Origin of the sequence: Chitinophaga niabensis (genome assembly GCF_039545795.1) — a bacterium.
In the GTDB taxonomy this organism is placed as follows: domain Bacteria; phylum Bacteroidota; class Bacteroidia; order Chitinophagales; family Chitinophagaceae; genus Chitinophaga; species Chitinophaga niabensis_B.
This window is the reverse complement of sequence record NZ_CP154260.1, coordinates 2,714,025-2,944,710: the sequence shown is the minus strand read 5'-3', so window position 1 is coordinate 2,944,710 and position 230,686 is coordinate 2,714,025. Positions and strand designations below refer to the sequence as shown.

Annotated in this window: 162 protein-coding genes, 1 tRNA gene and 1 other RNA gene (2 of these 164 only partly in view); 91 read left to right on the top strand and 73 right to left on the bottom strand. The window is 46.3% G+C overall.

The features are described 5' to 3' along the window. Positions 1-1,043, top strand: the final stretch of a protein-coding gene (locus AAHN97_RS11565) for a peptidase domain-containing ABC transporter (protein ID WP_343307768.1). The gene continues 1,132 nt to the left of window position 1, outside the view; only the last 1,043 of its 2,175 coding nucleotides appear in the window; its start codon lies beyond the left edge, outside the window; the stop codon is at positions 1,041-1,043. Positions 1,044-1,106: 63 nt separating this feature from the next. Here AAHN97_RS11565 and AAHN97_RS11560 read toward each other — a convergent pair whose 3' ends face one another. From AAHN97_RS11560 to AAHN97_RS11525, 8 genes are all read right to left on the bottom strand, one after another. Continuing rightward, positions 1,107-1,508, bottom strand: coding sequence for an META domain-containing protein (locus AAHN97_RS11560; protein WP_343307767.1), 402 nt, complete (start codon positions 1,506-1,508; stop codon positions 1,107-1,109). Between the two features lie 40 nt (positions 1,509-1,548). Beyond that, entirely contained in the window at positions 1,549-2,691 is a 1,143-nt protein-coding gene (locus AAHN97_RS11555) for a hypothetical protein (protein ID WP_343307766.1), read from the bottom strand. 108 nt (positions 2,692-2,799) lie between these two features. Beyond that, positions 2,800-3,240, bottom strand: a complete 441-nt coding sequence (gene smpB, locus AAHN97_RS11550; RefSeq protein WP_074238742.1) for an SsrA-binding protein SmpB — start codon at positions 3,238-3,240, stop codon at positions 2,800-2,802. Positions 3,241-3,297: 57 nt separating this feature from the next. After that, positions 3,298-4,143, bottom strand: a complete 846-nt coding sequence (gene accD / locus AAHN97_RS11545) for an acetyl-CoA carboxylase, carboxyltransferase subunit beta (protein WP_343307765.1) — start codon at positions 4,141-4,143, stop codon at positions 3,298-3,300. Between the two features lie 123 nt (positions 4,144-4,266). Next, entirely contained in the window at positions 4,267-5,337 is a 1,071-nt protein-coding gene (fbaA, locus tag AAHN97_RS11540) for a class II fructose-bisphosphate aldolase (protein ID WP_343307764.1), read from the bottom strand. Between the two features lie 176 nt (positions 5,338-5,513). Next, on the bottom strand, positions 5,514-5,957 hold the full coding sequence (locus AAHN97_RS11535; RefSeq protein ID WP_343307763.1) for a ubiquinol-cytochrome c reductase iron-sulfur subunit: 444 nt from the start codon (positions 5,955-5,957) through the stop codon (positions 5,514-5,516). 72 nt (positions 5,958-6,029) lie between these two features. Then, positions 6,030-6,812, bottom strand: a complete 783-nt coding sequence (locus tag AAHN97_RS11530; RefSeq protein WP_343307762.1) for an ABC transporter substrate-binding protein — start codon at positions 6,810-6,812, stop codon at positions 6,030-6,032. A 2-nt stretch (positions 6,813-6,814) separates the two neighbouring features. Further along, entirely contained in the window at positions 6,815-8,176 is a 1,362-nt protein-coding gene (locus AAHN97_RS11525; protein WP_343307761.1) for a pyridoxal-phosphate dependent enzyme, read from the bottom strand. Between the two features lie 83 nt (positions 8,177-8,259). Between AAHN97_RS11525 and bioD the strand changes: the two genes are divergently transcribed. The 12 genes from bioD to AAHN97_RS11465 all read left to right on the top strand — a co-directional run bounded on the left by bioD (position 8,260) and on the right by AAHN97_RS11465 (position 19,843). Then, positions 8,260-8,901, top strand: coding sequence for a dethiobiotin synthase (gene bioD / locus AAHN97_RS11520; RefSeq protein WP_343307760.1), 642 nt, complete (start codon positions 8,260-8,262; stop codon positions 8,899-8,901). Next, positions 8,898-9,485 (top strand): 5-formyltetrahydrofolate cyclo-ligase, encoded by a 588-nt coding sequence (locus AAHN97_RS11515; protein WP_343307759.1) that lies wholly within the window; start codon positions 8,898-8,900, stop codon positions 9,483-9,485. The genes bioD and AAHN97_RS11515 overlap by 4 nt, the downstream gene beginning before the upstream one ends. Before the next feature lie 12 nt (positions 9,486-9,497). After that, the gene (lpxK, locus tag AAHN97_RS11510) at positions 9,498-10,580 is read left to right on the top strand and encodes a tetraacyldisaccharide 4'-kinase (protein WP_343307758.1); all 1,083 of its coding nucleotides are present in this window, start codon (positions 9,498-9,500) and stop codon (positions 10,578-10,580) included. A gap of 27 nt (positions 10,581-10,607) precedes the next feature. Further along, positions 10,608-12,668, top strand: coding sequence for a ribonuclease R (gene rnr, locus AAHN97_RS11505; RefSeq protein ID WP_343307757.1), 2,061 nt, complete (start codon positions 10,608-10,610; stop codon positions 12,666-12,668). Positions 12,669-12,683: 15 nt separating this feature from the next. Beyond that, entirely contained in the window at positions 12,684-13,655 is a 972-nt protein-coding gene (locus AAHN97_RS11500; RefSeq protein ID WP_343307756.1) for a polyprenyl synthetase family protein, read from the top strand. A gap of 77 nt (positions 13,656-13,732) precedes the next feature. Then, complete coding sequence (locus tag AAHN97_RS11495) at positions 13,733-15,403, top strand: amino acid permease (protein WP_343307755.1); 1,671 nt, start codon at positions 13,733-13,735, stop codon at positions 15,401-15,403. A 100-nt stretch (positions 15,404-15,503) separates the two neighbouring features. Continuing rightward, a complete protein-coding gene (locus AAHN97_RS11490) occupies positions 15,504-15,959 on the top strand; it encodes a DoxX family protein (RefSeq protein ID WP_343307754.1) in 456 nt (151 codons plus the stop codon). A 40-nt stretch (positions 15,960-15,999) separates the two neighbouring features. Then, positions 16,000-17,016 carry a Smr/MutS family protein gene (locus tag AAHN97_RS11485; RefSeq protein ID WP_343307753.1) on the top strand — a complete coding sequence of 339 codons (1,017 nt, stop codon included), beginning with the start codon at positions 16,000-16,002 and terminating at the stop codon, positions 17,014-17,016. A gap of 23 nt (positions 17,017-17,039) precedes the next feature. Further along, an RNA gene (gene rnpB, locus AAHN97_RS11480) (RNase P RNA component class A) lies at positions 17,040-17,406 on the top strand. 54 nt (positions 17,407-17,460) lie between these two features. Beyond that, positions 17,461-17,889 (top strand): DUF4870 domain-containing protein, encoded by a 429-nt coding sequence (locus tag AAHN97_RS11475; protein ID WP_343307752.1) that lies wholly within the window; start codon positions 17,461-17,463, stop codon positions 17,887-17,889. Between the two features lie 545 nt (positions 17,890-18,434). After that, a complete protein-coding gene (locus AAHN97_RS11470) occupies positions 18,435-19,118 on the top strand; it encodes a hypothetical protein (protein ID WP_343307751.1) in 684 nt (227 codons plus the stop codon). Between the two features lie 44 nt (positions 19,119-19,162). Beyond that, the gene (locus AAHN97_RS11465; protein ID WP_343307750.1) at positions 19,163-19,843 is read left to right on the top strand and encodes a hypothetical protein; all 681 of its coding nucleotides are present in this window, start codon (positions 19,163-19,165) and stop codon (positions 19,841-19,843) included. Between the two features lie 70 nt (positions 19,844-19,913). Here the strand turns inward: AAHN97_RS11465 and AAHN97_RS11460 are convergent, their stop codons facing one another. Further along, the gene (locus AAHN97_RS11460; protein ID WP_343307749.1) at positions 19,914-21,599 is read right to left on the bottom strand and encodes a S8 family serine peptidase; all 1,686 of its coding nucleotides are present in this window, start codon (positions 21,597-21,599) and stop codon (positions 19,914-19,916) included. Positions 21,600-21,981: 382 nt separating this feature from the next. Between AAHN97_RS11460 and AAHN97_RS11455 the strand changes: the two genes are divergently transcribed. After that, complete coding sequence (locus AAHN97_RS11455) at positions 21,982-22,518, top strand: hypothetical protein (RefSeq protein ID WP_343307748.1); 537 nt, start codon at positions 21,982-21,984, stop codon at positions 22,516-22,518. Between the two features lie 142 nt (positions 22,519-22,660). On the opposite strand, the gene amaB is transcribed toward AAHN97_RS11455, so the two are convergent. Further along, positions 22,661-24,187, bottom strand: a complete 1,527-nt coding sequence (amaB, locus tag AAHN97_RS11450; protein ID WP_343307747.1) for an L-piperidine-6-carboxylate dehydrogenase — start codon at positions 24,185-24,187, stop codon at positions 22,661-22,663. Between the two features lie 35 nt (positions 24,188-24,222). On the opposite strand from amaB, the gene AAHN97_RS11445 reads away from it, so the two are divergent. The 24 genes from AAHN97_RS11445 to AAHN97_RS11330 all read left to right on the top strand — a co-directional run bounded on the left by AAHN97_RS11445 (position 24,223) and on the right by AAHN97_RS11330 (position 71,375). Next, on the top strand, positions 24,223-24,792 hold the full coding sequence (locus tag AAHN97_RS11445; RefSeq protein WP_343307746.1) for a YeeE/YedE family protein: 570 nt from the start codon (positions 24,223-24,225) through the stop codon (positions 24,790-24,792). Next, positions 24,789-25,199 carry a DUF6691 family protein gene (locus AAHN97_RS11440; RefSeq protein WP_343307745.1) on the top strand — a complete coding sequence of 137 codons (411 nt, stop codon included), beginning with the start codon at positions 24,789-24,791 and terminating at the stop codon, positions 25,197-25,199. The genes AAHN97_RS11445 and AAHN97_RS11440 overlap by 4 nt, the downstream gene beginning before the upstream one ends. Positions 25,200-25,211: 12 nt before the next feature. Further along, a complete protein-coding gene (locus tag AAHN97_RS11435; protein ID WP_343307743.1) occupies positions 25,212-25,637 on the top strand; it encodes a hypothetical protein in 426 nt (141 codons plus the stop codon). Between the two features lie 165 nt (positions 25,638-25,802). Further along, positions 25,803-26,216 carry a hypothetical protein gene (locus tag AAHN97_RS11430; RefSeq protein WP_343307742.1) on the top strand — a complete coding sequence of 138 codons (414 nt, stop codon included), beginning with the start codon at positions 25,803-25,805 and terminating at the stop codon, positions 26,214-26,216. A gap of 706 nt (positions 26,217-26,922) precedes the next feature. Then, complete coding sequence (locus AAHN97_RS11425) at positions 26,923-29,907, top strand: SusC/RagA family TonB-linked outer membrane protein (RefSeq protein WP_343307741.1); 2,985 nt, start codon at positions 26,923-26,925, stop codon at positions 29,905-29,907. A 14-nt stretch (positions 29,908-29,921) separates the two neighbouring features. Then, positions 29,922-31,421 (top strand): RagB/SusD family nutrient uptake outer membrane protein, encoded by a 1,500-nt coding sequence (locus tag AAHN97_RS11420; protein WP_343307740.1) that lies wholly within the window; start codon positions 29,922-29,924, stop codon positions 31,419-31,421. Positions 31,422-31,430: 9 nt separating this feature from the next. Further along, a complete protein-coding gene (locus AAHN97_RS11415) occupies positions 31,431-33,056 on the top strand; it encodes a carbohydrate-binding protein (RefSeq protein ID WP_343307739.1) in 1,626 nt (541 codons plus the stop codon). Between the two features lie 13 nt (positions 33,057-33,069). Beyond that, positions 33,070-34,104: a DUF5007 domain-containing protein gene (locus AAHN97_RS11410; protein ID WP_343307738.1), complete on the top strand. Its 1,035-nt coding sequence runs from the start codon at positions 33,070-33,072 to the stop codon at positions 34,102-34,104. A gap of 25 nt (positions 34,105-34,129) precedes the next feature. Next, positions 34,130-37,354, top strand: coding sequence for a SusC/RagA family TonB-linked outer membrane protein (locus AAHN97_RS11405; protein WP_343307736.1), 3,225 nt, complete (start codon positions 34,130-34,132; stop codon positions 37,352-37,354). A 20-nt stretch (positions 37,355-37,374) separates the two neighbouring features. After that, on the top strand, positions 37,375-38,874 hold the full coding sequence (locus AAHN97_RS11400; RefSeq protein WP_343307735.1) for a RagB/SusD family nutrient uptake outer membrane protein: 1,500 nt from the start codon (positions 37,375-37,377) through the stop codon (positions 38,872-38,874). Positions 38,875-38,890: 16 nt separating this feature from the next. Beyond that, complete coding sequence (locus tag AAHN97_RS11395) at positions 38,891-39,583, top strand: fasciclin domain-containing protein (RefSeq protein WP_343307734.1); 693 nt, start codon at positions 38,891-38,893, stop codon at positions 39,581-39,583. A 10-nt stretch (positions 39,584-39,593) separates the two neighbouring features. Further along, a complete protein-coding gene (locus AAHN97_RS11390; RefSeq protein WP_343307733.1) occupies positions 39,594-41,198 on the top strand; it encodes an IPT/TIG domain-containing protein in 1,605 nt (534 codons plus the stop codon). A 410-nt stretch (positions 41,199-41,608) separates the two neighbouring features. Next, positions 41,609-44,014 (top strand): hypothetical protein, encoded by a 2,406-nt coding sequence (locus AAHN97_RS11385; protein ID WP_343307732.1) that lies wholly within the window; start codon positions 41,609-41,611, stop codon positions 44,012-44,014. 1 nt (position 44,015) lies between these two features. Beyond that, positions 44,016-45,122: a hypothetical protein gene (locus AAHN97_RS11380; protein ID WP_343307731.1), complete on the top strand. Its 1,107-nt coding sequence runs from the start codon at positions 44,016-44,018 to the stop codon at positions 45,120-45,122. Position 45,123: 1 nt separating this feature from the next. After that, positions 45,124-45,618: a hypothetical protein gene (locus AAHN97_RS11375; RefSeq protein WP_343307730.1), complete on the top strand. Its 495-nt coding sequence runs from the start codon at positions 45,124-45,126 to the stop codon at positions 45,616-45,618. Then, positions 45,615-53,102: a hypothetical protein gene (locus tag AAHN97_RS11370; RefSeq protein WP_343307729.1), complete on the top strand. Its 7,488-nt coding sequence runs from the start codon at positions 45,615-45,617 to the stop codon at positions 53,100-53,102. Before AAHN97_RS11375 ends, AAHN97_RS11370 begins: the two co-directional genes overlap by 4 nt. 1 nt (position 53,103) lies before the next feature. After that, entirely contained in the window at positions 53,104-53,892 is a 789-nt protein-coding gene (locus tag AAHN97_RS11365; RefSeq protein ID WP_343307728.1) for a hypothetical protein, read from the top strand. Between the two features lie 17 nt (positions 53,893-53,909). Further along, positions 53,910-62,777, top strand: a complete 8,868-nt coding sequence (locus tag AAHN97_RS11360; protein WP_343307727.1) for an RHS repeat-associated core domain-containing protein — start codon at positions 53,910-53,912, stop codon at positions 62,775-62,777. 2 nt (positions 62,778-62,779) lie between these two features. Further along, entirely contained in the window at positions 62,780-63,166 is a 387-nt protein-coding gene (locus tag AAHN97_RS11355) for a hypothetical protein (protein ID WP_343307726.1), read from the top strand. Between the two features lie 332 nt (positions 63,167-63,498). Further along, positions 63,499-63,903, top strand: coding sequence for a hypothetical protein (locus AAHN97_RS11350; protein WP_343307725.1), 405 nt, complete (start codon positions 63,499-63,501; stop codon positions 63,901-63,903). A 113-nt stretch (positions 63,904-64,016) separates the two neighbouring features. Next, a complete protein-coding gene (locus AAHN97_RS11345; protein ID WP_343307724.1) occupies positions 64,017-64,289 on the top strand; it encodes a hypothetical protein in 273 nt (90 codons plus the stop codon). Positions 64,290-64,422: 133 nt separating this feature from the next. Next, positions 64,423-64,842, top strand: coding sequence for a hypothetical protein (locus AAHN97_RS11340; RefSeq protein ID WP_343307723.1), 420 nt, complete (start codon positions 64,423-64,425; stop codon positions 64,840-64,842). 48 nt (positions 64,843-64,890) lie between these two features. Continuing rightward, on the top strand, positions 64,891-68,460 hold the full coding sequence (locus tag AAHN97_RS11335; protein ID WP_343307722.1) for a PKD domain-containing protein: 3,570 nt from the start codon (positions 64,891-64,893) through the stop codon (positions 68,458-68,460). Between the two features lie 77 nt (positions 68,461-68,537). Next, on the top strand, positions 68,538-71,375 hold the full coding sequence (locus AAHN97_RS11330) for a PKD domain-containing protein (RefSeq protein WP_343307721.1): 2,838 nt from the start codon (positions 68,538-68,540) through the stop codon (positions 71,373-71,375). 347 nt (positions 71,376-71,722) lie between these two features. Here AAHN97_RS11330 and AAHN97_RS11325 read toward each other — a convergent pair whose 3' ends face one another. The 8 genes from AAHN97_RS11325 to panC all read right to left on the bottom strand — a co-directional run bounded on the left by AAHN97_RS11325 (position 71,723) and on the right by panC (position 80,195). Continuing rightward, positions 71,723-72,544, bottom strand: coding sequence for a hypothetical protein (locus AAHN97_RS11325; protein ID WP_343307720.1), 822 nt, complete (start codon positions 72,542-72,544; stop codon positions 71,723-71,725). Between the two features lie 182 nt (positions 72,545-72,726). Then, a complete protein-coding gene (locus tag AAHN97_RS11320) occupies positions 72,727-73,620 on the bottom strand; it encodes a DUF1338 domain-containing protein (RefSeq protein ID WP_343307719.1) in 894 nt (297 codons plus the stop codon). Positions 73,621-73,819: 199 nt separating this feature from the next. Next, complete coding sequence (gene panB, locus AAHN97_RS11315; RefSeq protein WP_343307718.1) at positions 73,820-74,638, bottom strand: 3-methyl-2-oxobutanoate hydroxymethyltransferase; 819 nt, start codon at positions 74,636-74,638, stop codon at positions 73,820-73,822. 74 nt (positions 74,639-74,712) lie between these two features. Next, entirely contained in the window at positions 74,713-75,606 is an 894-nt protein-coding gene (locus tag AAHN97_RS11310) for an exopolyphosphatase (RefSeq protein WP_343307716.1), read from the bottom strand. A 34-nt stretch (positions 75,607-75,640) separates the two neighbouring features. Beyond that, on the bottom strand, positions 75,641-77,788 hold the full coding sequence (gene ppk1, locus AAHN97_RS11305; protein ID WP_343307715.1) for a polyphosphate kinase 1: 2,148 nt from the start codon (positions 77,786-77,788) through the stop codon (positions 75,641-75,643). A 108-nt stretch (positions 77,789-77,896) separates the two neighbouring features. Continuing rightward, positions 77,897-78,889 carry a lysylphosphatidylglycerol synthase transmembrane domain-containing protein gene (locus tag AAHN97_RS11300; RefSeq protein ID WP_343307714.1) on the bottom strand — a complete coding sequence of 331 codons (993 nt, stop codon included), beginning with the start codon at positions 78,887-78,889 and terminating at the stop codon, positions 77,897-77,899. 17 nt (positions 78,890-78,906) lie between these two features. Next, complete coding sequence (panD, locus tag AAHN97_RS11295; protein ID WP_074238709.1) at positions 78,907-79,251, bottom strand: aspartate 1-decarboxylase; 345 nt, start codon at positions 79,249-79,251, stop codon at positions 78,907-78,909. 89 nt (positions 79,252-79,340) lie between these two features. Beyond that, positions 79,341-80,195 (bottom strand): pantoate--beta-alanine ligase, encoded by an 855-nt coding sequence (panC, locus tag AAHN97_RS11290; RefSeq protein ID WP_343307713.1) that lies wholly within the window; start codon positions 80,193-80,195, stop codon positions 79,341-79,343. A 110-nt stretch (positions 80,196-80,305) separates the two neighbouring features. On the opposite strand from panC, the gene AAHN97_RS11285 reads away from it, so the two are divergent. The 3 genes from AAHN97_RS11285 to metK all read left to right on the top strand — a co-directional run bounded on the left by AAHN97_RS11285 (position 80,306) and on the right by metK (position 83,866). Then, on the top strand, positions 80,306-81,127 hold the full coding sequence (locus tag AAHN97_RS11285) for a glycogen/starch synthase (protein WP_343307712.1): 822 nt from the start codon (positions 80,306-80,308) through the stop codon (positions 81,125-81,127). 97 nt (positions 81,128-81,224) lie between these two features. Further along, complete coding sequence (locus AAHN97_RS11280) at positions 81,225-82,592, top strand: DUF4270 family protein (protein WP_343307711.1); 1,368 nt, start codon at positions 81,225-81,227, stop codon at positions 82,590-82,592. Between the two features lie 20 nt (positions 82,593-82,612). Next, positions 82,613-83,866, top strand: coding sequence for a methionine adenosyltransferase (metK, locus tag AAHN97_RS11275; protein WP_343307710.1), 1,254 nt, complete (start codon positions 82,613-82,615; stop codon positions 83,864-83,866). A gap of 75 nt (positions 83,867-83,941) precedes the next feature. Here the strand turns inward: metK and AAHN97_RS11270 are convergent, their stop codons facing one another. The 11 genes from AAHN97_RS11270 to AAHN97_RS11220 form a co-directional block, all read right to left on the bottom strand. After that, entirely contained in the window at positions 83,942-85,639 is a 1,698-nt protein-coding gene (locus AAHN97_RS11270) for a GMC family oxidoreductase (protein ID WP_343307709.1), read from the bottom strand. 69 nt (positions 85,640-85,708) lie between these two features. After that, positions 85,709-92,476 (bottom strand): fibronectin type III domain-containing protein, encoded by a 6,768-nt coding sequence (locus AAHN97_RS11265; RefSeq protein ID WP_343307708.1) that lies wholly within the window; start codon positions 92,474-92,476, stop codon positions 85,709-85,711. Positions 92,477-92,851: 375 nt separating this feature from the next. Next, on the bottom strand, positions 92,852-93,916 hold the full coding sequence (locus tag AAHN97_RS11260) for an acyltransferase (protein ID WP_343307707.1): 1,065 nt from the start codon (positions 93,914-93,916) through the stop codon (positions 92,852-92,854). A gap of 25 nt (positions 93,917-93,941) precedes the next feature. Continuing rightward, a complete protein-coding gene (locus AAHN97_RS11255) occupies positions 93,942-95,111 on the bottom strand; it encodes a glycosyltransferase family 2 protein (RefSeq protein WP_343307706.1) in 1,170 nt (389 codons plus the stop codon). 23 nt (positions 95,112-95,134) lie between these two features. Beyond that, positions 95,135-95,707, bottom strand: a complete 573-nt coding sequence (locus AAHN97_RS11250) for a gluconate 2-dehydrogenase subunit 3 family protein (RefSeq protein WP_343307705.1) — start codon at positions 95,705-95,707, stop codon at positions 95,135-95,137. Then, positions 95,704-96,432: a hypothetical protein gene (locus AAHN97_RS11245; RefSeq protein WP_343307704.1), complete on the bottom strand. Its 729-nt coding sequence runs from the start codon at positions 96,430-96,432 to the stop codon at positions 95,704-95,706. The genes AAHN97_RS11250 and AAHN97_RS11245 overlap by 4 nt, the downstream gene beginning before the upstream one ends. A 97-nt stretch (positions 96,433-96,529) precedes the next feature. Next, positions 96,530-97,255: a TolC family protein gene (locus tag AAHN97_RS11240; protein WP_343307703.1), complete on the bottom strand. Its 726-nt coding sequence runs from the start codon at positions 97,253-97,255 to the stop codon at positions 96,530-96,532. Positions 97,256-97,265: 10 nt separating this feature from the next. Then, positions 97,266-98,693 (bottom strand): O-antigen ligase family protein, encoded by a 1,428-nt coding sequence (locus AAHN97_RS11235; protein ID WP_343307702.1) that lies wholly within the window; start codon positions 98,691-98,693, stop codon positions 97,266-97,268. Between the two features lie 5 nt (positions 98,694-98,698). Further along, on the bottom strand, positions 98,699-98,827 hold the full coding sequence (locus AAHN97_RS11230) for a hypothetical protein (RefSeq protein WP_343307700.1): 129 nt from the start codon (positions 98,825-98,827) through the stop codon (positions 98,699-98,701). Further along, a complete protein-coding gene (locus tag AAHN97_RS11225; protein ID WP_343307699.1) occupies positions 98,824-99,921 on the bottom strand; it encodes an acyltransferase in 1,098 nt (365 codons plus the stop codon). The genes AAHN97_RS11230 and AAHN97_RS11225 overlap by 4 nt, the downstream gene beginning before the upstream one ends. Positions 99,922-99,926: 5 nt before the next feature. Next, a complete protein-coding gene (locus AAHN97_RS11220) occupies positions 99,927-102,122 on the bottom strand; it encodes an exopolysaccharide transport family protein (RefSeq protein WP_343307698.1) in 2,196 nt (731 codons plus the stop codon). Positions 102,123-103,022: 900 nt separating this feature from the next. Between AAHN97_RS11220 and AAHN97_RS11215 the strand changes: the two genes are divergently transcribed. The 7 genes from AAHN97_RS11215 to AAHN97_RS11185 are packed head-to-tail and all read left to right on the top strand — an operon-like array spanning position 103,023 to position 110,513. Continuing rightward, positions 103,023-103,415, top strand: a complete 393-nt coding sequence (locus AAHN97_RS11215) for a response regulator (RefSeq protein ID WP_343307697.1) — start codon at positions 103,023-103,025, stop codon at positions 103,413-103,415. A gap of 32 nt (positions 103,416-103,447) precedes the next feature. After that, positions 103,448-104,602, top strand: coding sequence for a sugar transferase (locus tag AAHN97_RS11210; RefSeq protein WP_343307695.1), 1,155 nt, complete (start codon positions 103,448-103,450; stop codon positions 104,600-104,602). Between the two features lie 59 nt (positions 104,603-104,661). Continuing rightward, complete coding sequence (locus AAHN97_RS11205) at positions 104,662-105,813, top strand: glycosyltransferase (protein WP_343307694.1); 1,152 nt, start codon at positions 104,662-104,664, stop codon at positions 105,811-105,813. Continuing rightward, a complete protein-coding gene (locus AAHN97_RS11200) occupies positions 105,794-106,726 on the top strand; it encodes a glycosyltransferase family 2 protein (protein ID WP_343307692.1) in 933 nt (310 codons plus the stop codon). Before AAHN97_RS11205 ends, AAHN97_RS11200 begins: the two co-directional genes overlap by 20 nt. After that, the gene (asnB, locus tag AAHN97_RS11195; protein ID WP_343307691.1) at positions 106,714-108,615 is read left to right on the top strand and encodes an asparagine synthase (glutamine-hydrolyzing); all 1,902 of its coding nucleotides are present in this window, start codon (positions 106,714-106,716) and stop codon (positions 108,613-108,615) included. Before AAHN97_RS11200 ends, asnB begins: the two co-directional genes overlap by 13 nt. Before the next feature lies 1 nt (position 108,616). Beyond that, the gene (locus AAHN97_RS11190) at positions 108,617-109,744 is read left to right on the top strand and encodes a glycosyltransferase family 4 protein (protein ID WP_343307690.1); all 1,128 of its coding nucleotides are present in this window, start codon (positions 108,617-108,619) and stop codon (positions 109,742-109,744) included. A gap of 1 nt (position 109,745) precedes the next feature. Then, positions 109,746-110,513, top strand: a complete 768-nt coding sequence (locus AAHN97_RS11185; RefSeq protein ID WP_343307689.1) for a class I SAM-dependent methyltransferase — start codon at positions 109,746-109,748, stop codon at positions 110,511-110,513. A 33-nt stretch (positions 110,514-110,546) separates the two neighbouring features. On the opposite strand, the gene AAHN97_RS11180 is transcribed toward AAHN97_RS11185, so the two are convergent. After that, complete coding sequence (locus tag AAHN97_RS11180) at positions 110,547-111,410, bottom strand: beta-1,6-N-acetylglucosaminyltransferase (protein WP_343307688.1); 864 nt, start codon at positions 111,408-111,410, stop codon at positions 110,547-110,549. A gap of 3 nt (positions 111,411-111,413) precedes the next feature. After that, positions 111,414-112,745 carry a lipopolysaccharide biosynthesis protein gene (locus tag AAHN97_RS11175; protein WP_343307686.1) on the bottom strand — a complete coding sequence of 444 codons (1,332 nt, stop codon included), beginning with the start codon at positions 112,743-112,745 and terminating at the stop codon, positions 111,414-111,416. A gap of 371 nt (positions 112,746-113,116) precedes the next feature. Between AAHN97_RS11175 and AAHN97_RS11170 the strand changes: the two genes are divergently transcribed. Next, entirely contained in the window at positions 113,117-119,041 is a 5,925-nt protein-coding gene (locus tag AAHN97_RS11170) for a PKD domain-containing protein (protein ID WP_343307685.1), read from the top strand. Positions 119,042-119,078: 37 nt separating this feature from the next. Here AAHN97_RS11170 and AAHN97_RS11165 read toward each other — a convergent pair whose 3' ends face one another. Next, positions 119,079-120,266, bottom strand: coding sequence for a glycosyltransferase (locus AAHN97_RS11165; protein ID WP_343307684.1), 1,188 nt, complete (start codon positions 120,264-120,266; stop codon positions 119,079-119,081). Between the two features lie 72 nt (positions 120,267-120,338). Here AAHN97_RS11165 and AAHN97_RS11160 point away from each other — a divergent pair, with 72 nt between their 5' ends. Further along, positions 120,339-121,862 (top strand): carbon-nitrogen hydrolase family protein, encoded by a 1,524-nt coding sequence (locus tag AAHN97_RS11160; protein WP_343307683.1) that lies wholly within the window; start codon positions 120,339-120,341, stop codon positions 121,860-121,862. A 5-nt stretch (positions 121,863-121,867) separates the two neighbouring features. Next, complete coding sequence (locus AAHN97_RS11155; RefSeq protein ID WP_343307682.1) at positions 121,868-122,164, top strand: thiamine-binding protein; 297 nt, start codon at positions 121,868-121,870, stop codon at positions 122,162-122,164. Between the two features lie 41 nt (positions 122,165-122,205). Here the strand turns inward: AAHN97_RS11155 and AAHN97_RS11150 are convergent, their stop codons facing one another. Together AAHN97_RS11150 and AAHN97_RS11145 are read right to left on the bottom strand one after the other, a co-directional pair. Further along, positions 122,206-123,471, bottom strand: coding sequence for a YeiH family protein (locus AAHN97_RS11150; protein ID WP_343307681.1), 1,266 nt, complete (start codon positions 123,469-123,471; stop codon positions 122,206-122,208). A gap of 38 nt (positions 123,472-123,509) precedes the next feature. Beyond that, positions 123,510-124,748 carry a nucleoside recognition domain-containing protein gene (locus AAHN97_RS11145; RefSeq protein WP_343307680.1) on the bottom strand — a complete coding sequence of 413 codons (1,239 nt, stop codon included), beginning with the start codon at positions 124,746-124,748 and terminating at the stop codon, positions 123,510-123,512. 143 nt (positions 124,749-124,891) lie between these two features. Between AAHN97_RS11145 and ychF the strand changes: the two genes are divergently transcribed. After that, a complete protein-coding gene (gene ychF, locus AAHN97_RS11140; protein WP_343307679.1) occupies positions 124,892-125,995 on the top strand; it encodes a redox-regulated ATPase YchF in 1,104 nt (367 codons plus the stop codon). Between the two features lie 100 nt (positions 125,996-126,095). Here ychF and AAHN97_RS11135 read toward each other — a convergent pair whose 3' ends face one another. Together AAHN97_RS11135 and metX are read right to left on the bottom strand one after the other, a co-directional pair. Then, positions 126,096-128,978, bottom strand: coding sequence for a TonB-dependent receptor (locus AAHN97_RS11135; protein ID WP_343307678.1), 2,883 nt, complete (start codon positions 128,976-128,978; stop codon positions 126,096-126,098). Between the two features lie 228 nt (positions 128,979-129,206). Continuing rightward, a complete protein-coding gene (gene metX / locus AAHN97_RS11130; protein WP_343307677.1) occupies positions 129,207-130,229 on the bottom strand; it encodes a homoserine O-acetyltransferase MetX in 1,023 nt (340 codons plus the stop codon). 137 nt (positions 130,230-130,366) lie between these two features. On the opposite strand from metX, the gene AAHN97_RS11125 reads away from it, so the two are divergent. From AAHN97_RS11125 to AAHN97_RS11105, 5 genes are all read left to right on the top strand, one after another. Then, positions 130,367-130,789, top strand: a complete 423-nt coding sequence (locus tag AAHN97_RS11125) for an OsmC family protein (RefSeq protein WP_343307676.1) — start codon at positions 130,367-130,369, stop codon at positions 130,787-130,789. 27 nt (positions 130,790-130,816) lie between these two features. Next, positions 130,817-132,007 (top strand): trans-sulfuration enzyme family protein, encoded by a 1,191-nt coding sequence (locus tag AAHN97_RS11120; RefSeq protein WP_343307675.1) that lies wholly within the window; start codon positions 130,817-130,819, stop codon positions 132,005-132,007. Positions 132,008-132,015: 8 nt separating this feature from the next. After that, positions 132,016-132,375: a hypothetical protein gene (locus AAHN97_RS11115; RefSeq protein WP_343307673.1), complete on the top strand. Its 360-nt coding sequence runs from the start codon at positions 132,016-132,018 to the stop codon at positions 132,373-132,375. 61 nt (positions 132,376-132,436) lie between these two features. Beyond that, a complete protein-coding gene (locus AAHN97_RS11110) occupies positions 132,437-134,932 on the top strand; it encodes a DUF5686 and carboxypeptidase regulatory-like domain-containing protein (protein ID WP_343307672.1) in 2,496 nt (831 codons plus the stop codon). A 9-nt stretch (positions 134,933-134,941) separates the two neighbouring features. Further along, on the top strand, positions 134,942-135,520 hold the full coding sequence (locus AAHN97_RS11105) for a hypothetical protein (RefSeq protein ID WP_343307671.1): 579 nt from the start codon (positions 134,942-134,944) through the stop codon (positions 135,518-135,520). 1 nt (position 135,521) lies between these two features. Here AAHN97_RS11105 and AAHN97_RS11100 read toward each other — a convergent pair whose 3' ends face one another. The 4 genes from AAHN97_RS11100 to AAHN97_RS11085 all read right to left on the bottom strand — a co-directional run bounded on the left by AAHN97_RS11100 (position 135,522) and on the right by AAHN97_RS11085 (position 139,421). Beyond that, positions 135,522-137,123: a S1C family serine protease gene (locus tag AAHN97_RS11100; RefSeq protein ID WP_343307670.1), complete on the bottom strand. Its 1,602-nt coding sequence runs from the start codon at positions 137,121-137,123 to the stop codon at positions 135,522-135,524. 59 nt (positions 137,124-137,182) lie between these two features. After that, complete coding sequence (locus AAHN97_RS11095) at positions 137,183-138,325, bottom strand: TlpA disulfide reductase family protein (protein WP_343307669.1); 1,143 nt, start codon at positions 138,323-138,325, stop codon at positions 137,183-137,185. 77 nt (positions 138,326-138,402) lie between these two features. Further along, entirely contained in the window at positions 138,403-139,188 is a 786-nt protein-coding gene (locus AAHN97_RS11090; RefSeq protein ID WP_343307668.1) for an alpha/beta hydrolase, read from the bottom strand. 89 nt (positions 139,189-139,277) lie between these two features. Next, a complete protein-coding gene (locus AAHN97_RS11085; RefSeq protein ID WP_343307667.1) occupies positions 139,278-139,421 on the bottom strand; it encodes a hypothetical protein in 144 nt (47 codons plus the stop codon). Positions 139,422-139,708: 287 nt separating this feature from the next. Here AAHN97_RS11085 and AAHN97_RS11080 point away from each other — a divergent pair, with 287 nt between their 5' ends. Beyond that, the gene (locus AAHN97_RS11080; RefSeq protein ID WP_343307666.1) at positions 139,709-140,740 is read left to right on the top strand and encodes a rhodanese-related sulfurtransferase; all 1,032 of its coding nucleotides are present in this window, start codon (positions 139,709-139,711) and stop codon (positions 140,738-140,740) included. A 52-nt stretch (positions 140,741-140,792) separates the two neighbouring features. Next, entirely contained in the window at positions 140,793-141,293 is a 501-nt protein-coding gene (locus AAHN97_RS11075) for a hypothetical protein (protein WP_343307665.1), read from the top strand. Here the strand turns inward: AAHN97_RS11075 and AAHN97_RS11070 are convergent, their stop codons facing one another. The 11 genes from AAHN97_RS11070 to AAHN97_RS11020 form a co-directional block, all read right to left on the bottom strand. After that, positions 141,294-141,983 carry a LytR/AlgR family response regulator transcription factor gene (locus tag AAHN97_RS11070; protein ID WP_343307664.1) on the bottom strand — a complete coding sequence of 230 codons (690 nt, stop codon included), beginning with the start codon at positions 141,981-141,983 and terminating at the stop codon, positions 141,294-141,296. It abuts the gene before it with no gap. Then, positions 141,980-143,008, bottom strand: coding sequence for a sensor histidine kinase (locus tag AAHN97_RS11065; protein WP_343307663.1), 1,029 nt, complete (start codon positions 143,006-143,008; stop codon positions 141,980-141,982). Before AAHN97_RS11065 ends, AAHN97_RS11070 begins: the two co-directional genes overlap by 4 nt. A gap of 51 nt (positions 143,009-143,059) precedes the next feature. Further along, positions 143,060-143,632, bottom strand: coding sequence for a dihydrofolate reductase family protein (locus tag AAHN97_RS11060; protein ID WP_343307662.1), 573 nt, complete (start codon positions 143,630-143,632; stop codon positions 143,060-143,062). 17 nt (positions 143,633-143,649) lie between these two features. Beyond that, complete coding sequence (locus AAHN97_RS11055; protein WP_343307661.1) at positions 143,650-144,192, bottom strand: DUF1579 family protein; 543 nt, start codon at positions 144,190-144,192, stop codon at positions 143,650-143,652. 40 nt (positions 144,193-144,232) lie between these two features. Further along, positions 144,233-144,559 (bottom strand): ArsR/SmtB family transcription factor, encoded by a 327-nt coding sequence (locus AAHN97_RS11050; protein ID WP_343307660.1) that lies wholly within the window; start codon positions 144,557-144,559, stop codon positions 144,233-144,235. 586 nt (positions 144,560-145,145) lie between these two features. After that, positions 145,146-145,961: a hypothetical protein gene (locus AAHN97_RS11045; protein ID WP_343307659.1), complete on the bottom strand. Its 816-nt coding sequence runs from the start codon at positions 145,959-145,961 to the stop codon at positions 145,146-145,148. Positions 145,962-146,057: 96 nt separating this feature from the next. After that, the gene (locus AAHN97_RS11040) at positions 146,058-146,795 is read right to left on the bottom strand and encodes a hypothetical protein (RefSeq protein WP_343307658.1); all 738 of its coding nucleotides are present in this window, start codon (positions 146,793-146,795) and stop codon (positions 146,058-146,060) included. A gap of 225 nt (positions 146,796-147,020) precedes the next feature. Beyond that, complete coding sequence (locus AAHN97_RS11035; RefSeq protein WP_343307657.1) at positions 147,021-147,779, bottom strand: SDR family NAD(P)-dependent oxidoreductase; 759 nt, start codon at positions 147,777-147,779, stop codon at positions 147,021-147,023. An 11-nt stretch (positions 147,780-147,790) separates the two neighbouring features. Then, a complete protein-coding gene (locus AAHN97_RS11030) occupies positions 147,791-149,503 on the bottom strand; it encodes an IlvD/Edd family dehydratase (RefSeq protein ID WP_343307655.1) in 1,713 nt (570 codons plus the stop codon). 261 nt (positions 149,504-149,764) lie between these two features. Next, complete coding sequence (locus tag AAHN97_RS11025; protein ID WP_343307654.1) at positions 149,765-150,637, bottom strand: SH3 domain-containing protein; 873 nt, start codon at positions 150,635-150,637, stop codon at positions 149,765-149,767. A gap of 74 nt (positions 150,638-150,711) precedes the next feature. Next, entirely contained in the window at positions 150,712-152,649 is a 1,938-nt protein-coding gene (locus AAHN97_RS11020; RefSeq protein ID WP_343307653.1) for an ABC-F family ATP-binding cassette domain-containing protein, read from the bottom strand. Positions 152,650-152,719: 70 nt separating this feature from the next. On the opposite strand from AAHN97_RS11020, the gene AAHN97_RS11015 reads away from it, so the two are divergent. Continuing rightward, positions 152,720-153,310, top strand: coding sequence for a DUF3347 domain-containing protein (locus AAHN97_RS11015; protein ID WP_343307652.1), 591 nt, complete (start codon positions 152,720-152,722; stop codon positions 153,308-153,310). Here the strand turns inward: AAHN97_RS11015 and AAHN97_RS11010 are convergent. Then, positions 153,304-153,996, bottom strand: coding sequence for a uracil-DNA glycosylase family protein (locus AAHN97_RS11010; protein WP_343307651.1), 693 nt, complete (start codon positions 153,994-153,996; stop codon positions 153,304-153,306). The two genes, AAHN97_RS11015 and AAHN97_RS11010, sit on opposite strands and share 7 nt — an antisense overlap. A 38-nt stretch (positions 153,997-154,034) precedes the next feature. Here AAHN97_RS11010 and AAHN97_RS11005 point away from each other — a divergent pair, with 38 nt between their 5' ends. The 3 genes from AAHN97_RS11005 to infC all read left to right on the top strand — a co-directional run bounded on the left by AAHN97_RS11005 (position 154,035) and on the right by infC (position 157,825). Next, entirely contained in the window at positions 154,035-154,907 is an 873-nt protein-coding gene (locus AAHN97_RS11005) for a DUF6929 family protein (protein ID WP_343307650.1), read from the top strand. A gap of 100 nt (positions 154,908-155,007) precedes the next feature. Next, complete coding sequence (thrS, locus tag AAHN97_RS11000) at positions 155,008-156,951, top strand: threonine--tRNA ligase (RefSeq protein WP_343307649.1); 1,944 nt, start codon at positions 155,008-155,010, stop codon at positions 156,949-156,951. A gap of 73 nt (positions 156,952-157,024) precedes the next feature. Next, on the top strand, positions 157,025-157,825 hold the full coding sequence (gene infC / locus AAHN97_RS10995; RefSeq protein WP_343307648.1) for a translation initiation factor IF-3: 801 nt from the start codon (positions 157,025-157,027) through the stop codon (positions 157,823-157,825). A 313-nt stretch (positions 157,826-158,138) separates the two neighbouring features. On the opposite strand, the gene AAHN97_RS10990 is transcribed toward infC, so the two are convergent. Genes AAHN97_RS10990 through AAHN97_RS10975 form a run of 4 tightly spaced genes read right to left on the bottom strand, consistent with a single transcriptional unit; the run spans position 158,139 to position 164,277 of the window. Continuing rightward, positions 158,139-158,678, bottom strand: a complete 540-nt coding sequence (locus AAHN97_RS10990) for a hypothetical protein (RefSeq protein WP_343307647.1) — start codon at positions 158,676-158,678, stop codon at positions 158,139-158,141. Between the two features lie 51 nt (positions 158,679-158,729). Beyond that, complete coding sequence (locus AAHN97_RS10985) at positions 158,730-159,479, bottom strand: DUF4397 domain-containing protein (RefSeq protein WP_343307646.1); 750 nt, start codon at positions 159,477-159,479, stop codon at positions 158,730-158,732. A gap of 12 nt (positions 159,480-159,491) precedes the next feature. Next, on the bottom strand, positions 159,492-161,162 hold the full coding sequence (locus AAHN97_RS10980) for a SusD/RagB family nutrient-binding outer membrane lipoprotein (protein ID WP_343307645.1): 1,671 nt from the start codon (positions 161,160-161,162) through the stop codon (positions 159,492-159,494). A gap of 16 nt (positions 161,163-161,178) precedes the next feature. Continuing rightward, a complete protein-coding gene (locus tag AAHN97_RS10975; protein WP_343307644.1) occupies positions 161,179-164,277 on the bottom strand; it encodes a SusC/RagA family TonB-linked outer membrane protein in 3,099 nt (1,032 codons plus the stop codon). A gap of 435 nt (positions 164,278-164,712) precedes the next feature. Here AAHN97_RS10975 and AAHN97_RS10970 point away from each other — a divergent pair, with 435 nt between their 5' ends. From AAHN97_RS10970 to AAHN97_RS10940, 7 genes are all read left to right on the top strand, one after another. Beyond that, a complete protein-coding gene (locus tag AAHN97_RS10970; RefSeq protein ID WP_343307643.1) occupies positions 164,713-165,696 on the top strand; it encodes a cation diffusion facilitator family transporter in 984 nt (327 codons plus the stop codon). Positions 165,697-165,703: 7 nt separating this feature from the next. Beyond that, a complete protein-coding gene (locus AAHN97_RS10965; RefSeq protein WP_200798231.1) occupies positions 165,704-166,393 on the top strand; it encodes a response regulator transcription factor in 690 nt (229 codons plus the stop codon). Positions 166,394-166,396: 3 nt separating this feature from the next. Further along, a complete protein-coding gene (locus AAHN97_RS10960) occupies positions 166,397-167,767 on the top strand; it encodes a sensor histidine kinase (RefSeq protein WP_343307642.1) in 1,371 nt (456 codons plus the stop codon). Between the two features lie 65 nt (positions 167,768-167,832). Then, positions 167,833-169,092 carry a TolC family protein gene (locus AAHN97_RS10955; protein ID WP_343307641.1) on the top strand — a complete coding sequence of 420 codons (1,260 nt, stop codon included), beginning with the start codon at positions 167,833-167,835 and terminating at the stop codon, positions 169,090-169,092. A 10-nt stretch (positions 169,093-169,102) separates the two neighbouring features. After that, entirely contained in the window at positions 169,103-170,185 is a 1,083-nt protein-coding gene (locus AAHN97_RS10950; protein ID WP_343307639.1) for an efflux RND transporter periplasmic adaptor subunit, read from the top strand. A gap of 4 nt (positions 170,186-170,189) precedes the next feature. Further along, positions 170,190-173,288, top strand: a complete 3,099-nt coding sequence (locus tag AAHN97_RS10945; RefSeq protein ID WP_343307638.1) for an efflux RND transporter permease subunit — start codon at positions 170,190-170,192, stop codon at positions 173,286-173,288. A gap of 32 nt (positions 173,289-173,320) precedes the next feature. Beyond that, positions 173,321-173,527, top strand: a complete 207-nt coding sequence (locus tag AAHN97_RS10940; protein WP_343307637.1) for a hypothetical protein — start codon at positions 173,321-173,323, stop codon at positions 173,525-173,527. 158 nt (positions 173,528-173,685) lie between these two features. Here AAHN97_RS10940 and AAHN97_RS10935 read toward each other — a convergent pair whose 3' ends face one another. Next, entirely contained in the window at positions 173,686-174,870 is a 1,185-nt protein-coding gene (locus AAHN97_RS10935; RefSeq protein WP_343307636.1) for a serine hydrolase domain-containing protein, read from the bottom strand. Positions 174,871-175,139: 269 nt separating this feature from the next. Here AAHN97_RS10935 and serA point away from each other — a divergent pair, with 269 nt between their 5' ends. Both serA and AAHN97_RS10925 read left to right on the top strand, forming a co-directional pair. Then, the gene (serA, locus tag AAHN97_RS10930) at positions 175,140-176,378 is read left to right on the top strand and encodes a phosphoglycerate dehydrogenase (protein ID WP_343307635.1); all 1,239 of its coding nucleotides are present in this window, start codon (positions 175,140-175,142) and stop codon (positions 176,376-176,378) included. A gap of 72 nt (positions 176,379-176,450) precedes the next feature. Continuing rightward, entirely contained in the window at positions 176,451-176,807 is a 357-nt protein-coding gene (locus AAHN97_RS10925) for a DUF4260 domain-containing protein (RefSeq protein ID WP_343307634.1), read from the top strand. Between the two features lie 504 nt (positions 176,808-177,311). On the opposite strand, the gene AAHN97_RS10920 is transcribed toward AAHN97_RS10925, so the two are convergent. Beyond that, positions 177,312-195,449, bottom strand: coding sequence for a gliding motility-associated C-terminal domain-containing protein (locus AAHN97_RS10920; RefSeq protein ID WP_343307633.1), 18,138 nt, complete (start codon positions 195,447-195,449; stop codon positions 177,312-177,314). A gap of 455 nt (positions 195,450-195,904) precedes the next feature. Between AAHN97_RS10920 and rpmI the strand changes: the two genes are divergently transcribed. Next, entirely contained in the window at positions 195,905-196,102 is a 198-nt protein-coding gene (gene rpmI, locus AAHN97_RS10915; protein WP_074238627.1) for a 50S ribosomal protein L35, read from the top strand. 39 nt (positions 196,103-196,141) lie between these two features. Then, positions 196,142-196,486 carry a 50S ribosomal protein L20 gene (gene rplT, locus AAHN97_RS10910; protein ID WP_074238626.1) on the top strand — a complete coding sequence of 115 codons (345 nt, stop codon included), beginning with the start codon at positions 196,142-196,144 and terminating at the stop codon, positions 196,484-196,486. A gap of 294 nt (positions 196,487-196,780) precedes the next feature. Here rplT and ispE read toward each other — a convergent pair whose 3' ends face one another. From ispE to AAHN97_RS10890, 4 genes are all read right to left on the bottom strand, one after another. After that, entirely contained in the window at positions 196,781-197,590 is an 810-nt protein-coding gene (ispE, locus tag AAHN97_RS10905; RefSeq protein WP_343307632.1) for a 4-(cytidine 5'-diphospho)-2-C-methyl-D-erythritol kinase, read from the bottom strand. A 5-nt stretch (positions 197,591-197,595) separates the two neighbouring features. Continuing rightward, the gene (locus AAHN97_RS10900; RefSeq protein ID WP_074238624.1) at positions 197,596-198,198 is read right to left on the bottom strand and encodes a bifunctional nuclease family protein; all 603 of its coding nucleotides are present in this window, start codon (positions 198,196-198,198) and stop codon (positions 197,596-197,598) included. Positions 198,199-198,371: 173 nt separating this feature from the next. Beyond that, positions 198,372-199,343, bottom strand: a complete 972-nt coding sequence (locus AAHN97_RS10895; RefSeq protein WP_343307631.1) for an electron transfer flavoprotein subunit alpha/FixB family protein — start codon at positions 199,341-199,343, stop codon at positions 198,372-198,374. 26 nt (positions 199,344-199,369) lie between these two features. Then, positions 199,370-200,110, bottom strand: coding sequence for an electron transfer flavoprotein subunit beta/FixA family protein (locus AAHN97_RS10890; RefSeq protein ID WP_153658428.1), 741 nt, complete (start codon positions 200,108-200,110; stop codon positions 199,370-199,372). A gap of 105 nt (positions 200,111-200,215) precedes the next feature. Between AAHN97_RS10890 and AAHN97_RS10885 the strand changes: the two genes are divergently transcribed. Then, complete coding sequence (locus AAHN97_RS10885) at positions 200,216-200,527, top strand: tetratricopeptide repeat protein (RefSeq protein WP_343307630.1); 312 nt, start codon at positions 200,216-200,218, stop codon at positions 200,525-200,527. A 9-nt stretch (positions 200,528-200,536) separates the two neighbouring features. Further along, positions 200,537-201,859, top strand: coding sequence for a tRNA lysidine(34) synthetase TilS (tilS, locus tag AAHN97_RS10880; RefSeq protein WP_343307629.1), 1,323 nt, complete (start codon positions 200,537-200,539; stop codon positions 201,857-201,859). Here the strand turns inward: tilS and AAHN97_RS10875 are convergent. After that, entirely contained in the window at positions 201,845-202,456 is a 612-nt protein-coding gene (locus AAHN97_RS10875) for a rhomboid family intramembrane serine protease (protein WP_343307628.1), read from the bottom strand. The genes tilS and AAHN97_RS10875 overlap by 15 nt on opposite strands. Before the next feature lie 28 nt (positions 202,457-202,484). After that, complete coding sequence (locus AAHN97_RS10870) at positions 202,485-202,958, bottom strand: 23S rRNA (pseudouridine(1915)-N(3))-methyltransferase RlmH (protein WP_343307627.1); 474 nt, start codon at positions 202,956-202,958, stop codon at positions 202,485-202,487. A gap of 117 nt (positions 202,959-203,075) precedes the next feature. Here AAHN97_RS10870 and AAHN97_RS10865 point away from each other — a divergent pair. Beyond that, positions 203,076-203,149: transfer RNA gene (locus tag AAHN97_RS10865), tRNA-Arg, on the top strand. Positions 203,150-203,300: 151 nt separating this feature from the next. Here the strand turns inward: AAHN97_RS10865 and AAHN97_RS10860 are convergent. Further along, positions 203,301-203,666 carry a winged helix-turn-helix transcriptional regulator gene (locus AAHN97_RS10860; RefSeq protein ID WP_343307626.1) on the bottom strand — a complete coding sequence of 122 codons (366 nt, stop codon included), beginning with the start codon at positions 203,664-203,666 and terminating at the stop codon, positions 203,301-203,303. 75 nt (positions 203,667-203,741) lie between these two features. On the opposite strand from AAHN97_RS10860, the gene AAHN97_RS10855 reads away from it, so the two are divergent. From AAHN97_RS10855 to AAHN97_RS10845, 3 genes are all read left to right on the top strand, one after another. Further along, the gene (locus tag AAHN97_RS10855) at positions 203,742-204,272 is read left to right on the top strand and encodes an NAD(P)H-dependent oxidoreductase (protein ID WP_343307625.1); all 531 of its coding nucleotides are present in this window, start codon (positions 203,742-203,744) and stop codon (positions 204,270-204,272) included. A 336-nt stretch (positions 204,273-204,608) separates the two neighbouring features. After that, positions 204,609-205,748, top strand: a complete 1,140-nt coding sequence (locus AAHN97_RS10850) for an efflux RND transporter periplasmic adaptor subunit (RefSeq protein ID WP_343307624.1) — start codon at positions 204,609-204,611, stop codon at positions 205,746-205,748. Between the two features lie 23 nt (positions 205,749-205,771). Beyond that, the gene (locus AAHN97_RS10845) at positions 205,772-208,927 is read left to right on the top strand and encodes an efflux RND transporter permease subunit (protein WP_343307623.1); all 3,156 of its coding nucleotides are present in this window, start codon (positions 205,772-205,774) and stop codon (positions 208,925-208,927) included. A 196-nt stretch (positions 208,928-209,123) separates the two neighbouring features. Here AAHN97_RS10845 and AAHN97_RS10840 read toward each other — a convergent pair whose 3' ends face one another. Next, positions 209,124-209,891 (bottom strand): LytR/AlgR family response regulator transcription factor, encoded by a 768-nt coding sequence (locus AAHN97_RS10840; RefSeq protein WP_343307622.1) that lies wholly within the window; start codon positions 209,889-209,891, stop codon positions 209,124-209,126. Continuing rightward, a complete protein-coding gene (locus AAHN97_RS10835) occupies positions 209,872-210,927 on the bottom strand; it encodes a sensor histidine kinase (RefSeq protein ID WP_343307621.1) in 1,056 nt (351 codons plus the stop codon). Before AAHN97_RS10835 ends, AAHN97_RS10840 begins: the two co-directional genes overlap by 20 nt. 210 nt (positions 210,928-211,137) lie before the next feature. Here AAHN97_RS10835 and AAHN97_RS10830 point away from each other — a divergent pair, with 210 nt between their 5' ends. Continuing rightward, complete coding sequence (locus AAHN97_RS10830) at positions 211,138-211,941, top strand: YybH family protein (protein ID WP_343307619.1); 804 nt, start codon at positions 211,138-211,140, stop codon at positions 211,939-211,941. A gap of 1 nt (position 211,942) precedes the next feature. Here the strand turns inward: AAHN97_RS10830 and AAHN97_RS10825 are convergent, their stop codons facing one another. Beyond that, the gene (locus tag AAHN97_RS10825; protein WP_343307618.1) at positions 211,943-212,839 is read right to left on the bottom strand and encodes a class I SAM-dependent methyltransferase; all 897 of its coding nucleotides are present in this window, start codon (positions 212,837-212,839) and stop codon (positions 211,943-211,945) included. 129 nt (positions 212,840-212,968) lie between these two features. On the opposite strand from AAHN97_RS10825, the gene AAHN97_RS10820 reads away from it, so the two are divergent. From AAHN97_RS10820 to AAHN97_RS10805, 4 genes are all read left to right on the top strand, one after another. Beyond that, positions 212,969-214,012, top strand: a complete 1,044-nt coding sequence (locus tag AAHN97_RS10820) for an NAD(P)-dependent alcohol dehydrogenase (RefSeq protein WP_343307617.1) — start codon at positions 212,969-212,971, stop codon at positions 214,010-214,012. A gap of 25 nt (positions 214,013-214,037) precedes the next feature. Continuing rightward, positions 214,038-215,417 (top strand): exodeoxyribonuclease VII large subunit, encoded by a 1,380-nt coding sequence (xseA, locus tag AAHN97_RS10815; RefSeq protein WP_343307616.1) that lies wholly within the window; start codon positions 214,038-214,040, stop codon positions 215,415-215,417. Further along, entirely contained in the window at positions 215,395-215,601 is a 207-nt protein-coding gene (xseB, locus tag AAHN97_RS10810; protein WP_343307615.1) for an exodeoxyribonuclease VII small subunit, read from the top strand. The genes xseA and xseB overlap by 23 nt, the downstream gene beginning before the upstream one ends. A gap of 65 nt (positions 215,602-215,666) precedes the next feature. Then, complete coding sequence (locus AAHN97_RS10805) at positions 215,667-216,377, top strand: polysaccharide deacetylase family protein (protein ID WP_343307614.1); 711 nt, start codon at positions 215,667-215,669, stop codon at positions 216,375-216,377. Positions 216,378-216,616: 239 nt separating this feature from the next. On the opposite strand, the gene AAHN97_RS10800 is transcribed toward AAHN97_RS10805, so the two are convergent. After that, positions 216,617-218,917, bottom strand: coding sequence for a mechanosensitive ion channel family protein (locus tag AAHN97_RS10800; protein WP_343307613.1), 2,301 nt, complete (start codon positions 218,915-218,917; stop codon positions 216,617-216,619). 98 nt (positions 218,918-219,015) lie between these two features. Between AAHN97_RS10800 and AAHN97_RS10795 the strand changes: the two genes are divergently transcribed. Next, positions 219,016-219,702: a 2OG-Fe(II) oxygenase gene (locus tag AAHN97_RS10795; RefSeq protein WP_343307612.1), complete on the top strand. Its 687-nt coding sequence runs from the start codon at positions 219,016-219,018 to the stop codon at positions 219,700-219,702. A 222-nt stretch (positions 219,703-219,924) separates the two neighbouring features. Here the strand turns inward: AAHN97_RS10795 and AAHN97_RS10790 are convergent, their stop codons facing one another. Continuing rightward, the gene (locus AAHN97_RS10790) at positions 219,925-220,749 is read right to left on the bottom strand and encodes an alpha/beta hydrolase (protein ID WP_343307610.1); all 825 of its coding nucleotides are present in this window, start codon (positions 220,747-220,749) and stop codon (positions 219,925-219,927) included. A 649-nt stretch (positions 220,750-221,398) separates the two neighbouring features. Next, positions 221,399-223,576, bottom strand: coding sequence for a glycosyl hydrolase family 95 catalytic domain-containing protein (locus AAHN97_RS10785; RefSeq protein ID WP_343307609.1), 2,178 nt, complete (start codon positions 223,574-223,576; stop codon positions 221,399-221,401). Between the two features lie 68 nt (positions 223,577-223,644). Here AAHN97_RS10785 and AAHN97_RS10780 point away from each other — a divergent pair, with 68 nt between their 5' ends. From AAHN97_RS10780 to AAHN97_RS10770, 3 genes are read left to right on the top strand one after another with little or no spacing between them, the layout of a single operon-like run. Next, positions 223,645-224,550, top strand: a complete 906-nt coding sequence (locus AAHN97_RS10780) for a mechanosensitive ion channel family protein (RefSeq protein ID WP_343307608.1) — start codon at positions 223,645-223,647, stop codon at positions 224,548-224,550. Between the two features lie 34 nt (positions 224,551-224,584). Then, positions 224,585-225,130, top strand: coding sequence for a hypothetical protein (locus AAHN97_RS10775; RefSeq protein ID WP_343307607.1), 546 nt, complete (start codon positions 224,585-224,587; stop codon positions 225,128-225,130). Positions 225,131-225,171: 41 nt separating this feature from the next. Beyond that, the gene (locus tag AAHN97_RS10770) at positions 225,172-225,915 is read left to right on the top strand and encodes a Bax inhibitor-1/YccA family protein (protein ID WP_074238594.1); all 744 of its coding nucleotides are present in this window, start codon (positions 225,172-225,174) and stop codon (positions 225,913-225,915) included. Between the two features lie 61 nt (positions 225,916-225,976). On the opposite strand, the gene AAHN97_RS10765 is transcribed toward AAHN97_RS10770, so the two are convergent. Further along, positions 225,977-226,522, bottom strand: a complete 546-nt coding sequence (locus tag AAHN97_RS10765; RefSeq protein WP_343307606.1) for a hypothetical protein — start codon at positions 226,520-226,522, stop codon at positions 225,977-225,979. 117 nt (positions 226,523-226,639) lie between these two features. Further along, positions 226,640-226,894 (bottom strand): hypothetical protein, encoded by a 255-nt coding sequence (locus AAHN97_RS10760; RefSeq protein ID WP_343307605.1) that lies wholly within the window; start codon positions 226,892-226,894, stop codon positions 226,640-226,642. Between the two features lie 277 nt (positions 226,895-227,171). On the opposite strand from AAHN97_RS10760, the gene AAHN97_RS10755 reads away from it, so the two are divergent. Both AAHN97_RS10755 and AAHN97_RS10750 read left to right on the top strand, forming a co-directional pair. Beyond that, the gene (locus AAHN97_RS10755; RefSeq protein WP_343307604.1) at positions 227,172-229,322 is read left to right on the top strand and encodes a S9 family peptidase; all 2,151 of its coding nucleotides are present in this window, start codon (positions 227,172-227,174) and stop codon (positions 229,320-229,322) included. 245 nt (positions 229,323-229,567) lie between these two features. After that, positions 229,568-230,686: the 5' portion of a vanadium-dependent haloperoxidase gene (locus AAHN97_RS10750; protein ID WP_343307603.1), read on the top strand. 216 nt of this gene lie beyond the right edge of the window; the window shows 1,119 of its 1,335 coding nt (coding positions 1-1,119); it begins with the start codon at positions 229,568-229,570; its stop codon lies off the right edge, out of view.

Here is a 230,686-nt window from a genome sequence, read left to right as displayed (position 1 = left end):
TGAAAACCATCTTTTCTTCTTCTGTTACCAATCTCTATATCGGGAATGCCGGTGGTTTTATAACCAGTGCTTTTGTGGTGATCCTTTTATGGGCGGGCTCCTATTTTGTGATGGACAGGCAGCTAAGCCCCGGAGAGTTACTCAGCTTTTATGCATTGATCGGTTACTTCACGGGCCCGGCTATGAGCCTGATCGGCGCGAACAGAAGTATGCAGGATGCCCTGATAGCGGCAGACCGTTTGTTTGAGATCATGGACCTGGAGCAGGAAGAAACAGGGAATAAAGTAACACTCACGCCGGACCTGGTGGGAGATGTAACATTTCAGAATGTATCCTTCCGGTATGGTACACGGGTACAGGTGTTCCGGAACTTTAATATGCAGATAACGAAAGGAAAGATTACGGCGATAGTGGGAGAGAGCGGGTCCGGGAAATCTACGCTCATGGCCCTGATGCAGAACCTGTATCCTTTGCAGGAAGGAAGTATCCTTATCGGCAAAATGGATATCCGGTACATTGATACGGATAGTTTGCGCAGACGCGTGAGCGTGGTACCGCAGCAGATAGATCTCTTTGCAGGAACTGTAATGGAGAACATTGCCGTGGGAGAAGTGGAGCCGGATATGCAACGCGTATTGCACATTTCCACGCAATTGGGGATCATCCAGTTCATTGAAAAACTACCGGATGGTTTTAATACCATGCTGGGAGAACATGGCGTAAACCTCTCCGGTGGCCAGCGTCAGCGGGTAGCGATTGCACGTGCATTGTACAGGAACCCGGAAATACTGATCCTGGATGAGGCTACTTCTTCCCTGGACTCCGTGTCCGACCAGTATGTGCAGGATGTGATGCAGCAGTTGAGGGATGAGGGTAAAACGATCATTGTAATAGCACACCGTTTAAGTACGGTGATGAATGCAGATAAAATTGTAGTGCTGCAGGAAGGTGTGATGGCTGAAGAAGGAACGCATAGCCAGTTGTTGCAGAATAACGCGATCTACTCCAGGTTGTGGCAACATCACCAGGCAATACCGCTTTAATTTACATTGGTTTTAAGTGAACAAAAATGAATGGCCGCCCTTTCCAGGGTGGCCTTTTCACTATTATTCAGCTACAAACGTCAGTAAAGCATTGCCATCCTGGCTGAGCGTAAGCACGCCATCTTTAATGCTCCATTTATTCGCTTTATTCAGTAATTCAAAATACTTACTCTCTACATTCAAACCCGGACAGGCCATTTTAGTAGCCGCCATGGGAGAGAAGGCGATCTTATCCGGCGCGGTTAATGTAAATCCGCCGGAATACCGGTTACAGCTCCCGTTGCCGGAAACCCTGTTCTGTGCCTGATCAAATGCAATAGTGGGGCTGTGATTGGCGCCAGTGGTATCAAACCCTGTTGCCCGCCAGGATTTGTACAGGTCTTTTTCAACGGAGCCATTGCTCTTCTGGGAGGATGCGCAACTGATCATCAGTATAAAGGCTGCTGCTGAGAGGATTTTCTTCATAATAGGAGTTTTACGTTATAACACAAGAAAAAGGGAATGGTTAATAACGGCTGTAAAAACTCTGCAGGTCACTGGCCAGCCTGTCGTAAATAGGGCGGGTCAGTTCTGCGAAAAGGTCCTGCGGCGGAGGAGGCGGAACATCGCGGCCACCGATCAGGCGTTTATCTTCATTGCTTAAAGCACGTTCATCTCCACGGAAGGTGCCGAACTGGTTTTGCCAGGTATAGGAACCCGGCAGCCTGTCCTGCCGCAACAATTTATTATTAGTAACATCCGTAATGCGGTAATCCAGGAAGCCGCTGGAGGCTAAGGTTTTGCGGGTAATGAAGAGTGTGGCCTTCACGGTGATATCCACATTGATCACTTTACCGGTAGAATCTTTTTGATTGCTGGGTACGCTGATCACTTTGGAAACCTCGCGTTGATAACGATCTACATAGGTCTGGCCTACCACAAAATCATTAAAGCGCATTTCCAGGTATTGGTCCGGCTGAAAATCTTTTTGATTACGTACGTAACGTTCATCGTAGAACTTCACAAAGTTGTTGATACGGCGTTGTTCCAGCTGGCGTACTACGGCATCGCGGAACTGGTCTGCCGTGAACTGGAAATAAGAGGAACTGATGGCTATTTCACTGATCACCACATGTATGAGGCCCATCTGGTAAGCCTGGTCCCTCAGTTGTGCGGCGTTTTTGTAATTGGCGCTGAGTTGCAGGGAAGCGGTGAACTCGTCATAAGCTTCCCGGGCGCTTTGTTTATCACCCATTTCCAGCAACTGCAGGGCCCTTTCGTAACGGGCTTCGGCGGCATTATTCAATGCGCTGGCCAGGGCGGTGGAGTAATCCTTTGGTTTTACGATGGCGCTGGCAGCGGGAGAGGAACGGATCACATTATAAAGCCGTTGCATGGCATTGTACTCATTGCGAACGGCTTCCCATTTGAGATCATTATTAGAAGCAATGGCTTGTTTGGCGCGGCCTTCATGGAATTCCATGGCTGCGTTGTAAGCCTGTGGCAGTAATTGCAGGGAGGTGGCATCTGAAGGGCGGCGCTGGAGCTTTTTCACGAAAGCTTCCACGGCATCCCCATAACGGCCCTTGTTAAAGAGTTTTTCACCGGATTTACAGGAAAAAAGGATCACAGCGAGGAAAACAGGCAGGTAGCGGAAATAGGTATTCATATAGCTGTTATTTACAATCAGAAGCAGGCAAATGATGGGCCAGATTTCCGGATTGAATTTCAAAGAGGAATAACACGCAGGGAATTATCATTGTTTTAACAATAGCGCCTATATTTTAAAATTGCGGCGTAATTCCCTGTCTACTTCACGTGATTTAATGGAGTCTCTTTTATCATGCAGTTTTTTACCCTTACCGAGGCCTATCTCCATTTTGGCAAGGCCTTTCTCTGTAAGGAAGATGCGGAGGGGAACCACGGTATACCCGCGTTCCTGCATTCTCTTCTCAATCTTCTTCAGTTCCTTTCGTTGTAACAATAATTTACGTTCACGGACGGGGTCGTGATTAGTGTATGATCCGTGAGAGTATTCGGCAATGTGCATGCTTTTCACAAACAGCTCTCCTTTAGAGAAATAGCAGAAACTATCGTTAAAACTCACTCTTCCTTCCCGGATGGATTTTATTTCCGTACCAGTTAATACCATGCCGGCGATATATTTATCTTCTATCGCAAATTCAAAATAAGCCGATCTGTTCTTTAATTCTGCCATGTTGCGGGGTGCTCAGCCCCGCCGGTCTATTGGGACCGGCGGGGACGGAACAAATTCTTAATTCTTAAAAAGCTGCAGCAGCGTGCTCAATTTGTTCTTCAGTTCTTTACGATCCTGAATAAAATCAAGGAATCCGTGTTCCAGCAGGAACTCAGCGCTCTGGAAGCCTTCGGGGAGGTCTTTTTTAATAGTTTCTTTGATGATACGCGGGCCGGCAAAACCGATAAGGGCGCCTGGCTCGGCTGTATTGATATCCCCCAGCATGGCATAAGAAGCTGTTACGCCGCCGGTGGTGGGGTCTGTCATTAACGAAATGTAGGGGAGGCGTGCGGCAGCCAGCTGTGTGAGCTTGGCAGACGTTTTGGCCATTTGCATCAGGGAGAAGGCACTTTCCATCATCCGGGCACCGCCGGATTTGGAGATGATCATCAGCGGCAGTTTATTGGCTATGCAATAATCGATGCTGCGGGCGATCTTTTCCCCTACCACGGAGCCCATGGAGCCTCCGATGAAGTTAAAATCCATACAGGCAACCACCAGGCCATGACCATTTACGAGGCCGGTACCGACGCGCATGGCATCAGAAAGCCCTGATTTCTTCTGTGCATCTTTCAACCGTTCGCCATAAGGTTTCAGGTCGCTGAAGCCCAGCTGGTCTTTGGGATAGATGTTGCTGAATAGTTCTTCAAGGGTGTTATTATCAAAAATGATCTCGAAATACTCAGGTGAATTGATACGGTTGTGAAAGTTACACTTGTCGCATACGTACAAATGCTCTTTCAGGTCTTGCATAGTGGATGTTTTCTTACAATTAGGACATTTATGCCACAAACCTTCCGGTGCGTCCTTCTTTTCACTGGTAGTGGTAGAAATTCCTTGTTTAACTCGCTTAAACCAGCTCATACTAGCGTTTGAGATATAAAATTAGATAAAGAATAAGTGGTGCAAGATACGGATAAATTCAATTTTTCCGTAAATCAAAAGCCCCCCCGGGAAAACGGGAGGGCTTTTACGGCTATAATATGATTATTTATTGCGATTGATGCAATTCAGATCGGTGAAGGCTTCTTCCAGGCGGCTCACGAAAGTTTCCTCGCCTTTGCGCAGCCATACGCGCGGATCGTAGTATTTCTTGTTCGGTTTAGCCGGACCTTCAGGGTTGCCGAGCTGGGCCTGCAGGTAAGCTTCGTTCTTCTTGTAGAAGCCCAGAATACCTTCCCAGAATGCCCATTGCATATCTGTGTCGATATTCATCTTGATCACACCGTAACCCAGGGTTTCGTTGATCTGGTTCTTGGGAGAGCCGGATCCGCCGTGGAACACATAGAATACGGGTTTATTGGTAGGGGTACCGAATTTCTGCTGTATGAAATCCTGGCTGTTTTTCAGGATCTCAGGGCGTAATTCCACGTTTCCGGGGCTGTAAACACCGTGTACATTACCAAAAGCAGCTGCTACGGTAAAACGGGTACCTACCTGGGAGAGTTGCTCGTAAGAATAGGCAACATCTTCAGGCTGGGTATACAGGAGGGAGTTTTCCACGCCTGAATTGTCCACACCATCTTCTTCACCACCGGTAACACCCAGTTCTATTTCAATGCTCATACCCAGCTTGTTCATTCTTTCGAAGTAAGCTTTGGAGATCTCAATATTCTCATGGATGGGTTCTTCAGAGAGGTCCAGCATGTGAGAGCTGTAGAGGGGCTGGCCGGTTTCTTTTTTGAAAGCTTCACCGGCAGTGAGCAAACCATCTATCCAGGGCAGCCACTTTTTAGCGGCATGGTCTGTATGCAGGATCACGGGTACGCCATAGTATTTAGCTACCTCGTGCACGTGCCTTGCTCCGGAGATACCACCGGAGATATTAGCTTGCAGTTTATCGTTGGGCATTCCTTTACCGGCAAAGAATTGAGCGCCGCCATTGGAAAACTGGATGATCACCGGTGAATTCACCTTAGCGGCTGTTTCCAGCACGGCATTGATGGAGTTGGTGCCTACCACGTTCACTGCGGGCATAGCAAATTCATTCTCTTTGGCATCATTGTAGAGCGCTTCCAGCTCTTCACCGAATAATACGCCGGCTTTGTACTTTCCCATATATGGTCTTTTTTCGTTTGATTTTTAAAGGAAAGCAAATATAGGGATTTCGGGATTTGCAATTTTGCAAGATTTGGCATTGCAACAAGGCAATATTTAGTTTTCTTGCAACGATGGGAGCTGAGAGAGGTGCTAAAACAAAGCCGGGCCGCATTAGCATGCAGCCCGGGGTAAATTTATTTAACAGTGAGTGTTGTACCGCTTATTGTTACCGTATACTTTGTAAGGGCTGCGGTTGCAGGGCCATTGGCTACCGTACCGTTGGGATTGAATTTACTGCCGTGGCCGCAGGCACTGAGGCATTCTATCAGCCCCCCGTTATAACCGGAAAGGGTACATCCCATATGGGTACAGGTGCTGGTCACAGCAGAGAAAGAGGCCGGTACATTGCCCGCTGCCAGCCGAATCAGCACTACGCCACCGCTGATGATGGAATCTCCGACATTCTGGATCTGCGTGGCTAAGTTAACAGTGAGTTTATCTGCACCACCACCGCCGCCACCGGGACCTCCGGGACCAGGTGCAGGATCATCACCTTTTCCGCCGCATGCGGCTAAACCGGCAGTACAAGCCATAGCAAGGGTTATGCCCATGTTGGACAAAAAGTCTCTTCTTTCCATAAATGAGTGATTTTTTGGACGCTTCGATTATCAGGTTAGTAATTGGATTTTCAGGATTATTACGAAGCGTAATTATTGAAGGTTGCCTGCGTCTAATAAATTACTGAAATAAGCAGGTGCATGTAATAACCTGCTGCCATACCAGGAAAACATTTCTCCATCTGCAAGATGTATCACAGCATCCGGTAAATATTCGCGTATTTCAGCGATGTGTTTTTCCTTAAAAGGATAGGGTTCGCTGGAAAGTAATACCAGGCGGCAGCCACTTGCGGCTAGTTGTGCGAGGGTAACGGAAGGATAACGGGGAAGATCTTCAAACACATTCCTTAATCCGATAGTGCGGAGCATTGCATGAATAAAAGTATCACCACCTGCTACCATCCATGGATCGCGCCAGATAAAATAGGCAGTGGGTACATTGGGTTGAAGCGGTTTTAACAGATCAAAACGTTCTCTTATGGTAGTGGCGATCTTATTGGCAACGTGGTGTTTGCCCACAATGTGGCCGATGGAAGTGATCATATCACAGGCACTCTCCAGGTTATTGATATCACTGATCCATACAGGGAATTGTGCAGCAAGGGCTTCTATCTGTTCTTTGGTGTTCTCTTCTTTATTGGCAATGATCAGGTCCGGCTGCAGGGCGGCTATTTTATCCAGGTGTAATTGTTTGGTGCCGCCAATGCGTGTTTTGCTGCGGAACCACGCTTCCGGGTGTACACAGAATTTTGTAATGCCTGCAACATCTGCACCAAGCTCATACAATAATTCTGTTTGCGAAGGCACTACGGAAACAATCCGTTGGGGAGGAGAGGGGATCTCAACCTCCCGGCCCAGTTGATCTTTATACAGCATGTTTAATTACCCAATGCCTGGATAATGTCGTATTTGGTGATGATATGATAATTGGCGGATTCGTCCTGAGCCAGCACGGCGCCATTTTCTTTATTGATGTAGATCGTTAATTTTTCGATGGGTGTTTCCATACTTACGATGGGGAATGCTTTCTGCATCACACTTTTTACGGAAGCTTCTTTCAGGTCCGGCTGATCTATCAGTTTGTTGAATAATCCGCTTTCCGAAATAGACCCTACGAATTCATTGCCCTGTAAAACAGGCAGATGTTCAATGTCATATTTTTTCATCTTCGCGATCACGTCACTTATTTTTTCATCGGGCAGGATAGTCACCAATGGCAGGTTGCGGCGGCTGTTCACTACATCTTTCACTGTTTTTACATCCAGGAATCCGCGTTCCATCATCCACTGATCGTTGTATACTTTTCCCACGTAACGGCTGCCATGATCGTGGAATACCACTACCACCACATCTGTTGGTTTCAGTTTTGCTTTCAGTTGCAGAAGGCCTGCTATGGCAGATCCTGCGGAGTAACCAACAAAGATGCCTTCTTCTTTGGAGATGCGGCGTGCCATAACAGCACCGTCTTTATCTGTTACTTTTTCAAAGTGATCGATCACACTCATATCATAGTTCTGCGGCACAAAATCTTCTCCGATGCCCTCTGTGATATAAGGGTATACTTCACTCATATCCAGTTCCCCTGTTTCATGGAACTTTTTGAGCAGTGAACCGTAACTATCAATGGCCCATACCTGGATGGCAGGGTTCTTTTCTTTCAGGAATTTACCGGTGCCGGTAATGGTGCCGCCGGTGCCGGTGGCTACAACCAGGTGAGTGATCTTACCATCCGTCTGGTCCCATATTTCAGGGCCGGTCTGCTCATAATGTGCATCCCGGTTCGCGAGGTTATCGTATTGATTCACGTAGAAGGAATTGGGTATTTCCTTGCCCAGCCTCCTGGATACGGAATAATAGGATTTAGGATCTTCCGGCAGCACATTGGTTGGGCAAACGATCACCTCTGCACCAACGGCTTTCAGGATATCCACCTTTTCTTTGGATTGTTTATCGGTAGTGGTGAAAATACATTTATAACCTTTGATCACGGCGGCTAAGGCAAGGCCCATACCGGTATTACCGGAGGTACCTTCAATGATGGTGCCGCCGGGTTTCAGCAGGCCCTGTTTTTCTGCTTCTTCCACCATTTTAATAGCCATACGGTCTTTGATGGAATTGCCGGGGTTAAAGAACTCCACCTTCGCAAATACAGGACAGGGAAGTTCGGCAGTAACGCGGTGAAGCTTTACAAGCGGGGTGTCTCCAATGGTCTCAAGAATGTTTTCGCAGTACTTCATCATCTAATGTGTTAAGTAACGAAATTAAGGGAATTGGTTGAGATTGAAGTAGCTCATTGACGTCTAAGCTCCCTATATTTGCTGTTATGAACAACATCTTCATCACCGGCATTGGTACCGGCGTAGGAAAAACAGTGGCATCCGCCTGTGTAACGGAAGCGCTGGGCGCCCAGTACTGGAAACCCATACAGGCGGGCTTGCAGGACACCACGGATACACAAACGGTCAGAGCATTGATCAGTGAGCCGTCCCATGTTAAAGATGAGTTGTACCGTTTGCACATGCCGGCTTCCCCCCATCTGGCTGCCAGCAGGGAAGGGATCACCATCTATGAGGAAAAGATCGTGGAGCGGGCGCAGCAGATGCAGAAATCAGATCAGCCCCTGGTGATAGAGGGTGCAGGCGGATTGATGGTGCCCATCAGTCAGAGCGTGTTCACCATCGACCTGATCAAGGCCCTGGGTGCAAAAGTGATCATCGTTGCGCAGAATTACCTGGGCAGCATCAATCACAGCCTCCTTACCGCCATGGCCCTCAAACAGGCCAATATACCCGTTATCGGATGGATCTTCAACGGGGACCATCATTCCAACGAAGAGGATATCATCGGCTGGAGTAATTATCCCCGCATTGCCCGTATTGCCCGTGCACGCAAGCTGAACAAGGAGTTCGTGCTGGCGCAGGCTGCATTGATCCGGCCGGGCTTACAACAATTAATACCTGCATGACCCATAATAAACAGGAGATCCGGAAAGCTTATCTTTCAAAACGGCTGGCCCTCTCAGATGAAGAAGCGCAGCACCGCAATGCGCGCTTACTGGAACAATGTAAATCACTCGTGCTGCCGCCGCACAGCAGGTATGTACATCTTTTCCTTCCCATCACAGCAAAAAAAGAAGTGGACACTTATCCGCTGGCAGCATGGCTGCGGGAACAGTATCCGGGTATTTCACTCGTCTTATCCCGCTCTTATCTTGCAACCGCCAGCATGCAGCATTACCTTTGGGATGAGCATACCATGCTTATCCATAATTCATACGGCATTCCTGAACCAGAGAACGGAAAGCTGATAGCGCCACAGGAAATGGATGTAGTATTTGTACCGCTGCTGGCTTTTGATGAAGCAGGCCACCGGGTAGGATACGGAAAAGGAATGTATGATACTTTCCTGCAGCAGTGCAGGAAAGATGTACTGAAAATAGGATTAAGTCTTTTTGAGCCGGTTCCGGCGCTCATTGAAGATGTTTTTGAAGGTGATGTACCTATGGACTGCATCATTACACCGGAACGGATCTATACTTTTACAGCTTAAAACGGAAACCCAGTGTGGCAGTATTTAAAATATCTTTTATACCCTTTTTCCCTTTTATACGGACTTGTATTATGGATACGCAACCGGCTATACGATAATGGCATGCTCACCGCCGTGGAGTTTGATCTGCCGGTGATATCAGTAGGTAACCTTTCTGTAGGCGGTACCGGCAAAACGCCGCATGTGGAATATCTTATCCGTTTGCTTAAACAACATTACCGCCTGGCTACTTTAAGCCGTGGTTATAACAGGAGAACGAAAGGTTACCTGCTGGCAACGCCCGGCAGTTCCTCTGCAGATATAGGAGATGAACCCATGCAATTCCACCGGAAATTCCCGGATGTAACGGTATGCGTAGGAGAGGAAAGGATGCTGGCAGTACCCCAGTTACTGGGAGACCGGCCTGAAACACAGGTGATCCTGCTGGACGATGCTTTTCAGCACCGTTCCATTAAACCGGGTATGAACCTGATGGTCACAGATCACAGCCGTTTGTTCACGCGGGACCATGTTGTGCCATTTGGGCGGTTGCGGGAAGACAGGAAGGGCTACCATCGCGCCAACGGCATTATTGTTTCCAAATGCCCGGCAAAACTGAGCGTGCAGGAGAAGGAGTCCATTACCCGGGAGATCAGCCCATTGCCGCACCAGCGGCTGTTCTTCACCACATTGCAGTATGGAGGGCTGTACCACCTGTTCCAGCCGGAACCGGCTCAGCTGCCGGCGGATGCCTCCATCCTGGTGGTCTGCGGAATTGCCAGGCCGGAACCTTTGGTACAACATTTGTTGGAAAGGTACGCAAACGTACATCTGCTCTCTTTCCCTGATCATTACTACTACACACAAAAGGACCTGGACAAGATAAAGCTGGAGCTGGAACAGCTCGATGGCGAACATAAATACATCGTTACTACTGAAAAAGATGCCGTGAGGCTGCATCTGCTGCGTGACAGGATAACAGGTATGGGTTTGCCGTTCATGGTCCTCCCCGTGGAAGTACAATTCCTCTTTGGAGAGGCAGATTCGTTTAATAGTTATATTTTTGATTACGTAGCAAATGCTATGTTAGCGGCTGAAAATGAATACGCTGAGTAGAAAGCGCCGCACCCTAAAATCATGTCAATGACAAAAAAAGAGAAACCCAAAAAGAATAGCAGCCAGAAAAAGACCTATAAAGGTATTGTGGATGTTACGCGCACAGGAATGGCCTATGTGACCGTAGAAGGACTGGCCAGCGATATCCTCGTAAAACAAAAGAACATCGGATCCGCTTTGGACGGCGATGAAGTTTTGGTAGATGTGATCGGCAACGGAAAAAGCCGGGGCCGCACAGAAGGTTATATCACAGACGTACTGAAAAGAAAGAAAACAGAATTCACCGGCACTATACAGTTAAGTAAGAATTTCGCTTTCCTGCTCCCGGACAAGGGAGCTTTTATGCCTGATATCTATATTCCTGAAAACTCCCTCAAAGGAGCAAAGGATGGTGATAAAGCCGTAGTGAAGATCGTGGCCTGGGGAGAAAAGACCCGCAAGCCCGTTGGAGAGATCCTCGAGATCCTGGATGCCAGCGATACCAATGACCAGGCTATGAAAGAGATCCTGGTGGAAAGTGGTTTTCCGCTGAACTTCCCGGACGAAGTGCTGGAAGAACTGGCTACTATCGAAGAAAGTATCAGCGCCAGCGTTATAAAAGACCGGAAAGACTTCCGTAAGATCCTCACTTTCACCATAGACCCCGTTGATGCCAAGGATTTTGATGATGCCATCTCTATCCGTAAACTCAAGAGCGGCCTGTATGAGGTGGGGGTGCATATTGCAGATGTAAGCCATTATGTGGAACCCTCCACAGCGCTGGATAAAGAAGCGGAAAGACGTGCTACATCCGTATACCTGCCGGACAGGGTGTTACCTATGCTGCCGGAAAAGATCTCCAATGAATTGTGTTCGCTGCGGCCGCATGAAGATAAACTTACGTTCTCCGCGGTATTCCAGATGGATGAAAAAGGTGTTGTAAAACAGCACTGGATAGGCCGTACCGTGATCCATTCCGCACACCGCTTCACGTATGAAGAAGTGCAGGAAGTAATAGAAAAGGGCGAAGGCCCCTATCTCCAGGAGGTATTGTTGCTGAACAATATGGCACAGACCTTACGTAAGAAACGTTTTAAAGATGGTGCCATTAACTTCTCTTCACAGGAAGTGCGCTTCCAGCTGGATGCAACGGGGAAACCTATTGGCATTATGGTGAAAGAAAGTAAAGAAGCCCATCAGCTGATCGAAGAGTTTATGCTGCTGGCAAACCGTACGGTGGCGGAATATGTATCCAAACAGAAAGCAGCAAATAAACAACCTGTGCCATTCCCTTACCGGGTACACGATACACCGGATGAAGAGAAGATGCATGTGTTTGCGGTGTTTGCGAATAAGTTCGGACACAAATTTGATGTAAGCAATCCGGAAAGCATTGCCAGATCCTTCAACCAATTATTGACAGATGTGAAAGGCAAACCGGAACAGCATGTGCTGGAAACACTCGGTATCCGTACCATGGCAAAAGCCATCTACACAACAGAAAATGTGGGCCACTATGGTTTAGGATTTGAGCATTACTGTCATTTCACTTCGCCCATCCGCCGTTACCCGGATGTACTGGTACACCGCATTGTGGCACAATGCCTGGCAGGTGATATCAAGGTGGACAAACAACTGGAGAAACGCTGCAAACATTCTTCCGATATGGAAAGGAAGGCGATGGATGCAGAACGTGCCGGTAACAAATACAAACAGGTGGAATATATGCAGCAATACATCGGTGATACCTTTGAAGGTGTGGTAAGCGGTGTGGCGCATTTCGGCTTCTGGGTAGAAACAGTGGATACGAAATGCGAAGGGCTGGTAAGCATTCATAACATGGATGAAGTATTCCGCCATTCTGAAGAAGACTATGCATTAGTCGGGCAGCAAACAGGCCGTAAGATACGTATAGGCGATAAAGTGACCATCCGCGTGGTGGCGGCCAGCCTGGCAAAACGCCAGCTGGATTATGACCTGGTGGAAAATGGTGGAGGGAATACCGAAAAACGCAGTACTGCAACAACCGGCAGACCCGCTCCATCCTACAAACCAGGCCGGCCCTCCAAACCGAAGGATAAATCAAAAGCCAGGAAGAAAAAAAAGTAACAATAAGCCGCTATCATGCATTCATTTAAAGAATTATCAGAGAAATTTGAACAACAGTTTAGTAAAAGACAGTTCCCGGACCAGCCTTCCAACCTGTATGATCCTGCGCAATACATTTTAGGGATAGGGGGGAAAAGAATACGCCCCGTGCTCTGCCTTTTAGGTAATGAGCTGTTTGATGAGATCCACCAGGATGCTTATCACGCCGCCAATGCCGTAGAGCTGTTCCATAATTTCACCCTGATCCATGATGATATTATGGACAAGGCGCCCCTGCGCCGCGGTATGCCTACGGTGCATACCAGGTATAACGATTCCGCCGCTATCCTGGCCGGGGATGTTATGCTGATCCATAGCTATGAACACCTGAATAAGATCAACAGCAAGATCCGCACGAAGATTGTGCAGGTGTTCAACAAAGCTGCCCGCGAAGTATGTGAAGGCCAGCAGCTGGATATGGACATGGAACAAAAGCAGCCTGAACAGGTTGATTTTACAGACTATGTAAATATGATCGCGCTGAAAACTTCCGTACTACTGGCTGCCAGCCTGCAAATGGGCGGTATCATCGGTGGCGGCAGCGAAGGCAATCAAAAACACCTGTATGAGTTTGGCAAACATGTAGGTATTGCTTTCCAGATACAGGACGATTACCTGGATGCATTTGGCGATCCGGAGAAATTCGGTAAGAAACAGGGTGGAGACATCCTCATTAATAAAAAAACATTCCTGCTCCTGAAAGCACTGGAACTTTGTACGCCGGTACAACGCAAACACCTGCACCAATTGATGGATACCAATCCTGAGAATAAGGTAGAAGAAGTGTTGCAGGTATTCCGGGACTGCAAGGTAGATGAATGGGCGGAGAAAGAAAAGGAGCTTTTCAGTAATAAAGCATTTGAGCACCTGGATAGTATAGCCGTAATTTCCGGCCGCAAGCAGTCCCTCCGGGAGCTGGCTGATTTTCTTTTGACGAGACAACATTGATTAAGGATATGTCTTATATTTGACCGTTAATGGCTTGCCATTAACGGTTTTATAATATCAACCCTTAACTACAACGAATGTCTAACTCGCTTTTCAGGAAAAAGTCCCTGTCCAAAATTATGCAGGACGCTAAGGATGGCGTTTCTGATTCACATGGCGGTGCCAGTCTTACCAAGGTGCTGAATGTACGAGATCTTACCCTGATGGGCGTGGCGGCTGTGATCGGCGCCGGTATCTTTTCCACTATTGGCCAGGCAGCTTACAACGGCGGCCCCGGCGTTATCTTCCTCTTTCTTTTAACAGCGGTTACCTGCGGATTTACTGCTTTATGTTATGCAGAATTTGCTTCCCGTGTACCCGTTGCCGGCAGCGCCTATACTTATTCCTATGTTACATTTGGTGAACTGGCAGCCTGGATCATAGGCTGGGCACTAATCCTGGAGTATTCCATCGGTAATATTGTGGTGGCTATTTCCTGGAGCAGTTATTTCAACAATGTACTGGAAGGCATGAATATACATCTTCCGGCCTGGCTGATCACCGATTCCAGCACAGCGAAAGCAGCATACGAACATGCGGTGACTTCCAATTTACCGGTGGAAGGGCTTGCCTGGAGCACTGCACCTTTATTAGGTGGCTGGAAGGTGATCATGAACATCCCTGCGTTCCTGATCGTAGTGCTGATCACTATTGTGGCTTATATCGGTATCCGCGAAAGCAAACGGAGTGCGAATGCCATGGTAGGGTTGAAGATCGTTGTATTGGCAGTAGTGGTGCTCATAGGCGTGTTCTATATCAATACGGATAACTGGACGCCCTTTCTGCCGAATAAATTTGAAGGTGTATTGAAAGGCGTGTCTGCGGTGTTCTTTGCCTATATTGGTTTTGATGCCATCTCCACTACGGCGGAGGAAACGGCTAACCCGCAAAGGGATATGCCGCGTGCCATGATCTATTCCCTTGTTATCTGTACCATTATCTACATTGTGGTAACATTGGTGATCACAGGGATGGTGAACTATTCTGAGTTCAATCATATTGCAGATCCGTTAGCGTATGTGTTTGATAAACTGAACATGGAGAAAGTGGGATACGTGATCTCCATCAGTGCGGTAATTGCTGCCACGAGTGTGATCCTGGTATTCCAGATCGGGCAGCCACGTATCTGGATGAGCATGAGCCGGGATGGCCTGCTGCCAAAGAAATTCGCGAAGGTGCATCATAAATTCCATACGCCCAGCTTTGCCACCATTGTTACCGGTTTTATCGTGGCGATCCCTTCCTTGTTCGTGGAAAGCGGCATCGTTACAGACCTCACCAGTATAGGTACCCTGTTTGCATTTGTACTGGTATGCGGGGGCGTGTTATTGCTGCCAAAAGTGGATAAAGATTCCAAGAAATTCAACCTTCCTTATATCAACGGAATGATCATTGTGCCGGCGATCTTTGCTTTGTTCTGTTTCTTCTTTTGGGATAAGATAGAAGATACTTTTCTGAACCTGGCTACCATAGAGCATGAGCGCATCCTTTTCCTGATCTTCCTGATCCTGAGCCTTGCTATTACAGTAGCTACCATGATCAAACGTTTCTCGCTGATCCCGGTATTGGGCATGCTTTGCTGCCTGTACCTGATGATAGAGATACCGGTGAAGAGCTGGTTGGTGTTCTTCTGCTGGATGGGCTTTGGCCTGCTGGTATATTTCCTCTATGGATACTGGAAAAGCAAACTGGCACCGAAACAAGCGTAAGCAGGTATACATTAACGTTAAAAGCGCAAAGAGGGCAACTCCTTTGCGCTTTTTTTCGTAAATTAGGATAAGAGTTCTTTGTATCACTAAATCACATGTTATGAACCTCCTGCAACGCATAGACCGGTGGGGTGAGACGCATCACCCCATATGGATAGACGGATTAAGGATCGTGCTTGGATTGATCCTGATGTGGAAAGGTATACAGTTCGTAGGCAATATAGATCTGCTGAAAGCGCGGATAGACGAACAGCCCTTTCTCACGGTATTATCTTTCTGGCTGGCTCATATAATTGTATTTGCTCACATTGCCGGTGGTTTGCTCATTGCCATGGGTTTACTCACACGCGTAGGCATCCTTGCCAACATCCCCATTCTTTTCGGGGCGGTTTTCTTTGTTAACACACCGGTTAATCTTTTTGCCGTTCACTCTGAAATGATCCTGTCAGTTATTGTGCTTTGCGCACTGATATTCTTCCTGGTGGAAGGCAGTGGCCGTTTCTCCGTGGATGAATATATGCGGCGGCATCCGGAAAAAGCACCCGGAACGAATTAGTAGTTCCAACTCCCGTTGAACTATAGTAATTTTGCCTGCTATGAAATACACAGTAGGCGATAAGATCCTTTTACTGCATTCCAAGGAAGAAGGAACGGTAGTTGATATTATGGGTGAGGATATGGTATTGGTGGAAGTGGGCAAATCCACTTTCCCGGTGTACCTGGACCAGATAGACTTCCCCTATTTCCACCGGTTTACGAAAGGAAAGACGCCTTTGCCGCCCAAAAGAACGCCGGGTGAAGAAATCCCCCGCGAAAAACCCTCAGCCGCCCCAAGGGTCGAAAAAGGGGTGTTCCTGACCATGTTGCCGATCTATGAATCAGACGGGATGGATGATGTGGTGACCACGCTTAAATTCCACCTGCTGAATCAAACCGGCAAAGGGTATAATTACCGTTTTGAGATATGGCTGAATAACAAGCTGTTCCTGGAACTGAAACAGGATATCCATGCATTCCAACATACTTACCTGGCAGACCTGGAGTTTGAACAGTTGAACGACAATCCCCGTTTTGAATTCTCTTTCACGCCAAAAGAAACGGACCTGAAACTGGCCGCCACTTTTGAAAAAACATGGAAGGTGAAAGCAAAACAACTGTTCCAGCAACTGGCACAGCAGCAGGAGAAGCAACAGGCCACCATCGATTACCTGCTCTTCGATAAATACCCGCTCCGCACGGAAACAGATGCCTATGGCTTCAGCCCGGTGGAAAAAAAGAAACTGCAAACCCTCACCACTCATGTTTCCATCAAGGATACCACGCCTGTTACGGCTAAATATGAAATAGACCTTCATATTGAAAAGCTGGCCAGCAACTGGAAGGAACTGAGTAACCTGGAAATGCTGGGCATACAGCTGAATGAATTCCAGTACAACCTGGACCTCGCGATTGCACAGCATCAGAAAAGCATGATCGTGATACACGGCATCGGTTCCGGTAAACTGCGGGATGAGGTACATGAGATCCTGAAAACAGTGTCCGAGGTCAAATACTTTGTGAACCAATACCATCCTTTCTACGGATACGGGGCCACCGAGATATTTTTTAAGTAACTTCGCGATCCGGTAAAACCACCCGACAAAGCCGCGCTATCGGCTTTTTGGCAACAAAAGGCAGGAAAGTCCGGACAGCATAGGGCAACGCACCACCTAACGGGTGGGGCTTTTCACTCCGGTGAAGAGCACAGACAGTGCCACAGAAAATAACCGCCTCCAGGGGTAAGGGTGAAAATGTGGGGTAAAAGCCCACGGCGGAACAGGGTAACCTGTTCTGCGGGTAAACCTTGCGTGCTGAAATGCCATGTAAACGGTCGTTTGAGGGCTGCCCGCCCGATGACCGAGGGTAGGCAGATACAGGTATTCAGTGATGAATGCCGCAGATAAATGATAGCGGTTCCGTTGCAGAACGGGATACAGAATCCGGCTTATAAGCTTTGCCGGGTGGTTTTACCGGACTTTTTATGTTAACTTAAACCCTATATCCAAAATCTCTCACTTATGGAACTTCAAAAAGATGACAGGACCTGGGGTACGCTCGTACACCTGGGCGGTATCATAGGCCATGCAGTATTTGCCGCCGGTGGAAATGTGATCGGAGCACTGGTAATATGGCTGATCAAAAAGAATGATTCTGCGTTTGTTGACCGGGAAGGAAAGGAAGCAGTGAACTTTCAGATCACCATCGCTATTTTATCGCTTATTGTAAATATCATTAACGGTATCCGCTGGGGCTTCTGGAGTTTTACCAGGGTATTCAACGGCAGTAATCCCTGGCGCGATCATTCCTGGAACTTTGAATTCTTTTCAACAGTTGCATTGGTGCAGATCCTCTGGGTGCTGAACCTGATCTTCTCCATCCTTGCGGCCATAGAGGCTAATAAAGGGAAGAATTACCGGTACCCGGTGAGCTGGAGGGTGGTGAAGTGATAAAATTAATGAAGAGATAAAAATATCTGAAAAACCAACTGCCCGCGGTTTTAGCGTGAAAGGCTGTGCCTGGCCTTGGTGAACTGGCTGATTTGGCGAACGTCGGCCTGTACGCGGCCGGAGGAAACCACGGACGCAGCCATTAGTCTCGCTGCAGCAGTGGGGATTAGTGAAGCCCTGAAGGTCACCAGATTGGGTAAAAAGATTATTAACAGCATTGGCAAGGTTAATAAACATCATATCATATCATATCCAGAGCCGAGCGAGAAAGCACGCAGACATGTTAAATGCAATAAACTGGAATAATGAGGCCGCAGTCAATTTAAAGAAACTTACTACGCCATTTCATGGTAATCACCTACTATTATTCAAGAGAAGTTAGCCGAAGGATAACTGAATTGGCAAAACAGGGTAAACTAGATTTGCCCAATATGCATATCCATAGTAGATGGATTGGGGCGCAAGATCTCCGAGGCCTGGGGAGATTATAAAAATGGATTGGGAAATTTAAATGATTTTTTCAAAAAATATGAAAACTAGTAGCAATGAGGTATAATGGGGTATGGGTTACACCAGAGCCCAAAATAACCGGGCTTAAAAGTGGAGGCGTTTCAGTACGCCTTCGTGATGAAACTCTGGAAATATTGAAACAAAAAAAATGGAATGATCGTTTGTCCGTTTTTCCACCTGATGATTTTTCTTATAGAAGTTTATCGCCTGATGAAGTTGAATTAACGGCAGATATGACTCCTAAAGCTAAAGTGATAGACTTCATGAGCTTTGGCCCGTTCATGTTCCCTACTGATATAATTATCAGTCAGCGGGCTGCGGATTTTCTTGCTAGTCAGAAAATGCTGAAATATGAATTGGTCTCTATTACTTTATATAATAACAAGGAAAAGGTACCCGGCAAGTTCTATTTCTGGATCAATCATGCGCTCCGTCCGGAATTATTTGAACTTGAGCAGGCTATAATCAGATCTGGTACAATAGGGTTAGGATTTAAGTTTCATCAGGTAAATGATATTAGCGCTTACCGCGAGTTTATAAAAGAGTTTAATAACACCACTTTTATCAGAACAAAGCTGAAAGATCCGGTTCCTGCTCCTGGTTGCCTAGAGATACTTGCAGATGCAATATTTGTAACCGAAAAATTCTGGAAGGAATATGAGCAAGCGAAACTAATAGGACTGAAACTGATTAAAAAGGAACTGGAGCTGGTTGAATAATGTCTTTGTAGCCGGATAAAGAACCTTTCAAGATATAAAAAATTATGAGATATATTGGTGTGTGGATTACACCTGAACCAAAAATAAGAGTGGTAAAGGATGGCTCTGCTTCAATACGATTGTCAGAAAGTACAAAGGAAGAACTGAAGAGGTGGAATGACCGGGCATTCGTTTTGCCGCCAGATGACTTTTCTTTCAGAAATATTGCTCTGGACAAGGAGGCGAATTTGACAGCGGATATGGCCCCTAAAGCCAAGGTGATGGACTTTATGTATTTTTCTCCTTATCTGCTTGCAACTAATATCATCATCAGCCAACGAGCAGCGGATTTTCTTGCTGGCTATAAAATGATGGCATGTGAATTAGTGCCGGTAACATTATATAATAATGGAGAAGATGTGCCCGGCCGATTTTATTTCTGGGTCAATCATAAAATTCGCCCTGAGTTGTTTGACTTTGGGCATGCTGTGATCAGGTCCGGCACCAAAGGATTGGGCTTTCAATATCATGAGGTGAAAGATGTAACTGCTTACTGGCAACTTATTAAAGAGGTTCGCTATACCACTTTTATCAAGACCAAACTGAAGGCTCCGGCAACTCCGCCTGATTGTATGTGTATATTGGGAAGCGATATATTCGTAACAGAAAAGTTTTGGCATGATTATCAGAAGGCCGGGTTAATCGGGTTGGAACTAATCCGGGAAGAACTGGAGCTGGTTGAATAAGGATATTAAGGAATAAAGTAAGCCCGTTCCTGCATTGGAACGGGCTTACTTTTTATATTTAGATCGAACATTAATCTTTAGTGAGCGGTAATACTTTCATTTTCTCTTTCTCCCTGTTCTTCTTCGCATTTTCTCCTTTGGTTTTAGATGCCAGTTTAATGGCTTCGTATACATTCACCAGACCGCCGGATTTAGAGAGTTCCGCAAAAGGAACCATTTCATCTTTCGCACCGGGTTTATTCACCATCTGATCGGGGAGGGGAGTGGCTGTTTTTTCGATGATCGCCTTTAACTGCCTTGCACTCAGGTCAGGGAAGTAAGAGAGGATCATGGCTGCAACACCGGCTACTACCGGAGCCGCCATACTGGTACCACTGGCGTTGTTGTATTTAATGCCGCCGGGAACAGTAGAGTAAATGGATACGCCGGGCGCAAATACATCCACTTCCTTTTTACCGTAGTTGGAGAAACCTGCTATTTTGCTGCCGGTACGGCCGTTGCCGCTGGCACCTACCGTGATCACGTTATCTGCTTCTACACCATCATCAAAAGTATCTTTCGGGAAATTTTCCACTTCATCGTTGTTGGCACCATCGTTACCGGCTGCGTGTACAAGCAGCACGCCCTTTTGCTGTGCATAACGGATGGCATCGTCTACCCAGGCTTTATTGGGAGAGAAACCTTTACCAAAGCTCATGTTGATGATCTGTGCACCATTGTCTACCGCATAGCGGATGCCCAATGCCACATCTTTATCCCGTTCATCTCCTTCCGGTACTACTTTTACGGCCATGATGCGTACGTTATCTGCCACCCCGTCCATGCCGGTATTGTTGTTGCGCATAGCGCCGATAATACCGGATACATGTGTGCCGTGCATGGCAAACTGGCCCATTACATCGTTATTACCGTAGTATTTATCGTTGATGTCATTCAGGTTGTCGCCCACAATGGTGGCACGTTTATCTACCGGCTCCTGGCCTGTGTTCTCAGCTTTACGTTTCAGGTCGTTGATGTATTCAGCGAGATCTGATTTGAAGCCCTGGTAGGTCATCTCTTCATCTCCCGTGCTTTTCAGCAGCCTGAGTGCAAATGATTTGGCCAGCATTACATCCTGGTCAGCAGTGTTAATGGTATCCAGCTGCTGAAGGGTAAAGTCCGTGGTCTTTACATATTCGCTCAAAATGGTTTCGCAGCGGAGGAGGTTTTCCTGCACTTTGAGCATCATTTTGTAATTGGATTTATTTTGGGAAGAAGGACGCTCGATGCGTTCTTTCAGCCGTTTCCAGTAAGCATATTCCCTGCTTTCTTTTTCCAAAGCAGAATCCGGGTTACGGTACAGCTTTTTATAGCGATAGTATTCGCGGGTAGCTTCGTCAGAATCTTCTTTTACGGTGCTGCCGTCTTTGGCGCCGAGGAAATTCCATCCGTATACATCATCCACATAACCATTTCCATCGTCATCGATATTGTTACCTGGGATTTCATTGGGGTTGTGCCAGAGAATGCCTTTGAGGTCTTCATGGGTAGTATCAACGCCGGAATCAACCACAGCCACTATCACTGTTTTACTTTTCCTGTTCTTCAGCAGTTCTTTATAAGCTTTTTCCGCTCCAATGCCGTAAACACTGTCGGTTGAGTAGCTCAGTAATTGCCAGTTCTTTGGAACAGCTGGTTTTTGTTGGCTAAAACCTTGCGCAGACATACACAATACTCCACCAATTAGCATGGCCAGTTCTCTGCAGATGGATCTCATTTTATTCAATTTTCCTAATAGATTACAATTCAGATACCACAATTGGTTAAAGATATGATAAAGGGCGTTATAACAGGTGTTTTGATGTGGTGAGTGGTGATGCAGCCTGACTATTGGTTGAAAGCAGCTAGAAAATATTGCTGGAGCTTCTTATCCAGTTTTGGTGCTTTATCCTCTTTCCTCAGCCCTCTGTCATATTGCCCTTTACTTATCCTTTTATTAAAGTTATTTTTAATCCGGTCAACCGCTTCTCAGCCAAGATCTCTCCGGGAAAAAAAGGGCAAATATCAGGTATAAATCTATACCTCCCTGTCGGTTTAACATTTGCTTCACTAAAAGACTTAAAATTTAGCTTTTTATATCACATATTAAATTTTCCGCCATGTTACGTACAAGTTTTCTTTTACTTCTAATCTGGAGCGCAGTGTGTTCGATGCGAACACCTGGAAAGGCTCCGACCACCGTTATATTCGTGAATTGTGCTGAAACAGCCACTCATGGAGGCGAGCCGGGTTTAAGCCTGACCGGTAAGCAGCAATCCGCACATTTGGCAGGATTCCTAAAGGATATGGAAATAGGGGCAGTATATTCACCCTATTCTCCCTGCCTTATTAAAACAGTAGAGCCGCTGGCGCAATCCAAGAAGTGCCAGGTGCAGTATTACCGGGATGCTACGATGGATAATATGGAGGCTATGGAGCATATTCTGAAGACCATGATGGAGGCAAATGACGGGAAAACGATCGTTGTATGCGCTCCTGGCAAAAGTATTATCAAAATGGCAGGCATCCTGGGGATCCGTGAAAAGGAGCTGAAATCCAATAGGGGCGTGTTTGATGAGGTGCTGATCGTCAATGTTTTGGAAATAGGGCAGGCAGTAGCACAAAAGTTGAATATGAATTTTCAAAAAAAAGTGTAATATTTATACCCAGAGAGGATAACTGGATACTTCCCAGTACCAGTATTCTTTCTCATAAGCATGGTTTCCGTTTAACGAAAAAGCGGGGTTCTCCAACCCCGCTAATTTTAGATATCAATATTTACTTTTTTCCCTACAACTGTTACAGGTCGAATTTTATACCTTGCGCAAGCGGGAGTTTATCTGTGTAATTGATGGTGTTTGTTTGCCGGCGCATATAAGCTTTCCATGCATCAGAGCCACTTTCACGGCCTCCGCCTGTTTCTTTTTCTCCTCCGAACGCACCACCTATCTCAGCACCTGAAGTACCGATATTTACATTTGCGATACCGCAATCTGATCCGGATTGGGAAAGGAACTGTTCTGCTTCCCGCAGGTTCACCGTCATGATAGCAGATGAAAGCCCCTGTGGTACATCGTTCTGGAGGGCGATGGCTTCTTCCAGTGTTTTATATTTGATCAGGTAGAGAATGGGTGCAAAGGTTTCGTGCTGCACAATGCTGTAACTATTCTGCACTTCAGCAATGGCTGGTTTTACATAACAGCCGGAAGCATAATCTGCTCCTTCCAATACACCACCTTCCACTACAAATTTTCCACCTTCAGCTTTACATTTTTCGATGGACTGTAAATAAGCATCTACTGCCTGTTTATCGATCAATGGCCCAACATGGTTATGTTCATTTAACGGATCGCCTATACGAAGCTGCGCGTAAGCTTTCACCAGTTTGGCTTTGAAGGACTCATACACACTTTCATGAATGATCAGTCTGCGGGTGGATGTGCAACGTTGCCCTGCTGTTCCCACTGCTCCGAACACACAACCGATCAGGCTCATATCAAGGTCTGCATCTTTGGAAATAATGATCGCATTGTTTCCTCCCAATTCAAGTAATGACCTGCCTAAACGTTCTCCAACGGCAGCGCCTACACTTTTACCCATGCGTGTGGAACCTGTAGCAGATACCAGTGGAATACGGGTGTCTTTCGCCATCCATTCTCCCACTTCGCGGCCTCCTGCTACAAGGCAGGATACACCTTCCGGTACACCGTTCTCTGCAAATACTTTTCCGGTGATGTGCTGGCAGGCCAGTGCTGTCAGTGGTGTTTTTTCAGACGGTTTCCAGATGCACACATCTCCGCATACCCAGGCAAGCATGGAGTTCCAGCTCCAAACGGCTACGGGGAAGTTGAAGGCGGAAATAATAGCAGTAATACCCAGGGGATGCCATTGTTCATACATCCGGTGCCCCGGCCTTTCAGAATGCATGGTGAGGCCATGCAGCTGGCGGGAAAGGCCTACTGCAAAGTCGCAGATATCTATCATCTCCTGTACTTCACCATATCCTTCCTGGAGGCTTTTACCCATTTCGTAGGAAACGAGTTTGCCCAAAGCTTCTTTATTGGTCCTCAAGGCTTCACCAACCTGGCGTACAATTTCTCCTCGGCGGGGGGCTGGCCATTGGCGCCATGCCTGGAAAGCTTCAGCCGCTTTTTTCACTACTGCATCATAATCTTCGCGGGCAGCGCTTATAACGGAGGCTATCTCTTTCCCGTCTACCGGTGAAAACGAGGTCAGTTGCGGGCCGCCTGCGTCCATCCATACAGCGCCGGTTGATACGCCACTGTTAACAGCTGAAATGTTAAATTGCTTAAGAATGTTTTGCATGTTGAACCTTGATTATTTATTTCTATTTTTAATACATGAATCCTCTTCTCCAACCCTGGCCCTGGTATGTAGCAGGACCATTAATCGGGCTAACCGTACCCTTGTTACTGATCATAGGTAACAAAGCCCTGGGTGTTTCCTCTTCTTTACGGCATATCTGCGCCGCCTGTTTCCCCGGCAAAATTCCTTTTTTTAATTATGATTGGAAAAAAGAAAGCTGGAATTTATTTTTTGTAGGAGGAATAGCCCTGGGGGCTGTGTTTTGCCTCGCATTTATGCACAACGGGGAACCTGTACAGTTAAACCCGGCCACTATAGACGCTTTAAAGGCGCAGGGCGTGCAGGAATTTGATGAACTGATGCCCGGCGATATTTTCAACTGGGGCAATATTGCCAGTCCTGTTGGCTTATTGTTCTTTGTCATCGGCGGTTTTATGATAGGTTTTGGTACCCGGTATGCCAATGGCTGTACTTCCGGGCATTCCATTATGGGCCTTTCCACCCTGCAATGGCCTTCTTTGGTAGCAACGATCTGTTTTATGGCCGGTGGTTTTATAATGACCAACCTGGTATTACCTCACCTGATGAAATGGCTGCTTTTATGAAAAACCTGAAATACCTGCTCATTGGTATGCTGTTCGGCATCATACTGGTAAAATCCGAAGTTATCTCCTGGTTCCGTATCCAGGAAATGTTCCGCCTGGAATCTTTCCATATGTATGGTGTAATAGGCAGTGCAGTGATCACCGGCATGCTGGGTGTACTGCTGATCAGAAAGTTGGGTATCCGTACCATTTCCGGGGAAGCGATCGTTTTACCGAAGAAACCATTTACGAAAGGTAACATTTTTGGCGGACTCACCTTTGGATTGGGATGGGCCATTACAGGCGCATGCCCAGGGCCTTTATTTGCGCAGGTGGGAAGCGGCTTTACCGTGGTGATCGTTACTTTGCTGAGTGCAGTGGCAGGAACCTGGGTGTATGGGAGGTTTAAAGAAAAGTTGCCGCATTAAATCGCCAATACTATGATCACATATGACATTCAGCTGGCGGGATACGATTTCCTGCAAGTGGACGAAAAAGGCCCCATCGATTTTACAGGATTTATGCAGGTACTGCAACGCTTTCCATGGAAAGGGGAACTGGAAAAAGCCAACAGCGAACAGCGCGGGGTATCTCCTACACTTTCTGCTGTTAATAAAGCGGATGAAAAGATATTGTGGGTTTCTATCGAAGGAAATCCTGATAAGCCGGTATTCCTGCTGGGCCTGGTGTACATGCGGGAGAAAAAGGGATTCCTGGGTTTGGGTAGGAGTAAGATGGTGAAATGGGTAGATATTTATAAGGTGCATAACATGCCGGACCTGGAAGCGTACTTTGTTCTTTTCTTCCGTGGGGCATATCAGGAACTGAAGGACGCATTGATGGGGCTTAAATCGTATGGTCTATAAAGCCTTTAGAAAGAAATTATTGAAATGGTTAAATTTCGCTACTTTTATGACCTTAAGCAGAGATTGAGTCCTATATCAAAAAATTAGAATGTAATCGAGATTAAGTAAATCCATGCCTTAGCCCCAAATAGCAGCAGCAGCACCTAACTTAAGAAAAAACAAACAATGCTAAGCAGAGGATACTATAGATTGAAACCAGATACCCCTGGTCAATTGGGCAGTAAAACAGTATCGGGTACCCACGTTCAGTTCATTTTTGATGATTGGTTTGGAGATGACCTGATCGCCTGTTCTTCCTTTTTCCTGGTCACAGAGAAATTATTAAATAAGCTGGAAGGCACATCCCTGAAAGGATATAGTATCCGGAATGCCGAGATAGAGTTTTCTCCGCTTTTTTATGATCTTAACGGGAATAAGAATGTTCCCAAATTCAAATGGCTCTATATTAACGGATTGCCTGAGGATGACTTTTTTATAGATGAAGAAGGATGTTTGGTTGTATCATCTGCTGCCTATGAGCACATGAAATCGAAAGGCAATATTGATAACTGCGAAGTAGAGATTTTAGTTAATGCATAAGGCCTAAAGCCCGGGCCCTCCATAGAATTTTGGATTCTTACAAATATTCTTCTCCTTCTTAGTCTATATCAGGTACTAATGCCCCTCTTTATATTATTGAAGCGCTGATAACAATAACTTAATTGAGGAAGTACCTAACTTTAAATCCTTTTAAATAATTTTAAACCGTTAGGAAGACAATTTTAGTGTTTTATTAACGGAAGATTGTAATATTTTGGCTGATGGCTGTATAATTTATACACGATATACACCTGCATATTGACACAGAATAATAGGTTGTGTATCTTACAACATTGATACACCTCATTATCCAAGGTATTAGATCAACGCAAAATCGTTTTAGTAGTAGAGTAGAGCCTAACTAGAATCTTGTCACCACGTTAAACACTAAAAAAAATGCAGAGTTTCTTTACACACTAGTACCTCGCACAAGTACGCTGTTGGTACCCTCTAAAACCGAAATTTAACTTCAATGTGAGATCCCTTGTGCAGGTGAAAAGTTAATTTTTCCGTATACATATTTCCCCACGTCCGGTAACGCACACCATTGCTTGCTGTGGCGGTTTCGCGTGCCTCATAATTTGCGGTGCGGCCTTGTTATGCTTTCTGCATAACGGGGAAGGGTATTCTTTGTTTTCAATGTTCCGGCTATGCTTTGTCGCAGGAGCGGGATGAGGCTTTTTTGTTTGTAAAACAAATCTACACTATGATATATCTCTACCCAAATTCGGGGAAGCGCACCACCTTACTACTGGGGCTCTTCATGCTGGGAGCGGGCGCCATGGCGCAGCAAAAGCTGTATAAAAAAGTAGACTCTACCGGAACGGCGGGCAGCACAGAGGCTGTTGAGCGCCTGAAAAGAATGGCTTTGCAAGCCAGGGACACGATAGGGTACCTTCCTAACAGCGAACTTCTTTTACGTACAGGCGGCGCCGTTAGCAGGCTGCCGATGGACGAAGTGATGAAGCTCCCTTACACCAGTATAAACCAAATGTTGCTTGGAAGGGCCAATGGTGTGGATGTGCGCATTCCCACCGCAGAACCTGGCAAACGCAGCAGTGCCTTTGTACGTGGTGCTTCCGGCCTGCTGCTTAAAAACGGTGACCTGTTCGGTGCCCAGCCCGTGTATGTTGTAGATGGCATGCCGCTCATTACAGAGCATGCTTTTGCATTCGATGTACAAAGGTTTGATTTCAACCGCATGGGTACAGAAATTGACCCGCTTTCCTTCCTGAATGTGAACGACATTAAAAGCATTGAAGTGCTGAAAGATGCTGGCGCCACTGCCAGATTTGGACCCTTAGGCTCCAACGGCGTGATCAATATCACCACCTTTGGTCCCCGCAGCGGAGACCTGAAAGTGCAAGTGAACGGCTATGCAGGCATCTCCGTGAAACCTTCGGTAGATGTGATCAATGGCCGCTGGGAACGCGATTTCAGATTGCAGTTCTATGACCGCTATGCCAGTAAAGAACAGTTCAGAAGCTTTCCCGGTTATCTCGGAGACTCCACCAACTCTACTTATTACGGCAACGCTGACTGGGATGATGCCTACTACCGTAATGGCTGGTCCACCGGCCTCCAGGCGGCTGTAAGTGGTGGCAACAGGCTGGCGAGTTTCCGTTTCAGCGTAGGCCAGGCCTCTGAGCAGGGCGTAGCGGAAAAAACAGCGATGCGCCGTTACAATGTGAACTTCGGCATTAACGTGGTACCGGTGAAAAACCTCCAGTGGAGCACCTTTATCAGTGCCGCGGTAGTTAACCGCGACAGGCCGCAGTTGCTGCGGGACAGAATGGGGGACGAAGACTATATCCTCAGTCTTGATAAACCCCCATCCTCCAGTGCATCACAGGTAGATCAATATTTCAGCTACCTGGAAAAAGGTATTGACAAGAACAGGAATACAAATGTGCGGGTGTTGAACACACTGCAATATACATTTGGACGTTACGTGAAGCTGAACTCCCGTTTTGGTATTGACCACGGGCAAAACTACAGGGACCTGTTTGTTCCTTCTACTGTAAATGACGGAAACAACTTTGTGTCCAACTACGATGGGCTGCACCGCCGCCTGGTATTCGACAATTCACTGGAAATAACGCCGCTGCAAAAAAAGGATCAGCATCTTTCCATTACCCTGGGCCAATACAACCAGTGGGATATGTGGAAATACATGTATGGCCGCGCTTTTAAAGGGAAAAGCGATTACATACAGATCTATCAGCCCGGTAACAACGATAACAAACCCGGCGCTTCCCACAACCTGCGCCTTACTGCCAATTATAAGGACAGGGTGAAAACCAACCTTGCATCTTTTTATGCAGACATTGACTACAATCTGCAGGATAAATACTTCTTCGATCTCTACCTGCGGCAGGATGGCTCATCCAACGTGAGTGAGGATGAACGCTGGAAATTATTCCCCACGCTCTCCGCTGCCTGGAAAATATCCGGTGAGCAATTCATGCAGGGGAGCCGCCTGTTCAGCAACCTCCGCCTGAGAGCAAGTGCAGGCCGCGCAGGTAAAGTGTTCCATGATGATTATTACAAAGGCGGCCCTGTGTACAATGTGGAAGCAGGTTGGGAGGGAACTCCGAACATGGCTACTTACAATGGTTTCCCCGTGCTGAATGCAGCGTATGAGCTGGGGTATATTTCCTCCGGTATTGGCTGGGCATATACAGATCAGTTGAACGGCGGGCTGGATATAGGTGTGCTCAATAACCGGGTGAATATTTCTGTAGATGTATATAGCCGGCAGGATAAAAATATGCTCATCAAAGTACCGGCTATGACGGAAAGTGGTTATACCGGTGTATTGATGAATGGAATGGATATCGCCAACTATGGCGGCGAACTGGGCGTTGAAGCCACTGTTATAAATAATAAAAACTTTGGCTGGTCTACCGCGTTGAATGCTTCTGCTAACAAAACAAAACTGCTGAGGCTGCCAGGCGGCAGAACAGAAGTGCTGCTGGGCAACCGCCGCTTTTTAGTAGGCAAACCGGTAGACAAATACTGGCTGCTCATTAACGATGGTATCTATGAAACGGATGCTGATGTGCCCCCGGGCATGAGCTATCAGGGGCTGCCTATGAAAGGCGGCGATCCAAAATGGCGGGATGTGAATGGCGACAATAACATTGATGATGCAGACCGTGTGGTTACTGGCACCCACAACCCCGCAGTGCAGGGAGGTTGGGCCAATAACCTGCGCTACCGTCACTTTGAACTTAACATGCTCTTTAGTTACGCCTTTGGCAGAAAGCTGCTCAATAAAGCGCTGGCAGACCGTTTTGACTTTGTGAACCACGAAGGGGTGGATGATATTGATGGCGTAAAAGAATTTGCATACTGGACCAGACCTAAGGGAGATGTGGACGGCATGTACCGTTACAATCCATGGAGCCCGGTAAGGGCCTACCAGGCAGAGCAAACGCTGTTCCTCGAAAAGGCTTCTTACGTGAAACTACGTTCTCTCTCACTTACCTATAATTTTTCAGGCGCCTGGATGGAAAAGAAAGGTGTACAGCAATTGCGTGTATTCCTGACCGGTAATAACCTTTTCACTATCACTAACTACTCCGGTGGCGATCCCGAGGCCTTTGATTACTTCGGGTATGACCAGGGCGTGTACAATATGCCGGCGCCAAGGAGTTATACCCTGGGCTTCAACTTACAGTTCAAATAATTAAAACTGATCTTATGCGATATATATGGATAGGCAGCCTGATGTGCCTGCTGGCAACCGGATGGCTTTCCTGTAAAAAAATGCTGGACGTGGACGCTACCCGTGCTGTAACTGAAGAGAACATGTGGAAGACAAAGAACGATGCATGGGCTGGCAGCTTTGCTTGTTATAGTTTGTTACGTGCTGCGATGGCCAATGAGAATGCGTACTGGGCATATGGAGATATGCGTGGCGGAGATTTTACCGTTACCAAACGCGGGGACCTGCAAGCCCTGCGTTCAAGTAATCTTACCTCCAACTACCCGGCCATGGATGCCTGGAGAGATTGGCGCAGGTTCTACGCTGTTATTGCGCAATGCAACCTTGCCCTCAGCAAACTGCCGGGCATTACGGAACAGGATAACCGCTACCCCCGTTCAGAAATGAAGCTGGATATGGCGCAGGTACGTTTTATACGGGCTTTTACCTACTTCTACATTGTGCGTGTCTGGGGAGATGTGCCGTTTATAACAGCACCATTTGAAGGAGAGTTTACGGCCAGCACCCGGGAAGACTGGAACAAAGTGCTGGATTTTGCGATGGGGGAAGTGCTGGCTGCTGCTAAAGATCTGCCCTGGAAGTTTGATGGCACTAATCCGGAGCAACAGGGCACCTATCGTGGGCAGGGCGGATCTCACTGGCAAAGTATCCTTGCCACCCGTGGCGCCTGCTACGACCTGGCAGCACATATTGCCGCCTGGAAGAAAGATTATGTGAATGCGCTGAATTACATCAATATTATCCTGGATAACAAGGCGCGCAACTCTTACGAGTACGTGACGGACAACAACATGCTTGTTGCACCCAGTGGTACTTCCGGCTCAACTTTCCGCGGCCGCACCAACTGGAATATTTTCCAGCTGGACTTCAACATAGACCATGCGGAAATATCCACTACCGGCCAACTGGAATACTGGACCCTCCGTTCCCCTGATGTACCTAAAGCAGAAGCAGAGATCTATGTAACAAAAGACAGCATTCTCAACATTTATAGCAGCGCATCTGATGTACGCGCTTCTATCTTCTTTACGGACATGACGAGTGTGCAACCTATGTTCTACAAGCTGCGCATGTTGGCCAGTGAGGTGCGTAATCCTCCACTGCGGCTCTTCAACGCTGCCATTGTGATTTTCCGGTTTGAGGAATTATCGCTGCTGCGTGCGGAATGTTATGCACGTACTAAAAACCTGCCCGCCGCACGCACGGAGCTGAATACGCTGCGTGCAAGAAGGTATATTGAAGAAGTGCCGGCTACCGCAACGGAAGGGGAACTGCTTGATCTTATCCTGGCAGAACGCCGCCGTGAACTGATCGGGGAAGGATGGCGCTGGTTTGATCTGATAAGCTTTGGCAAAGTGCCGGCTTACAGCAAACTCTCAGCAGCAGATGTGCAGAACGGCGGGGCATACTGGCCCCTGGCTAAAAACACACTCGGCCTCAATCCTCAGCTTACGCAATATTCATACTGGAAATAATTATACACTATGAAAAGAATAATTTCCTCAACACATATACTCGCCGCTGCCGCCTTGCTGGTCATGGCTGCCGGCTGCCGGAAGAATAATGAATACCGCAATATGGAACCTGTGCGGGACGTGAAAATGAATAGTTATGATTTTATTAAACAGGCCAACCAAAGCGGCCTGTATGATACATTGCTTTATCTGCTTAATAAAACAGGTATCGCTGAAAAACTGAAAACCGGCAACAATACTTTTTTTGCGCCGCAGGATTTCAGCATCGCTTCAGCAATGGACAACCTCAATTTCATCCGAAAAAAACGTGGTGAAGCACCTAACTGGACGGTAGATAGTGTGAGCACCGGTGTTTGGGATACCCTGCTGAACCGCTACATGATATCGGGCATTTACAGCCTGGATTCCCTGCGTAGAGGAGATGGCGTGACCCTGGTGAACGCTTATGAATACGAAATGAGCGCCAAGGCTATCAGCACTACAGCTTCCGGTATCGATAACGGTGGTTCCATGGTGATCCAGTACAGCGATAAGAACAATTCCCGGCTCATCAAATTCTGGGTATCCGCTCTTACTGAATCTGCCAATATAAAAACAACGAACGGTATTGTGCACATGCTGGAGCCCAGGCACGTTTTCGGCTTTTCTTCTTTCCTGGGAATGGCTTATCCGGCACAGCGCTCTCCTTACTTTGGTATTCCCTTCCTTGTACCTGGTACCGGCAGCATAGATATTGCCTATTACGACCGCGGAGGCGAAGGAGTGGGGTATCACGATTTTGAACCTGCCAACAGGGGAAATGGAAAGTTCCGGTTTGAAGAAGGGGTGGATACGGACGTTAGCACAGAAGGCCCCTACAACATTGGCTTTACCTTTCCCGGTGAATGGCTGAAGTATTCCATAAAGGTAGAATATACGGGCCTCTACAGCTCCTATACCCGCGTGGCCACACCAAACTCCAACTGTATCCAGCATATAGAAATAGATGGCGTGGATGTAACGGGGCTGATGAACATTCCTAAAGGTACCAGTTATCAGAACTGGGTAACGGTGAAGGGAAAAGATGTTCAACTCACGGAAGGAGAGCACGTGGCAACTTATGTGGTAGATGCTGCGGGCCATAACATGTCGCGTATTGGTTTTGTACCCAAATTCCGCAAACCTTTCCACGGTACGCCTTTACAAATACCCGGCACTGTTCCTATTGCAGAGTTTGACTGGGGTGGTGAAGGTATTGGTTATAAAGATGTAGACGAGCAGAACAAAGGCAACGCCAAACATGTAATGCGCGCGTTTGAAGGCCCTGATACGGAGCTGAACCCGGGTGAGGGCGGATTTAACATTGGTAGCCTTGCAGTGGGGGAATGGACTTCCTACACGGTGAACATACAGAAAACGGGCAAGTACGATATCATATTCCGTATATCCTCTCCCAATACTACCGGTAAGGTGCATGCTGAAATAGATGGTACCAATGTGAGCACTGTGCTCACCGTGCCAAGGACCGGCAATTATGCCACCTATACAGACCTGATCAGAAGAGATGTAACGCTTACCGCAGGAGAACGTCAGCTGAAAGTAGTAACAGATGCCGTAGGCTTCAACATCTCCAAAGTGATCTTTGTTGCGAAATAATAAACTTATGAAAATGAACAGAATCAAAATATACTTTCTCGCCTGCTGCAGTATTGCTTTGCTGACAGGGTGTTATAAGGATACGCTGCCGGTGGTGAAAGACTACATGAGCAAGGATATGAACTTCAAGAAAGAAACGTTTGTAGCCAACCTCGGGCGTATGAACGTGTTCGTGGATATCTTCAATGCAGACTACTCTACGCAGCCGCTGCAGTTCACACTGCAATCTCCGCGGGCAGAGGGTAAACCGGCTCCCATATTGCTGGAAGAAGTAGATACCCGGCAGTGGAAACAGTATTACACCGGTGCCGAAACTTCTATTGCGGAAATTGAAGCTAAACGCATTACCGTACGCCGTCCTATCCTGGACCTGAACGGTCAGAACGGGCAACTGGTGGTATGGCCGGTAGACTCAACTAAAGTAAAGTATGGCAAATACTTTTTTGATGTAATGGTAAAGAATGGGGCAGGAGAGCGTTTATTCCCCGGCCTTATGTTAGACTTCCGCCGTCCAAAGCCCTACGAGCCCTATGAGTTTGATGATCTTACCGGTATCCGCAAAGCAGATAATGCCGGCGGTATTATCCGCCCTACCGTTATGTCAGGGCACCTGGATGTACAGGGCAGGGAGATCAAGGCGGAAAACGTACGGGTATACTTCGTTAAAACAGGTAGTGCTGCCAATAAGCTGACCTTCAAATTCGTGGATAAGGACAGCCTGCCCATTCCCATTTCCACCTTCAATATCCAGCGTTGGGACAGCCTTTATTACTTCAGCAAAATGACTGACCGGAGGATCAAATTCGGATTCAACAGGCAGATCCCGAAAGATAGCATGCAGGTTACCTACGACATTACCAATCCTTTCCCGGTACTGGCGGAATCATTTGCCGGAGATGAACTGGCGGAATATATTTTTTCCTTCAGCAGGGTTTCTTACGGCTACCGCAGATTCGGCAGTATAGGTATGAGGTTCAGCATTCATGAACCAGGTGAATGGACGGTAGTATTCCGTTACCTGATCAATCCAAAATTCAGTGATGATTAATGCGCAACTTTTAAATCAGCTAACTATGCATAAATTAATAAGGGCCTGTATAACGCTGATGCTTTTTGCCTGCAGCACGGCTTATGCCCAGCAAAAGATCACGGTAAAAGGGAGAGTAACAGATGCAACATCGCATACGGGCATACCTGGTGTGAGCATTGTGGATGTGACGGCAAAAAAAGCCATTGCGGTAACTAATGACGCAGGTTTTTACACGATTACTATTGAGGAAGGAAAAGTGCTGCTGTTCCGTTTTATAGGTTATGAAGACAAAACAGCAAAGGTCACTAAAGCGGAGATCAATATACAATTGGCGGTATCCGAAAAAGGATTGAAGGAAACAGTGATAGTAGGATACCAGGCGCGTACAAAAGAAACAATGACCGGAGCTTCCAGTCACATTAGCGGTAAGGAACTGCAGAACGTACCCGTATCTAACTTAGAGCAATTGCTGCAGGGTAAGGTAGCCGGTATGAACATCCAGAACATTACGGGTGCACCGGGTTTTGGTGGCACTATTGCCATCCGTGGTATTTCACAACTGAATATCTCCGGCAGTGGCGACCAGGCTTTCCTGGCCAGTTCCAATCCTTTGCTGGTGATAGATAATGTTCCGGTAGATTATGATGGAGGTATCGATCAGTCCATGTTGCAGCCCGGCGCAGCCACCGGCCCGCTGGCATTATTGCCACCTGAAGATATTGAGTCCATAGAGATCTTTAAAGATGCGCAGGCTGCTTCCCTGTACGGGTCCCGCGGCGCCAATGGTGTAATTGTGATCACCACCAAGCGTGGTAACTCTCCTGTACCTATCATCAGTACCAACAATAGTGTGTTCATCAACACGCCGCCGCAGTTGCGTTCTGTTTGGGGTGGTCAGAAGGAAAGGGAGTACCGTATTGCAGCTATTCTCGGTTACAGCGAAAGTGAACGTGAAGCGCGCAGGCAACTGGATGAGGCGCAGTTTATTTCAGATAGTCTTAACGGTTTTTACAATAACAGCACAGACTGGCAGGGGCTTTTTTATCAAACCACTGTTAATACCAACAATAACCTGCAGATCAGTGGAGGTAACGCCAAGATGAACTATAAGGCTAACCTGGCTTACCAGATGAACCAGGGTGTTATCAAAAACACCGGCTTCAACAAATACAGCCTCAACATGCAGTTGAATATGCAGCCCAATACAAGGCTGCGCGTAAGCGGCCAGCTGTTTGCCGCCTATGGGCAAAAGCAGCGTGGTAACGGGGGCGGCCTCACCGGCAATGGCGCCGGCAATGCCTTCTCCTCATCGCTTTTACCCGGCCCTTCACACTTCCTCGAATTCCCGGAATTAAGGGCTTACCTGGAAAATGTGGATGATAACAATACGTTGAATATCCGTAGTTATCTGAACGTGGATTATGAACTGTTCCCGGGACTACGCCTCACCACTACCACTTCTTATGATTATTATACGGATACAAGGGACCGTTTCAACATGGGCTTCTCAAACAACAATCAAACACTGTTGTATGGTTTTGTCGGGCGCAGGGGAGAACTGAACACCCGCAATGGCCTTGCTTATAATTTCAATAGTAATAAAGAGAATACAGAGCGGGGGCATAACATCCTGGTGAGCTTCTTCACAGAGGCCAATATTATGGAGAACGAGCAGCACGTGCGTGAAATGCGCAACGGGCCCAGTGATTTCTACTGGGGCCCCCGTGGTTATTCACCACGTTTTTACCCGGGCAACCCCTGGAACGATGCGGGTAATATCAACACCAATGGTACGCCCGTAAGCCGTCTTTATCATGCGTTATCGTATGCCGGTTTCATTTCGTACAACTATAAAACAAAGTATGTGCTGGATCTTTCTTACCGCTCAGACGGTAATTCCAGTTCAGGTCTTTCCAGCCGCTATTCTGTGAACCCTGCTATGGGTGTGCGCTGGAACTTTGGCAAGGAAGCCTTTTTTGAAAACCTGCATTTCATCGATTACGGATCATTGCGCGGTAGCTACGGCATCAACAGCCGGCCTATTGCCAACCAGGTGAACTCCCTGGGTATTTACCAGGTGCATGCAGATTACAATAATCAAACAGCTATCGGACCTGAGTTCAGGCTTATGCCCAATCCATACCTTCAGCCTGAGAAATCCCGCCAGTACGATGTGGGGCTGGATATGAGCTTCCTCAAAGGCCGGATCACATTTACGTACGATACTTACTACAAACGTACGTACAACATGGTGCTGGAACTTCCCCTTACGGACGTGACCGGTTACAGCAAAATAGAGAAGAATGGTGCTGCGATAGTGAATTACGGGCATGAACTGGCTATTACCCTGCGTCCTATTGCTTCCAAAAAGCCGGATGGCTTACAGTGGACCGTGACGGCCAACGGCGCCATTTCGCGGAGTACGCTGGTGGCACTGCCTGAAGGTTTGGAGTCTTTCCGTTTCAACGATGGTGCGCCGTACTACCAGGACCTTGCACGCAAAATAGGTCATAACCCCATTTCCAACTTCCTTTTCAGAACTACAGGTATTTACCAGTCTGATGACCAGGTGCCCGTAGATCCTGTACGTGGTGTACGTTACAGGAATGGCAAAGGAAATACACCTTATTATTTTGCGGCAGGAGATCCTATGTGGGTAGACGTGAACGGGGATTATATGCTGGATGATGCAGAGGATAATATGATCGTTGGTAATCCTGAGCCCCGCGCCGTAGGCGGTCTTTCCAATACTTTCAGTTATAAGAATTTTTCCCTGAACGTTTTCTGCTCATTCACCATCAAACGTGATATACTGAACAATGCCATGGCAGGCCGTTTGCTCCGCCTCACGCAGCCCAACAATACCACCTACAGCGGCGGCATTGGCGGCCCGGTGAATATTTACGACCTGGACCAGGTGAATTACTGGAATGGAGAGGGAGACCTGGGTGCGCAATATCCTAACGTATACTACACTTACCGTAACAGGCAGATCCAGCCTTTCAGGATGGACCAGACCATGTTTATGGAAGATGGTACTTACTTCAAGATCAACCAGATCACGCTCAACTACAACTTCCGCAACTTCGGATTCATGAAAAGGGCCGGGTTGCGTACGTTGCGCACATACAGCACCTTGTACAACGTAGCCGTATTGTCTAAATACTCAGGTCCCAACCCTGAGACGGTGAGCCAGCTGGGAAGGGATGACATTAACGGGTATCCTGCGGGAAGAAGCTTTACAATAGGGCTTTCTGCAGAATTTTAAACCAAAAGACAAACAGAAAAATGAAACAGTGGTTTAACATAATACTGGCATGTATTGTACTGGCGGGCACAGGCTTGTCCGGCTGCAAAAAATTCCTGGAAGTAGAACCCAGCGACAGGTTTACCGGCGCTGATTTCTGGAAAGATGAAAAAGATGCGGAAATGGGCGTAAATGCTGCCTACAGCCTGCTGCGCACGCGCATGGGCAACGCCGCTATTTACGTGAGTGGCGATTTCAGGCCCGGTAACTGGAACTTCTGGGCTAAGAGGAATTTCATCATGCTTTCTACCAATCAAATGCAAAGCGCTGACCTGAACGCGCAGGACGGGTTAGGAGCACTGCGGAGTAGCTGGGCCGATTTCTATAAGTCCATTGCCATGGCCAACCTTTGCGTGGCAAAAATACCGGAGATCAATAATCAGAACGTGAGTTCGGAGCAGAAAGCGAGGTTTATAGGAGAGGCACGTTTCATCCGCAGTTTCAACTATTACCTGCTGGTAACTTATTATGGAGATGTGCCTTTGCAATTCGACCCATATGATACCCGGCTGAAGGCACGCAGCAATATGCTGAATGTGCTGGATACCTGCATTCTTGATCTGCAACTGGCGGTGAAAGACCTGCCGGAAGCTTATGGAGACCCCACCTTCCGCGCAGTGCGTGCCACTAAAGGGGCTGCGCATGCATTGATGGCACATATGTATGCCTGGAAAGCCGGTTTCGACAAAGCCCGTGCAAACGAGTGGTGGAAAAAATGCGCAGAAGAATGCCAGGCTGTAACAGACCTGCGTCAATACAGACTGATGCCCTACGTGCCTGAAGTATTCAAGGAAATGTTCAAAGGCCGTTCTGAAGAAGGGATCTGGGAACTCAGTATGGACGCTAATTACGGTAACTCTTACGGTGGCTATATGGCCCAGTGGGTGCTGCACCAGCCCATTCTGGCAACCAGCACCACGTTGTATGGTGGCCTGGGAAGTGAGATCACTATCAAGAAGGAATTTATTGATAAACTGTACCCGCCGGGTAAGTCAGATGCGCGCTTCTCGTTATGGTTCGATGATCCGTATTCCCTGCTCAATCCCCAATCTTCCATGTTCCTGAAGTACTCCGCTATTGCGGACCCTGCTACCCGCAGCTTCGACTTCAACATCCTCTATTTCCGCTATGCCGGTGTACTGCTGCTGCAGGCCGAAGCATTGGCAGAACTAGGTGGGAGAGATGCGGAAGCTATTAGCCTCCTCAACGAGATCAGGCACCGCGCTGAGGCAGAAGAATATACCGGTGGTGGTGGAAAAGATCTGAAAGACGCCATTTTCCTGGAAAGGACCCGGGAATTGATGGGAGAAGGACAACGTTGGACAGACCTGGTGAGAACAGGCCGGGTAATGGACATCAACGAATGCGAGAACTATCTCACGCAGGACCAGTTTGACCGCCGCGCATGGACATGGCCCATTCCTGTAGAGTCCATCCGTACGAATCCTCTTCTTGTTCAAACTGCTTATTGGGTACAGTAAAATTAAAATGCATTGTATGAAAAAGATATTTCAATGGCCGCTTGTGTTCCTCTGTTTTGTAATGCTTACGCAGTCCTGCAAAAAGGATTACTATGTAGATGGTGGTAAGGCCAATCCATACTATAACGGCACTATATACGATTACCTCTCTGAGAAAAAACTGTATTTCGATACCATCAAACAGATCGTGGATCTGGCTGGTTTGAAAGACATGATGACATCAGACACCATTACTTTTTTTGCACCCACGGACGAGGTGATACGTGTAGCAATGAATAGCCTCAATGCAAGTCGCTATGCTAACATGAAAGATTCCGTAAAGATGTCAGACCTCGGGCCGGAAGTATGGCGCAAATTCCTGAGCATGTATATCATGAAAGGCAAACGCGTGGCAGGTACTTTCCCGCGTGTGAACCCGGAGAACATCAGTGCTTTTCCAGGGATCAATTATATTATGCTGGACGGTTACATCCTCAATATCGGGCTGGACTATACGAGTTACAACGGTGTAGAGGCAGTAGGGCCACGGATCTTAACGGTAACGGATATCACATTTGATCCCACCAATTTCAGGAACAATCCCAGGGTAAGGGTAGTGTCTTCAGACATACAGCCGAAGAACGGTGTGATACATGCGCTGAGCATATCTCACGCTTTCGGTTTCCGCGGTGGTGAATTTACCCGTATCGCAATGGATTACTTAAAGTAAAATGTACATGATGAAAAGAATAACATATGCATGCCTGCTACTGGGTGCCGCACTGGTGGCTTGCACCAAGGAATCGGTGAACAGCAACGAAAAAGGCCCGTATGGCGATCCCGTGCTGCCTGCCATCAATTTTGCGGAAGAACAGGCTATTTCACCTGCGAAGGGGAAAGTAGGGGATGAGGTGATCCTGAAGGGGAGAGGCTTCCTGGCAGTGAAAGATAACCTTAAAGTATTGTTCAATGGCACAGCAGCACCCATTATAAAAGTAACAGACACTACCATTACGGTAACTGTGCCGGAGCTGGGCAGCAGTGGCGCCGTGTCCGCACAGATAGGGCAGGAGTTCTATTTCGGGCCGTATTTCCCCGTATTCGGTCCTTTCCAGATGGATACCATTTTTCCCAGTGTAAGAGGTGGTAACGCCAATATTTTCAATGTTATTCCCGTACCGGGTAATAAGTACATGATAGGTGGCGACTTCTGGGAATATGACAACTCTGCGATTGCAGGAGGTGTGAACCGGCTGGCGCGCATTAATGCAGATGGTACGCTGGACCGTACTTTTGCTTACGGTAACTTCACGGGTCCTTCAGGTTATATAAATCCCATGGTATACATGCCCGATGAGCAGCAATACCTGGTAGGCGGGTACTTTACCGGCTATGACCAGGTAAGCCAGGTATTCAGTATTGCAAAAGTGAATACAAACGGAGGCGTTGCACAACGTTCTGTTATTCGCCCATCCGGTGCTGCCACTCCGGCTTCTGAGCTGGAAGGCGGTTTCCGTGGTACGGTGAGCGGATTGTTGATACAGAGTGATAAAAAGATCATTGCTATCGGTAACTACCGCTATTATGTACGGCCTAATTATAATCTTACCACTATGGAGCTGGGGATAGACTCACTTCACCTGGATTCTACCATGGTATTTAACATCGCACGCCTGCATCCTGACGGTACGCTGGATTCTTCTTATCACTACGACCTGGTGAACCATCAGGGTAAATTAACGGTGAATGGAAGTATCACCAGTTCTCATTTGCTGGCGGATGATAAGCTGCTGATAGCTGGTAACTTCACCACCTACGCCGGTCAAAACGCAGGCCGCATTGCCCGCCTGAATACAGATGGTTCTTTAGATGCTGGCTTTAATGTTGGTACAGGGCCGGATCAGGCTATTTCCACTATTCTTGTGCAGCCGGATGGTAAGATCATCTGCGCAGGCAACTTTAAAAAGTTTAATGGTGTGAATACAGGAGGTATAGTGCGGCTTAATGCAGATGGTTCTCCTGATCCCACCTTTAACGTGGGAGAAGGTGCTGACGGGTATGTAAATACCCTGGGACTGATACCCGGCGGCAATATTATTGCGGCTGGAACTTTCCGCAAGTTTGCAGGTGTAACCCGCAGCAATTTTGTGGTGCTTACACCAAATGGTGCTGTGCATAAAACTTATAACACTAACGGAGGGATTACGTTTAGCGGTAGCGGAGGTTTAGGGCAGATAACGAAGATCTTGCCTATGACAGGGCAGAATGCTTTGCTGATGGTGGGCACATTTACGCAGTTTGATTACAGGCAGGCAAACAGGATTGTGCGGGTGGCTTATCAGTAATTAATTTCTTTCTTTTGAAGAGGGTGGAAGGGTTTTGCCTTTTCACCCTCTTTTTTTGTTAGAACTCCAAACGTTATCTGATAAATACCCCAAAGATGTTATGCCTTTTATTTTCTTATAAGTTACTTTTGCGGCATTCGTAGAAATGGTAAGCAATGCCCAGAGAAACATTTCTTTAAGATTTTAACCCAATTGCAAAAAGAGAAACCAATAGAATTAATTTTGTTAACTGGAATTTGTTTATACTTTTGGAGAGTAATGTAGAGGAAAATGCCAGGTCAGCATATGTGAATGTCCCAATACCGTAACCTATAATTAATTAATACAATTCCCATGCTTATTATATGAATATTCGCCCGTACCTGATCACCCATAAGTGATTTATGCTTCTATTTTTTTAAACGCGAACTATGACCTTCTTCCGTTATGCCGGCATTATTGTATGCCTTGCATTTACTATACCTGTGCATGCGCAAAGAACCGTTTCCCCGCTGGATACGGGAAAGGCGATGTTAAGCAATGTCTCATTTGCAGGGAATGCCGTCATGAGAAAAGTACTGGTTGACTCTCTCAATAAGCAATTTTCCCGTTTCCCCAAACCGGGCTTACCGGGAAATCTCTTAACAGGACCTCTTCCGCTGCATAATTTAAAGGGACTTAATGATACCTTAAAGCAACAATTCTTTGCTTATGTGCAAAGCATTTCCGGCTCCCTCAAAACCCGCCAGCTGGAGGAAGGGTATAAACTGCTGAAGGATACTTCCCGGATGAATAAATTCATTGATGATAAACTCAGGGGATTTTATGCATTGATGAAAGATGAGCCGGCACTGAATTCCTTAAAGTTACCAGGTAAACCTGCCAATAAACTGTCCCAGGCTGGGGCAGAAGCCAGCTATGGAGATACTACCGGCAATTCCTCCGGATGGTGGAACAATATACAGTTGCAGGACCAGGTAACGGTTGGCAGTATCCCTATCAACCTTCAATATGCCAACGTTTCCGGATATAGCCGGTTTGATTCTAAACTGGAAAACGAGAACCTGGTAAAATTCAATTTTGATAAAGAGGCTTATGTAAAAAAGATAAATGCGCATCTTCAGAAAAACTATGATCTCAAAAAATACTTCCTGGACGATATCGATTTTAAATCCCACCTACGGACGTTTGTAGACGCGAGGATGAAATCATTACAGGCGGGGAAAGATAGCCTGTTCCACCATATTAGTGCAGATCAGCTGATGCATATGGACAGTGTGCAGCTGCGCAATCTCGTATTCGACAGCCGCCTGCTGCCAGACAGTATCCTGGAAAATTATTACGGCAAGGTGATGCAGCTAAAGCAGGAACTGGGCGGAGGGGCGCAACTCTTAAACAGCCAGCACCTCGTTAAAGGTAATCTGAACAAATGGATAGAAGATCCTGCATCTACAGCCAGGCTGGCAAAAGACCTCATTCCCATGAGCGGGCTGCAGCGGTTATTAATGAAAGTAAAAGAACTGAATGTTGGTAATATAGCGGCTAACGCCAGCAAGGGCACTGTATCCGATCTGTTTATGACAGGCGCTGCAGGTTCTTTGCTGAACGACAAGAACAAATACCTGATGCTTGCCCTGGGTAAAACCCGGGAAATGACGCCACGTGATATAGGCCTTAACGCTACGATGGACGCACCTGCCAAAAGCCTGCAGTTCTTACGGCTTGGCTCCGGAGATATCGGCAAAGGACATACGCATATTTCCGCATTGAACGCTAATGCCCGTAATTCCCCCGGCCGTGCCCCTGACGTGATGGCACTGGCGCAGAATACTTTTGTTGGTTCCTTCTCCAAACAATTAAGCCTGGGTGAATATGGTTCCATAGAAGCGGAGTTCTCCAAATCGGCTAACCGTACAGGTGGTTCAGGGCCCGGGTTGGAGCATGCGGCCGTTTCCAAAGCTGCCATAGCTGGTTTCTTTGACGACTTCCTGGTAACTGCTTCCGCAGGATTGAGCTATAGTGGCGAGATCGCTAAATGGAGAACGGCACATACTGTTTACCTGAACTATTCAGGGTTAGGTTATAACAACCCCGGTAATCCTTATTCCCGCCGTGGTATGTTCCAATACGGCCTCAACCTGAAACGCACCTGGCTGAAAAACAAAGCCAGCGTACAATTTCGCTCTGATGTAAAGAACATGGCCCGCTCTGCAGCAACTGGCAGCCAATGGAAGAACTATACTTTTTCGCTGGACGGACGTTACCGTGTGTCCCGGAAACTTACACTCAGCAGCAGACTCCACCAAAGCCAGATGAATACTGTCAGCGATAAGAACAGTGATGCTGTATTCCTGAACAGGAAGGTCTCTTTCTCTTCCCAGATGAATGGAAAGATGTGGAAACGCCCATACACGAGTTTTGCCATGCTGGGTTTGCAGCAGCTGAACTATGAGAACGCTGTGCAACCAGTACGCAGCATGTTCATTAATACCCATCTCAGTCATAATGTAATGATCGGCAGCCGCATGATTGCCGGTAACCTTTTTTACAACCGGGATATGAAGAATGCTGCTATTTACAGCAACCTGCTGAATGTGGATGCTGGATATCACTATGCATTGCTGAAACACATCCAGTGCGGCAGCAGCCTCACCTTCCTGGATAATAAAGATGTGGTCAGGCAGGTGGGTTTCCGCCAGCAGGCGGCCACGCAGCTGATGAAGCGCTTTAGCGTGAATGTGAGTGTAGACCTGCGTAAAGATCTTATCAATACGCCACAGAATTACCTGTATGGAAACTTCCGTACAGAAATGTCATTGCATTACCAGTTGAATTAGTATGAAGATGAATATACGTTGTATTACCATCCTGACGATGTTGTTGCTGCCACTGTTAAGCAGGGCGCAGATGACCATTTCTTTCCTTCCTGAAACGCAGGGCCGTACACTCGAAGGGGTGATGATGGCGCGGATTATGAACCCTGGTGCACAACCGGTTTCCTGCTTCCTGGTTGTTAAGATAACAGAGGGCAGATCAGGTAAAGTAGCAGAAACCCGTACCGCTGCTTTTGCTGTGAATCCCGGGTTGAGCAGTATACCGCCTGCTGTTGCCTACAATGCTTCCTGGCAGTTTGGAAGTAATCCCACTGCCACGGTGATCAGGCAAAGTCATCATTTTCCGGAAGGAGAATACGAATACTGTTATGAGTTATATGCCAACGATAAAGATAAACCGGGAGAATTACTGGCGGAACAATGTTTCGACTATTTCCTGGAGCCTTTCAGTCCTTTGATGCTCACAGAACCTTATGACGGCGATCAGATCTGCGACAAACGGCCCACACTTTTCTGGCAACCTATATTACCTGCCATCCCTGGTATGCAGTACCGTTTGGTACTGGTAGAAGTTAAACCAGGGCAGGCAAAGGCAGAGGCCTTGCATTACAATATGCCAGTTATCCAGCAGATCAATATTCAAACGCCGATGTTGTTCTATCCGCCCCTTAGCCGGGAATTGCAGGAAGGAAAACGTTATGCATGGCAGGTATTGGCGAACAGGGGAGAGATGGTGCTGGGGAGGTCTGAGATCTGGGACTTTACGGTGAAATGTTTGGATAGTGTGAAGGCGCTGCCGGTGGAGAGTTTCAGGAATATTGAAGATCTGTCGAAGTCCAATTTTTACATCGCAAAGGAACGGATCTATTTCGCTGTGCAAAATATCTATAATACGGCGGTACTGAAGTATGATATACAATGCATCAGCAAACCTGAGATAAAGATTAAGAAATTACCGGAGATCACTTTAAAACATGGCCGCAATGAGGTGATCATTGATCTGGAAGATGCAGAGGGCTTTGTAGATGGCGACTTCTATATCCTGAATATGCGTTTGCCTAACGGAGAAACACGGCAGTTAAGATTTGTTTATAAAGTAGAAACAGAGTAGCATGAAATATATTCTTGTGATGATCATTGGGGCGTTGATAGCTTGTTCCGGCAGCCGGCAGGATCGCATGAAAACATTGATGGGAGATTCTTTGAACGGTTTGTACCAGGTAAAGGAAATAAACGGGCATCAGTTCAGATTAACCTATCTGCCGGAGAAAGAAAAGGGCCAGGAGGAGTGGTGTTTTAAACTCAATGTGGAAGTATCTCCTGAAACGAAAGCATCGAAAGGAGAAAGCCAGCAGGCCAGTTATGGTTTGGATACACTTTTCGCTTTGGTGGCTGGTGCAGATACTTTATTGCCCGCACATACAATGCGTATCGCCAATGGAAATTTGAAAGGTATTGAATACATGATCATTTTTGAGAAGAAGAAATGGCAGGTGGAAAATGTGAAGTTTTGTTTTAGTGACTGGTTGTTCACCCACCGGTTTATTGAATTCCCTGTACAACTGCCTGCTATTAATAAGATTGATTCTATAAGCTCACGGATATGATAAGAAAAGCTGCAACAAAGAAAAACATTGCTTGTTTTTTTCTAGGGATCTTAACCCTGGAAGCATTGTTGCCATTGCGTTCACTGGCACTTACTTCCGGCCCTAAGCAGCCGGAAACATCGCAGTTTACGGCGGCAGGCACCAGCGATATGGTGGATCTGTCTACAGGAGATTTTAAGTATAATATTCCCCTGATAGACGTGGATGGTTATCCGGTGAACCTTAACTATGCTTCCGGTATCAGTATGGACGATGAGGCCAGCTGGGTAGGATTGGGATGGAACCTGAACGTAGGGGCTATTAACAGGAGTATGAGAGGTATTGCAGACGATGCCAGCGGAGATACGGTAGCAGTGGAAAGCTATATGAAGCCCAGGATCACGGTAGGGGGAAAAGTAACCGGCCGTGTTGAATTGACGGGAAATTCATTGGGGCTTAGTGGCTCGGGTAGTGTGAGTATTTTCAGCGACAACTATACGGGTTATGGAGCAGATGTCGGTATAGGCATGGGGATCTCACAGTCTGTGGCAATGGGCGGCAGTCAAACAGCCGGCTTAAAGGCGGGAGCAAGGATCTCTATGAACTCAAATACGCAGGATGGTGTTGGGGTAAACCCTTCGCTTTCTTTGTCTGTAAAGCAGCAAATGAGCGATGTACAAAGCGTTAGTGCAGGACTGTCTGCCAACCTGGGTTATAATACACGTGAAGGATTGAAAAGCACCACATTGGGTGCATCATTTGATTACAGCGATGGAATGGATGATGTTGATGATCTTTCGGCCAAAATCACTGCTACAGGCAGTACCGGCTACAGCACATCCTACTCAAATACCAGTTACAATACACCTCCGTTTTATCCCCGCACCACCACGGCATTTAAAACCAAAAGCAATTCCTATGGTTTTGATATTGGTGGATCAACATGGCTCTTATACCTGGGAGGGGGCCTTACCGGGTATAAAACGGTAAGGGAAGTGCTGCAGCCTGTTACTAAAACAAAAGCATATGGATTTATGTATGCAGAAGCAGGAAAGCAGGATAAGGACGCACTAATGGATTTTATGCGGGAAAAAGATAACCCGGTTGTTCCAAACCTGCCGAATCTGGCCATTCCCATTGCAACACCGGATCTCTTTACTTATTCCGGCCAGGCTGGAAGTGGGCAGTTCCGCCTTTACAGGGGAAATACAGGAACCTTTGCAGATGCGTTCACAGAAGATAAAACAGAAAGTGGCTCTTTGTTCACAGAGTATGGCTTTGGTACCTATTTCCATGGAGGGGCATCTTATGCGCAGCAAAATGTATCCAACAAAACAGGTAAATGGAAAACGAAAAATGATTTCCTTGCAAAAGGCGATTATCCTCGTTTAGATGCCCTGGGAGAGGAACAGGCTTACTTTAAGATGGTAGGGGAAAAGAATATGGACGACCCTACTTTTAATACGCGGATCCATAAGGATGAGCTGGTGAGAGTGGCCCTCAATGGCCGGCAGCTGACAGATCAGCTGGTAAAAGGGAATGACCCATATAATAGCCAGGTTACCACCAGCCCGCTGAGAAAGAAAGGACGTCAGTTGAGGCGCTCGCCTATTTTGGCCTTAACTGCTGAGGAAGCAGAATTTGCTGGTTTGGATAAGCAGATCAAAAGTTATCCCTTTAATCAACACCTCGCTTTTACACCACCTCCGTGTAATCAACCGGAAGTAATACCGTTCAATAGGAATGACACTAAGCAGGGAAAGAAAAAGCCACATCATCTGTCTGAAATTACGGTACAGGGTGATAATGGAAGCCGTATGGTATATGGGCTTCCGGTATATAATAACTTCCAGGAAGAATACACTTTTTCTGTAGAGGGTGCGCCTACCGACCCGAATGACAAAAATGCGAACCTGGTACCCTACCAAAAGCAAAACGGAAAGATCAAACATAAACATGATAAAACAGACCAATACTACAGGAAAGAGATGCAACCTTCCTATGCTACCGCACATCTCCTCACAGCAGTATTATCACCGGATTACGTGGATCTTGCAGATGATGGGATAACAGATGATGATCCGGGAACCGCAGTAAAGTTTAACTATTCAAAGCTGGGAGATTATAAATGGAGGACGCCTTTTGCAGCAGATAAAGCGCAATATAATAAAGGCCTTTATGCTGATGATTCGGATGATAAAGGGAATATTGTATATGGAGAAAAGGAGATATGGTATTTGCATTCCATTGAATCAAAAACCAAGATCGCTTACTTTATTACCGCAGACCGATTGGATGCTTTAGGAGTAACAAGTGAGCACGGAGGTATAAATACAGCCCTGAAACAGAAATGTCTTAAGGAAATCCGGATCTATTCCAAAGCAGATCTGACTGTGCCCATAAAGAAGGTAGTGTTTGATTATGGTTATACACTGTGCCCGGGAACGCCTAACTCCATTGCTCCCGGCAGCCAGGGGAAACTTACCTTAAACCGTGTTCATTTTGAATATAATAACTCGGTAAAAGGTCAATACCATCCTTATGTTTTCACTTATGGGGAAAATAAGCCGTACAGCTTCCTGTCTTCTGACCGCTGGGGTACTTACAAGGGAACAGCGGACAATGCAAACATCAATGAAGGCTTCCCGGAATTAAAGAACGATGAGTTTCCCTATACAGACCGGTCTGCCCTGGCAGATGAAAATGCAAAAGCCTGGCATCTTTCTAAAATTGAATTGCCTTCAGGAGGAGATATCCTGGTGGATTATGAATCAGATGATTATTCCTATGTGCAGGACAGGAAAGCCATGCAGATGACCCGTATTGAAGGATTGATCACAAATACGAACGGAGATCCGGCATTGAATTTAAGGGATGCACAAGGATTTAAATTCAAACTAACAGAAGCGCCTGAAGGTGTTCCTGCAGATGAAACTTTAAGAAGGAATTGGTTTATCAGGAATTATTTAGGCGGCAAGCCATATATCTATGCAAAATTATTTACGAATGTTTCTGATCATCCCTTGTCCGATAGTGATGAATACTATGATTATGTTCCTGGTTATGCGGAAATAAGCACAGTGAATTTTGATCCCTCTGATAGTAAGGTGGTATACCTCCTCTTTAAAACTGCTGAGGTAGGCAATATAACTGCTAATCCTTTTTCATTCGCAGCCTGGCAGAAGATGCGGCTGGAATACCCGCGTTATGCTTACCCGGGATTTAAGAACAGGATCAATGACGACAGGCCCGTGGCTGCTGCTGTAAGTGCTTTGGCCAATGCGATCGGTAATTTCTCCGAACTGCGGATGAATTTCAACAAGAGAGCCGTTAAAAAGCATTTTGCAGAGGCGATTAAGAAGGAGAAGAGTTTTCTGCGTATCGCAGCACCCAGTGCCGGCAAAAATGGAGGAGGTGTGAGGGTCAGTAAAATAAGGATCACGGATAACTGGGACCTGATGGCTGAAAATGCTGCGGGGGCAACATACGGGCAAAGCTACGACTATCGTATGATGGAAGAGGGGAAACTGGTGAGCAGTGGTGTGGCCACCTATGAGCCATCCATCGGCGGAGATGAAAATCCCATGCGGATGCCGTTACCCTATTCCCAGGAAAACATGTGGTCGCTCAGCAATGCATTTTACCTGGAGGAGCCTATGGCTGAATCCGTATTTCCCGCGCCACAGGTGGGTTACAGGAAAGTAACAGTTTCCAACCTTGCGGCAAACGGACAGGTATCCAACGCAATGGGCTCAACAGTCAGCGAGTTCTATACTGCGAAGGAATTCCCTGTTGTAGTAGCACAAACCAATGCAGAAAAGGCTGAATCCGAAACCAAAAGATGGTTTCCGTTCTTTGGATCTGATTACGCGCATGAACTGTATATGTCCCAGGGATATGTGATCTACCTCAATGATATGCATGGCAGACCATTCAGGGAAATCACAAAGAATAAAGCCGGTGAAGAAATAGCGTCTGTTGAATACATATACAATACTTACGATGATGGCGGACGTCTGCGGTTAAACAATGCAGATATCCCATACCTCTCAGAGTCTCATAAAGTACAGGGAGGATGGATGGCCCGTGAAGTGGAATTATTCGCAGATATGCGTGAGCAGGAAACCGGCAATATCAATAAGGTATATGAAGCCGGGGTAGATGTGATCCCTACTTTCCTGGGTTTCCCAACTCCTTTCCCGCATATTCCGGTCACGAGGGACAACGATTACCGTTTATTCCGTTCCGCCAGTGTGCTTAAAACAGTAGCGGATTATGGTGTAGTAAGGGAGGTTATCAAAACGGTGAATGGTTCTACCATTAAGACCACCAATTTATGTTTTGATCAGGAAACAGGAGAGGTGTTGTTAACTAAAACGCAGAACGAATTTGAAGATCCTATTTATACGTTGAACGTTCCTGCTTACTATGTGCATGAAGGAATGGGAATGGCCTATAAAACGCTGAACATGGTCCTCACGGATTTCAGAGTTGGGGAACAACGTGGAGAAATATCGTCTATTTATGAGGGGATCCTGGCTCCGGGAGATGAATTAGTTGATGGTGACGGCAGAAGGACCTGGGTGATCAGGTCTTCTATAAATGGAAGTGCGCCCAGGTTAAGGTTGGTGGATGTTGGAGGAAGGGTGGAAAATAATTACACCGCAGCTAAAGTGAAGGTCTGCAGGTCCGGTTACAGGAACCTGCTAACAGCATCAGGTGCAAGTTTTGTTACGTTGAAAGATCCAAGAGGAGAAGGAGGCACGGGTGACCTGTATAAATTCTTCAGCGGTGTTAATACGGAAGAATTCCCTATGCTGGATGCCAAGGCTGCCTTGTATCATGAAGCATGGGGTAAACCGGCTTCCTGTGTGAATAACAGCTGTCCGGAAGGATATGTGGATGCGGGTGACGGACTGGGTTGTGTATTACGGGCAAGACCTACTTTACTTTCCAGTGTTGTGACCGGAGATACTTATTGGGGATATGGAGATCATGGTGTGAGGTTATATAAAACCTATGCAGTTAATGATAATGCCGGACAGTATTTTGACCTTCGGGATAATTACTGGATGGGTGCCAGTACCAGCAGGTTATGGCAGGCTGGCGTCAAAATGCCTGGTGTTCCTAACAACACCTGGTGGGGCCTGGAAGCTTGTTTTACAGCGCCTGTAGCTGGTGTGTATTACCTGGGTTTTGCATCTGATAACTTTGGTCATTATTACATTGATGGTCAACTCAAAGCGTCACAGGTTGTCTTGCAGGCTGAATCCTCGTTATGGTGGCGGGTCATTAAGGTTGATCTGACAGCCGGAAAGCATACTGTGCGGATAGATGCAGCCAATGGTGGTAATGGTAGTGGTCCCATTGATAATCCTCAAGCTGTGGCAGTGGAGATCTATCAGGCAGATGAGAATGAAATGAGGGCTGGTTCATACAGCCTTAACAATAAGCGGATCTTTTCAACAGAATGGTTGCGAAATAACCCCAATGTATCATGCTTCAGATTATCCACTGCTCCCTTTGGTGTTAAATCCCAGGAGAGTTTCACCTGCAAGGCGGGGCAAACATTGAACATTTGCGATGGTACACCTAATTGTGGATATAAATTAAAAGGTGATTGTCCGGATGGATATAGGAAATCCGCAGACGGTATGGCCTGTATTCCAATCAGGGACAATGATGATCTGTCGCTCGACCTGAAAATTGGTTCGGTAACGGATAATAATTTCTATGATAAGGATGGTGCTATACTGTATGATGATAATTATTCTCCTTTAGTGATGACCAGCAGGTTTTGGGGCGGCGGCGGAAATGTAGATTGCACCCCGCCACCCGATCCGGAAAATCCGGGCGCCCCGGTTACGCCGAGAGTATGCGGACGGCTGAATAAATCAGGCGTAAGCCTTCCGGCAGGAACCAACCAGGGGCTGGGCAAGTGGTCTGGTGTTGAAGATTGTTTCAGGGTGTTTGAGGGGCAAGAACGGTTTTATGTAGGATTCTCTGCTAATTGCGAAATAAAGATCTTTTTTGATGATACAATATTCCAGCACAAAACGCTGACGGGTGCCCAATGGCAGATCTATCCCAAAGTATTGACGCCAGGTAATCATAAGCTAAGAATAGAAACAAGATCTGCATCATCTGCTCCGCAGGTTTGGGGATTGGAGACCTATCATGTTACCAGGCAGGATTTGATCAGTGCCACTGACGAAACGATTTATGGGGGATGGACCTCAGACTGGATGTACAATCACCCACACGGGCACCCTTATAACAGTTTCGTAAAAGATGATACTTACGGCGATATCATTAAAGCGAAATATAAGTGTGCAGGGCAACTATATAACATTTGTACGCAAACCTGTGATACTATTCCCAACGGTGCTGTGCTTAATCCTTACTACACCGGTTTCCTCGGCAACTGGGCGGTATGGAAAGAATACGCGTACCTGGATGCTAAGCCTGACAACGGTGTTTTTAATCCGAGTGTAAAAGATCTTGGTATCCGGCAAGCTGGAGCCTATGTTCTTAAGAAACCATTCTATGAGAAGCAGAGCAACGGAGTGTATAAAACAAGGGAGCATACCGGCGTTGTACCCGGATGGGTTGTGGTAAGAGAAGCAACCATGCAGGACAGAACAGCACAGGAACTGGAGAGCAAGGATGCGCTGAACAGGTATACCTCCGCCCGTTTTGGATTCAGGAACGTATTACCGGTAGCCGTTGCTTCCAATGCACGCCACAGGGAAATATTCTATGACGGCTTTGAAGATTATAAGTTTTACAATAACTGCATGGCCAAACCGAACTGTGATGTTGGAGAGTTTGATATCATGAAGGCCCTGGGTGCCGGTTATGCAACGCGCCTGGATGAAAGTGATGCACATTCCGGCAAGTATAGTTTAAAACTCAGCTCGCCAATCACCCTGAAAACATGGCAGTTTAATAATGAACATATGCCGGGGATCTATCTCAGCAATAATCCCAATGGGGAATTCTACAGGGCTGTAACCCCCTGGCTGGGACTTTGGGGATTTGCGCCCATGGATGGTAAACGATATGTTTTCTCTGCATGGATAAAAGATGGTGACCGGCTTTCAACTTCAAACGGTGGCATCCAGTTGAGCCTTAATGGAAGTCCTGTTCCTCTTCCTGATCAACCCGTACGTAAAGCTACCGTGGAAGGTTGGAAACTGGTGGAGGGGATAATTGAGACACCTCCTCCAAATGCTGATGGCCTTACCGAAATTGCCCTTACGATAAGCGGCCCTTCAAATCTTAAGATAGATGATATCCGCATTTTCCCATTTGATGCACAGATCAAAACATTCAGCTATGACGATATAACGTTACGCCTGATGGGAGAAATGGATGAGAATAATTATGCCACGTTCTACGAGTATGATAATGAAGGCTCTTTAACAAGGGTGAAGAAAGAAACGGAACGAGGTATAATTACCATTAAGGAAAGCAAAACAGGTTATAAGAAAAAAGCGCTTTAATATGAGATCGTTGAAACATATTTTGATCCTTGCTTTGATAATAGGTGCTGGTGTAACGGCCTGGGCGCTGACGCCTGTGATACGCAGGGCGTTTTTAAAGGAGCCTGAAGCCCTTCCCGTACAGGCGCCTGTTGCGGGAGATAGCTATACAAAGGAAGAGCGTGCACTTTTTGATACCCTTGGAAGTGTTTACAATAAGGTGGGGCAGTTGAGAACTTACCTGGCAGAAGGAAATATCAGGTTAATGGATAAGGCAGATACCGGCAAGTCCATTTTAACACCTTTCCGCTATTGCCACCAGGATTCGCTTACTTATTATAAACTGGGAGACCAGGAGATCATTGCCATTCCCGATCTGTCAATAACAGTGAACCACAGCGTTCATAAAATATTCATGTCTCCCAGGGGAAACAGGAACGCTGGGCCGCAGATCTTTATAAATGAAGAACAACTGGCGGCATTGAAGAAGGAACAGTATGTGATCACCAGGGAAGATATGGCCCCCTTAACCGTTATCCGCCTTACTAATGAAAACCACCGTAGTTGCCGTGAATACCGGGTGTCTTACGACAGCGCTATGTTTATCAGGCGTGTGTTTATGCGCATGTCTGATGAGGAAGATCCTGCTGATCGCTCCCTGGATAAATACATCACAGTTAGTATCAATAACTGGCAAACAGCCAATATCCCTGCTGAACTCTTTAAAGTAAGCAGTTATGTGCAAAGGAATGGTGATAACTGGGAGCCTGTGGCCGCGCTCCGTAATTACGAAGTGAAATATATCTATTAAGAACATCTATGTACCCGATGATAAAGTTATCAGTTATTCATAAATCAGTTATAACAGGTCTGTTGCTGTTCTTTGGCACCTTACTGCATGTATCTGCTGCTACAGAGCCTTACCAGCATACCTTGCAGGGTAAGATCAAAAAGGGAGATACACTGATAGTGAAGGATGAAAAATTCCGTAATGAAGCCTTTAACTGGTCGCTGATCAGGAATAAAACAGTAGATAACGTTATCACTTTCGGTTTTTACCGGGATACGGCAGGTTTGCCGCAAAAGTCGTTTAAATGTAAACTAGACCTCAAAGTAGAATACTGGAGCCAGCCCGATCAGATAGACCCGATCACCGAGGACCATGTTATCCTTGAAATTGGATATGATACGGCCGCAGGGGCCATTTACCAGGCGGAGAGAGCATATCGTTTCAAGAACGGACACCGTGTTAAGATCACCGTGAACGATATTACCAGTGCGGAACTGGGAGATGAATTGCCGCCTGTTTTTAAACTCACCAATATGGTGACTATCGACCGGCGCTATGACAGAGATCCTAATTCAACCAGCAAAATTCAACTTACGGTTACGCCAACTCCTTCAGAAAATACAGGTAACATAGCGCTGCGTTCGGTAATCAATCCGCCTGTTGAAGCAGGAGGAGAGGTGCTTGTAAACTGGACCGTAGACCTGCCAACTGAAGAATTTGACCTGGACTGGACATTTATAGATGAAGAATCAGTCTTTGGTGAACAACTCTCAGCTCCTGGCGGCACCGCCAACCATGAGATGTTCCGCAATAACTTTACCCGTGTAACAGTAAGTGCTGCGCAGGAATATCCTATTACACTTGTGCATCAATCCAAATTCCTGTTGATACGGATCCGCGGGGTGAGGCAAGCTGCGAATGGCCTGAGAGATGAAGATCAGGAATGGTCGGATATCTATGTGCATCCACTGAATAATCCCTGGCATCAGACCAACAAAAACTGGCAATACAGCGCTTCATTTGCAGAAGAAGGAAAGAAAAAAGAAGTGATCAGTTATGCAGATGGTGCTTTGCGGAACAGGCAATCTGTAACAGTGGCCAATCCCGGTGCTTCTGCTTCTGAGGGCTCACAGAAATTTGCGGTAGTGCAGGAAACTGTTTACGATGAATTCGGCAGGCCTGCGATGAGTATTTTACCTGCGCCTATAAAATCGAAAGAGATAAAATATTACCCGGGCCTTAACCTGAATGCAAACCTGCAGCCCTACAATTTCACTAATATGTATGGAACCTCACCGGGATCCCCTGATAAGCCGGATCCCCTGAGTACTACAGGAGGAGGTGCCTCAACCTATTATTCAGCCAATAATCCCTTTTTAGCGGATGATATTCGCTTTAAGTTTGTTCCGAATGCAAATGGATATCCTTTCTCTGTTACCCGCTACACACCTGATAACACAGGCAGGGTAAGCGTGCAGGGCGGAGTAGGGGAAATATTCCAGCCGGGGTCGAACGGGAAGGCTACTTTATTCTTTTATGGAAAACCGGAAGCCTGGGAACTGGACAGGTTATTTGGGAATGATGTAGGTTATGCGCATCACTATCAGAAAAAGATGACGGTAGATCCCAACGGCCAGGTAGCTATTGCTTACGAAGATGCTTCGGGCAAAACAATTGCCACTGCGCTTACAGGAGCCGCACCGGCGAATCTTATGCCACTGGGATCCCAGCCGGTTGTAGCCGCTAAAACCACACCTTTGCTGATACCTTCGCAGTTCAGATTCGACCCGACAAAGTTGACGCTTACTGCTACAGCCAACTACATGGTTTCTTTACCTAATCAGTCTTTTAAGGTGGACTATGTGGTAGAGCAATTGATCTCCAGGTATAGCAGCGCGTTAAGCGGGAATATATGCAGCAATTGCTATTATTCATTAAAGATCACTGTATCAGATGATGATGGGAACATTCAAACCGTTATTGCACAGCCTGCCGTTATAGGTAGTATGCTGAGCAACTGCGATCTGGAACAGCCCAAAGTGGAATCATTTAATTATACACCGGCTAAGATCGGCACCTATTATATCCGTTTTGAATTGGGAATGAGCGAAGATGTGATCGGTACTTATACAGACGATTTCATCAAGCGGAATAAAGACCTGAAAACTGAATTCCAGTTTTTGCTGGAGCAGTTGAATAGAATGGATTTTAAGAATTGCATCAGTGATTGCCAAACCTGTTTAGGCACCCTGGGTGAAAAAGCAAATTTCATGACCCGGGTACGGGAGCAGTTGCTTTTAAACCAGATCGATGTGGTTACTTACCGCACGCAGATAGATGCCTGGTCTGATGGCATGTATGATGTACTGTTTGCCTATTGCCAGAATATCCGTCTCACATGCTCGCAGTCTCCCTGCGATGAATATAAAACACTGATGTTGGCGGATGTTAGCCCTGGAGGGCAATACGCTCTTTTTATGGCTGACGGTACTGCATTGGAACCAACGTTGAATGTAATCTCTAAGTACTGGCGTTCGGAGGTATTTATTCCTTCCGGTCCGGCAGATCCTAATTACCAGGCGACACTGATCAAAAAGGATGATGGCTCATTTACCTCCCCGTACGATGCAAACTTTTCAATAGTTGATCTGATAAAATATTGGGACCCTGCATGGGCAAACCTGTTTCTTCAATATCATCCGGAGCGATGCGCACTTACTTTTTGTGAAGATAATGCCCAATATATCAGATGGGATCAGCGATTAAAACAGGAAATTCAGACAGCTGCACAACTCACTTCACTGCAACCGGGTTTACAATACCTCCGGGATCAGGCGGACTGGCTGGTAAATGCGGATCCTTATTTCCAGAGTGGTGGAAATGGTTTTGCAGATGCAGCAACTTTCCGCCAGGCACTTTTGAACTATTCACAGAAATACCCTAACCAATTTCCAACGGTAAAGAGTTTAACACAGTATGTAGACTATGTACTCTATTGCGCGGATCCTTTTGGAAGCACCAACACCAGCAGCAATGAGGATAAGTGGGTTAATTGTACCCCAGATGTTAATTGCCGGGTTATAGACCGTGAATGGGAGTTGTACCGCGATAAGTACCTCCAGTTGAAAGAAGAATTCTATCAGAATAAACGGAATGGTGAAGGGGGAGAGTGTGCGAACAAATGTATACCCGGCAAATTGGTTTCAGTAGAAAATATATGCCCGGATCCGGCGAGTTTTTCTTTTTACCAGGAGGGAGCCACTTCAGGAGGTATGAAAACACTGAAGGTGAAGTTTGAAGGAAACATGCAATGGGCTGCCTTCAAATTATATCTCACATTGCCAGCTGAGTATGCGAGTGCAGGAAATGAAAAGATAGTTAATCCAAAGACATTTACATGGTCAGTACCTGAAGGTTTACAATTGAATGATATCGTTATCAACAGGGCTGAATGTATCCCTCTTTCTGCTGGTGATTTACCATGTAATGGCAATGCAGGCGTAATAAACCTTTCATCGGCTAATGGTAAAAAAACAGGTGAGTTTAGTTTTACTGATCTGGTGGGTGGATCAACCACAACTTATCATATCGTAAAAGGTTACTCAGATGATCAGCCGATATTGACAGATTATTGTGCTGGTGCTACTGCTGTTTATTATAACTGCCTGCAGGTGAAGATAGGTGCAAATCCTTACCAGTTTTTCAATGTATGGGTGGTAACCTGTACAAATATTGCTGGAAGGAGCATGAACATGAATATGCCACTGAACTCCGTGGCTGCCATGGATTCTGAGACCTGCGGATATGAATATGGACATTTTGATGTAACGACTGAATCTGCCGGTCCTGATAATTTCAGGGTTAAGATATATTCCCGTGCAGTACCGGCTAATACAGATAACATACTGTTGTCTGTGGTGTATTTGGTCCAATTCCAGGGAGGCAGTGAACAGGAAGTATTTACTTTCCATATGCCGCTTGAGCAGAATACAGTCAAATATGGCGGGACGTATAACAACAATGGCACTCTCGGCCAGTTTATCAATATCACTTACTTAAGTATGGAATGTGAGGTCATTCCCCCTGGTGGTGACCCCTGCGATCCTTTACTTGTAAATAAAACTCCGCGTTTTACTACTATAGCTCCTAATGCATCTGCTGATGCAGATCTTAATCAGCTGAACACACAGGCATTGGCTGGGATACAATCGCAGATTGATGTAAACTGCGAAGAAAACGCAGAAACATGGTTGCTGCAAATGGAGGATTGTCTCCGGGAAAAAACTACACTTCTTACTTATAGTGCCAAACGCACTGCATTAAAAGAAGGGTTTATTGCCGTGTGTAAACTGGGCGGTGATCCTGATCATATTTATGGCGCCAGTACTGCGCCTCCCGGCAAGTCCACCACAGTTGGCGGATATACCTCTTTCGGAGATGTTATTCAACAGGTATTGAACGTTCCTGCGTACACTATGGAATGTAATCCCTGGCTGATAGACGGCCCGTATCCGTATAAAGCAAAGATGCAGGGTACTACTACTGTTATAGGTAATACAAATACAGCCATTTGTGAAAAACTCGGAAAGCTTATCGAGGACCATTCAATAAATGGAGCAGGACAGTCCTTCTACCAGTTTGTGAAAAACCGCTTTGGAGATGGTGTAAACGTGACAGAAGCAGAACTTGCCATGCTGGTGAAAGGTTGTACCAATTGCAGGTACTTACTGGAAAAACCGGTGGAACTCCCAGTATTCCTGGACCCAGGTGCAAAAGGCTGTATCAGTTTCCAGGAATACAACAATGCGAAGTCCGCTTTTAACGCAGCTTTAGGTGGGGCTCTAAATCTATCCAACGAAAATTACGAAAGGATGCTGGCTACCTATATGAATCACCAATGGGGATTCACCATGGGCTATGATCAGTATAAAGCCTACGAGGATCTGCTGGCAGTACAACCTTCTGCGGGCTTATGTAACCAACCTGCTTTTGCAGGAAAAGTGAACGACGATCCCCTCGTTTGTTTGATGGGATTAGTGAACGATGCTGCACAGCAGGCAAAATATATGTATGCGAAATACATAGAGGATGAACGAAGGAAATTCAGGAAGAAATATGTAGAGGTTTGTGGAAATACAAAAGCGCGTGCAACGCTGATTGCTCCGCAACAGATCTATCACTATACACTTTATTACTACAACCAGGCAGGTCAATTGATCCGCACCGTTCCTCCTGAAGGTGTGAACCCCTTGTCAGATGCAGATGTAGCAAAGGTGCAGGAAGCCCGTAGTGGTACTATTCAGGCTTGTGGTACCTATGCTGGTCCCGGTGTGGAAGCAAATAAAGAAACTGTGGCAAATGATCTCGGCCACGTGATCAACAACGGGCCGGGTGCACTGGAATTCTGGTTACGTAATACTGGTTTCGGACCTATGCAGGTGCTGCATACTTCTAATGGCACTAAGAAATACATGTTCAACACTTGTCTCAATGGCAACTTCCTGAATGTGGATGTATACGAGCTGGTGCCCGGTGGTAATGAAGTGAGTGTGATCCTTACCCACCATACTGCGGTAAATGTGCAGGGCGCATTGCCATTGAAAGAGTGGACACATATAGTAATGCAGGCCTCCAACCTGCTTACAGATAACCTGCAGATCTATGTAAACGGGGTTTCTTGCCCTGCCGCACCTGAAGCTCCTGCAAGCAGTTGTGGTTTTGACCTGGCTGTTGGTTCCGGAGGGGTTGTGTATCCTGAAAACTATACTGCTGTAAGGCATTTAAGAACATATACTTCTGTATTGTCCGCTGTTAATGTGGGAAGATTATATGCGAACACCTGCATGATTGCTGATGGGGCGGAGAATCCTGGTAATTTAAGGTATTCATGGGCGCAGTTTAACGTTCCTCCTGCTGAACCAGGGGGAGGTGGCCCTACTTCCGGAATAGCCGTAAATGGTGTATACCCAGACCATAAGATGACTACCAATTATGCCTATAATACTTTAGGGCAGGTAGTGAAACAGAAAACCCCGGATGCAGGGATCTCTAACTTCTGGTATGATTACCTGGGGCGTTTGGTACTGTCACAGAATGCAGAGCAGCTGGCACCGGTGCAGGAAGATGCAATTGCCAACAGGTATTCTTACACTAAGTATGAGCGGCTAGGACGTATCGAAGAAGTGGGAGAGGTCTTGAATCTTGGTGCGCTTCCTGCAGCACCTTTCCTTCCGCTGTGGCAATCCGATGGTTTAATAAATGCAGGTACACGTCAGCAGATTACTAAGACTTACTATGATGTAAAACCTTCGGAGCTGAGTTCCCAACCGCTGGAAAACTTACGCAAGAGGGTAGCGGCTTCTATGTATCTGGAAAACAGTTCTGCTGTGCCGGATCAAATGACTTACTATAGCTATGATGCGATAGGGAATGTGAAAACCCTGTGGCAGAAGATAAACGGGCTGGATGTTAAACGGATGGATTATGACTATGACCTGGCGAGTGGTAAGGTAAATATGGTCAGGTACCAATTGCCGGAGAACAACGACCGGTTTATGTATGAGTACAAGTATGATGCAGAAAACCGGCTGGTGAAAGTGAATAATGGCTTTATGAATGGAGGATGGGCTATGCAGAGCTCTAAGACGCAGGCAGCATATGTTTATTACCCTCACGGACCTTTAGCTCGCATGGAATTAGGTGGCGAGAACGATATTCAGGGGGTGGATTATGCATATACACTGCAGGGATGGCTGAAGGGGATGAATGGTAATTTCCTGAACAAAGACGATGATATGGGGAGGGACGGCTCTTCCCTTACTGGCGGCAAGCCATTTGCCCCTGACGCCATGGCCTACTCCTTGAATTACTTTGATGGGGACTTTAGGGCTATTGCAGCGCCTACAGCCTTTGCTTTAGAGTACCAGCGGCCTGCAACATATGATGGGAAACAGCTGTTTAATGGGAATATCGCCGGAGCTATCTTAGCACTTAGTGAGCGGGGAAGCGGTGCCCCTGTTGGTTATACATATGTATATGACCAGTTGAACCGGCTGAAGCATATGCGTCAGCAAAATATTACCAGCACCACCTGGGTTCCCCGCGCAAATCCTGATGATAGTCCATTTATGGAAGATATCAGCTATGATGGTAACGGGAATATCTTAAAGTATATAAGGAATGGAAGTGGGGTTGGAAAGCCATTAGGTATGGATAATCTCACCTATGCCTATGAAACCATTGCAGGGGAAAAGACCAACCGACTGGCGAGTGTAAAAGATGATTTCCCGGTAGGTGGCGGAACCTCTGAGTATGAAAATGATCTTGAGGGTTTAAGAAGTTATAGTTACGATAAAATTGGTAACTTAATTGCTGAAACGGCTACTGATAAGATTTTCTGGACAGCTTATGGCAAGATCAGTAAAGTACTGAAGAATAATCAACGTTTTCTGGAGTATAAATATGATGTTGGCGGCAACCGGGTGAGTAAGGCATATTACCGAGACGGACCAACTTCAAATCCAATTATCACCTGGTATGTTAGAGATGCACAGGGGAATACTTTGGCTACTTATGAAAAGGATCAATCAGGGGTAATAACCTGGAAAGAGCAGCATTTATATGGCAGTAGCAGATTGGGGCTTTGGGAACCCCAAATGAATATTGCCGAGAATAAAGTAGATGAAAAATGGATGGGTGAGGGGAGCAGGGTGTATGAGCTTACGAATCATTTGGGGAATGTGATCTCTGTTCTGTCAGATAAAAAGTTGGGGACACCAACTAATCGTACGCTTGATGTGATCAGCATGCAGGATTATTATCCGTTTGGGATGCCTATGGAGGGAAGGTATGGCTTGATTGCGGGAACAGGGCCAGGGATGAAATCGGGCTATAGGTATGGGTTTAACGGGAAGGAGAATGATAATGAGGTGAAGGGTGAGGGGAGCCAGCAGGATTATGGGATGAGGATTTATGATGCGAAAGTGGGGAGATTCCTATCAGTGGATCCTATTACAAAAATGTATCCGGAATTGACGCCTTATCAATTTGCAAGCAATACGCCAATAATGGCAATTGATATAGACGGAAATGAAGCTTTTGTGAAGACAAATTGGTATGATAAAGAAAGTAAATTGTACCGAACTGTTTTTGAGTTTGATGAGTCGGCAGCAAAACTTCAGGGTGATCTTATACACGAAGTAAATAATTTTGCACTACCAGATAGACGTGGGTCTATTAGTCAAACCTCTACTGCCAATTTTTCACCACTTGATTTTCTTAAGCAAGATGCTCCATATATGAATCTAAATTTTAATGGAGAATATGAACCTATTAAGGGCAACTACCCTGTTTACGACTCCAAATCCAGTGGCCAATCGTTAATGGCTAAATTTGTTATGGGGACAGGCAGTGAAAACAGCGTTGTGTACGGGGGGAAAATTATAGATGATCTAAAAGCATCAGAATCTGTAAAGAGTCTTAAATTGGCCGCGTTTCAAAATTTTTACCAGGACGGTAAACTTAATGCAGGAGAAAGCTTTTCAACATTTTATCATATGGAAAAAGGAAAAGATGGGGTAGAGATATGGGCAAAAGCGATTTCTCAAATATTGCCTGGGCCGTTTCAAGAACCACCAGATGAAAATGAGGCTCTGTCAATTCGTCACTTTATGGGAAGTTATGCGTTTAATGCGTTTGTATTGGATGATGGGAAAACTATTGTGTATACTCTTAGTGATTCCAAAACCTTAGAATCGTTAACAGATCATCAATTTGGTGATAATAGCATTAATAGAAATGGAGGACGAACTCCATTTGGCACAACTTATCAGAAATATATCTGGACAGAACAGGCAAATATGAATTTTATTGAGATATTAAAACCTACTTCTAATTCAAATAAATAAGCATGAAATCGTTTTTAAGTGTATTAATTATTTTTAGCTTGGTTTTTCAGGTATCGTGTATTGATATGTTCAATAACGATAAAATTGAAATTGGAACACATGAATTAATTCTTTTTCATTCAAGTGATATGAAAGGATATTTTTTAGGTAAGAAAATAAATGAAAGTAGCTCTCAAATTATTATTGCCCCCTCTGTTGTATATGTAGAAGGTAATGATTCAATTCTTCTGGCAAAAAAGATTGTAAGTAATAATAATACCGATACAACATATTACAAAATTATTCTGTCGGAAATAGGTGTAAAAGAACCTGTTATCTTGGATAATCAGGAATATGTTAATATACGTGGTTTAATTAACATCAAATATGGAGTATCAACTATCAAGTAAATGAATCAGTATAAACGATATTCTGGTATAAATACAAGGCTATTGTCCTAGGCTGGTCAAGGCTTGTATGATGGCTGAGTGTATGCTTGGCTGGCGCAAGTCTTGTGCGATGGCTTTGTGCGTGAGCTGACTTGTGCCTTGGTATTATTTGGTTCATTTTAATATTAAAGTTCTTTGAAATAATAACGCAAATACTCCAATGGGGAATTATTGTTTAACTAATTAAACTGTTGTGATATGAGTAGCAAGTATAAATTCGGGAATAGTTCAGGTCTGCTTTTATATTTAATTAGTGCATGAGACTTGTATCACTAATGGCTAAATAATATCAAATGGAATTTATAGGTTTTATTAACGAATGTGATAGAAATATTAGAAGTGCAAGACCTTTCAAAGAAATGTTTGTGACTTCAAACGTTGATGAAGAAGCTAGAAAGAAATTTATTGAGTATTTGGCTAAGGGGCAATTTTTTGGAGGCGTTATGACTTATATGAGAGATTTGATAGATGGCGAAGATATTGGACCGATGAATTATTACACTGATGGTAAATACATATGGCCGGTATACTATCTTTTTTATTTAAAAAAGTATCCATCATTCTGTGTTTCGAGTGAAATGATTGCATATTTGGAAACAGTTGATTACTCATTTAGAGAATTGGATAATCAAGAATTAGGTAAAATAGATATCATTTTCGCGAATGAGTGGACAGGGAGATATGGGACTGAAAAATAAACAGCAAAAGGTCTTGTGCCTTGGGAACTATATCTTTTATTGTTTAAGAAGTTCTTTGAACGTTATAGTCATTAAACCGGGCATGATCAAGGTGTGAAAAATTTCGTTCCTATATGAAATTAATTGGAAGTAGTACTATGAAAGCAATGAGAAAAATACAGGTATTGAAAATGGACAAGTATGAACCTGTAGGAATTATTGCAACTATTTCCTTCCTTGATGGAGGGCTACCTAAGATTGGCGATATCATTGAGTACCAGGATGAGCGTTATAAGATTAATGGTGTGATTTTTTCTGGTAGTTCTAAAAAGATTAATGATAATTGGGAGAATGGGATTTATGACTGTAATATCGAGAAATTAAATAATGACGGGTTTTTAATTTAGTACATGAGAATGATTTTATATTTTTTAATACAGGAGATAATTTAGGAAAATGTGAATGTAGAAAATGTAGACCATTAACCCAGGGCAATAAACACCCCCGGCAACCACAATACCTAACAAAGCAGAATGCAGCATGTTAAGCAGAGAAAATTACAGATTAAAACCAGATACCCCTGGTCAATTGGGTAACAAAACAATACTGGATAACCGGACTCATCCTCCGCACATCGAAAATCTTCATTTTATTTTCGATGATTGGTTTGAGGATGATCTGATTGAATGTTTCCCTTGTTTCTTAATAACGGAAAGATTATTGAATAAGCTGGAAGGCTTAAAAGGATATATCATAAAAGATGCAGAGGTAGAGTTTTCACCGCAGTTCTATGATCTGAATGGAAACAAGAAGGTGCCCCCTTTTAAATGGCTCTACATAAATGGAACATCAGGAGATGATTTTTTCATAGATGAAGAGAATTATTTAGTGGTATCAGCCACAGCCTATGAACAAATAAATAAAGAAGGAAATATCAGTAACTGCGAAGTTCAGCAATAAAGCCTGAGCCAACATATAAAAATTGAATGCTCGAAATACTTATACACTATGAAACGTGCACTTTTCACCATCGCGTTGTTAATGCAATGCCTGTACCTTTTCTCTCAATCATCCGTGATTCAGGTGAAACAAGACAGCGTAAAGATCCGCAATGCAGAACTGGTCATTGAAAGCAGGACCAAGGACATCCCTGGTGTACTGTACAACAGCGGAAACGGCAGGACCGAATTCCGCATGATCCAGCTGCAAAACCTGGGAGATACTGCCCTGGCTATTGTGGGCCAGGATACTTTAAAGTATAGCGGCATCGGTGGAGCTAATGGGAAAAGTGTGCAGTTTAAAACCGGGGTCAGCCAGGGATATCCTGGTGTAGGTGACAGTATCTACACCAACTCAGACTTTACAGGTAAAAACGTCAAAGTCTGGCGTAACGGCGTGTTCCAATACAGGGACCTGAACGATGGTATACTGGTAGATAGCACCATCGGTAAAATTACTTTCCGGCCTGCGCTGACGCAGGGCGAGCGGGTGTATATTGAAGCAATGTCCGGCATCAGCCTGGTGTTTATATATCCCCCGGCAGGGTTCTTCACCAACCTTACGCAACTGAATGCCGGTGCTTTTGATCATGGTAATAATACTTTTACCCTTCGCTGGGCAACCAATAATAATACGCTGAGCCTTTCACCCCGTGTGGTTGGGCTTGGTTCTTCCACACTGGCAGGGTATGGGCTGAATGCTCCGGACAGGCTGGGGGATAAGATCGGTGCCTGGTTTAATAGTAATACTTCCGGCGCTTCATGGAACAACCTGGCCGTTGGCGGATATAGCAGTGTGAACTTAATGCCTGTTTCACAGGGCGGCACAGCAGGTACTAACATCGACAGTGCACTGAAATATAATCCTGATTTCCTCTTTATTTCCCTGCCTTCCAACGATGTGGGGAACGGGCTTAGCAATGCGCAGATCCTGGCTAATTTAAAGAAGCTGGATACCATGGCATTAAATAAGGGTATTCCCATTCTCTGGGAAACAACACAACCGAGGCATCAGTTAAATGCAGCACAACAAACGCAACTGAAAGTAATTGCAGACAGTATCCGTGCCATCTGGCCCAAACGTTTTGTGGAAGGATTCACTAACATCGTAGACGCAAGCGCTGCTACGGATGCGGTGATCAAAACGGAATACTCATATGGGGATGGCGTTCATCTGAATGCACAGGGTGTATTGCAAATAGCCAGTAGTTTATTTGCGCGTTTTCAATCTTATTTTCAACCGATCATTGGTGTGAGCGGATATACAGTGGAAGCATCTGCAAATGGCAGCAGCTGGTCGCAGTTTGATGAGGTCACCAATCCTGTGATCGTAAAGAAAAGCTATACGAAACCAACGGGCGGGATACAGTATTTCAGGGTGAAAGCAAATTATACCAATGGTACCTCTTCTTCTTACTCCAACATCGCTACCTATTTTGGGAATGGTGGTGGCACCACTCCGCCGGTAACAGGAGACCCTAACCGGATCCTGGTGGACCTTGGAGGAGATAGTGTAAATACAACCGGTGTTGGCGGATTAATAGGACAAACTACTATTTCTCCGGATGCAGCGGGGAATTACTGGAATAACTGGTATGGCTCCGGCGGGGCTACGGGATTCAGGGATAACTCCGCTATCAGCAATCTGGTAACTGCAAATAATACCGCCACCGCTGTTTCTTTTAGAATGATAGGAGAACCTTCCGGTAACCAGGTAGTAACCAATGGTACAAGCGGTATTAACGCTGCCGGGTTCTATGCTGCTGCCATGGGATATCCTGGTACGGCGCTATCTGATAATATGTTCCTGCATAACTCTATCTATCCAAATGGTACTACACTTCGTATTGAAGGATTAACTACTTCAAAAACCTATTCCATTAAGTTATGGGGAGCAAGGGTAGATCCTGTTAACAATGCATCAAGGATCCTTGAATCAAAATTAGGTACAGAAGCAACATGGGCAAATTCCAAAACAATGGAAACCTATTATGGTTCCGGCGCACCAGCAGATCTGAACAGGGCTATCGTATATTCAGGCATAACAGGTACGGGTGCAGTAGATATTAATCTTCGCCCTGCTACCGGTAGTACCTATGCACACTTAAGTTTTGTAGATATCAGCATAGCAGATGCACCTGGCACACCTACAGTATTTGTGACAGATGCCAGTATAACATTGCCCACCAACAGTGTTGCACTGACCGGTAATGTAAACGCGAACGGCAGCACTATTACAGGTTACCAATGGACGCAGATCTCAGGGCCCAATACGGCTACGATGGGTACGAGCACAGCTGTGAATTGTACAATGGGAGGGCTTATAAGCGGATCTTATGTATTCCGTTTAACGGTTACTGTTTCCGGCGGTGCTACCTATAGTGACGATGCTACGGTAACGGTGAATGCTAATACTCCTCCTACAATCACTGTGGCAGACGCTACTATTACACTACCCACTAACAGTGTTGCGCTGACGGGTAATATTACCGCAAACGGAAACACATTTACGGGTTATCAATGGACGCAGGTTTCCGGGCCTAATACGGCTACGATGGGAACACCTACTGCAACCAGTTGTACGATGGGAGGGCTTACCAATGGCGTGTATGTGTTCCGCTTAACAGGTACTGTTACGGGTGGTGCAACATATAGTGATGATGCTACTGTAACCGTGAATGCCAGTTCAGGTACTGCACCTACGATAACCGTAGCGGATGCCAGTATTACACTGCCAACCAACAGCGTATCATTAACGAGCACCATTAATGCAAATGGGAATACGATCACGGGTTACCAATGGACGCAATTGCCGCTTACCCAATTCCCACTAACCCTGCCCCAGGGTGAAGGCGGCCCCAATACAGTTACATTCGGAACGGCTACTGCAGCGAACACCACTGTAGGTGCGCTCACCAATGGTGTGTTTAAGGTCCGTTTAACGGTAACCGTTTCAGGTGGTGCAACTTACAGTGATGATGCTACGATAACAGTGCTTCCTGATAATGGTGGTCTGAAAACGTTACGTGCTTATTTCTCGAATGCAGCGGCGCCTGTCATTCCGGGTTGGATGAACGTTAACGGAGCCGTAACGGGAATGAACATTTCTGTTACAGACCCAACTACAAGCTGGACCATCAATAACGGAGGTAATACAAGTATTTACTGGACGGGCCTTGCCGGTGTAAACTCAGCGGATAATGCGGGTATGGTCACAGGGAATAATTCAGGTATAGTACCTGATATTGCGCTAAACAGTTACTGGTTTAACTACAGTTTGAAATACAGTACAAATGATAACCTGCTGATCACAGGGCTGAACCCATCTAAAACATACACCTTAAAACTGGTGGGCTCACGTAGTACTGCTGCTACAGCCCCACGTTATGCTGCATGGCGCATTAATGGCGGGTCTGAATTATTGCAGAATGCATTGGGTAATACTTCTGCACAGCAGGTTGTTACCGGTGTGGTGCCTAATTCATCAGGGGTAATAAGGATTGCTGTTTATCCACCGGTGGACCATACAACAAACGGAGAGTTTTCTTACATCAATGCGCTGATCATCCAGGAGAATTAATCAATAAAAAGTCCTGATCGGAATAGCCCGGTCAGGACTTTATTTTATATCTGCCATTCCTATAAATGTTCGAGTAAATGAAGACGATGAAAAGCCTCATTGGTATTGTGTTGTTGTTTGTAACACAGCAAACCTTTTCTCAATCCAATCTTAAAGTAACGCAAGACAGTATTAAGATCCAGCGTGCTGAACTGGTGATTGAAAATCAGTCGCGCGATGTAAAAGGTATTTTACAAAATATGGGAGGGGGACGAACGGAGTTCCGGATCTTGCAGCTGGAGAACCTGGGAGATACTGCTATTGCTATTAAAGGTCAGGATACGATGGCTTTTAGAGGAAGTGGGGCCGGCACTACCATACAGAGCCCTGTGCCGTTTAGTCTTTCTGTACAGGCTATCAACTCAACCCAGCAGCGTTTAAAATGGTGGAAAAGCCCACAGGACCTGTACGTTCTGCCTAAGGTTGGTGTGATCGGCGGAAGCCAGGGGAAGGGAGCTTTCACCAGTACTTACAGGAATTCGATCATAGGAAGGTTAACTACTTACCTGGAACAGGTGGCGAGTAGCCCCGTGGTGACTAATTATTGCCAGAACGGATATAATACGAGACAACTGTTACCCAACGGATCTAATCAGTGGGTAGATGCCAATAACAATATCACAAAAGCACTGACTGACGGGAACAAGATCATCATTCTTGTTACACCCAGTAATGATGCAGACCCCAATAATCCTGCAGGCGGTGCCACATCGCTGACGGAAACAATGGCCAATATTGCAGCAATAGAAGATGCCTGTGTGAAGTCGGGTGCCACTTTGTTTGTTTTCAGCGGATTTCCACGGCATGACTTTGCCCAGGCTGCCCGTGTTCAGCAGGCAGACCTCAGCCAATTACTCCTGAAACAGTTTGGGAGCCGTTGCGCATATGTATATAAATTGCTGGAAGATCCTGCCAATCCCTACAGGATCAACCCTGTTTTACATACAGGAGACGGCGCTCACCTGAATGATCAGGGGGCATTAATTGCGTATGTTCCCATGCGGGACGTGCTGGTTGGATATTATACTTCCAATACCCAGGTTTCCGGATATGAGGTGCAGCGCGCCGGTTCGCTGAATGGCGGATTCGTAAATTTTCAGACTGTGAATACGCCGGACGGTAATTCACTTAATCTCGCTGTTGATAATGCCTTCTATAGAGTAAGGTTCCGCCAGTATGATGGCCGTTATTCAAACTGGAGTAATATTGTGCAGGGAATAGGCACCGTAACAGGAACTTACCCGATTGTAAATGCAGGGCCTGATAAAGTGATCACTTTGCCAGCTACCTTAGAGCTTAGTGCTTCTGCCAGTGACCCGGTTGGTACCATTACCAGCTATCAATGGACAAAACTTGAGGGCAGCAGCGCTACCTTTCTGAGTTCCACCAGTTCTACAACGGTAGTACAGAACTTAACAGCAGGTACGTATGTATTCCGCTGTACGGTTACGAATAATAGCGGATTACAAGCTTCTGATGATGTGACAGTAACGGTGAATGCAAGTCCTGTTAATTCCAGAACAGCCCGTTTCAATTTTAGTCTTACTTCTAAACCGGTTGCTTCCTATACTAACTTATTCGGCAATCCGCACATGGCTGTTCTTACGGGAACAGACCCCGTTACAGGCATTGGTTTAAATACCGTGGCCACCTCCGCATGGTCTACCAGTACTGGTAATACTGCACTGGATAATATGGCTGTTGTGAATGATGGCGGTAACTTCGCAGTGGACCAGGCAGTATTGGCGAATGTTTTCTATACCGGTCATCATAGCGCTACCACCAACTTCAACGTTACAGGGCTTACGCCTGGCAAACTCTGTAAGATCCTGGTGATCGGAAATGCAGTTAGTTCTCCGCGTGTAACAAAAGTTACTGTTAATGGACAGACACAACAGTATAATGCTACTCAGAATAGCAGTAAAGCAGCTATTTTTGACCAGGTACCGGTACCGACTAATGGGATAGTAGAAATCGCAGCCTATGCGCATGACCAGGACGGTACTCCGTATGGTGTGATCTCTGCCATTGTGGTGGAAGAGCTGCCGGGCGATGGGTCGCCGGTTAATCAATTTCCTACGGTTAATGCCGGATATGATCAGACGGTATCATTGCCCGGGAATCCTATATTAACTGCTACTGCAAGCGATCCTGATGGCACTGTAGATACTTATCTGTGGACGAAAATATCAGGAGGCAATGCTACTATCAATTCTCCTAATGCTGCATCAACTATTATCTCCGGTTTGTCGTCCGGTACGTATGTCTTCAGGTGTACGGTAACAGATAATAAGGGCGGAACGGCATTTGATGATGTACAGATAATAGCTACCAGCCCCTCCACTACGAGAACGGGTAGTTTTAACTTTAGCTATACAAGTAATCCTGTGAGCGGTTTTGTGAATGTGACCGGGTATCCGCATCTGGGAGTTTGTTCCGGCACCAGCGCTTCAGGGATTGGTATTAATACAATTGCTGCTTCGGCTTACGCACCAAATGGGGCTATAAGTGCTTTGAACGGTATATCTGTACCCTCAGATGATGGTCAGGGATTTGTGGTGCCTGTTGATGCACTCAGGGGCGTATTTTTTACGGTTGCTTATTCGCCGGTAGAGAACCTTGAGGTAACAGGACTTACACCGGGAAAATATTGCAAGATCCTGTTAACTGCCAATGCTACTTCATCTCCCCGGAACAATATGGTGCGGGTGAATGGTCAGGTAAAGCAATTCAACGCCACGCAGAATAGAAGGAATGCTGCTATTTTCGACTTTGTATTGGTTCCGGCTGATGGAAAGGTGCGTATTGCGTTTTATGCGGAGAATACTACATCGTACGCGGGATTGGTTTCGGCGGTTGTGGTGGATGAGTATTAAGAATGGGAACAGGAAGCCTGCTGCTGCTGTGTTTGGGGTGTGCTATGAAGATGAAAGCCATGTCAGCCCTATGGTTGCTATTTGGAAGACCAGTGGAAGGTGGACTTGATGTGGAGAGAGGGTGTACCGGATGTGTAGATGAGGTGAAGGGGGAGTTAAGGGAGTATTTGGGGGATATGGAAGGAGATAACAGCTCCTTTGGTGTGTTGAAAGTCCAATTGTGGTATAAGCAGGTGTTTCATGATACAAATTTAGGGCAAATCATGTGCTGAATTTAGGTGGCGGACATATTTTTCCTGTTGGAAGGAAAACTTCACATCAATTCCTGTCACCCGCCTCACCCTGGTTTATTCTTTTTGTGGTGTTACGCAGGTATGGTCCCCATGGAGTTGAAAGAGCGGCTTCTTCTGCACCTGGCTGTGGTGTACAATATTCGCATCTTCTTCCTGCGGCAGTGATGGTATCACATCAATGATATCTGCTGCAAAGAATTTACGGTTATCTACCTTGTATAGCTTTCCATTCAACTCATGGTATGCAGTTATCTGTAACGCCACGATCGTTTCGTCTTTGCCTGCTTTGAAAGGAAGTACTAATTCCTTTGCTTCCGCAGGTTTCCGGAAATCGATCAATACTTTATCGGTTACGGCCTCCTGGTATTCCGCTTCGTTGAAGTTCAGGCCCACAGCGATGGCTTTGAACTCTACATGCGAGGTGTTCTTATAATGGCGGATATCCTCCGCCGTTAAAGCGGGCAGGGCAATGCGGAGGCTGTTTTTGTCCTGCTTTACTTTGGGCTGGAAGTTCAGCAGCTGGCTCAGTTCTGTTTGCATATTGAACCTGAAACCAGCTAATCCCGCCAGAGCTTCCGGCTTAAACCCTCTGCTGCCCCTTTGTTCGCTGCTGGCATAGAGGACTTCCAGCAAGGCTGCATTCAGGCGGTTGGTGAGTTTGTTATCAGTGCGGATGTTGAGCCCCTGGCGTATTGCGCGGCGGATGAGCTTGCCTGCTTTACTGGCGTAGCCAAAGTCGGTAGCAGCTTCTATGGTAGCCAGGCTCCGCCTGACCTTTTTTGCTTTTTTCCGCATGCGGTGTTTGCCTTCTACGTTGTACCCGACTTCATCGCCGATAGCCCCTGTTACTTTAAAAATCCCAGATTGTACTGCCATAAAAAAGATTGTTTGGTGAACTAACAATATACTTAAAACAGGCAGCCCCCGGGTTGCGAAATGACAAAAAATGACGAACGTGGGTGTGGTTTTTATCCACATTCTGAATGCAATCCATTGTATTTAAAAAGCCTCCAGGTTGTATAACCTGGAGGCTTTGCTATAATAATATCTTACAACACTCACACCTTCCCCGTCTGCGTAGAATAAGTACTCTCAAAGATCTTATCCGCATTATTCGCCTCAAAGCCCTCTCTGCGATGTTTCCTTTTGATCTCAGCAGCAGGCAGATGCGCAAATTGCGGTAATACACGGCGCTCTGCAAACTCCACATAAGAACCTGCGATAGCATGTTTCTCCTCATTCGCAAAAGTAACTTCTATCATACGGGCAACAGTAGAGCTTTGGAGCAAACCTTTATCCGGACTGGTTTTGATCTTCCCCCCGGAATCATTGAGGTGAAAACCATTTCGTTCTAAAAAGATGTTGAAGTCCGCAACGGTGTTATAGCCTGCTTTCAGGTTATGTACACTCACGGTGAAGTGGTTCAGGTAATAACGGTTGTAGATCACCCAGGCGGCGTATTCGCTTTCAGCAGCAAGGGTTTTATAATCCTGCAAAGTAGGCGTATGCCAGAGGGCGCTGTGGAGGAAAGTGTCTACGGCTGCACCGTTATCGAGGTCCAGGTTGTTTACAGGATCCTGTTTTACTTCGTTGGTGTAGCTTTTGATGATCTGTTGTGCTTCAGGGCTTAACTCTTTCACACGCAGCTCGGAGATGAAGATGCGGGGATATTGCTCGGAAGGGGGAGCATACCAGTACGCATCCAGTTTCTTTTCGGGGAAATTATAGTATTCCATTTTGGTATAACCGTAATGGAGGAAGATCTTTTCCAGGGATTGAATGCCTAAATGTTCCACACCCAGGGTGCGGAAGGCGATATGATCGTTCTCAATGTCATTTGCATGGGTTATAACGCCCTCTTTTATCATGGCGTTGATAATGGCGCCTACATCGGGCACGCGCTCTTTATAACGGCTCATAAGGCCATTTAAGACTGTTTCCAGTGTTGTCATGTATAATAAATTGAAGATTTAGAATATGGGTCAGGAAAGGGGGGTAAAAAGGCAGGCATTCAGGGCACATGCGAGCAGGTGCTGCGCAGAAAGGAGAGGAGTGATAGCTGTATGTTCAACAAAGTATTCACAACAACGAATATAAGTAAAAACAGGAGTTTTAGCCCTTAAAAGATGTTAAAACTCCTGTTTTATAGCCTTAATATTGTTCCTGATCGTTCGGGAAGTCCCGGCTTTTGATATCGTGGATATATTGCTGGGTAGCTTTGAAGATATCGTCATAAAGGTTCAGGTAGCGGCGCAGGAAGCGGGGCTTGAACTCTTTGTTGATGCCCAGCATATCGTGCATCACCAATACCTGGCCATCCACATATTTACCGGCACCGATGCCTATCACGGGAATGGTTAATTCCTCTGCCACCTGTTTAGCCAGCAGGGCGGGGATCTTTTCCAGCACAATGGCAAATGCACCTGCCTCTTGCAGCAGTTTGGCATCTTTCAGCAGTTTCTGGGCTTCATCGTCCTCCGTTGCACGTACGGCGTAGGTGCCAAATTTGTAAATGGACTGTGGTGTTAAACCTAAGTGGCCCATTACGGGAACACCTGAACTGATAATTCTTTTCACGGACTCAATCACTTCTTCTCCACCTTCTATCTTTACGCCATGCGCACCGGTTTCTTTCATGATGCGGATGGTGGACATCAGGGCTTCCTTGGAGTTGCCCTGGTAGGAGCCGAAGGGAAGGTCTACCACTACAAAACTGCGTTTGATGGCCCTTACTACGGATGCGGCGTGGTAGATCATCTGGTCCAGCGTAATAGGCAGTGTGGTTTCATGACCAGCCATTACATTGGAGGCGGAATCTCCTACCAGCAATATGTCTATTCCTGCATCATCCAGGATACCTGCCATAGAAAAATCGTAAGCGGTGAGCATGGAAATACGCTCGCCGTCCATTTTCATTTTTTGCAGGATATGTGTGGTGATGCGCTTGATCTCTTTACTTGCAGCAGACATTGCGTTATGGTATTAGAATGCACAAAGTTGCGATATTAATCGGATTTGTGCACTATTTTTTGAAGAGCGGGAGCTTATTGCATTTTTAGCTGATGTATCTCATTGTAGAGCGAACGCACCAAACCATCAGCGAGACCGATCTTGGGTACGAATATCTCCATGATATCCGTCCAGCGCATCACGTTCACATAGATCTGCAGGGCAGGCACGATCACGTCTGCACGGTCTTCCCGGAGATTGTAAAGATGGATGCGTTCTTCTACGGAAAAGCTGCTGAATTCTTTGTAATAGTCTTTGAGCAGGTCTAAAGAAAGCGGTTTGCCTTCTTTCCGTTTAGAGAGGGAGAATATTTTGTTGATGTTACCGCCTGAACCGATAGCGATCACCTGGTTGTTCCCGCGGAGCTGTGATTTCAGGAAATCCTTCATTTGCTGCCAGTGCTGTTCCGTTACTTTGTTCTGTAACAGGCGGATGGTGCCGATGTTGAAGGATTCTTTGAATACCAGGCGGTTGCCGCTGAATAAAGTGAGTTCTGTACTACCACCGCCTACATCTATATAGAGATAACTTTTGGTTTTGTCCATGTTCTCTGCTACATGGTTCTCATATATATAAGAGGCTTCTTCCTGGCCGGTGATCACGCGGATGTCCATACCTGTTTCCCGTTTCACCCTGTCCAGGATCTGCAGGCCGTTGGTGGCATCGCGCATGGCGGAGGTGGCGGCGGCTTTCAGGTATTTTACTTCATATACATCCAACAGCAGTTTGTAGGCTTTGATGGTGTTCACGAGGCTGTCAGCCCGCTTTTGGGAGATAGTGCCGGTAGCAAAAACGTCTATGCCTAAACGCAGTGGCACGCGCACCAGGTTCACTTTGGTGAAATCCATCTCTCCGTTTGCTTTGGGAGATGCTTCTGATATTAACAAACGTGCGGCGTTGGAACCGATGTCTATAGCTGCCAGCTTCATGTGCTACATCCCTTTCTTTGTTTTGTGGAATGCGTCAAAGGTATGTTTTTTCGTGGAGGTATTTGAATATTTCCACCTGTGCCCGCATCTTCTTGCCTGTGGTATGTTTATAGGCATTCTGCTGCTCATTGTCCAGTATACGCACCTTTACATTGCCGTTTAGCTGAATGTTCAGGATCTCTATTAATTCTTTCTTAATTGTTGGGTTTTCTATGGATACTGCAGCCTCCACGCGGTGGTCCAGGTTACGTACCATCCAGTCGGAAGAGGCGATGAACACCCGTTCATGGCCGTTATTGTGGAAGCTGAACACCCTGGCATGTTCCAGGTATTCGTCTACAATACTAATGGCTTCTATATCTTTCTTCCACTTTTTATTTTCTGTGAAGGCACAGCAGATACCGCGTATGATCAGCTGTACGGTAACACCGGCTTTAGCGGCATCATAGAGTTTAGAGATCAGCTCTTCGTCTGACAGGGAATTCATTTTGAGGATGATGGAAGCCTTCTTTTTACGCTGTGCATTACGGATCTCGCGTTCTATCATCCGTATAAAGAACTTACGCATATTATGCGGACTCACGATCAGGGTTTTACAGCCATGGAGTATTTTTTCATCATGGCTCTTGTTTTCCAGGAAGCTGAAAATACGGTTGATATCCGCCATGATATTGCGGTTGGCTGTGAGCAGGCAATGATCGCCGTATACTTTGGCGGTTTTTTCATTGAGGTTGCCGGTGCTCACAAAGCCATACTGTATGGTTTTATTAGCGATGCGTTTTTTGATCACACATAATTTGGCATGTACTTTCATGCCGGGTACACCGAATAATACCTTCACACCTTCTTCTTCCAGCCGTTCCTTCCACTTTAAATTTGCCTCTTCATCAAACCTGGCGCGGAGTTCCAGCACAACAGATACCTGCTTGCCATTGCGGACGGCATTGATAAGGGCATTGATGATCTTACTGTTCTTGGCAAGGCGGTAAGCAGTTATTTTGATGGTGGTTACATTCGGATCCATAGCTGCTTCCCGCAACAGGTCGATAATAGTATCGAAGGAATGGTAAGGGAAGTGCAGCATTACATCGCTTGCACCTATTACCTGCATCACACTGGGAGCATTCTGAAACAGCGGATGGATAAAGGTTTTACGATGCACCCGCTCGCGTGTAAATACCTTTGCAGGGAAGTCCATAAAGTCTTTGAAGTTATGGATCCTGCCGCCGGGGATGAGGTTGTCTTTTTTGGAAAGTCCCAGCCTGCGCATCAGGTATTCCAGCAGGAGGGGATCTATCTGCTGATCGTAGATAAACCGCACGGGTTTGCCTTTTTTACGGGCTTTGAGCCCTTTTTCTATCTGGTGGATAATGCTGGTGGCAATATCATTATCTATATCTAATTCCGCATCCCTGGTTACTTTGATGATATAAGATGAGAACTTATCATAACCGAAATAAGAGAAGATGTGTGGCAGATTATAACGGATCACGTCCTCCAGCAGCATAATATCATGCTCACCTTCTTTGGAAGGGAGGATGAGGAAGCGGGGGAGAACGGAAGCCGGAATTTCAATAAGGGCAAACTTCTGGCGGATGGAGTTATCCTCTTTTGCCAGTACAACAGCCAGGTAGATGGATTTATCCCGCAGAAAAGGCATATGCGGGATACTTTCTATCATGAGGGGAATGATATTGGTGCGTACTTCTTCATTGAAATAGTCCTGCACATATTTCTGCTGTTCCCTGTTCAGTTGTTTTTCAGTATGAATGAAGATCTTGTCGTTCTTGAGGGCTTCTTCAATCTCTTTCCAGATGCGGTTAAACTCCTGCTGCTGGCTGAGTACGTTACGCTGGATCTCTTCCAGGATCTGGTCCGGATTTTCTTCCAGGTGCATTTTGGCGGTTTTGCCTACTGCACCCATTCTTTTCAGGGTAGCTACTCTGACACGGAAGAATTCATCGAGGTTATTGGAGAAGATGCCCAGGAAGCGGATCCTTTCCAGGAGCGGAACGGTAGTGTCCGCAGCTTCCTGTAATACGCGGCCATTAAATGAAAGCCAGCTGATATCCCTTACAATGGTCTTTACCTTTTTGGAGACGGCCTTTAATTTGGTAACTTTTTTCACCGGCGTTTTTTTTCCTTTCACCGGTACAGGAGCTGCGTTCGAGTCCATACTCATATTCACATGTTTTTACAGAAGCATTGCAAGGGCTATAGTCAGATTGCCCGCAAAAGTTATAAAAAACTGATCGCCAGACTGTATAGCCGGTGTTAACTTATTATTAAGTTACGCTTTTTTGTTGTGAATGGGCAGCCAGATAAATGACATAAGCCCCAGCAGGCAGATAAGCAGGGTTTGCGCACCCCAGATGATCCAGCCGAAAGCCCAGCCGATGGGAAGTGCGATATTATATAAGAGGAGTGTTTTCTGAACAAGGTAAGGATATACACCTATGCCACCCGGACTAACGATCATGGCTATACTGCCTAATGCCAGTACGGTAAGTGCTGCGGTGAAGCCCAGTTCCCGGGTAGCGGGGAGGCAAAGGAAACCTACATACAACATGGCCAGGTACTGCGCCCAGATGCAGAGTGTATGTATAATGAACCAGAAGAGCTTCTTTTTATCCATTTTACCAATGGAAAGTATGCCGGCCAGTACACCCTTCATTAAAGCGCGTAATTTGATGGCAGCTTTGGAAGCCGCAAAACGTTTGAAAAGGAAAATAAGGATGCCTATTACTGCCAGTGCGATCACTCCTATAAGAAGGAGTTTGGAGCCGTCTGTTTTAGCCATGTTGGGCCATACTTCTGCATTCAGGAAGGCCACTACGATATCTATCTGCAGGAGAAAGCAAATGAGGAAAACGAGCATGAGGCAGCAAAGGTCCAGTGCTCTTTCAGCGATCATGGTACCTATCAGCTTGTCCGCCGGGATCTTTTCGTAATTGGCCAGCACACCGCAACGGGCAATCTCGCCGAGGCGGGGTACGCCCATATTCACGAGGTAACCTACCATCACGGCAAAAAAGGTATTGAGCACGCCGGGTTTAAAACCCTGTGTTTCTATGAGGATCCGCCAGCGGAGTGCACGGGAGAGGTGGCTGCCTATGCCGATGATGAAAGCGGGGATGATGAGCCAGTAATTGCCGCTCAGGAAAGCGGTCTTCACGTCCTGGTAATCCTTAGGTGTCATGTCCTTCAGGGCAAGCCAGATCATGAGCAGTCCAATGCTTAAAAAAACAAGGAATTTCAGTACATTTTTAAGCGCTTTGGGCATGGCCATATAGAACCTCTCTAGAGTTTATTGCCTTCTTTTGGGAAAACGGCTACAGGAGTGAATTTTTTTGCTTCTTCGAAATCTATGGTGGCATAGGATATAATGATCACTACATCACCTACCTGCACGAGACGCGCTGCGGGGCCGTTCATGCATATTACGCCGGAGCCGCGTTTGCCTTTAATGACATACGTTTCCAGGCGTTCGCCATTGTTTACGTTCACTACCTGCACTTTCTCATTAGTGATCAGGTTGGCGGCATCCATCAGATCTTCATCTATAGTGATACTGCCCACGTAGTTCAGATTGGCTTCCGTAATTACCGCCCTGTGAATCTTAGATTTCAGAATTTCGATCAACATATTTCTTGTGTAGTCCGCAAAGGTAGAGGAATTTTATATAATAGGAAGACAGTGCGGCTGCTTTTATGATTTTGTTATGACAGGAGGATTTATGCCACCGGAGGGATGATCATATTATCGATCAGCCGGATCTCACCCAATTTGGCAGCAATGAGCATCACCATCTCTTTGTTAATGGGTTTATCCAGTAACTGCAGGTTGTCTGCATCTGCAATTTCAACATAATCAGGCTGAAAACCAGCATCTTGTAACTGCTGGTGCGCATTCTGCTTTAAAATATCAAAGGGCAGCTGCCGGATATGTTCCTTCATATAGGTTAAAGTACGGCTGATCTGCGTGGCGGTTTGCCTTTCTGTCTGGCTGAGGCGCATATTCCGGCTGCTCATGGCCAAACCATCATTTTCCCGCAGGGTAGGGCATATGTGTAATTTGGACGGAATTTCCGTTATTTCCAGTAAACGCTTGATAATCATGCATTGCTGAAAATCCTTTTGTCCCATAAAAAGATCATCGGGTTGAACAATCTCCAGTAGTTTATGCACCACAATTCCCACACCCTGGAAATGGTTTTTGCGAAAAGCGCCTTCCAGCACGGTTTCTACGTAGCCGAAGTCGTAATGCAGGTGAAGCCCGTTCACACCTTCGGGGTACATCTCTGCCACGGATGGTATAAATAATAGATCTGTTTCCGCATAATTTAATTTAAGAATATCTTCTTTGATGGTGATGGGATATTTCTCAAAATCTTTGGGATCATTAAATTGTGTAGGATTTACAAAAATGCTGCATACTACTATGTCCGTCAATGCTTTAGCTTCCCTAATGAGGGAAATGTGGCCCTGGTGCAGTGCTCCCATGGTGGGAACGAATCCGATCCGTTTTCCTGCCTTTTTTTCGTGTTCCAGCGCCTCTCTCAGATCCGCTACCTGTTTGAATAGATACATAAACCTTTGCTTAAAAGGATGTTAAAAGTGACAATTTGGCCAATTTTACCTAAAAATTTAGTAGTTTTGCAAGCCAAATTAAAAATAACTGCATTAATAATCAGCATTAAATGTCCACAAAGAAACGAATTCTTTTTATTGCCCAGGAGATGTCGCCTTATCTTGAATTGAGTGATTATGCGGCGATGGTCAATAAGATGGCGATTAAATCAAATGAGGCCGGTCTGGAGGTGAGGGTTATCATGCCGAGGTTTGGAAGTATTAATGAACGCAGGCATAGATTGCATGAAGTGGTGCGCCTTTCGGGGATCAACATTGTGATTGACGGGGATGATTATCCGCTGATCATCAAGGTTGCTTCCTTACCTAATGCTAGGTTGCAGGTTTACTTCCTGGACAATGAAGATTATTTCAAACGCAAAGCGGTATTTAACGATGATGACGGAAAATTTTACGATGACAATGCAGCCCGTGAGATCTTCTTTTGCAAAGGCGCGCTGGAAACCGTAAAGAAATTTGGCTGGCCTCCGGACATTATCCATTGCAGTGGCTGGATGACCTCCCTCATCCCCGTTTACTTAAAAACGGCGTATAAAAAAGAACCCGTTTTTGCCCATTCAAAAACGGTATTTTCTTTAGAGCCTAATTCATTTAAAGAGAAATTAGGCGCTACTTTCCTGAAAAAAGCGATCATCAGTAACCAGATCAAAGAAAAAGACCTGGAATTATATAAAGAAGGAACCAATGCTGCGCTGAATAAAGGAGCATGCAAATATGCCGATGCGGTGGTAGTGGCCAGCGACAAGTCGGACAAAAAGTTGGTGGACGAAATGAAAGCAGAAAAAGGTAAGATCATCGTTCCTTATAAAAAGGACAATGAAGATCTGGCAGACTATCTGCAGCTTTATCATCAATTATTGGGCTTAAAATAAGTCAGCCATTAAAACGAAAAGTTAAAACTTGACGGTTTTTACCGTTCCTGCGTTTTACTTTTTATTTTTAGTTTTTCTTTTCTTCAAACCAAACTACGTGAAGATCAATTTCAGGAACCTTGGCTATAGTGCTGCTTTCTTAACAGCGTTATATGCATTTACCGGTTGTAATGAATCCACCATCCTGGGTAAGGACCTTATCCCAGGTTCAGACAAAGTAACCGTAAAAGATACAACGATCAATAACCTGATCACCATGAACATACAGGAAGCGGATTCCAGTATTCGTACCGGTCAGGCCAACTATGGCGCAGCGCTTGGAAGCATTACAGACAATCCTGTTTTCGGTAAATCAAGTGGTTTCCTTTATACCGGCGTAGGTCTTCCCAAATTAGAATTCTCCTTTGCAGGAACCGGCCAAACGCTGGATTCCGTTGTATTATATATAGGATGTGATACCCTTTGGTATGGTGAGAACCAGGGCATGAACCTGAGAGTGTACCGGATGAATGAGCCGGGTTTCAAAGCAGACTCTAATTACAGTTACACAAGGCCTTTGAGTTACGACCAGGGTGAATTGCTGGCAAATGTGACGGCTTTCCCGGTGTACCCTAAGGATTCCCTCTCTATTTACGGGGTAAAACAGGCGCCTGCGCTGCGGATCCCGCTGAGTGCAGCCTTCGGTAACCTGTTATTGCAGCAACGTGCGGATGGTGCCTTTAAAGACGATACTACTTTCAGAGACTTCCTGAAGGGATTGGCGATTGTTCCGGATACCAACGTGAGCAAAACCATGCTCTTCGTAAACCTGAACAAGGGCGATACCCGTATTTCCGTTTATTATAAGAACTCTACGGAAGACTCGCTGATTGCGAACTTCCCTTTCCAGCAATACTACAGCCCGCATGCTAATTACTTTACCCGTAATTACACGAACTCACAGGTAGCGCCTTTCCTCAATACCAACAAACCAACAGGGGATACGGCCATCTATTTGCAGGAAGCTCCGGGTATCTACACCAAATTCCAGATCCCTGGTATAGAAAACTTCCCCAAGGCCATTATCAACAAGGCTGAACTGGTGTTCACAAAGATCAACAGCAACCTGGCCGGTAAGGAAAAGATCTTTACGGATCCGGACCAGTTATTCCTTTGGAGATACATCACACACGACAGTCTTGGTTATATCGTAGACTACGGTAACCCTTCCAATCCTGATCTCGCTTATTTCGGTGGTAATAGAACCGTCATTTCTAATATAGGAGGCATTGAAGTTGTGCAATATAAGTTTAATATTGCGCGGCATTTGCAGTTCATGCTGGACAAGAAATTAGATAATTCGGTGTTCAAACTGGAAGCCATCTCCAACAGGCACCAGATAGACATGAGGAGTGTGAAACTGGGAGGTGGTACAGGTACTCCGCCTATCAATGCCAAACTAAGAATAATTTATACTCAACTATAATCTTCAGAATTTTTAATTTTATGCCGTACTTATTTACCTCAGAATCCGTTTCAGAAGGGCATCCGGATAAAGTTGCCGACCAAATATCAGATGCACTGATCGATAATTTCCTCGCGTATGACACTACTTCCAAAGTAGCTTGCGAAACGCTTGTAACAACTGGTCAGGTTGTATTGGCGGGTGAGGTTAAATCTGAAGCTTATCTGGACGTTCAGGACATTGCACGTGAAGTGATCCGCAAGATTGGTTATACCAAGAGCGAATACATGTTCGAAGCAAATTCCTGCGGTATCCTTTCCGCTATTCACGAACAATCTCCTGATATCAACCAGGGTGTGGTTCGTCAAAGCCCGGAAGAACAAGGTGCAGGCGACCAGGGTATGATGTTTGGTTATGCAACCCGTGAAACTGAGAACTACATGCCCCTGGCATTGGACCTCGCTCACAAACTGCTGATCGAACTTGCTGCACTCCGCCGCGAAAATAAAGATATCAAGTACCTCCGCCCTGATGCTAAATCCCAGGTAACGATCGAGTACTCTGACGATAATAAACCCGTTCGTATCGATACGATCGTTATTTCTACCCAACACGATGATTTTGACAAGGACCAGCAAATGCTGGACAAGATCAAACAGGATATGATCAACATCCTGATCCCACGTGTTAAAGCACAACTGAAACCAGAACTGCAAGGACTGTTCACGGATAAGATCACTTATCACATCAACCCAACCGGTAAGTTCGTAATCGGTGGACCACACGGTGATACCGGTTTAACAGGCCGTAAGATCATCGTAGATACCTATGGTGGTAAAGGTGCGCACGGTGGTGGTGCATTCTCCGGTAAAGATCCTTCCAAGGTAGACCGCTCTGCAGCATACGCTACCCGTCACATTGCAAAGAACCTGGTAGCTGCCGGCGTTTGCGATGAAGTACTGGTACAGGTTTCTTATGCTATCGGTGTAGCTAAACCATGCGGCGTATTTGTAGATACTTATGGTACAGCCAAAGTAAAGCTGAACGATGGTGAGATTGCCCGCCAGGTAGAACAGGTGTTTGACCTGCGTCCTTACGCTATCGAGCAACGCCTGAAACTGCGTAACCCGATCTATGCAGAAACTGCTGCTTATGGTCACATGGGCCGTGAAAGCAAGGTGATCACCAAAACTTTCAACGCTGGCAAAAAATCAGAAAAGAAAGTAGAAGTGGAACTGTTCACATGGGAGAAACTGGACTATGTAGAGAAAGTGAAACAGGCCTTCGGTCTTTAATAAACGAATCTTAAAAAAGGGCGCTGTTCTTAATGATCAGCGCCCTTTTTATTTTAAGGTATTTGTTTAGATGTTTTACAGGTTCTGCTTCTTCATTTCTTCTGCCGCATGATCACAGGCCCTGGCGGTGAGTGCCATATAAGTGAGCGAAGGATTCTGCGTAGCGGAAGAGGTCATACAGCTACCGTCTGTAATGAACAGGTTAGGCACTTCGTGTACCTGGTTCCATTTGTTCAGTACGGAGGTTTTGGGATCCAGTCCCATTCTCACCGTGCCCATTTCATGTACGCATTCTCCGCCGATATAATCATAATCAAAACCGGAGATATTGTGAAAGCCCGCTTTTTCCAGCATTTCAACAGCACTGCCCTGCATATCTTTCCGCATGGCTTTTTCATTCTCCTTTATTTCGAAACTGATCTTCACTAAAGGCAATCCCCATGCGTCTTTCCTGCTTTCATCCAGTGTAATGCGATTATCTGCATATGGTAACGTTTCTCCCCATGCTGCCATCCACATCACCCATTTACCGGGTTTGGTGATCTCTTTTTTGAAATCTTCTCCGTAACCATCCAGGGTATAAGCATCATTCCAGGCTTCCCGTTCTGCATATCCCTGGTAACCAAATCCCCTGATATAGTCCTCCCTGCGGGTAGCATCATTGATATTCCGGAAGCGGGGGATGTAAATGCCCGTAGGCCTCCTGCCTTTGTAATACTGATCCTCATATCCCTTAAACTCACCCATGGCCCCTACTTTGAAGTGATGGTCCATCAGGTGCCTGCCTACCAGGTCCTGGTTATTACCCAGGCCGTTCGGGAATACTTCAGACTTAGACTGCAGCAATATGGAAGCTGAGGCAATAGTGGAGGCGTTCAGGAAGATGATCCGGGCAAAGAACTCGGTGGTTTCTTTTGTTTCGGTATCAATTACACGTACGCCTTTGGCTTTTTTGGTTTCCTTATCGTAAATGATCTCACTCACGGTACTGAAGGGGCGAAGGGTTAAGTTCCCTGTAGCCATGGCAGCCGGCAGTGTAGCCGAGTTGCTGCTGAAGTAACCGCCGAATGGGCAACCCCGGTGGCAGAGGTTCCTGAACTGGCAGGGGCCTCTGCCGTTCCATCCTTTGGTGAGATTGGCTACCCTTGCAATGGTTACCAGGCGGTCTTTAAACTTTTCCCGCACTTTGTTTTTCAGGTGCAGTTCCACGCAGTTCATTTCCATGGGAGGGAGGAACTGCCCGTCCGGCAACTGGGGTAAACCTTCTGCCTGCCCGCTGATGCCGGCAAATGTTTCCACATAATCGTACCAGGGAGCGATATCCTTGTAACGGATCGGCCAGTCAACACCATGCCCGTCTTTTGCATTTGCTTCAAAATCCAGGTCGCTGAGGCGGTAACACTGGCGCCCCCAGGTAAGGGACCTGCCGCCTACATGGTAGCCCCGTACCCAGCTAAAGGGTTTCTCCTGTACGTAGGGATGTTCTTTATCACGTACGAAAAAATGTTTGCTGCTTTCATCATAAGCTTTTCCCTGGATGGGATCTTCTTCCATGTCCTTTTCCGGATTCACCAGGCGGTGCGGAAAATCCCAGGGGTTCATGGTAGCGGTGGGGTAATCCTTCACATGTTCCACATTCCGCCCTCTTTCCAACAGCAATACCTTTAAGCCTTTCCCGCAAAGTTCCTTGGCGGCCCAGCCGCCACTAATTCCTGATCCGATCACAATGGCATCATAAGTTTGCTGTTCTTCCGCTTTAATGTTCAGGTTCATATTCAGCTAAATTAAAAAATCCGGTACATATGACCGGATTTTTTAAGTTTTTATTGTTAAAGAATCTTGTTAGTTCTTGATCAGTTTAACCGTTTTGCCCGGTTTGCTGTCTGTTGATAATTGGAGCAGGTATACCCCTTTCGAGAGTGGTTGTGCGCCCAGGTCTATCCTTTGATTGTAAGTACCTGCGTTCAATGATCCCAGGTCTTTCATCACTACGGTGCGGCCTGTAAGGTCTACTAACCTGATCACTGCTTTGTTTGCAGGTTTCTTCAGTGTGATAGAAAGGTTCACAAATGTATTGAACGGATTTGGATACACGCTGTGGATAGTGAGATCATCATTGTCTGCTGATGTAGTGCTCGTTTTAGCCGTTGCATCGTAAACATTGCCGATACCACTGTTCCTGTCTCTGGAGGCCAGGCGGGCTAATGGATCTACTTCTCTCGGGCTGGCGCTAACCACCAGTGCGTTAAGGTATCCATAAGCATTTGCCACATACACTTTCAACAGTACTTCGCCGTCTGCATTTGGTACCACTTTATCGATCGTTACCGTGTTGCTGGTGTTGTTGTTTGCATCCAGTGTTACTGTTACACCATTGATACTGTATGCGCCAATTCTTGTACCTCCATTTCCACGGCTGCCGAAGAAGGTGAATGCGAATTCTTTAGACTGATCCATTCCTGTGAACAGCATCCGTGCGGTATCGCCTGGTTCTACGTAGTAGGATTCAGCGAGCACCAGGTCCGGATAGATACCTGAGTTGTTACCTGTTTGCTGACCTGCAGGGTTGGTACCTGTAAAGTTTTCCAGCAGTGTCCAGCTGAAGCTGGTTGGGTTGCCCAGGTTGTCTTTCGGATTAGCCATTGTCTGTCCTTCAAAAGGCAGTGCATTGGTATTATTCCATGGAGCCGGAGCAGGATTCACCGTGTTAAAGTTGATGTATACGCTGTAAGAAAGCGTGCTGCCTGAAACAATCGCACTGTATGGTGATTGTGTAGCGGCGGTGATAGCTCTTACTTTATAGAAATAAGTAGTGTTAGCAGCCAAACCAGTGTTGGTGTAAGTAGTAATATTGGCCGCTGTGGTAATTACTTTCGTATAAGTACCATTTCTTTCAGTTGAACGCCAGAGTTCAAAACCTGTTTCAGTGCTGGATTTATCAGTCCAGGTGAGTTTCAGGGAGTTGGTAGTAGCGTTTGAAGTAACCAGGTTGTCCGGAGCCAGCGGAATACCATTGTCCTCATAAGACTGGATCACCAAAGCACCCATGTAACCTGCGAATGAACCCGGAGCCTGTTGGTAGGTAAATTCTATATTACCGCTTGCATCAGCAGAGAGGCCATTCAGTGCAACTGTTTGGGTTGTATTGCTGGCAGCATTCAATGTTACTGATTGGGCACCTACAGCATAGATCGTGTTCCTATTGTCAGTCACGCCTTCACGTGATCCAAAGAATATCAGGTTGTAACGGGCCGTAGCAGTGGTGCTGAGACCGCTGATACGGATACGTTTTGGTGTACCGGACTGATCAAAGTAGTAAGTTTTCATTACCACGTCAGGGAATACGCCGGTGTTGTTACCTGTAACAGCACCGTTGTTATTATCTCCGCCCATTCCATCAACTAAAGTAACGCTGATAGGGGTAGCAGTACCTGTTTCATCCAGGATATTGGTGATGGCTCTGCCGGCAAGTCCCTGTGTTTCGAAGTTATTCCATGGGGCAGGAGCTGGTTCCACCCTGTTAAACTTAACGAATACGGAAGTGAGCAGGTTATCAGTAACCTTCACAGTAAAGTCACGGCTGCTTTGCAGGCCATTGTTGTCTACTGCTTTTACGGTAATGTTGAAAGTACCAATGTTACCAGCTATCGGGCTCAGCGTGATTGTTCCTGTGCCGTTGCCTGTAGTTTGCAGGGTTGCAAAAGAAGGCAGGCCGGTAGCAGACAGCGTGAGCACATCAGCCGGATCATCAGTAGCTGTGATCGCTATCTGACGAACTTGTGTAGTTTTCATCACCACATTGGCAATAGCCGCCAGGTTCGGAGCCCTGTTTGGTACTGTTATGGAAACAGTGTCTGAAGAAGTTGCTCCATAACTGTTATTAGCTGTTACATAGTAATGATAAGTAGTGCTGGCTGTGATATCAGCATCAGTATAAGCGGTATCATTTGCAGCACGGGAGCCTACCAGGTTGTATGGACCAGCTGCACTTGTTGCACGGTAAACGCTGTAGCTGCTTTCACTGAACGCCTTGTCTACCCAGCTCAGTCTTGCGCCTTCTGGTATGATGCGTACGCCAAGGTTACCTGCTTTTGCCGGTGCTTTACCATCATCATAGGTTGCATTCAGTACGAGGCTGTTCAGGTAAGCGTAGCCGGATGAAGTAGGCGCAGCTTCCAGGTCCAGTACAATTTCACCGGCGGCATTAGCCCTGATGTTACTGATAGTAACGGTATTGCCGGTATTGTTGGTAGCATTCAGTTCTGCAGTAGCAGTATCATTCAGTCTGTACAGCGCAATACGGTTATCGCTGATACCTACGCGGCTTCCGAAGAAGGTGAAGTTATAACGATAGTTAGTATCCACACCCGTCAGCTTAATGGTTTGTTTCACTGTAGTTGTCCACCAGCTGCTCACAGTTACGGCATCAGGATAGATACCGGAGTTGTTGTTGGTATTAGCACCCTGGTTGTTGGTGTTGGCACCACCATTGATATTCTGCCAAGGCGTCATCACGTTCAGGGCTATACCGGTATTACGGTTCAGCTCATCTTTCAGGCCAGGGAACACATCGCCAAGGACGGGTTTCTTATTGGTATTGTTCCATGGGGCATTAGCTACCCATGAACCTTCTGTGAAATTGATGAATACTTTATAGTTAGGATTCACATCCGTAACAGTAATGTCGAAGGTTTTAACGTCCTCACCACCTTTACCGTCATTTACCTTCACAGTTACAGTGTAAGTACCATTGTCCGCATAACCCGGAGCAACCAGGATGCTGGCAGTGTTACCATCAGGTGTAAGTGTAGCAAAATCAGGCAGGCCGGTAGCTGTCCAGGTCAGCACATCTGATGCATTCTGGTCGGTAGCTGTGAGGGCAATAGTGCTGGTAGCTTTTTCAGCAACCGTTACACCTGTAACAGGGTTTAATACCGGCTGGAAGTTATCATCTACCGTGAGGGTGAATGATTGTGTGCTCAAACCGCCGTTGCCGTCATTAGCTGTTACTTCAATCGGGAATTCACCCAGGTTGGAGAGAGCAGGAGAGAACACGATCTTGCCGGTACCATTACCGTTATCCGTTAATGCAGCAAATGCAGGCAGGTTAGCAACAGAGAAGGTAAGTACATCACCATCTTCGTCTGTAGCAGACAGTGCTACTTCCAGCTGCGTTTCAAAACGCATTGTCTTGTTGGCCAGCGGAGCCAGTACAGGAAGAGTGTTGGGGGTAGTAACGGTTGCTTCGTTAGAGAAGGCACTGGTACCACCTATGTTTTTAGCTCTTACTTTATAGTTATAAACTGTATTGGCCTGAACAGTGGTATCCACAAATACTGCTGTAGCAGAATCACTGGAAGTTTTGGTAGCCAATAACAGGTAGGTTGGATTTTTGGTATTTACAACGGTAGAGCGCCAGATCTCAAATGCATCTTCATTCGCTGAGTTATCATTCCATTTCAGGTCTACCTGTTTGATAGATACCGGGGTAGCTACCAGTGCAGATGGTGCTGCAGGAGTGGTTGGAACAGCAAGTGTAGTTGTTCTGATGTTCGGGTTGGTTAAGATAGAAGCAGCAGGGATGGCACGTTTGCTAATGCCAGGGCCGGCGTAGCTTACGGTAAGCGCACGGGTGTTGGTTGCTTCAAAATAAGTAACCACTATACGGTGATAACCTGCGGTGAGTGTAACTACACCTGATCTCTCAACGGTACCGCTGAGGTGATCGTTACTAACAACCTGGTGTGCAGCATCAAACCCGTCTATATACAATTTACTACCTGCATCAGAGCTGGTATAGAAGGTGTATGAACCTGCAGTTGGTATATACAACCAGCCATCAAACTTGATAGCGAAGTGTGTATTACGGTTCCTCACACTGAGATCAAATGTATTAACATTACCGGTTTCAGCTGGTGTACCCGTGAAGCTTGGCAATGCGCTATAGGTGGAAGCCGCCTCAAAGTAGTCATATTTCAGACCATCATTGTTGTACAGGCTGTATCCGGAATCACCATTTTTATTGATGGCTTTGATCTTGTAGTAATAAGTAGTTTGCGGAGCGAGTGAACCACTATCAGCATAACTGGTTGTGTTAGCAGCTGCTGTGGCAATAATGTTGTAGGTACCTGCCAGTGCAGTAGATCTGTAGATCTCAAAACCGGTTTCATTATTACTTTCATCATGCCAGGTGAGGTTCACCTTGTTATAGGACACTGCTTTTGCTACCAGGCTGTCTGGTGCGGCAGGTACTGCTCCCGGAACAGGAGTGGGGTCGGTAAAGGCAGATGCCGGGATCAGCTGGCGGGTGCTACCAATGCCACTGGCAGTATTCTTCCAGTAAACCTTCATTTCTTCCCCACCACCTTGTTCGAAGAAGGTGATAGCGATCGGGTGAATACCTGCAGTGAGGTTAATGGTACCTTGTGCATAGGTTGAACCATGCAGACCATCGTTGTTCACTAATGCGGTAGCAGTATGATTGTAAGTACCGATATATAATTTGCTACCATCATCTGAATAAGTTTCAAACGTGTAGTTACCGCTTACAGGGATATTGATGAAACCTTCCCACAGGAACGCAAAATTGTCGTTCTGTGTTCTTACCGTGATATCAGGGGTTGTAGAAGTACCTACCTTAACAGGGGTTAAGGTGTTGAAGTCTGGCAATGCACTGAAAGTACCGGTATAGAATTTATAAGAAAGGCCTTTGTTATAAGTAGTGGCGCTTACCTGGTTGCTTGAGGCGGAACTGTTACCAGTGAGGTCTCTTGCCTTAACCGTAAAGGCGTAGGTCGTCTGATTAGTTAAGCCTGCAACAAGGAAAGATGTTTTATCACCTGGAATAGAATAGGCTTTCAACCCATTTACATAGATATCATATTTATCCACTCCAACATCATCTGTAGAAGCAGTCCAGGAAAGACCTACAGAAGTTCTGGAAGTAGTAGTAACGGTCAGGTTGCCTGGTACAGTAGGCGGCTGACTATCCACCAAAGTGGTAGCAGTAGCCTGGTTACTCACAGCACCAGCACCGTTATTATTTACAGATCTGATAATATAGTAGTAAGCAGTGTTAGGGATGAGACCAGTGTTTGCATAGGTCAGTACATCTGCATTTACTTTAGCGATCAGTTCGTATCCACCAACCTGGGTCAGGGAACGGTATACTTCAAAAGCAGTTTCGTTATTGGCAGGATTGGGTTTATCATTCCAATTAAGGGTGATCTGTGTTCTGGAAGCCGCGGTTGCGATCAATCCGGTCACCGCATCAGGCCCGTTAGCGCCATTGGCAGCTACCACCTTGAAAGCAGAAGAGAAGTCACTGGAACAGCCAAACTGTTCAGTTACTTTTACCTGGTATTCAGCCGGCTGGCGAACGGTTAATGTATTATTGGTGCCTAAAACGGTTGCATCCGTTGTTTTCTTCCAGGAGTAAGAAGCATAACCTGTTGGTACAGTTAATACCACACTGTCTGAACCTGCAGGAGTCGGGATCACATTACTCATGATACCAGCTACAGTAATAGCTGGGCTCACGGTTGGTGTTTTGGTTTTGATCACTACCGGAATACGGGACCAGTCAGACCATATGCTGCCATTATTGATACGTGCATCGTATGTACCTAACTCGGTTACATTTAATGTATTGGAGGTAGCTCCCGGAATCACCACGCCATTTTTTCTCCACTCGTATGCATTGAAGCCTGGTGTTAAACCAAGGGTTACTGCAATGGGATCATTCGGGCAGAACTCAGTTCTCCCGGTTAAAGGCCATGGGTTGGATTTGTAAGCTCTTGAGATAAAAGGGAAGAAATCAGATTCACCCCATGCGAGGCCCCATACGCCGTGTCCCTGACCAGGATACACCGTCAGTTTAAAGTTGGCACCGGCTGCCTGTGCGGCATTGTAAATGCCTTGTGCAATCTGTGGGGGAGGGTTTGGATCCGCACCACCCTGGAATAACCAGATGGGGGTATACTTATAGGTGTTAAGGGTATTGGTATAATCGCTTTGTGCCGCACTGATAGGAGCGGCGGCAGCTACCAGTTTAGGGAAGCGGTTCAGGAAATCCCAGGTAGCACTACCACCTGCGGAAAGACCCTGGATAGACACCCTGAAAGGATCTACGTTCAACTGCGGAACGAAGAAGTTATTGATCAGTTCGTTGATATTGTCATAATACGAAGGCCCGAAGTAACCGGAAAGGTTCTGCGGGTAAAAAAGGAATCCATCAAAACTACCATCATCCACCTTGTTCCTATGTGTTTCTCCACCATGATAGAGTTGGTATTCATTATCATACTTGGTGCCTTTTTCTCCTAATCCGTGGAAAAAGATAGTAATAGGGTACTTCTTTAACGGATCGTAGTTCTTAGGCCATTTCAGGCGGAACTGCATTCCTTTATAGATGTATGCCTTGTAGGAAGTTGTTGTCCAGCTGACACGGTTTGTTTTCACCCATTTGCCGATCTGGCCCCATGCCGGTTCGGTAGGAGGGGAAGCAGCGTTGTAAACAACAATTGGATCATTGGGGTCCAATACCTGTGCCCAGGACGCTTGTACGCTGAGCAGCAGCATCAATTTGACTAAAAGGTAGAATTTTTTCATATATAAGAATCAAGGTGTTCGGAATTATTAACAGCTGCACTAAACATTCAACAGGGTACCATAGCTATCGCATAGCATTGGTAGATAATGCAGTTTCACATGAGGATAATGAAGGTTAAAAATACCGCGACTGGGTAGGGGCCAACTTTATCAGTTGATTACTTACAGTAGCCTTTAGGCTTTAGGAAGGAGATGGTTAGAAATGATGGTATTCAGCTGGTTTTTGCCAAATACTTTATTATAGGGTGCAAGGTATATATTTAATCAATTATAACTATTATCTATTTGGTAATTGGTCGGAATTTATCCGTGAACAGCGGGAATTGAGATATAAACGCAAAAAGCAAAACATAAAAGATAACAGTATATTATAAATTATATCCCTACGAGGAATTTGCTTTTCTTTCCCAGCAGTTTCTGCGCCAGCTTGAGGCAAAGCACGGAAAGCACCATTACCAAGGCAAAATTGAGGGTCCAGGCGAATATGTTGCCAGGTACATCCTGGTGAAAGAGTTTGTGAAATAAACCCCTTGCAGCCAGTACAAAGAAGTAATGCACAAAGAAGATCCCAAAACTGTAGGTGGCCAGGATATCTATCCATTTAGGGATATACTTTTCCAGGCGCCAGAGCCAATAGATATAAAAACCGCAGAAAAGCACTTTATGGGTGAAATCAAAACGGTCGTACAGTTCTTTGGAGGAGAAGTAGGTGGCTACCAGGAAAACGACGGGCAATATGGTGATGGCGATCCAGTATTTCCTGGCAAACTCCAGGAATTCATCCTTATACCTGCTCAGGAACATGCCAAAAACGTATACGGACAGGAAGTGTACAGCCATTACCAGGGTATCACTTAACACACTCCTTTGTATGATCAGAGACAGGGCGAACAAGGGGATGAGGGAGTAATACAACTTTGGATGGCGGTCTATATACAATAGCACCGGGGCAATCAGGTAGTACAAACTGATCATGGGAATAAACCATAGCGGCTGGAGGTGCCCGCCATGCAGAAGGTAATATCCTGCCTGTTCCCAGGCATTCCAGGTGCCAAAATCCGGATGTACGTCTGTGGTGAAACCAGGAATATCCTGGTACAACACCCGGTAAAGGATCACCGGAGCAGAGAGGATCAGGTAAGGGCAGATCACATTCTGGAACTTTTTCACCAGGTAATCCTTATACTCAAACTTATGGGACAAATGCTGGAAAAGGTAACCGGCAATGAAGAGGAACAGGATGGTGGAGTTCTGCCACAACACATCAAAGGATCTGCTGATCACGGAACCTTCCGGCCAGCCAACCAGGATGTGCGCTGCTACCACGTAGATGATAGCAATTCCACGGAAGTTGTGAATATAACTGATGAATTTCTTTGCGGCAGGTTTCGGCTGCACAACGTCTGTGAGAGGAGCGTTCAGGTCTGTTTTGATTTCCATTGCCAGGTATTTTAATGATGGTGTACTAGCTTCGTTTTGATTTTTCCCAGGCGGCTGCCTGACTATTTTTCATGAAACGAAAGAAACCCTGGTACACCGCTATGTTCATAAAAAGAAAATAGAATGGGATATATGAAAGCTTTGATTTTTTTTCCTGTTTGGCCTGGATGTATCCTATCATGGCCAGCACATAAAAAAGTACCTGTGCAGCCAGGATGAGCTTAAAGATCAGCCAGGGTGTTATCACCACGAGCAGGATGTTAGTGATTAGCAACACCGGTAAACTTAACGGCGATAGCGTCCATCTCAGCACGCGGTGAGAAATATACTGAAAACTGAGTACGGGGTATTTGAAAAAATTCAGCAAGCTACGGAGCATTACAATGGACTGGAAACCGCCTGCGCTGATCCTCACTTTCCTTTTATGCTCTTCTTCCATAGAGAAAGAAGGCGCTTCCATAGCATATGCATCCGGTGCATAAGCTATCCTGTAACCTTTCATATTGATCCGGAGCGAAATAATAAAATCATCCAGGATCACTTTTTCTTCCACCGGCTGGAACAAATGTGTTCTGATGGAGAACAGTTCTCCGGCTGCGCCTACTACGGAATACAATTCCGCATCCAGTTTTTTAAGGAAGGATTCATACTTCCAGTAAATGCCTTCAGTGGAAGCAGCATCTGCTTTACCCGCGGCCACTACTTTTTTTTCTCCGGCCACACCGCCGGTATTTTCATCTTTGTAATGTTTTACAATGTTGCGGATAGCCTCCCTGTTGAGCATGGTATTGGCATCGCAAAATATCACTATGGGGTTTTCAACAAATGGCATGGCCCTGTTGATGGCTGCAGTTTTGCCGTGCCGGGCGGGGATATGCAGCAGTTGAATACGCGGCTCCTGGCGGATAATATCCGGCGTACTGTCTGTAGAGCCATCAGTAATGAAAATGAACTGGCATTTATGATGAGGGTATTCCAGTGCCAGTGTGTTGCTTATCTTTTCACGAATGTGATCTTCTTCATTATAGGCTGCTACTACCAATGTTATACCAGGTTCAAATTCCGCTGCAGCCGGCGCCTGCTTTTTAAAGACCCGTTTAATTTTTATGATCCCGTACAGGAGGATGCCATATCCGATATAATTATAAAAAAGGACAAAGAAACTCAGGAAAAACAGTATGTAGAGCAATATCATGGGGGATGTAATGTTTATAGTGATCAGGTAGCCCAGCATTTTTGACCAGGCTTCAGCGGCACAATGCCGTTATACTGACCGGGAATGTAGTCGTAAGCCATACCCATAGTAGCGCCTTTCATGGAGGTGCCGTAACCGAGCAGCGTATACTTTTTGAGGGTGATAAAAAAGGAATCTCCTATCAGCCTGCGGGAAACTTTCCCTTTTATGCCAGCCCATGCCCTGTCCCGCTTTTCAAAATGGCCGGTAACAGCCAGCTTTGCCGCATGGTCACAATCAACGAATGATTTTCCATATCGGGCTTTTGCATAATCTTCCACATCTTCCAGGCCATACATGAACCTGTTCTGTGCTTTGCGGTTGGTACAGTCTTTTATCAGGGTGATAATTACAGGTGCTACCCCGGCAGATCTGGCACCGGGTGTATCTGTTTCCGGAATGATGATCTCAGCGAGTTCTTCGATCAGTTTTTTATAACCATCGAGCGCTGTGAGGTCAGGTTTTTTATAAAAGCGATAGAAATTGAAGCCACCTGCTACAGCAGCTCCTGCACCACCGAGGAGCAGGATGTTCCTTATGGCTTTTCTCCTGTTCATTTTTTTCTTGGTTTTATGGCGTATGTTTTTTTATACTGCAGCAGCCATTCATAAATGTTCTTACCATTTTCCCTGTACTTAGGCGTAAAGAAAGAAGACCAGCAGCAATGCGCCCCCGGGTACATGGTGAGTTTTGTAAGCCCTTGCTTATATTTTGCGGTACTGTCCATAAAACCTTTGATGTTCTGCCTGAAATAATCGTCTTTGGTGCCTACAAAATACCATGTATGTATATCCGCATCTGCTACGAGTTTGAAACGTTTCAGGTAGTCAGAGTCAAGGTTAGCGGGAGACATGGTGATGCATGCAGCGATCCTGGCAGCTAATTCCGGGCTGTGTGTTTTGGCTGCTTCAACAGACCAGCCACCGGCGCTGTAACCGCTAAGATAGATCCTTGTGGTGTCTACCGGGTATCTCCTTATAACATCATCCAGCATCATTCCCACATCCTGCGGTGCAAAGGACCAGCTTTGTGCCATGGGTGCCAGTAAGATAAACTTATACAATTTACCATCCACGGGATTTACCGCTTCTATCAATTTGCCTTCTTTCAACTGCTTAGGCACGCCATCCTTGTAAATAACAGAAAGATCTTTACCTGCCACACTTCTTCCATGGAACGCAATCAGCAAGGGGAAACGTTCCCCGGCAACAGTAGGTGCAGGTGTATAGATAAGTGCCTGCCTCGTTTGCCATTCACTTATCTTAACTTCTATTTTACGCATTGGTTCATACTGCGCTTTTACGGATCCCGTAACCAGCATAATACAGACCAAAGAGATCATTTTCAACATAGCGACGTGTTGTGTGAACGGATAAAATCTATATCTGCAGCAACACCTGTTCTAACGTGGTTCCTACCATTTCTTCCAGCTTCAGCTTGGATTGACGTAGTTCTTTTTCCAGCAGGATCTTTTTAGCCATCTCACCGTTGTAAGAACGGTATGATTCTTTATACAGTTCAATGGACACAGTTTCATCTCCGGCACGGAACTTTTCTTCCATTTGTGTGTAGTTCAGCAACGCATCTTCTACCAATGGTAAATGCAGTTCAAACAATTGTTTATTGGCAGCATATTCCTCATACAATTCCAATACCTGTGCTTTTACGCTCAGGGCATCAGATTCCTGCGCTGTTTCCAGTAACTTTTTCTCTGCTCTTACACGTTTAACATCGTTAGGGATCTTGATCAGGTTACCAATTGGCACCATTACACCAAAATTGTAACGTGGGAAGAATGCGTTGTTTTGATTAGCGCCGCTGCTGCCTTTGATGGTAAACTCATTGAGGTTACCTGCTGCGCTGAAATGGTTCAGCCAGGCGGAACCTGCAATATTCGTTTCGTACTTGTTGATCTGTTTCTTAACAGCATATTGTTTCATATTCGGATGCTGCAGGGCCAGTTCTACCAGCTTTGCTTTAAACCTGGCTACGGTTGAAATATCAGGCGGAAGTTTCAGCAAAACACTGGTGTCTCTTTTCACAACCTGCGCCTGTGTAGCAAGGCCCAGGAACAAAGCAAGAACGACTAAGGAGATACGTTTCATATTCTAGTTTTTAAGAGTATAAATATTTAATTTTTATAACAATTGCAGTGAACGCATTAAGCATAATAGCGGACTCCACCAGCGTGGAAGCATCCTGGGCATATTGCGCCAGGGCTATTTCAAATACGGCTGCTGCTATGCTGATCATAAGTAGTTTGTCCAGATCACTTTTCATCCGGAAGAAGTTGCCGATCCCGGCCATAATGAGGATCAGGAAGTTAGCGCCCATTAAGAGGATGCCCAGCCAGCCGGTTTCCAATGCAGCCCTCAGGTAACCATTATCTGTCTGTAAGTTGGCCATGGGGTGCCCCGGATGGAAGATCAACGCATTACCGCCAGTGGTCATGAGGCCCCCGCCAAATGGATGGGAGAGTGCATAGGGCTGTGCCTTGGCACGGTTCCGGTCCCGCACGTTCACAGATTCATCCTGTTTTCCGAGGAAAGCCGTTCTTACCCGCACAATGGTGGGGTTACTATGGAAAGGCCCGAATAAGATCACCAGGGCAAAAAATCCGAAAGCACCGGCAATGAGGATCGTATTCCTTTTCTGCAGGTTGGCAATGAAGAACAGCATCAGGCCCAGCGGGATCATCACATAACCCGTACGCGTGCCGGAGTAACCGAGCGCCAGCATGTGGAAGATGAGGGAAATGGTGAGCCCTGTCTTTTTGGGTATGTTAACTACATCGAGCTTAGCTGTCAGCAGGATCAGGATGATCACAATGTTGCAGGCCATGATAATACCAAAGGAGGCCGCATCCGCCATAAAGGAAAAGATACGGATACCACTGAGGATGATGGTGGTATTGAACATTTTAGGGTACTTGGCCATGAATGCCCTTTCATAAGGCATTAGCCCCATCCATTGCTGCATACAGGCATAGATAGCTGCCAGCGTACCTATTATAAGCCAGTACTTGAAGAATACATACACATCCTTCATGCTATTGAACACATGCAGACCCAGGTAAAGGAACAGGAGGTTCCGCATGGTCACCCGGATAAAGATCAACCAGCCGCCAGGATTAAAGCCGTAGGGGTTCGCTATTTCCAGTATGAGTAATAACACATAGGCGTAGATGGATATCAGCAGTGGATCTTTCATGAAATCCACCTTCTTTGTAGAGGGATCCCCCCTTTTGAAGAAGCAGCCTAACAAGGAACAGGCTAAAAGCCCATCCATCACAAAACCCATCGGTAGCTCTGTACCCGCCATCCTTTCCAGCAGAGGAAGGATAAGGGAAACAGTCATATAGATATAAAATCCCAGCCTGTAATTGAGGATGCATACCAGGCAGGTAGCGCCGCCCAGGATCGCTACCACCAGTATGGCTGCTATCTTGGCATCTTTAGCGCCAACGAAAGCGATCGCCGGGATCAGTAAGATCCAGAGCAGGTGTAAGAAGTATTGCTTAATATTTTTCTTGCTCAGTTGCATGTTTATTACAGGAACATCGTTTTGACCAATAACATGAGTATTACGATGGCCACAAAGGCTACCAGCAGCGCTTCATGCAGCTGCTCACTCACTACTTTTTTTTCTTTTACCTTTTTCGCTTTTATCTTTTTCATGATGCACTCACTTGTCTCCTGGGTATATCCTTGATAGGGCCCTGGAAGATGAAATTAAGTTTCAGCAGCAGGCATACCCTGTAGATAATTATGGAGAAAAAGATCCCGGCTGCTATCAGTATGAAGGTGAACACAGATGTTCTGATCTGGATACCCGTACTCAAAATGATGTTGCGTAACAGGAATACAACACCCACATGGATCAGGTAGATATATAATGAATAATGCCCTATTACCTGCAAAAATTCCAGCTTGCGGTACTTCGCCAGCACAAAGGAGATCATGATCACCAGCAACCCGCCCAGCAGTGCGAATGTTGAGAACAGGTAAATGCTCATGTCCACATTTTTCATACAGTAATACTGCACAAGTAAAAATACCGGGATCAGCAGTAATACTTTAACAGGGGAGGCGAGCTCCTCCTGTACGCTTTCTTTAAAGAAATAAGGTGTTGCAAGATGCCCCAGGGCAAAATATACATAGTACACCGCAATATCAGACAAGGTGCTGATGTCACCTGCCAGCCCTTTCAGCGGAAGTAATGCAAAACCCAGCAGCAGCTGCATCCAGGGGCCGAACTTTAACCACCGGTCCACCATCAGGTACAGGGCAGTAACATTGAACAAGGCAAATAAATACCATAGTTGCAGCATGCTCCGCGGATGTATCAATATGTCCAGGTAATTTTCCACTCCTTTTTTAGAATTCGTGTAATCAGAGAATAAGATCTGCAAGGTGAGTTGTATAAAACACCATAACAGATATGGATATAAAAGCGTATTGATCTTTGAGATCATAAAGTTCTTGCCGCCCCGCCTGTGAAGGCTGGATGCAAAGAAAAGGCCCGACAGAAAAAAGAACATGGGCATCCGGAAGCCATACAGCATTTCATTGGCATTCATCAGTGTTGAGGTGATGGGTATGCCGTTGTAAAGTAATCCGTATATCACATGCCGGTACGTAACAAATATGATCGCAATGCCTTTCGCATAGTCCACCCAGGCATATTTCCTGGATGTTCCGGGGCGAAAGGTGAAAATGAATTTCAATGCGCCAGACAGTGATAGGGATCTTATGGACGGTTGCTCAGACATTTATTCTATAGTTCCAGATAATCGTCATTAATATTGTTCAATACAGCTCCCAGGAATTTATCTCCTAAACCTTGCAGGAACTCTATGGATTCTTTATCTGTTTGTTTTATCGATGCTTTGGATGAGAATATCGCTACCACACCTTCCGCATATTTCTCTAACTCTTTACTGTCTGTATATTCATTCAAAGGGGCACCTTCAAACAGGATGAAATCATAATATTCTTTCAAACGTGGCAGATAGTTCAGCAGGTGATTTTTAGGAAGGATCTCCGTTGGCGTATAGTCGCCACCTTTACAGCCGATCACTTCAATATTCTCAATGCTGTAAGTAGTAACGATGGCTCTTACTTTTTCGATACTGAAATCCTGAGGGGCAATGGAGAATGTTTCCAGCGTAGGTTTCGCTTCCAGTTGTACGGTAAGGTCGTTATTACAGAAGTTGGTATCTATTACCAATACACGTTTGTTGCTTAAGCTGAGACTATATGCAACTGCCTGTACCAGGGTTGTTTTTCCCTGCTGTGATTCCGTACTGGTGAAGAGGAAGATGGATTTACCGCTACTCTCGATCTCAAAGCGCAGTTTACGCAGGAATTCCCGGAAACTGTTCTGCCTTTTCACAATGGCCTTTTTATCTTCTATCCGTTTCTGCAGTACTTCCAGGATACTGTATTTATTCAGGTCCGCATGATTGATCGTAGCGATCAGTTTCAGGTGTACACTCTTCAGGAAGTTGGAAGGAGATTTAATCGAAGAGTCAAAGAACTCTTTGAACAGGATACTGAGTGTAGATAACATGAATACGGCCATACCAACCATGCCCATAATTATCATCCGTTTGGACGATTCAGGTTTGAAGGCAGGCTGCCCTTTCAGTGTTTGCCTGAAGTTGTCTACCGGTACGCTTCTGTTGTCAATAGCCGAGTTCAGTTTCTCTTTCAGTTTATTGTATTCCTCCTGCGCCAGTTCTACCTCCTTCGCTAATGTACTCACCGTAGCTTCTTTGTTGGCATAAGAACCTACAGAGTATTTCAGGGAGTTGATCTTGGACTGCAGGTTGTTAATATTCAGTTTGGCTGCGGAGATATCTGATTCAACAGTGGCTTTATCCTGCAGCAGCTTATCTTTGCTAACTACAGTACCTGGTACGGAGGAGCCGGTTTTGCCTACGGCTGCGCTGTATTGTTTACGTAAAGCCTCGAGTTTCTCTGCGATCTTTTCATCTGTACTACCCGTGCGCACATACTCATCATTCAGCTGATTGATCTGCCGGCGCAGGGTTACGATCTCATTATTACCGGTATTACCGTAAGTGGTTTTACCCTGGTTGGCCCTGTTGATCTGTTCTGTAATATTGTTCAGGTTGGCCTGCATGATATTCACGTTGGCCTTTTCATCCAGCAGGGCTTTTTCCAGCTGGCTGATCAATCCCATTTCCGTACCGCTGGCAGCTTCTACGTTCAGGATACCTTCAGATGATTTATAAGAGCGGAGTGCTTCTACTTTTGCATCCAGTTCTACTTTCTTTTTATTTACCAGTTCTTCAAAAGTTACTACGTTCTCTACACCACGCTCAGAGCGGAGACTTCTGTAATAACGGATGAATTCCTGGTAAAGCGTGTTCACCACAAAAGCCGACTGCTCGGGGTTTTCAGAACCATAAGAGATATCTATATAGTCTGTTCTCGGTACCCTGTTCACTTTTAAAGTCTTGGTGATAGACTCATTATCATATTTGCAGAGCTTCATATATTCCAGCAGCTTGCGCTCGTCTGGTTTGTAGGAAGTGAGCATCTGGAGTGAATCCAGTTTCTGACGGCAGATGCGCAGGCCTTCTTCTTTATTGAACTGAAGATATTCAGGTGATTTCAGGTCTTTCTCATGCAGGGTCCTGAAAGGTTTATTGCTGGTAAGGTCATGAATGAGCAGCGAGTAGGAGAGGAGGCTGATCACCAGTGGAGAATTGATAGTTTGGATAGTGTTTTCAAACTTTACATCGGCCTCATAAAGGTTCACATTTTCATCCCGGAGGGTGATCTGATCTTTCATGGTAAAGCCAGTAGAGATCTGTGCGCTGGAAACATATAGTTTTGCTCTTCCCATAGTAAAAAAGAAAGCTGCCACCAATGCCAGCGCGGTGCTGAAAATGATCCACCACTTCTTTTTTAATAACGCCTTCACAAAATATATTACATCCATATCAATTATTTATTTTTATCAATCATAAATCCTTAAAAAAACCGGTTTACACCGGGATCATTTCTTTTGCAAACAAAATAGACCTGGGCTAACGCAGGGACTTTTGCACTGAACCCCTATAACTGATAAAAAGCTGTTTAGCGCTTTGTCAGTATAAAAGGACGAGAACAAACCCATAATTTAGTAGATAATGCAGTACAACCTATTTTGTATGCAGGTTTTGCCAGAGGATCAGGTTAGAAATAACTTGTAGGGAACCGGAAGTAATTGGGGGGAATGGAAATAACCATTCATTTCAATTGATATATAATGTATCCGATTCGTTCGCAAAAGTAGAACGCAAATTTCAATCCGCATAATTTATTTGGGTGAATGGAGGGAATTTATTGGTAAACGTAATGTTTTCCGTCTTCAAATACAGGGATAGGGGAAAGCCTATATCATGAAATTATAGTATTTGAGCGGGGTACACCATAATATATAGGAAAGGGGGTTGTCTATTTGTGTAATTCTACCCATTAAGGAGGTTAAATGTCCATTTTGGGGTTAAAATGGCCGGATAAAAACCATTAAAGTGGAAATTCCATGCGTTTACTGAGAAAAAACCTCCCTTCACCAATTAAAATTGTGAATATATAATTCCCGCATTAATTTTACATCCGTTAAGAACATAAAACAAAATAATTCTTCGGCACCACATATTAGGTTTTGAAAATTATATTGTAAGTTTGCTAAGATCAATTGATTTAACCCGTATTCTTCGCCATCCTCCTCTGGAAAACTACAACGTTTAAATTTAAACTCGACCTTATCCATCAAAAGCCTTCTGTGGCTCTAGATCAATTTAGTTATTGATCAAACAGCCCAAAACATTATCGTAAAGCAAAAAAGAAGGTAAAAATGAAACAGAGAATTTTAATTATAGATGATAGTATGCCGATAAGGTACTTGTTAGAGGCGATGTTCCGTAAAGAATATAATGTGGTTTCCGCACAAGACGGCCTGGCAGCGATGGCCTGGTTATCCAAAGGAAACATGGCAGATGTGATCATAACGGACCTGGCTATGCCAAACGTGAACGGATGGGAGTTGCTGGATTATTTAGCAGACAGCCATCTTTATAAAGATATCCCGGTGGTTGTACTCAGTGGTAGCATGAATGACCGTACCGAATCTATTACAGAATTATACAGCAATGTGCATGAAGTTATGCGCAAACCATTTGATCCGGTAGAACTGATGGAGAAAGTGGAAGGAATCATCAGCAAGAGGCTGGTTCCGGTGATGCCCTGATTTTATTGACCCTGAATACAATTGTGATTTTTATGAATTTTACGACTACACCTAACATTTTAGAGGCCCCATCCATTGAGCGTAGCAATTCTGCCAGGCAAACAACCGATCTTTCTCAGATAGCAAAGGAAGAGAGGATCGTAATGATTGTCGGTGCATCTCTGCAGGCGACCAATTTACTTCCATACTACAACTATTGTATGGTGGAGGACACTATTAGTGCGCAGCGGAAGATCATGGAAATGCTCAATGTAAACAGAACTGTTCCTTCGGTTATCATTGTTCAGTATAATGAACAATGTGAAGCCGCCTGCCAGAAATGGTCCGCTTATTTTGCATCTCATCAGATCCTGAAGTCCATCCCGTTTTTTCTGTATGCAGACAATGTAACAGAACCCCTCAAAGCATTTGTTAAGAAACATCTTTTTATTGATGAGATCATTACCCGGGAGTGTATGGAACGCCAACTGTTCTCCAAGATCGACTTTGTAAAGAAGATCAAACGCCTCCAGGCAATTCCAGACCAGGTACAGGCACCTAAGGAGATCCGTTACAAAAAGGATTACCTGAACACCTTCCTGAAACGCGGGCTGGACATTACAGCGGCTTCCCTCGGCCTGATCGTAGCCTCTCCGCTCATGCTGCTCATTGCAGCAGCCATCCGCATCGAATCCAAAGGTCCTATTTTCTATTCTTCCAAAAGGGCCGGCAGGAATTACAAGGTTTTCAAATTCTACAAATTCAGAAGTATGGTGCCGGATGCTGATAAAAAGCTGAAGGACCTGAAACACCTGAATCAATATGACGCGAGCGATTCAGGCCCGGTGTTCTATAAAGTATCCAACGATCCAAGGATCACCAAACTGGGTAACTTTTTAAGGAACAGCAGCCTGGACGAACTGCCGCAGTTGTTCAACGTTTTAAAAGGAGATATGTCCCTGGTAGGGAACCGCCCTTTACCTTTGTACGAAGCCACCACTTTAACTACGGATGTGTGGGTAGAACGTTTCCTGGCTCCTGCAGGTATCACCGGTTTATGGCAGATCAGCAAGAGAGGAAAGAAAGAAATGTCTGTAGAAGAGCGCATCAGCCTGGATATAGACTACGCTTACAAAAACTCATTCACCTACGATATGTGGTTGATCGTGAATACGCCGTTAGCGCTTATTCAAAAAGATAACGTATAATGATTGCTTTTTTAGAGATAATTTTATTTGCCTACTTAGCCGGATGCGTACTGTACAATTTGTTCTTTTCTATTGCAGGTAAGATTGTTGCCCGCAAACAGACAGACATCAGTGAACCCGAAACTTACAGCAGAGTTGCCATCCTGGTGCCTGCGTATAAGGAAGACAGTATTATCCTGTCCTCCGCCAAAAGTTACGCCCGGTTACGGTACCCTGCATCCAGCTATGATGTGATCGTGATCGCGGATTCCCTTCAGCCGGAAACGCTTGAATTACTGAAAGAAGCATCTGTAAAGGTATTGCCCGTTTCATTTGATAAAAGTACCAAAGCCCGTTCCCTGAACAAGGCTTTCGGTGAGATCGGTGATAATTACGACATAGCATTGATCTGCGATGCAGATAATATGCTGGAGCCGGACTTCCTCTTAAAGATCAACAGGGCCTACCTGGACGGGGAGTATGTGATACAGGCGCAAAGGGTGGCCAAGAACCTGGAAACACCATTTGCTGTTCTGGATACTGCCAACGAGATCATTGCGAATCATATTTACCGCAAAGGTGCCAATGCAGTAGGATTATCGTCTTCCGTGATAGGTTCCGGTATGGCATTTCATTTTCCGCTGATCAAAGAAGTGATGCAAAGGGTAAGTGCTACAGGTGGTTTTGATAAGATACTGCAACTGGAAATGGTAACGCTGGGTCATCAGGTCTATTACCTGGAAGATGCACTCATCTTCGATGAAAAGATCGAGAATCCCAACGCTTTCAGTAACCAGCGCAGAAGATGGATCTCCAGCCAGTTCGTATACCTGCGCATGTTCTGGAAGAAAGGGCTGAAGGCTTTGTTCAAAGGGAATTTTGATTATTTTAATCTTTCCTTCTGCCACAACCTGATGCTGCCGCGCATGCTGCTGATCGCTGCTATCTGCCTGCTGACATTACTGAGCGCTATTTTCAATGCTTATACATTTATACCTTTCACAGCCTGGGCGATCCTGTTTGTGATGAATGCTGTCAGCCTGGCTTTGCCTTTGCCCTGGATCTTTTACCGCAAATATTTTTTCACTGCCCTGCTGATACTGCCAAAAGCGATAGGTATAATGGTGATGCTGGTTTTCCGCTTAAAAGGAGCCAACAACACTTTCATACATACCAAGCATAATAAAACAGATATCGATAATCCTTTACTCCATGCAAGCCGTAAGAACTGAACATAATAATAAGCCGCTGGTTTCTATTATTACGGTGAATTACAATAATTCGGTTGTAACATGTGAGCTACTGGCTTCCCTCAAAATAAATAGCTACCATAATATCGAAGTGATCGTGGTGGACAACGCTTCCAAGGAAGACCCCACCGCGGCACTTCTGAACATCTGGCCCACTGTTAAAGTGATCCGGAGTGAAAAGAACCTGGGTTTTGCCGGTGGCAATAACCTGGGTATCAAAGCTGCTTCCGGCAGTTACCTCTTCCTGGTGAATAACGATACGGAATTCACAGACGGGTTGATTGAAGGGCTGATCCAAACATTTGAGCAATACCCGGATGCGGGTATGGTGAGCCCCAAATTCCATTACTTCTTCCATAAAGGCACCATTGAATATGCCGGTTACCAGGCGGTAGACCCCTTTACAGGCAGAAATGCCATGATCGGTTGCCGGGAAAAGGATAACGGCCAGTACGATGCTGTTTCCGTTACCCCTTATGCACACGGCGGCGCCATGATGATCTCCCGCGAAGCGCTGGAGAAAACAGGCCTCATGCCGGAAGTGTATTTCCTCTATTATGAGGAGTTCGACTGGTGCGAGCAGCTTAAAAGGAACGGTTATAAAATATACTACCAGTACAAATCCCTTATTTACCATAAGGAGTCTATGACCACTGGTAAGAACAGCCCATTAAAAACGTATTTCATAACGAGGAACAGGTTGTTATTTATGAGAAGAAATACAACTATGACAGGACGTTTGGGTTTTATGTTATATTTTACATTCTTAACGATACCCAAAAATACCCTCCAATTCCTCTTAAAAAGAGAAGGTGTTCATCTGAAAGCCTTTTGGCGGGGGATCTTCTGGAATATCCAACATCTTAAAAAACCTACAGACTTATGTGTGGAATAGCAGGGTTTATTGATTTTTCGCAAAAATCAGGTCAGGATACGCTGCAGAAAATGACAGATGTGTTATTGCACCGTGGTCCTAATGACGCCGGTTACGAATGTTATAGCAGCGGGCATGCTGTTGTAGGGCTCGGCCAGCGCAGGTTATCCATTCTCGATCTTAGCAGCTCCGGCCACCAGCCTATGCACTTCAAGCAGTACAGCATGGTGTTCAACGGAGAGATCTATAATTTTAAGGAAATACGCAAAGAACTGGAGACCAAAGGTTACACCTTCAGTTCCGGTACGGATACGGAGGTTTTGCTGAAGGGCTTTGATTGCTGGCAGGAGAAAGTGATGGACAAGTGCATCGGTATGTTCGCCTTTGTGATCTACGATGAACAGAAAGGCGAGGTGTTCATTTGCCGTGACAGGGCAGGGGTAAAACCACTGTACTACTACTGGAACGAGAACCTGTTCCTGTTTGCTTCAGAACTGAAGAGCTTTACAGAGCACCCTGCTTTCCGTAAAGATATTGATGAAAAGAGTGTTTCCCTTTTCCTGCAATACAGCTACATTCCTGCACCATACACTGTTTACAGGAATACCTGGAAACTGAAACCGGGGCATTATTTAACGCTGAACCTGCAAAAGGCCATCCCGGAAGAAAAGGAATACTGGAACGTACTGGAAGCCTACAGGCAGCCTGAAACAAAACTTTCCGAAAGAGAAGTGATCGCACATACGGAAGAGCTGATGAAGAGTGCCTATCAGTACCGCATGGTATCTGATGTGCCCGTGGGTGTGTTCCTGAGTGGCGGATATGACAGTGCGAGCGTGGCAGCTATTCTGCAGGAAGGTTCCGGCAGCCGCATCAAGACCTTCACGATCGGTTATAAGGAAAAACAGTGGGATGAATCTGCGGAAGCAAAAAAGATAGCCCGCCACCTGGGTACAGATCATACAGAATGGATCATTGGCGCATCCGATGCAAAAGATGTATTACATCAATTACCTGAAATATACGATGAGCCTTTTGCGGACAACTCTACCGTTCCCACCACACTGGTGAGTAAACTGGCGAGTAAGGATGTGAAAGTGGTACTGTCTGCAGACGGTGGTGATGAACTGTTTGCCGGATATAACAAATTTAACCAGGCGATCAGGTATACCAGCCAGTTGCCAAGAGGCGTGCAATCCTTACTGGGTGCTGCCATGAGCATCATACAACCGGAAGTGATCCCTTACTTCAATAAGAAATACAACTTTGCCTCCCGCTACGAAAAGATGAAACTGATCTGGCAGGATGGCAAACCGCAGCAGGCGCTCAAATACATCAGCCAGTACATCACGGAAAGTGAAGCGGAATATTACATGGGCACTGCCACCGGCAAATACAAAACCAACTTTGACCTCAACGGAGAACTGAGTTCCATTCCTGATCCGCTGAATAAATTACTGGCTATAGACTACCGCACTTTCCTGGTAGATAATAACCTGGTGAAAGTGGACCGTGCTACGATGAGTGTGAGTATTGAAGGCCGTGAGCCGATGCTGGACCACCGCCTGCTGGAATTCCTGGCAACAGTGCCGGCAGCCTTGAAGGTAAAGGAGCAGACCAATAAATACATCCTCAAAACGATTGTACATAAATACATTCCGAAATCCATGATGGACCGCCCGAAACGGCCTTTCATTGCGCCTTTGCAGGAATGGTTCAAAGATGATCTGAAAGAGCAGATGCAGTATTATTTAGCGCCGGAACGCCTGCAGAAATCAGGATTGTTCAATGCATCCCATGTGCAGGAGCTGCTGAAGAAATACCTGGACGGTGGCAGAGTAAGCCATCAGAAATTATGGAATATACTGGTGTTCCAGTTATGGTATGACCGTTGGATCGAAAAGCTGTAACATGGAGCAACCCCGTAAAATAAGAGTTTTAGAAACCATCCGCCAGGGTAAGATAGGAGGAGGGGAAAGCCATGTGCTGGACCTTGTGAAAACGATGGATAATGCGTTGTTTGAACCGGTGGTGCTTTCCTTCACGGATGGGCCTATGGTACAGGCGCTCACGGCAATAGGCGTGCCGGTGCACGTGATTGCCAGCGAAAAAGCATTTGATATCAGTATCTGGAAAAAAGTGCGTGCATTCCTCACGGAGCAACGCATTGATATTGTACACGTACATGGCACCCGTGCCAATACAAATGTAATGTGGGCAGCACGCAGGCTGGGTTTGCCGCTGATCTACACCATCCATGGATGGTCCTTTCACGATGGCCTGAACCCCCTGATCAAAAGAGCGCGTATTGCAGCAGAGAAATACATCACCCGCAAAGCACAGGTAAATATCTGCGTATCTGATTCCAACAGGGAAACAGGTATTAAAACCTTTGGCCGCTTTGATTCCGTAGTGATCAAGAACGGCGTGAACCCGGTGAAATTCAATCCCGGTGCTGAATACCCTGATGTGAAAGCAGCCTACGGTATTCGGGCAGATCAGCTGGTGATCGGTTACATTGCAAGGATGACCCTGCAAAAAGATCCGGTTGGCATGCTGGAAGGATTCAGCCTGGCACTTCAGCAATTCCCTGATATGAAACTGCTGATGATAGGAGAGGGAGAACTGAAAGAAGCAGCATTGGAAGCAGCCCGCAGATTGAACATAACGGATCATGTGATCTTTGATAATTTCCGCCAAGATGTACCTGCGGTATTAAATGGCGTAGACATTTACTGCCTTCCCTCTTTATGGGAAGGATTCCCGATAGGCGTGCTGGAGGCAATGGCCATGGGAAAAGCAGTGATCGCCAGTGATGTGGATGGTACACGTGAAGCCGTAACGGATGGCGACAATGGTTTGCTGGTGCCTGCAAAGAACAATGAAACACTGGCTGCCGCCATTGTGAAACTGGCCAAAGACAAAACCCTCAGAGGACAATTACAACAGCGTGCCATGGATACGATACGGAGTAAATACACCGTATCCGGCATGACACGGCAAATTGAAAAAATATATCAACAGCTTTACCATAACTGACATGACACAAGCAACGATCACCTACGAATATGAACGTATCGCGGATATCAAGCGACTGAAATTTATTGCAGAGGCCCTCAAAAAAGAGATCCCCGAAAAAGGCCGCGTGCTGGACGTAGGTTGCGGTAATGGCGTTATCAGCCGCCATCTTGGCCAATTCGGCTATGAAGTACTGGGCATTGATATCAGCCAGAAAACAATTGATGTGGCCCGTTCCAAGAACACGCTGCCTAATGTACGCTTTGAAGCCATCAGTGCTGAAGCGCTCACTGCAGCAGGTGAAAAATACGATGCAGTGATCTGCAGTGAAGTACTGGAACACCTGGACCATCCTGAAAAATTACTGCGTGTTATCTATGATACCATCAAGGACGATGGTTTGCTGGTAGTGACCGTTCCAAACGGTGTGGGCCCACGTGAACTATGTGTAACAAGGCCTATGCTGAAAGCCCGGAATAACCCCGGCATGTGGAAGTTCATTAATAAAATTAAAAGCGCTCTTGGTTTTAAAGGTACTACCGTACAATCACAGGCAGATAACCTGGACCATGTGCAGTTCTTCACACGTAAAGATCTGCTGAACCTCGCGCAAACAAATAATTACGATATCATCAAGTTTTCGAAAACGAATTTTGTGGAAGATGTATTCCCTTTTTCCCTGCTCACCAAACGCATTAAGTTCCTGCAAAAGCTGGACTGCGAGGTAGCTGAGATCCTGCCTATAGGTTTTACCGGCGGGTTCAATACATTGTGGAAGAAAAGAGTCTAGTGTTTTTTTTATGACTTACATGGGCTGTTCTCTTTATGAGGACAGCCTTTTTAGTTCCTGGTCTATTTTGTCCAGCAGGGCAGGATTTTTATCCATTTCAAATTTGCGGGCCACCAGGCGGTCGCTTTTCAGCATAGGCTCCACATCTTCCATGTCCAGCGTTTTAGGATGATTCTGACCTTTTGCCCGGTCATTGCCCCAGTCGATATAATGCAGATCATACCCCGTTACTGCTTCCTTGTAAGGGCTGCCCATTAAGATGGTCTGGAAGATGAATTCATCAGAACCCCAGGTGAGTTTGAAATAACGCACCAGTTTAGGGCGCTCCCGGATGTAATCCAGCAGGTAATTCACACAATCCTGGGTCAGTGTCCACCAGGCAGAACCGGAGTAAATTTTAAGCCCGAATGGCGGTTTACGTGCGGGCAGTATTTTTGTGAGCAGGTCCGCGAATTTATACTTGCCCGGGAAATTACATTCTACCAGGTGATAGTTATTCACCTTGGACATCATGGGTTTTAATTCTTCTTCAGTTATAAGACCGATGTATTGTTTGCTGTTGGGTTGTGTGAGGGTATGATAGATGTGTTCAGTGGTTTTGATCACATAATCCTGGCCACTGAGCATGGTGATGTAAGTATAGGTATTTCCGGATTGGCGGGTGGCTTCCATGCCGTTCAGCGTAGCCTGCACAATGCCCCAACCGGCCCAGGTTACGTTCACACGGGGTGTTACGGTATATACCTGCGGCAGGGAAAGTGCTGCGGCGTAATCTGCTATGTTGCATTTGGCATCTATGTGTACGAAGCAATCAATATGGGGATGCTGCAGCCTGGTTAAGAGGCGGTGTAATTGAGCCGGTTGTTTATGTGCCAGGATGATGAACGCTGTTCTCATAAATTATGCGTGCCTGATTTTCAGGGCTTTTTTTACCAGTATGTTAAATTCAATCCAGCCGTAATGCCAGAGGTCTTTCAGGTGTACGTCCATGTGTTTTTTCATGACGTAGTAACCATAACCGATAGCAAAGATGATGTGCAGTAAAGTAGCGAGTGCTACGGAAATAATATTGGGGAAGATCCATACCAGTACCACAGCAAAGATGGCATTCAATATCAGTTTCAGGATGTTCTTATAGAAGTTCACGTGTGCAAGGCCCATCATATCCAGTGTTACGCCATTGAAACGGTCCAGTGGCCATAGGATAGCGGTAATGAGTGTAATGCGTACTACAGCAGTGGCGCCCAGGTAATTACCTTTGGCCAGGATAATGATCAATGGCTCTGTGAATATCAGCATGCCAATGATGAACGGGATGATCAGTAAAGTAACTGTGCCGGTGTAGCGGCAGAATGCAATGGCTACAGCCTGTTTATCGCCACGGTTGGCTGCTGCGGATAAAGTAGGTTGTGCGGTGGCTACAAAACTGCGGAGGATGATCTCGATCACTTCCATGAATTTCTGTGGAATACTGAAGAGTGCTACACTTGCAGGGCCAAGCATTTTTACGATCACGATATTATTGGTGTAATTGATCAGGGAAGAAGACACCATGCTGCCGATGATCAAACGACCAAAGCGATAAAGCTCCAGCGCGTGTTCCTTTGTACGGAAAACAATGTTGCGGATGCCCGTCCATCTTCTGAGCAGGCAATAGATACTGGAAATAGCCATCGATCCGCAGTAAGCATACAGCACATTGGCCAACGATACCTGCCCGAACCACCATAACACTGCCAGCAGGACTAAGAAAGAACCATTCTGGGAGATCCTGATGAACACTATCTCATTAAAACGGCTCTCTGCCTGCAGCACCCAGCTGGCGAAGTTCATGGGGAGTGACAGTAAAGTAAGGATGCCTAACCATGCCAGGAACAATGGCCAGGGAGCGCCAAGGAAAGGAGCCACTGCAAAATAACCGAGCATGGAAAGTACCACGTAAGCGATAGTGATGAGCAGGGAAACATGCCATGCGGCACCCGCTACTTTTCTTGCAGTTTCCAGATCTGCACCGGAATAGAACTTGATGACGCCGGATTGCAGTAAACCGGTACGTATCTGATCCAGAATGTTATAGGTGGCGGTAAAGATCACCCACTGACCAAAGTCGTCCAGGGTTAAGATCCTTACAAGGATCGCAAACGAAAGGAGATTGAAAAATGCCGAAACCAGATTGCCTAATAACGATAAAAACTGCTTATTCCTGAAGGCGGATAAAAGCCTGGATATCATATGTAATTATTAGATAAATTAATTTTGATTACAATATACTGGTTTCTAGTAGGATATCGGTTAAAAACAAACGTACGAGGTTAAATCAGGATGCAAGTTTATTAAATTATAAATTAATTAAGCGCAAAATGTACGTTAATAAATTTAACAGCTGGATTATCAACAGTGTATGAAAACGATAATAAATAATTTATTATTAAACATAATAGATATTTAATTTTTTACCATTTGTTTTGAATAATTTTTGTTTATTTGTAAACAAGTATAAGTACGTGTATTAGATTATAGATGATCAGACGGGATTAAGACACAAATGCGAAGCGCGTCCATCCGGACCAGACAAAAATCCATACTAGAAAAACCAAATTATTGTGAAGAAATTCTATCAGGTAAGGGGATGGTGTGTCCGCTATCTCTTTTATTTATCCTTTATATCTCTCAGCCTGCAGGTAAATGCCCAGCAGGTTCCAAAAACTTTCCCCGCCGGGGCGCCGGTTCGTAATATGACAGGATATTACGAGTCTTTGCCGGCTGACTACGCTTCTACTACCAAAAAATATCCCGTTCTCATATTTTGTCATGGTGTTGGCGAACTCGCTGGCGCTGATCTGAAGAATCCCTTATCGGTAGTTACACAGAACGGCCCTCCAAGAGTGATCAGAGATGGAAAATTCCCTGCTTCATTTACAGTTAACGGGCAAACACATTCTTTTATCGTTATTTCTCCGCAGTTCATTACATGGCCCGGGGGAAACGATGTACATGAATTGCTTGCTTACCTGAAAACAATCTACCGTATTGATGAAAGCCGTTGTTATGTAACAGGGCTTAGTATGGGCGGAGGTGTAACATGGGGTGTTATTTCAGAGAATACGGATAAAGCGAAATTGTTTGCAGCAGCTGTAGTGGTATGCGGAGCCTGGAATCCAAACGATGCACCAAGAACGCCAAGCCTGCAATGGAACATTGCCAGCATTAATATGCCGGTGTTTGCTACGCATAACGACAGGGACCCAACAGTACCTTTAAAATATTCACAGGACTGGGTGAATGGTATCAATGCCATCACACCTGCTCCTAATCCAAAAGCGTTGCTCACTGTATTCAGCAGTACTTCGCATGATGCCTGGAGCAGAACGTATGATCCTGCTTATAAAGATCCTCAGACGGGGTTGAATGTATACGAATGGATGCTGCAATATACAAGGGGAACGGTTGTACAACCTCCGCCACCTCCGCCACCTCCGCCACCAGGCAATAGAAAAATTACGGTAAACCCTTCCTCTGCTAATATCATTTATTATGATAATGCCATGAGCCAGCTGGGTGTAACAGCAGGAGATACCCTGTGTATCCCTTCCGGCGATTATGAGTACATCCATTTTGGAAAACTGCTGGGCACTGCAGAGAAACCAATTGTGATCACCAACTGCGGAGGCCTTGTGAGAGCGGGTGTGAACAGTTCTGCCACTGCTGCAAGTTTTGTATTAAGCACCTGTAAATATTTTAAAGTGGAAGGTACCGGCGCTGCTGGTATCGAATACGGTTTTGATATCAACGGTACCAACAAGAACGGCGTAAAGATGTTCGGCATGTTCTTCGGTAACGGTACTTCTGATTTTGATGTACATCATGCTTACATTCACGATGCAGGGATGTTCCTGCAGGCTAAAACACTGCAAACCTGCAGCCATCCTGAATGGCTGGATGGTAGTTTTACCATGAAGAATGTAAAGATCCACGACCTGATGTGCCGTAACGCTGCATGGGAAGGTTTCTATATCGGTAACACACATTACCTCTATACAGAGGGCGGTTGTGTGGATATGAAATCACATCTCATCGAGAATCTTTCAGTATATAATAACAACCTGGAGAATATGGGCAGTGATGCTATTCAGATCTCCACTGCTTATAATGGTGATAACAGGGTATACAACAACCGCGTTGTTAATTATGCCATGGCCCGCAACTCTGCGCACGGCTATGGCATTTTGTCGGGCGGAGGCAGCCGCCTCCGTATCTATAGCAATTTTGTAAGTAAAGGATATAATTCAGGTATTGAGATATTTGGTTCCGGTATCAACCATGTGTATAATAACGTAGTAACGGATATTCACTATGAAGGGATCAATGTATCTGATAAACCCCTGTTTGATCCCGCCACTGCTTACATTTATAACAACACTGTTTATAATACCGGCGTAAACGGTATTAAGGTGTATGGTTATGAAACATTGCTGGGCCACAAGATCTATAACAACGTAGTGATTGCTCCCGGCACGCAATGGGATGACCCGATGACGGGTTATTATGTGAAAGGTGCCAAACCCATTCTGTATGATTTTAAAAACAATGTGAACTATAAAACGCCTGATGTTGGCGGTTTTGTAAATCCCCTGGCCGGAGATTTCAGATTGAAGGCTGGTTCTACTGCTATTGATGCAGGCAGGAACATGGCTGATCTTAGCCTTGCCAATGACTTCGATGGTAATGCCCGCCCGGTGAATAATTCTTTTGATGCCGGTGCATTCGAATTCAATGGCAGCAGCGCGGCAGTTTTGCCTGTGGCAAATGCCGGTGCAGATAAATTATTAGTACCCACAGATAATAAAACAACGGTGTTGGATGGCAGTGCCTCTTCCAAAGAGGGTGGTACAATTGCTTCCTACGCCTGGAAAAAGCTTAGCGGGCCCGCGGCCACTATTGCAACGCCTAACGGCGCTACCACGCAGCTTACCGGCCTGGCACCAGGTTCTTATGTATTCGAACTCACTGTAACAGATAATGCAGGGCTTTCTGCAAAAGACCTGGTAACAGTTACGGTACTGGCAGCCGCTAATAAGGCACCTGTTTCTGATGCAGGTAGTAATGTTACGCTGGTGTTGCCTTCTAACAGCACACAATTAACCGGTAGTTTCTCGCTTGACCCGGATGGTGTGATCGTAAGTTATGAATGGAAACGGGTAAGCGGTCCTGCTGCCGGAACTATTGACGATATCACTGCCAGCAATGCAATTGTATCCGGCCTTTCTGAAGGTGTATATGTATATGAACTGACGGTTACTGATAACGGCGGCCTCACCAATTCCAAACAGGTGACTGTTACCGTACAGGGCGTAAGCACCAACAAACCACCGGTGGCCAATGCCGGTGCTGATGTAAGTGTTACCCTGCCGGCAACTACAGTACAACTGGATGGTTCGGCTTCCACAGATCCGGATGGTACTATTACCAGTTATACCTGGACCAAGATCAGCGGCCCCGCTGCGGGTGTTATCACAACATCTGATGCCAATAAAACTACTATTACAGGCTTGACCATTGCCGGTGATTATGTATATGAATTAAGTGTGAAAGATAATGGCGGTACCAGTGCTACTGACCAGGTGAAAGTGACGGTATTGCCCTCTGCCAACAAACTGCCCGTTGCCAATGCAGGTGCGAATGTGAACATAACACTGCCAACAAATACAGCACAACTGGATGGATCTGCTTCTGCTGATCCGGATGGTACCATCAGTACTTATGCCTGGCTGAAGATCAGCGGTCCTGCTGCAGGTGCTATCAGCACTGCAAATGCGAATAAGACCGCTGTTACCGGTTTAACCATTGCCGGTGATTATTTGTATGAATTAACGGTAACAGATAACAGTGGCGGTACAGCTACCGCACAGGTAAAAGTAACGGTAGCGGAAGCACCGGTGAACAAACCCCCTGTTGCCAATGCCGGTGCAGATGTAACGGTGATCCTCCCTGCCAATACCGCACAACTGGACGGCTCGGCTTCTGCTGATCCGGATGGTACCATTACCACTTATGCCTGGACGAAGATCAGCGGCCCTGCGGGAGGTGACATTACCACCGCCAGTGCCAATAAAACAACGATCACAGGTTTAACCGTTGCAGGTGAATATGTGTATGAATTAAGTGTGAAGGATAACGGCGGCACTACTGTTACAGACCAGGTAAAAGTGGTTGTAATAGCCGGCGGATCCAACCAACCGCCTGTTGCCAAAGCTGGTTTTAATACCACCATTACATTACCAGTGAATAATGTACTACTGGATGGTTCCACTTCTTCAGACCCTGATGGCACTATTGCGGCCTATTCATGGAAGAAACTCGGTGGCCCTGCAAGTGGTACGATCACCACTGCGAATGCGGATAAAACAACGGTAACAGGGTATACACTGGATGGTAGTTATGTTTATGAACTGACCGTAACAGATAACCAGGGATTAAGTACTTCCAGCAATGTTACGATCACGGTGAAAGCTGCTGCCAACCAAAAACCAGTTTCTAATGCAGGTGCAGATATTACCATCACCCTGCCTGCGAATACCGTGCAACTGGATGGTTCTGCTTCTACAGATCCGGATGGTACGATCACTTATTATAACTGGACGAAGATCAGCGGCCCTGCCGCAGGTAATATCGGTAGCCCTTCTACCAGCAAAACGAATGTTACCGGTTTAACACTTCCCGGAGATTACCTGTTCCAGTTAGAGGTGAAAGATAATACGGGTGCCAGGGAAACAGACTATGTGAAGATCACCGTATTGCCAGGCGAAAATAAACTGCCTGTTGCCAATGCCGGTGCCGATATTTCCATTACACTGCCAACAAGTACCGCACAACTGGATGGCTTATCTTCTTCTGACCCTGATGGTTCTATTGCCACATACGCCTGGACGAAAGTGAGCGGTCCTGCAGCAGGGACTATTACTACACCGGCAGCGGGCAGGACCACCGTTACAGGATTAACGATTGCAGGTGAATATGTATACCAGTTAAGTGTGAAAGACAATGCAGGTGCATCCGCCACAGACCAGATAAAAGTGGTGGTAGTGTCCGGCGGGGCAAATCAGCCACCTGTGGCAAGGGCGGGTTTCAATACCACTATCACCTTACCGGTGAACAGTGTGCAACTGGATGGTTCTGCCTCATCTGATCCTGATGGCAGCATCGCGGGTTATTCCTGGAGAAAACTGGGTGGCCCGGCTGGTGGCAATATCACAGTGACCAATGCAAGCAGAACAACCGTAACAGGTTATACGCTGGATGGTGTATATGTTTATGAACTCACCGTAACAGATAACGAAGGCTTAAGTGCTTCCAGTAATGTTACCATCACCGTGAATCCGGAAGTGATCAATAAACCGCCGGTAGCACAAACCAGCGGCGATGTAAATATCACGCTGCCTGTAACTACTGCTACATTGGATGGCAGCCCTTCAGTGGACCTGGATGGCAGCATTGTTTCCTATGCCTGGAAACAATTGAGCGGCCCGGTTACCGGAACCATTGCAGCGCCTTCAGCTGCAAGAACGGACATTACGAACCTCACAGCAGCAGGCCAATACATTTTTGAATTAACCGTAAAAGATAACGGCAACGCCAGCAGTTCTGTACAGGTGAAAGTAGTGGTGAACACACCGGCGAATAAACTGCCCACGGCCAGAGTGAATGGTAATCTTACCCTCATACTGCCGGTAACAGGTACTTCACTGGATGGTAGTTCCTCTACGGACGAAGACGGCACGATTGTAAGCTATAGCTGGAAGAAGATCAGCGGAGCCTCCGGCACCATCGGTTCACCGAATGCTATGAGCACTGCTATCACAGAACTTACAACAGAAGGCCAGTATATATTTGAACTGACGGTAACGGATAATACCAATGCCACTGCTACTGCAAGAGTAACTGTTTCTGTATTACCGGCACAAACACCTGAAAACAAACCACCGGTGGCCGTAACACAGGGAAACCTGGAGATCACATTGCCGGATAACAGCATCCAGGTGAACGGTTCAGCATCTACTGACAGTGATGGAACCATCAGCACTTATGAGTGGATACAACTGACCGGCCCTAACAACAGCCGGATCTGGGATGCGCAAAAAGCCCAGACTGCTATTACCGGCCTGGTCAAAGGAGAGTATGTATTCCAGCTGGCGGTAACGGATAATAAAGGCGCCAAAACAACTGCTTCCTTTAATGTGCGGGTGCTGGAGGAGAGTAACAGTTCCAAAGGCGATACAGCGAGCCTGACGCCTAACCCCGTGAGCACTTTTGCAAGGCTGAACATTCAGCGGAAAGGGAACTATAAAGTGAATATTGAGATCTACGATATCAGCGGTAAGCTCTGGAAACAATTCTCTACCAACTTTATTGACAGGTTGCAGGAGGATATTCCGGTGAACGAATTGCCGAATGGCCATTATATCTTAAATGTGGTAGGAACTAACTTTAAGAAATGGACGGAGAAGTTCGTCAAGATCGGAAATAAATAAAAGTAAAAAGCGGGACTCATAGGTCCCGCTTTTTACTTTATGCGTTTATTGCTTTATAAATATCCCCCACTGAATTCTCCCAGGTATGCGATCGTGCAAATGCTATCCTTGCGGCTGTTAATGCAGGATCATTTTCCTGCAATGCTTTTTCTATCAGCGGCACATATTCTTCTACGGAACCGGCCAGATGCACATAATCTTTAAACAGCTCCATGGTTTTGGTAGCCGTTGCCACAGAAGGTTTACCCATGGCCAGGTATTCATCTATCTTTAAAGGATAATTACCAATGGTGATGGGATTCACTAACTGTGGGTTGAGGCATACATCAAAATGCTGCAGGAAGGAAGGCAGTGCTGACATGTCTTTCCGCCCAAGGAAATGTACGTTCGGTTGCTGATGCAGGGCGGATTGCTGAAACACTTCATCCTCCGGTCCTACGAGTATCACATTCCAATCCGGTCTTTCCCGGCTGATGTACATTAATATGGCGGGATCTATGCGCATAGCTGTTAATGCGCCAACATACCCGATCACCGGCCCTTTCAGCCCAACCAGTTCCGCCGGTTTATCCAGGGCTTTTGCCGGATCAAATAAGCGCAGGTCGCAACCCTGGCCCACGTAATGGCTGTTTTTGTTATACTGCAGCAGCATTTCTGTGAGGTAGAGGGAATTGGCTACGCATACATCTGCCTTGGCAATATGTTTCGGTTCCAGTTTACTGCCATGTTTCTTCCAGAAATCCATAGCTACCAGGTTATCCCGGCTATAGTAAATGTATTTGGCCGGCTTTAGCATTTCTTTCAGGTAATAGCCGCGGTAGATATCATTGTCGTTGAAGAGGAGGATGTCCTTAAAGCCCAGTTGGTCCACGGCTTCCTGAATGTCTGCGGCAAACCTTTTATTGTTGAGCCGGTTACCCAGCTTAAAAGCGCCGGTGAAAGGCAGAAAGCTGATGGATTCCAGTATACGTTTAGGGTAGAGGTTCCAGAAATTATCCTGCACTTTGCGCAGGTTTTCTCCATTTCCTTTAGAGATCTGTATATGCTCGGCAATGTCAGGGTCTTTGCTGCTCATCATCACCGTACGGCGGTCTAATGCTGAGTTGACGTATAATATCCTGTTATGTTTGGCAAACTCCAGTGCGATGTTCTTGCAATTGCTCCCTATTTTGGTATACCAGGGCTGCAGACCTACGATTACAATGTCTCTGTTCTGAATGATCATAAAGTTGGAAGGATGGGGGAAAAATCAGGCACAAATGTAAGCAAATATAATTTTCTTAACTTTCCTATAATTATGGCAGAAGAAACGATTGAAGTCCGTCTGTTGACGGCAGAGGATTATAAGGACCTGAAAGAGTCCATGGTATCGGCATATTCGGATATGCAGGGGAGTTACTGGCGCGAGGGTACTATTCAGCGGCTGATTGAATTATTCCCGGAAGGTCAGATAGCCGTAACCGTGAACGGTAAGGTGGTAGGCTGTGCACTGTCTATCATTGTGGATTATGAAAAGTATGGGGATGACCATACCTATGAGCAGATCACCGGGTATTATACCTTTAGTACACATAATCCCAAAGGAGATATCCTTTATGGCATAGAAGTTTTTGTGAACCCGGATTACCGCGGTAAACGCCTTGCACGCAGGCTGTACGATGTACGTAAAGTATTGTGTGAGCGCCTCAACCTGGAGGGTATTGTGGCGGGCGGCCGTATTCCCAATTATGAAAAATATGCGGAACAGCTAACACCCAGGGAGTATATTGAAAAGGTGCGCGATAAAGAGATCTATGATCCTACGCTTACTTTCCAGTTCTCCAATGATTTTATTGTTAAAAAGATACTGCGTAACTACCTGCCCATGGACCAGGCCTCCAAAGGTTTTGCTACGCTCCTGCAGTGGTATAATATCTATTATGAGAAAGATCAGGACACCATCCGCTACAATAAATCGACAGTGCGGATTGGCCTGGTGCAATGGCAGATGCGTGCGTACAAGGGAATTGAGGGTATGCTGGAACAGATGGAGTTCTTTGTAGATGCGGTGAGTGATTATGAAGCAGATTTTGCGGTGTTCCCGGAATTCTTCAACGCGCCCCTGATGCTTGAATTTAATCAACTGGGGCCTGCTGCAGCTATCAGGGGGCTTGCCAAATACACGGAACGGTTAAGAGGTGAATTTTCAAAACTGGCGGTAGCGTATAATGTGAATATCATTACAGGCACTATGCCCATTGTGATAGAAGAGCAGTTGTATAACATTTCCTATCTCTGCCGCAGGGATGGTACCTGGGACCATTACATCAAAATACACCCAACACCCAGCGAGGTAAATGCCTGGGGCATGAAAGGCGGGAGCGACATTCATGTGTTTGACACGGATTGTGGCAAGGTAGGCATCCTGATCTGTTACGATGTGGAGTTCCCTGAACTGGGCCGCATACTGGCAAAGCAGGGGATGCAGATACTGTTTGTACCTTTCCTCACAGATACGCAGAATGGTTACAACCGTGTGCGTTTCTGCGCACAGGCCAGGGCCGTGGAGAATGAATGTTACGTAGCCATTGCCGGTTGTGTGGGTAACCTGCCCAGGGTATCGAATATGGACCTTCAATATGCGCAATCCGCAGTGCTCACACCTTCTGATTTTGCCTTTCCGGTAACAGGTGTAAAGGCTGATGCCACACCCAATACAGAAATGATCGTGGTGGCGGATGTGGACCTTGTATTATTAAAAGAGCTGCATGCCTTTGGCAGTGTGCAAACACTGAAGGATATGCGGCATGACCTGTACGAAGTAGTATTAAAGAAAAAATAGACCATATGCATAATCATACAATCAACCTGGCGTTGCAGATCCTGCCCCAGGTAGCGGCGGATAAAGTATACGCCGTTGTAGACGAAGCCATTGCCGTGATCCATAATTCCGGCGTGAAGTACAGGGTATGCCCTTTTGAAACAGTGATGGAAGGTACTTACGATCAGTTGATGGAAGTAGTGAAGCAGGCACAGGAAGTGTGTTTTAAGGCCGGTGCCGGGCAGATCCTGGTGTTTATGAAGATACAGAACAATAGCGGGGGAGATGTGAGCATTGAGGATAAAACAGGGAAATACGATTAATGATAAAAAAAGGGTAGCAGATCATGCTACCCTTTTTATTATTAAGGCTTTTCGAAAAGCACGCCGCCAAATACGAGGTAAGCAATGCCTAATGTTACAAGAATATTGAACACCTGCGCAATGATGAATGCCATGGCAGGCCGCCCGTTCTCCATTTTGAAGATATCTGTGAATTTTGTTTCCAACCCTATGCAGGCAAATGCCAACGCAAAGAAGCAGGTTTGCAGGTCTTTGATATTGCCTTTCACTTCTTTCACCAATCCACCCGGCAACACAAATGAAAATATGAGGGATACCACAATGAAGCCCAGTACAAATTTGGGAAAACGGTCCCAGATAGTGCGTAAGCCCGGTTTAGGTTGATTGGTCTCCTTCTTGGAGTAAGACCACCATATAGAAATGAAGAAAGCTGCCAGCCCCAGTAATACGTTCTGCGAGAACTTCACCAGTGTGGCATACTTCAGCGCTTCTTCGCCCAGCATGGTGCCGGCCGCTACTACTGCGCCTGAAGTATCAATGGTACCGCCCAGCCAGGCACCTGCTACGGCAGGAGACATGTCCATCCATACGGCCACATACGGCATAAAGATCATCATGGGAATGGCTACGATCAATACCAGCGATATAACATGCGAGAGTTTTTTATTATCTCCTTCAATGGCGCCGGAAGTGGCAATAGCGGCAGATACGCCGCAGATAGATACTGCGCTGGAGATCATCATCCTGAACTCATCATCCAGTTTGAATTTTTTACAGAGCCAGAAAGTGAAATACCATACGGTGAATACCACCACGATGGATTGCATAACACCTAATCCGCCGCCCTTGATCAACTCCTGGAAGATAATACCGGAGCCCAGCAGCACCAATCCTGTTTTGATGAAAAGCTCTGTTTGCAGCACCGGCTTTAGCCACTCCGGTACGCCAAGCACATTGCTGATAAAGAGGCCCAGCAGCAGGCTGAACAATACGATCTCAATACCCAGGCCTTTCACCCAGCTGTTGCCGGTGATCACCTGCGCAAACATGGAAATGGCCATCACTGCCACCAGGCCAGTGACGAGTTGCCAGCTGATACGTTTACCGCTTAATAAGAAGGCGATGAAAAGGCTGCCCAGCACCCAAAGGAAAAGGCCGCCTATCCTGCCCAGGTTACCGCTGTCTGTAAGTTTTGCCAGCAGGGTGTTGCCATCGTTCCATTCAAATTTTGGCATCGCGGGATGAAGGCCCCCGCAGATCAGCGCAATGCTGATGAATGCCAGGATCACGGCGATCCAGTCTTCATGTAATGTCTTTTTCTGGTTCATTCTTTAAATAATATAATTGGTAATACCTGGTGGTCTGTTTAATGAAAGAAGATATACCCGATAATGATGGCGGCAATTACGCCTACCACATCTGCAATCAATCCGCAGGCGAGGGCATATCTTGTTTTTTTGATGTTCACGGAACCGAAATATAAAGCGAGGATATAGAAGGTGGTTTCAGTGGAACCCTGCATTATACATCCCAGTCTGCCTACAAATGAATCCGGCCCATAGTTCTCCGGTTTCATAAGGTCGGCCATGAGGCCACGTGCGGCGCCTCCGCTGAATGTTTTCATGATCCCTACCGGCAACGCGGGTACGAAGTCTGTATTTAAACCCATGGCGGCTACTACAAATGCAATACCGTCTGTTACAAAATCGAGGCAGCCGGTAACCCTGAACACACCAATACCTACAAGGATGGCCACGAGATAGGGGATGATCATCACAGCGGTGGTGAACCCATCTTTTGCACCTTCAATAAAGGCATCGTATACATTGATCTTTTTAACGAATCCTAACAAGAGGAAAGACACGATCACGGAAAAGATGAGCACACCGCCCACCATAGCGGTATAGGTAGCGATCTGTTCTGCAGGCATGCTGTGCATCCATAGATATAATAAATACATCAGTGCTACGAAACCGCCAACGAACACCAATACCGGCAGGCGGAAAAGGTTGATACGCTGATAAAGGGCCACGGCAATCATCCCTGATAAAAAGGAGATGAAAGTACCGATCATGGTGGGAATGAAAATATCTGCGGGGTTGGCGGCGCCCATGGATAAGCGTACGGCCATCACGGAAGTAGGAATGATGGTAAGCCCGGCGGTATTCAGCACAAGGAACATGATCTGGGCATCGCTGGCGGTGTCTTTCTCCGGGTTGATATCCTGCAGTTGTTTCATGGCTTTAAGACCAATAGGGGTGGCTGCATTATCCAGCCCCAGCATATTGGCGGAGAAATTCATCACTACAGAACCCATGGCCGGGTCTTTAGGAGGGATATGAGGGAACAGCCTGGAAAAGAGCGGGCTTACAAAGCGGGCGAACTTTTCAATCATGCCTGCCTTTTCCCCGATCTTCATAATGCCGAGCCAGAAGGTCATTACACCTACGAGGCCGATAGAGATCTCAGCGCCCGTTTTACCGCTTTCGAACAATGTTTTTGTCATCAACCCGAAGATCTCCGTATCCCCTAAAAAGATCAGTTTGCATAATGCTACGATAAAAGCAATCACAAAGAAGCCGATCCATACATAGTTTAAAGCCATAATGTTTGGTTTGTTTAAAACCGGTTTAGCGTCATTTTCAATCAGTTACAGATTAATACAATGCCAACCGGGAGCCAAAATAGTAAATTTTAACACGCTATTACTCGCTGAGATGCACTATCTTTGCGCAAATTTTTTAAGAAATGGCTTTGCAAGCAGGAATTGTAGGATTGCCGAACGTAGGAAAGTCCACTTTGTTTAACGCTGTATCCAACAGCGCGAAGGCGCAAGCCAGCAACTATCGTTTTTGTACTATCGAGCCTAACGTTGGCCTGGTAGATGTTCCGGATACCCGGATCTCAAAACTGGAAGAGCTGGTGAAACCTAACCGTACCGTTCCCACAACCATGGAGTTTGTGGATATTGCCGGTCTCGTAAAGGGTGCCAGCAAAGGGGAAGGTTTGGGAAATAAATTCCTGGCCAATATCCGCGAAGTAGATGCGATCGTACATGTGATCCGTTGTTTTGAAGATGATAACATCCTCAGGGATGAAGGGCCTATCAACCCCGTGGGTGATAAGGACATCATTGATACAGAACTGCAGCTGAAAGATCTTGAAAGTGTGGAGAAGAAGGTGGCCCGTACGGAAAAGATGGCGCGCACCGGTGGCGATCCTAAAGCAAAAGTAGAATTTGAAATACTGAAACGCTGCCAGGAGCACCTGGAGAAAGGAAGGAATATCCGCGAGCTGGGCTTGTCCAAAGAAGAGCGTGTAGCGATTGCCGACCTGTTCCTGCTCACGGAAAAACCGGTATTATATGTGGCCAATGTGGATGAAGCATCCCTTCATACCGGCAACAAATTCTCCAAAGCACTGGAAGAAGCAGTGAAAGCAGAGAATGCACAGGTGATCATTATGAATAATTCCATTGAAGCGCAGATCACCGAACTGGAAGATCCTGCTGATAAAGAATTGTTCTTTGCAGAATATGGTCTTACCGAACCGGGCCTGAACCGCCTGATCCGTTCTGCCTACAAACTGCTGGACCTGATCACTTACTTCACTGCCGGCGTGCAGGAAGTACGTGCATGGACCATTCATACCGGCTGGAAAGCGCCGCAGGCTGCGAGTGTGATCCACACGGATTTTGAAAAAGGATTCATTAAAGCGGAGGTGATCTCTTATGAGGATTACGTGAAGTATGGCTCTGAAGCTGCTGCCCGCGATAATGGCCGTTTACGCATAGAAGGTAAAGAGTACGTTGTAAATGATGGTGATGTAATGCACTTCCGTTTCAACGTATAGACTAAAGATACCCATGAGCTAATCATGAGGGTTACAACAAAATAGAAGGCCTCCCGGAAATCCGGGGGGCCTTCGCTATTATGGCAATAAGCAAGTAAAACTAGAGGTTGTATCCGATGGAAGCGTAGTATTGCGCGCCCACGGATGGGTTGCCCCATGACTGGATATAAACGTTCTGCGTAAGGTTGGCAGCGCCTATTTTAACAGTCACTTTAGGTTTTGGGAACAGTTTGCTCACCTGTGCATCCAGTGTACCAAAAGCAGGGATCTCTCCAAGGTTCGCGGCTCTTACGGCAGGGCCTACAAAGGAAGAAGACCAGATGAATTTATCCTGCCATCTCCAGGTAACATTGAAGCTGAAGAAGGAGCGGGCAATGTTGCGGTTACCGACATAAATGTTGTAGCGCACCTTTGGTGTGTTGTACATAGCCTGGAAATTACCCAGGTCTTTTTCATTGCTGAGCTCATTATAAGAAACGTTACCACCTACAACAAATTGTTGTGGCAGGTTGTAATCCAGGCCCAGTGCCCATCCCCACGACTTAATATCTTTCTCATAATTCACAGGGATAGAGTAGATATTCCGTGCGGTAGGACTGGTAGGTTGTACCAATATCTGGATACCATTGAAGTTCTTGAAGGTATTGGTATATACATAAGCGTCTATCACCAGTTTGTTAGCGATGAGTGCTTTATACCCTACCTCGAATGCAACGATCTTCTCCGGTTTGAATTCTTTGAAAGTGTATTGCTGCGGAGCGCCTGCCTGTACGGATTCCAGTGTGTACACAGGGCCGGTGTTGAGGCCATATCTTTCACGCAGGAATGGTAAACCACCGATCAGCCTGGCTTGCGGCGTCAGCAGATCGATGTATTGGTCTTGGCAGTGCGGGATGCGGAAACCTGTTTGATAGGATGCACGGATGTTATGCGTTTGCAGGAAAGTGAATACTGCAGAGAGGCGGGGGCTGAACTGGCCTTCAAAGTTTTCGTTCTTATCATACCGCAATGCACCGGTGAGTTTCAGTTGCTCATTCAACAGTCTTTTACCGATCTGCAGGTAACCGCCGTATTCCAGGATGTTGAATTCTTTTCCATTATCATCTTTTGCAAAGATGGTACCATCTGAGTTGAGGTCATATTGCCTGATGTTTCCACCTACCATCAGTTCCATAAAAGAGATCTGGTTTTTGAAATTGTACATGAACTCTCCCTGGTAGAGATTGGTTTTATCATTGAACTTCGCACCTACGCCACTGGCATCACCTGGAATAGGTTTGTCTTTCACCTTCTGTGCGGCTGCATCAAACTCGGGGGTGCCGGGTAATAAACGGCCATTGTCTGCAGTGGTCCTTGCGGCATTGTGGAAATTGGCAGATCCGCCCTGAGCAGCAGCTGTGGCTGTAGCGAAGGCCGCGGCAGGTGTTGCTCCGCTTCCCAGTGCCTGCTGGAAGGCAGTGCTGAAGGCTGTGAGGGAACCGCCTGCGTACGTGCCGAAGTATTGCTGGAACCAGGTAGTGCTTGGTTTCCACGCTTCATTGATCCCTGCACCCAGTGTACCGATAGCGTATGAATCGCCGGAACGTTCCTGTGTGGTATAGGCGCGTACATAGAAGTTATCTGCACGCAGTTCTATCTTATATTGCCCCATCTTGAAGTTCTTGATAGAGTAACGGTCTGCACCGGTATAAACGGTGGTACCGGTACCATAACTTCCCTGGCCCAATAACTCCAGGTTGCTGTTGAACTTATAATGGAGGGCTACGTTCACTTTCAGGTTTTTGGTATCATAATCTGCAAGGTTACGTTCATCATAACCGGTGCGGGATACATAAGCGTTGTTGGAATCCGGCATGATAGCGTTGTAGATCATATCCCGTGTAATGGCCCCGCCGGTAGCAGCAGAAAGCCCGGCAATACCATTTCCGAGTGGATTTCCGGTGGTCATGGCAGTAGAGCGCAAAGAGCCTTTCATGTTCACATTCGTTTCATCCCCATAAGTGTTTACGCCATTGTAACCGGGGTTAGCAGCATGACCGGTGTTGGTGAGTTTACTGCCGTTCAGCAGGCTCTGGTCGCGGTTATCATAAGCCTGCCAGTCGTCTGCCTTTACGTAACCGAGGTTGATCTTAAAGGCAAATTTATCATTGAATGCTTTGGCATAACGAACAGATATATCATAATAACCGGTACCGCTCTTACTTCTGCCGGATTCATTCAGCAGGCCGGTTTTGATATTGGCGCTGAGGCCCTGGTACTGGAAGGGGCTTTTGCTGTTCAAGAGTACAATACCGTTCAGGGCATTGGGGCCGTATAAGGCAGAAGCTGCACCGGGCAATACTTCCACATTATCCATATCCAGTTCTGTGATCCCTACAATATTACCCACGGAGAAGTTAAGACCGGGGGCCTGGTTATCCATACCGTCTATCAGCTGCAACATGCGGGTATTACCGTTGCTGTTGAAACCACGGGTGTTAACGGATTTGAAGGTGAGACTTTGCGTACTCATTTCCACGCCTTTCATGTTTGCCAGCGCATCGTAGAAAGAAGGAGCGGGGCTGGCTTTGATGGCCCTGATGTCCAGCTTTTCAATGGAAACGGGCGACTGCAGGATACTTTCCGCCACCCTGCTGGCAGATACTACCACCTCTTTTCCCAGGATCTCCGTGGAAGAGAGCTGAACGTTCACATTCACGGAAGCATCTGTAACAGTGGCTTCTTCAGGTTTGTACCCAACATAAGAGAATTGCAGGGTAAGCGGGAGGGAGTGCCCTGTGGTGAATTTGAATGCACCGCCGGCATCTGTAATAGCTCCGGCAGTGGCACCTTTCACGGACACAGAAACGCCCTGCAATCCTTTGCCGGTGGTGGCGTCAACAACAGTTCCGGAAATAGTACGGGAGTTTTGGGAGAAGGCTGTCTGGCACAAAAATATAAACATAACAATGAACCATGCTTGCCTGGGTAGATAGCAATTCATAAGCGTCGAATTTAATGAGAGGATTGGCTGACCTTAATAATTTAGTTTTTCTACGTGACCTTAAATAACTGTATAATTAAATATAATGAAAATTAAAGGGATAAGACACTGGGCTAAATCGTCATTGGATTTTCTACAGAGAAGTTAAGGGTTTTTTGGATAAATGAAAAGTTTTCTATTACTGAGTTGATTAATAGTTAATTAAGAAGCACAAAAAATCAGATAATATTATTTATTCTCGAGGAATGCAGCCAGGATGAGGCCTATTTTTTCGAATTCGATAAGAAACCCATCATGGCCGTAGGGAGAGTCGATCTCATGGTAGCTGGTGTTGTGCATGTTCTCTGCCAGCAACTGTTGTTCTTCCGGCGGGCAAAGAATGTCGCTGGTGATGCCGATGAGCAGGGTTTTCTGTTCTATCTGGCTGAGGGAGGTTTCAATATCCTGGTGGCGGCCACGGGCAATATTGTGGCTGTCCATTGCTTTGGTGAGGAGCCAGTAGCTTTGGGCGTTGAAGCGTTTTACCAGTTTATCTCCCTGGTAATTAATATAGGAAGAGGCTTTGAAGTTGTCTGTTTTCTCTTTATCCGGGTCCGTTTGGGCGCGCATGAAGGTCTGGTAGTTGCGGTAGGTGAGCATGCCAATGGCCCTGGCGGCTTTGAGGCCACGTGCCCCGGCTTCTCTTGCCGGTTGCTCCCAGGTATCATCTGCTTCAATGGCGAGCCTTTGCGAAGTATGAACGGCAATGCCCCAGGCGCTTTCAGCGGCGCCGGTGCACAATAAAAAGAGCCTGTTGATGCGCTCTGATTCCATCAATGCCCATTCCAGTACCTGGTAACCTCCCATAGAGCCGCCTACGAGCAGATGAATGCGGGCGATGTTGAGGTGTTGGCGCAGGAGGATATGTGCCTGAACGATATCGCGGATGGTAACGGTAGGGAAAGTCCGGTAATAAGGCTGCCCGGTGTTTTGATTAACCGTCAGCGGGCCGGAGGTGCCGTAACAGGAGCCCAGTATATTGGCGCAAACGATGAAATGTTTTTGCGGATCTATCACACGGCCTTCCCCGATCAGGCCCTTCCACCAGTCAGCCACATCGGAATTGGCGGTCAGTGCATGGCATACCCATACCACATTATCGCCCTGTTCATTGAGCGTGCCATAAGTGTGATAAGCGATCTGCAAGGAGGGGAGTACCTCGCCGGATTCCAGGTGAAAAGGCTGGTGATAATGAAAGATTTGCAATGACAACTACATTCGAAATTTGCGCAAACCTACAAATTCAATTACGAATTGTCAATTTGTAATTATGAATACGATTCGTCATACCGAAATTTTTAATGTATAAGCGTTATCTTTGGGGTCGATTAGAAAAATATCAGTAACACATGAAGATCGCTTTAAAACGTATTGACGACGGGTTTAACATGGAAGCTGTGGACGAGCAGGGCCACAAGGTATTGATGGATTCCTCCATTGAAAATGGCGGTAAGAACAACGGCATACGCCCCATGCAGATGCTGATCATGGGATTGGGAGGCTGTTCCGCTATAGACGTGGTGATGATCCTGAAAAAGCAGCGCCAGGAGATCACGGACTTCCATATTGAGATCGAAGCAGATCGTGAGAAAGGAAAGGAACCCTCCCTGTGGGAAAAAGCGCACATCGTGTTCCACCTCAGTGGCAATATTGACGCAGACAAAGCGGCGCGCGCCGTGGAACTGTCTATGACCAAATATTGCTCCGTTGCCGAAACACTCCGCCAGGGCAAAACACAAATGACCTGGGAAGTGAAGCTCAACGAAGGCTGATATTATTCAAATTATTGAAAAGTACTAATGAGCAAGAAGAACAAACCAACATATCATCCGGAAACGCAGGCCATCAGGATCCAATCTGAACGTACATCACATAAGGAACACAGCGGGCCGATGTACCTTACTTCCAGTTTCACCTACGATAATGCAGAGCACATGCGCGCAGCTTTTGCTGACGAAAATGATGCTTATATCTATACCCGTTTTTCCAACCCTTCCGTAGAGGAGTTCATTGACAGGATGTGTGCACTGGAAGGAGCCGAAGCCGGTTTTGCCACCGCATCCGGCATGAGCGCCGTATTCGGCAGCTTCATGGCTTTCCTGAAAACAGGTGATCATCTCCTGTCTTCCAGTTCTATTTTTGGCTCTACCCATACGGTGATCACGAAGTTTCTCCCTAAATGGGGCATTGAACATTCTTACTTTGATATCACCCAACCGGAAACCGTTGAAGCGCTGATCAAACCCAATACCAAAATGATCTTCGTGGAAACGCCTTCCAATCCCGGTTTAGATGTGATAGACCTGGAGGCACTGGCCAAAATAGCGAAGAAGCATAAAGTGATCCTTAACGTGGATAACTGTTTTGCCACACCGGTATTACAGAAGCCCATCGCTTTGGGCGTAGACCTGGTTACACATTCCGCCACCAAATGGATAGACGGCCAGGGCCGTGTACTGGGTGGCGTAGTGGTAGGCCGCAAAGAGCTGGTGGATGAAGTATATGCTTTCTGCCGCAGCACGGGGCCGGCCATGTCTCCCTTCAACGCATGGGTACTGAGCCGCAGCCTGGAAACCCTGCATGTAAGGATGGCCCGCCATGCAGAAAGCGCTTTAGCTTTAGCCACTGCACTGGAGAAGAACCCGCACCTGGAATGGGTGAAATATCCTTTCCTGCCCAGCCACCCTCAATATGCCATTGCAAAGAAACAGATGTCTGCCGGCGGCGGTATTGTTTGTTTTGAGATCAAAGGCGGATTGGAAAGGGGCGGCCGTTTCCTGGATAAACTAGAGTTGCTGAGCCTCACCGCTAACCTGGGAGACAGCCGCAGTATTGCCTCACATCCTGCATCTACCACCCATGCCAAGCTGAGCGAGGCAGAGCGGTTGAAAGTAGGGATCACTCCGGGCCTTATCCGTATTTCTGTTGGCCTGGAACATTTGGGAGACATCCTGCAGGATATTGAACAAGCACTTGAAGCAAGTAAATAAGAATAGATATGCGCTTTCTCCTTTGCCTTTTTTTAACAGCCTTATTAGCATATGTGCTGGGAATATTTCTGGATTGGTGGTGCATTGCCATCGCGGCGTTTGTGGTTGCCCTTGCGTTTCCGCAAACGCCGGCGAAGGCGTTCGGAAGCGGATTCCTGGGCGTATTCCTCTTATGGGGTATCATGGCCCTGATCATCGATTACCGCAATGATCATATCCTGGCAGGCAGAATGGGAGACCTGATCCTCAAACAACCCGGCTCCCCGGCCATCATGATCATTATAACAGCCCTGCTGGGCGGCATAGTAGGCGCTGTGAGCGCTTTATCCGGTAGCCTGTTCCGGCCGGTGCGCAAAGTAAAAAGTTAAAATTGCTATAAAGCCCGTAAGGACATATATACCCAATAGCCATAACGGTTATTTTTGGTATATGACGAAACTTCTACTCCCTGCCCTGTTTGTTCTGTTTGCCATTGAAACCCATGCCGGTATAATACACGGCACTGTTACCAATCAAAAAGGTGAGGTGTTGCCCTTTGCCACTGTAATGATCAAAGGCACCACCAATGGCACTACCGCCAATGCTAATGGCAGCTACCAGTTAGATCTGCCAGCCGGCCAGTACACCATCCTCTGCCAGTATATGGGCTATAAAAAGCAGGAAAAGGCCATACAGGTCACTGCTGCTGCCCAGCAACTATCATTTGCCCTGGAGCCTGTAAGTATGCAGATCCGCGAGGTAGTGGTGAAGTCCGGCGGAGAAGACCCTGCCTATGCCATCATCCGGCAGGCCATCAAAAAGAGATCATTCTATCAGAACCAGGTGAAAGCATACACCTGCGATGCTTATATAAAGATGCTGGCCAAACTCCGCAATGCCCCCAAAAAGGTATTAGGCCAGAAGGTGGATGCGGAAGACCTGGGGCTGGACTCCACCCGCAAAGGGATCGTTGGTTTGTCTGAATCCTACACCCGTTTAAATTACCGGCAGCCGGATATGAAACTGGATGTACTTTCCTCCCGCCAGAGCGGCGGCGGATTAGGATTTAGTTTTCCTACCACCATCAGTTTCTACGACAACAATGTGGAAGCCATTACTTCGCAACTGGGACCGCGTGGTTTTATTTCACCCATCGCGGAAACCGCCATGCTGAATTATAAATACAGGCTGGAAGGTACTTTTATGGATGATGGCAAACTCGTGAACAAGATCAAAGTGATACCACGCCGTAAATACGAACCGGTGTTTTCCGGTTACATCTATATCACGGAAGACGACTGGCGCATTCACAGCACAGACCTGATGCTTACCAGGGAATATCAACTGGAACTGCTGGACACACTGATCATCAGGCAAACACATGTGCCGGTGAACAACGAAGTATGGCGCACGAAAGACCAGGTGGTATATGTGGCCATGAAGATGTTAGGCTTTGATGTAACAGCTAATAACGTGAACGTATACTCGAACTACGATCTTAAACCTGTTTTCCCGAAAGGTTTCTTTAACAAGGTGGTGATGAAGTACGAAAAGGATGCAGCGGAACGTGATTTGAAATACTGGGATAGCATCCGCCCTGTTCCCCTGGAAGCAGATGAGCAAAAGGACTTCCGCGTAAAAGACAGCGTAGCACGTGTAAGAAGGGATTCCTCCCGCTCCCGTTATCACCTGGATTCTTTGCGTAAAAAACCGCAGCCCGTAAAACTGGATGATGTGCTGCTGAATGGTTTCGGGCATACCTGGTATTTTAAAAGAGACAGCAGTATTGCTTCTCATTCCTTCCATAATCAATCCCTGCTCAAAGGGCTGAGTTATAATACGGTGGAAGGGGTTTCTTTAGCTATTACGCCATCTGTAAACTTCAGTCTGCCCAATAAACGTTACCTGCAATGGCATAACTACATACGATATGGCTTTAGTAATACACACCTGAATGCTTCTACAGGACTGACCTTCTCAGGCGGCGGACGGGATGATTTCGGATCGCGGAACGTATGGACCATAGCAGGAGGGAAGCGCATTTCCCAGTTCAATAAGGAAAACCCCATCGGGCCGATTGCGAACTCCCTGTATACCCTGCTGGGGAAACAGAATTACATGAAGTTATATGAGAACTGGTTTGGTTCATTGAACTTCAACCGTAACTTCCAGAATGCGATGAAGCTGAATGTGAATGTTACTTATGAGGACCGTATACCGCTGGAGAACTCCACGGATTATGTGCTCTTTAAGAATGCCAGCAGGGCCTTCACACATAATCATCCGCAAGAACTGGCGCACCTGCCTTTTGAAAAAGAACAGGTACTAACGCTAACGGGTGCACTGAGTTATCAGCCCGGGCAGAAGTTCATTGAGTATCCGAAGTATAAAGTGCCAATTGGCTCCAAGTATCCTACCTTTACGCTGATGTACACCAAAGGCTTCATGGACGGAGATTTCGACAAATGGAAACTCTCTGTGCATGACGATATGAATTTCAAACTCTTCGGTGCATTGTCTTATAAATTCACCACAGGCGGATTCCTGAATAACAAGAAAGTAAGCATACCTGATCTGCAACACTTTAATGGCAACCAGACCTTTTACAACACCAAATATGTAAACAGCTTTCAGCTGGCGCCTTATTATCAGTACAGTACATCTGCAAACCTGTATGCAACGGCTAACGTGGAGCATCATTTCAATGGTTTAATAACGAATAAAATACCATTGTTCAACCGGCTGAAATGGAACCTGGTAGCGGGGTCTAATGCCTTCTATGTGAACAGGAACAATAATTATGTGGAAGTATTTGCCGGATTGGAGAACATCTTCAAAGTGTTACGGGTAGATGTGGTGGCAGGTTATCAAAGCCAGTTACCTACGCGTGTAGGGGTGAGAGTAGGGTTTGGAGGGATATTGGGGAAGGCGTTCCAGTTTGAATAAAAGTAATTTATGGATCTGGCATTCGATATTATAATACCTTTTGACGCAAAGACACCAGGGCTTGAATTTAAGGTGCCGGTTTACGAATGGGATGGCGTTGCCTATCCACAGGGACCGGAAGAAGTTTATTTTCATGGCTTTAAAGTGGTTAAAAGAGATGTTGATCCCCACTGTAATACGCTATGGGCATTGCCAAACCACATGCGAAAAATCAGGAGGTGGCAATGCCTTTCAATAAAAAAAGGCATATATGAATTGCACAATGAGATCTGGAGCCTTCAAAATATTGAAGAGGGGGAAGTTAGAAAACAAGAATTAAGTGACCGGTTTTTAGAACTGCTTAATATATTATTAGGTGACCAACGAATATGGTGCTTAAGCTTTGAGCGCGAGTACGATGATGGTTTCGAAGAAATTAAAGAAGGTGATGTTAATGTTGTTTACGAGAAAATGGTCAATTCTTTAAGCGGGAGGTCAAGAGGTTTTATAGTATGGCATAATGAAGAACAGATACCACAGCGTTTTTTAGCTGAAGCGCCCTTTTGGGCATCCGTACGCTGGATATTTACCGGAAAAATAAAGAGCTGACCTAAAAGGCCAGCTCCTGCATAAATTTCCATACTACTTCTGAAGGGATCACCACTGTGCTGGTGCGGCTGTACCTTGCTATGTTGATCCCCATAAAATTACCTGCTGCATCAAACACGGGGCCACCGCATTGCTTAGGTGTTATGATGGCATCGTGTGCAAAGATCCTTTCAAATCCATCCCTGCGTGTGCTTTTACCGCCGGCAAACATCTCGGCCGGATGGGTGGCTGGTATCTTTGGTTTTTCGCTCAGCACAATCTGCCTGGTATAAATATTTCCTTCTCTTTTCAGGCTGATGCTAATGGTATCGCCAGGCCAGAATTGTTGCATTGCTGCCGTAAAGTTTTCAGCTTTATTGAGCGTAACGCTATTGATGCTGATCACCTCATCACCTACTTTAAGTTCATTGGCGGCGGCAGGGGAGTTTTTACGTACGAAGGTGAGTAACAGCGGCCCGCTTTTTTGTGCGATGGAAGCACCCAGAAAACCGGTGCTATTGATCTTTGGCAGGCTGAAGGGTAAAGTTCCAACTACGCTCACAGCATTGGTTGTATCTAAGCGTGGACTCACGAGGAATTGGCCCAGCTGTTTAAAAGAGATACTATCCGGTTTTGTTTTTGCGAGTGTAATGCCGCCTTTAACAGGTTCTTGCATTTTTAACAGTACCAGGTCATTTTCCCTGTCGCGGCGAATAATGGATGCTTTAAAGACTTTACCGCCGATATGTATCTGTGGTTCATTGCCCACCATAGAACTTTTGCTTACAACGTAAGCGTTGGGGAATGCTGTACCATAAATACTATCTCCCTTACTGGTTATAAGCAGGCAGGCATTTTTTGCCGTGCTGAAAACTGCATCATATTGGGATGGTTGTGCTGCAAGCGGATCCTTGCTGATGGGATCTTCATTTGCAGGGAAGGCATTGTATTTTTTAGCAATGGCCAGTGCCGTTCTGTACTTACGGAAAAGGTCCACAGGTATTTCGTAATTCAATGATTCTTCCACACTGATAGCGCTGTGTATGCCAATTACACGCCCTTGTTCATCAAAGAGCGGCCCGCCGGAGTCGCCGGGCTCCATTGCACAGGTGGATTGTAAAAAGCCGCGCTCATTACCGAGACTGGTGATGATCCCAAAACGTACACCCGGCAGTGGTTGGCTTAAGGATTCAGGATACGCTATGCTGATGCAGGGTTGGTTAAGCTTTAAAGAGGAAGAGTATCCCATCTCTGCATATGGCCAGGTACCGGGTGTAATGATCTTCATCATAGATACATCGGGTATGGTTGGATCGTCCGCCATTTCTATTTTACCAAGTGCCAGGGCAATGGCTTCTTTACCATCGGGGAACATGACCCTGTATGTTTTACCAGGTGTGGAAGTGTGTGCTGCAGTAAGGATGTCTCCATCGGGGCTTACTACCACCGCGCTGAACTGGGCGCTCATTTGCTGTTTGGAGGCAGTATCATAACCCCACATGCGCACACTCGCAGGCCAGGCTTTTGCGATAGCTTTATGTATGGTGGCTTCTAATTGTTTTTGGCCGTAAGTGTTGGCAGATATAATGGTCAGGCAAATAGCCAGCAGCCTGGATCTTTTCATACAGAAGGAAAAATTAAAAGCCCCGGAGGGCTTTGTTTTAAAAATAAATAGAGGGATAATTAGTTCTTAAAGATCTCTGCCAGCTTCGTGTTCAGTTTTTCACCACGTACATTGTCTGCAATGATCTTTCCATCTCTGTCTATCAGGTAACAGGCAGGTACACCTCTCACACCATACAGGCGTCCAACGGCGTTGTTCCAGCCTTTCAGGTCAGATACATGCAGCCAGGGAAGGCCGTCCTGTGCGATAGCCTCTACCCATGGTTCCTTTTTGGAATCCAGTGATACGGAGAGGATTTCGAAGCCTTTGTCTTTATAGATCTTATACTGTTTCAGCATGTTGGGGTTCTCTGCGCGGCAGGGGCTGCACCAGCTTGCCCAAAAGTCCAGCAATACCACCTTGCCTTTGAGATCGGCGAGCGAAAGTGGTTTATCGTTTACATCGTTCTGGGTAAAAGCAGGGGCTGGTTTGCCCACAGCAGTAAGGCCTTCAGCAGTAATACGCTGTTGCAGTTCCTTTCCCATATCCATTTTCTGCAGGTCTTTGTTCAGGCTGCTGAGGATTGTTTGTGCGGTTGCCATATCAGTGTACATACCGGCTGATTCGGATAAACCTACAAGGGAAAAGAAGGAGTTAGGATTCGCTTTGGCAAATGCTATCATTTTTGCGCCTCTTTGTTTCCTTAATTCCGTTTGTTTAGCATTGAGTGCCTGCATGAATTCCGGATCTTTTTTGTCTTCCGCTGAAGCCTCTGCATACTCCTTTTGGTAAATAGCCGTGAGTTCCATGATGGAGCCGCCGATGGTTTTGTTATAGGCAGCATGCTCATTGTATATTTTAGAACCGGTAAAGGTGGCAATGCTTAAAGAATCTTTGGAGCTTACCTTGATCTGTTCCGGCCCGAAATAGAAGTAGATCACATCAGCGCCGGGGGAATAAATGGAAAAGGGTTTGCCTTTCCCTTCATGGTCCAGGGACATACGGGCGGTAGTATAACCGGTAACATTTCCTGTGAGGGTAAATACCCCATTCACTACAGCGGCAGAGTCTTCCTTGCCGTGCCCGGTGGCATCTGCATAATCAATATAAACTTTGGCAGGTTTATCCAGCTTACCGAGTTTGCCGGAGATACTGAAATTAGGTTTTTGTGCAAAAGTCACCGCAGGAGCTAATAATGCGAGGAGAGAGAAGCTGAGTTTCATGTAATTGCTTGGTTGTTTTAAGATATCTATAGAGATAAAGCAGTATTACATGATTTTCTTAGCGTTTTTTCCTCAATTTATTTAGTCTCTGCTATAAACTTCAACAGCAGGGGGAAAGCCGGTGCCGTCATATTGTGACCAAACCCTTGTAATTCGTAGAGTGTTGTTCTTTTATGCCCTGCCAGCTTCATCATGCGTGCCCAGTAGGCGTTTTCTTCATACCTGCCTAACATTTCCATTTCCCGGTCGCCCGTAATGAGGAGTACAGGAGGGGCATCTGCTCTTACATGATAAAGTGGTGCATATTTATCTATGGTGGGCTGAATGTCTTTGATACCCTGTTCTTTGCGGATGGTAAAATGGGTGATGGCCTGGGAGCTCAGGGAAATAAGGCCGGCTATTTTATTCGCATCTATTTGATATTTAGCGAGGTATTCTTTGTTGAGGGTGACCATACTGCCTAAATAAGCCCCGGCAGAATGCCCGGAGATAAAGATCCGGTTGGTATCCCCATTATATTCCGCAATGTGTTTGAAAGCCCAGGCAATGGCTGCTGCCGCATCTTCAATATAGGCGGGCGCCTGTACTTTGGGAGAAAGGCGGTATTTGACCCCTATGATGGCCAGTCCTTTTCCTTTTAAAGCTTCGGGGATCTCTTTATTGCCGCCGGTAATACCGCCACCGTGAAACCAGACCACCGTACTGAAGTTTTTGGTGTTGGCGGGATAGTAGATATCCAATACGCACTGCTGATCCATATAACTGTCCGCAGAAGTACTGTAATAACGGATGTTCTCCTTTGTTTTATAATCCTGTGCAAATACCGCAGAGGGGAGGAATAAGAATAGTAACAGCTGTTTCATAAGTGAAGCCCATAAAAAAACGAGGCCTTGTAAGGTACCTCGTTTTTTATATTTTTTGATTGCTTGCCAGGATATAGTTGAAAATAACTTTAGTAGCGTGCTACTCTTCTCTTTTCACTCCTTGCCTGGGAGTTCCGGGAGGTCTTCGGATTTCCACCAAAGAAATATGCGGCTAACCTATAAGCCCACAAACCGATGATCACAGCGAAGAAATAGAAAACGTAGATACTCATATAGATTCATTTAAGGGGGTCAGGAAATATTGCATTCCACACTGTCCATTTGTGTTAATGTTATGGTAATATTCCAATAGCGTGCCACATTTTTTGGTGGCAGATCGCATGCTTAAAACTTATAAATAATTAATATTAATAAATTGTTATGGTTTCCAATGGGTTAACCGGGAGGGTATTTACGGTAGTTTCTGTGGATAATTTTTTTGTGTAACTTTGCGGCGTCATGCCGTCATATGGCTTGACAGAAATTTTGTTCCACCGGCTTTGGTCCTTAAAATTTCACCATGGTATTACATAACAGATTGTCTGCCACCGAGCTAAAGAGCCGGTTAGCAGCAGAAACCTTTGAGCGCGTTACGGTTTCCTTTTACCAGTACGCCAAAATTGCAGACCCACAGGTCTTCCGGAACCAGCTTTACGAAGCACTTTTCAAACTCCAGGTTTTCGGCCGCATTTACGTAGCAAATGAGGGAATTAATGCACAGGTGAGTATTCCTGCGCATCACTTTGAGGAATTTCGCCAGCACCTGGATTCCATTTCATTCCTGAAAGGCATCCGGCTGAATATCGCGGTAGACGATAATGGGAAATCCTTTTGGGTATTAAAGATAAAAGTGCGGGAAAAGATCGTGGCGGATGGTATCACTGATCCGGCATTTGATATGGATAACCGGGGTAAATATGTGAATGCCAGGGAATTCAATGAACTCACGGCAGACCCGGATACGGTGATCATAGATATGCGTAACCATTATGAATTTGAGGTAGGGCATTTTGATAATGCATTGGAGGTACCTTCTTCCACATTCCGGGAACAATTACCCATGGCGGTGGATATGATGAAGGACAAGAAGGAGAAGAACATCATTATGTATTGTACCGGCGGGATCCGTTGTGAAAAGGCGTCTGCGTACATGTTGCATCAGGGGTTTAAAAATGTATTCCACCTGGAAGGTGGTATTATTGAATATACCAACAAAGCAAAGGAGTGGGGCTTGCCCAATAAGTTCCGTGGAAAGAACTTCGTGTTTGATGAACGCCTTGGAGAAAGGATCAGTGATGAAGTGATCAGCCAGTGCCATCAATGCGGAGAACCCTGTGATGATCACACCAATTGTGCGAACGAAGGATGTCACCTTTTATTTATCCAGTGCGCTACATGTGCAGCGAAATACAATGGATGTTGTAGTGAAGAATGTACCGCAGTACTGGCCTTACCGGAGGAAGAACAAGTGGAGATGCGGAAAGGGATAGATAAGGGATTGATGTTGTTCAACAAGCGGAAGCGGGACCGCAGTGGAGATAGCACGAAGTAGGGATAAAAGTCTCTGGATTTTTGCTAAATTTTATAGCAAATGTTATCCCAGTATGTTGACCTTCTCCCAGGAAATATGGCTTAAGATACTAGAAGGTGCGTTGATAGGCGTACCTGTATTAGTCATCGGAATTTTATTTATCCGGCACTTCAGGGCAAAACCGGATGCCCTTGCTGAATTGACCAAACATCTTGCTTCCTGCATCCATTCCATTAGCTGGCTTTGCTGGTCAGTACAGCACAGTCCTGCTGCGATAAGGGGCAATATCAAAACCTACAATGCAGAAATGCATAAACAATTAAGCGACCTGATGGCTTCCCGTGTTCAGCTGGCGGTACAGGATGCAGAGCGGTACAATACCCTGGCACCTGTAATGGCCAAAGTGCTTGCGCTGGATTGGAAAGTAGGGAAGGTAGTAGCGGGGTGCCTGAGCCTGCATCCACTGCAGGAAGCTGCCGCACAGAAAGAACTGATCAATTGCCATGTTGAAGCAACAGAGCTGGATAAGGAGTTATTGAAGATGGTGAGCGATATGCTGCAGGTAAAGGAATGATCATCTTTTCAGGTACCTGTTATTCAATATCTTTTCCATCACTTCTTCCTTTAAGTTCCTGCTGATGGGAATATGGTGCGGCCCTACCAGTAATTCATTTCCTTCTATACTATCTATTTTATCCAGCGCTACGATGAAGGACTTATGTACTTTCACGAACTGGTCTGCCGGCAGATAATCTTCCACACCTTTAAAAGTGAGGTAAGTGATGAATTTGCGGGACGAAGTGTGGATGGCCACATAATTCTGCAGCGCCTCTGCATAGAGGATATCCTGGTAGGCGATCTTTTCCAGTTTATTATCGCACTTGATAAAGAAATAAGAAGTGGTGTTCTTCTGCTGATTTTTTGCTTTCAGTACGGCTTTCATGAAACGCTCAAAGGAAATGGGTTTCACAAGGTAATCCAGTACATTCAGTTCAAAACTTTCTACGGCATAATCCGGATAGGCAGTGGTGAAGATCACCTGTGGTGGCTGGGGAAGTGAACGGAGGAATTCAATCCCCGTCATGCGGGGCATCTGGATATCCAGGAACATGAGGTCTATCTGTTCCTGTTGCAGTATTTCCGCTGCTTTTACAGGAGAATCATATTCACCGGCGAGTTCGAGGAAACTCACGTCTGCGATGTATTCCTTCAGGCCTTTGCGGGCCAGTGGTTCATCATCAACTATGATGCAGCGGATCTTCATGATACGTCAAGGATTAGGGTGACCGTAAATGTAGTGCTGTTGTCTGAAATATCCAATGTATACTTATCCGGGTACAGCAGTTCCAGTCTTCTTTTCGCATTGGCCAGTCCAATGCCGCCAGGCTCTTCGTGCTGTGTTCTGCTCTCTTTGGTGTTGTATACTTTTAGTTGCAGTTTTTGATGCTCTTTTTTGAGGGTGATGTTGATGTGGTTTTGCTCATGGGCGGATACATGTTTGAACGCATTCTCCACAAAGGTGATCAGCAGGAGCGGGGCAATGCTGAAGTCTTTTACGGTTTCATCTGTATGAAAGCTGATGTTATATTTTTCATCATGCCTTAACTGCTGGATGGACACATAGTTCCTGAGATACCGGATCTCCTTCTCTATAGCTATCCTGTCTGTATTACAATCATACAACTGATAACGCAGCAGGTCAGAAAATTTCATCAGTGTTTCCCTCGCTTCTTTATTCTCTTTATGAATGAGGAAGTAAATAGTGTTGAGGGAATTGAAGAGCGAATGAGGGTTGATCTGAGCTCTTAAATATTGCAGCTCCTGTTCGGCACCTGCTCTTAATGCGCCCTGCAGGCGGTGTAAAGTCCTTAACTGGTCTATATAGAATTTAATACCTGCGGCTGCGCCCACCATAAAGAACAGCGGGATGTATACATCATAGACCTGGCTGTTGAAGGTGGCATTGGGCCAGTGGGTGATACTGGAGGCGTAGGGCTTAAGGATGAGGTTGAGTATTTTGATCACCAGGAAACCGGTAACCAGTACCAACGCTGTAAAGCTTAAAAAGAACGCAAGGTATTGTTTGGTATACAGCTGCCGGGGGATCAGCACATAATTGGTGAAGTATACGGCACCGGCCAGCGACAGTACTTTTAGGAGGCCGGCCAGGATAGTAGGTAACAGATCAGGATAGTCATCTATTCTTAGTGTGATCCATACCACAAAGAAGGCCAGCCAGAAGAATACATGATGCAGGCGCCAGTTGATGATCTGTGAGAATACCTTCATACAGTATTTAAGATAATGAAAAAAGGCAGCAAATGCCGCCTTTTTTCACTATTACTTGTCAACCGCATAATTCAATGCCGTAACACCGGAGGTAAATTGCCGGGTACCAGGCAAGAGGTTTAGTTTTATTTTGTCTTTAATGCCTTTAAACAATGGAATTCCCTGTCCAAGAATAATTGGATTTAAAAACAACCAAAAGCCGTCTACTAAATTCTGCTGAAGAAGTGCATGTGTTGCTGAAGGGCTGCCAAAAATCAGGATATTATTGCCTGGTTGTTGTTTTATTTCATTTATTTTGTCCGTAAGGTTATCACTGATAATCGTGGTGTTAGTCAAACCTTCATTTTTCATTGTTTTTGATAAAACAACTTTGTGCACATTTTTATACCACTTTGAATGTTCGATGTCGTGTTTAGAGGCGTTGGGTTTGTCTCCTGCGGTAGGCCAGTAACCTTCCATCATCTGGTAAGTTACCCGTCCGTATAATGCCGTGTCGCCTTCGTTTATCCGCGTACCAACATGACTGAAAATTTCTTCGTCTACTTTCACCCAATCCAGTTCTCCGTTCGGGCCTGCAACAAAACCGTCAAGCGATATGTGCATAAATGAAATTACTTTTCTCATATAGTTCTGTTTTTATTTTAAAGATCTGCACCTTTAGTTAGCACGCCGTCCATGAACACTTCATAAGTTTTACCATCTTCTGTAATTTCATGTTTTACAGGCAGCAGTTTACCGTCTCCATCCATTACACCTGTTGTTCTCACATTGTCGCTGCTCCATATCCAGGTATTGTTATCAATGGTAAGGGTACCCATGGAAAAACTACCATCCGGGTTAAAGTTGTAACTATCAAAGCCACCTGTTTTTGCGTTGTAACCAGTAATTTCCATTCCACCGAAACCATTTTTATCACGAATGCCATAAGCGATATGCAGGAGGAAATTTCCATCTGGCGACCATTGCCATACATCACTGCCAATTACTTTTGAGGCCGGCTGACCATTCCTTGCATGGATGTTTGTTTGCGTTATCCAGCGCCCTACAATTTTATTCAAAAGCGCTTTTTTTTCTTCAGGAATAGCTTTGTCAGCTATTGCTACGGGAGCTTTTTCTACTTCCCGGAATCCTGTGAAGAAAAGCATGGCAAGAGCAATACCAGTTGCTGAAATTATTTTATGCATCTGCTAGTGTTTTAAGATAGTTTTCAGGTTGTGTATCTTCTTATTTCTTCTTTTTTTGAATTTTATCCAGGTAACCTTCTAATGCGTCAAATTTATTGTCCCAATATTTCCGGTATTGATCTATCCAGTCTCTGACTTCATTCAATCTTTCGAATTTTGCTTCGCAATATCTTTCCCTGCCTTGTTGTTTGATCACAATAAGACCACAATCGTTCAGGAATTGGACATGTAATGAAACTGCCTGCCGGGTCATATCAAATTCCTGGGCTATGGCATTTACGTTCAATGATTTTCCAGCGAGCATTCCTATAATTTGCCTGCGGGTTGGGTCTGCTATTGCCTGAAAGATGTCTCTCGTCTGGTTCATAATGCGCAAGTAATTTCTTGCAAATATATGTGCAAGTTTTGACTTGCGCGTATTTATTTTGATATTTCTTTGGGGAGGAGTAGAAGACCTTGAAAATCAATATTTATTTTTTAACGGGAAGGGAGGTGTTGCTGTGTTGTCATATCTTATGCTTTTGGGGGAATAGTAAGGTTATTGCTGCCGTGTTATCATATGCTTCGGGGCAGTAAGAGGGTTGTTGTTGCTGTGTTATCTTATGCTTTGGGCAGTAAGAAGGTTACTGGCCGTGTATCTGGGGTGTAGTATAGAGGAACAATACAGGACAGTTAAGGGATTGACGAGAGAATACCGGGAGATAGGTGGACTTGATGTGGAGATGATGTGTACTTGTGGTGGAGATGATGTGGGGTTAATGTTTAGGGCTTAAGTTTGGGGTGTTGGGTGCTAAAAGCTGCTTTTTAGCTAATGGAAAGAGAAGGTTGTTCGGATATTGTGTTTCCATTCTACAAATTTACTGCAAATAATGTGCTGTTTTTCCATTATGCACATTGATTTTCCGGCGGAAGGAACGCTTCACATCAATTTTTGTCACCCGCCTCATTTGTAATCATTCCTTCTGAGGCGCAGCGTAGGTTTTATCAGTGTGCAGCAGGGAAAGGGATGGTTCTGCTGCGTGTGCCGGTGTTCCTGTTTCCTCTTCAGTGAAAGATGGAATAACATCAATGATATCCGCTGCACAGTATTTCTTATTGCCCGATGCATACAAGATACCATTGTCTTCACTAAATGCCCTTACCTGTAAGACCACGATCGTTTCTGCCTGCCCTGCTTTGAAAGGAAGTACTAATTCTGTAGCCGCTGCCGGTTGGTGAATGTTAAACAATACTTTGTCTGATACCGCCTGTTCCTGATCACCACCATTAAAGTTCACACCTGCTGCAACCGCTTTGATCTCAATGTGCGTTGTATTACCGGCATGGCGGATGGCTTTGGCTTCCATAGCTGGTATAGCGATCCGTAACTTATCGCCATCCTGCACTACTTTGGGGATGGGAAAAGGTAAGAGCCTGTCCAGCCCGGTGGTTTTATTGAATTGGAATCCCTTCAATAGTTCGAGCGCTTTGTTTTGGATACTTCTGTGGCCACGTTCCCGGCTGCCTGTATAAAGTACCTTCAGCATCTCTTTGTTGAGCCGGTTGGTGAGGGTATGATCCAGCCTGATATCCAGGCCGGGTAATAAGGCCCGGCGGATCAGTTTGCCCGCCTTGCTGGCGGTGCCAAAGTCGGTGCCGGAAAGTATCGTGGCAATACTTCTCCGTACATGTTTAGGCAGGCGGCGGATGCAGCGTTTTCCCTTGCGGTTGTAACCGATGGTTTCGTCCAGCTTGCCTTCATACTTGATAACTCCTGTTTGTGTTGCCATAACGTATTTGTTTTTGGTGAAATAGCAACGTACGGAATAGGGCACCAAAAAATGTTGATCTATATTAAGACTTTTGTGGTTTTTTTGGATTAACACTTATATCTTCTCATACACCCAATAGGCCTTGTTAAACCTGTACGCCATTTTGCTGCCTGTTTTTTGCATGACCTTATATTCTTCCTTATATGCATTTCTATAAAGAATATATAGCCCATCAGGAGAATAATAGGGGTTACCCGCGCGTTTCACCAGCAATTTTTTAGCACCGTTCTTTAAGTCAACATGATAGATCTTGCTATAACTAACAACAAATCCCCACTTGGCCGCAACATATAAAAAACCGGTTTTACCGGGATCTATACTTATCCCTGACAGGTTAATCTGGCCGTTTTCAGATAAGGACGCTTTACAATCAATACAATTAACTATGCCCTTGCCGAACAATGTCCAGCGTATGTTGTGGTCTACACACAATCCAATGCAATTTCTGGTAGCAATAAGCTTTTCCCTTTCTGAAATATGAACGATGGTGTCATGTTCTATCTGCTGAATGTAGTCGGCTTCCCGGATCTTTGGAACGGGGCTGCTGATCCTGCTCAATGCAAAGGGTTCAGCTGTAATCACCCCATTGTGGGTAATGTAACAGAAGATCGAATCGTTTGAGATGCGATAACCGGATAAATGCCCGGTTATTTTTGGGAAGAGTTCTACTACGTTATTGCTGGCCAGGTCGTATATGGCTATACTGCTATCCTGCTGCGTGAGTAAAAGCTGAGCATGGGTTTTTTGAAGGGATAACGCACAGCACAAAAGGCAGATAAGAACTCTTATCATAAGCTTAATGATGTTAAAATGAATTTACTGATATTCTATGGAATAAGGTCAAGACAAGTTAGAGGCGCTTTTCAAGTACAGATCTGAGCAAGTGAATACTTCTAATAGCTCTTCCGGCGCCCGGTGTTGCTACGCTGGCCGTCTATGGGTCAATTGGCAGACAATTTATTGTTGAGGAAAAGCAGCGATGCTTAAGTTGCCTTTGCCCTGGATGATAAAAGTTCCTTAATAGGGTGAGGGGCTGGTGGCTGTCCATCCTCCATCTACCAGCAGGGTCTGTCCGGTGATGTGCCTTGCGTGGTCGGATACAAGGAACAAAGCTGCACTCGCGATATCGCCTACAGATGCGGGTTTGCCCATGGGGGTGATGCGTGACCAGGTTGAAGCATATCCGGGATCGCTTTCTGTTCGCTCGGTGAGCGTAGCTCCGGGAGCTACTGTATTGACAGTTATACCATATGCTGACACTTCAACTACCAGGTTTTTGGCTAACATTTCCAGCGCGGCCTTTGTCATCGAATAAGCAGCGAGGTCTTTGTGTGCCTGATGCCCGGTTACGGAAGAAGTGAAAAGTAAGGCGCCTCCGGTGCCCTGTAATTTCATCTGCCGGGAGGCTGCCTGGGCAAGAAAGAATGTTCCCCCTATGTTTACATGAAGCACCTTATAAAGTGACTCCGCAGGATACGAAAGAAAATCCCCGAATAAGGTGATACCGGCATTTGCAATAGCAATATCAAGATGCCCGTTAGCGGCAACAGCTTGTTGTACCAGATCATTGACGAAGCCCGGGTCGCCACTGTCTCCTGCTACTGAAATACAGTTCCCATTTTCAAGTCTTATTTTTTCCGCCGCATTGTTTGCCAGTTCCTCATCAATGTCGTTCAGCAATACCGTGGCTCCATATTTTGCAAGTTGCCGGCAGATCTCAAATCCAATCCCCTGGCCCGCTCCAGTTACGATGGCTGTTTTGTTACTAAAGTTCATGCTGAAAAATATTAGTGAGAGTCTCTGGATACTTCGCTGCCAGACCCGCCTTTAAGAAAATCAAAATCGGCTCCTTTGTCTGCCTGTTCAACATGATCAATGAACAGGCGTACATAGCCCCGGTTGAATGGGCTTTTAAAGGCAACACGCTTATTTTTCCGATTGTTGAGTTCCATTGGGTCTACAAGTAGATTTAATACCCGGTTTTCCACATCAAGTTCTATCAGGTCTCCATTTTCTACCAGGGCAAATGTTCCGTTTTCTGCCGCTTCCGGTGAAACATGCAGCACAACCGTTCCAAATCCGGTTCCACTCATCCTTCCATCCGAAATCCGTACCATGTCTGTTACTCCTTTGAGCAGCAGTTTGGTGGGGAGGCCCATATTTCCAACCTCCGGCATTCCGGGATAACCTTTGGGTCCGGCGTTTTTGAGCACCAGCACGCTGGTTTCGTTAACATCAAGCAATGGATCATTGATACGTGCCTTATAATCTTCAATATTTTCAAATACAACAGCCTTTCCTTTGTGTTTCATTAATTGAGGGCTTGCAGCTGACGGTTTAATAACACTTCCATTCTCACACAGGCTGCCTTTCAGCACTGCAATTCCGGAGTGTATATTAACGGGAGCATCAGCGGGCGCAATAACTTCAGTATTCCATGTTTTCGCATTTTTGATATTTTCAGCGATCTTCCTTCCATTTACAGTAACGCAATCACCGTGTAAATGATTTTCGATCTGTTTCATTACTGCAGGCAATCCCCCGGCGTAATAGAAGTCCTCCATGAAATATTTACCTGATGGCTGAAGATTGGCAATAAGGGGAATGTTACGGGAGAACTGGTCAAAATCTTCCAGTTTTAATGATATGCCTATTCTGCCGGCAATAGCCAGTAGATGAATAACGAAGTTGGTAGACCCGCCAACAGCTGCGTTTATCCTTATAGCATTTTCAAATGCCTGTCGTGTAAGGATCGCTGATAACCTGAGATCTTCCCGGACCATTTCCACGATCCTTTTTCCGGATAACTGCGCCAATACCTTCCTGTTGGCATCAACCGCCGGGATGGCGGCATTGCCGGGAAGAGATAAGCCCAGTGCTTCCACCATACAAGCCATTGATGAAGCGGTGCCCATAACTGCGCAATGACCACGGCTCCTGCACATACCGGATTCTGCTATATTCAACTCTTCTTCACTCATAATTCCTGAGCGGACATCTTCGGAAAAGCGCCATAGATCACTTGTTCCAATATCCTTGCCATTGTATTTGCCGGTTAGCATGGCTCCGCCGGAAACCACAATCGTTGGGAGATCCACGCTGCAGGCACCCATCACCAGTGATGGTGTTGTTTTATCGCAACCACACAATAACACAACTCCGTCCAGCGGATTGGCACGGATGGATTCTTCCACATCCATGCTTGCCAGGTTCCGGTAAAGCATTGCTGTGGGTTTTATGAGTGTTTCTCCGAGCGACATTACAGGGAACTCAAGTGGTAATCCTCCCGCTTCGATCACACCCCGTTTGACAGATTCTGCCAGTTCCCTGAAATGAGCGTTGCAAGGCGTGAGTTCAGACCAGGTATTACAGATCCCGATAACAGGTTTGCCCCTGAATTCATAATCGGGGATGCCCTGGTTTTTCATCCAGGCCCGGTATATAAATCCATCTTTGCCTTTTTTTCCAAACCATTTTTGGCTTCGCAGATCTTTTTTCATGTTTATAAAAATAAAAGTGCAGGGTCCATTTAAGATAACCTGCTGAGTTATTTCTATAATATAATTAACCTACCTGAGGTTTTTATAAAAAATACACAAAAGGTTATAAAGTTCGGGAAAGAAAACCTGCACGGGCAAATTACATTGCGGCAGATGGCCGATGCAGCGTACCTTTGCGGATATAATTCTTCCGCTATCTTCTGTAAGGTTTTTAAAGAGCATACAGGGGTCAGGCCATTTCAATATGAAGCGTTAAGTGATTTATTTCGCGACAGTAAACTTACCATTCACCGCATCCCAGGCATAATTCACCGTTTTTTTACCGGTTACCTTCAATATTTCGTTGCCGTCTTTATCTACTTTCTCTGTGGTTTCTTCTTCGATCATATCCCAGATCACCATGTCTGGCTTGCCATTCTTTTCATTAGGGAAAGTGAATGATTCTGCATGGTAGAAAACACCGGCATCGCCGATATTGGTTTTTTCAGGCAGGCGGATCAGCTGATTATCTTTGGTGAGGGCAAAATAATAGTCATACGTAGGGATGGCGCAGGCTTCGCCGCTAAAAGTGAGTACAATGATATATTGTACATTGGTTAAACCCATTCCGCTCATGACTTTACCCATGCTGAAATTGGCGCTTTCATCATCGTCTGTTACAAATGCGGCTTTAGCGAGGATGCTGCCATTCTGTATTACCTTAAGTCTTACCAGGTACCGGTGTATCGTGTCTTTGGAGGCGGACACGCTATCTGCACGGCGCTCAATGCCATATACAAATTTGATCTCTCCACGGCGCATGGGGGCACAGCTCACCAGGCCCTGCCAGATGTAGCCGGTTTTTGATTCACCGTTTTTCTGATAGCTCACCTGCAACCAGGGGCCTTTGAGACCGCGGATGGTGAGGGCATTGTGCGTGATGTTTACTATAGTGATGTTGTCACCGGCCAGCAGGGTGTCTATAGGAGCTTGTTTTGTATCTGGTGTGATACGCACAAATGCGGTGTCTGCAAAGATATAGCGTTCTATAGAGTCACCGTATAACGACCAACTGCGCATATCGGGGAAATCCTGTGCATGCAGGGTGTTTGAAAGGCAAATGAAGAGGAATAGGAATAGGAATAGTTTTTTCATAGGAATGCAAAATACTAAAAATAAAAAAAGCCACCTTCGTAAGGCAGCCTTTTTTATCTATACTTTAAATAATCTTATCCATTCATTTTCTCTTCCAGCTCCATCACTTTTTCAAACACTTCCTCGTATTCTGCATTCGCTTTAGTGAGTTCTGTGTTGGCTTTCTTATACGCATCTTCCGTGTTGCGGAATTTCTGCTTGTCACCGTATACATCCGGGCTGGCCATATCTGTCTCCAGTTGCTTCAGTTGCTCTTTCAGCTTGCTGATCCGCTCTTCCAGTTGCTGTGCCTGCTTTTGTTGTTTTTGCAGTTCCCGCTTCAGGTCTTTATCAATAGACGTTTTTTGCGGTGCCTGCACTGGCTGGGCTATTGGAGGACTTTTTTTTTCAGCCTTGGGTGGTGCTGCTGCCAATGCCTGGCGTTTCTTCCATTCTTCCCACTCTGTATAATTGCCTTTGAATTCCTTGATCTCTCCATCTACGATCTCCCAGATCTTGTTAGCAGTTTTGCTTACAAAATACCGGTCGTGCGACACGAGTACCAGGCTGCCTTCATATTTACCCAATGCATCGATCAGCATCTCAACAGAGTTCATATCCAGGTGGTTGGTGGGCTCATCCAGCAGCAGGAAGTTAGCCTGGCCAATGATCACTTTACCCAATGCCACACGGGCTTTTTCTCCTCCGGAAAGGATCCTTATCTTTTTGAAAACATCATCTCCCTGGAACAGGAAACAACCCAGCAGGGTACGCAGTTCCACTTCGGAACGACCGCTGCCTACGCTCTTCAGCTCTTCCAGGATCTCATTATCCATATGTAATGCCTCCAGCTGGTGCTGTGCATAGAAACTGGTAACTACGTTATGGCCTGGAACACGGTTCCCTTCAAATGGTTCCGTTCCTGCAATCACACGGAGCAGGGTGGATTTACCTTTACCGTTGGCACCGATCAGGGCAATTTTATCTCCGCGGTTGATCTCTGCACTGGTATTTTTCAAAATGGTGAGGTTGCCAAAAGATTTGCTCACATTCTCCAAAGTAGTGAGGATCTTACCGGGCATTTTATCTACGGTAAAGTTCATCCTGATCTTGGATGGACCGCTATCCGTTTGTTCAATCCTTTCGATCTTATCCAGCCGTTTGGCAATACTTTGTGCCTGTGCAGCTTTGGATGCTTTCGCTTTAAATCGTTCTATAAAACGTTCCTGTTGTTTGATATAATCCTGCTGGTTTTCGTAAGCGCGTTGCTGTAATTCGCGGCGCATTACTTTCTCCTCTTCATAATCGGAGTAGTTACCGGCATAGTGATGGAGTTCCTGTTGATATAACTCCACTACTTTGTTCACCATCCTGTCCAGGAAATACCGGTCGTGGGACACGATGATCACTGCACCATCGTAATTGGAAAGGTATTTCTCCAGCCATTCGATGGATGGAAGGTCAAGGTGGTTCGTAGGTTCATCGAGCATTAATACATCCGGCTTTTGCAGGATGATCCTGGCCAGCAGTACCCGCATACGCCATCCTCCGGAGAATTGGTTGTAAGGGCGTTCCAGGTCTGCCGTGGTAAAACCAAGGCCTTCCAGCACGGTAGCTGTTTTATGGCGGATGTTATAACCATCGAGGATATCGAATTCATGCAGTTTATCGCTGTACGCATGCAGGGTGGCTTCATCCTGGGTATGTTCCAGTTTTTCGGTGAGTTCTTCCAGTTCTTTTTCCACCTTCAGCGCTTCAGCGAACGCCGTCATGCCCACATTGAGGATGTTGTCGTCTGTTTCAAAACTCAGGAGGTCCTGGTTAAAGAAGCCAAGGCTCAGGTTGCGGATCTTATTCACACTTCCTTTGGAAATGGAGTATTCTCCGTTGATAATGCGGAGAAGGGTGGATTTACCGGTACCGTTCAGGCCGATCAGCCCGATGCGGTCTCCCGGAATAATATGCAAGGAAGAATCTTTGATGATGGTTCTTGCGCCGAATTCGAATGTTATGTCCTGCAGTGCGATGAGCATACTTAAATTGCTATTAAACGCGCAAAGATAGTACATTTTTTGGTGCTATATTTGTCACAAATCATATCGTATGCGTTTGAATCAATATGTTTGGATATTAGCTACAGCAGCCTTGTTCGCAGCCTGCCAGCAATCTGGCACCAGATCTTCGGCAGATACAACAGCACAAACCACCTCCGGCGACCTGCAGGCGCCGTTTTCCGATGAATTTTACGATTCGCTGAAGCTAACCATGACGGCCTATTACCAACTCTCCGGCGCTTTGGTGAAATCAGATACCCTGGCAGCAGACCTGGCGGCTGTTTCCCTGAAACAGCACCTGGATAGCCTTCCGATTGCCAGACTGGGAGTGGATTCAGCCCGGGGAAGCCAGCTGGAAGTGAATGCCGGCGATATTGCGGCGGAATTACAGGGCCTGCTAATAGAAAAAGGCGGTCTGGATGCACGCAGGGAGTCTTTCAATATGGTTTCTGAAATGATGTATGACCTGGTGAAGGCAACGGGCCTGAAAGGCAGCACCGTTTACCGGCAATATTGCCCGATGGCGTTTAATGATAAAGGCGCTTACTGGTTAAGCGATAAAGCAGAGATCCTGAACCCTTATTTTGGTGATGCCATGCTTACCTGCGGATCTGTAACGGATACACTGCGTTTTCAATAGTCACTGAAAGCGGCAAGGTATTTATCGATATATTCCTGTTTCCGTTTGTTGCGGTATTGCATTACAAATCTTGGATGCTCCAGCGGCACAATCTTTTTAAAGAAGCGTTCCTTCTCATTCAGTTGGGTAAGGAACGCTGCATTTTTACCCGTTCCCAGGCAATAACCCACGGAACGGTCCATCCCAAAATCCAGTTGTTTGTGGATATTGGATACCATGAAATCATATACTGCTGCGGTTAAGGCTTTGCTGTCGTAGTAATTGTAGTTCACTTCTTTTCCACCGGCTTTCAATGCGGTAAAGCCCAGGGGAGACATGGAGCCGATGTAGAAATCCCTGTAGAATGCTTCCGGGCCGCCATATGCGGCGATCACATCATACACAAAAACAGAAGAAGGTTCAAATGTTTTGATACCCGGGATAATAATGCCGCAAGGGTCTGCCAGCCGGTGGGAGTCTGTGAAAGGAACTCCTGTAAGGCCTGCGCCCAGCCGCCCGGGATTGATGCCTACGATCATGCGCCGCGGGTGATGGTCCTGGTAGAATTTCTTATAGAACTTCGTCATGGTTTCTACCACGCCCGGTTGTTCCTTAAAAGGGTTCATGATGCGGATACCCTCCGGTAATTTGCCGGTAAAGCTCAGGTGTGTATTGAACTGAATGATATGATCTGCAAATGAAAGCATAGGGCCGCAATTTCGATATAAAATTTTAAGTTTGAAGGATGATCCTCTCATTGCATTCCTCCGTTGAATTTCCGGATATCCCTTCCGCTTCAGGTATTGAATACCATAACGGCCTTTTTTACATCGCAGGGGATGATGCCAGTTGCATCTATTCCCTGGATGATGATTTTGCTTTGGTTAGTGTTACGCCCATTCCGGGGCCGGATCAATACAGGATACCCAAAAAGGAAAAAAGGGATTGGGAAAGCCTGGCAATTGTGGGAACGGAAGGGAGTAAAGCATTGCTGTTGCTGGGTTCCGGTTCTCTTTCCCCGCAGCGGGACCATGCCGCGCTCTGGGATTTTGGGCAAGAGTCCCCATCAATACTGAACCTTGGGCCGTTTTATACACAATTGCGCAGCCATGGGCTGACTGAGCTTAACATAGAAGCGGCTACAGCTTTTGGAAGCGGCATCCTGCTGGGAAACAGGGGGCATAAACATCATCCGTATAATACACTGATATACAGCCCGGTGGTGGATGTATGGAAAAGTCCCACCAGCACGCATTGCAGCGAGTTGATATTGCCGGAGGAAACAACCGGGTTTACCGGTATTTCCGGCCTCGCCTGGTGGCCTGAAAGGGATTGGTTGTTCTTTACAGCCTCCTCTGAAGATACGGCTAATGTGTATGATGACGGTGAGATAGGAGAGAGCAGGGTAGGATTGATCCGGAATGCTTCCATGGCACTCCTGAAAGACAGGGTTTGGCCGGATGAATGGGTCCGGCTGGAAGGTATTTCGCCACTTTTCTTTAAAAAGAAGATAGAATCAATTTGTTTGCGGGAATCAGGCAATTCTCCGGAACTTATACTGGTGGCAGATAATGACGATGGCAGCAGTCATCTTTTCCGCCTGTTGATGAAAATATAGGCCGGTGCTTCCACATAACAGTCAAATCAGCGTAATTCGTAATTCGTAATTACTAATGGATTTCGTAATTTCGCATGCATTTTATTTGAGAACAGGATTTATGATCAACATTACATTTCCGGATGGCGCAGTACGACAGTATGAACAGGGTGTATCAGCACTGGACATTGCCAAATCCATCAGCGAAGGCCTAGCCCGCAAAGTTTTAGCGGCAAAAGTAAACGGACAGGTGGTAGATGCTTCCCGCCCCATTACACAAGACGGTACATTACAACTGCTCACGTGGGTGGATACAGACGGTAAGGCTACTATGTGGCATTCTTCTGCGCATTTGATGGCAGAAGCGCTGGAGGCACTGTACCCGGGTGTGAAGTTCGGTTATGGACCTTCCCTTGAAAACGGCGGTTTCTTTTACGATGTGGATCTCGATGGCCGCCAGATCTCAGATGAAGAGCTGCGGAAGCTGGAAGTCAAAATGGCTGAACTGGCCAAACTGAACAGCGTATACGTACGCAAGGATGTTTCCAAGGCAGACGCTATCAAGTACTTTACTGAAAAGAACGACCCTTATAAGCTGGACCTCTTGCAGAAACTGGAAGACGGTACCATCACTTTTTATACCCAGGGCAATTTCACGGACCTCTGCCGTGGCCCTCACATTCCCAGCACCGGTTTTATCAAGGCGATAAAACTCACCAATATTGCCGGGGCTTACTGGCTGGGGAATGAGAACAACAAGATGCTGACCCGCATCTACGGGATCACTTTCCCTTCCCAAAAGGAACTGGATGAGTACCTGGCCCTGCTCGAAGAAGCAAAGAAACGTGACCACCGCAAGCTGGGTAAGGAACTGGAACTGTTTGCCTTCTCTGAGAAAGTAGGTTTGGGCCTGCCGCTGTGGCTGCCTAAAGGTGCTATGCTGAGAGAGCGCCTGCAGAACTTCCTGCAGAAAGCCCAGATAGAAAGTGGTTACCTGCCGGTTGTTACTCCCCACATCGGGAACAAGAACCTGTACATCACTTCAGGCCACTACGAGAAATACGGGAAAGACAGCTTCCAGGCTATTCATACGCCGGAAGAAGGTGAGGAGTTCATGCTGAAACCCATGAACTGCCCGCATCACTGTGAGATCTATAAAACTTCTCCCAAGTCTTACAAAGACCTGCCGGTGCGTTTTGCGGAGTTCGGTACTGTTTACCGTTACGAGCAGCACGGAGAATTACACGGGCTCACCCGTGTGCGCGGATTTACACAGGACGATGCCCACCTGTTCTGCCGCCCGGACCAGGTGAAAGAAGAGTTCTGCAAAGTGATAGACCTGGTGTTGTATGTTTTTGGAAGTTTAGGCTTTGAAAATTATACGGCACAAATTTCGCTGAGAGACAAAGAAGACCGTGCGAAATATATCGGATCAGACGAGAACTGGGAACTGGCTGAGCAGGCGATCATAGAATCTGCTGCTGAAAAAGGGCTGAAAACCGTGGTGGAATATGGTGAGGCGGCATTTTACGGCCCCAAACTGGACTTCATGGTGAAAGATGCCCTGGGCCGTAAATGGCAGCTGGGTACCATCCAGGTGGATTACAATCTGCCGGAGCGTTTTGAACTGGAATATGTAGGCGCTGATAATAGGATCCACCGTCCTGTAATGATCCACCGCGCGCCGTTTGGTTCGCTGGAGCGCTTCATTGCGGTGCTGATAGAACATTGTGCAGGTAAATTCCCGTTATGGCTTACACCCACCCAGGTGAAATTGCTGCCGATCAGTGACAAGTACCAGGCTTATACAGAAAAAGTAGCAGAATTGCTAAAAAAAGCGGAAATTCGCGCTGAAATTGATGATAGAAGCGAGAAGATCGGGAAAAAGATCCGTGATGCGGAAGTAGCGAAAGTTCCTTACATGCTGGTGCTCGGAGAAAAAGAAGAATCAGACGCCAAAGTAGCTGTACGCAGGCAGGCCAAAGGAGATCTCGGCGCAATGTCCGTAGAAGAATTTGTAAGCCTGATACAGGATGAAGTTACAAACCGCAAACCTTTTGAATGATCATTTGTTTTATAGGAATAAAACTCAATATGCCGCGTTTATCATCATTATTATCTAACAATTCAACATTTTAATGCAACAAGGACCAAGACCAAACTTCCGGGGCAGAAACCCTAATTTCAGAAGAGAACAACAGCAGGAGCATCGTACAAACAGAATGATCCGTGTACCTGAGGTCAGGCTGGTTGGCGATAACGTGGAGCCAGGGCTTTATAGAACGGATGATGCATTACGCATGGCTGAAGACCTGCAACTGGACCTGGTAGAAATATCCCCCAATGCAGTCCCTCCTGTATGCCGCATCATCGATTATAACAAATTCCTTTACGAGAAGAAGAAGAAGGAAAAGGAAATGAAGGCGAATGCTCATAAGAGCGAGGTGAAGGAAATTCGCTTTACGCCGAATACAGATGATCACGATTTCGATTTCAAAGCCAAACATGCCGAGAAATTCCTGCGGGAAGGCAATAAGGTTAAAACATATGTACAGTTCAAAGGACGGGCAATCATGTTCAAAGAACGTGGTGAGCTGATCCTGTTGAAATTTGCTGAACGTCTTGCTGAAGTGGGAGCCCTTGAAGGGATGCCATTGATGGAAGGTAAACGCATGATCGCTATTTTTGCGCCTAAGAGTGCTAAGAAAAAGCCTAATACGCCAAAAGAACCGAAAGAGCCGAGAGAGCCGAAACCACAGAAGGAGCCGAAGCCATACGTGCCAAGAGAAGAAGCGCCTGAGCCACCGCAACCGGCTGCGCCAACTTCCCGCCCGATCTCTGCACCTGTAAGAAGGCCGATTGAGATCAAGTATGCCAACAGGCCACCTGCACCTCCTACGCCGCCACCGGCAGCAGATGACAAACAGGGAGAAAACTAAGTGTTTTAAGTGTTATTCGAAATAGATTTCCTGAAGGCCCGGAGCATATGCTTCGGGCTTTTTTTATTTGGAGATGTTGGAGCTCCGCCGGAGGCGGAGGTGGTTTTCTTTTTGGGGAGAATGTTTTCTATGGCTTAGACCCGGCCGGGTGTGAAGCGTGGGTTTTATTTTTGTCGAAGATGTTTTTCTAAAGTGCAAACCCCGCCGGAGGCGAAGCATGTTTTTTATGATGGTGTTTTTCTAAGGAACAAACCCTGCGGAAGGCATGGAGAGCTTTATTTTATCATCGGTGTTTAAAACCCCGCCGGAGGCGCTACTCGTTGCTTGATTTGCTTTTTGCCTGCAACAACTTCAATGTTTTCTTCCCCCTGCTTTTAAATGCAGGCAGCGCACCTTCGCGCAGCTGATCTTCTATCAGCAGGATGATCTCATTCTTAATCTCAGGGTATTGCTGCGCCAGGTTGGCAAGTACGGTCATGGAGAATACTCTCACGGCTACGGTTTCCTGCGGGTCTTCCAGGAAGCGGAAGCAATAATCCATTACAGGGCCCTGCAGCTTTTTGGGAACGGGTATAAACTGCAGCACACGTACTACATTTCGTTTAACCGCAACAGGTATATCCGCATCACCCATCCTGTCTACCATTGCTTTTAAATGGGGCTTTACTAAGGCCGGCTGTTCTTCTGCCACTATACTCATAACCCAGGAGGCACGTTGCACCACACGGTATTCATCATGCAGAAAAATATCCATGAGGCTGCGGAACCGTTCGGGATCATTCCCTATCCAATGAACAACCTTCAATGCATTTTCTTTTGAACCTTCAGAGAGGATCTGACTACGTAAGTTCATGTAACAAATATAAAAAACAACGCCGGGCAAAAAGCCCGGCGCTGGAAATTATTATTGAACAAAGATGGCTGAGATCCTTGGGTCCAGTATGCCCTTGCCACCTACCCATCCTCTGGCAAGGAATGTATAGATCCGCTGTTTGGAGGTATTAATGAGCTGTTTACCCAAAGGTGTTTCCGTAATGGGAGCACCTGCCCTCCGGATGTGGAAGGAATCATTGCCATTAGGAATGGTAACGTATGCAGACACCTTTTTGTACTCCACATTTGCCATGAGCAGTTTACCACGATGATAAAAATCCACCGAGGGTGCATTCGGGATCAGGTTGATCAGTTTGATGCGCGCACCGGTGTCTATAGGCGCCGTATCATCTTCAACAATCACTCCACTCACATTCGGCACAGAATCCGTTGTAAAGAAGGTGTACTTCTTATTGGCCGCCAATGCCTGCGAAAAAGTGAGTACGGGAACAGAATCCTCTGCTGTTCCAACTTTAGGAACAGATAAGGTGATAGTAGTTTCACCAGGCCTTACTGTTACATAGTCGCTGTTATTGGAACCACCTGTGTTCAACCCGCCGCCAGGGAATGCAATTGGATATACAAAGTTATTGCTTACCCTGGTGCCATTGATCTTCAGCTGTATCCCCTGGTTATTGGTACTGGGTGAAAAGTACCCGATCTTGATGAGTGCTGTATTCGTAATGATATCCCTTTCTGTTACATGGAAGGTGTTCTTTTTGCAGGCTGTTAACGCAATGCTTGCGCCCGCAATTAGTATGATAAGATATGATAGTTTCATATGTTGCAGTTTTTAGTTGGGTATTGCAAACCAGATGGGTTTGGTATGATAGTTTGATGCATCCGCCTGAATTCTTTTCAGTTCATCCAGATTCCATACATACTCTGAATTGAAACGCGGGCGGGCTCTTTGTACCAACTGGCCGTTATTGAGGCCGTTCAGCGTCTGCGGTGTAGCAAAGCTGCGGTATACAGGTTGTAGTGTTTTAGCATCGAAGATCCTGTTGTATTCATACCTGCGCAGGTCTACCCATGTTTCATTAAAACCCCAGCCAAACAGTGCAATGTATTTTTGCAGCATTATATCCGTTAAAGTAAGCGCAGCCTGTGTTTTAGCTACGTTAGGGCTTGCAAGGTAATCGGCCCGTTCCTTTGCAGTGATGGGTGATCCATTGTATATAACACTGCCGCCGCGTGGTATTGACGTACGGTTAATGAAATCAAAATGTGCATTGATCCCTTTTGTATAAGCGTCCAGCGCAACATCCGGTTTGTTGCTCAGGAAAGCGGCCTCTGCTTTAATGAAGTAGATCTCAGCAGCTGTCATTACAGGCATCACCGCCTTATCCTTGAAGAGATATTTACCGGAATTGGGTGTGAAAACGGCCGCGCTGGGGTTTGCATAAATGCTATCTCCCCATGGTGCTGCAGCGCGTTTGCGCATGTTGGCAGGAACAGTAGAGGCAGCATTAGGGTCTCCGATACCAGGTTCCACACCTACATAGCCACCATTCCCATTGGTGGTATCCTGGGAGGCGGACAGCATATGCCTGATCCTTGGGTCCCTGTTGGCAAAAGTACGGCTGCCTGCAAGTGCAAACCCGTCCAGCAACCTTACAACGAAGGCTCCCTGGCGCACAAAAGTGAGGTTATCCCTGTAGGGGCCAAAGAAATTGGTATCATCATTTTTTGTACCATCAAAAGGAACCAAAAAGTCGTCTGCAATAGTGGTCATAGACTTATCGCAATATTCAATCACTTTGGCAGGATCATAAAGGGTGGATTTCCTGCTCAGGTGATTATAGTTATGTGCCAGTACGCCATATACGAACTTGGTCCATTTTGCATTATCACCATTGTAGACATAATCTCCACGCACCAGCCTGTTGGTCGCAGGGTTGGGGAAATCCGTACGTGCCAGGTATTTGAGAGCAGAATCACAAAGTGAGCGGACGCCTGCATATACTGTATCCTGACTGTCGAATTTGAAGATGGCCGTGTTTTCCTTGAAGGCTTCTGTGTAAATTATTTCACCATGGTGATCCGTAGTGATCTGGAACATGTAGGCTTTCAGTGCATATGCTGCACCTATATAATCCCATTGGCCTTTTGTATGCCCGGTAGCGATAATATAATCCAGGTTCTTACCTAAACCAAAGTAACACTGCCGCCAGATATCGCCATTGGCATCGCTGCCTGTAGCGTAACCCATATTGTCCCATACAATATCTGCGGTGCGGGAGGAAAGAGAAGTTCCCCAGTTTTGTATATAACGGCCTACATACCGCGCATCATATTGATTGCCGCGGGGAAGACCAGCTAATTGTGCAGGGAATACAGATGCCGGATCAGGATCCTGTGGCGTAGCCGGATCATAGTTTACGTCCAGCCATTTTTTACATCCTGTCATTACGGTCATTACCGCAAACAACAGCATGAACGTATTGAAAATATATCTTTTCATAATTGATGTTTTAAAACTAGAACGATGCTTTCAGTCCAAAATTGATACCCCTTGGATTGGCGAGAGAGCCAAAATCAATACCTGCGCCACCATAACCTCTGCTGGCAGCAGTATTGGTGCTCACATTCGGATCTGCACCGGTATAATTTGTGATCATGAATACATCTGTTCCTGTTACATAGACTGAAGCGGATTTCACAAAGCGCTGCTTTTTCAGGAAAGAAGCAGGCAATACATATTGCAGGGTGATATCACGTAAACGCATCCAGTCTACAGATTCAATAAAATCAGATTCGGTAGCAACTGTTGTTGCCCAGTAATCGGAACGGAAGTACGGTGTAATGGCTACCGCATTGGGTGTTGGTTTACTGGTTTCTTCCAGGCCATCCAGCAGTACGCCTCTTATCACAAGTGTATTTTCCCTGTCCAGCGTTCTTTCACTCAAACCGGCGAGATAGAGATAATATTCGTTACCGTTGAATACGTCACCGCCTTTGCGGAAGTCCAGGTTAAAGCTTAGTTTAAATTGTTTGTAAGTGATGTCATTCACAAGGCCCACTTTGAAATCAGGCGTACGGTCTCCCACTACGGAAAAGTCTCCGTTTGAAAGCGGCAACCCTGTTGTAGGGCTGATCAGCAACTGGCCTTTACTATTGCGGCGGAGGGTATAACCGGAAAGGTTACCCGTATTTACACCGGTATAGGATTGAGAACGAAGGTTGCCAAATACCCAGGTATCTGAATCATAGTAAGAAGGCAGGTCTGCGGGCATGGACAGGATCTTTCCCCGGTTCAGGTCGAAGTTCGCCAGCACATCCCATTGGAAGTTTTTGCTTCTTACAGGAGAGCCGGTTAGTTGTATTTCAAGACCTTTGTTCTCCACTTCACCGCCGTTCAGGAATTTCAATACAAAGCCGGTGCCGTAGCTGGACCTCGCACGAAGGATCTGTTTGCTGCTCCGCAGGATGTAGTAGGCAACATCTACGCCTATACGGTTTTTCAGGAATTTGAATTCACCACCAACTTCCAGGTTTTTGGTGAGTTCCGGCTCCAGGCCAAAATTATTCCCGTTCACCCCGTAGGCGAATCCGCCACCGGTAGTGATCTGGGGTGTCATAGAGTTATCTATCACGTAGGGTGCAAAGGGTGCTTTACCTGTGGTAGCATATGAAAGGCGGGCCTTACCATAACTCAGCCAGGAAAGTTCCTTCAAAGGTTGAAGGTCTGAGAACACAAAAGCTAAAGAGGCAGAACCATAGTTAAAGAAGGGGTTCTTATCCACCACCCGGCTCATGAAGTAGGAGTGGCCCTCTCTGCTGCCTGCCAGGGACAGGTAAAGGATATCGTTATAACTCACTTCGTAGTTACCGAATAAACGGAATTTCCGTGCTGTATTATCCGTATATCTTATATCCCGGGATAAGGGATCTGTATTATTGATGGAGATGAAATTCTGCTCGTAGAAACGTTCTCCCTTAAAAGAGTTGGTTTTGGTATTGTTATCTTCCATGGCAGTTCCCACGGTGAGCGTATTACCAAACTTACCCCACGTTTTACGGGCGGTAGCTCTTACGATACCGCTGATATTATTGGCAACAACATCCATTTGGGAAAGGAACCCGTTTGTTGCAAAGCCGTAGCGGGATTGCGGATGGGTAAGGAAATAACCGGTAGTGGTATAGTTCTCTACGCCCAGTGTACCATTTAAGGTCAGCCAGTTAGTGAGGTCCAGGTTAGCCACAATAGATCCGTTCACACGGGCCGTTTTATCCTGGGCTGTATTCTTATTCACATCCCAGAAAGGATTGTCGAATTCAGAAGTATAGCTGCCACCCCGGAGTGTTTTGCGGCTGCCATCCGGGTTCTGGTAGATCCGTGCATCTTCATCCGCAGGGAAGGTGAGCAGGGTGAGGAAGTAACTTCCTGCACCTTTGGAGGTTTTATCCGTTGTGGAGTTCACATATGTGAAAGTTCCCGTCATACTCAGCTTCTCGCTGATCTTTGCCGTACCTGTGAGGCGGATGGTGCCCCGTTGAAAAGCGGAGTTGGGTACTGTTCCCTTCTGATCCAGCCAGGAGGTTGAAAGGCGGAAGGTGAATTTCTCATTACCACCATCAAAATTCAGGCTGTGCCTTTGCTGGAAACCGGTTTTGAAGAAGTTTCCGAAGTTATCATAAAAGGTAGTGGTATCTGCATATTTAGGGCCGAAATAGGCGGACATCAAACCGAATGAGAATGGATTAATGGTGGCATTATCATCTGCCACTCCATTCAACCCGCGGCTGTAGATCCGTTGTGTTTTCGGGAAGCGGTATACTTTATCAAAGCGGAAGTTGTTATCGTAACTCACGGTAGACTTTCCGGCTTTTCCTTTGCGGGTAGTGATGAGCACAGCTCCGGAGGCACCATCTGAACCATAGAGGGCTGCAGCTTCAGGGCCTTTCAGTATGGTAATGCTTTCAATATCTTCCGGATTGAGGTCCATGGCACGGTTACCATAATCCGAGTTCCTGTTGGCAAAGGAAGTTGCTGAAGGATTGGAAGCGCCGATCAGGGCTTCCTGGTTAACAGACTGGTTATCGTAAGGCACGCCGTCCACAACATAGAGCGGTGAGTTATTACCTCCGATAGAGGTAGCACCACGCAGCACCAGTTGGGCAGAGGATCCCGGCGCACCGGAAGTGCCTGTTACTGTGGCGCCCGCAACCCGGCCTGCAAGGCCGTTCAGGAAGTTTTCCCGTTGGGTTTGAGCTACATCTTCCCCGTCTACTTTTTGTACGGAAGAACCCAGGGAGCGGGCATTCTTGGAGATACCGTACGCTGTGGTCACAAACTCTTTCAGGTTTTGTGCATCGGTTTCCAATTCTACTAAGATGTCCGTGTCGGCATTAATGGTTACCCTTTTGGTGATGTAACCAATATAACTGAACTGTAGTACCTGCCCGCGGGCAGCGTTAATAATAAAACTACCACTTGTGTTGGTAGAGGTACCGGTGGGAGAACCCTGTACCCGGATAGTTACACCGGGCAGCGGGCTTTTGTCTTCTGCAGCAATTACTCTGCCGCTGATAGACATTTGCTGGGCCCAAACAGCATTGGAGATTCCTAGAAGCAATAGGAATGAGAATAGACATCGCATCATAATGTGATTTAGATTTCAGAAATAAAAGCGAATAGAGATGGGTTACATTCACAATCGTATAGGATGAAAGTTTATTTGCATGTTCCTTAATAGAAATACTACATTATCCCGTGTTAGGCGGAATAATAATACCTGATTTAGTTCATCCTGTGGTGAACGGATTTGGGGGTTATAAATTAGGTGCCGCTGATTCTGAATTATCCCAAGGATCCCGCTGTTGATCCTTTATGGAAATTGCCGCTGGTTTATAATTCGACTTAGAAAATTTAAGATTTTGATAGCTTCCTGGTCCGACGTTAACGTTAACTACGAACCCAATTTAAACAAATTTAACCAGATTAAAAATGGAATGCAAGTGTCATTTTAACACAATTTGGATTTTCTTTGCAATAATCTAAACTGCCTCACTTGATAAGAAAAGAACTACGGATCATCCTGCTTTCGCTTGGTATCAGCCTGCTGCTAACCCTTGCGAAATTTGCAGCTTACTTTCTTACCCATTCCGTAGCCATCCTGTCTGATGCATTGGAATCTATCATTAATGTGGTAGCAGGAGGTTTTGCCTGTTATAGTATTTACCTCACCGGCAAACCAAAGGACGCGAATCACCCTTACGGACATGGGAAAGTGGAATTCTTTTCCATCGGCTTTGAAGGTGCCATGATCTGTATTGCCGGTGTGCTGATCCTTTTTAAGGCGGTACAGTATTTTATTATAAAACCTGAACTGCTGCAGATAGACCAGGGCATCTGGGTGATCAGTATCACGGCTGTTGTTAATTTATTATTGGGGCTATACCTGGCAAGGTCAGGCAAACAATTAAATTCAATCACCCTCTCCGGGAATGGACAACATATTTTAACAGATGCTTACAGTTCCGGCGCATTGATCATTGCGCTGGTCATTATCCGCTTTACCGGGCAAACCTGGATAGACCCCGCTGTATCTGTTGTGATGGGAGTATTGATCCTTCGGAAAGGATACCAGCTGATGCGGCAATCCATTTCCGGGTTGATGGACGAAACGGATATGCAGGTGATAGATAAAGTGATTGAGATCCTGAACCAGCACCGGCACCGTACCTGGATAGATGTGCATAATATGCGCGTACAGCAGTATGGGAATAATTATCATATAGACTGTCACGTTACACTACCATATTACCTGGAATTAAGCCAGGCACACGAAGAGATCAAAGCGTTTGAGCAGCTGGTGAACCGGGAGCTGAAAGGCCACGAAGTGGAATTCTTTATACATGTGGATCCCTGCATACCGGCCCTCTGCCAGTATTGCCAGCTATCGGAATGCCCGGTGCGGAGCCATCCCTTCCGGTACAAGATCACCTGGACCCGCGAAAATGTATTGCCCAATCGCAAACATGCAGTAGATTAGCATTGCTATGCAAAGGATATTGATCGTAGAAGATGAGGTTAAAGTGGCCAATGCCGTAAAAATGGGATTGGAAGAAAATGGCTTTGAAGTAGAAGTGGCCTATGATGGCCGCATGGGGAAAAGTCTTGCTGCCAGCCATGATTACGACCTGGTGATCCTGGACCTCAACCTGCCTCACCATAATGGGTATGAGATCTGCGAGGTGATCCGCCGCCGCAACAACAAAGTACCGGTGATCATGCTTACAGCCCTTGGCGGCATGGACGATAAAATGCAGGCCTTTGAACTGGGGGCAGACGATTACTTGGTGAAACCATTCGACTTCCGTGAACTGCTGGCCAGGATACGCGTATTCCTCAAGCGCGCCGGGGCGGAAGTGGCACCCGTTAACCGTCATAAACTGGTGGTGGCAGATCTTGAAATAGACCGGGAACGCAAAGAAGTATCCCGCAATGGGAAAAAGATCGCCCTCACGGCAAAAGAGTTCCAGCTACTGGAATTACTCGCCCTGCATAAAGGAAAAGTGATCTCCAAAGTAACCATTGCGGAAAAGGTATGGAACATTGATTTTGATACCGGCACCAATGTGATAGAAGTATACATGAACTTCCTGCGTAAAAAGATCGATAAAGACCATGAGCAGAAATTACTGCATACCAAAACGGGCATGGGATATTATTTATCAGAAGAGGACTGATGTATGAAGATCAAATATAAGATTGCCCTCTATTATACATTATCCGCAGCCTTCCTGCTGATTGCCTTTGCCACCCTGGCATATTATTTCTCTGCTCAATCCCGCCGTGCGGAATACCTGGACAGGCTGGAATACCGCGCACGTTCCATTGGCAGTGTGATCATTGAAAACGACCAGGTACAGATAGGCCTGCTGCGCAAACTGGATAAAACCACCTTCCAGGACCTCTACCGCGAAACCATCCTGGTATACAACGAAAGATATGATCTCCTATATACGAACATGAAGGATACCGCCGTGCGTACCCAGAAATTCCTGCTGGACTATATCAAAGAACACGGGCAGTATATCCGTACAGATAAGGAGGGCGAAACGGTAGGTGTTTATTATACGGAAGATAATGTGTCTGTACTGGTACTGGTTTCTTCCTTTGATAAATATGGCTTTCAGAACCTGCAGAACCTCCAGCGGATCATCCTCATAGAATTGATAGTGGCGGTAGTGTTGCTGGTAGGTATTGGTTATTTCTTTGCGCGTAAGATGATGCAGCCTATTGACCGGTTGGTGGAACAGGCAGACAGTATCAATGCCAATAACCTGCAGGATACACGGGTGGCCATTAAAGGGAAAGATGAAATAGCGCAGCTGGGCGCCAACTTTAATACCATGCTGCAACGGCTTAGTCACTCCTTTGATCTGCAGAAAAGTTTTGTTAGCAATGCCTCTCATGAATTGCGTACGCCGCTGGCTGCCATTATCAGCCAGTTACAGGTAACACTGGCCAAAGGCAGGAGCGGAGAGGAGTACGAGGCCGTACTTAATTCCGTGCTCGAAGATGCGGAAGGCCTCTCTGAACTCACGAATGGATTGTTGCAGCTGGCACAGTCCGAACTCAACCGGCACGAATTTATATTCACACCTGTGCGCATCGATGAACTGCTTATTGATACGGCAGACCTCGTTCGCCTGAAAAGAAAAGAGAACAGCAAAGTGGAGATGCAGTTCATGAAAGAACCGGAACAGGATACACTGGTTACCTGTAACGGAAATGAAAGTCTTTTGAAAGTGCTTTTCATCAACCTCTTTGATAATGCCTGCAAGTTCTCTGAAGATCATACTGCCAGGGTAACCATTGATTTCAACAGCCGGCACATCCTGATCAGTGTGAAGGATAATGGTATAGGTATAGCAGCAGATGAGCAGGATAAGATATTTGAACCCTTCTTCCGCGGCCGTAATGCGCAGGCTACACGCGGGCATGGCTTAGGTTTGTCCATCTGCAAAAAGATCGTGCAACTGCATGAAGGGCAGATCACTGTGTTGTCTGAAGATGCTAAAGGAACGGTATTCACCGTGCAGTTACCCCATTTATAAGATTTTAATTTCTTTTTAATCTCCCTTAAAGGCCCCTTTAATTCCACTTGTGGAGCTTTGTGTCAATGAAACAGCTCCGGATCATAACAAGTGTACTGATCTTGCTCACAACGAAAGGATTTGCGCAATCGCTCACATTACAGGAAGCGGAAGGCCGCTTCCTTCAACACAACTATCAGCTACTGGCCCAGCGTTACCAGGTGAATGCGAATGAGGCGCTTGTACAACAGGCAAGGCTCTGGAACAATCCCTCTTTTTCTACAACACTGGGCTTTGGTACTACAGATAAAGTACAGCCATTTAATTTAGGCAGCGGCGGACAGGTGGAAGGAAGTATAGACCAACTGATACTCCTGGCAGGCAAGCGAAACAAACAGGTACAATTGGCACAATGGAACGCAGCCACTTCTGCTGCTGCCTTTACTGAATTAATGCGCACGCTGCGTTTGCAATTACGCAGTAATTATTACCAGCTTTATTTTTTACAGGAAACTGAAAAGGTATTACAGGAGCAGCTTTCCAATCTGCAAAAGATACTGGATGCCTACCGTTTGGCGGATGAAAAGGGAAGTGTGGCGCATGCAGATGTGATCCGTCTCCAGGCCTTGCAGGTAGGCATTGCAAATGATTATACTGATCTGCGCCAGCAGGAGCTGGCAGCCTCGCTTAACCTGCAACAGTTACTAGGCAGTGATCAGCCGGTGACGCCGGTAGTATCCGGAGATGTATTATCACAGTATAACCTGAGGCGTTATACACAGCAAATATTAACGGATACTGCATTGGCTAACCGGCCTGATCTACTGATGGCCACCAATCAATTACAAATGGCCAAAGTGAACTACAGGCTGCAAAAAGCCCTGGCAGTACCAGACCTGCACCTGGGTGCCACGTACGACCGCAATGGCAGCTATGCCCCGCATTTTATTGGTATGACCTTAGGTATAGACCTCCCGGTGTGGAATCGTAACCAGGGCAATATCAGATCCGCAGATTACGAAGTAAAAACGCAGGACGTTTTATTACAGCAACAACAATTTACCATATCTGCTGAAGTTAGCTCGGCCCTGCAAAAGATCCGGTTCCTTGAAAAAGGAACTGGCTGGCCGGACATCAAAGGCTTTAACACGGAGTATGATAAACTCATAGCGGAAGTAGCACAGAATTTCCGCAAAGGAAACATCTCCCTGCTGCAGTTCATTGATTATTTCAACAGCTACAGCGATCATGTAAAGCATACGAACAAGTTCCTGACAGACCGTGTACTGGCTTATGAAGAACTGAACTATGCAACAGGCACTGAACTTTTTAATATTACGCAATAACCGGAAGGATATGAAACTATACGCACTTCTTCTCATCGCTGTTACAGCAGGTTATACCAGCTGCAAACAAAGCCATGCGGAAGATACGGAGGCCGCCACATTTGTGTTAAGTGATACCATGCTTGCCAGCATCCGTATCGATACCGCTGCTTTCAAACCTGTGGAAAGTGAATTGCGCCTCTCCGGTAAAGTGACTCCTGATATGGGAAAGGTATTAAAGTTATACCCCCTAGTAAGTGGTTATGTTAAAGACATTAAAGTGCAACTGGGCGATTATGTGAAAAAAGGACAGGTGCTGGCCGTGATCCAGAGCGGGGAAATTGCAGACTATGATAAACAGCTTGCGCAGGCCCGGTCAGACAGGGGAGTGGCGGAGAAAGGGCTTAAAGTGGCACAAGACCTCTATACCAGCCAGCTGGCCACACAAAAGGATGTGGTGAATGCACAGGGAGAAGTGAACAAAGCGGATGCAGAGATCTCCCGGCTGAATGAACTGCTGCAGATCTACCGCAAGGGAAACGGTTCTACTTCTATCGTTACCGCACCCATCAGTGGTTATATCATAGAGAAGAATATTAATAACGGTATGGAGATGCGTTCGGATAATAACCTGAATATGTTCACCATTTCCGAACTGGATGATGTGTGGATCATGGCCAATGTATTTGAAACAGACATTTCCCGTGTGAAAGAAGGTATTCCGGCGGAAGTAAGCACTATCAGTTATCCTGATAAGGTTTTCCACGGGCAGATAGATAAAGTATACAATGTGCTGGATCCTGAAACAAAAACCATGCAGGTACGTATCCGGCTGGATAATGAAGGCATGTTGCTGAAACCGGAGATGTTTGCCACCGTACTGCTGCGTTACAGGGAGGGCGGTGAAATGCTGGCCATTCCTTCTTCCGCAGTGATCTTTGATAAAGGGAAGAATTTTGTGATGGTGTTCCGGGATAAGTTCAATATAGATACCCGGGAAGTAAAAGTGAACAAGTCCCTGAATGATATCAGCTATATCACCAGGGGATTAAATACAGGCGAAAAGGTGATCTCAAAGAATCAGTTATTGATCTATGACGCATTGAACGATTAATGGCATGAACAAATTCATTCGAAATATTGTAGGGTTTTCGCTCAAGAATAAGTTTTTCATCTTCTTCATGCTGGCGGTGCTGACTGTTGGTGGTGTGGTTTCCTTTCTGAATACACCTATTGAAGCTTTTCCGGATGTAACCAATACGCAGATTGTTATTGTAACGGAATGGAATGGCAGGAGCGCGGAAGAAGTAGAACGTTTTGTTACCACACCTATAGAGATCTCAATGAATGGTGTGCAGAAGAAAACGAGTGTGCGTTCCATTACCATGTTCGGCCTCTCTGTGATCAAGATCATTTTTGATGATGATGTGGAGGATTTCTTTGCAAGGCAACAGGTGAATAATATGTTGCGGAATGTATCCCTGCCGGAAAGCGTGGAGCCGGAAGTACAGCCACCTTACGGACCCACAGGAGAAGTATTCCGGTACTGGCTGAAAAGCGAACACCGGGATTCCCGCAGCCTGCTTACCTACCAGAATTGGGTAATAGACCGCCAGTTGAGGGCGGTGCCGGGTGTAGCGGATGTAGTGGCCTTTGGTGGGCAGGAAAAGATCTATGAGATCACGGCAGATCCCATCAAACTGGCAAAGTATAGTATCACCCCGCTGGAACTCTATGAAGCGGCTTCGAAAAGTAATGTGAATGTAGGCGGTGATGTGATTGAAAAGAACGGACAGGCCTATGTGGTAAGAGGGATCGGGTTGCTGGATAATATCAAAGACATTGAAAATATCATTATACAGAATATAGACGGTACGCCTATCCTGGTAAAGAATGTGGCCAATGTACGGGAAACTTCCGCACCAAGGGTTGGGCAGGCCGGGCTGAATGACCAGGATGATATTGTGGAAGGGATTGTGGTGATGCGTAAAGGGGAGAACCCGCATGAGGTACTGAACCGCATCAAGGCCAAAGTGAATGAACTCAATGAGAAGGTATTGCCATCTGATGTTAAAATGGTTACGTTCTACGACAGGGATACACTGATGAGCTATTGCACCAGAACAGTGATGCACAATCTGCTGGAGGGGATCATTTTTGTAACGGTGATCGTATTCCTCTTTATGGCAGACTGGCGTACCACGGTGATCGTAGGGATGATCATACCACTGTCCCTCTTATTTGCATTTATATGTTTGAAACTGAAGGGCATGAGCGCCAACCTGCTGTCTATGGGCGCAATTGACTTCGGTATTATAATAGACGGAGCTGTTGTGATGGTGGAAGGGATCTTTGTGATGCTTGACCATAAGGCCAGGCAATTTGGAATGGAACGCTTTAACCGGCTCGCCAAGATGGGATGGATTAAGAAGACGGGTGGCGAGCTGGGTAAAGCGGTGTTTTTCTCTAAACTGATCATCATAATTTCCCTGCTGCCTATTTTTTCTTTCCAGAAAGTGGAAGGTAAAATGTTCTCACCATTGGCCTGGACACTGGGGTTTGCCCTGCTGGGCGCTTTATTATTCACGCTCACACTGGTACCGGTGTTATCATCTATCCTGCTGAAGAAGAATGTGAAAGAGAAACATAACCCGATAGTGCGCTTCTTTCACCGGATAGTGATGAAAGGTTTTAACTGGACGTATGGTCATAAACGGCTAAGCCTGCTTATAGCGGTGGTGTTCATGGGCCTGAGCTTTGCTTCTGCAAAGTTTCTGGGCTCTGAATTCCTCCCGCAACTGAACGAAGGGGCTTTATGGGTGGAAGCAAAACTACCGATGAGCATGTCTCTCAACGAAACCACAAAGTTCGTGCATCAATTCAGGAAAGAACTGAGCAGCTTCCCGGAAGTGAACGGGGTATTATCTCAAACAGGCCGTTCCAACGATGGTACAGATCCTTCCGGGTTCTACTATGTGCAGTGCCAGGTGAACCTGAAGCCGAAAGAAGAATGGAATCGTAAGATCACAATGGACCAGCTGGTGGAAGAAATGGACAAACGTCTCAAACAATACCAGGGTGTTGGATATAACTATTCACAACCTATCATCGATAATGTGGCGGAAGCCGTAGCCGGCATCAATGCCAGCAATGCGGTAAAGATCTATGGCGAGAACCTGGAAGAGCTTGATCGGTTAGCGAACCAGGTGATCGCCCAGATCGAAAATGTGAACGGTATTAAGGATGTGGGCATTCTGCGGAATATAGGGCAGCCTGAAATGAGTGTACACCTGGACGAGCAGAAGATGGCATTGTACGGTGTGAAAACAGCGGATGCACAGGCTGTAATAGAAATGGCCATTGGTGGTAAAACAGCCACGCAATTATACGAAGGAGAGAAGAAGTTTGACGTACGGATCCGGTATGATCAGAATTACCGGAAGGATGAGGACGACCTGCGCAACCTGGTGGTTCCGGCCATGAACGGGAACAAGATCCCGCTGAAAGAAATAGCAACGATTGAAACGGTAACAGGCCCTGCTTTTATTTACAGGGATGATACCAGGCGATTCATTGGGGTGAAGTTCTCTGTTCGTGACCGGGACCTGGGTAGCACTATTGCAGAAGCACAGGCAAAGGTGGAAAAAGCGGTGAAGCTGCCCAAAGGGTATTCCATCGGCTGGACGGGAGAATTTGAAAACCAGGTACGCGCCACCAACCGCTTAACACAGGTGGTACCCGTAAGCCTGATTGCCATTTTCATTGTTCTCTTCATTATGATGGGCAGTGTGAAAGATGCGGGGCTGATCTTAATGAATGTGCCGTTTGCCCTGATAGGAGGGATCCTTGCGCTGCATGCAACGGGTATGAACTTCGGGATCTCGGCAGGTGTGGGTTTTATTGCTTTGTTTGGTATCTGTATACAGAATGGTGTGATCCTGATCTCTGTATTTCATAAGAACCTGCAGATGAAAATGCCATTGAATGAAGCGATCCGCAGTGGAGTGGAAGAAAGGATCAGACCGGTTGTAATGACAGCGCTGATGGCAGCTATTGGTTTGATCCCTGCTGCCGTATCTACCGGCATCGGTTCGGAAACACAGAAGCCGCTGGCGATTGTAGTGATAGGAGGGTTGATCACGGCAACAGTACTGACATTACTGATCTTCCCGCTGATCTTCTACAGTGCCTACAAGCGTAAAAAAGCATTATTATAAATATTTTTTCTTAACAATTAAATCAAACAAAAATGAAAAAGATCATGTTTCTGATGGCCGCCGCAATGATCACCCTGGGTGGCATCTCTGCTGCAAATGCACAGACAAAACCAGCTGCTAAACCAGTAGCTGCAAAAACAGAACAGGCTAAGTCAGAAGTAAAGAAAGAAAAGAAAGCTGCGCATCACGCTAAAAAGCATCATGCTAAGAAAGCTGCTGACGCCGCTACACAAAAGTAGTCACAGGTTTTAGTTCGCATAAATAGCGCTCCGCCCTGCTTGGATAAGATATATCGCAGGGCGGTTTTTTTATTTGTGGTGTAGCCGGCGGCGGATTATTGTTAGTTCCGGATGGATGTTATTGGCAGCCGGCGCCGGATCCGGATGTTTGTAATTTATTACTCTTCTCCGGCTTCTTCCCCATCCCCGTGGCCGAGGATGTTACGCAGTGGTTTCACGGCCTGGTAAATACCGCGGTTATAACGGTTACCAAGGATCACCAGTGTGGTAGAGTCTTTTATAAAACGGTAGAACACAGTATTATTGCCGTGCCACCAGCCATTGTGATAAACAATATTATTGGAACTGTCAGGATAAGTGAACAGGCGCCATCCGAGGCCATAATTACGGATACCGGGCCTTTCGTTACTATAGGGAGTAAATGCTTCTTTCAATGTTTCCGGTTTGAATAGTTTGCCGGAATAAATGGCCTGGTCCCACTTGAGCATATCGCGCACGCTACTGTAAATACCTTTATCACCTACAACACCATCAAAGCTGTTATCCGGTTCCAGGCGCCAGTTGAACAGGTGGCTCACCGTCTGATGGGAGCGGGGGGCCTGTGCAGGATCTGCAACAAAAGTATTGGTCATTTCCAGCGGTGTGAAAAAGGTTTGCTGGAGATAGTCAGCATACTTCTGCTGGCTTACTTTTTCAATGATGGAAGCAAGGAGTAAATAATTTGTATTGCAATAGTTAAAATGCCTGTCCGGCGGATATTGGGTAGGAGGTTTGTGTTCGGTCATCAGGCGGATCACTTCATCGTTGGTGAGGAAGTGAGATTTGTCTTTCACCAGGCTGTCGCAGAAATAGAGGTAATTTGGCAGGCCGCTGCGGTGGTTCAGGAGCATTCTGATGGTGATGCCCAGGTATGGAAAGTCCGGAAAGTATTTTTGTAAAGGATCGTCCAGCGTTAACTTCTCTTTTTCCAGCAGGGAGAGAATGGCCATGCCGGTGAAGGTTTTGGAAACGGAGGCCAGCTGGAAGGAAGAACTATCTGTAACCGGTGCTTTTGTAGCATGGTTTTCCAATCCCTGGTAATGTTCATATAATACCACTCCTTTTCTTGCCACTAATATAGCGCCGCTAAAGGATCCCGGAGAAAGCTTTAAACGCATCAGCTCTGCTACTTCCTGCCTGATCTGCCTGGTTTTACTGCTGTTCAGTATTTTCTGTTCCTGTTCTTCCGTAAGCCCTACGGTGTAGATGGAAGTTGTCTTTGCTGGTTTTTTCTTTTCGTTATTTCTGTTGGCGGAGCTGCTATTACATCCGGTATATATGATGGAACTTATGGATATGGCCAAAACGACGATTGCCTTTTCACGATTCATTTAATGCTGCAGATCTATTAGTTTAAAATCAATTACTTAGCAATTTTCATGCCCGATAGGGGGCATTTGGGTGGAAATTATTCAAAAAAGGGGAACAATCGGGCATAAATTTTAAGCAATCACGAATTTGCCAGCCGTTGTATTTGATTATTGCTCAAACTCCGCTAGGTTTGTGACAATTTTAGCGACAAACACCCCTGTGATTGTCATTCTTGTGTCATCGTAGAATTATAGCCAGCACCATGAGCCAAAGAAAATTAACAAGTTATCCGAAAGAGAAGATCAACATCCTTTTATTGGAAAACATTAGTGATGCCGCGGTAGCGGAGTTCAAAGAGGCCGGTTACATTAACACCCGGAAGCTGTCCGGAGCCCTTAGTGAACAGGAACTCATCAAAGAAGTAAAAGAAGCCCATTTACTGGGTATCCGTTCAAAAACACAGATCACGGCCAATGTTCTGGCTGCAGCAAAGAAGCTTCAGGGGATCGGTTGTTTTTGTATCGGTACCAACCAGGTAGACCTCAAAACCGCCACTGAGCATGGTGTAGCTGTGTTCAATGCGCCTTATTCGAATACCCGTTCGGTTGCGGAGCTGGTGATCGGTTTATCCGTAATGCTGATCCGCCGTATACCTGATAAAAATGTGGCTGCCCACAAAGGCATCTGGATGAAAGAAGCTACCGGCAGCTTTGAGCTGCGTGGTAAAACCATGGCTATTGTTGGCTATGGCAGCATCGGTACCCAGGTTAGCGTACTTGCGGAAGCCATGGGCATGAAAGTGCTTTATTATGATGTGGAGACCAAATTGCCTATCGGTAATGCAGAGCAGGTACGCTCCCTGAAAGAACTCTTCTCCAAGGCAGATATTATTACGCTTCACGTGCCTTCCAACAAGAGCACGGAGAACATGATCAATAAAGAAACCCTTCAATATGCGAAGAAGGGCGCTATCTTCCTGAACTATGCCCGTGGGGAAGTAGTGGAACTGAACGATCTGAAAGAAGCGCTGGAAAGCGGTCATTTGTCCGGTGCGGCGGTAGACGTGTTCCCGGTTGAGCCTGAAAAGAACGGCGCTGCATTTGCCACTCCTTTGCAACTGCTGCCAAACGTGATCCTGACCCCGCATATTGGTGGTAGTACGGAAGAAGCACAGCATAACATTGGACTGGATGTGAGCAGCAAGATGCTGAACTTCCTGGAGAAAGGGGCGAGCTTTGGCTCTCATACCATTCCTTCACTGAGTGTGCCGGCGGTGGACAATAGTCACCGGATCCTGCATATCCACAAAAACGTACCGGGCGTGTTGTCCGATATCAACAGGGAACTGTCCAGCAGGAATATCAATATCCTGGGGCAGTATCTCAAAACAAATGATTCTATCGGGTACGTTGTACTGGATGTGGATTCAAAACTTTCGCAGGAGGCATTTGCTTTACTGAAGGAGGTGAACCATACGATCAAAACGAGGATGCTTTATTAAGCTTTCTTTTCAGATACTGCATTTGAATTCCCGGTAACTTGCTTACCGGGAATTTTTTTTGATCTTCGCATTATGACAAAGCTTTTAAAACTGGAAGAAGTGGCCATGTTCATGCTGGCCCTGTTATTATACGAACAGCAATACCCTTTATCCTGGTGGTGGTTCTGGGGTTGTTTGTTATTGCCGGACATCAGTATGCTGGGATACCTGGCCAATGCCAGAACGGGCGCTTATATGTATAATTTCGTTCACCATAAAGGTGTGGCCATTATCCTGTATATTATCGGAACCTACTTTTTGATAGAGCCGCTTGTGTTTATCGGGCTGGTTTTGTTTGCGCATTCTTCCATGGACCGCGTGTTCGGATACGGGTTGAAATTTGTGACTGGTTTCCAGGATACACATTTGGGTAAGATAGGGAAGAAGTGATTTGGAAGATCAGGAGGGAAGATGTATATTTGGAGGGAATAGAATTCTTCATTCATAAAAAAGCCCGGGTACGGCTAATACCCAGGCAGAAGTTCTAAAGGAACAAATCCCACAGAACTTTGATTTTTTCAGCTAAACTCACCAGTTTGGTAAGGCCGTTCAGGAAACCTAAAAACCTGAACGGTTTTTTGTTTTTGGACTTCATTCACAATGGACGGGTGTTTTAATTTCCCGTATGTCTTTACATTAAACGTTTGTTTGGGCTATCGTGAATATAGGACGGGCAGCTGCTTCCCGTCCACGGCTTAGCCGGCCGCAATAGCATTCAGCAGGGAAGTCCTTTCCCTGTTTTTTTATTCCCTAAAATGTTGAGTTGATTTTTTGTAGTGTAGTATTGGTTAACAAATCAACTTGAACTAAAAGTAATATTTTCTTTTCAAACAGAAAAAAAAAGAACCCGCTCATTTGAGCGGGTTCTCTTGTGAAAGAACGATATACTTTATTTTATCTAAGGACTGTTACATCTCCTTTGATCACGAAGGCTGGTCCGTTCCTAACTTTCTTGTAGCTGAGCCACCATACGAAGGTGCTTACATCTACATTACGTCCTTTGTAAGTACCATCCCATCCCAGGTGCATATCCTTGCTGATGAACACCAGCTCACCCCAACGGTTGAAGATACGCAGCTCGTAGTCATACATCGGTCCTCTGATTACCGGGCGGAACACATCGTTATTTCCATCGCCGTTCGGAGAGAAGACGTTCGGGAAGTCCGGACGACTGTCGCACTCTTTCATATTGATCGTGATCTCATCCGTAGTGCTTCCGCAATCATTGTAAGCTGTTACGCTGTAAGTGCCAGGCTGCGTGATCTCAATAGAGCTGGTGGTTGCACCGTTGCTCCATCTGTACGAGGTAGCATTCTTCGCGTTAGACTTCAATATGAATCGGATGCCTCTGCAGATAGTGGTATCATTACCCAGGTTCACAGTTGGCGGACCGGCTATGACAACATTGATGCTGTCTGACATGTAGCGATCGCAATACCTATCCAGTACACCGATAATGTATTTACCACCTTGCGTGATAGATTTCACCGGATCTGTATCTCCATCGTTCCAGCGGTAGGAAGCTGCATCCGGGTTGCGGGCATCGATGAGGATGCTTCCGCCTGGACACATGATCCTGTCCGGACCGAGATCGAACTTCATGTTAGGCCGTTCACTCACTTTCACGAATTCTTTCACCACACAATTATCTCTGTACACAGATACCGAGTAGTTACCGGCTCTGCTCACCATGATAGAGTTACCCATTTCTCCGGTTCCCCACTGAACACGGCCTGCATTTGTATTTACGGTCAGCATCACTGTCTGGCCAGGGCAGATGGTGGTATCTCTGCTGAGTGAGATGTCTGGTGGCGGATTCACGGTTACATTGATCGTGTCTATCGTGATACAGCCATTCTTCATCACTCTTACCCAGAAGCGTTCCTGCGTACTTACATTGATCGATGGTGATGTTGCACCAGTGCTCCAGAGGTAAGATCCGCCAGTTACGGTGGCATCCAGTTTCACATTCTGACCGCGGCAGATGGTAGTATCCGGCAGATTCACCAGCGGCATTGGTATTACACCCACCTTGATCGAATCTGTGGTCACACACATACCGTTGCTTACGGTTACTTTATATGTGCCGGGGGTCACTACCCTGATACGTTGTGTTGTTTCACCGGTAGACCACCTGATCTGGTATCCGAAGTTGGCAGGGCCTGCATCAAGTACCATACCGTTGCTGCCGCAGATACTTGTATCATTACCCAGGTTCACAACCGGCATTTGCAGGTAGCTGATGTTATAGGTCATGGTATCGGAAGCGCAGCCTGTAATACCGTCCCGAACTATGAAGGATGCTGTAGTAGCGCCATTCAGGTTGAAGCGGTTATTTGTGGAGATCAGCGGCACCTGTACAGCATTGGCTGGTGTTACACCTACCAGTACATATACCGGTCTATTCACGTTACCTCTTGTTCTGAGGGTGATGAACGGATTGCTGGAGCAATTCACCACTACATCTGCTTCGAGTTCAGGTTTCGGACAAGGCCTTACAATGATCCGTTGGATAACGTCCCGTGCTGCATTACCACATGCGTCAGATACGCTCCATCTTCTGATGATGGTGTAGCCGTTGCATAGATCTTTCACATATGGATCAATGGTGTATCTCACTTTTTTCGGGAATGTACCATCGCAATTGTCGGTAGCATTCAGCTCGATCATATTAGTTGGGATCGGTGCACCGCACATGATCGTAATATCTGCAGGTGGTGCTGCTATTACCGGTCTTGTTGTGTCTACCACTGTCACTACCTGTGTGATCACTGAAGTGTTGCCACATTCATCTTTGGCCGTCCAGGTGTTGATGAGGCGATAGTTCTTACAAGCGCCCGGAATATCCTGTCTTGTTTGTTTATGTGTGATGATCACACCGCCAGGGCGACTGCAATTATCGGATGCAGTAACGATCTGCGGATTTGGTATAGATTCACAGCTAACGGTGGTATCTCTTGGCGTTGGCGCATTGAATACCGGTCTTGTTGTATCTATTACCGTGATCACCTGTCTTACGATGGCTTTGTTACCACATTCATCCGTTGCCGTCCACATGCGGTCCAGTCTGTAATTGTACACGCAGGTAGCAGACAGTTGTGTTTTAACGAAGCTGTACGTTACTGTTACGTTATTGCTCATTGAGCAGTTATCCGTAGCCGTTAATACCGGTGCAGCTGGTACTTCATGACAGTTCACCGTCATATTGGTAGGAGGAACCATGTTGAACACTGGTGCTGTTCTATCCTGTACGGTTACCACCTGTCTTACCATTCTGCTGTTACCACACTCGTCAGTTGCCGTCCAGGTACGTATCAGGCGATAGTTATTCGCGCATGCGCCAGGGATGGTTTCTCTCACTTCATTCTTCACAATGGTGATCATGTTCATGGCAGAACAGTTATCAGTAGCCATCAGGTCTGGCTGAGCAGGTATTGCGTTACACTCTACCGTGATGTCTGCAGGTGGTGTAGTAGAGAATACCGGTTTAGTAGTATCCTGTACAGTGATCACCTGTTGAACAGTTCTGCTGTTGCCACACTCGTCAGTTGCCGTCCAGGTGCGGATCAGGCGGTAGTTATTCGCACATGCACCAGGTATGTTCTCTCTGCGTTCAGCTCTTGTTACCGTTACAGCACTTGCAGGGCTGCAATTATCCATAGCAGACAGCATTGGCTGAACCGGTATTGCGTTACATTCTACCGTTGCGTCAGCAGGAGTGGAGATCGTGAAGGCCGGAGCGGTACGATCTGTTACAGTGAGTATCTGCTCAACGGTTCTGCTGTTGCCGCACTCGTCAGTTGCCGTCCAGGTACGTATCAGGCGGTAGTTGTTCACGCATGCGCCAGGGATATTTTCTCTGCGCTCATTCTTCACAACCCTTACCAGATTAGATGGTGTACAGTTGTCTGTTACGCTCAGATCCGGTTGAGCCGGTATTGCGCTACATTCTACTGTTGCATCCGCCGGGATGGATACAGTAAACGTTGGCCTTGTAGTATCCTGTACCGTGATCACCTGTGTAGCGGTGGCTCTGTTACCACATTCGTCAGTGGCGATCCAGGTGCGGATCAGGCGGTAGTTGTTCACGCAGGCGCCAGGAATGTCTTCACGGCGTTGGTCTTTCGCTACCGTGATCCTGTTAGTAGGCGTACAATTGTCCGTAGCAGTCAGGTTAGGCTGAGCCGGGATATTGTTACAATCTACCGTCATATCTGCAGGAACTGCCATGGTAAAGCCTGGAGGCGTAGTATCTACTACTGTGAGGATCTGCTGTACCGTGGTACTGTTGCCACACTCGTCAGTAGCCGTCCAGGTACGGATCAGGCGATAGTTGCCTGCGCACATAGCACCCGGGATCTGTTCCATACGTTCTGACCTTACCACATTTATAGTACCCGTGCTGCAATTGTCTGTAGCTGTAAGTACAGGTTGAGCAGGGATGTTGTTACATTCTACCGTTGCATCAGCAGGCGCTGGCATACTGAATACCGGTCTGGTGGTATCCTGTACTGTGATCACCTGAGTAGCGGTGGCTCTGTTACCACACTCGTCAGTAGCCGTCCAGGTACGGATCAACTGGTAGTTGTTTGCACAGTTACCGTTGATACGTTGTTCTGCTTTAGTGATGGTTACATTGCTGGTAGCAGAGCAGTTATCCATGGCTGTGATATCCGGTTGTGTTGGGATAGCATCGCAATCTATGGTGATGTTAGCTGGCACCGGCATGGTAAATACAGGTCTTGTTGTATCTACCACTGTTACTACCTGCATAACAGTTGTATAGTTGCCACACTCGTCAGTAGCCGTCCAGGTGCGGAGCAGCCTGTAGTTATTAACGCATGCGCCAGGGATGGTGATGTGTTGTTCGTTGAATGTGATACCCACCGTGAGGCTGCAGTTATCGTTTGCGGTTAATACCGGTGGTACTGGTATAGCATCGCAATTCACAGTTGTATCAGCCGGGATCGGACTGGTGAATGTTGGTTTGGTACGATCCATCACCGTAATAGTCTGGGTGATAGTTGTGTCGTTGCCACATTCATCTGTTGCGGTCCAGGTGCGGATCAGCGTGTAACTGTTAGCGCAGGTACCGTTGATACGTTGCTCAGCTTTGGTAACCGTTACGTTAGCAGAGCAATTATCTGTTGCTGTGAGATCCGGTTGAGCCGGAACCATGTCACACTCTACAGTGGTGTTAGCCGGAGTAGCGGTAGTGAATACCGGTGCGGTAGTATCCTGTACTGTGATAGTTTGAGATACGATGTTGCTGTTGCCACATTCATCTGTTGCCGTCCAGGTGCGTACCAGCTGGTAATTGTTCACACAGGCGCCAGGGATGTTCACACGTGTTTCAGTGTAGTTCACAGTAACACCATTGGCAGTGCTGCAATTATCAGTAGCGGTCATCACCGGTGCGGTTGGTATGGCGCTACATTCTACTGTTATGTCTGCCGGAACAGGACTGGTGAATGTTGGGCGGGTTGTATCCACCACCGTGATGGTTTGTGTAACCGTTACGGTATTTCTGCATTCGTCCATCGCTGTCCATGTGCGGATCAGGAGGTAGTTATTCACGCATGCACCCGGAAGAGGCTGTTTCACCTCGTTCTTCAGCACGATGATATTTGTTGCGGCGCTGCAGTTATCCGTTACGCTCAGGTCTGCCTGAGTTGGGATAGCGTGGCAGCTAACAGTGGTGTCAGCCGGTACAGGCAGGGTGAACACAGGTCTGGTTGTGTCTACCACGTTGATCACTTGTCTGTACATGGTGTCGTTACCACAGGCATCCGTTGCAGTCCATGTGCGGATCAGTTGGTAACTGTTAGCGCAGGTGCCGTTGATGCGTGTTTCAGCTTTGGTTACAGTTACAGTGCCGGAGCAATTATCTGTAGCGGTAAGGTCTGGCTGTACAGGAATTGCGGAGCAGCTTACAGTTGTGTCTGCAGGTGCTATGATATCAAATACAGGGTTAGTAGTGTCTCTTACAGTTACTACCTGTGTATAAGTGGTGTCGTTACCACATGCATCCGTAGCAGTCCATGTGCGGATCAACTGGTAGTTATTGGCGCAGTTGCCGTTCACACGAGTTTCACCCGTAGTTATTGTTACAATACCAACGCAATTGTCTGTACCTGTCAGAATAACCTGTGCCGGAACAGCATCGCAATTCACGGTGGTGTCTGCCGGAACATTCGGGATCATTGGTTTGGTCGTGTCCTGAACTGTTACCACTTGTATGTAGACCGAGTCGTTGCCACAAGCATCCGCAGCTGTCCATGTGCGGATGAGCTGGTAGCTGTTTGCACAGCTGCCGTTGATGCGTGTTTCTGCCATGATCACCGTTACAGTGCCGGAGCAATTATCTGTAGCTATCAGGGTTGCCTGAGGAGGTACAGCGTCACAGTTCACAGTGGTATCAGCCGGAACTGACGGGAATATTGGTTTAGTAGTGTCCTGAACCGTTACTACCTGCGTATAAGTGGTATCGTTGCCACATGCATCCGTAGCGGTCCATGTGCGGATCAGCTGGTAGTTGTTTGCACAGCTGCCATTCACACGGGTTTCAGCTTTGGTTACGGTTACAGTAGCTGAGCAATTATCCACACCTGTCAGATCTGGCTGGGCCGGAACTGCATCGCAATTCACTGTGGTATCTGCAGGGATAACCAGGATCATTGGATGTGTGGTGTCTTGTACAGTCACTATTTGTCTGTAGACCGAGTCGTTACCACATGCGTCAGTAGCCGTCCATGTGCGGGTGAGGATGTAACTGTTGTCACAGGCTCCATTCTGACGGGTTTCAGATTTAGTGACAGTTACAGGGCCGTTACAATTATCTGTGGCTGCCAGGTCTATCATCGCCGGAACTGCATCGCAATTCACGGTAGTGTCTGCCGGAATTACCAGGATAACAGGAGCGGAGGTATCCTGTACATGTATCACCTGTGTGATGGTTGTATCGTTGCCACACTCATCGCGGGCAGTCCATGTACGGGTAAGGGTGTAGCTGTTATCGCAGGCACCGTTCGTGCGTATTTCATTTCTTGTTACGGTGATATTACCTACTGCAGAGCAGTTGTCTGTAGCGGTGATCACTGGTTGAGCCGGAACGCTTTGGCAATCCACGGTAGTGTCAGCCGGCGCTATTGCATCAAATCTTGGTGCAACGGTATCCTGTACATGGATGATCTGAGTGATCGTGGTGTCGTTACCACATTCGTCTACTGCAGTCCATGTACGCGTTAAGATATAACTGTTAGCGCAGGTGCCGTTGGTGCGAACTTCGTTCGTTGTAACGGTGATGTTACCTGTAGCAGAGCAGTTGTCTGTAGCAGTGATCGCTGGTTGGGCAGGCACTGCGTCACAATTCACAGTGGTGTCAGCAGGTGCTGCAGCATCGAATCTTGGTGCAACGGTATCCTGTACATGGATGATCTGGGTGATAGTGGTATCATTGCCACACTCGTCTACAGCTGTCCAGGTACGGGTTAAGATATAACTGTTAGCACATGTACCGTTGGAGCGTACTTCATTCCTGGTTACGGTGATATTACCTGCTGCCGAGCAGTTGTCGGTAGCATTGATAACCGGTTGAGCAGGAACGCTGTTGCAGTCCACGGTAGTATCTGCAGGTGCGATCATATCGAACCCTGGAGCTGTTGTATCCTGCACCTGGATGATCTGCGTGATAGTAGTATCATTACCACATTCGTCTACAGCTGTCCAGGTACGGGTGAGGGTATAAGTATTAGCGCAGGTACCATTGGTACGTATTTCATTCCTGGTTATGGTGATGTTACCTGTTGCAGAGCAATTATCTGTTGCATTGATAACCGGCTGAGCAGGAACTGCATCACAATTCACAGTGGTGTCAGCAGGGGCTGCTATGTCGAACCTTGGCGCAACGGTATCCTGAACGGTGATCACCTGCGTGATAGTGGTATCATTACCACACTCATCGCTCACTACCCATGTGCGGGTAAGGGTGTAGCTGTTAGCGCAGGTACCGTTGGTACGTACTTCGTTTTTAACTACTGTGATATTTGGCACCGCAGAGCAGTTGTCGGTAGCGGTGATGTCTTCCTGAACAGGTACATCATCGCAATCTACAGTTCTGGTGGCAGGGATGATAGTAGTCACAACCGGAGCAGTGGTATCCCTTACGGTGATCACTTGTGTGATAGTAGTATCGTTACCACATTCGTCTACGGCTGTCCAGGTACGTGTTAAAGTGTAGCTGTTAGCGCAGGCGCCATTGGTGCGTACCTCGTTAGTTGTAAAGGTGATGTTACCTACAGCAGAACAGTTGTCTGTAGCTGCAATCGCCGGTTGGGCCGGAACGCTGTTACAATCTACTGTGGTATCCGCAGGTGCGCTCATATCGAACCTTGGAGCTGTGGTATCTCTCACGTTGATCACCTGTGTAATGGTGGTGTCGTTACCACATTCGTCTACGGCTGTCCAGGTACGGGTGAGGGTGTAACTGTTAGCACATGTACCGTTAGTGCGTACTTCGTTCCTTGTTACAGTGATGTTACCTGCAGCAGAGCAGTTGTCTGTAGCGGTGATCGCTGGTTGAGCCGGTACGCTTTGGCAATCCACGGTGGTGTCTGCCGGAGCGATTGCATCAAACCTTGGTGCAACGGTATCTTGTACATGGATGATCTGGGTGATCGTGGTGTCGTTACCACATTCGTCTACTGCAGTCCAGGTACGTGTTAAGATATAACTGTTAGCGCAGGTGCCGTTGGTGCGAACTTCGTTCGTTGTAACGGTGATGTTACCTACAGCAGAGCAGTTATCGGTAGCGGTGATCGCTGGTTGAGCCGGAACGCTGTTGCAATCCACGGTAGTGTCAGCAGGTGCTACTGCATCAAACCTTGGAGCGGCAGTATCCCTTACGTTGATCACCTGTGTGATGGTGGTGTCGTTGCCGCATTCGTCTACAGCTGTCCATGTACGGGTGAGCGTGTAGCTGTTAGCGCAGGTGCCGTTGGTGCGAACTTCGTTCGTTGTAACGGTGATATTACCTACAGCCGAGCAGTTGTCGGTAGCGGTGATCGCTAGTTGAGCCGGAACGCTGTTACAATCTACAGTGGTATCAGCAGGTGCTACTGCATCAAATCTTGGAGCGGCAGTATCCCTTACATTGATCACCTGTGTGATGGTGGTATCATTACCACACTCGTCTGTAGCTGTCCAGGTCCTTGTGAGGATATAAGTATTAGGACAAGTTCCGTTTGTGCGCACTTCGTTCCTCACCACAGTGATATTTGGCGTTACAGAACAGTTGTCTGTAGCGGTGATCACTGGTTGAGCCGGAACGCTGTTACAATCCACGGTAGTGTCCGCCGGAGCTATTGCATCGAACCTTGGTGCAACGGTATCCTGAACGTTTATCACTTGCGTGATGGTGGTATCATTACCGCACTCATCGCTCACTACCCATGTACGGGTGAGTGTATAGCTGTTCGTGCAGGCACCGTTGGTGCGTACTTCGTTTTTAACTACTGTGATGTTTGGTACCGCAGAGCAGTTATCAGTAGCGGTGATATCTTCCTGAACAGGAACGTCATCACAATCTACTGTTCTGGTTGCTGGAATAACTACGGTTACCACCGGAGCAGTAGTATCCTGTACGTTGAGTACTTGTGTAATGGTGGTATCATTGCCACACTCATCGCTCACTACCCATGTACGGGTGAGGGTGTAAGTATTAGCGCAGGCACCGTTGGTGCGTACTTCATTCTTAACTACGCTGATGTTCGGCACCGCAGAGCAGTTGTCAGTAGCAGTGATGTCTTCCTGAACCGGTACAACATCGCAATCTACAGTTCTTGCAGCCGCGATAATGGTAGTTACCACCGGAGCAGTTGTATCCCTTACGGTGATCACCTGTGTGATGGTGGTGTCGTTGCCACATTCGTCTACAGCTCTCCATGTGCGAGTGAGGGTGTAGCTGTTAGCGCAGGCGCCGTTGGTACGAACCTCATTCCTGGTTATGGTGATATTACCTGCAGCAGAGCAGTTGTCTGTAGCATTGATAACCGGCTGAGCAGGCACACTGTTACAATCCACGGTGGTATCCGCAGGTGCGATCATATCGAACCTTGGAGCTGTTGTATCCTGCACCTGGATGATCTGAGTGATAGTGGTGTCATTACCACATTCATCCACAGCAGTCCATGTGCGTGTGAGGGTGTAGCTGTTGGCACAAGTACCGTTGGTACGCACTTCGTTCCTGGTTATGGTAATGTTACCTGTTGCAGAGCAATTGTCGGTAGCATTGATAACCGGTTGAGCAGGCACTGCGTCGCAGTTCACAGTGGTATCTGCAGGAGCTACTGCATCGAATCTTGGAGCGGCAGTATCCCTTACGTTGATCACCTGTGTGATGGTAGTATCGTTGCCACATTCATCTACAGCTGTCCATGTACGGGTGAGCGTGTAGTTGTTAGCGCAAGATCCATTGGTGCGAACCTCGTTCCTGGTTATGGTGATATTACCTGTTGCAGAGCAGTTGTCGGTAGCATTGATAACCGGCTGAGCAGGAACGTTGTTACAATCTAAAGTGGTGTCCGCCGGAGCGATGGCATCAAACCTTGGAGCTGTAGTATCCCTTACGTTGATCACCTGAGTGATGGTGGTGTCGTTGCCACATTCATCTACAGCTGTCCATGTACGGGTAAGGGTGTAGCTGTTAGCGCAAGATCCATTGGTACGAACTTCATTCCTGGTGATGGTGATATTACCTATAGCAGAGCAGTTGTCCGTAGCATTGATAACCGGTTGAGCCGGAACGCTGTTGCAATCCACGGTGGTATCTGCAGGTGCGATCATATCGAACCTTGGAGCTGTTGTATCCCTTACGGTGATCACCTGGGTGATGGTGGTATCATTACCACACTCGTCCGTAGCAGTCCATGTGCGGGTAAGGGTGTAGCTATTAGCGCATGCGCCATTAGTACGAACCTCATTCCTGGTTACAGTGATATTTGGTGTTGCAGAGCAGTTGTCGCTAGCATTGATCACTGGTTGAGCAGGTACGCTGTTACAATCCACGGTGGTATCCGCAGGTGCGATGATATCAAACCTTGGAGCAACGGTATCCTGAACGGTGATCACTTGTGTAATAGTGGTATCGTTGCCACACACGTCACTTACTACCCATGTGCGGGTGAGGGTATAAGTATTAGCGCAGGCGCCATTGGTGCGTACTTCATTTTTAACTACTGTGATATTTGGTGTTGCAGAGCAGTTATCGGTAGCGGTGATATCTTCCTGAACAGGTACATTATCACAATCTACTGTTCTGGTTGCAGGGATAACCACCGTTACCACCGGAGCAGTAGTATCCTGCACGGTGAGTACCTGAGTGATGGTGGTATCGTTGCCGCACTCATCACTTACTACCCATGTGCGGGTGAGGGTATAAGTATTAGCGCAGGCGCCATTGGTACGTACTTCGTTTTTAACTACTGAGATGTTTGGCACCGCAGAGCAGTTATCGGTAGCGGTGACATCTTCCTGAACAGGCACATCATCGCAGTCTACAGTTCTTGCAGCCGGGATGATTGTAGTCACCACCGGAGCGGTTGTATCCTGAACATGCACTACTTGCGTGATAGTAGTATCGTTACCACACTCGTCTACAGCTCTCCATGTGCGGGTGAGGGTGTAGCTGTTGGCACATGTACCGTTAGTACGTACTTCGTTCCTTGTTACTGTAATGTTACCTGTAGCAGAGCAATTGTCTGTAGCGGAAATCACAGCCTGGGCAGGTACGCTGTTACAATCTACGGTGGTGTCAGCTGGTACAACTACAGAGAATACCGGAGCGGTTGTATCCTGAACATGCACCACCTGCGTAATAGTGGTGTCATTACCACATTCGTCTACGGCGGTCCATGTACGGGTTAAGGTGTAGCTGTTAGCGCAGGTGCCGTTGGTGCGAACCTCATTCGTTGTTACTGTGATGTTACCTGGTGCAGAGCAGTTGTCGGTAGCATTGATAACCGGTTGAGCCGGAACGCTGTTACAATCCACGGTAGTGTCAGCAGGTGCTACTGCATCAAACCTTGGAGCTGCAGTATCCCTTACGTTGATCACCTGTGTGATAGTGGTGTCGTTACCGCATTCGTCTACAGCTGTCCATGTACGGGTGAGCGTGTAGCTATTAGCGCAAGATCCGTTGGTGCGAACTTCGTTCGTTGTAACGGTGATATTACCTACAGCCGAGCAGTTGTCTGTAGCAGTGATCGCTGGTTGAGCAGGCACACTGTTGCAATCCACAGTGGTATCAGCAGGTGCTACTGCATCAAATCTTGGAGCGGCAGTATCCCTTACATTGATCACCTGTGTGATGGTGGTATCATTACCACACTCGTCAGTAGCTGTCCAGGTCCTTGTGAGGATATAAGTATTAGGACAAGTGCCGTTTGTGCGCACTTCGTTCCTCACCACAGTGATATTTGGCGTTACAGAACAGTTGTCTGTAGCATTGATCACTGGTTGAGCCGGAACGCTGTTACAATCCACGGTAGTGTCCGCCGGAGCTATTGCATCGAACCTTGGTGCAACGGTATCCTGAACGTTGATCACTTGTGTAATGGTGGTATCATTACCACACTCGTCACTTACTACCCATGTACGGGTGAGTGTATAGCTGTTCGTGCAGGCACCGTTGGTGCGTACTTCATTTTTAACTACTGTGATGTTTGGTACCGCAGAGCAGTTATCAGTAGCGGTGATATCTTCCTGAACAGGAACGTCATCACAATCTACTGTTCTGGTTGCTGGAATAACTACGGTTACCACCGGAGCAGTAGTATCCTGTACGTTGAGTACTTGTGTAATGGTGGTATCGTTGCCACACTCATCGCTCACTACCCATGTACGGGTGAGGGTGTAAGTATTAGCGCAAGCACCGTTGGTGCGTACCTCGTTTTTAACTACTGTGATGTTTGGCACCGCAGAGCAGTTGTCGGTAGCAGTGATGTCTTCCTGAACCGGTACAACATCGCAATTTACTGTTCTTGCGGCAGGGATCACCGTAGTCACCACCGGAGCGGTTGTATCCTGAACATGAAGTACTTGCGTGATAGTAGTATCATTACCGCACTCATCCCTTACTACCCATGTACGGGTGAGGGTATAAGTATTAGCGCAGGCGCCATTGGTACGTACTTCGTTTTTAGTTACTGTAATATTCGGAACGGTAGAGCAATTATCGGTAGCAGTAACGTCTTCCTGAACAGGAACGGCATCACAATCTACCGTTCTTGCAGCCGGGATCACAGTTGTCACCACGGGAGCGGTTGTATCCTGAACATGTACTACCTGCGTGATAGTAGTATCGTTACCACATTCGTCTACAGCTCTCCATGTGCGGGTGAGGGTGTAACTGTTGGCACAAGTACCATTGGTACGAACTTCGTTCCTGGTTATGGTGATATTACCCGTTGCAGAGCAATTGTCTGTAGCGGAAATCACTGCCTGGGCAGGTACGCTGTTACAATCTACGGTAGTATCAGCTGGCACAACTACAGAGAATACCGGAGCTGTTGTATCCTGCACATGGATGATCTGGGTAATAGTGGTGTCGTTTCCACATTCATCTACAGCTCTCCATGTACGGGTGAGTGTATAGGTATTGGCACAAGATCCATTGGTACGGACCTCATTTCTTGTTATGGTGATATTACCAGTTGCAGAGCAGTTGTCGGTAGCATTGATAACCGGCTGAGCAGGAACGCTGTTACAATCCACAGTGGTGTCCGCAGGAGCGATGGCATCAAACCTTGGTGCAACGGTATCCTGCACATGGATGATCTGCGTGATGGTAGTGTCGTTACCACATTCATCCCTGGCTGTCCATGTACGTGTTAAGGTGTAACTGTTAGCACATGTACCATTGGTACGAACCTCATTCCTTGTTACAGTGATATTTGGTGTTGCAGAACAATTATCTGTAGCAGTGATAACCGGTTGTGCCGGTACACTGTTACAATCTACCGTAGTATCAGCCGGGGCGGCCACAGCAAATACCGGAGCGGTAGTATCCTGAACATGGATCACCTGGGTAATAGTGGTATCATTACCACATTCATCGCTCACTACCCATGTACGGGTGAGTGTATAAGTATTACTGCAAGTACCATTGGTACGTACTTCATTTTTAACAACAGAGATGTTTGGAACTGCAGAGCAGTTGTCGGTAGCGGTGATATCTTCCTGAACAGGCACATCATCGCAATCTACTGTTCTTGCAGCCGGGATCACAGTTGTAACTACCGGGGCAGTGGTATCCTGTACATGCACCACTTGTGTGATAGTCGTGTCATTACCGCACTCATCGCTCACTATCCATGTACGGGTGAGTGTATAAGTATTAGCGCAGGCACCGTTGGTTCGTACCTCGTTTTTAACTACTGTGATATTCGGAACGGTAGAGCAATTATCGGTAGCAGTAACGTCCTCCTGAACAGGAACGGCATTACAATCTACAGTTCTTGCAGCAGGGATCACCGTAGTTACTACAGGAGCCGTTGTGTCCTGAACATGCACTACTTGTGTGATGGTAGTATCATTACCGCACTCATCCCTTACTACCCATGTACGGGTGAGGGTATAAGTATTAGCACAGGCACCATTGGTGCGCACTTCATTTTTAGTTACTGTAATATTCGGAACGGCAGAGCAATTATCGGTAGCAGTAACGTCTTCCTGAACAGGAACGGCATTACAATCTACTGTTCTTGCAGTCGGGATCACGGTTGTCACTACCGGAGCAGTAGTATCCTGCACGGTGAGCACCTGAGTGATGGTGGTATCATTACCACATTCATCTCTTACTACCCATGTACGGGTGAGTATATAACTATTAGCACAGGCGCCGTTAGTGCGCACCTGGTTTTTAGTTACAGTGATATTTGGAACCGCAGAGCAGTTATCAGTAGCAGTAACATCTTCCTGAACAGGAACGGCATCACAATCTACCGTTCTGGCAGCCGGTATCGCAGTGGTTACCACAGGAGCAGTGGTATCTCTTACAGTAACTACCTGTGTGGCAACTGTCTGATTACCACAGGCATCCCTTGCCGTCCATGTGCGGGTAAGGGTATAACTATTGGGGCAGCTGCCATTGGTACGGGTTTCAGCCCTTGTTACAGTTATGCTGAGATCACAATTATCAGTAGCTGTCAGATTCGGTTGAGGAGGAACAGCATCGCAATTTACCGTAGTGTCGTTAGGCACACCGGTAATCACCGGAACTGTTGTATCTGTGATGGTGATGGTTTGAGAAGTCGTAGCCGTGTGCATACAGGCGTCTGTAGCTGTCCATGTGCGGGTAATTCTGAATCCGCAGGCAAGCGTTGTTGTGACGTCATTATGTGTAACGGTAAATGAAAGGTTATCCGGGTGACTGAACACAGGTGTGCCGAATAATGCAGTGTAATCGGTGCCGGTCAAACATTGTGCGCTGGTAGCTGCTGGTGTTGAAACCACTACAGGCGGATTGGTGGAGACACGGATCTGGATCACATTGCTATTGGAAGTACAAGCACCTGAGGTTACCACTCTTCTGTACCACGTTGTTTGTGATATTACCGGTGGCTGGAAGATGCCTCCTGTTGCGCTTGCAACAGGAGAGAAGGGACCCGTAGCACTGGTGGTGCTATATTCCCACTGATATGTATAAGTTCCATTACCACCACTCGGGGTACCGGTTCCTGTAAGCTGCGCCGGTTGATCACCTGCGCAGATCAGTTGGTCCTGTGATATCACGTTATCCGCAATGGGGCTCAGGTTAGTGAGTACCACATTGTCCGGAGTAGAAGTACAGGTACCATTGGTAACCGTCCATGTTAATGTAACTGTTTGTCCGGCAGGCACTGTTACGGTGGCGTTGCGGTTATTGAGGCCACCTGTAAGTATAATGCCTGCAGGTACCGTCCATGTACCAGTACCGATGCTTGGTGCTGTTGCATTCAGGTTGAATGTGGCAACGTTACAATGTTCCTGGTCTGGTCCTGCGTTTGCGGCGGCAGGCATCTGGTCCACATTTACAGTAGCGGAAGCACAGGTAGTATTACCGCATGGCATAGCGCTTTCTGCTCTTACATAGTAAGTAGTGGCAGCTGTTGGTGAAACAGTGATGCTTGAGCCGGAGCCAATGGATACACCTGTTCCGCATCCACCCTGGTACCAAACCCAGTTTGCACCAGAGCCTAATGTACCATTTGCAGTTAATGTAGCAGAAGAACCGGCACAAATTGTTGGTGCAGAGAGGGTAATAGTAGGTACGGTAGATGGTGTTTCAATCCTTACGGTGAAATAAGTATATCCATTACAGGCAATAGGCGATGTTTTCCTTGCGGTCAAACGGAAGGTATAGGTGCCAGCCGGGGTGTTCGCAGGGATTGAGGTAGTAATATTACCGGTAGTACCTGAAATGGAACCTGTTTTTTGATTGAAACCGGGCATTGGATTTGCACCAAATGCATCAATTATATAACTCGTAGGATTATTGACCTTTGTCCATGGCAATACAAACGAATTGGCATTGGAGCAACTGTTTATATCCACATTGGTCACATTAAGCAAGGGTGCCGGCGAATAATCCAGTGTTGTTTGCCTTGTAGCAGCAACGCAGGTAGAAGCAGGATTGGTGCTGGATACTCTCCATTCAATCCTCACCTGTGTAGTGCCGGTTACGGTAGCTATGGCAGTAGGACTATTCGGATCATCAAATGTAGCAGAGCCGGATATTAATGTCCATACTCCCTGCATACCTGGTCCCGGAACATTACCGGAAAGCTGGAATGTAGGAGAACACTGTGTAAACGGTCCTGTTACAGTAGCGGTTGGCCTTGTTTCACTGGTAATTGTAAATTCTTCGAAGGTGCTGCAATCTGGCCTGGCCACCGGAGAAACCGTCCATCTTAAAGTGATGGGCTGATCTAAGGCAACGTTGTTCAGTGTGGCCCCGTTTGCCAGAGTTGGGTTTGCGATGGTGGCGCCATTGGTGGCTCCAACAATTGTCCACAAACCTGTATAGGCAGCTGTGATCGCATCTGCTTTCAATGAAATAGATGTTACGCCGCAATAGAATTGTGGTATATCAATGTTCGCTACGGCAGGTGCAACACCTGTAATATTAACAGTGTCACGCACGGTACATTCTCCATTCCTCACCATTACCCTGTACTGATTCTGCAGCGTAGCTACGCCGGCAGCAGGAGTTGGGGCAGGGAAGGAGATCGTCTGGCTTGTCTGGCCACCTGGTGCCCAGGTGATAGGGAATGCAGCATTGGCTGCACCGGCATCCAGTGTAACAGGTGTGCCTGCACACAAAACCTGGTCCGGGCCAAGGTTTACAGTTGGTGGCTGATCTACTGTAATGGTGATGCTTGCATCTTTAAAACAGTAACGGGGCGTACCATTTGCATAGCGCCCATAATTTATACCACCTCTCACATTATAAACACTCGTCACAATAGGATCCACCATTACGGAATCCTTTGGTGCAGGAAGTGTTGGCCAGGTTAAGATCCTGGGCCCAACGAAAGTAAAGCTTTCATACCCTGTAACGCTCGGAGATTCCAACGGGCTGGCCCGGAGGATAGTAGTATCCCCCCGGCAGATGGCGGGTCTCGTTGCATTGATACTGGGTAGTGCGGGTACTGTTAGCAGTACCCGGTTGGAAGGAGTATAACACCCCGCATCATTTATGTTCCCCGCTTCAAATACCATTAGCCGGTATTCTATCACATCTAATTCCTGCAAAGTACCTGCAGGAATATTCAGTATCGGTGTGTTGAAGTTTGTATAAGGAGCACCAACGGTTACCCATCCGGTGCTATTCCTGTTCATTTCCCAGCGGTAAACCGGGTTTGTAAAATAATTAGATGGCTGGATCACGGAAGTGAGGGTCAATTCAGCGCCGGGGCATACCATGTCTTCAGACACGCCCAATCCATCTATATATGAATATATTTTAGGTGCACAGAAAACGAATTCAATGTCATCCACTGCAATGTCGTTACCACAACCACCCGGGTTGTTGTTCATGATCTCCACGATCACATTTTGCTGGCCCGGCGCGAGGGTAAGTGTACCACCGAATTTCTGCCAGCCTGTTAAATGCTGATCTCCCGGCAGATTGCGGGAAAGGTCCATCGATACATCATTGGTATTAAACTGCCGGATGATGGCATTGGTGGAGGCGTTCCTTACAATGAAAGTTACACCTGCATAACGATAATCTTCCCGCTGACAGGTGTTGCTTAATACCTGTAGTGAGTTCAGGTTAATGAACCAGGCTGAGAAGTTATATTTTGCACCGGGGCAAAGTCCGTTTATGGCTCTTCTATAAAATAGCTTTGGATTATCTGATGAGTTGGCGATCAGCATACCACCGTAACCGTTATCAGTATGGTCTCCCACATTATCCCATTCCGGGCGGCCACCCATCTGAGAGTTATAGTGGATACTATAAAAGTCATCTGCCAGGTTTGCAGAGGGCTCATAGGTATAACCTACAGTGGCCGGAGGATCTACCGGCCGACGGGGAGCTCCCGCATAGAACTGTCCGAAAGTTTCCTTGAAGTTCGTTGCTGGTGTAAAGGTACCTTCACAGGCGTCCATGGAGCAATCATATACATTGAACGATTGGGTCCTGGTCCTGTTCCTTTGGACTCCTCCACTTGTATAATAGATAGTAGCGGTGACACTATATGTCCCTACCAGATCTGTTATAAAGGTTGTAGACTGCCCCGAAGCGCTGATATATTTGAACTTCGGATGAGCGCCCATTGCCCTGCTATGGGTATAGGCCGGGCCACTTGGAGGCGTAATAGTCCACCGTACGCTATCTACGGTCCTGAAATCGTCTATGAACGCGTGCATGGAAGCATATGCGTTCTGGCAGACATTATCCGGTGCCGTTAGCCTTCCGCTCTGGGCATATATCTTAGATATAGCCCCGGAGGAAAGGATGGTTAATAATAGGAGTAGAAATCTTCTCATTGTTTCTTACAATTAGGTGAATCATAGGTCTGTTAGGCACAGCAATAGGCGTTACTTCCGCGGTAACGGAAATGCCTTCAAATGAAAAATTGATGGAAACAATGAGTTGCCTTTGATCTGGTACTCTTTTTCGTAGGTGTAGATAATCGGTTTCATAGGCTTTCGGATATTCGGTCAAAAAGGTTCGATAACTAGATATGGGATGAATTTTTAATAATCTGAAATTAAAATTAATGATAATATAGGAGAAACAAAAATACGTATTTCGCCCGGAACGGTAAAAAAGCGCTAATTTAATGTTTATAAAGTATGGGCTGTTTGAAAGTCAATATATTAATCGAGTGGAAAAAATGTGAACTTTTTTTTGGAACGAGGAGGAAAAATTGAATTTTTTTATGACTGTTGTGACATTTATCAAATAATTAGCTACCTTTGCAGACCAAATTTGATGTATAATGCCAAAAGTAAAGACTCATAGCCGTGCGAAGAAGACGTTTACGGTGACCGGCAGCGGAGCGATCAAACGTCCGAAGGCTTTCAAAAGTCACTTATTGACTAAGAAGTCTAACAAAAGAAAGCGTTCATTGAGAGGCAGTAGCCTGGTAGCTGATGCAAATCTGAACCTGGTGAAGCGTATGCTCGTACTTCGCTAAAACGTATCAATTTATTAAACAAGTTTTAAAAAGCATAACATGCCTCGTTCAGTAAACGCAGTTGCGTCCAGAGCCAGAAGAAAGAAGATCTTAAAGCAAGCCAAAGGCTTCTACGGTAAACGTAAAAATGTTTATACCGTAGCTAAGAACGTTCTGGAGAAAGGCTTAACCTATTCTTATGTAGGTCGCAAACTGAAGAAAAGAAACTACCGTCAACTGTGGATCGCCCGTATTAACGCTGCGGCCAGAGCAGAAGGATTGACTTACTCAGCATTCATTCATAAATTGTCAGAAAAGAACATCGGCCTGAACAGAAAAGTTCTCGCTGACCTGGCTATGAATGAGCCTGAAACTTTCAAAAGCCTTATCGCTTCTGTAAAATAAGACTGATCTTACTCGCAATATATAGCCGTTCCGATTATCGGAACGGCTATTTTTGTTTTATGCCTAAGGCGTAGGTAGGATAGCGCCGGGTAATGTGTTCTGGATCAGGCTTTTATAGGCTTTTTTCAGACAGATTAGCTTTTACTTACCTACCGAGAAGGTTTATGAAAATCAAGTAGTTATAAGGAAATTAAGGTGCGTGTGGTAGGATAGCACCGGGCAATGCATTGAGACTCAGTTATTTGCGATCTGAATAATACTTGCCTGCCGAGAAGGGCTTTGAGGATCATCACTTTATATCATTTCAAACACCCTGCATCCTGTTTCCCAGCCGGTTTCCGGTAATTTGTTCTTGGGAAAGATCCCTATCACGGCGGATCCGCTTCCGCTCATAGCTGCATAGATGGCCCCGTTCTTATACATTTTCTCCTTTATTCCTCCGATAGCGGGGTAGGCGGCAAACACCGGGGCTTCAAAATCGTTCGTTAAACGGTGCTTCCAGCTGCTTACGTCCTGCCAGTCGATATCCTTTAAGGGAACAGCCGGGCGGCCCGGTACAATCTGCCCAAATGCCCACCCGGTGTTAACATGGATGCCGGGATGTACCAGAAGGAAGGAATAAGCGCTCAGGTCCAGTTCAAGGGGTTCCATGAGTTCTCCTCTGCCTGAAGCAAAACAGGCTGTATTCCGGATAAAGAAGGGGCAATCGCTGCCGAGTATGCCAGCATAAGCTTCCAGCTTTTCCAGGGGGATATCCAGGTTGTATTTTGAATTGAGCAGTTTGAGGGTAAAAGCACCATCTGCCGAACCTCCTCCGAGGCCTGCGCCTATGGGGATCTGTTTATGGAGATGCATGTGTATAGCGGGCAATTGAGGGAAGTCTGCTTTTAATAAGTGCCAGGCTTTTTTACAGAGATTATCTTCTGTGTCTCCCGGAATATCCAGGCCACTGCTGGAAAAGATGTTTTCTTCTGCTGTAATGATCTCCAGGGCGTCCTGTAAAAGGAGCGGGTAGAACACGGTTTCCAGATCGTGAAAACCATCTGCACGTTTTTGCAGAATGTGTAAACCAAGGTTGATCTTGCAATTGGGAAAAAGGATCACGGCGCTTATTTACTTTTTCGGCTATTGATCTCATCGCGGATAGCGATGGCGCGGATATAGTCTTCCTGTTCCAGTACTTCCTGCAGGAGGGTGTTGAGTTCTTCCAGGTTCAGCACTTTAAGGTCGTCTTCAGCACCTTTTTCATGTTCCGAGATGGTAGGTCCACCGGCTGGTTTGGTTGTTTTCTTGCCGGCGGGATCGTCCAGCAGGATACCAGCACTGTTCAGGATGTTTTCGTATGTATATATGGGGCATCCGAACCGTACTGCCAATGCCAGGGCGTCTGATGTGCGGGAGTCTATTTCTATCGTATCATCGTTATTGGAGCAGATTAATTTGGAGTAGAAAATGCCTTCCTGCAGATTGCTGATCACCACTTCATGCAACTCAACGCTAAATGCATTCATGAAATTTTTCATGAGATCGTGTGTGAGCGGCCTGCTGGGCTGCATTTTTTCCAGCGCTACTGCTATGGCCTGAGCTTCAAACCCTCCAATAACTATGGGTAAACGCCTTAATCCATTCACTTCTCCTAACACCACGGCATATGAATGAGTTTGCGTAATACTGTGCGACAAAGCAACTATTTCCAATTCTATTTTTCTCATACTGTCAAATACGCGTTAGCGCTCACGTTTAATCGTGTAAGACGTGAAGTTAGAAAAATATTCGATATCTAAAAAGCGGAAAGCCGCCAGCTATTAGCATCCGGGCGGATTTTGCAGCATGAAAGCGGCAATATCCTGCCGAAAGTCAATAGCAGACGGCTATCACAATATTATCAGATACCCTTATATTTCTTAACTGCGGCTGTCAATTTAGGCACCACTTCAAAAGCATCGCCTACTATACCGTAATCTGCGGCCTTAAAGAAGGGGGCTTCGGGGTCTTTATTGATCACTACGATCACTTTACTGCCGTTTACACCTGCCAGGTGCTGAATGGCTCCGGAGATGCCAATAGCCACGTATAAATTGGGCCTTACGGTGAAACCAGTCTGGCCAACGTGTTCATGATGCGGGCGCCAGTCGGCATCCGCCACGGGGCGGCTGCAGGCAGTGGCAGCGCCCAGCGCGTGGGCCAGGTCTTCCAGTATGCCCCAGTGTTCGGGACCTTTCAGGCCACGGCCACCGCTTACTACTATTTCTGCTTCTGTCAGCGGTACTTCGCCACTGATGGTTTCTACTTTAAGTGGTTTGACGCGGAAATCGGCATCTGTAAGGGCAGGGGTAAAAGCTTCCACAGAAGCGGTACCGCCTGTTGGTGCCAGGCTGAAAGTATTGGGCAGTACGGAAACGATCTTCTTTTCAGACGTAATATTTACATTGGCAAAAGCCTTTCCGGAGAAAACGTTCTTCTTTACCACAAAACCGCTAGCAGTATCGGGCAGGGAAATGGCCCCGGCTACCAGGCCTGCTTTTAAGCGGGACGATAATTGCGGGGCAATGGCACGGCCGGAGAAGTTATGAGAGAATATAATGATAGTGGCATTTTCTTTTGCCACCGCGTCTGCGAGGATCTTGGTGGCGGTGCCGGCTTCCAGTTCATTCAAACGGGCATCTGCCACGTGTAATACTTTTTGCGCACCATACTGGCCCAGGCTGGCCAGTTCCTCTGCACTTACTTCTCCTGCTACCAGCGCAGTAGCGGTTGTTCCTGTTTGGGCGGCCACTTTGGCGCCATACTGCACTGCTTCCAATGCAGACTTCTTTATTTTTCCCTGAAATTGATCGGCGAATATTAAAACGGACATGCGAATTGTTTTAGTGTTGAATAAGATCAGATCACTTTAGCTTCTTCGTGCAGGAGTTTTACCAACTCTTCTACGTTATCTGCCGGGATCAGTTTCACACCGGCTTTTGCTGGTGGTAATTCAAAAGATACGATACTGGTGAGGGTATCAGCCTGTACGGGTTCTATTACTTTCAGCGGTTTGGTGCGCGCCGCCATAATGCCCCGCATGTTGGGGATCCTGGCTTCTGCCATTCCTTTCTGGCAGGAAACAGCTACAGGTAATGTAACCTCACAAACTTCTTCTCCGCCTTCTATCTCACGGCGAAGGGTAGCTACCTGGCCATTCAGTTCAAATTTAGAAGCGATGGAAACAAAGGGGATGCCCACCAGTTCCGCTACCATACCGCCAATGCCGGAACCGTTATAGTCGATGGTTTCTTTACCGGTAAATATGATATCGTAATTTTCCTGTTTGGCATGCGCCGCTATCTGCGAAGCAATATAATAACTGTCATGACTATCCGCATTCACACGGAAAGCTTCATCTCCGCCAAGCGCAAGGGCTTTGCGGATCACTGGCTCGGTATCGGCTCCTCCCACTGTGATCAGGTGTACGGTGGCATTCAATGTTTCTTTCAGTTCCAATGCTCTTACCAGGGCATACCATTCATCGTATGGATTGATAATAAACTGCACACCCGCCTCACTGAATTTCGTGTTGTTGTCTGCGAAAGCTATTTTTGCAGTTGTGTCGGGAGTTTTACTGATACATACTAAGATCTTCATATCCGTTAACTGGTTTAATTGAAAAATGCAGTATTAGCAAATATATGGGATTTAGGCATTGGGCGAACAGGCGCCCGCCCGTAATTAAAATTAGAAATATTCAACATGGATAGAATCGCGCAACTGAAGGCATTCCTTGAAAGCAGCCCGCAGGATAGTTTCCTGAAACATGCGCTGGCACTTGAATACATCAAGATCCAGGAGGATGGGAATGCAAGAAAAGTATTTGAGGAATTGCTGGAAAAAGAACCCACTTATGTAGGTTCTTATTATCACCTGGGTAAACTGCTGGAGCGTACCGGAGAAACGGAAGCAGCCATTGCTGTGTATGAAAAGGGAATGTATATTGCCTGGGAAGAGAAAGATATGCATGCTTACAACGAGCTGCAGGCTGCTCATGAAGATCTCACCGACTAATTAAATATAATGCTGCAACAGCTACGTTCATATATTGCAAAAGAGCAGCTCTTTACAGCTGCGGATCCTTTACTGCTGGCGGTCAGCGGTGGACTGGATTCCATTGTGCTCACACATCTGTGTGTGCAGGCCGGTATTAAAGTGGAGATCGCTCATTGTAATTTTCAATTAAGAGGTGCAGAGTCTGAACGTGACGAAACGTTTGTACGCGAGCTGGCAGAAAGTTATGGTATTCCCTTTTTCGTACAGCGTTTTGATACGGAAACCTATGCCACTGCGCATAAAAGATCTATCCAGGTGGCTGCAAGGGAACTGCGCTATCAATGGCTGGAAGAACTGCGGCAGGAGAGGGGACTATCCTTCATTGCCACTGCGCATCATATGCAGGATAATGTAGAAACAGTGTGGATGAACCTTTCAAAAGGCACAGGCATAGCGGGCCTACATGGCATCCTGCCTGTACAGGGGCATATTGTACGCCCTTTGTTGTTTGCCACAAGAGAAGAGATCAAAGCGTATGCAGATGCGGAAAACCTGCAGCATGTGGAAGACAGTTCCAATACTACGGATAAGTACACACGTAATTTTTTTCGCCACCAGGTACTGCCGCGTTTAGAAGAGGTATTGCCTGAAGTGGTGAAGAACACGGGCAGTAGCATTGAGCGTTTCCGCGAAGCAGAGGTGCTTTACAGGCAGGCAGTGGAAATACACAGAAAGAAACTGATCGTGCAGCGGGGAACGGAATATTTCATTCCCATCCTGAAGCTGCAGCAGGCTGTACCATTGTCTACCATCGCCTATGAAATACTGAAACCATTTCAATGCAGCACGGCACAGGCGGCGCAGGTAGTGGAGCTGTTGAACAGCGAACCCGGCAAATGGGTGGCCACCACCACACACCGTATTGTGAGGGACCGGAAATGGCTGATCATTACACCGCTGGAAGCAACAGCCTCCACGCATTTTATCATTGAAGAAGATCAACACCTGGTACAACTACCGGATGCACTTTTGAAAGTAGAGCAATTGGCAAAGGAAGGATTCACCGTACCTGTTGCTGCCAGCATCGCCTGCCTGGACCTTCAGCAGGTGCAGTTCCCGCTTTTATTGCGCAGGTGGAAAAAAGGAGATTATTTCTATCCCCTTGGCATGGCAAAAAAGAAGAAGCTCAGCCGCTTTTTCATTGATCAAAAGTTATCCCTGCCGGAGAAGGAAAAGGTATGGGTATTGGAATCCGGGAAAAGGATTATCTGGGTGGCGGGCATGCGGATAGATGACCGTTTCAAGATCACAGATAAAACAAGGAAAATACTGAAATTAGAACTTGCTTAGGAGCCTGTCTATAAACAGCAGCCCCAGTTCCGGCTTTAATACGATCGGGAATACGAGACCGAGTACAGCACCCCAGAAATGTACATCGTGCCCGATGTTATCTCCGCCTCTTTTGGCCATATACCATGAGTAGGCGAGATACAATACGCCGAAAACGATGGCGGGAAGCGGAATAAAGAACACTTGGATCATCATCCATGGATCAAAGATAATGATAGAGAACAGTACAGCAGATACTGCGCCGGATGCGCCAATAGCCCTGTAGGAAATATTATCTTTCTGCCTGAAGTAAGAGGAGATATCCGGTAAGATCAGTCCCAGTACATATAACAGCACAAAGAAGAACTTACTCCCAAAGAAAAGCTGGAAATATTGTTCCATGGCATTACCAAAGAACCACAGCGTAAGCATATTGAAGCCAAGGTGCATGTAATCACTATGCACAAAACCTGAAGTAATGAAACGGTACCATTCCTTACGTTCATTGATCATATAGGGCCAGAAACTCAATTTATCTATCTGATCGGGTCTGTTGAAGGAGGTGATAGAAACGATACAGGTAAAGATGATGATGATAAGTGTTATGCTGATTGCCATAAATTCCCCGGTTAAGCTGTAAAAATAATCATTGGTGGTGATATTTCTCGTTGTTGAGCACGGTATATGCCCGGTAAAGTTGTTCTGTTACGATCAAACGGACCAACTGATGGGGAAAGGTAAGGGAAGAAAGTGATAATTGTTGCTGAGCGCGCTGCAAAACGGCCGTATCCAGACCAAAAGCGCCACCTATGAGGATGATCAGCTGCCGGGTGCCGGCATTGTTCCTTTGTTGGAGGAAATCGGCTAATTGTACGGTTGTCATCGTTTTTCCTCTTTCATCGAGGGCGAGCAAATAGTCCTGTGGCTGCAGGAGGTCCAGGATCATTTTTCCTTCCTGTTTTTTCAGTTCCGGAATGGAAAGACTGGCAGCCTGTTTTACAGTTGGAATTAATTTAATATCGAAATCGGTGTAATGCTGTAATCTTTTTTGAAAGATTTTAATGCCTTCATTGATGTAGGCATCATTATCTTTGCCTATGCTCCAGAGCTGTATTTTCACGGGTTTCAGCGTTTTTGAATGATGGAACAAAAATAATTTTTTCTGGAAATCTGGCAGAAATATTTGCAGAAATGAAAAAACTCCCTACATTTGCATCCCGTTCAACACAATACGGATGGCTCTGTAGCTCAACTGAATAGAGCATCTCACTACGGATGAGAAGGTTTCAGGTTTGAATCCTGACAGGGTCACAAAAAGGAAAAGGTTCATATGGATCTTTTCCTTTTTCATTTTAAGCTGCTCCTGTTTACACCGGAAGGTTTTCTTTGTTTCAACACTAGTTTATGGAATTTAACCAGGATAGTAAAACTGTACAGCTTTGCATTCAGGGAATGGAATGGCTTAAAGGTTGCGTTCAAATTCTTTATGTTGTTCTCCCCACTTTGCAAGGTGTTTGAAAAGTACCTTCAATGCTTTGCCACTTTTCGTTAACTCATATTCTACACGCAACGGAACTTCAGGATACACGGTTCTTTTTACCAGGTTATTCTTTTCCATTTTCCGCAAATGCAGGGTCAGCATCCGTTCGGTAACATTGGGAAGCTGCTTTTTCAGTTCTCCAAAACGTTTCTTCCCGCTTATCAGGTAGAACCATATATGTAAAGTCCACTGCCCTCCGATAAGAGATGCTGCATATACTTCTATACACTCTGATATAAGATGCTGCTTGTTCTCGTTATGGGTGGAAGTGCCTTTTATCTTACTCATAGTTACATTTTTGATAGTAGCATACAATTGGGTGCTAAGTTACAAATTCGGTGTTTATGATCTTATTTTGCTGTTATGAAAACATTAGTAGTAATAATACATCCGGACCTGAAAAGTTCCTTCATCAACAAACGCTGGATCCAGGAATTGGAAAAGTTCCCTGAGAAGTACCTGGTACATGATCTGCACAGTTTATACCCGGATGAGAAAATAGACATAGAGAAGGAACAACGCCTGATAGAAGCGCATGATAAGATCATATTCCAGTTCCCATTCTACTGGTTTAACTGCCCGCCCTTTTTCAAGAAATGGCTGGATGAAGTATTGACGCATGGATGGGCATATGGTAAAGGCAGCAACTATCATTTAAAGCATAAGAAAATTGCGCTGGGTATTACGGCGGGGATTGATGAGGTGGATTACCGGGCTACCGGGCGGTATAAATACACCTTGCAGCAGTTGACAACACCATTTGAAATAACTTTCCAATACGTTAAAGCCGACTACCGTGATTTCTTTGCTTTCTACGGATCGGAGCACCATGCTACCACGGAGAGGGTAGAGGAAAATGCGAAGGATTATATCTCTTTTATTGATGCCTTATAATGTATGGCTGATTAGAGCGGTCTCAGGAACCGCTCTATTAAGTTCATTTCATCCGCTGACAAACGTCATTCGTCATAAAGTTGTCCTTTTGGAAAATAAATCGATAGATTTCGATATATCTATTTTATATTTGTGCCCTGATTTATATAAGTTCAAGTATTGTCCTGTCAATTTTCAACCTCTAACGCAAGGTGTTTAAAGCATCTTCTGATTGTTATCGCCCACACCTGATCGCTAATTAAATAGTTGTACGCTATGCGTCATTGTTATTTCACAGAAAAACTGTGGAAGGGATCCGCATTGCCTGTTCAGAAGCTTTTTATTAATAATCACTATATGCGTTTATTCTCTCCTCTAAGTCTGTTGGTTTTGTTGTACAGCTGTGCACAAAAGCCTGCAGCAACAGCTCCGCCGCCGGTTCAACTGCCTGTTATATCAGTTGTGTCCGCTCCGGCAAATACCCACCAGGATTTTTCCGCTAACCTGGAAGGTACTTTGAATGTGGACATCCGCCCGCAGGTGGATGGTTACCTCGAAAAAATATATGTGGATGAAGGTGCCTACGTTAAAGCCGGCCAGCCCCTGTTCAAAATAAACGACCGTGTGTATGCGGAGCAATCCAATAATACAAGGTCCGGCCTGGCTGCGGCAGAAGCCAACATGCAAAAGGCACAGGTAGAAATAGAACGCCTGGCGCCGCTGGTGAAGAACAATGTGGTTTCTGACCTGCAGTTAAAAACAGCGCAGGCGGAGTATGAAGCAGCAAAGGCTACTGTATCCAGGGCCAAAGCCATGGCTGGCAGTGCCAATATTAACATGGGATTTACTTTAATCACTGCACCGGTGAGCGGATATGTCGGAAGGATACCTTTTAAGACGGGAAGTCTTGTTGGCAAAGGCGAAGCCGCACCATTAACGGTATTGTCCGATGTAAATGAAATATACGCCTACTTCACCATGAGCGAAACGGATTTCATTGCCTTTAAAAACAAATACACCGGTAATACCATCGCAGAAAAGATCAGACAGGTACCGCAGGTGGAACTGATCATGGCGGATAACAGCGTTTATGCACAGAAAGGAAGGATTGAGATCGTGGAAGGGCAGTTTGATAAAACAATGGGAGGGATCAGCTTCCGTGCTATCTTCCCTAATCCCGGTGCTGCATTACGCACCGGCAGTACAGGGAAAGTGAGGATCACGCAATCCTTGCCCTCGGCCCTTATTATTCCGCAGGAAGCCACTTTTGAGATGCAGGACCAGGTATTTGTTTATGCTGTAACGGACAGTAATAAAGTGACCCGTAAGGCTATTCATGTACTGGGTAAAACATCCAGCTATTATTATGTTGACAATGGCGTTCCTGCAGGCGGTAAAATTGTGCTGGCAGGAACGGGTAACCTGCAGGAAGGTGCTGTGATCACCCCACAGCTATTATCAGCGGACAGCCTGTTGAAGGCAAACCCGCTTAACTGAGTTTTCTATAAAACCATGCTTTTATGTTAAAAAAGTTCATAGACAGGCCGGTATTATCTACGGTGGTCTCTATTATTTTACTTTTATTGGGCGCATTGTCGCTCTTCTCTTTGCCCATTACTTTGTTCCCTGATATTGCACCTCCCAGTGTACTGGTAACAGCAGTATACCCCGGCGCGAATGCTGAGGTGGTAGCCCGTTCCGTGGCAGTGCCATTGGAAGAATCCATCAACGGGGTGGAGAACATGACCTACATGACCTCCAACTCCAATAACGATGGTACCTTATCACTTACGGTATATTTCAAACAGGGTACAGATCCTGATATTGCTGCGGTGAACGTTCAGAACCGTGTATCCAAAGCTATCAGCCAGATACCGCAGGAAGTGATCCAGGGTGGTATTTCCACACAAAAACAACAGAACAGTATTATCATGTTCGTGGCCCTATCCAGTGAGGATAAACGATATGATGACGTGTTCCTGCATAACTATATCAAGATTAACCTGATCCCCCAGATCCAGCGTATCCCCGGGGTTGCACAGGCACAGATCTTTGGTTCCAAGGATTATTCTATGCGCCTCTGGCTGAAGCCGGACAGGCTGGCGGCGAATAATCTTTCACCCAGTGATGTGACCAATGCAGTGAAGGCGCAAAGCCAGGAAGCGGCACCTGGCCGATTCGGGGAAGCCAGTACGGAGGTGTTTGAATATGTGTTGAAGTATAAAGGAAAACTGAACAGCAATGAAGATTATGAGAACATCATCATTAAAGCGAATGCTGATGGTTCCATGCTTCGGCTGAAAGATGTGGCCAGGGTGGAATTCGGTACATCTACCTATTCTTCTTATGGTAAACTGGATGGCGGACCTACATCAGGTTTTGCAGTGTTTCAGACGGCAGGTTCCAATGCAAATGATATCCTCACGGAAGCAGAGCGGCAGCTGGAAGAGTTCAAAGCGGTATTACCGAAGGGGATAAAGACCACCATCATGTTTAATACCAAAGAGTTCCTGGATGCTTCCATACATCAGGTAGTGGAAACGCTGGTAGTGGCATTTGTACTGGTGTTTATTGTGGTGTTCATCTTCCTGCAGGATTTCCGTTCAACACTGATCCCTGCTATTGCTGTACCGGTGGCCATCATTGGTACTTTCTTCTTTATGCAGTTATTTGGTTTTACCATTAACCTGCTCACCCTCTTTGCACTTGTATTAGCGATCGGTATTGTGGTGGATGACGCGATTGTGGTGGTGGAAGCGGTGCACTCAAAAATGGAACGAACGGGATTGAATCCCAGGAAAGCCACGGTGCAATCCATGAGTGAGATCTCGGGTGCTATCGTATCCATTACCATGGTGATGGCCGCGGTGTTTGTGCCTGTGGGCTTTATGGAAGGCCCTGCAGGTGTATTCTACAGGCAGTTCGCTTTCACACTGGCTATCGCGATCCTGATCTCTGCGGTGAACGCGTTGACTTTAAGTCCTGCTTTGTGTGCGTTGTTCCTTAAGAACGAGCATCATGGCGAAGGAGAAGAACATGCAAAGAAAAAAGGATTTGGCGCACGCTTCTTTAATGCATTTAATGCAGGCTTCAGAACACTCACGGATAAGTATGTACGCAGCCTGCAATTCCTCATCCGCCGCAAGTGGCTGGCAATAGGAGGCCTGGTGCTGATCACTGCCGTTACTTTTGTGATGATGAAGAAAGCGCCTACCGGCTTCATTCCGAATGAAGACCAGGGCTTTATCCTGTATGCCCTGAACACCCCTCCGGGCAGTTCCCTGGAAAGAACGCATAAAGCAATGGCGAAGATAGACAGTGTGATCAAGGACCATCCTGCCGTAGCACACCGGTATGTAGTGGAAGGGTTGAACTTTATTTCCAATGCGAATGCTGCACCATACGGAGCAGGATTTGTGCGGATCAAACCACAGGGAGAAAGAGGTGAGGTGGATGATGCCAACCAGATCGCGAACATCTTTGCACAGCAGGCCAGCCAGGTGAAAGATGCGAATATGTTCTTCTTTACTTTCCCTACTATACAAGGGTTTGGTAACGTGAGCGGGTTTGAGTTCATGCTGCAGGACAGGGGCAATGGTACCCTGGAGCAACTGGGTAACAACGCCTGGGCCTTTATCGGGGCTTTGATGCAAAGGAAAGAGATCGCTGCTGCATTTACCACTTTCGCAGCCGGTAACCCGCAGTACAAGATCGAGATCGATAATGCCAAGGCGATGCAATTGGGTGTTTCACTCAATGAATTATTACAGACACTGCAAACGTACTATGGTAGCAGCTTTGTGTCTGACTTTAACCGCTTTGGTAAATACTACCGTGTAATGGCGCAGGCGGATGTTCCGTATCGTACGGATGCTGCTTCCCTTAACGGCATTTATGCCAAGAACGATAAAGGAGAAATGGTGCCCGTGAATTCTATCGTAACACTTAAACGTACTTATGGTCCTGAAACAGTAACGCGGAATAACCTGTTCAATGCTGTCACGATCAATGGTATACCTAAGCCGGGGTACAGTACGGGTGATGCTATCAGGGCAATTGAGGAAACAGCCAAACAGACATTGCCAAGGGGATACGCGTATGAGTGGACGGGTATGACGAGAGAAGAAAAGAAGACGGGTGGCCAGACTGCCTTTATCTTCCTGCTGAGTATCATCTTTGTGTACTTCCTGCTGGCAGCGCAGTATGAAAGTTACATCCTGCCGCTCGCGGTGATCTTGTCCGTTCCTACCGGTATCCTGGGTGTATTCCTGTTCATTGGTTTTGCGGGTATAGATAACAATATTTACGTGCAGGTGGGATTGATCATGCTGATAGGATTGCTGGCGAAGAATGCGATCCTGATCGTGGAATATGCGGTACAGCGTAGAAGAAGAGGACAGCCTTTGCTGGAAGCAGCGTTGGAAGCTTCTCACCTTCGTTTGCGTCCCATTCTCATGACTTCGTTCGCATTCATCGTAGGTATGCTTCCGTTGGTTTGGGCTAAAGGTGCTTCTGCATTAGGTAACCATTCCATTGGTTTCAGTGTGGTAGGAGGAATGCTTACCGGTGTGATACTGGGGATCTTTATCATCCCGGTACTGTTTATGATCTTCCAGCATTTGCAGGAGAAAATGACGGGTAGAACTGGTTTGAGAGTGACAGATGATGAGGAGTAAACGTGAAATAAAAAAAGCCGCCGGTGAAAGCTGGCGGCTTTTTTATTTATGGCAAAAAGCCGGAAATTGAGATCCCCGGCATTTCGTTAAAAAACTAAATCTATGTTTATTAATTCTACGGCAAGTAAATGCATTTGCATCAGCCGGAGAAGGCTTTTTGCCTGAGATGCGGGTTTTTAATGCCGGAGTGTTCTTTTTATTCCCCGCCGAGCCATTTCTTGAACTCTGCAGCTTTTAATCTGCTGATGATAATCTCTTCATAGGCGGCAGGTTTTACCTGTACTTTCATTTTGCCGCTGAACCAGGTATGTACCTTCTCTATGCATTCATAGTTCACAATGAACTGCCGGTTAAGCCGGAAGAAGGTTTTGGGGCTTACTTCAGCTTCAATATCATCTAGTCTTTTATCAATGATGTAATCCCCGTTCTGCTGTGTTTTGATATATTGCAGTTTGTCTTTCGTGTAGAAGTAAGCGATCTCTTCTGCAGGGATGGAAATAAGGCGGGTGCCGTTCCTTGCCAGGTACCGGCTTTTATGTGTGCCTGCTTCGTTCCTGTAATTGCCCAGGAGAGAAAGGATATTGTGCTGCAGTGCCTGCTTCTGATCTACATGCAGGCGCCTGTATTTGAGCAGTGCAGCGGTGAGTTCATCTTTGCTCACGGGTTTCAGGAGATAGTCTACACTATTTAACTTAAAAGCTTTCAATGCATGTTCCTGGTAGGCGGTTACAAATATCACAGGGGCATCTATCTGCACTTTTTTAAAGATATCAAATGTTTGCCCGTCTCCCAGTTCAATATCCAGGAATATGAGGTCCAGTGAGGGTTTGGTGCTGAGGTACTGTACGCTGGATTCCACACTGTCCAGGATATCCACCACTTCTATGTCCGGATCAACGGACGCGATGGTGCTCTTCAGTAATTGTCCGGCTACGGACTCGTCTTCAATAATTAATACTTTCATATTCGTGCGCTTTGATAAGGGGGACGGTCACAGAAAAGGTATCGGGGGCTTCTTCGATCTTTATATCTGGAAGGTTCATCAGGCGGAACTTCTTTTCCATATGTAACAGGCCTTTGCCGGTACAGTCCACCACCGGTTTACGTTGCAGGTTATTCACCACTGTTACCTGTTTGGCCAGATGGTCCACATGGATCTGAATATACAGGGGCCTGGCGCGGGTGATGACATTATGTTTGATGGCATTTTCCAGCAGGATCTGTAAACTGAGTGGCGGTATCTTATAATGATTCAGATCGTTTTCCCCGATGATCTCCAGGTAGAGCCCTTCTTCATACCTGTTCTTTAAGAGGAAGAAATAGGCTTTGCTGAAAGCCAGCTCTTCTTCCAGGCTGATCATAGCACGATCATTTGCTTCCAGCAGGTACCTGTACACATAGGCCAGTTCTTCCGTGAAGGTGCGGGCCTTCTTAGGGTCCATTTCAATCAGGCCAATCAATGTATTCAGGGTGTTGAAAAGGAAGTGCGGCTGGATCTGTACTTTCAGGGAATCAAACTGCATCTTTAAATGGAGTTGTTTTAATTCCTCAGCTTCAGAAGATACTTTTTTCCATTCTATCAGATAGTAGATGCTTTCGTATACGGCAATCTGCAGGAATATGATCAACACCACCATGCCGCTGGTCCAGGTGTAATACCATACAAAGGGAATGGCCTTTTGCCAGATGAGGGTATAGTTTTCCAGGAACACCCTGGTGAATCCCAGGATCATGCCATAGGGAAGTAATATGAGGAAGGCAGAGCAGAGCCGCTTCCAGGCCAGTTTCATTCCCGGCATCCTTTTCCTTAACCACATCACTACCCAGTGCGTGGGCATCCAGATGGCCAGGGTGAAAGGGATGGTCACACAAATGATCTTCAGGACCAGGTGATCTATTTTCCAGGCACCGAAGAACATTTCCAGCATGTAGAAAACAACAAAGAATACCGTAATGGCGAGGTAACCGTATATATGGAGCTTTCTCTCCAGCTGATCCATGCGTTGTGTTTGATTTGTACAAAAATCCGAATTGTCTTGCAGCTTTTAAGCAAAAAATACCGAACTGCCGGATTTGGTAGTTGAAATGATGCGGGCGATACCTTCAAATGAGCGGGATATTTTATCATTTCAGCGATTAAAACGGCCAATTTAACGAACTGCGTGATCCCGGGATAGAGGGATTATATACATTCATTAAAACGAGCAAAAATGAAAAAGCGCTGGATGATCCTGCCCTGTTGTTTCCTGTATTCTATGTTGTCTGCCCAATCCGTTCAGCAAGTGGTCAATGCGGAAAGGTCCTTTGCACAGCACGCCCTCAGCCATAGTATTAAGCAGGCTTTCCTGCAATACCTGGATAGCAACGGGGTGGTGTTTACAGCGGGAGGGGAACAGAATGGTCTCAAATTCTGGGAGAAGGCGCAGGAAACGGAAGCCAAACTGCAATGGTATCCTACCTATGCAGGTATTGCCGCTGCCGGAGACCTGGGATTCACTACCGGTCCTTTTGAATTTCGTCAAACCCTTACCGGTCCTTTGCTTGGATCGGGGAGATATACTACGGTATGGCGGAAAACGGATAATGGAGAATGGAAGTTCCTGGTAGATCTGGGGGTGGACCTTCAACCTTCACTTTATGACCAACAGCAGCCGCTTACTTATTTCACACCTGCCGGTGCTGCAGATACAAGTATACAGGAATTGGAGCGGCGGCTGATCCGCCGGTATGATTCCCTTTCTGTGGCTGCGTTCCGGGATGTGATCACAGATGCTTCTTTGTTCAATATCCGGGGGCAGGTTCCGAAAAAAGGTCCGCAGAATATCATGCAGGGATTACAGGGATTGCCGGTTAAGTATGAGTTTATTCCTGTTGCTACCGGCATTTCGAAAAGTAAGGACCTGGCTTATGCCTATGGTATTATGAAGTACAATGATAAGAAAACGAATTATCTGCGGATCTGGGCACATACAACAGAAGGCTGGAAGCTGCTGGTGCAGGTATTGCCCTGGTGAGTTATTTTTTATAAACCTTTACAAGATAAGTGAGCCCTGTATCTTCTTTTTCAATTTCATAACGTTCATGCGCACCACTGCTTTTCAGCAGGTTGAAAATATCGTTACTGCTTCTTTCTATCAGGCACCAGTCTGCCAGGTATTCCATGCTTACACGGTAAGGGTTTCCTGTGGCTATATTGGTGAAGAACAGGATGCCATCCGGACTTAGTTTAGCTCTTAGTTCTTTGGTGATGGCAACAATGGCTTTATCTTCCAGGTAATCAAACACACCGCCGATAATAATGAGATCAAAATGAGCGGAGATCTTTTTTGCGATGCGGTATATATTTCCTTCTATCACACTCAGCCTGCCTTCCAGTTCCGGCAACCTGCTGCGGGAATATTCCAGGGCGCTGGCATCTGTATCTACCAATACTATTTCACATGCTGAGGCGGCAAGGGCTTCGCTGCATGCATAAAGGTCTGCCGAAGTGCCACAGCCGATGGAGAGTATCCTCGCGGCTGCATTCCCTGCTATTACGGAAGAGATCAATGCGGCCTGGGCTGTTACCTTGTTGCGGTGTTGCTGGCAAATGGGGGAATGGAGAAAGAAGTCCTCTATAGCATAAGCCATAGTGCCGGGCCTGGCTTTATTCTCTGCATTGAGGATGTGCTCTATGGTCTGAAAATCGCCCTGGTAACCACGGGGCCAGCGCTGTGCTCTTTGGAGGAATGGAGAGGCGGCAGCCAGGTGCCTGATGGGATGGATGGCATGTGTGATCACCTCCCTGGAATAGTATTTTTCCAGCTGCTGTACCTCATGGGTGAAGGTAAGCAGGAACTGGTCCAGCCTGTTGGCATCAAGGTTGGAAAAGGTGCTGGTGAGGTCTGCTGTTTTCTTCTCGAGCATGTTCATACCCTCAAAAGTAGATACAGATAACGGGGGCTGTTAGCCTCCAGGTGCTGAAATGTTAATATTAGTGGTTGAAATGCAATGGTTTGAATACTTAACTGTTCCGTAACTTTATAGACTAAACCAATTCTTATGTCAGACGTAAAAGGATACGCAGCTCAAAACGCGACAACTCCGCTGGCACCCTGGAATTTCCAGCGCCGGGAAGTGGGGCCGCATGATGTACAGTTCGATATTTTGTACTGTGGTGTTTGCCACAGCGATATTCACCAGGTCCGTGATGAATGGGGTGGTTCCATTTTTCCAATGGTGCCGGGGCATGAGATCGTAGGCAGGGTCACCAAAGTGGGTAGCGCTGTTAAGAAATTTAAAGTGGGGGATCTGGCGGGTGTTGGTTGTATGGTAGACAGCTGCAGGGAATGTGAGAGCTGTAAAAAGGGAGAAGAACAGTATTGCGAAAACGGGAATACCGGCACTTATAATTCCCGCGAAAGGGAAACAAAGGCCCCCACCTATGGTGGTTATTCCAACCTGATTGTAACGGATGAAGACTTTGTGCTCCGTATCTCTGAAAAACTGCCATTGGCAAATGTAGCACCCTTGCTGTGTGCAGGCATTACCACTTATTCCCCGCTACGCCACTGGAAAGTAGGCAAGGGGCATAAAGTAGGGGTAATGGGGCTGGGTGGCCTCGGGCATATGGCCGTGAAGTTTGCCGCCGCTTTTGGAGCGGAAGTAACCATGCTGAGTACTTCCGCAGATAAGGAAGCGGATGCCAAAGCCCTCGGTGCGCATAAATTTGTACTCACAAAAGATAAGGAGCAGGTGAAAGGTGTGAGGAATTATTTCGACTTTATCATCGATACCGTATCTGCCCCGCACGATTACAACATGGTACAATCCATGCTCAAAACCAATGGTGTGCAGATCTGTGTAGGTGTACCTCCCACACCAATGGAGATCATGGGTTTTAGCCTGATCGGTAAAAGACGCAGTGTGGCGGGTTCTATGATCGGAGGGATTCCGGAAACACAGGAAATGCTGGACTATTGCGCAGAACACAACATTGTGTCCGATGTTGAAGTGATCGACATTAAGGATATCAATGGTGCATACGACAGGATGATGAAAGGAGATGTGCGGTACAGGTTTGTGATAGATATGGCTACGCTCTAGTAAAAAACCGGTATTTTTGAAGGGAATGCAATCACCCTCTACAAATCATATAAGACTATCAGAACTGAATGGCAGGATCAACGCTGTCATTAATGATGCCTTTGGTGCAGCCACCTTCTGGGTAATTGCGGATATCACGAATCATACCTTCCGGGCGCAAAAGAACTACCACAATTTTGAGCTTGTGGAGAAGGATCCGAACTCCAGCAATATCATCGCCCGGATCTCGGGGAAAGCATGGGGCACCGGTTCTGATAGTATTACGCATTTTGAAAGGATCACCGGGCAGCGTTTTACGAATAATATCCATGTATTGCTGCATGTGGCGGTACAATATCACCCGGTGTATGGTTTACAGGTGAACGTGCTGGATGTAGACCCCAATTTTACACTGGGCATGCTGGAGCAGCAGCGCCAGGCTACACTGGAAAAACTGGTACAGGAAAACCAGCCTTTCATTCAACGTTCAGGCGATCGTTACATCACCCGGAATAACCAGCTGGCACTGCCGGTGGTTATTCAGAAGATAGCGGTGATCTCTTCCCGGACCTCTGCGGGGAACGAGGATTTTGCCCATACACTGCTGAACAATCCCTATCGTTACCAGTTTTCGCTGGATTACTATTATACAGTGGTACAGGGGGAAAGTAATGCCCGCCAGTTCTTTGATAAACTGCTGGAAGTGTTCAATTCCAAAATTGCCTACGATGCAGTGGTGATCATACGGGGCGGAGGGGCGCAAACGGATTTCCTGATCTTTGATAATTACGATATCGGCCGTGCGATTGCCAGGTTCCCTATTCCCGTTATTACCGGTATCGGGCATCAGAAGAATGAAACCATTGCAGACCTGATGGCGCATACGCCAACTAAAACCCCTACCAAGGCTGCGGAATTTATATTGGCACATAACAGGGAGTTTGAAGAGGGCTTATTGTCTTTTCAGCAGAATATTATCATCCGGTCCCAGCAGATCTTTTCATTCCATTTCCAGAACCTCTCGGCCATTCAGCAGGATACGATCGTAGCTGCCAAAACCATCCTGTTCAATCATCAGAATACATTGAATAATATTTCGGCGCAGGTGATATCTTCGCCGAGGGTTATTTTATATAACAGGCTGAGCGATATCGAGCATATTGTCAGCAATATCAAAACGTTCAAAACACTTTACCTCAAGAACCAATTGGGATACCTGGGGCATTATACTTCCCTGATAAAGATGATGGCGCCGGATAATATCCTAAAGAAAGGGTTCGCTATTCTGAAAACGAATGATAAGATCACAAGTGATCCGGATGATCTGAAGGTGGGGCAGGATGTGGAGATTATATTGATGGATACACAGATCACTTCTACTGTAAAACAAAAAACAAAGTACGATGGAAAAGACTTTAACATATGAGGATGCCTATAATGAGCTGGCACAGATCTCAAGGGAAATAGAAACAGAATCCGTAACGGTGGATATATTAGCGGAAAAGGTGAAACGCGCATCGGAACTGATCACGTATTGTCAGGCGAAACTGCGGGCTACGGAGAAGGAGGTGAATAAGATCATTGCTAATATGGAGGGCGGGAATAAGTGACGTATAAGCATTATTCAGTAACACTATCATGAAGTTAATACGCAAAACCATTAACCTGCACTATCATGAAAACAGCCCTCTTTGCTATTACCTGCCTGCTGCTTTTTTCTTCTTTCAACAGCAAGCTCCCCATTAAATATATCTACCTTACTTTTGATGACGGCCCTTTAAAAGGAAGTGAGAACATCGACAGCGTAATTCTCGCGGAACGTTTAAAGATCAGTGTATTCCTGGTGGGAGAACATGTGGAAGAAAGCAGGAAATTCATGGGGTATTATAACATGTATGAGCAAAATCATTTCGTAGAATCCTATAACCATAGCTTCACGCATGCGCATAATAAGTACAAGGAATTTTACAGCAATGCGCAGAATGTATTGGCAGATATTGAGAAGAATGAACAGGCCCTGCATCTCCGCTTTAAGATAGTAAGACTTCCGGGCAGAAATATGTGGCGCATAGGTTCCCGGGTTAAAGATGATGGCTCCAGTGGCAAAGATGCTGCAGATCTGCTGGCTGCTAACGGTTTTTCCCTGATCGGCTGGGACCTGGAATGGCAGCATAAAGATTCAGATGCAACCCCCATCCAGACTGTAGATCAGATGACGAAGGAGATTGAAACCCGGCTGATCACAGGGGATCACCTGGTGGTATTACTACATGATGAAATGTTCCAGAAGAAATGGGAAGAAAGTGAATTACATCAGCTGATCGATAACCTCCGGAAGCATGAGAACTATGTGTTTGAACATGTGCGGTTTTATCCCCGCAAATGAACTATGTTTTGGGCATGTAGGGTTTCATTCCTGTAAGTGAACTATATTTTGGGCATGTAGGTTTCATTCCTGTAAGTGAACTATGTTTTGGGCATGTAGGGTTTCATTCCTGTAAGTGAACTATGTTTTAGGCATGTAGGGTTTCATTCCTGTAAGTGAACTATGTTTTGAGCATGTAGGGTTTCATTCCTGTAAGTGAACTATGTTTTGAATATGTAAGTACGATTCCTTACAAATAATCACTGTTCCGGATTGATCCATACATCTCTCCTGGGATAAGAAATATGATGTTCCTTGAACAACTCATGGATCCTGCCCAGGACCTTTCCCTTCATGATAATCCTGTTCTCAGAATCCTCCACCCAGAAATGTAGTGTGAATACCAGCATATCTTCCACCACGCCGGATACAACGGCGTAATTAGGAGAGGTTTTAATGATCTCCGGGATCTCTGAGAAAGCCTGTTGTATCAGGCCTATCACCTGTGCATGATTCACATCCTGGTCAGTAGGTACCTGTAATTCCAGCCTGCGGAGGTTATTAGTGAGCGTCCAGTTCTTGAGATCGTTGGCGAGCAATTTGCCGTTAGGGATTAAGACCTCTGACCCGTCTATAATAGCGAGGCGTGTGGCACGCAAACCTATTTCCTTCACCCTGCCCAGCTCGTTGGATATTTCCAGTCTGTCTCCCACCACAAAAGGTTTTTCAAATACGATAATGATCCCGGACAAAAGGTTGCTGGCAATGTTCTGCAAACCAAAACCAATGCCTACACCCACAGCACCGAGTACGATGGTGAAGTTGGAAAGAGAAACCCCCGATGCTACAACTCCCACAAAGAAACCACCACAGATAAGCAGAAAACGCCCCAGCAGCAGGTAACTCCCGATATTGCTTTTACGATGCTCCTTACTGTCTTCCCGGGCACCTACCATATTCCGCAGGATGCCCGCAATGTAGAAAGCAAGGAACACACTGCCCAGGAAAATGGCAACACTGCCGAACGTAAATTGCCCGTCTCCGATAAAGCGCGGTTCGGTGAAGAAGTCCCTGAACTCCGTCATTACTATTTCATAGAGATTGGTATTGATGAGGTAACCGATCAGGATCAGGACTACGGAGATAAAAATGAACAGTGGGCGAAGATGGTCATATACGAGCTGGCCATTGATGCGGATATGTTCGCTACGGCCGTTAAAGAGATCAATTAGTATAAGGAGGTAATCCAGTAATGCATGCACTGCGATGTAGAACATCATACTAAGGATCACCGTGTCGAATGCTACGAGTATCAGGGATTTGCCCAGGGTATAATTTCCGGTGATGGTTAATCCTGCACCCAGGGCAATATGTGCGGCTATGATAATGATGAACGCCTGCATGGCTTTTTTTCGTTTGATGGGATAACCCGGGATCTCTTTGTAGAAGATCCAAAGCGGCAGCAGCAGTAAGACAGACAGGCTGAAAATGATCCTTCCTACCAGGGTGGCCGTTATAAAGAAGTTCAGCAGCATCAGCAGCAGGAAGGAGAAGATCAGTATGAAGAAAGCTTTTTTATTGAGATAAGGATGTTCCTTCCAGGTAAGGTATCCTACCAGCGCAGTTAAGCTGATGAAGATCATTTCCAGGAAAGCATATGGTGCATCAATGAAAATAAAGGGTGCCAGTACCATTCCCATGATGGTGGAGGAAAGAGAAGGGTATTTGCTGAGGAACATTAAACGATGGTCTTTCTCCTTTTTCTTTTTAAACATCCGCAGCGGAACGAGGCAAAGCAGGAAGATCAGGATCCTGAACAATACAATGCGGCTCAGGGAGTTTTCTGCATAGAAACGGAGGTTTTCCAGCGTTTGCAGGAAGGTGGTTTTAACCGTGCTGGTGAAGGAGGCAGCATAATCTGCCGGCGTGGCTTTCCAGATGGGAGGAAGGTCGCGGTGCAGGAGGTACATTTCCCTGCGGGTGAGCACTTCATCGGCATCGTCATAGAGGTCATAGGCTCTGCCGCTGAAGATGTTCAGGCTGTCTTCTACGGTTGTATAGAGTTTGAGGATGCGGGATGCATTACCAATGGCCCTGTCGTGCCGCCATTGGAGGTAGTCTATTTCTTTTGCATAGGATTCCTTTAAGAGGGAATCGCCATGTTCTGTAAAGTATTTTATTTCGCTGGTGATCTTTTCTATTTGTAATGTTTTCCCTGCCATTTCATCATTCCATCTGCGCATGCGCTGCTGCCACTTCCTCACTTTTCGGGTGATAGCGCCTACTTCCATTTTGATATCATAAATGGTGCGGAGGTTCAGGGCATGTACCTGGGTGTAGAAATCGCGCTCCATGAGTGTGAGGGTGATGGCCAGCCGGGAGATCTCCTTTTGCAGGGCAATAGTGTCCACTTCATATTCACTGGAGAGTTCCAGTTTGTTCATAAAACTGATCTCCCGCTGGATCCAGGAGGATGGCGTATTGACGATGGCAGAGTCCGACTTCTGCTGCGCTATTGCAGACGAGGTGTATAACAGGAGTAACAGGATGATCCGGGGCATTCTTCCAGGTTTTAATTACAATTTAATCAATAATGTGCTGAATACATAATAGCAAGTTTCGGGTAGGGCGGCACTACTGCCTGTTCTAACTTGCAGGTATGAAACTGGAAAACATCAACTGGCAGGCTGTAACTGAAGCCATGCATGCACAGGGATATGCTGTAGTGAAGGATGTGCTTACTGCTAAAGAATGCGATGGGCTTGTGAAAGCATACAATGAACCGGAACACTACAGGAAAACGATCTCCATGGAGCGTTACCGTTTTGGACAGGGAGAATACAAATACTTCTCTTATCCATTGCCACCGCTTATTCAGCAGCTCCGGGAACAGGTGTATCCTCAACTCGCACCCATTGCAAACGACTGGATGCGGGTATTGAAGATCCCTACTGTATATCCTGCAGAATTCGAAGCATTACAGGCTGTTTGCAGAGAACATCAGCAGACGCAGCCAACGGTACTGATCCTGCAATATGGCAGGGGAGGGCATAACACGCTGCACCAGGACCTTTATGGAGACTTTTTCTTTCCTTTCCAGCTGGTAGTGTGTTTGTCTGAAGACTATACAGGTGGTGAATTTGTGCTGATAGAGCAAAGGCCCCGCGCGCAATCAAAGGCTATTGTGCTCAGGCCCGGGAAAGGAGATATGGTGATCTTCACGACCAACTTCAGGCCGGCGAAAAGCACGACAGGCTATTACAGGGCGAATATGAAACATGGGGTGAGTGAAGTGAGGAATGGCAGCCGTTATACTTTAGGGGTTATTTTTCATGACGCAAAGTGACTCAGTGGTCTGTAGCACTTCCATTCAAGACGCAATTGACTAGACAGTCTGCAGCACTTTTGTTCATGACGCAAAGTGACTCAGTGGTCTGTAGCACTTCCGTTCAAGACGCAATTGACTAGACAGTCTGCAGCACTTTTGTTCATGACGCAAAGTGACTCAGCGGTCTGCAGCACTTCCGTTCAAGATGCAATTGACTTAGACAGTCTGCAGCACTTCTGTTCATGATGCAAAATGGCTCAGCCAGCCTGCAATAAACTGCAGTACTTCTATTTTCCCCGGCTCATTATGTAATTCATGATAGAAGCCATCCCATTCCTTATAAGTAAGCAGTTTTTTGGGTGCTCGTTCTGCAAACAGGCGGGAGCCTTCCACGCTGGTGAAAGTATCCGCATTTCCATGGATTAAGAGAGAAGGCACAGTTAGGCGATCTGCATGTTCCAGGCACCAGGCGCCATTGGATACGAGAATGTCCATGAGGCGGAGACTGGCTTTATCATGCCGGAGCGGGTCCTGCTGGAATTTCTCTACTTCTTTCTGATCATGGGAGATCTGGTGGATATCCAGCCCCGGGGTTACACGTACCTGCGGAAATAAGGTAGCGCCTACTTTCAATACACCTCTCAGGAAAGCATTGGGTTTACTGCCCACAATGTATGCAGGGCCCGATATAATAGCAGCCAGTACATCCGGCTGACGGTGTAACAGCAAACCAGTGAGGATGCCTCCTCCCATACTATGCCCATATAATACAACAGGCACCTGATAAGCTTCCTGTACATATTGAATGAACCCTTGCAGGTAATCGAAGATCTCTTCCAGTTTTTTCGCGGCACCGCGTTTGCCATCACTTCCTCCATGACCGAAATGGTCGATACCGGTAACGAGGTATCCTTCCTGCTGGAAGAATTCTGCTACATGGCCATAACGGCCAACATGTTCGCCAATGCCGTGGATCATGATCATCACATGACTGAACCGTTCAGGTTGCCAGGTGATACCATGGAAGTGTGTGCCGGAAAATTGCCAGGAGAAATCGGTTACCATAGGACCTTGCTTTTGTTTCTGAGTAAACAGTTAAAGCTACGTTTTGTTGTGGATATGCATGGCTTATTTGGAGAAAAACTGCTGGGTTCGTTTACCGGAAATACATTAATTGCTATAGATCACTATCTGAAAAAAAATAGCGCTCCCCGGGCAGACGCCCGGGGAGTTCATTTTCTCTAGCAGTTTTTATTTATTCGAATTGCAATGAGTACGCCTATAAATACTTTCTGATGCTATTATTCTTCCGGACCAATGCTGTAACCCACCAACTTACAACCACCGCTACTACAAATGTGATGATCGCTTTCATCAATGCCGGCAGCTGAAATTCCAGCAGCAGGTACTGGCACCGGATCACAAAATGTAATGCACCAGGTAAATGCCATAAGCATTTTCAGAAAGCGACTTCCATCGGTTATTTGTCTGATGGAACAGGCTTTTGAAAGTTGTAAGGCATGCGATGCAGCTCTTCATGCAGGACTACGCAGGGATAAGGCATAAGCTGCTGGTATTTTATATTAAAGACGCCACTCCGGATGAATGGTTGCATGTGGCTGCCTGCCCCTGAAACAAAGCCCCATAAAGAACAAACCGCCGAAGTGAGTGACACAACGGCGGCTGAATATTGATATAAAGCTGGCTAACCTATCTATTTCTTAAAATCAAATTCCTTCATCTGGCCTGCTGTCATTTTATACTCAGAAACAACACCATCCGGGAGCCTGAGCTTCAGGGTATTATTCTTTTCTGAAAGGATCTTTACTTTGACTATTTCGCCATTTTTCTTTTCTGCATCTACCAGGAAAGCCCCTTCAGCTCTAAGACTGGTAAAGCTGATGTTCTTCCAGCTATCAGGTACTGCAGGGAATATTTCTATTACGCCACTCCTGGTGCGCAGCAGCAATTCATGTATACCCTGCGCAAAAGCAAAATTGCCTTCCAGTGTAAAGGGGCGATAAGTGAAACTGGAATACTGGCCGTCTTGCTGATCACCGTTCAGGTGGAAACTATTGGGGGAACAGAAGTTGGAGGCAAAGATCTGCAACTGTTTTACAGCGCTGTCTGCTTCATTGGCCCTTGCATAAATGCTGGCCAGCCAGGTAAAGGAATAACCTACCCAGGCACGGGTGCCCAGCTTTTCTATATGTCGTAAGCTGTTTTTGATCACTGTTTTATCCTCCAATAACGCTAACGGGTATATGGCCATATAAGGCGAGAAATGACGATGAGAAGAACCAAGGTTTTCACCGGGTGCTACAGTTAAGCCGGTTTCATTGGCATCTAATGCAGGCAGTTGTGAAAGAACGCTTTTCCAGTGTTTAGCTTCCGCTGCTTTGCCTGCTGCAGCGCTCACTTCTGCGGCTGCCGTAAAAAGGAAATGCGCGAGGGAGAGATCATAATTCGTCCAGTTGAGGTACCATGCTTTGATGCTGTTATCGTGGTATTCAGGGCTGGAACTTATGGGAAGTTTGCGTTTCCCATTTTCAAGGCGGGTAATATTCTCTAAGAAAGTAGCGGTTTCATGGAGATAAGGATATACTTTCTCTTTCAGCAACTGTGCATCCATGGAGTATTTCCATTGCCAGTAAAAATGCTGGGAAACCCAGGCCCCAACGGTGGGAGAGAGAGAGTATTGGATCCATCCACCCATGGGATAACCGCTGATGGTTTCTACACCGGGAACATTTAATCCTTCCACTGCAAAGTATTGTTGCGTCATTTTCTTATTGGCGGCGCGGGTTTTCCATAACCAGTCTGTAAAGGTGGCAGCTTCTTTCAGGTGATTACCCGTGTAGGCGGGCCAGTAACTTAGCTGGGTGTTGAGATCATTATGAAAATCGCCTTTCCAGGGAGGGAGGTTTCCATTGTCTGCCGTCCATACTGCCTGGAGTGAAATTGCGGGAGCGCCTGTTTGTGCTACTGATCCCAGTTTATACATTTCACGGTAGTATTGCTTTTCAAGCAGGGTATCCGGAATACTGATGGCGGAACTTTTCCAGTAATCAGCCCACCAGGTTGTGTGTTTACCCCATGTGGCCGTTTCGTTCCGCAGCATATCGATGGCTGGTTTATTATTGGAAATGGTCCATTTGCCGATCACATTGTTACCGGGGAAATGTTCCCACCATACCATTACTTCATAATATTTTCCTTCACTGATGGGTTGATGATAGATGATCCTGCCAGGGGTTTTGGTAACCGTGCCTTTTGCATAACCCAGTTTTTCCAGACCGAGCCCCTCTACACTATTGGCTGTAGTACCACTTGCGCCGGTATTATAATTCGGTATCAGTAATTGTGGTTCCCATTCCTTGTCGGTAATGTTGCTGAAGGTGAACCTGCCCATAGGTTCATTTGCATACACATGTGTGATCATCTCTGTGCCGTTCCTGAATTTCACAATATTGAGTGCTGTGGCCAGGTCCAGTACATTGGATTGTACGCCTCCGAATGAACTGATATCAAATTCAAGTGCCGCTCCCGGTAATTTTGTAGGGTAGGCGGATGCTTCGTAAGGTTCATCCAGCGCACGTTGTACGGTATCGTATTGTTTCTTTAGTACCTGTTCTTCTACCCATTTGAAGGAGTATTTATCCAGGTGCAGGGCTTCTCTTTCATCCCAGAGGTCTACCCGGTCCAATGAAAAACGGAGACGGCCGTTCTTTTCCCAGACCAGTGCGCCTAATACGCCGTTACCCAATGGCATGGCTTCGTCCCAGCGTTTGGCTAATGATGGGAAAGATAAATTATGTGATGGCTTTAGTTGTGCCGTCAGGGGCAGGGTATAAGCTGCCGCTACGAGAAAAGTAAACAGGTACTTCATCATTCGTTATACAATTTTTAAGAGTAGCCTTTACAATATACAATCTTATATTCCTTAAATTTGCAAATATCATGGTAACAGATCAGGCTACTTATAACAAGAAGAAGTTCAGGAATGAGATCCTTATTTTTATAGTCAAACTGGTATTGTATTTCGGCGTGCTGTATGTAAATCTGACCCAGCATAACTACTTCGAAAAATACAACTGGCTGGGCAGGACGGCGAATGCGCTGTCTCTGTTCCTGGGTGCTAATATCCTTATCTCCATCGGATGGATCGTACTGATCTCCTGGTACCTCAGAAAGAACCGCCTGCAGCGGCTTACAAGGGATAACTTTGTATTGGGGCTGAACCGCATTTCCTCTGTACTCAATACCGTTGTTTTCCTGGTGGCCCTCATGAATTTCACGGGGCTGAACCTGAAAGAAACTTTCTTTAGTCTTAGTATCGCTGCGGCAGCCTTTGCCCTTTTAACCAAAGAGTATGTGGCGAATATGATCAATGGTTTAATTATCATGTTCTCCGATCAGCTTTCCCTGGGAGACCAGATCAGGGTGGGAGAGTACAAGGGAAAGGTGCTGGACATTACATTGATCAATGTGGTATTGCAGAATGATGATGATGATATTGTGCTGATCCCGAATTCCGTGATCTTTTCCTCCATGGTGCTGAACCAGAGCAAACAGAACATTAAAAAGCTAACGATAGAATTTGAACTGGACCTTAAGTACCAGTCGTCTCCGGACATGCTGGAAAGAGAGTTGAAGGCCTCTCTACGCCCTTACGCCAGTAATATTACGGAGAACAGTTTTTCGCTGAAGATCCTGGAGATCAAAAAAGACCTGGTACATTACAAGGTGCAGTTCCTGATTCCGCGCCCTGATAAGGAAACAGAACGTAAGATGCGCAGGATGCTGATCAATACTATTCTTTCTTTCTCCGGCCGTGAAATAAACGAGCAGGAAAATGCAGATTGATCTGTATATTGTTGCTAATAATAAATAAAACAGCATGGAAGAACTCACAGCAGGTATCGGCTCCCGTGTGCAGCATGCGCATCACGGACCGGGTGTGATCATTGGCGTGAAATACGCGCAGTACGTGATCACCTTTATCAACAAAGGCATTCTGGAAGTAGATAAAACAGACCCCCTGTTTGAAGTATTGTATACAGAGAACAAGACTGTTGAAGTGGAAACGGTTTCTGAAGTGGAAACCTCTCTTTTAAAGATCCTCCGGCTCTGGGGTGGTTTCTCCGAAACGGTTCCTCTGGGAGACAGGTGGACGGGCGGTACGATGTTATTGCAGCCTAAGGACAGTTCCCTGAAACCGAAAGAAGTTCCGGTGGAAGTTTTCTTTCATAAAATTGTGATGATCCGTGACAGGCTGCGGGTATTGGAGCAACAAATTAACGGGCATAAACTGCTCAGTGATGAGGATAAAGTGAACCTACAGCAATATATTACCCGCTGCTATGGCTCACTTACAACTTTTAACGTTTTATTTCGGGAAAAAGAGCATTGGTTTGCAGGAGAGAAAGGCGGTAAAGACGACTGAGAAAAATTTTGTATATTTACATGAATTAAATTGTGTGAACTATGGCACTACTTGAATCAAACAACCCTGTACTGAAAGAAAAGACTTTCCAGGAGGCTTCACAGACAGCGTATGGTGAAGCGATGACCCTTAACGGCACTATTGCCAAGATGGGATTTTTGCTGGCTTTGGTATTAGCTGCAGCTGTTTTTTCCTGGGGTAAATTCGCCAGCGGGTTTAACATTATGCCTTTCGTTTGGGGAGGCGCAATTGGCGGTTTAGTTATTGCATTGATCATTTCCTTTAAAAAGGAGTGGGCCGGTTACCTGGCTCCTGCATATGCGATTGCAGAAGGTTTATTCCTTGGTGCGATATCTGCTGTTTACGGCAGCCTGTATGATGGCATTGTTTTGCAAGCGGTAGGTTTAACTATCGGCGTGTTCATTGCGATGCTTATTTTATACCGCGCCAGGATCATCCGCGCTACGGAGCGTTTCAAATCAATCATGTTCACGGCAGTAGCCGGTATTGCAATATTCTACCTGATCGCATTTGTACTGCGCATGTTCAATATTGATATTCCATTCCTGCACGAAGGCAGTATGCTGGGTATTGGTTTCTCTATTGTAGTGACCGCAGTAGCTGCGCTGATGCTGATCATTGATTTTGACATGATCGAAAATGGCGTTGCACAGGGTGCACCGAAGTATTTTGAATGGTACGCATCTTTTGCCCTGCTGGTTACACTGGTTTGGCTGTACCTGGAAATACTGCGTTTGCTGTCTAAGCTGAGCAGTAATAAGTAATTTGTTTCTCTTACAGGGAAATAAAAAGCCGTCTCAATACGAGACGGCTTTTTTTATTATCCTAATGATGATGATGATATTGGGGTTCCCAGTGCATATAATAAGCATTCTGTGCCTGTTTACTTACATGCCGGGTGATCACTTCCCAGGCGTCCCTGTTCCAGCGGAAATGAATGCCGGCGCGGGTAGTAAGCCTGTCGTGCCGCCGTGGGTAATAAGTGGAACGGGTGGAAACAAAGATGTTGCGTGGCCAGCCCTTCAGGTTAAGCAGATCCGCATCTTCCGGATACTCCCTGTATACCTCCCCGTTTTTGATGTAATACACCCCGGTGGTCCTCACATCTTCCCAGGCAAAACTAAGGTTCCAGAAAGGGCTCTTATAATGAATGCCCACATCATCCAGTGTAACGACCGTCATTTTCCTGATCAGCCATACGCCGGTAATGCCTAAAATTCCTGCCAAACCAATAATGGTGATCATGATAAAGCCTTCTGCGAGGCCTGCAATAAGAAATAAAATGGCTAAAAGGAGATAGATGATACGCAGTACTTTGCCTATAAGCGTTCTACTGCCTGTGATTTTGATCGTCCTGGTCGTCTTCACCATGTCTGTTTCCGGTTATCGCCTTAAGCTATGGCATAATTAAAAAAGCGGTGCACACCAAGGGGATGCACCGCATATTCAGTAGGTAGTGTAAAAACGTAGTGTAAGCGGTTAAAAGGATTAATTAAAATCTTCTTCACCACGAAGGGTGCATTCGATTTTGTGTTTCACGGGAGCACTGAAGCCTTCCAGCTCAATGTTCGGGTGTTCGTCTAAACAAATGCGGATTTTACCATTTTCGTTCATCAAATGGTCGTGAATAGGTTCCAGAAGGGCGAAAAGCATACGCTTGCCACTTTCTGCAATTTGATTCATGATGGAATCTTCTAATTGAACGAATTCCCGGTTTTTGTAAGAATAGGATACTTGTACCATACTGGTTTCTTTGGTTTTCATTAGGATCGATGCCCTAAAAATAACAAATATTTTAAATTGTCAAAAATTATTATGGATAAATCTTTTAATTAACAAATGGCTATACTATCAATATTTATTGCTGTTTCGTGAAAATGCGCTAGTGTAGCCTTTTTTCCATTAACAAATCAAACTTTAGGCCACATTGTTACCCCCTTATTACCATTCAACATTTTCCCTGCCGGGGATTGGGCATTATTCCCTTATTTTTATGCGCTACAAACTCAGCCTGACATTTATGCAACTAATCCGAAATCTGCTACTACTCTGCCTTTGCGTATGCATAGGCCTCCCGGTTTTATCTCAGGACATCACATGGTCCGCCGATGGAAATGCCTATTATACAGAAGAAAACGGGGCCATTATGGCCTACCAGGCAAAAGACAACCAAAGGAGTGAAAAAGTACCCGCCAAAGCATTGAGTGCAGCGGGCAATATTCAAAGCTTTACTTTCAGTGATGATGAACAGAAAGTATTGATCTTCAGCAACACACGCCGTGTATGGCGTTACAATACCCGCGGGGATTACTGGTTGTATGACCTGAAAACCACGCAGTTAAAGAAACTGGGTAAATCCCTGCCCGAAGTGACCCTCATGTTCACCAAACTTTCCCCGGACGGCAAAAAGGCGGCCTACGTGAGTGATCACAACCTTTATGTGGAAGACCTGGCCTCGGGCAAAATAGACCAACTGACCAAAGACGGTACCCGCCGTTTGATCAATGGCACTTTCGATTGGGCTTATGAAGAGGAATTTGGCTGTCGTGATGGTTTCAGATGGAGCCCTGACAGCAAGAGTATTGCCTACTGGCAGATAGATGCCCGTAAGATCAGGGACTTTCTTATGATCAGGAACACAGATTCGATCTATTCGTATACCATCCCGGTAGAATATCCCAAAGCAGGTGTGAGCCCTTCTGCCTGTAAAGTAGGCGTAGTGAACCTGGCCACAAAGAAAACCACCTGGATGCAGGTGCCCGGCGATGCACAGCAACATTACATTCCCCGTATGGAATGGCTGCCCGGTAAGAACAGCCTCATGATCCAGCAACTGAACCGGAAACAGAACACCTCTAAACTGATGGTGTTAGACCCTGTAAGCGGCAAAGCGCAAACGGTATATACAGAAACAGATGATGCCTGGTTAGATGTGAAATCTGCCTGGGATAATGGTGATATCACCGGTTGGGATTGGATCCAGGGTGGGAAAGCTTTTGTATGGGTGAGTGAGAAAGACGGCTGGCGTCATCTCTATCGTATTTCTGCAGACGGCAAACAGGAACAATTACTCACACCCGGTGAATACGATGTGATCAATATTAACAAGATCGATGAAAAGAACAACGTGGTGTATTTTATTGCTTCTCCTGAAAATGCCACGCAGCAATATCTCTACCGTATTCCATTAAGCGGTGGCAAAGCAGAACGTGTTACGCCTGCAAACCAGGCGGGCATTCATAAGTACAAGATCTCTTCCAATGCTTTGTTTGCCATTCATAGTTTTGAGAACCACCAGTTCACGCCGCAAAATGAACGCATTAGTTTGCCTGATCACAAAAGCCTCAGTGGCAAAGAATTTGGAGCCGCTGCCGGAAGAAAAAATAACGTGGAGTTCTTTAAAGTAACTACAGAAGATGGTGTAACAATGGATGGCTGGATCACGAAACCTGCCAACTTTGATTCCACTAAAAAATATCCCGTAGTATTTTATGTGTATGGGGAACCTGCATCCTGCACGGTGCAGGATGGTTTTGGCAACGCACAGAATTTCCTGTATGCGGGTAATATGAATGAAGATGGTTACATCTATATCTCACTGGATAACCGCGGAACACCTGCTCCGAAAGGACGTACCTGGCGGAAAAGCATTTACCGCAAAGTAGGTGTACTGAATGCAAGAGATCAGGCAATGGGTGCCAAAGAGATCCTGAAATGGCCATTTGTGGATGCAGACCGTATTGCAGTATGGGGCTGGAGCGGTGGTGGTTCCATGACGCTGAACCTGTTGTTCCAATATCCGGAGATCTATAAAACTGGGATTGCGGTAGCTGCAGTTGCCAATCAACTGACCTACGATAACATTTACCAGGAGCGCTTCATGGGCTTGCCTGCTGAGAATATGGAAGACTTTGTGAAAGGTTCTCCGATCACGTATGCAAAGAACTTACAAGGGCAATTACTCTATATTCACGGTACAGGTGATGATAACGTTCATTATCAGAATGCGGAGATGCTGGTGAATGAATTGATCAAATATAAAAAGCTGTTCCAGTTCATGCCTTATCCTAACAGAACACATGGTATTTCTGAAGGTGCGGGAACATACGAACATTTGTCTGCATTGTACACGCAGTTTTTACGGGAACATTGCAGGCCGGGGGCGAAGTAAGAGAGGCCGTATAATTGGGGAATCAGGCCGGTTCAAGGCCGTTACAAGGCCGGGTAAGGCCGTCACGAGGCCAGAAAAGGCCATTACAAGGCCGTAACAAGGCCGTAAAAGGCCGTTAAGGAAATAAAAAAAGGGGCTTATCTCATTCTTTTGAGACAAGCCCCTTGATTTTTTCTGCAACGCGAATAGATTGCGTACTCCACTGATACCTTAGCGGAGTATTGTTAACTCAAAAAATAAAAACAATGAGATCTATTCGTTTGCCCCTGATCGGGTGCCTGCTATTGATTGTAGCGGGCATGGTGACCTGCAAGAAACAGGATGTGCCACCTGATCCTGTTATTATTGAAAAGAAAGCCGTAGTGGCTGAGCTATCTTCCTCAACGGGAGAAACGGCCGTGCCTGTTTCCTGGTATCAGCTGGAGTTGAAGCTGATCAGAGAAACCGGCGGTTTTTCGCCTCCTGTGGCTGCACGTGCCATTGCCTATACAGGTATTACTTTACATGAAGCCGTAGCTGCAGGCCAGTCATTAAGCGGCCAGTTAAATGCGTTGCGTTATGTTCCTAAACCAGACAGATGGAAACGTTATAACTACGCGATCGCTGCCAATAGTGCTATGGCGCAGATCATCAGGAGTTTGTTCCCCAATGCCAGTGCAGCTAACCTGCAGTTAATTACACAGCTGGAAGATGATAACCTGCAATTATATGCGGATACCTGTCACCCTGATGTAGTGAGCCGTTCCATTTCATTTGGCCGGCAGGTGGCTACAGCTATTCATCAATGGTCTGTTGGTGATGGTGGTAAGGATGGTTATTTGAATAACTTTCCCACTGATTATGTTCCGCCGGTTGGGCCTGGTTTGTGGGTGCCTACACCTCCAGCATTTCAGCGTGCTTTATTACCTTATTGGGGAAATAACCGTACGTTGGTAGGGCCTTTTACGGTAAACATTCCGCCGCCTGCATTTTCAACCGCTACTTCTTCTGCATTTTATCAGAGCGCATTAGCGGTTTATCTGAAAGGCACTACACAAACGCCGGAAGAAAACCTGATTGCCAGGTATTGGGCAGACGGGGGAGGTACTTTTACACCACCGGGTCACCTGGTTGCGATTGCAGCACAGCTGGCGGTTGAAAAGAATTTAAGTCTTGCTTCCGCAGCCAGGCTCTTTGCACAGGTAGGTATCAGTTTGAACGATGCGGGGATCCTTTGCTGGAAGTACAAGTACAGGTATAACTTGTTACGCCCTGTTACTTACATCCGTACTTATATAGATAGTAGCTGGATGCCCACTATCGGCACGCCGCCTTTCCCGGCTTACACTTCAGGCCATGCTACATTTACAGCAGCTGCCGGAAGC

What these genes read in the sequence shown, in the direction of transcription:
- AAHN97_RS11560 (WP_343307767.1), bottom strand. Translation starts at nt 1,508, where the DNA reads ATGAAGAAAATCCTCTCAGCAGCAGCCTTTATACTGATGATCAGTTGC.
- AAHN97_RS11555 (WP_343307766.1), bottom strand. Translation starts at nt 2,691, where the DNA reads ATGAATACCTATTTCCGCTACCTGCCTGTTTTCCTCGCTGTGATCCTT.
- smpB (WP_074238742.1), bottom strand. Translation starts at nt 3,240, where the DNA reads ATGGCAGAATTAAAGAACAGATCGGCTTATTTTGAATTTGCGATAGAA.
- accD (WP_343307765.1), bottom strand. Translation starts at nt 4,143, where the DNA reads ATGAGCTGGTTTAAGCGAGTTAAACAAGGAATTTCTACCACTACCAGT.
- fbaA (WP_343307764.1), bottom strand. Translation starts at nt 5,337, where the DNA reads ATGGGAAAGTACAAAGCCGGCGTATTATTCGGTGAAGAGCTGGAAGCG.
- AAHN97_RS11535 (WP_343307763.1), bottom strand. Translation starts at nt 5,957, where the DNA reads ATGGAAAGAAGAGACTTTTTGTCCAACATGGGCATAACCCTTGCTATG.
- AAHN97_RS11530 (WP_343307762.1), bottom strand. Translation starts at nt 6,812, where the DNA reads ATGCTGTATAAAGATCAACTGGGCCGGGAGGTTGAGATCCCCTCTCCT.
- AAHN97_RS11525 (WP_343307761.1), bottom strand. Translation starts at nt 8,176, where the DNA reads ATGATGAAGTACTGCGAAAACATTCTTGAGACCATTGGAGACACCCCG.
- bioD (WP_343307760.1), top strand. Translation starts at nt 8,260, where the DNA reads ATGAACAACATCTTCATCACCGGCATTGGTACCGGCGTAGGAAAAACA.
- AAHN97_RS11515 (WP_343307759.1), top strand. Translation starts at nt 8,898, where the DNA reads ATGACCCATAATAAACAGGAGATCCGGAAAGCTTATCTTTCAAAACGG.
- rnr (WP_343307757.1), top strand. Translation starts at nt 10,608, where the DNA reads ATGACAAAAAAAGAGAAACCCAAAAAGAATAGCAGCCAGAAAAAGACC.
- AAHN97_RS11500 (WP_343307756.1), top strand. Translation starts at nt 12,684, where the DNA reads ATGCATTCATTTAAAGAATTATCAGAGAAATTTGAACAACAGTTTAGT.
- AAHN97_RS11495 (WP_343307755.1), top strand. Translation starts at nt 13,733, where the DNA reads ATGTCTAACTCGCTTTTCAGGAAAAAGTCCCTGTCCAAAATTATGCAG.
- AAHN97_RS11490 (WP_343307754.1), top strand. Translation starts at nt 15,504, where the DNA reads ATGAACCTCCTGCAACGCATAGACCGGTGGGGTGAGACGCATCACCCC.
- AAHN97_RS11485 (WP_343307753.1), top strand. Translation starts at nt 16,000, where the DNA reads ATGAAATACACAGTAGGCGATAAGATCCTTTTACTGCATTCCAAGGAA.
- AAHN97_RS11475 (WP_343307752.1), top strand. Translation starts at nt 17,461, where the DNA reads ATGGAACTTCAAAAAGATGACAGGACCTGGGGTACGCTCGTACACCTG.
- AAHN97_RS11470 (WP_343307751.1), top strand. Translation starts at nt 18,435, where the DNA reads ATGAGGTATAATGGGGTATGGGTTACACCAGAGCCCAAAATAACCGGG.
- AAHN97_RS11465 (WP_343307750.1), top strand. Translation starts at nt 19,163, where the DNA reads ATGAGATATATTGGTGTGTGGATTACACCTGAACCAAAAATAAGAGTG.
- AAHN97_RS11460 (WP_343307749.1), bottom strand. Translation starts at nt 21,599, where the DNA reads ATGAGATCCATCTGCAGAGAACTGGCCATGCTAATTGGTGGAGTATTG.
- AAHN97_RS11455 (WP_343307748.1), top strand. Translation starts at nt 21,982, where the DNA reads ATGTTACGTACAAGTTTTCTTTTACTTCTAATCTGGAGCGCAGTGTGT.
- amaB (WP_343307747.1), bottom strand. Translation starts at nt 24,187, where the DNA reads ATGCAAAACATTCTTAAGCAATTTAACATTTCAGCTGTTAACAGTGGC.
- AAHN97_RS11445 (WP_343307746.1), top strand. Translation starts at nt 24,223, where the DNA reads ATGAATCCTCTTCTCCAACCCTGGCCCTGGTATGTAGCAGGACCATTA.
- AAHN97_RS11440 (WP_343307745.1), top strand. Translation starts at nt 24,789, where the DNA reads ATGAAAAACCTGAAATACCTGCTCATTGGTATGCTGTTCGGCATCATA.
- AAHN97_RS11435 (WP_343307743.1), top strand. Translation starts at nt 25,212, where the DNA reads ATGATCACATATGACATTCAGCTGGCGGGATACGATTTCCTGCAAGTG.
- AAHN97_RS11430 (WP_343307742.1), top strand. Translation starts at nt 25,803, where the DNA reads ATGCTAAGCAGAGGATACTATAGATTGAAACCAGATACCCCTGGTCAA.
- AAHN97_RS11425 (WP_343307741.1), top strand. Translation starts at nt 26,923, where the DNA reads ATGATATATCTCTACCCAAATTCGGGGAAGCGCACCACCTTACTACTG.
- AAHN97_RS11420 (WP_343307740.1), top strand. Translation starts at nt 29,922, where the DNA reads ATGCGATATATATGGATAGGCAGCCTGATGTGCCTGCTGGCAACCGGA.
- AAHN97_RS11415 (WP_343307739.1), top strand. Translation starts at nt 31,431, where the DNA reads ATGAAAAGAATAATTTCCTCAACACATATACTCGCCGCTGCCGCCTTG.
- AAHN97_RS11410 (WP_343307738.1), top strand. Translation starts at nt 33,070, where the DNA reads ATGAACAGAATCAAAATATACTTTCTCGCCTGCTGCAGTATTGCTTTG.
- AAHN97_RS11405 (WP_343307736.1), top strand. Translation starts at nt 34,130, where the DNA reads ATGCATAAATTAATAAGGGCCTGTATAACGCTGATGCTTTTTGCCTGC.
- AAHN97_RS11400 (WP_343307735.1), top strand. Translation starts at nt 37,375, where the DNA reads ATGAAACAGTGGTTTAACATAATACTGGCATGTATTGTACTGGCGGGC.
- AAHN97_RS11395 (WP_343307734.1), top strand. Translation starts at nt 38,891, where the DNA reads ATGAAAAAGATATTTCAATGGCCGCTTGTGTTCCTCTGTTTTGTAATG.
- AAHN97_RS11390 (WP_343307733.1), top strand. Translation starts at nt 39,594, where the DNA reads ATGAAAAGAATAACATATGCATGCCTGCTACTGGGTGCCGCACTGGTG.
- AAHN97_RS11385 (WP_343307732.1), top strand. Translation starts at nt 41,609, where the DNA reads ATGACCTTCTTCCGTTATGCCGGCATTATTGTATGCCTTGCATTTACT.
- AAHN97_RS11380 (WP_343307731.1), top strand. Translation starts at nt 44,016, where the DNA reads ATGAAGATGAATATACGTTGTATTACCATCCTGACGATGTTGTTGCTG.
- AAHN97_RS11375 (WP_343307730.1), top strand. Translation starts at nt 45,124, where the DNA reads ATGAAATATATTCTTGTGATGATCATTGGGGCGTTGATAGCTTGTTCC.
- AAHN97_RS11370 (WP_343307729.1), top strand. Translation starts at nt 45,615, where the DNA reads ATGATAAGAAAAGCTGCAACAAAGAAAAACATTGCTTGTTTTTTTCTA.
- AAHN97_RS11365 (WP_343307728.1), top strand. Translation starts at nt 53,104, where the DNA reads ATGAGATCGTTGAAACATATTTTGATCCTTGCTTTGATAATAGGTGCT.
- AAHN97_RS11360 (WP_343307727.1), top strand. Translation starts at nt 53,910, where the DNA reads ATGATAAAGTTATCAGTTATTCATAAATCAGTTATAACAGGTCTGTTG.
- AAHN97_RS11355 (WP_343307726.1), top strand. Translation starts at nt 62,780, where the DNA reads ATGAAATCGTTTTTAAGTGTATTAATTATTTTTAGCTTGGTTTTTCAG.
- AAHN97_RS11350 (WP_343307725.1), top strand. Translation starts at nt 63,499, where the DNA reads ATGGAATTTATAGGTTTTATTAACGAATGTGATAGAAATATTAGAAGT.
- AAHN97_RS11345 (WP_343307724.1), top strand. Translation starts at nt 64,017, where the DNA reads ATGAAATTAATTGGAAGTAGTACTATGAAAGCAATGAGAAAAATACAG.
- AAHN97_RS11340 (WP_343307723.1), top strand. Translation starts at nt 64,423, where the DNA reads ATGTTAAGCAGAGAAAATTACAGATTAAAACCAGATACCCCTGGTCAA.
- AAHN97_RS11335 (WP_343307722.1), top strand. Translation starts at nt 64,891, where the DNA reads ATGAAACGTGCACTTTTCACCATCGCGTTGTTAATGCAATGCCTGTAC.
- AAHN97_RS11330 (WP_343307721.1), top strand. Translation starts at nt 68,538, where the DNA reads ATGAAGACGATGAAAAGCCTCATTGGTATTGTGTTGTTGTTTGTAACA.
- AAHN97_RS11325 (WP_343307720.1), bottom strand. Translation starts at nt 72,544, where the DNA reads ATGGCAGTACAATCTGGGATTTTTAAAGTAACAGGGGCTATCGGCGAT.
- AAHN97_RS11320 (WP_343307719.1), bottom strand. Translation starts at nt 73,620, where the DNA reads ATGACAACACTGGAAACAGTCTTAAATGGCCTTATGAGCCGTTATAAA.
- panB (WP_343307718.1), bottom strand. Translation starts at nt 74,638, where the DNA reads ATGTCTGCTGCAAGTAAAGAGATCAAGCGCATCACCACACATATCCTG.
- AAHN97_RS11310 (WP_343307716.1), bottom strand. Translation starts at nt 75,606, where the DNA reads ATGAAGCTGGCAGCTATAGACATCGGTTCCAACGCCGCACGTTTGTTA.
- ppk1 (WP_343307715.1), bottom strand. Translation starts at nt 77,788, where the DNA reads ATGAGTATGGACTCGAACGCAGCTCCTGTACCGGTGAAAGGAAAAAAA.
- AAHN97_RS11300 (WP_343307714.1), bottom strand. Translation starts at nt 78,889, where the DNA reads ATGCCCAAAGCGCTTAAAAATGTACTGAAATTCCTTGTTTTTTTAAGC.
- panD (WP_074238709.1), bottom strand. Translation starts at nt 79,251, where the DNA reads ATGTTGATCGAAATTCTGAAATCTAAGATTCACAGGGCGGTAATTACG.
- panC (WP_343307713.1), bottom strand. Translation starts at nt 80,195, where the DNA reads ATGTATCTATTCAAACAGGTAGCGGATCTGAGAGAGGCGCTGGAACAC.
- AAHN97_RS11285 (WP_343307712.1), top strand. Translation starts at nt 80,306, where the DNA reads ATGTCCACAAAGAAACGAATTCTTTTTATTGCCCAGGAGATGTCGCCT.
- metK (WP_343307710.1), top strand. Translation starts at nt 82,613, where the DNA reads ATGCCGTACTTATTTACCTCAGAATCCGTTTCAGAAGGGCATCCGGAT.
- AAHN97_RS11270 (WP_343307709.1), bottom strand. Translation starts at nt 85,639, where the DNA reads ATGAACCTGAACATTAAAGCGGAAGAACAGCAAACTTATGATGCCATT.
- AAHN97_RS11265 (WP_343307708.1), bottom strand. Translation starts at nt 92,476, where the DNA reads ATGAAAAAATTCTACCTTTTAGTCAAATTGATGCTGCTGCTCAGCGTA.
- AAHN97_RS11260 (WP_343307707.1), bottom strand. Translation starts at nt 93,916, where the DNA reads ATGGAAATCAAAACAGACCTGAACGCTCCTCTCACAGACGTTGTGCAG.
- AAHN97_RS11255 (WP_343307706.1), bottom strand. Translation starts at nt 95,111, where the DNA reads ATGATATTGCTCTACATACTGTTTTTCCTGAGTTTCTTTGTCCTTTTT.
- AAHN97_RS11250 (WP_343307705.1), bottom strand. Translation starts at nt 95,707, where the DNA reads ATGAACAGGAGAAAAGCCATAAGGAACATCCTGCTCCTCGGTGGTGCA.
- AAHN97_RS11245 (WP_343307704.1), bottom strand. Translation starts at nt 96,432, where the DNA reads ATGCGTAAAATAGAAGTTAAGATAAGTGAATGGCAAACGAGGCAGGCA.
- AAHN97_RS11240 (WP_343307703.1), bottom strand. Translation starts at nt 97,255, where the DNA reads ATGAAACGTATCTCCTTAGTCGTTCTTGCTTTGTTCCTGGGCCTTGCT.
- AAHN97_RS11235 (WP_343307702.1), bottom strand. Translation starts at nt 98,693, where the DNA reads ATGCAACTGAGCAAGAAAAATATTAAGCAATACTTCTTACACCTGCTC.
- AAHN97_RS11230 (WP_343307700.1), bottom strand. Translation starts at nt 98,827, where the DNA reads ATGAAAAAGATAAAAGCGAAAAAGGTAAAAGAAAAAAAAGTAGTGAGT.
- AAHN97_RS11225 (WP_343307699.1), bottom strand. Translation starts at nt 99,921, where the DNA reads ATGTCTGAGCAACCGTCCATAAGATCCCTATCACTGTCTGGCGCATTG.
- AAHN97_RS11220 (WP_343307698.1), bottom strand. Translation starts at nt 102,122, where the DNA reads ATGGATGTAATATATTTTGTGAAGGCGTTATTAAAAAAGAAGTGGTGG.
- AAHN97_RS11215 (WP_343307697.1), top strand. Translation starts at nt 103,023, where the DNA reads ATGAAACAGAGAATTTTAATTATAGATGATAGTATGCCGATAAGGTAC.
- AAHN97_RS11210 (WP_343307695.1), top strand. Translation starts at nt 103,448, where the DNA reads ATGAATTTTACGACTACACCTAACATTTTAGAGGCCCCATCCATTGAG.
- AAHN97_RS11200 (WP_343307692.1), top strand. Translation starts at nt 105,794, where the DNA reads ATGCAAGCCGTAAGAACTGAACATAATAATAAGCCGCTGGTTTCTATT.
- asnB (WP_343307691.1), top strand. Translation starts at nt 106,714, where the DNA reads ATGTGTGGAATAGCAGGGTTTATTGATTTTTCGCAAAAATCAGGTCAG.
- AAHN97_RS11190 (WP_343307690.1), top strand. Translation starts at nt 108,617, where the DNA reads ATGGAGCAACCCCGTAAAATAAGAGTTTTAGAAACCATCCGCCAGGGT.
- AAHN97_RS11185 (WP_343307689.1), top strand. Translation starts at nt 109,746, where the DNA reads ATGACACAAGCAACGATCACCTACGAATATGAACGTATCGCGGATATC.
- AAHN97_RS11180 (WP_343307688.1), bottom strand. Translation starts at nt 111,410, where the DNA reads ATGAGAACAGCGTTCATCATCCTGGCACATAAACAACCGGCTCAATTA.
- AAHN97_RS11175 (WP_343307686.1), bottom strand. Translation starts at nt 112,745, where the DNA reads ATGATATCCAGGCTTTTATCCGCCTTCAGGAATAAGCAGTTTTTATCG.
- AAHN97_RS11165 (WP_343307684.1), bottom strand. Translation starts at nt 120,266, where the DNA reads ATGATCATTCAGAACAGAGACATTGTAATCGTAGGTCTGCAGCCCTGG.
- AAHN97_RS11160 (WP_343307683.1), top strand. Translation starts at nt 120,339, where the DNA reads ATGGCAGAAGAAACGATTGAAGTCCGTCTGTTGACGGCAGAGGATTAT.
- AAHN97_RS11155 (WP_343307682.1), top strand. Translation starts at nt 121,868, where the DNA reads ATGCATAATCATACAATCAACCTGGCGTTGCAGATCCTGCCCCAGGTA.
- AAHN97_RS11150 (WP_343307681.1), bottom strand. Translation starts at nt 123,471, where the DNA reads ATGAACCAGAAAAAGACATTACATGAAGACTGGATCGCCGTGATCCTG.
- AAHN97_RS11145 (WP_343307680.1), bottom strand. Translation starts at nt 124,748, where the DNA reads ATGGCTTTAAACTATGTATGGATCGGCTTCTTTGTGATTGCTTTTATC.
- ychF (WP_343307679.1), top strand. Translation starts at nt 124,892, where the DNA reads ATGGCTTTGCAAGCAGGAATTGTAGGATTGCCGAACGTAGGAAAGTCC.
- AAHN97_RS11135 (WP_343307678.1), bottom strand. Translation starts at nt 128,978, where the DNA reads ATGAATTGCTATCTACCCAGGCAAGCATGGTTCATTGTTATGTTTATA.
- AAHN97_RS11125 (WP_343307676.1), top strand. Translation starts at nt 130,367, where the DNA reads ATGAAGATCGCTTTAAAACGTATTGACGACGGGTTTAACATGGAAGCT.
- AAHN97_RS11120 (WP_343307675.1), top strand. Translation starts at nt 130,817, where the DNA reads ATGAGCAAGAAGAACAAACCAACATATCATCCGGAAACGCAGGCCATC.
- AAHN97_RS11115 (WP_343307673.1), top strand. Translation starts at nt 132,016, where the DNA reads ATGCGCTTTCTCCTTTGCCTTTTTTTAACAGCCTTATTAGCATATGTG.
- AAHN97_RS11110 (WP_343307672.1), top strand. Translation starts at nt 132,437, where the DNA reads ATGACGAAACTTCTACTCCCTGCCCTGTTTGTTCTGTTTGCCATTGAA.
- AAHN97_RS11105 (WP_343307671.1), top strand. Translation starts at nt 134,942, where the DNA reads ATGGATCTGGCATTCGATATTATAATACCTTTTGACGCAAAGACACCA.
- AAHN97_RS11100 (WP_343307670.1), bottom strand. Translation starts at nt 137,123, where the DNA reads ATGAAAAGATCCAGGCTGCTGGCTATTTGCCTGACCATTATATCTGCC.
- AAHN97_RS11095 (WP_343307669.1), bottom strand. Translation starts at nt 138,325, where the DNA reads ATGAAACTCAGCTTCTCTCTCCTCGCATTATTAGCTCCTGCGGTGACT.
- AAHN97_RS11090 (WP_343307668.1), bottom strand. Translation starts at nt 139,188, where the DNA reads ATGAAACAGCTGTTACTATTCTTATTCCTCCCCTCTGCGGTATTTGCA.
- AAHN97_RS11085 (WP_343307667.1), bottom strand. Translation starts at nt 139,421, where the DNA reads ATGAGTATCTACGTTTTCTATTTCTTCGCTGTGATCATCGGTTTGTGG.
- AAHN97_RS11080 (WP_343307666.1), top strand. Translation starts at nt 139,709, where the DNA reads ATGGTATTACATAACAGATTGTCTGCCACCGAGCTAAAGAGCCGGTTA.
- AAHN97_RS11075 (WP_343307665.1), top strand. Translation starts at nt 140,793, where the DNA reads ATGTTGACCTTCTCCCAGGAAATATGGCTTAAGATACTAGAAGGTGCG.
- AAHN97_RS11070 (WP_343307664.1), bottom strand. Translation starts at nt 141,983, where the DNA reads ATGAAGATCCGCTGCATCATAGTTGATGATGAACCACTGGCCCGCAAA.
- AAHN97_RS11065 (WP_343307663.1), bottom strand. Translation starts at nt 143,008, where the DNA reads ATGAAGGTATTCTCACAGATCATCAACTGGCGCCTGCATCATGTATTC.
- AAHN97_RS11060 (WP_343307662.1), bottom strand. Translation starts at nt 143,632, where the DNA reads ATGAGAAAAGTAATTTCATTTATGCACATATCGCTTGACGGTTTTGTT.
- AAHN97_RS11055 (WP_343307661.1), bottom strand. Translation starts at nt 144,192, where the DNA reads ATGCATAAAATAATTTCAGCAACTGGTATTGCTCTTGCCATGCTTTTC.
- AAHN97_RS11050 (WP_343307660.1), bottom strand. Translation starts at nt 144,559, where the DNA reads ATGAACCAGACGAGAGACATCTTTCAGGCAATAGCAGACCCAACCCGC.
- AAHN97_RS11045 (WP_343307659.1), bottom strand. Translation starts at nt 145,961, where the DNA reads ATGGCAACACAAACAGGAGTTATCAAGTATGAAGGCAAGCTGGACGAA.
- AAHN97_RS11040 (WP_343307658.1), bottom strand. Translation starts at nt 146,795, where the DNA reads ATGATAAGAGTTCTTATCTGCCTTTTGTGCTGTGCGTTATCCCTTCAA.
- AAHN97_RS11035 (WP_343307657.1), bottom strand. Translation starts at nt 147,779, where the DNA reads ATGAACTTTAGTAACAAAACAGCCATCGTAACTGGAGCGGGCCAGGGG.
- AAHN97_RS11030 (WP_343307655.1), bottom strand. Translation starts at nt 149,503, where the DNA reads ATGAAAAAAGATCTGCGAAGCCAAAAATGGTTTGGAAAAAAAGGCAAA.
- AAHN97_RS11025 (WP_343307654.1), bottom strand. Translation starts at nt 150,637, where the DNA reads ATGAAAAAACTATTCCTATTCCTATTCCTCTTCATTTGCCTTTCAAAC.
- AAHN97_RS11020 (WP_343307653.1), bottom strand. Translation starts at nt 152,649, where the DNA reads ATGCTCATCGCACTGCAGGACATAACATTCGAATTCGGCGCAAGAACC.
- AAHN97_RS11015 (WP_343307652.1), top strand. Translation starts at nt 152,720, where the DNA reads ATGCGTTTGAATCAATATGTTTGGATATTAGCTACAGCAGCCTTGTTC.
- AAHN97_RS11010 (WP_343307651.1), bottom strand. Translation starts at nt 153,996, where the DNA reads ATGCTTTCATTTGCAGATCATATCATTCAGTTCAATACACACCTGAGC.
- AAHN97_RS11005 (WP_343307650.1), top strand. Translation starts at nt 154,035, where the DNA reads ATGATCCTCTCATTGCATTCCTCCGTTGAATTTCCGGATATCCCTTCC.
- thrS (WP_343307649.1), top strand. Translation starts at nt 155,008, where the DNA reads ATGATCAACATTACATTTCCGGATGGCGCAGTACGACAGTATGAACAG.
- infC (WP_343307648.1), top strand. Translation starts at nt 157,025, where the DNA reads ATGCAACAAGGACCAAGACCAAACTTCCGGGGCAGAAACCCTAATTTC.
- AAHN97_RS10990 (WP_343307647.1), bottom strand. Translation starts at nt 158,678, where the DNA reads ATGAACTTACGTAGTCAGATCCTCTCTGAAGGTTCAAAAGAAAATGCA.
- AAHN97_RS10985 (WP_343307646.1), bottom strand. Translation starts at nt 159,479, where the DNA reads ATGAAACTATCATATCTTATCATACTAATTGCGGGCGCAAGCATTGCG.
- AAHN97_RS10980 (WP_343307645.1), bottom strand. Translation starts at nt 161,162, where the DNA reads ATGAAAAGATATATTTTCAATACGTTCATGCTGTTGTTTGCGGTAATG.
- AAHN97_RS10965 (WP_200798231.1), top strand. Translation starts at nt 165,704, where the DNA reads ATGCAAAGGATATTGATCGTAGAAGATGAGGTTAAAGTGGCCAATGCC.
- AAHN97_RS10960 (WP_343307642.1), top strand. Translation starts at nt 166,397, where the DNA reads ATGAAGATCAAATATAAGATTGCCCTCTATTATACATTATCCGCAGCC.
- AAHN97_RS10955 (WP_343307641.1), top strand. Translation starts at nt 167,833, where the DNA reads ATGAAACAGCTCCGGATCATAACAAGTGTACTGATCTTGCTCACAACG.
- AAHN97_RS10950 (WP_343307639.1), top strand. Translation starts at nt 169,103, where the DNA reads ATGAAACTATACGCACTTCTTCTCATCGCTGTTACAGCAGGTTATACC.
- AAHN97_RS10945 (WP_343307638.1), top strand. Translation starts at nt 170,190, where the DNA reads ATGAACAAATTCATTCGAAATATTGTAGGGTTTTCGCTCAAGAATAAG.
- AAHN97_RS10940 (WP_343307637.1), top strand. Translation starts at nt 173,321, where the DNA reads ATGAAAAAGATCATGTTTCTGATGGCCGCCGCAATGATCACCCTGGGT.
- serA (WP_343307635.1), top strand. Translation starts at nt 175,140, where the DNA reads ATGAGCCAAAGAAAATTAACAAGTTATCCGAAAGAGAAGATCAACATC.
- AAHN97_RS10925 (WP_343307634.1), top strand. Translation starts at nt 176,451, where the DNA reads ATGACAAAGCTTTTAAAACTGGAAGAAGTGGCCATGTTCATGCTGGCC.
- AAHN97_RS10920 (WP_343307633.1), bottom strand. Translation starts at nt 195,449, where the DNA reads ATGAGAAGATTTCTACTCCTATTATTAACCATCCTTTCCTCCGGGGCT.
- rpmI (WP_074238627.1), top strand. Translation starts at nt 195,905, where the DNA reads ATGCCAAAAGTAAAGACTCATAGCCGTGCGAAGAAGACGTTTACGGTG.
- rplT (WP_074238626.1), top strand. Translation starts at nt 196,142, where the DNA reads ATGCCTCGTTCAGTAAACGCAGTTGCGTCCAGAGCCAGAAGAAAGAAG.
- AAHN97_RS10900 (WP_074238624.1), bottom strand. Translation starts at nt 198,198, where the DNA reads ATGAGAAAAATAGAATTGGAAATAGTTGCTTTGTCGCACAGTATTACG.
- AAHN97_RS10895 (WP_343307631.1), bottom strand. Translation starts at nt 199,343, where the DNA reads ATGTCCGTTTTAATATTCGCCGATCAATTTCAGGGAAAAATAAAGAAG.
- AAHN97_RS10890 (WP_153658428.1), bottom strand. Translation starts at nt 200,110, where the DNA reads ATGAAGATCTTAGTATGTATCAGTAAAACTCCCGACACAACTGCAAAA.
- AAHN97_RS10885 (WP_343307630.1), top strand. Translation starts at nt 200,216, where the DNA reads ATGGATAGAATCGCGCAACTGAAGGCATTCCTTGAAAGCAGCCCGCAG.
- tilS (WP_343307629.1), top strand. Translation starts at nt 200,537, where the DNA reads ATGCTGCAACAGCTACGTTCATATATTGCAAAAGAGCAGCTCTTTACA.
- AAHN97_RS10875 (WP_343307628.1), bottom strand. Translation starts at nt 202,456, where the DNA reads ATGGCAATCAGCATAACACTTATCATCATCATCTTTACCTGTATCGTT.
- AAHN97_RS10860 (WP_343307626.1), bottom strand. Translation starts at nt 203,666, where the DNA reads ATGAGTAAGATAAAAGGCACTTCCACCCATAACGAGAACAAGCAGCAT.
- AAHN97_RS10855 (WP_343307625.1), top strand. Translation starts at nt 203,742, where the DNA reads ATGAAAACATTAGTAGTAATAATACATCCGGACCTGAAAAGTTCCTTC.
- AAHN97_RS10850 (WP_343307624.1), top strand. Translation starts at nt 204,609, where the DNA reads ATGCGTTTATTCTCTCCTCTAAGTCTGTTGGTTTTGTTGTACAGCTGT.
- AAHN97_RS10845 (WP_343307623.1), top strand. Translation starts at nt 205,772, where the DNA reads ATGTTAAAAAAGTTCATAGACAGGCCGGTATTATCTACGGTGGTCTCT.
- AAHN97_RS10840 (WP_343307622.1), bottom strand. Translation starts at nt 209,891, where the DNA reads ATGAAAGTATTAATTATTGAAGACGAGTCCGTAGCCGGACAATTACTG.
- AAHN97_RS10835 (WP_343307621.1), bottom strand. Translation starts at nt 210,927, where the DNA reads ATGGATCAGCTGGAGAGAAAGCTCCATATATACGGTTACCTCGCCATT.
- AAHN97_RS10830 (WP_343307619.1), top strand. Translation starts at nt 211,138, where the DNA reads ATGAAAAAGCGCTGGATGATCCTGCCCTGTTGTTTCCTGTATTCTATG.
- AAHN97_RS10825 (WP_343307618.1), bottom strand. Translation starts at nt 212,839, where the DNA reads ATGAACATGCTCGAGAAGAAAACAGCAGACCTCACCAGCACCTTTTCC.
- AAHN97_RS10820 (WP_343307617.1), top strand. Translation starts at nt 212,969, where the DNA reads ATGTCAGACGTAAAAGGATACGCAGCTCAAAACGCGACAACTCCGCTG.
- xseA (WP_343307616.1), top strand. Translation starts at nt 214,038, where the DNA reads ATGCAATCACCCTCTACAAATCATATAAGACTATCAGAACTGAATGGC.
- xseB (WP_343307615.1), top strand. Translation starts at nt 215,395, where the DNA reads ATGGAAAAGACTTTAACATATGAGGATGCCTATAATGAGCTGGCACAG.
- AAHN97_RS10805 (WP_343307614.1), top strand. Translation starts at nt 215,667, where the DNA reads ATGAAAACAGCCCTCTTTGCTATTACCTGCCTGCTGCTTTTTTCTTCT.
- AAHN97_RS10800 (WP_343307613.1), bottom strand. Translation starts at nt 218,917, where the DNA reads ATGCCCCGGATCATCCTGTTACTCCTGTTATACACCTCGTCTGCAATA.
- AAHN97_RS10795 (WP_343307612.1), top strand. Translation starts at nt 219,016, where the DNA reads ATGAAACTGGAAAACATCAACTGGCAGGCTGTAACTGAAGCCATGCAT.
- AAHN97_RS10790 (WP_343307610.1), bottom strand. Translation starts at nt 220,749, where the DNA reads ATGGTAACCGATTTCTCCTGGCAATTTTCCGGCACACACTTCCATGGT.
- AAHN97_RS10785 (WP_343307609.1), bottom strand. Translation starts at nt 223,576, where the DNA reads ATGATGAAGTACCTGTTTACTTTTCTCGTAGCGGCAGCTTATACCCTG.
- AAHN97_RS10780 (WP_343307608.1), top strand. Translation starts at nt 223,645, where the DNA reads ATGGTAACAGATCAGGCTACTTATAACAAGAAGAAGTTCAGGAATGAG.
- AAHN97_RS10775 (WP_343307607.1), top strand. Translation starts at nt 224,585, where the DNA reads ATGGAAGAACTCACAGCAGGTATCGGCTCCCGTGTGCAGCATGCGCAT.
- AAHN97_RS10770 (WP_074238594.1), top strand. Translation starts at nt 225,172, where the DNA reads ATGGCACTACTTGAATCAAACAACCCTGTACTGAAAGAAAAGACTTTC.
- AAHN97_RS10765 (WP_343307606.1), bottom strand. Translation starts at nt 226,522, where the DNA reads ATGGTGAAGACGACCAGGACGATCAAAATCACAGGCAGTAGAACGCTT.
- AAHN97_RS10760 (WP_343307605.1), bottom strand. Translation starts at nt 226,894, where the DNA reads ATGGTACAAGTATCCTATTCTTACAAAAACCGGGAATTCGTTCAATTA.
- AAHN97_RS10755 (WP_343307604.1), top strand. Translation starts at nt 227,172, where the DNA reads ATGCAACTAATCCGAAATCTGCTACTACTCTGCCTTTGCGTATGCATA.